Source organism: Methylobacterium sp. Leaf87 (assembly GCF_001422775.1).
Classification (GTDB): Bacteria; Pseudomonadota; Alphaproteobacteria; order Rhizobiales; family Beijerinckiaceae; genus Methylobacterium.
This window is the reverse complement of record NZ_LMMI01000001.1, coordinates 111,300-338,517: the sequence shown is the minus strand read 5'-3', so window position 1 is coordinate 338,517 and position 227,218 is coordinate 111,300. Positions and strand designations below refer to the sequence as shown.

The following is a 227,218-nucleotide window of genomic DNA, read 5'->3' as shown; positions in this document are numbered from 1 at the left end:
GCCGCCGCGCACGTGCGCGATGGCGTAGACGAAGCCGCGATCGACGAGGGACAGCAGGTTGGTGCGGAACGCCGCCGGCATCAGGGTGCCGTAGGAGCCGTAGCCGTAGAGCAGCAGGGGCGCTGATCCGTCGAGGACGAGGTCGCGCCGGTGCAGGAGCGAGACAGGCACGGTCTCGCCGTCCGGCGCCGTGGCGAACAGCCGGCGGGTGACGTAGTCCTCGGGCTTGTGGCCGCTCGGGATCGTCTGGCGCTTGCGCAGCTGCCGCGAGCGGGTGACGCAATCGTAGTCGTAGGTCTCGGCCGGCGTGGTCATCGACGAGTAGGTGAAGCGGATCACCGCCGTCTCGAACTCGTGACCGGGCTGCAGCCCGAGGGAATAAGCCTCCTCGGCGAAGGCCACCACGTGCTCGGAGCCCGCCATGTCGCGCACGACGATGCGGGGCCGGGCGTTCTCGATCTCCAACCGCACGATGTGCTCGGCGATGATGTGCTGGTGGCGGATCATCACGCCGGTCCGGTGCGGCACCACGTCGGTCCAGTTCTCGCGGCCGGGCGCCTCGATCCGGGCGGTGGCGATCTTGAAGTCCACCGCCCCGTCGGCGTTGGTGAGGATGAAGAGGTGAGGGCCCCAGTTCTCGACGGAATAGATGAGCAGGGGCGTGCGCGGCTGCACCAGCAGGGGCGCCGCATCGGGGGCGCCCCGGTCGAGGAGGCGGACCTCCGAGGTCTCGTGGTCGCTCGCCGTGATGGCTAGGTGGTCGCCCGACTGGGTCTCCTCGATGTGGACGAAGAAGCCCGAATCCGGCTCCTCGTAGAGCAGCACGTCCTCGGCCTGCGGGGTGCCGAGGCGGTGGCGCAGGACCCGGGCCGGGCGGTGGTTACTGTCGAGGGCGACGTAATGGAACGCGCTGCCGTCCTTGGTCCACACCACTTCGCCCGTGGTCGCGTCGATGCGGTCGGGGCCGTCGAGGCCGGTGTCGAGGTCGCGCACCCGGATGGTGTGCAACTCCGAGCCGTTGGTGTCGGCGCTCCAGGCCAGCCGCGCGTGGTCGTCGGAATGGACAGCCGCCGCGATCTCGAAGAAGGCCAGACCCGCCCCCTCCCGGTCGCCGTCGAGGAGAATGACCTCGCCCTCCTCGGGGCCGCCCTCGGCGGCGGTCTCGGCGCCTTGCCCCGGGATCACCACCACGGTGCGGGGCCGCCGGCACACCAGGGGATGCTGGCCGCCGTCGCGGTGCCGGGTGTAGTAGGCGAACGGCCCGTCGGGCTCGGGCACGCCGCTGTCGTCCTCGCGGATGCGCCCGCGCATCTCGGCCACCAGGGTCTTTCGCAGGGCGGCGACGGGTTCCAGGGCGGCGTCCGCGTAGGCGTTCTCGGCTTTCAGGTAGGCGCCGATCTCGTCCGGCAGGGCAGCCGGGTCCTTGAGGACGGCGCGCCAGTTCTCCGCCTTGAGCCAGGCGTAATCGTCGGTAATCGTGCGGCCGTGGACCGTGAAGGCATGGGGCCGCGCTTCGGCCACCGGTGCCGCTGACGGAACTGTGATGGGAATACGGTCGGTTACCATGGCCAAAATCCTCGGATCGGGCTGGCGCGGCGCGGGGCGGGCATGCTTCGCATGATCGAACCGGCGTGCCCGCCACTCGTCACAGCCATGTGCAGCGCCGGGAGGGGGCCGGCAAGGGGCCTCCGACCGGGACGGAGCCCTGGACCGGGGACGATCGGAGCGGACGCGGGCTGGCGGGGGCAAGACGATTCACCGTTACGGCAAGCCGTTTCGTCGCCGCGATGAGCCCTCGCGGCTCCCGAGAATGAGCTGAAAAGTACATGATTGTACAGCTCAGGACATTGCGCGCCGTGTGCAGATGTGTCCGTGCAATTGTGTTCGATGAATTATTATTCAGTGCAACGGCGCGACGCAAGATGGTTTCGACTGCCTTGTCCTGCGCTGGAGGAATGATTAATTGCTTCCCGTCCCATGGCAGGGTGCGTCGCTATAGATTACACTCCTTCGGGAGAGCGGACGTTGATGCTGCAAACCATCATCAACCCATCGAGGCATTGGGCGCCAGACCGATCGGGCTTTTTCGTCCCGGGGGGATCTGTGCATTTAAGGAAACGCTAAGACTATGACTGAGTTTGAAAATTCGGCGGATTACGTGGAACTGACGGTCGACATCGTTTCGGCCTACGTGAGCAACAACCCGGTTCCCCCGGCGGAGCTAGCCCAGCTCATCGGCCGGGTCCACGCCTCGCTGATCCAGATCGGCAGCGGCCAGGAGGAGCCGAAGGCTCCGTCCGCTCCGCAGCAGCCGGCGGTCTCCGTCAAGAAATCCGTGACGGCGGACCACATCATCTGCCTGGAAGACGGACGCGTGTTCAAGTCGCTCAAGCGTCACTTGCGCGCGAAGTACGACATGAGCCCCGAGCAGTATCGTGCGAAGTGGGGCCTGCCGCCGGACTATCCGATGGTCGCCCCGAACTACGCCAAGGCCCGGTCCGACCTTGCCAAGGCCATCGGCCTCGGCCAGACCCGCAACGGAAACTACGACGAAGCCGCCTGAGGGCGGTCCGGCATCGCACGAAGGTCTGCCGTCGAGGCGGCGACTTCGAGGCGATGCCTCGCACCGGGCGGAGCCACAGCATCCGCCCGGAGAATCATGTCCGGGAAATGGGAAATCGGGCTTGATTTAGGACTTATATCCTTTACCATGGGTTGCAGGGCGATGAGCTGGCCCGCGTTACTCGTGGAACAAATCATGAACAAAATTCGATCCGTTGCGTCGACTTCCCGCACTACGGTCCGTCCGGCCGGCTTGGCGCCGGTTCTCGGGCGCGACGCCAGGCGCCTCCTCGCGGCCCTGGCCGAAGAGGGCGCCTACGCGCTGCCCGAACCAATGGCGGACGGCGCCGGCACGGAGGGCTGGTTCATCGTGCGGGTGGGCGGAGCCGGCGTGTCCCTCGGGGCCGGGCGCTTTCCCGCCGCAGCCGGGGCGGCGCTCCTGTCCGCCGACCTCGCGGAACGGGCGGCCGGCCGCAACGCGCGCCTCACCCTCAGCCCGGCCGGGCTCGCCCGCCTGCGGCGCGAGCGGGCGGGCACCCATCCGCCCTACCTCGCCCAGCACCTCGACCTCGTCGGCGAGGGTGGCGCCCGGCAAGGCGCCCGCGAAGGGCGTCCCTTACGCGACGCCGCCGAGAGCCCGCTGGCATGGATGGCCCGGCGCCGGGACCGGGACGGCGTGCCGCTCATCGACGCCGCCTGCTACGAGGCCGGCGAACGCCTGCGACGCGACCTGACCCGGGCGGTGATGATGCCGCGCATGGGGGCGGATTGGAGCGGGCCGAAGGTCGACGGCTCGGGGCCGCGCGATTCGTCGAGCGCCTCCGACGCCATGCTGGCGGCGCGCCAGCGCGTACGCACGGCCCTGGCCGCCGTGGGCAGCGACCTCTCGGGCCTACTCATCGACCTCTGCGGCTTCCTGAAAGGGCTGGAGCGCATCGAGGCCGAGCGGCGCTGGCCGGCGCGCTCGGCCAAGGTGGTGGCCCGCATCGCGCTGGCGCGTCTCGCCGAACATTACGGCTTCGAGCGCGAGGCCGTGGGGCCGGGCCGGGGCCGGATGCGCCTGTGGCGGGACGCTGCGGCGCTCTGATTTTCCGCGTCCGCCCGAACGGGCCCGGCCGATGCGACGCTCACGCCGCCAGGAGCCGGGCCGCGTCGTGATGGATGCGCTCGGCCATGGCGCGCACGCCGTTGGACCGCTTCGAGGTGAGGTGGGCGCCGAGCCCGATCTCCTTGAACACCCCGAACACGTCGACGGCGCCGATCTCCTGCGCCGTCTTGCCGTCGTGAAGGGCCATCACCAGGGCGATTAGCCCCTTGGTCACCGTGGAATCGCTGGTGCCGCGCAGGCTCAGCCGCGGTGGCTCCTGTGCCTCGTCCATGCGGGACGCCACCCAGACCTGGCTCTCGCAGCCGTGGACCCGGTTGTGCTCGGTGAGGAGATCCTCCGGAAACGGCGGCAGGGCGCGGCCGAGTTCGATGAGGTACTCGATCTGGTCCGGTCCCTCGTCCAGGATTCCGAAATTCTCGATGATGGTCTCGATGGGCGGCAGCATGGATGGGGGCGGTCTCGCGATCGGGCGGGGCTTCCTCCGATATAGGCCTCCCGCCGGCGGATGCGACCCCGAAGCGCCGCCCGCGTCGGGGATGCGCAGGGCTCGGGAGCCCCGTCAGGCCGTCCGGTCGAGGGGGCGCTCGGTCGTCGCGCGGGCGGCGGCCGCCTGCTCGGCGTAGGCGCGGGCCTTGAGGATCACCGGATCGGGCAGCTGGATCACCACGTCGCCCGATGCCGGATCGACCTCCTGATAGACCACCGTGCGGGTGTCCCGGTCGATGCGGACGCGGGCCTCGTTCGGCGTCACCGCCGCGTCCGGCTCCGGCCGGGGCGCGTCACGCTCCGGATTGCGGATGTCGACGCGCACGGCGGGCGCGAGGGGCTCCGGCGCGGCGACGGGGGCGACGGGGGCCGGACCCGCGCCCGGTCCCCGGAACGCCGGGGTCGCGGTGATGGTCGAGATCTGCATCGTTCGCCCCGCGCCTCCTTGGATGACAGGATACCAGTCCGAGAGACCAGTGAACGCGCGGGGCCTGAATCGAGTCTTAAGGAATCGTCCCCGCCCACCGGTCCGTGCGTGTGTCGTCAAGGGAGCGTTGCGGCCATCCATCGAATCTTAGGAGTCGGGGCGGGCGTTTCAGATCTCCACCGGCGCGGTACTCCCGCCGGTGCCGATGCCCTGGGGATCGAACGCGACGCTCTTCACCACGGCGAAGACCGGGCGGCCCGGCGTGAGCGCGAGGTCGCGCACGGAGGCCTGCGTGAGGCGGGCGGCCAGCGCCACGCCGCCGCACGCGAGTGTGACGCGCACGGCCCCGTCCCCGAGGGGCGCGAGATCCCGCACGGTCCCGGCGAGCACGTTGCGGGCGCTGAGGCCCACGGGGATCTCGATCGCCACCAGCACGTCGCGGGCCGGCACGAGGAGGCGCACCGCCGTGCCGACGGCGCGGTCGAGGCGGGGGACGCTCAAGGTTCCGACGGCACCGGAGAGCCGGGTGAGGCCCGAGGCGGAATCGTGCCCGGCCACCACCATGTCGAGGCGGCTGCCGCCCTGCGCGGCGTGCTCGGGGCCGAGTTCGCCGCTGCGCAGCAGGGTCTCGGCCGGGCCGGCGGCGGCGACGCGCCCGGCCTCCAGCACCACGAGGGTGTCGGCGAGGCGCGCCACCTCCGACACGGCGTGGCTGACATACACGATGGGCAGGCCGGCGGCGTCGCGCAGGCGCTCGATGAGGGGCAGTATCTCGGCCTTGCGGGCCGCGTCGAGGGCGGCGAGCGGCTCGTCCATGAGGAGCAGGCGCGGGCGCGACAGCAGCGCCCGGCCGATGGCGATGCGCTGGCCCTCGCCCCCCGACAGGCCGGCGGGGCGCCGCGCCAGGAGATGGCCGATGCCCAGCAGCCCGACCACGTCGTCGAAGCCGAGGCCGGGGCTCTCCGCGTCGCCGCGGGCGAAGAACCGCCGGCCGTAATCGAGGTTCTGGCGCACGCTGAGATGCGGCAGCAGCCGGGCTTCCTGGAACACCACGCCGATGCGGCGGCGATGGACGGGGAGGGCGATGCCGCCTTGCGTATCGAGGAGGGTCCGCCCGTCGACGACGATGCGGCCCCGGTCGGGCCGCGCGAGGCCCGCGAGGCAATCGATCACCGTGGTCTTGCCCGAGCCCGAGGGCCCGAACAGGGCGGTGAGGCCGGAGGGCGCCGTGAAGGCGACGTCGAGCCGGAAGGCGCCGCGCCCGAGGGCGGCCTCGAACCGGAGGCTCATCCGGCCCCCAGCCGGCGGGCGAGGCGCCGGGCCAGGAGTTCGGAGGCGAGGAGCGCCGCCATGGAGAGGGCCACGGAGACGAGCGTGAGGCGTAAGGCCCCGGCCTCGCCGCCCGGCACCTGGGTCAGGCTGTAGATGGCCGACGGCAGGGTCTGGGTCTCGCCGGGGATGTTCGACACGAAGGTGATGGTGGCGCCGAACTCGCCCATGGCCTTGGCGAAGGCCAGCACCGCCCCGGCGAGCACGCCCGGGAGCGCGAGCGGCAGGGTCACGGTGCGGAACACCGCCCACGGCGAGGCCCCCAGGGTCGCCGCCGCCTGCTCGACCCGCCGGTCCACGGCCTCGATGGACAGGCGCATGGCCCGCACCATGAGAGGGAACCCCATCACCGCGCAGGCGAGCGCTGCCCCGGTCCAACGGAACGACAGCACGATGCCGGCCTCGGCCAGCGCCGCCCCGAAGGTGCCGCGCCGGCCGAAGGCGAGGAGCAGGAGATAGCCCGTCACCACCGGCGGCAGGATCAGGGGCAGGTGCACGAGCCCGTCGAGGAGACTGCGCCCGGGAAAGCGTTTTCGCGCCAGCAGCCAGGCGACCGCCAGGCCGGGACCGAGGCTCGCCACCGTCGCCACCGCCGCCACCCGCAGGCTGAGGGCGATGGCGGTCCACTCGTCGGGCGTGAGGCCGAGGGCGAGGCCGGGAATGTCCAAGGCGCAGTCCGGGGTAAGGGCGCGGCGGATCGCGGATCGGTCGCCAAGCTACGCGGTTTAACGGGCGCTGCCCACGATGCCACCCATGGGCCCGCGCCGCCGGAGACGGCGCGCGCAACTTCAGGCGTCGGAGCTGGCGAACCCGGGCCAACCCTTCGAAGGCCGCCTCAGGACTGACGCTCGTCCTCGTCGCGCAACGAGGTCTCGGAGCGATGCAGGCGGCTGAGGAGCACGAGCATGGGCCCCGGCACCGGCGCGGTCAGCGCCTCGGCGTCGAGAATCCCCGCGCGTCCGCGGGCGAGGCGCCTGCGGGACTTGGACATTTCCGCCATGACCACCGGCGTTCGCGCACCGGTTCTCTTGATTTTCATACGCACACGGGCACCCGCGATGATCGAAGCGACTCCGGGAAGCGAGGACAAACGCGGAACTTCCGCCCCCGTTCCGTAAGATTTTCGCGACAGTGGCGACGCATCGCCCGGGATGTTAGAGCCCTCGTCCATGCTCGAAGGCCTTCCCCCCCACCGCCCGACCCACGTGCTCCGGCTCCTCACGGACGAGGGGGCGGCCAAGGCGATGACCGATCTGCTGGGCGAGATGTTCGACCCGACGCAGACGGCGGTGGCCGCCTTCGAGGCCGAGGACGGCCGGACCTGGCGCCTGGAGGCGTATTTCGCCGACGCGCCCGACGAGGCGTGGGTCCGCGACCTCATCCGGCCCGTGGTCGGCGACCAGGCCGATGCGGCGACCTTCGAGACCATCGACCAGCAGGACTGGGTCCGTGCCTCCCTCGAGGGGCTCAACCCCGTGCGGGCCGGGCGCTTCCTCGTCCACGGCAGCCACGACCGCGACACCGTGCGGGTCAACGATCTCGCCATCGAGATCGAGGCGGCGCTGGCCTTCGGCACCGGCCACCACGGCACGACGCTGGGCTGCCTGCGAGCGCTGGCCGACGTGCTGAAGCGCGGCCGCCCGGCCCACGTCCTCGATGTCGGCACCGGCACCGGCATCCTGGCCTTCGCGGCGGCCAAAGCCCTGCACACCCCGGTCATCGCCGGCGACCTCGACCCCGAGGCGGTGACGACGGCCATCGGCAACGCCCGCCTCAACGGATTGGGCCCGACGCTCCGGCTCTACCAGGGCCCGGGCGTGCGCCACGCGCTCGCCGCCCGGCCGCGCCGGTTCGACGTGGTGTTCGCCAATATCCTGGCCCGCCCGCTGAAGGGCCTCGCGCCCTCGCTCACGGCGGTGGTGGCGGATCGCGGCGTGCTCATCCTCTCGGGCCTCATCGAGCGCGACGTGCCGGGCGTGCTCTCGACCTACCGCCACCGCGGTTTTCATCTCGCCCGCCACGGCCTCATTGAGGGCTGGGCCACCCTGGTGCTCAAGCGCGGCGGCGCCGCACCCCGGCCCCTGCGCGGATGGTTGCCGCACTGAACCGCCCGGCGTAACCCTGGCCGCATGACGCGCGTCCGCTTCCAGACCTTCGACGATCCCAGTCACCGCGCGGGCGCCGCACGCATCGCGGCCCTGCGAACAATCCTGGCGGCGGAGGGGCTCGACGGGTTCGTGGTGCCCCGCGCCGACGAGCACCAGTCGGAATACGTGCCGCCCGGGGCCGAGCGCCTCGCCTGGCTCACGGGCTTCACCGGCTCGGCGGGCACGGCGGTGATCCTGACGGACACCGCCGCCTTGGTGGTGGACGGGCGCTACACCCTCCAGGCTCCGGCCCAGGTCGACACCGCCGTCATCACCCCGGTCCAACTCGCCGAGACGAATGTCGAGGCGTGGATCGGCGCTCATCTCACGCGCGGCCAGGTGCTGGGCTACGATCCATGGCTGCACACGCCGGACGGCGTCGCCCGCCTGGCGCGGGTCGCCGAAAAGGTCGGGGCGACCCTGCGCGCCGTCGCCGCCAACCCCGTCGATGCCGTATGGGCCGACCGACCCGGCGCGCCCGCCGGCCCCGCGGTGCCTCATCCCCTCGCGCTCGCCGGCGAGGCGATCCCCGAGAAACTCGCCCGCATCCGCGCGTCCCTCGCCAAGGCCGCGTGCGCCGCCCTGGTGATCTCCGATCCGCACAACCTCGCCTGGGCGTTCAACCTGCGCGGCGCCGACGTGGCGCACACGCCCCTGGCGCTCGGCTACGCGATCCTGCCCCTGGAGGGCCGCCCGACCCTGTTCCTCGCTTCGCCCGACATCGCCCCCACCCTGCGGGCGGCGCTGGCGCCGGTCGCCGACCTCCGGCCCCGCTCGGCGTTCGAGACCGCCCTCGACGGGCTCGCGAAGGGCCGGACGATCCGCCTCGACGCCGCCACGGCGGCCATCGCCCTGAAAGTTCGGATCGAGGCTGCCGGCGGCGTGGCCGAGACCGGCCCGGACCCGATCACCGCCCTGAAGGCCGTGAAGAACGAAGCCGAGATCGCCGGCACCCGCGCCGCCCATTTTCGCGATGGCGTCGCGGTGGTCCGCTTCCTCGCCTGGCTCGATGGGGCGGAGGGCTTGACCGAGATTGCCGCCGTGGAAGCCCTGGAGGATTTTCGCAGCGAGGGCGGCGTGCTGCGGGACGTCTCGTTCCCGACCATCTCGGGCAGCGGCCCCAACGGCGCCATCGTGCATTACCGGGTGAGCCGCGAGACCGACCGAAGGGTCCGGCCCGGCGAACTCTTTCTCATCGATTCCGGCGCGCAATACGCCGACGGCACCACGGACATCACCCGCACGGTGGCCGTCGGCCCGCCCACGGACCTCATGCGCGACCGCTTCACCCGGGTGCTCAAGGGCCACATCGCCATCGCGCGGGCGGTGTTTCCCAAGGGCACGACGGGGGCGCAGATCGACGGCTTCGCCCGCGCCGCCCTGTGGGAGGCTGGCCTCGACTTCGACCACGGCACCGGCCACGGGGTCGGCGCCTTCCTCTCCGTGCACGAGGGCCCGCAGCGCATCGCCAAGACCGGCACCGTGGCGCTGGAGGCCGGCATGATCCTCTCCAACGAGCCGGGCTATTACCGCGCCGGGGCGTACGGCATCCGCCTGGAGAACCTCGTCCTCGTCGAGCCGCGCGCCATCCCCGGGGGCGAGCGCCCGATGCTCGGCTTCGAGACCCTGACCCTGGCGCCGTTCGACCGCCGCCTCGTCGCCGTGGACCTCCTCGGCCCGGCCGAGCGCGCCTGGATCGACGCCTATCACGCCCGGGTCCGCGACGCCCTCGGCCCCCACCTCGACGCTCCGACACGGGCCTGGCTCGACGCGGCCACCCGCCTCCTCGCCTGACCCCGCGCGGTTGACACCCGCCCGGCCTTCGCCAACACCCCGCACCGCACCGGGTCCCCAAAACCCCGGCGCCCGCGATTGGGATGGACCTTGAGACCGATGACGGTGATGCGCTCCTACCTGGACTTCGAGAAGCCCGTCGCCGAACTCGAGGCGAAGGTCGAGGAACTGAAGGCGGTGGGCGCCCGCGACGGCGCCGTGTCCATCTCCGAGGAAGTCGGGCGTCTCGAAGCCAAGGCCGCCTCCGCCCTGTCGGACATCTACGCCTCGCTCACCCCGTGGCAGAAGACCCAGGTGGCCCGCCATCCGCAGCGGCCGCACTTCGTCGATTACTGCGCCGATCTCATCACCGAGTTCACGCCGCTCGCCGGGGACCGTGCCTTCGGTGAGGACGCCGCCATCGTGGCCGGGTTCGGCCGATTCCGGGGCCGGTCCGTCTGCGTCATCGGCCAGGAGAAGGGCCACTCGACCGAGACGCGCCTGCACCACAATTTCGGAATGGCGAAGCCCGAGGGCTACCGCAAGGCCGTGCGTCTGATGGAGATGGCCGACCGGTTCGGCCTGCCGGTCCTCGCCTTCATCGACACGGCGGGCGCGTTCCCCGGCATAGAGGCCGAGGAGCGCGGCCAGGCCGAGGCCATCGCCCGCTCCACGGAAGCCTGCCTCGGGCTCGGCGTCCCCAACCTCGCCCTCGTCATCGGCGAGGGCGGCTCCGGCGGCGCCATCGCCCTCGCCACCGCCAACCGCGTGCTGATGATGGAGCATGCGATCTACGGCGTGATCTCGCCCGAGGGCGCCGCCTCGATCCTGTGGCGCGACCAGGGCCGGGCGGCGGACGCCGCCACCGCCATGAAGATCACCGCGCAGGACCTGCTGCGGCTCGGCATCATCGACACCATCGTGCCCGAGGCCACGGGCGGCGCCCATCGCGGCCGCGCCGCCGCCACGGCCGCCGCCGGACAGGCGATAGCCAGCGCGCTCACCGAATTCGACGGCCTGTCGCCGGACGAAATCCGCGACCGCCGCGCGGTCAAGTTCCTGGAGATCGGCCGGAAGCTGTAGCCGACCGGGGAACGATACGGGCGCTAGACGTTTTGTCGCAGGTTCGTGGCAGGAACCTTTTAAGGTTTATTTGGGCGGGCCGTGCGGGAGCGCACATGCGTCGGATGGTGGACGACGCCGCGACCGCGATCAAAAGTCGTTCCGCACCAATGGCTTCGCGTACGGTTTGTTGGGCTCCGGAGCGGGGTTCCGCGGGTCCGTCGAACCATGCCCGGGATTCACAGGCTCCCTCGGCCGCCGCTGCCATCGCCTTGCGGTAACAAGAGGGTAAGTTTAACGGAGCTATTGGGTTGGGGAGTGGCGTCCGACGGGAGAATCCCGCGGACGCGTGACTTTTGAGAACGGGGTTCCCCATGGCTGTGCGCCCGTCGGCGTTGCGCCCGTCCGTGATCGCTGCCCTCGCCGCGCTCACGATCTCGCTTGGCGCCTGCCAGGACGGCTCGACGGGCGGCGGCGTTCCCCTGCGCGCCCTCGCGCCCGTGCCGCCCAAAACCCTCGCGCTCATGACCCAGAAGGGCATGGCCCAGAACGACCCGATCCTCATCCGCGCCTACAAGAAGGAAGCGGAGATGGAGGTGTGGAAGCGCGGCACCAACGGCCAGTACGCGCTCCTGAAGACGTTCCCGATCTGCCGCTGGTCGGGCCAGCTCGGCCCCAAGACCAAGCAGGGCGACCGCCAGGCGCCGGAGGGCTTCTACACGGTGACGCCGGGGCAGATGAACCCGAACTCGTCGTATTACCTCTCGTTCGACACCGGGTACCCCAACGCCTACGATCGGGCCAACGGCCGCACGGGCAACTACATCATGGTCCACGGCACCTGCTCGTCGGCGGGCTGCTTTGCCATGACCGACGAATCCATGGGCGAGATCTATGCGCTGGCGCGCGATTCCTTCGCCGGGGGCCAGCGGGCGTTCCAGTTCCAGTCCTATCCCTTCCGGATGACGGCGGCGAACGTCGCGAAGTTCCGCAACGACCCCAACGCACCGTTCTGGAAGAACCTCAAGGAGGGCTCCGATTACTTCGAGGCCCTGCGCGAGGAGCCGAAGGTGGGCCTGTGCGGCGCCCGCTACGTGTTCGGCGGTTCGGACGCGGCCGCCGGCTCGTGCACCCCGCGGGTCGACCCGCAGGTCGCCGAGAAGCGCGACCGCGACAACCGCGAGATCGCCGAACTCGTCGCCAAGGGCACGCCCGCCACCCGCGTGGTCTACGAGGACGGCAGCCAGAACCCGGTGTTCCGGCCGCAGCCGCCTGCCAACACCCTGGCCTTCGCCAACCTGGTGAAGCCCGAGGAGCCGGAGCAGCCCTACGATCCGAAGGACTACGCCCGCCACCATCTCGGCGAAGTCAGCCGGCCCGAGACCATCGCGGGCGCCCGCGAGATCGAGGTCGACGCCAAGGGCCGTCCGGTGATGCTCGCCAGCGCCGAGGCGCCGATTCCCACCAAGGCCGCGGCCGCGCAGGCCGCCGCCAAGGCCGGCAAGACCAAGCCGGGTGTGTCGAGCCCCACCCTGATGGCGAAGGCCGAACCCGCCGCCGAGCCGGCCCCGGCAAAACCCGCCCGCGTGATGGTGGCCGACGCCGACGGCGATCCGGCCGCCTACAAGAAGCTGCTCGGCAACCTGTTCAGCAACGGTCCCGCTCCGGCGACCCCGGCCGCCGACGCGGCGACGATCCCGCCCGCCGTCGCGGCCGATCCGGCGCCGGCCAAGCTCACGCCGAAGGCCCCGGCGAAGGTTGCCCATGCCGGGCAGATCCATGCGGCGGCGAACCCGCCGGCGAAACCTAAGCCCGCCACGATCGTCACCGCCGAGGAGAAGGCGGCGAAGTCGCCCACGAAGACCACCGGCTCCATCACCAGGAACGCCGCCGCGAAGGATTGAGCGGACGCGCTCCGGAAGAGGGACGCTCCCGGATCGATACCGGTGTCATGCCGCTGCACGGCCCCGGGATGACACGGCATCGGTCGGGCCCTGACGGCGCGATGCGGCAGAGGCCGTCGCCTCGTCTCCCCTGGGAGCACGAAATCGGGCCTCGCCAAACACGCACATCCTATCCCGAACGAAAAAAGGGCCCCGCGAGGGGCCCTTTCCGATTCGATCGCGCGCGGCGATCGATTACATGCGGCGCATCATCCGGCGATGCATCATCTTGCGATGCATGTGACGGCGCTCCATACGGCGCTCCATCCGGTTGCGCATCATGCGGCGTTCCATACGACGCTCCATGCGGGTCATCTGCACGGTGGACACGGTCTCGGGGGCGGTGACGCCCATCGGCGCGCCGGGCGCGGCCGAAGCGGAGGTGGCGAGGCTGGCACCGCCGAGCGAGGCGAGCACGGCGATGGCGAAGGTCAGTTTCCTCACGTGGAACTCCCGTTGTGTTCTTGTCCGAGTGCGGCACCCGGTCTGCACGTCCGGCCCTTGCGGGTGAAGGACACGTGGCGCGCACCGGAGTGAGCGGCGGGCTCCGCGATGCCCGCCGCTGATAACCCACGAGTCAGAGATTCGTTTCCTCGAAAGCCCGCACCCAATCAGCACAAATTCCCGAGCGCACGATATCGTCGAGGGTGAATTCCACCACGGGGATCGGCATCATCCGGCTTTTGATGAGGTGGATCACCGTGCGCAGGCCCGAAGTCTCGCGCAGATCCGTCTGCGACACGTCGCCGTTGATGATCACCTGGCAATCGTCTCCGATGCGGGTGAGGAACATCTTGATCTCGGCCGTGGTGGTGTTCTGCGCCTCGTCGAGGATCACGAGGCAGTTCTTGAAGGTGCGCCCGCGCATCACCTCGAACGGCACCACCTCGATGTCGCCGGTCTTCACCGCGATATCGAAGGCGGCCGCGCCCATGCGTTCCTTCATGGTCTCGGTCAGCGGCGCGACCCAGGGGGCGATCTTCTCCTCCAGGGTGCCGGGGAAGTAGCCCAGGGAGCGGCCCGACGGCACGTTGGGGCGGGTGATGATCACCTTGCCGATCCGGCGCTGGCGGAGCTGGTCCGCCGCCCGGGTGCCGGCGATGAAGGTCTTGCCGGTGCCGGCGGGGCCGAGCACGATCACCTGCTTGTGAAGGGCCAGGGCGTCGAGATACTGGGCCTGGCGGTCGGTCAGGGGCTGGATCGGGCTGAGGTTGCGTTCCTCGTCGAAGCGGGTCCGGTGCAACCGGACGGGGCGATCTTCCACAAGTTCAAGTCGTGTGCGCCGTCTCTTCATCGATCAATACTCCACCTGGACTTGGCCAACCGGACTCAATCTGAACTGCACCTGTTGAACGTGACGCGCCGAACCCTCTTGCCGTAATCCTCGTCCTCTCCCTCGACCGGGCACCAGTGTCCGTCACCAGCCAATCCGGCCGCAAGTGGGCGGTTCCCGGCCGGGCGGCCTTGCCTGTGGATGGCGAAGGCGCCCGGTCTTCGTGTCTCTCGCAAAACGCCCGCTGCACCGGTGCGTCCACGGTTTAGAACCGGCGGCGATCGGGAGTTGTGTGAGGCACGCTTCGTCCGCCCATCGATCGTTGCATGCACCATGCCGCACCGGAAGCGACGGCGGCATGACGGTCGAATATTCTCGACCATTGATGTAGAAAGTCCGCATGATTTCGGACTTGGGCGCGCGGAGAGAAGTTTTCTCGCGGGCCGGCGAATCTCGTCCGCGCGTCACCCACGACCTCATCCTGAGGTGCCGGAGCGAAGCGGAGGCCTCGAAGGAGGGCTCCAGGACCCAGTGCGCTCTTTGGAGCCCTCCTTCGAGGCCGCTGACGCGGCACCTCAGGATGAGGTCGTGGGTGGGAAAGCGGGCCTTCCAGCCACAAGCCCGCTCACGCCGCTTGAATAAAGCTGTCCAGCACCATCTTCTGCCCGGCCTTGTCGAAATCGACGGTGAGCTTGTTCCCGTCGACCGCGGCGACGTCGCCGGGGCCGAACTTGGTGTGGAACACCCGCATGCCCACGGAGAAGGCCGAGGGGGCGCCGGTGGATTTCGCGATGAGTTCGCCCTCGATCTGGCGTGGGCCGGACCCGCGGTTGGCCGGATTGCGCGCGGGCGTGCTTCCGAAATTGCCGGTGTTGGCGGTCGCGGCCTGCGCCCGCTGCCAGCCCGGGGTGCCGTAGGACGAGCCGAACGGCGTCGGGTTGCGGTCGAAGCGCGAGGCGCCGGCAGAGAAATGCGCGGGGGCGTCGATGACGTCGACGCTGCCGGGCGGCAATTCGTCGATGAACCGGCTCGGCACCGTGGAGGACCACAGGCCGTGGATGCGCCGGTTGACGGCGAAGGACAGCTTGGCGCGCTTGCGGGCCCGGGTCAGGCCCACATGGGCCAGCCGCCGCTCCTCCTCGAGGCCGGCGCGGCCGCTCTCGTCGAGCGCCCGCTGGTTCGGGAACAGGCCGTCCTCCCAGCCGGGGAGGAACACCGTGTCGAACTCGAGGCCCTTGGCGGCGTGGAGCGTCATGAGGGACACCCGGTCGGCGCCCTCCTGCTCGCTCGCCTCCATCACCAGGGAGACGTGTTCGAGGAAGGCGGCCATGTCGGGAAATTCCTCCATGGAGCGCACGAACTCCTTGAGGTTCTCCAGGCGCCCGGCCGCGTCGGCGGATTTGTCCTTCTGCCACATCTCGGTGTAGCCGGATTCCTCCAGGATCGTCTGGGCCACCTCCGAATGCGGCTTGGTGCCGACCATCCGGGCCCACCGCGAAAAGCTCTCCACCAGGGCGCGCACCCCGGAGCGGGCGCGCGGCTTCAGCTCGTCGGTCTCCGTGAGGAGCCGCGCAGCCTGCAGCAGGGGCACGCCCTGGGACCGCGAATACCCGTGCAGGATCTGCAGGGTCGCGTCGCCCAAGCCCCGCTTCGGGGTGTTGAAGATCCGCTCGAAGGCGAGGTCGTCGGACGGATTCTGGGTCACGCGGAGATACGCGAGCGCATCGCGGATCTCGGCGCGCTCGTAGAAGCGCGGGCCGCCGACGACCCGGTAGGGGAGCCCCAACTGGACGAAGCGGTCCTCGATCTCGCGCATCTGCGCCGAGATCCGCACCAGCACGGCGATCTCGGAGAGGGGGTGCTGCTTGGCCTGGAGCGATTCGATGGCCTCGGAGAGCTGGCGGGCCTCCTCTTCCGAATCCCAGGCGCCCGCCACCGTCACCTTCTCGCCCGGCACGTCCTCCGTGCGCAGGGTCTTGCCGAGGCGCCCCTCGTTCTTGGCGATGAGCCCGGACGCGGCGGCGAGGATGTGGCCGGTCGAGCGGTAGTTGCGCTCCAGGCGTACCACGGTGGCACCCGGAAAGTCGTGCTCGAACCGCAGGATGTTGTCGACCTCGGCGCCGCGCCAGCCGTAGATCGACTGGTCGTCGTCGCCGACGCAGGCCACGTTGCGGTGGCCCTGCGCCAGCAGGCGCAGCCACAGGTACTGGGCGACGTTGGTGTCCTGGTACTCGTCCACCAGAATGTAGCGGAAGCGTTGCTGGTAGTTCTCCAGCACGTCCGTGTTCTCGCGCCACAGCTTGAGGCAGAGCAGCAGGAGGTCGCCGAAATCGGCGGCGTTGAGGGTCAGCAGGCGGGCCTGGTAGGCGGTGTAGAGCGCGCCGCCCTTGCCGAAGGCGAACGCGCCCGCCTCGCCCGGCGGCACCTGCTCGGGCAGGAGGCCGCGGTTCTTCCAGCCGTCGATGGCCGAGGCGAGGGCGCGGGCGGGCCAGCGCTTCTCGTCGATGTTCTGATCGACGATCACCTGCTTCATCAGCCGCAGCTGGTCGTCCATGCCCAGGATCGTGAAGTCCGAGCGCAGGCCGACGAGTTCGGCGTGGCGTCGTAAAATCTTGGTGCCGATGGAGTGGAAGGTGCCGAGCCACGGCATGCCCTCGCCCGCCGGGCCGATGAGCGCGCCGATGCGGTGCTTCATCTCGCGCGCCGCCTTGTTGGTGAAGGTCACCGACAGGATGTCGAAGGGGCGCGCCTTGGCCGTCGCGATGAGGTGGGCGATGCGGGTGGTGAGCACCCGGGTCTTGCCCGTGCCGGCCCCGGCGAGCACGAGGACGGGGCCGTCCGTCGCCTCGACGGCGCGGCGCTGCTCGTCGTTCAGGCCCTCCAGGTAGGGCGAGCCCTGCGGCCTGAGGGAGGCCATGGCGCGGGCGGCGATGGAGGTGGGCGCGTCGGAAGCGGGCACCGGCCGCGAGGCCCCCGCCGTGTCGGGGTGTTGATTCATGCCGCATCCCTGGACCAAAACGCGAACGGCGTCGAGGGCGGGCGGCAAAGCGCCCGTGGGGGAACCCGGCTTTCGCCCCGCGCGTCGTCTCGGCAGAACCCCATCGCCCCACAGGGAGGCTTCGCCATGACCGCGTCACCCCGAATCACGACCACCCGCACCCTGGCGGCCCTCGCCCTCCTGGCGGCGGGCGCCGGACCGGCCCTGGCCCAATCCTCGGGCAATCCCAACACCCTCAACAACATGAACGAGCGGCTCTCGACCCAGAGCCAGATCCGAGGGATCCAGAACCAGCAGCAATTCGACAACAGCCAGAACCGGATGCAGATTCAACGCAACGAGCTGTTCCGCCCGGAGCCGAGCGCGGGACCGGCCATCATCGCGCCCCGGCGGTAGGAGCGGGGGGGCCGAGCGCCTCGCTTCCGGGCGCGCTTCGCCCTACATCGCTCCCCCATGACCGATTTCACCCTCGACCCGCGTCTCGCCGCCGACACGGTCCATGCCGGCGACCTCGCCCTGTGCCGCGTGCTGCTGATGGACGATGCCCGTTTCCCGTGGCTGATCCTCGTGCCGCGCCGCCCCGACGCAAGCGAGATCACCGATCTCGGCGCGGACGACGCGCACGCCCTCATGGACGAGATGCGTCTGGCGACGGGCGTGATGCTGGCGCTCGCCAAGCCCGACAAGGTCAACGTCGCCGCACTCGGCAACGTCGTGCCCCAGCTCCACGTCCACGTCATCGGGCGCTTCCTGTCCGACCCGGCCTGGCCGCGCCCGGTCTGGGGGGTGGGCGAGGCCCGGCCCTATCCGCACCATGCCCGCGCCCAGATGATCGAGCGCATCGGCGCCCTGTTCGCGGCGGCCTGAGGGTGACGGACCCCCTCGCCGGTCTCGGCTACGTCCACAACCGCCTCGTGCGCCATTCGGCCGAGAGCGACGCCGCCGTGCCGCTCCTGGCCGCGCCCGGCGCCCGCCTCGTCGCCATGGCGGGCGAGCGGATCGTGCTCGCGAACGGCTCCGCCCTGCTCGATCCGGAGCGCATCGCCGCGCCCGGCCCGACTTTGTTCCTCGGCCGCCTCGACGGGGCGCCGGTCTTCGCCGCCGCCCTGGCGCCGGAGCGCGCGGAGGCGTTCGACGCCGAACCCGATCTCGCCACGAACGATCTGCGCAGCTTCGCCGCCGAGGGATCCGTCGCGCCTCATGAACTCGGGCTCGTCGCCACGGCGAAATCGCTTCTGGCCTGGCACGCGCGGAACCGATTCTGCGCCAATTGCGGTGCCCGGACCGAGCTCGCCGCCGGCGGCTACCGGCGCGATTGCGGGTCTTGCGACACCCACCACTTCCCGCGCACGGACCCGGTGGTGATCATGCTGATCACGCGGGGGGATCGCTGCCTGCTCGGCCGCTCGCCCCGGTTCAAGGAGGCGATGTATTCCTGCCTCGCGGGCTTTCTGGAGCCCGGCGAGACCATCGAGGCGGCCGTGCGGCGCGAGACCTTCGAGGAAGTCGGGATTCGCGTCGGCGCGGTGACGTACCACGCGTCCCAGCCGTGGCCGTTCCCCGCCTCCCTGATGATCGGCTGCGTCGCCGAGGCCCTCGACGAGGCGATCACCCTCGATCCCGTCGAGCTCACCGACGCCCGCTGGCTCACCCGGGACGACATGTCGGCGATGATCGCGGGGACGCACCCGGAAGGCCTCACCGTGCCGCCGCCCATGGCCATCGCGCACCTGCTCATGCGCGCCTTCGTGGATGGGACCGCCTGAGGGCGGGCCCCGACGCCCGCCCGCGAACCCTTGCGGACCTCGTGGGTTGTGCCTGCTTGAGGCCGCCGCCCCCGGCGGCCCACGAGTCTGGAACACGCCCATGGACATCGCCGTCGACACCGTCACCGAGATCATCCTGCGCCTGCGCGCCGTCGAGGTGAAGGAGGGCCCGACGGACCCGGATTCCGGCTCCAACGCCATCGACGACGGCGCCACCGACATCCTCACCTCGGGCACCGACGACGCCACCGAGGAGGAGGTCCGGTCGATGATCGGGGCGCTCAACGACGACGAGCGCGCCGACCTCCTCGCCCTGGTCTATGTCGGGCGCGGCGACATGGAGGCCGAGGAATGGGGCGACGCCGTGCGCTTCGCCCGCGAGCGCGAATCCGTCGGCGAGGGCGCCGCCCGCGAACTCCTCGGCACCCCCAACGCCGCCGATCTCCTCGCTGAGGGCATGGCCAACCTCGGCATCACCCCGGACCTGCCGCAGGCCTGACCCGCCCCTCACAACCACCGCTCCCAAGCGCCCCGCCGGTCACCCCGTCGGGGCGTTTTTTCGTTCGGACGGAGGCCGGTACGGTCAGGCTTCTTTCGCCTGCGGTGCAACTATCCACACCGTTAACCCTTTATTAACCCGGCGATTGCCGCGCTCGGGCCGCCGTGAGACCTTTCGTTAACAGAAGATTAACGGGAACGGGCCGGCCATGCGGATCGCGATTTCGAAGTGCCTGGAAGCGGTTACGGGCAGCAGCCTCGGCCGTGCCGCGCTTCTGGCCGGTCTTCTCGGTGGTCTTCTCGCCGCCCCCGTGGCCGCCCCGGCCCAGACCTTCGCCTCCCTGCCCGCCACCCCGAGCGTCATCGCCAGCGGCCCCGCCGCCAAGCCCATCGCCGCCTGGGTCGCCTTCTGCGAGAGCTACGCCGCCGAGTGCGCCGTCGACCGCACGGAGCCCGCCACCATCGCGCTCGACGCGGCGACCTGGAACACCATCGTGTCCGTCAACCGCCGGGTGAACAAGGCCATCCGGGCCGTCACCGACATGGACCACCTCCACGTCGCAGACCGCTGGGATCTGGCGGAGGACGGCTCGGGCCCGGCCTGCCGCGCCGGGCCATGCGGATGACCGTGGTCATCGACGAGAAGGGCGAGGGCCACGCGGTGCTCACCCTGATCACCGACCGGGGCGACTTCATCCTCGACAACAAGACCAACGCGGTCCAGTCCTGGCGCCAGACCGGCTACACCTTCATCAAGCGCGAGAGCCAGGACACCCAGGCCTGGGTCTCCCTCGGCCGGGCCACCTCGCCGGTCACCACCGCCAACCGCTGATCCGACCCGGACCTCACTGCGGGCTGGCGAGCTTCATGGTCACGAGGCCCGAAACGATGAGCAGGGCCGCGACGATGCGGGCGGGGCTCGCCTCCTCGCCCAGCACCGCGATGCCGAGGACGAAGGCCCCGACGGCGCCGATGCCGGTCCAGATCGTGTAGGCGGTGCCGAGGGGCAGGGTCCGCATCGACACGGCGAGGAGGGCGACGCTGCCCACCATGGTGACCGCCATGATCGCAGTCGGCCACGGCCGGGTGAACCCGTGCGACAGCTTCATCGCGTAGGCCCAGGTCACTTCAAGGAGGCCGGCGGCAACGAGGGTGATCCAGGCCATGGGGGGTCCTTTGCGCGGGGTTGCCGATCCGGCGCCGCGCGGCGCCGTCCCGGAACGGCACGGTTCGCGCGCGGCGATCGTCAGGGCCCGTTAAACACCTTGCGCGACGCTGTCTCCATCCGGAGACCTTTCCATGACGACCCGCCGATGACGATCTGCCCATGACGACCCGGGCCGGCGCGGTGTGCGCGCTCCTCCTCGCGGTGTCGATCGGCGTTCCCGGCGGGGCCCGGGCCGGCGACGCGGCCGACCGGCATGCCACTTGGCGCGGCTGCCTCCACCGCACCTTCGCCATCGAGACGGCCCGCACCGCCCGCATCCGCGCGGCGGACGCCTCCCTGCGCGCGTGCGAAGCCGACGAGGCGGCCTACCTTACCGCCCTGTCGACCTCACCGCTCCTCGACGGCGACGACGTCGCCCGCGTTCGCCCCGCCCTGATCCAGCGCGCACGGGGCTGGCTGCTCGCCGGCGGCACCCGGCCCCTGTGATCCGGCCGGCCCGGCCGGTTATCCGCCATCGTCGAGCGGGCCGTCTCACGCCACCTCGGTTTCGTCCGTCATGCCCTCGCGGGACCGGATCATCGCCGCGAGGGCGGTGGGGCTCATGGCCTTGCCGTAGAGGTAGCCCTGGCCCTCGTGGCAGCCCATGCCGCGCAGGACCGCTTCCTGGTCGGCGCCCTCGATGCCTTCGGCGATGACCTCCAGGCCGAAGTTCTCGGCCATGCCGAGGACGACGCGGATGATCTCGGCGTCGTGCCGGTCGGTGAGCACGTCGCGCACGAAGCTGCGGTCGATCTTCAGGCGGGTGAGGGGGAAGCGCTTGAGGGAGGAGAGCGAGGCGTAGCCCGTGCCGAAATCGTCGAACGCCACCGCGACCCCGTGGGCGTGCAGCGCCCGGATCGGCTCCAGGATCGCGTCGTCGGCCTGGAGGGCGATGCGCTCGGTGACCTCGAGTTCGAGGGCGGCGGGCGGCAACCGGTAGCGGGTGAGCGACCGCATCACGTCCTCCGCCAGGGTTCCGGCCCGCAGTTGGGCGGTGAACAGGTTGACGGCGACCCGCAGCGGCGGGAGCCCCGCCGCCCGCCACTGCGCCGCCTGCCGGCAGGCCTCCTCGACGATCCAGCGTCCGATGGCGGCCGCCATCGGGTGGGCTTCGAGGGCGGGCAGGAACACGCCCGGCAGCAGCAGCCCGCGGGACGGATGGCGCCAGCGCAGCAGGGCCTCGGCGCCCACCACCCGCCCCGTGTCGAAGGCGACCTGGGGCTGGTAGTGCAGCACGAGTTCACCGGCCTCCAGGGCGTGGCTCAGCTCGTCGTGCAGGGTCCGGCGGGCGATCACCGCGCTGCGCATGGCCGGCTCGAACAGGCGGTAGCAGCGCCGCCCGTCGCGCTTGGCCTGGTAGAGAGCGAGGTCCGCATCGGCGATGAGGGCCGCGGCGTCCGTGCCCCGGCCGCCGACGGCGATGCCGAGGCTGAGGCCGACGTGGAAGGTGTGGCCGGAGAGCTGAAACGTCGCCTGGAAGGTGTCGAGGATTCGCGTGGCGGTGGCGGCCGCCGGGATCGGGTCGCCGCACGGCGCCAGCAGGATCGCGAATTCGTCGCCGCCCAGCCGCGCCACGGTCACGTCCGGCGCGACGCAGAGCGGAAGCCGCACGGCCACGGCCTTCAGCAGGGTGTCGCCGGTGGCGTGGCCGAGGCTGTCGTTCACCTCCTTGAATCCGTCGAGGTCGAGCAGCAGAACCGTCGCCGGCCCCTGCTCGAGGGCGGCCCTAAGGCGTTCGTCGAACTGCGCCCGGTTGGCGAGCCCCGTCAGGCTGTCGTGGTGGGCCATGTGGACGAGTTGGTCGTCGCGGGCGCGCCACGCGCTGATGTCGCGCATCATCGCGCCGATCCCGATCCGCCCGTCCGTGGTCCAGGCGGACATGGAGAACTCGATGGGAAAGGTGGTGCCGTCCCGGTGCTGGGCAACGAGTTCGATGGTCCGGCCGACGAGCTTCGAGGTCGCACCGACCACGAACCCGGCGAAGCGCTCGCCGTGCCGTGCCCGGAACGACGGCGGGATGATGATCTCGACGTCCTGCCCCGTCATCGTGCCGGGCGCGTAGCCGAACAGGGTCTCGGCGGCGCGGTTGACGAAGGTGATGGTGCCGCCGACGTCCACCGCCAGGAAGGCGAAGGCCGCCGCCTCGGCGAAGCCCCGTGCGATACCGTCCGCGCACGCCCCGCCCTCGCGTTCGAGGTGGTCGGCGGCGAGGGCGGCGAAATCCGCGAGCCGGCCCATCTCCGCCGCGTCGAAGGCTGGGCGGGCGCCCGGGGCCCCGACGCGAAGCTCGCCGAGCCGACGCCCCCCGGCGCCGAGCAGGGGCGTCGCGGCCTGGAAGCCCGTCGCGTCCGGTGCGTCCGATCCGGCGAATCCGAAGCCGCCCCGGATCGATGCCGCCGGGCCCGTCCCGAGGGTGATCCAGGCGAGCGGCGTGCCGAGGCAGCCGGCTGCGAGGGCCGTGATCCGCGTGAGGCCGGCTTCGGCCGGAAGACCGGCGGACGCCTGGGCGGCGGGCATCCGATCGACGTCCCGATCTTGCGCGGACCAGACGTCCGATGGGGTGCTCAGGAACATGCGATCGAGACCGGCACTCGCGTGTAGGACAGTCAGGATGACGCAAAAAACTTATAAAATGATTGTCCGGCCCAAGATGAGCTCCTGCCGGCCCGGGTCGATCCGTTCCGGATGCCGAATCGAACTTGGACCCCGAACCCCGGCGGGCGCGTGGGGACCGCCCTCGGTGTCCCCGATGGCGCGGCGGCCGGATCAGGCGAAGGACTTGTCAGGCGAAGGACTTGTCAGGCGAGGGATTTGTCGGACGAAGGATTTGTCAGGCGAAGGACTTGCGGGGATCGAAGGCGTCGCGCACGGCCTCGCCGGCGAAGACGAGAAGACTCAGCATCACCGCCACCACAAGGAAGCCCGTGAGCCCGAGCCATGGCGCCTGGATGTTGTCCTTGCCCTGCGCCAGCAGCTCGCCGAGCGACGCCGAGCCCGGGGGCAGGCCGAAGCCGAGGAAGTCGAGGGAGGTCAGGGTGCCGATGGAGCCGTTGAGGATGAACGGCAGGAAGGTCAGGGTCGCCACCATGGCGTTGGGCAGCAGGTGCCGGCTCATGATGCGGATGTTCGACAGCCCGAGGGCGCGGGCGGCGCGCACGTACTCGAAGTTGCGCGCCCGCAGGAACTCGGCCCGCACCACGCCCACCAGGGACACCCACGAGAACAGCAGCAGAATGCCGAGCAGCACGAAGAAGCCGGGCTCGATGAAGGCCGAGATGATGATGATGAGGTAGAGGGTCGGGATGCCGCTCCACACCTCGATGAAGCGCTGCAGGGCGAGATCGACCCAGCCGCCGAAATAGCCCTGCACGGCGCCGGCGATCACGCCGATCACCGACGAGATCAGCGCCAGGATGAGCCCGAACAGCACCGAGATGCGAAAGCCGTAGATGATCCGGGCCAGCACGTCGCGGGTGGTGTTGTCGGTGCCGAGCCAGTGCTTTTCGAGCGCCGCACACGGCTTGCCGACGGACTGGCACTGCTGCTCCGTCAGCATCCAGGTCGGCGGCGAGGGCGAGGGGGTCGGCAGCCCGTCGATGATGGTGTCGTAGGCATACGGGATCGGCGGCCAGATCGCCCAGCCGTTGTCGGCGATCTCCTTCCGGGTCTCGGCCGAGCGGTAGTTCGGCCGGGCATAGAACCCGCCGAACTTCTCGTCCGGGTAGTCGATGAGGACGGGAAACAGGATCTCGCCCTTGTAGGACACGACGAGGGGCCGGTCGTTGGCGATGAACTCCGCGAACAGGCTGGTGCCGAACAGGGCCGCGAAGATCACGAACGACCAGAAACCGAGGCGGTTGCGGCGGAAATTGGCGAGCCGCCGCCGCGACAGGGGTGAGAGCCAGCCCGTGCGGGGGAGGGCGGCGGGCACGGCCATCCGGGGAACGGCGACCTGATTCATCGGTGATCCCCGGTGTGCAAAGCGCTCAGCCGTCGATTCGCACCGCCGTCCCCTCGATCTCGTTGGGGCGCAGGCCGCCGGTCTTCTCGAGGTGGCGGCGCAGCAGGGCGACGTTGCGGCGGTTTGCCTTGAAGGCCGCATCGAACAGGTCGCCGGCCAGCGGGACGATGCCGAGCGCCCCGTCGAACACCACGTTCGCCATCATCCGGGCGACGAGCCAGCGCGGCGCCCCGAGCCGGCGCGCCTCGTTGACCACGTAGGAGGCGATGACCATGCCGGCGACATCGCCGATGATCGGCACGAGGCCCACGATGGCGTCGAGGCCGACCCGGCGGTTGATCCCCGGAATCAGGAAGGCCGAATCCATGAGGTGCGCCAGCGCCTCGAGGCGCAGGAGCGTCGCCTCGCGGTCGTCGGCCTGCGGCCGGAACGGTGTCGCCGCACCGGCCTCTCGGGAAAAGTCCGTGGTCGGGCGGCCGGGAATGCGCGGTGTGCTCATGACCCGGGATGTGGCCCCGGCCGCGCGCCCCCGCAAGCACCGGCCCCATCAGGCGGCCCTCCGGGACACCTGCCCGAGGCGGTCGAGGGCGGCGTCGAGGGTCGCGTCGGACTTGGCGAAGCACAGGCGCACGATGTGGCGCACCGGGTCGGCATCGTAGAACGCGCTCACGGGAATCGCCGCGACGCCGTGGGTGCGCACCAGATCCTCGCAGAACGCCACGTCGTCGGTGAAGCCGAGCGGCGCGATGTCGACGTTGAGGAAGTAGGTGCCGGCCGAGGGCAGCACGGTGAAGCCGCGCTCCGTCAGCCCGGCGCCGAGGCGGTCCCGCGAGCGGGCGAAGCGTTCGCGCATCCGGGTGAAATAGTCGTCGGATTTGCCCAAGCCGTAGGCCACCGCCACCTGCAGGCAGGGCGGGGTGGTGAAGGTGAGGAACTGGTGCGCCCCCGCCACCACCCGCAGGAGCGGCGGTGCGGCCATGACGAAGCCGACCTTCCAGCCCGTGAGCCCGAAGATCTTGCCGGCCGAGCCGATCTTCACCGTGCGGTCGCGCATGCCGGGCTGCGCCATGAGCGGGGCGTGCGCCGCGCCGTCGAACACGATGTGCTCCCACACCTCGTCGCAGACCGCGATCACGTCGTGGCGCGTGCAGAACCCCGCCAGGAGCGCGAGGTTTTCGCAGGAGAACACCGTGGCGCTGGGGTTGAGGGGGTTGTTCAGCACCACGAGCTTCGTCCGGTCGGAGAAGACCGCCGCCAGGGCCTCTTCCTCCAGCCGGAAATGCGGAGGCTTGAGGTTGACGATGCGCGGCACGCCGCCGGCCTGGCGCACCATGGGCAGGTAGGCGTCGTACAGGGGGGCGAACAGCACCACCTCGTCGCCGGGTGCGATGAGGGAAAGCAGGGCGGCGGCCAGGGCCTCGGTGGCGCCGGAGGTCACCATCACCTCCGTCTGCGGGTCGAGGTCGAGGTCCTGATGGTGCCGGTAATGCGTCGCGATGGCGGCGCGCAGCTCCGGCAGGCCCATCATCGGCGGATACTGGTTGTCGCCCGCGATCACCGCCTCGGCCGCCTGGCGGCGCACGTCCTCGGGGCCGGGATCGTCGGGAAAGCCCTGGCCGAGGTTGATCGCCCCACATTCGCGGGCGAGGCCGGACATCACGGCGAAGACGGTCGTGGGCAGGTTCGCGAAGACGGGATTCATACGGTTCGGCAGGCGAGGGTGCGACGACGCCCGGGCGTCGGGAGGCCGGATGCGTAGCACGGCGCCCACGCGGGGTGAAATGTGCGGTTCCGCACGTCCGGGGGCGCTGGAGGGGCGCTCACGGCTGACGATTGTTGACATTCATCACCTGTGACGTAGGTTCCGGACATGGCCGGAGCGACGGCGGCTCTCACGGGACTTCGCCCCCTCGTTTCGGGAAGGCGGCTGTCGCTCCGGTCCACGAAGCTTTCTTCAGAGACGCGGGTCCGCCCGGGCTTTTCTGCCCGAGTGGATCGTTCTTCCCGATCAGGTCGAACGTCCCGAACTTGAACTTCCCAAGCTCGGACTTCCCGAGTTTGTACTTCCCGAGAAAGGCCGGCGCCCCCAGCGACGGCCTTTTTTCGTGTCCTGCGGTTTTTCCGTGTCCGGTCCCTGCGCCTGTGGCAGGAATGGGAGGCCATGCGCGTCCGGACTTGTCTTCTCCTCGCCCTCGCCACCGCCCTCCTGGGCGCGGGCCTTCGCCACCTCGTCCCGGTGACGCCGGTGGACGAGGAGTACCGTGCGGTGGTGCGGGCCTACGACCCCGCGAACCGGCCGTGATCCACAGGGGCGACGGACAGCAACACGGGGGAAACGCGGACGCCGTACTGGCGTCGTATTGGGCGGCCAGAAGGGGCACCATGCTGCGCCGCCGTGGAACCGAAGCCTCTGGAGCCGAGGTCGATCGCCGCCCCCGCCCGGGTGCGACGTTGCCCCGTTCTGTCGGACCGGGCGACGCGTGCTTAGATCCACTCCAGTCTGTCCGCGAGGGCGCCTCGCCCGCCGATGCCGTGACGCCATGAACGAGAATTCGCCGATCCGCACCGAGACCGCGCGGGACTACGCGCCTCCGTCTGAGACCCGCGCCGCGCCGACGCGGGGCGGGCGCGGCTGGCTGTGGTTCGTCCTGCTGCTGATCCTCGCGGGCGGCGGGTATTACGGCTACCGGCACTACCTCGCGCCAAAGCCCGAGGGCCCGACGGAGACCGCCGGACCGCGCGGCAAGGGCGGCCGGGGCGCCGGGCGCCATGGCGAGCCGGCCCAGGCGGTCGGCATCGCCACCATCGCGGCCGGCGACGTGCCCATCGTGCTCGGCGGCCTCGGCACGGTGACGCCCCTCGCCAACGTCACCGTGCGCTCGCAGATCAGCGGCTACCTCATGGAGGTCGGCTTCCGCGAGGGCCAGATGGTGAAGAAGGGCGATTTCCTCGCCCAGATCGATTCGCGGATCTACGAAGCCCAGCTCGCCCAGTACCAGGGCCAGCTCATGCGCGATCAGGCCCTGCTGGAGAACTCGAAGCTCGACCTCGCCCGCTTCCAGCGCCTCGCCCAGCAGGATTCGATCTCGAAGCAGAACGTCGACACGCAAGGCGCCCTGGTCAAGCAGAACGAGGGCACGGTGGCGGCCGACCAGGCGCTGGTGGACCAGCAGAAGCTCAACATCACCTACACGCGCATCGTCTCGCCCGTGGCGGGCCGCGTCGGCCTGCGCCAGGTCGATCAGGGCAACTACATCACCGCCGCCTCGACCAGTCTCGTGGTGGTGACCCAGCTCAACCCGATCTCGGTGGTGTTCACCCTGCCCGAGGACGACGTCGCCCAGGTGATGCGCCGGGTGCGCACGGGCGACAGGCTCACGGTCTCGGCCTACGATCGCGGCGACACCACCGTGCTCGCCACCGGCACCCTCGACACCGTGGACAACCAGATCGACACCACCACCGGCACGGTGCGGCTGCGCGCCCTGTTCGACAACACCGACGACGCCCTGTTCCCGAACCAGTTCGTCAACGCCAAGTTGACCGTCGACACCGTGCGGAACGCCCCCATCGTCCCCACCGCCGCGATCCTGCGCGGCACGCCCGGCACCTACGTCTACCTCCTGCAGGGCGACGACAAGGTCGTGGTCCGCCCCATCACCCTGGGCGAGGCCGACGGCGCCCGCACGGTGGTGAAGGCCGGCCTCGGCGTCGGCGACCGGGTCGTGGTCGACGGCACCGACCGGCTTCGCGATGGCGCGAGCGTGCGGATCACCGACGACGGCACCCGTCCGCCCGGTGCCGCCGGTCCGCAGCCCGAGGACGCCAAGCCCGAGGACGCCAAGGCGGAGGCCGCGAAGGCCGATGCCGTCGCCCCCGAGGGCCAGACGCGCGAACGCCGCCGCCAGCGCCCGGCCGCGCAATGAGGTTGCCCGGCCGCTCGCCACCTCTCGGCCGGTGCGGACCTTCGCCGTTAACTCCGGCGTTCGCCGCCAGCACTCTGTCCCTCTCCTGGAAGGAGAGGGACAGAGTGCGATGTGCGAACGCTCCGGATAAGTCACACACCTCACCCCAGCCCTCTCCTTCCAGGAGAGGGAGTTCCGTCGGCGGCTCCCTCGACGGCGTGGGGCTCGCCCCATGAACCCGTCCCGCCTGTTCATACTGCGGCCCGTCGCCACCACGCTGTTCATGCTGGCGATCCTGATGGTCGGGATGGTGTCGTACCTGAACCTGCCGGTCTCGGCCCTGCCGTCGGTGGATTACCCGACGATCCAGATCCAGACGTTCTATCCCGGCGCCAGCCCCGAGGTGATGACCTCGGCGGTCACCGCGCCGCTGGAGCGGCAGTTCGGCCAGCTCGCCAACCTCAACCAGATGACGTCGCAGAGTTCGGCGGGCGCTTCCGTCGTCACCCTGCAGTTCAGCCTGGACCTGCCCCTCGACATCGCCGAGCAGCAGGTCCAGGCCGCCATCAACGCCGCCGGCAACCTGCTGCCGGCGGATCTCCCGGCCCCGCCGATCTACGCCAAGGTGAACCCCGCCGACGCGCCGATCCTGACGCTCGCGCTGACCTCGAAGACCATGCCGCTCACGGAGGTGCGCGATCTGGCCGAGACGCGCCTCGCCCAGAAGATCTCCCAGGTGGCGGGCGTCGGCCTCGTGAGCACCGGCGGCGGCCAGCGCCCGGCGATCCGGGTGCGGTTCAACGCACGCGCCTTGGCCGCATACGGCCTCAACATCGACGACCTGCGCACCACCATCACCAACCTCAACGTCAACACACCGAAGGGCACCATCGACGGGCCGACGCAGTCCTACGCCATCAACGCCAACGACCAGATCCGCGACCCGAAGGCCTACGACAGCGCCATCATCGCCTACAAGAACGGCGCCCCGGTGCGGCTCTCGGACGTGGCCGACGTGGTCTCGGGCCCCGAGAACACCAAGCTCGGCGCCTGGGCCGACGAGACCCCGGCCGTCATCCTCAACATCCAGCGCCAGCCCGGCGCCAACGTCATCAGCACCGTCGACAAGATCCAGAAGCTCCTGCCCCAGCTCCGGGCGACCCTGCCGGCGGCGATCTCCGTCGGCGTGCTCACCGACCGCACGGTGACGATCCGCGCTTCCGTCCACGACGTGCAGGTGGAACTGGCGCTCGCCATCGGCCTCGTGGTGCTGGTGATCTTCCTGTTCCTGCGCAGCGTCTCCGCCACCCTGATCCCGAGCCTGTCGGTGCCGCTGTCGCTGATCGGGTCGCTCGCCATCATGGACCTGTACGGGTTCTCCCTCGACAACCTGTCGCTGATGGCGCTCACCATCGCGACGGGCTTCGTGGTCGACGACGCCATCGTGGTCATCGAGAACATCGCCCGCCACGTCGAGGAGGGGGATTCGCCCCTGGAGGCGGCGCTGAAGGGCAGCCGCGAGATCGGCTTCACCATCATCTCGCTCACCGTCTCGCTCATCGCGGTCCTCATCCCACTGCTGTTCATGGGCGACGTCGTCGGGCGCCTGTTCCACGAATTCGCCATCACGCTCGCGGCCACCATCGTGATCTCGGCCGTGGTCTCGCTCACCCTTGTGCCGATGCTGTGCGCGCGCCTCCTGAAGCCCGTGCCGGCCGGGCACGCCGAGCGCCGCGAGGGGTTCGTCGCCCGCGCGGCCCGCCGGTCCATGGACGGCATCATCGCCGGCTACGGCCGGATGCTGCGCGTGGTCCTGCGCCATCAGGGCCTGACCCTGGTGGTGACCCTCGCGACGGTGGCGCTCACCGCCTACCTGTTCGTGGTGATCCCCAAGGGGTTCTTCCCCGTGCAGGACACGGGCGTCGTCCAGGGCATCACCCAGGCCGACCAGACCGTCTCGTACGCCGCCATGGCCGAGCGCCAGCAGAAGCTGGCCGCCCTCATCCTGCAGGACCCGGACGTGGCCAGCCTGTCGTCGTTCATCGGCGTCGACGGTCAGAACGTCACCCTGAATTCGGGCCGGTTCCTCATCAACCTCAAGGCCCACGCCGCGCGGACATCCACGGCGAGCCAGGTCATCGAACGGATCAAGGCCGCGACCACGGGGGTCGCCGGCATCCGGCTCTACCTGCAATCGGTGCAGGACCTCACCATCGACACGGCGGTGAGCGCGACGCAGTATCAGGTGATCCTCGAGAACCCGAACCTCACGGAGTTCGAGACCTGGGTGCCGCGCTTCGTGCGCCAGCTCCAGACGTCGCCCCTGCTCATGGATGTCGCGAGCGACCTCCAGGCCAGCGGTCTCGCCGCCTACATCACCATCGACCGGGCGACGGCGGGGCGCTACGGCATCACCCCGGCCACCGTCGACAACGCCCTCTACGACGCCTTCGGCCAGCGCATCATCTCGACGATCTTCACCCAGTCGAACCAGTACCGGGTGATCCTCGAAGCCGACCCGGCCCTGCACAGGACCATCGAGAGCCTGGACCACATCTTCCTGCCGTCCTCCACGGTGGCCTCGGGGCAGGTCCCGCTCTCGGCGGTCGCCCGGGTGAGCGAGCGGCGGGCGCCGCTGCTCATCTCCCATCTCGGCCAGTTCCCGGCCACCACCGTGTCGTTCAATCTCGCGCCCGGCGCGGCTTTGGGCGACGCCGTGGCGGCGGTGGAGGCGGCGGGCAAGGCCATCGACCTGCCGCCGAGTTTTCGCGTGGTGCCGCAGGGCTCGGTCTTCGCGTTCCAGTCGGCCCTGTCGAACCAGCTGTTCCTGGTGATCGCCGCCATCGTCACCGTCTACATCGTGCTCGGCGTGCTCTACGAGAGCTTCATCCACCCGATCACGATTCTGTCGACGCTGCCCTCCGCCGGCATCGGGGCGCTCCTGGGGTTGATGCTGTTCGGGCTGTCGCTCGACATCATCGCGGTCATCGGCATCGTGCTCCTCATCGGCATCGTGAAGAAGAACGCCATCATGATGATCGACTTCGCGCTCCAGGCCGAGCGCGAGGACGGGATGAGCCCCCGCGACGCCATCTACGAGGCCTGCCTCCTGCGCTTCCGGCCGATCCTGATGACGACCCTGGCTGCCCTGTTCGCGGCGGTACCGCTCATCGTCGGCACGGGGGTGGGCGCCGAACTGCGCCAGCCCCTCGGCATCGTCATCGCGGGCGGCCTCATCGTCTCCCAGGTCCTGACCCTGTTCACCACGCCGGTGATCTACCTCGCGTTCGACCGCCTGGAACGCCGCCTCACCGGCCGCCGCGAAGGCGGCGCCGGCCCCGTCGAGGCGCTGCCGTGAACGTCTCCGCCCCGTTCATCCGCCGGCCCGTCGCCACGATCCTGCTCACCCTCGGCGTGCTGCTCGCCGGGATGTTCGCGTTCCTGAAGCTGCCGGTGGCGCCCCTGCCGCAGGTGGATTTCCCCGTGATCCTCGTCCAGGCGTCGATGCCGGGGGCCAGCCCCGAGACCATGGCGACCACCGTGGCCGCGCCCCTCGAACGGCGCCTCGGCGCCATCGCGGACGTCAACGAGATGACGTCCACGAGTTCCGTCGGCTCGGTCAGGATCATCCTGCTGTTCGGCCTCAACCGGAACATCGACGGGGCCGCCCGCGATGTCCAGGCGGCCATCAACGCGGCCCGGGCCGACCTGCCGACGGCGCTGCGCCAGAACCCGACCTACCGCAAATTCAACCCGGCCGATTCGCCGATCCTGATCCTGGCGCTGACCTCGAACACCCTGTCGCCGGGCCAGCTCTACGATTCCGCCGCCACGGTGGTGCAGCAGAAGATGTCCCAGCTGCCCGGGGTCGGCAACGTCGACATCGGCGGCGCGTCGCTGCCGGCGGTGCGGGTCGAGCTCGATCCCACCGCCCTGTTCAACTACGGCATCGGCCTCGAGGGCATCCGCGCGGCGCTGGCCTCGGCCAACGCCAATTCGCCCAAGGGCGCCATCGAGACCGACACCCGGCGCTACCAGCTCTACGCCAACGACCAGGGCCGGGTGGCGGCCGATTACCGCGACATCGTCGTGGCCTACCGCAACGGCGCCGCCGTGCGCCTGACCGATGTCGGCAAGGTCGTGGATTCCGTGGAGGACAAGCGCAACCTCGGCCTCGTCAACGGCAAGCCGGGCGTGATCCTGTTCATCTACAAGCAGCCCGGCTCCAACGTCGTCGACACCATCAACGGCCTGAAGAAGGCGATTCCCCAGGTCCAGGCGGCGCTGCCCGGCGACATCGACCTCATGGTGACGGGCGACCGCAGCGCCACCATCCGGGCGTCGCTCGCCGAGACCGAGGAGACCCTGCTCATCGCCGTGGTGCTGGTGATCTTCGTGGTCTTCGTCTTCCTGCGCTCGGGTCGCGCGACGTTGATCCCGGCGGTCGCCGTGCCGATCTCCATCGTCGGCACCTTCTCGGCCATGTACCTGCTGGATTACAGCCTCAACATCCTCTCGCTCATGGCGCTCATCATCGCCACGGGCTTCGTCGTCGACGACGCCATCGTGGTGCTGGAGAACATCCAGCGCCACATCGAGCAGGGCAAGGCGCGGGTGGAGGCTTCCCTCTTGGGCGCCCGCGAGGTCGGCTTCACCGTCATCTCCATGAGCCTGTCCCTGGTGGCGGTGTTCCTGCCGATCCTGCTCATGGGCGGCATCGTCGGGCGCCTGTTCCAGGAATTCGCCGTCACCCTGTCGCTGGCGATCCTCATCTCGCTGGTGCTGTCGCTGACCACTACGCCGATGATGTGCGCGCTGCTCCTCAAGCCCGAGGCGCACGACCCGGCGCGCCGGCCGAATGTCTTCCTGCGCGGCCTGGAGGCCGGGTTCGACGGCATGCTCGCCGCCTACGAGCGCACCTTGCGCATCGCCCTGCGCCACCGCCGCCTCGTGGTGCTCAGCCTCGTCGCCACCGTGGGCCTCAACGTCTACCTCTACGTCATCGTGCCGAAGGGCTTCTTTCCCGAACAGGACACGGGCCAGATGATGGGCGGCATCCAGGCCGACCAGCGCATCTCGTTCCAGGCGATGAAGCAGAAGCTCGAACAGGCGACCGCCATCGTGCAGGCCGACCCGGCGGTGGACAGCGTCGTCGGCTTCACCGGCGGGCGCGCCACCAACTCGGCCAACGTCTTCGTCGGCCTGAAGCCCAAGGCCGAGCGCGACCCCATCGAGAAGGTGATGACCCGCCTGCGGCCCAAGCTCTCGCAGGTGGCGGGGGCACGGCTCTACCTGTTCCCACGCCAGGACCTGCGCATGGGCGGGCGCCAGAGCTTCGCCACCTACCAGTACACCCTCCAGGGCGACACGGCGGAGGAGCTCTACGCCGCCGCCCCGAAGCTGCTCCAGGCCCTGCAGAAGGACCCGACCTTCGTCGACGTGTCCTCGGACCAACAGGAGGGCGGCCTCGAGACCCGCCTCGTCATCGACCGGGCCACCGCGTTCCGCTACGGCCTGACGCCGGACAAGATCGACAACACCCTCTACGACGCCTTCGGCCAGCGCCAAGTCTCGACGATCTACAACCCGCTGAACCAGTACCACGTCGTCATGGAGATCGCCCCGCGCTACCTCCAGAGTCCCGACACCCTGAAGACGCTGTTCGTCTCGACGTCCGGCGGCAAGGCGCGCGGCTCGGCCACCACCAATGCGGTGGCCGGCACCGTGGCGACGGGCGGAACGGTGAACACCAATCCGGCCGGCAATGCCGGCCCGAGCGGCACCGCCGCCGTGACGGACCCGGCCGCCGCCCTCGCGGGGGATTCGGCCCGCAACGCCGCCGCCAACGCCATCGCGGGCGGCAAGGGCGGCGCCTCGTCGAGCGCCCCGGTCTCCTCCGCCAAGGAGACGATGATCCCGCTCTCGGCCTTCGCCCATATCGAGACCGGCAACGCCCCCGTGCAGGTGAGCCACCAGGGCCTGTTCGTCGCCACCACGATCTCGTTCAACCTGGCCCCCGGAAAAAGCCTGTCGGACGCGACCCGGATCATCGAGCAGACCATGACGGACCTGCGCCTGCCCGCCACCATCCACGGCGAGTTCGCCGGCGGCGCCAAGAGCTTCCAGGAATCCTCGTCGCGCCAGCCCCTGCTGATCCTCGCCGCCCTGGTCGCCGTCTACACCATCCTGGGAATCCTCTACGAGAGCTTCATCCACCCGCTCACCATCCTGTCGACCCTGCCGTCGGCCGGCATCGGCGCCCTGCTGGCGCTCCTGGTCTCGGGCACCGAATTCACGGTCATCGCCCTCATCGCGGTGTTCCTGCTCATCGGCATCGTGAAGAAGAACGCCATCATGATGATCGACTTCGCCCTCGACGCGGAGCGGACGCGCGGCCTGAAACCCCGGGACGCGATCTTCGAGGCCTGCCTCTTGCGCTTCCGCCCGATCATGATGACAACCCTGGCCGCCATGCTCGGCGCGCTCCCCCTCATCCTCGCGGGTGGGGAGGGCTCGGAGCTGCGCCGCCCCCTCGGCATCGCCATCGTCGGCGGCCTTATCGTGAGCCAGATCCTGACCCTCTACACCACCCCCGTCGTCTACCTCTACCTCGACCGCCTGCGCCGGCGCGGGCCTGCGCTCGACGCGGTTCCCGGCGCGGTTCCTGGCGCGGTTCCTGGCGCCGCCGAATGAGCGTGGGTAGTTTGGTGGATCGTCGCGCGCGCAGTGACGTCACGTTCCGATGCGACAGCGGGCCGATGCATTCCGAAGGTGGCGCGGGTCCCCTCTCCTGTAAGGAGAGGGACAGGGTGAGGTGTGTGGACTCTCCGAATAGGTCCCACACCTCACCCCAACCCTCTCCTTCCAGGAGAGGGAGCCCGTCGCATCTCGTCGCCCTCGTCGCCCTCGCGGCATCGGTCTCCGGCTGCATGGTCGGCCCCGACTATTCCCGTCCCTCCGTCGAGACGCCGCTTGCCTTCAAGGAGGGCGGGGCCCGCGAGGACAGTGCGGCCTATGTCGCGAGCCGCAAGGGGTGGCGCCCGGCCGCCCCCAACGACGGGGCCCAGCGCGGCGACTGGTGGCGGGTTTTTCGGGATCCGGCCCTCGACCGGCTGATCCGCCTCGTCGACGTCGACAACCAATCCCTGCGCGCCCAGGTCGCCGCCTACGAGCAGGCGCGCGGTTTCGTCGCCCAGGCCCGCGCCGCCCTGTTTCCCACGGTGATCGGCGCGCCGAACATCACCCGCTCGCGGGTCGGGGGCTCGGAGCGCACCACCGTCTCGCTCCAGGGGCAGGCGAGCTGGGAGCTCGACCTGTTCGGCCGCATCCGGCGCAACCTCGAGAGCGAGGTCGCCACCGCCCAGGCGAGCGCGGCGGATCTGGCCCTGGTGCGCCTCACCATCCAGTCCGAGGTCGCGAACAACTATTTGAGCCTCAGATATCAGGACTCGCTCCAGCGGGTGTTTGACGAGAACATCGCGGGCTTCAAGAAGAGTCTCGCCATCACCGAGAACCAATACGCGGCGGGTGTGGCCGCGCGGTCCGACGTGATCACCGCCCAGACCCTGTTGCAGACGACGCAGGCCCAGGCCATCGCCATCGGCCTGCAGCGGGCGATCTTCGAGCACGCCCTGGCGACCCTCGTCGGGCGCCCGCCCGCCGAACTGTCCCTGCCCGTCGCGCCGCTCGCCGTGCGCCCGCCCGCCGTGCCGGTGGGCATTCCGTCGGCCCTGCTGGAGCGCCGCCCCGATGTCGCCCAGGCCGAGCGGACCGTGCAGGCCCAGAGCGAGCTCATCGGCGTCGCCGTGGCGGCGTTCTACCCCACGCTCACCCTCTCGGCCTCGGGCGGGGTCTCGGGCCTGACGTCGAACGGCGTGTTCTCGGCCGCCAACCAGGTCTGGTCGGTCGCTGCGGCCGGCACGGAGGTGTTCTACGACGGCGGCGCCCGCGCGGCGGCGCTCCGCATCACCCGCGCGGCCTACGACGCGGCGGTGGCGAATTACCGCCAGACCGTGCTCACCGCCTTCGGGGAGGTCGAGAACGGGCTCTCGGGCGTGCGCATCCTCGCCCGCCAGCAGGCGGCGCAGGACGAGGCCGTGGCCTCGGCCCGGCGCGGTGTCGAGATCACCCTCAACGAGTACCGGGCGGGCACGCAGAACTACACCACGGTGGTGACGGCCCAGTCCATCGCCCTGAACAACGAGATCAACGCCCTGCAGATCCGCCTCAACCGCTTCACCACCGCCGTGGCCCTCATCCGGGCACTCGGCGGCGGCTGGGACGTGCGCAGCCTGCCCACCGGCGACGAACTCAAGGGCACCCGCCTGCCCATCGATTCCGGACAGGCCTTGCGAACGGACGAGTGAGACTGTTTTCCGGATGATCCTTACGGAGACAGTCTCAGGCAGCCCGCGCGGCGCCTGAGCGAAGCCCAGATCCGCATCGCGAAGCGATCGACCGGAACTGGTATGACTCAGCGGGCGATCAGGCGCTCGATCTCGTCGCAGGCGGCCGATACGCCGTCCTCCCGGGTCATGCGCATGCGCGTCTCGGCGCAGGCCTGCGCCACGGTCTCGGAGGCCAGAAGACGGTTGAGGGCTTGGGCGGCCCGGCCTGGGGTGAACCAACGCCGGCCGAGCATGGCGCCGACGCCGAGGCGCTGGAGGCGCTGGCCTTCGTCGAAATGGTCGAACGCCACCGGGACCACGAGCTGCGGGATGCCGGCGGCCAGGGCCTGGGCGACGGTGCCGATGCCGCCGTGGTGGATCAGGGCGGCGGCGCGCGGAAGCAGCACGCTCAAGGGCGCGTAGGGGACATGGATGACGCCCTCCGGCAGATCCGTGGGCATCTGACCGGACTCCGGCGCCAGCATCACGCCACGGCGGCCCATGGTCCGACACAGGGCGCAGGCCGTCCGGAAGAAGGCTTGGCCGTGACGCATCGCCGACCCGTAGGTGAACACCAGGGGTGGTGGCCCTGCCGCGAGGAACTCGCTCAGCTCCGGGCTCAGGGAAGGGGTATCGCCGAGACGATCGACCAGGGGAAAGCCGACCTGCGCGGCCTGGGCCGGCCAATCCGCCTGGGGGGCGGTGAACCACTCCGGAAACATCAGGAGGATCCGCGTCGGGCTGTTCCACCAGTGCCGCAGGCGGCGCACGGGCGCGAGATCGAGGCGCTCGCGCAGGGCGTTGAGTTGGGGCAGGGCGGCCGGGCCGATCACGTAGCGGTCGGCGCCCCGGCCGAGCCAGTGCCGTAGGCGGGACGGCAGCAGGTGGGCGAGGGGGATGCCCGGCAGAACCGGCGCGGCGTGCCGGCTCTCCACCAGCAGGGGCATGACATGCACGGTCACGACGGGCAGGCCGAGCTTGTCCTGCGCCACGCGGGCGCCCAGGCCGAGGGTCGAGGCGACCACGAGGGTCTCGCCTGGTGCGCTGGTACGGGCCAGCCAGTCGTAGGTCTGCTCCGTCGTCGGGGCGAGCTGGTCGAACAGGACGAAGGCCCCCCGCCTCGGATGCCACAAGTCCGGCACCGCGACGGTCCGCTCGTAATCGGCGCGCGTGCCGAGAGCGTGGAACGGCAGGTGAGCGCGGGCCGCCAGCTGCGCGAAGGGGGCGGGCGCCGCCAGAACCGCGGCGTGCCCGCGTCGCACCAGTTCGGCCCCGAGGCCGATGAAGGGAAGGACGTCGCCGTGTGAGCCGACGGCCACCAACTTGATTTGCATGTTCGGTCTGTGATGCCGAGTCCGGGTGTCCCGCTCACATAGGTACAGGGTTCGTGTTCGCCATCCTGCGGTTGTGATTCGGGCCTTGGCGGTGACTGGCCGTCCTGCAACGATGTGCGGAATCTTACGGAGTCGAAGCGTTGTCGCAGCAGGGACGATGCGATGGATCTTCAGTAGAACATGCGGTTTTGCCTGCTGTCCGCGTCATGTTGGCAGGATCGTCCATGCAGCGGCATGCGAATCTGTCGTGAAATCATGCAGCCGGCCCGGGCTTCACATTTCGTTGACTCTGCCGACCGCGAGACGGCCTTTTCGCTTTACATAGAACAAAACAGGAACAAAATGGGAGAGCTCAACGAAAGGCGCTTCCCATGCTCAAGCGGATGATCCTCACCGGCGCGGTCGAATTCATGGCCTTCGGTCTCCTTGCGGTTTCGGTCGCCGCTTGGGCTGTCGCATTGGCGCCGTTGCGATAGCGTTGCCGACGCATCACGGATGGCGGCCTTCCACAGCCAAACGATCCGCTCCGCGCATTCTTGATGGATCGTTCACCACGAGTCGGGCTGTTGGGAGCATGGCGCGCATCCTCAAAGATCCCGGCTTCGTCCACCTCCACGTCCACTCGTCGTTCTCGCTCCTCGAAGGGGCGCTGAAGGTCGGGGACATCGTCAAGGCGGCGGCGGCCGACCGGCAGCCGGCCCTGGCGCTCACCGACACCAACAACCTGTTCGGGGCCCTGGAATTCTCCGAGAAGGCCTCCGGATCGGGGATTCAGCCCATCGCCGGCCTGCAGGTGACGGTGGCCTTCGAGACGCCCGATCCCATGGCGCGGGTGGTTCAGGGGCAGGCCGGCTGCGCCAACGTGGTGGTCCTGGCCCAGGACGAGGCCGGTTACGCGAACCTCCTGCGGCTGGCGAGCCGCGCCTACTTCGACGGCGCCCTCGGCGATGCCCCCCGGGTGAGCGCCGCCGGGCTGGCCGAATGCGCCGGCGGGCTCATCGCCCTCACGGGCGGGACCACCGGACCCCTCGACGGGGCGTTGCGCCAGGGCCGGGCCGAGCTCGCCGCCGCGCGTCTCGCCAAGCTCAAGGCGGCCTTCGGCGAGAGCAACCTCTACGTCGAGATCCTGCGCCACGGCCTGTCCGACGAACGGGCCATCGAGCGCGAGCTGCTCCGGCTCGCCGATGCCAACGGCCTGTCCATCGTGGCCACCAACGAACCGTTCTTCGCGCGTACCGGCGATTACGACGCCCACGACGCGCTGCTCGCCATCGCGGACGGACGCCTCGTCTCCGACGAGCGCCGGCGCAAGCTCACCCCGCGGCACGCTTTCACCACGCGCGCGCAGATGGCCGAGCTGTTTGTCGATCTGCCGGACGCCCTGAACGCCACGGTCGAGATCGCCATGCGCTGCGCCTACCGCGTGCGCACGCGCAAGCCCATCCTGCCGAACTTCGCCCGTGTCACCGCCGACGCCGTCGCCGGTGAGGCCCCCGGTGCAGCCGGGGCGGAGGTGGTGAGATCCGAGCCGGAGGAGCTGCGCGCGCAGGCCATCGCCGGCCTCGACCTGCGCCTCGCCCGGCACGGCACGGCGCCGGGCATGAGCGAGCAGGTCTATCGCGACCGCCTCGCCTTCGAGCTCGACGTCATCGTCGGCATGAAGTTTCCCGGCTACTTCCTCATCGTGTCGGACTTCATCAAGTGGGCCAAGGACCACGACATTCCGGTCGGCCCGGGCCGTGGCTCGGGTGCCGGATCCCTGGTGGCGTGGTCGCTCCTCATCACCGACCTCGACCCGCTTCGCTTCGGCCTGCTGTTCGAGCGCTTCCTCAACCCCGAGCGCGTCTCGATGCCGGATTTCGACATCGACTTCTGCGTCGACGGCCGCGAGCGGGTGATCCAGTACGTGCAGGATCGCTACGGCCACGAGCAGGTCGCGCAGATCATCACCTTCGGTACCCTGCAGGCGCGCGGCGTGCTGCGCGACGTCGGCCGCGTCCTGGAGATGCCCTACGGGCAGGTGGACAAGCTCACGAAGCTGGTGCCGCAGAACCCGGCCAACCCCGTGACCCTGACCCAGGCCATCGAGGGCGAGCCCAAGCTCCAGGCGGCCATGGAGGAGGAGCCCATCGTGGCCCGCCTCATGGAGATCGCCAAGAAGCTGGAGGGCCTGCACCGCCACGCCTCGACCCACGCCGCCGGCGTGGTCATCGGCGACCGGCCCCTCGAACAGCTCGTCCCCCTCTACCGCGATCCGAAGACCGGCATGCGGGTGACCCAGTTCAACATGAAGTGGGTCGAGGCCGCCGGCCTGGTGAAGTTCGACTTCTTGGGTCTGAAGACCCTGACCCTGCTGCGCTACTGCACCGACCTGCTGGCCAAGCGCGGCATCATCGTCGATCTCGCCTCGCTGCCCCTGGACAACGAAGCGACCTACCTGCCGATGAAGCGCGGCGAGACGGTGGGCGTGTTCCAGGTGGAATCCGCCGGCATGCGCAAGGCGCTCGTCGAGATGCAGGCCGACCGGTTCGAGGACATCATCGCCCTCGTGGCCCTCTACCGACCCGGCCCCATGGCCAACATCCCGGTCTATTGCGAGCGCAAGCTCGGGCGCGACACCGGCAACGAGGCGAGCTGGTATCCGCACGCGAAGCTGGAGCCGATCCTGCGCGAGACCTTCGGCATCATCGTCTACCAGGAACAGGTGATGGAGGTGGCCAAGGTGCTGGCCGGGTACTCGCTCGGCGAGGCCGACATGCTGCGCCGCGCCATGGGCAAGAAGATCAAGGCCGAGATGGACGCCCAGCGCGACCGCTTCGTGAAGGGCTGCATCGAGCGCGAGCTCACCAAGGCCAAGGCCGACGAGATCTTCGACCTGCTGGCGAAGTTCGCCGATTACGGCTTCAACAAATCACACGCCGCTGCCTACGCCCTGCTGACCTATCAGACCGCCTACCTGAAGGCGAACCACCCCGTCGAGTTCCTGGCCGCCGCCATGCAGCTCGACATCGACGTGACCGACAAGCTCGCCGAGTTCCGCCAGGACGCCCAGCGCCTCAAGATCGTCGTCGAGCCGCCCTCCATCAACACGTCGGGGGTCAACTTCGAGGTCAAGGACGGCCGCATCGTCTACGCCCTGTCGGCCATCAAGGGCGTGGGCCGCGGCGCCGTCGAATCCATCGTGGAGACCCGGGGGAAGACGCCCTTCCGGGACCTCGCGTGCCTGGCGCGCCGCCTCAACCCGCGCATGATCAACAAGCGCACCCTGGAGAACCTCGTGGCGGCCGGGGCCATGGACACCATCGAGCCGGACCGGGCGCGGGCCTGCGCGGCCATCGAGCCGATGATGAAGCTCGCCCAAGGGGCCGCCGAGGCCGAGAGCACCGGCATCGCCGACATGTTCGGCGGCGTCACCGCGGCCGACGTGACCCTGCGCATCCCGGCCTACGAGGGCTGGCCGATGGCCGACAAGCTCAAGAAGGAATACGACGCCATCGGCTTCTTCCTCTCGGGCCACCCCCTCGACGAGTACGGCGATCTGCTGGGCAAGCTCCGGGTGCAGACCTGGGCCGAGTTCTGCAAGGCGGTGCGGGCTGGCACCACCAGCGTCGGCCGGGTCGCCGCCTCCGTCCTCGACCGGTCCGAGCGCCGGACCAAGACCGGCAACAAGCTCGGCATCGTCATCCTGTCCGACCAGACCGGGCATTTCGAGGCGATCATCTTCTCCGAAGGCCTCGGCCAGTATCGCGAGATCCTGGAGCCCGGACGTCCCCTGGTGCTGCAGATCCAGGCCAATCTCGAAGGCGAGGACGTGCGCGCCCGCATCGTCACCGCCGAACCCCTCGACGTGGCGGTGGCCCGCCACCAGAAGGGCATGCGCATCTATCTCCGCGACGAGCGCTCCATCGCGCCCGTCCAGCAGCGCCTGCAGGTGCGGGGCGAGGGCGAGGTCTCGCTGATCCTCCTCCTCGACAACGGCGACCGCGAGGTCGAGGTGAAGCTGCAGGGTAAGTATCAGGCGACGCCTCAGATCGCGGGCGCGCTCCGGGCCGTGCCGGGGGTGGTTCAGGTGGAGGTGAACTGAGGCGACGGGCTTGCCGCCGGCCTGCTCAGCGCTTGGGGCGCCCCGTCGGCCCGCGCCATGGCATCCAACCGTTCGGCCACCAACGCCTGCAGGGTCCACAGGTGCTCGTCCAGGATCCCCTCCCGCGCGCAGGCCTCGGCGGTGCGGAACAGGTACTCGGCACTCGGCCCGAGATGCCCGGCCCCCGTGGCGATGCGGTCGGCGATCTCGGGCTCCGTCAGGCGGCCGGTGTAGCGGTCGCTGGCGCGGTTGACGACGAAGGTCAGGGCGGTGACCGGGCCGTCGGCGGTCTCCACCACCACCCAACGGGAGGCGTAGCCGTTGCCGCGCATCTCCCGGCGCCAGACCGGCAGCAGGGTGACGTGCGGATCGTCCCCCGCGAGCCGGAACGCGACGCCGCGGCACAGGCCGCCGCGATCGAGGGCCAGGACGAGGCCCGGCCGCTCCGTGCTCCCGCGGAACCGCCGCTGCAGGAGGCAGAACCGACGGTGATAGCCCCGCACCGTTCCGGTGCGCCGCTCGGTGAAGGTGAATTCCGGCTGCCAGATCAGGGAGCCGTAACCGAACACCCACAGGCCCTTCGCGCCGGACGGTCGCCGGGTGAGCGCCTGGGCGAGGCCGGGTTCGAGTTCGTCGTCGGTGAGGAGGGTGAGGGCGCCCGGGTCGTCGCGGACGGGATCGGGATGGGCGCGGGTGATGAGGTCGAGGCTGAGGCTCAACGGGCGTTTTGGCATGCCCCAGGGTCTCATCCCCTCACCGCGGGAGCAAGCCCAGGCCGATCCCGATGGATCAGGCGGGATTGCCGAGGGTCTCGAGTTCCGGAAACGGCTCCGTACGGTGCCCGTTGCAGATCTCCTCATCGTCGGACACCACGCCGAGCACGCCGCCCGTGTCCCGGATCACGGCCTTCGCCCGCTCGCCCTTGCCGAACGTCCGCCCCTTCATCCGCGTCGAGACGCAGTAGAGGGTGCGCCCGCCATCCTCGAACGGACCTGAGATGCGGCTGTGCTCGAACCGTATGGGGATCACCGAGACGGAGCCGAAATCCACCTGCGCCAGGGCGAGGGCGGCGATGCGGGTGCGGAGCGTCGCGTCAGCCGCCGCTGCGGGAGGACGGGCGATGCAGGCCGAGAGGCCGCAGGCGCAGCCGAGGACCAAGAACCGCGCGAGAATTCCCATCACCATCCTGTCCGTCCGTGCTTAGGCGGAAGCGTAGGACGGTTCTCGCAAAACGGGAAGTTTTTGGGCGCTACAATCGAATGTCCCACCATGCTTTTCCTTCCCGCCGGCATCGGCCTATGGAGAGGCATGCAATGGACCGACGACGGCCTCGTGCTCGGCCTGCGCCGTCAGGGCGAGACGAGCGTGGTGCTCGAACTCATGACCGCCGCGCACGGACGCCATCTCGGCCTCGTCCATGGCGGCCGCTCGCGCCGGATGCAGCCCGTGCTCCAGCCCGGCAACCGGGTCCAGGCCACGTGGCGCGCGCGCCTCGACGACAGCCTTGGCGCCTACGCCGTCGAGCCCATCGAATCCGTGGCCGCGCGGCTCATGGGATCGGGGCTCGCCCTTCACGGCATCGCGCACCTCGCCGGTCTCCTGCGCCTGCTGCCCGAGCGCGACCCGCACCCGCAACTCTACGCGGCCGCCCGCATCCTCATCGATCACCTCCACGATCCCGACATCGCCCCGCCCCTGATGGTGCGGTTCGAACTCGCGATCCTGGCGGATCTCGGCTTCGGTCTCGATCTGTCCGCCTGCGCCGCGACGGGGGGCAACGACGCCCTCATCTACGTCTCGCCCCGCTCGGGCCGGGCGGTGAGCGCGTCGGCGGGCGAGCCCTATCGCGACCGCTTGCTCGCCCTGCCGGACTTCCTGCGGGAGCGGGCGCCGGGCGATCCACTGCCGATGACCCCCGAGGGCGCCGACGTTACGGCGGGGTTTACCTTGACGGGGTACTTCCTCGATCAGCACATCTGGGGACCGCGCGCGCTGCCGCCCCCGGATGCCCGGGCGCGCTTCGTTGCCTTGGGGACGGGAAGCGCCTAAGTCATGTTCTTGATTTGTTCTGATATGGGGCCGCGTCGCCCCTGGAGATCGTGATGGGCCAGCCCTTCGAGCCGCCGTCGGGCTCCGACGGCATCGAGAGCGTCGAGCTGAAATCCGCCCTGGAGGACCGCTACCTCGCCTATGCGCTCTCGACCATCATGCACCGGGCGCTGCCCGATGCCCGCGACGGGCTGAAGCCCGTCCACCGGCGCATCCTGTTCGCCATGCGGCTGCTGAAGCTCGACCCGACCTCGGCGTTCAAGAAATGCGCCCGCATCGTCGGCGACGTCATCGGCAAGTACCATCCGCACGGCGACACGGCGGCCTACGACGCCCTGGTGCGCATGGCCCAGGACTTCGCCCAGCGCTATCCGCTGGTCGACGGCCAGGGCAATTTCGGCAACATCGACGGCGATAACGCCGCCGCCCAGCGCTACACCGAAGCCCGGATGACGGAGGTCGCGCGCCTCCTCATGGAGGGGCTCGACGACGATTCCGTCGATTTCCGCCCGAACTACGACGGGCAGGAAGAGGAGCCGGTGGTACTCCCGGCGGCCTTTCCGAACCTGCTCGCCAACGGCTCCCAGGGCATCGCCGTCGGCATGGCGACCTCGATCCCGCCGCACAACGCCGCCGAACTCTGCGACGCGGCGCTCTATCTCATCACCCGCCCGGAGGCGACCTCGGCCCAGCTCCTCACCTTCGTGAAGGGGCCGGACTTCCCAACCGGGGGCATCCTCATCGACAGCGCCGAATCCATCACCGAGGCCTACCGCACCGGGCGCGGCGGATTTCGCGTGCGCGCCCGCTGGGCCAAGGAGGATCTCGGGCGGGGCACCTGGACCATCGTGGTCACTGAGATTCCCTACGGGGTGCAGAAGGCGCGCCTCATCGAGAAGCTCGCGGAGCTGCTGCAGGAGCGCAAGCTCCCGCTGCTCGCCGACGTGCGCGACGAATCGGCGGAGGATGTCCGCATCGTGCTGGAGCCGCGCGCCCGCAACGTCGATCCCGTCATCCTGATGGAGTCGCTGTTCCGACTCACCGAGTTGGAGGCCCGCATCTCCCTCAACATGAACGTGCTGGTCGGCGGCCTCGTCCCCCGGGTCATCGGTCTGGCCGAAGCCCTGCGGGAGTGGCTCGACCATCGCCGGGTCGTGTTGCAGCGCCGCTCGCGCCACCGCCTCGCCCAGATCGACCGGCGCCTCGAGATCCTCGGCGGCCTGCTCATCGTCTACCTCGACCTCGACGAGGTCATCCGCATCATCCGCGAGGAGGACGAGCCGAAGGCCGCCCTGATGAAGCGGTTCGAACTGACGGAGATCCAGGCCAACGCCATCCTCGACACCCGCCTGCGCTCCCTGCGCAAGCTCGAGGAGATGGAACTCAAGCGCGAACTCGACACCCTGACGACGGAGAAGCTCGGGATCGAGGAACTCCTCGGCTCCGACAAGCTGCAATGGGCCGACATCACCAAGCAGATCCGCGCGGTGAAGAAGACCTTCGGACCCGAGACCAAGATCGGTGCCCGGCGCACCACCCTCGAGAACCCACCTGACACCGCCGGCATCGACTTCACCTCGGCCATGGTCGAGCGCGAGCCCATCACCGTCATCGTCTCGGCCAAGGGCTGGATCCGGGCGCTGAAGGGGCACGTGGCGGACCTCTCAGGCGTCGCCTTCAAGGGCGACGACAGCCTGAAGATCGCGTTCCCGAGCGAGACCACGGCCAAGCTCCTCGTGCTGGCCTCCAACGGCAAGGTGTTCACCCTGGAGGCGGCCAAGCTCCCCGGTGGCCGCGGCTTCGGCGACCCGATCCGCCTCATGGTGGATTTCGACGACGGCACCGAGATCGTCGCGGCCCTGCCGTATCAGCCGGGCGCCAAGCTGCTGGTGGCGGCCTCCGACGGGCGCGGCTTCGTGGCGCCGGCCGACGCTCTGGTGGCCAACACCCGCAAGGGCAAGGGCATCATGGGCCTCGATGCGCCGGCCACCGCGATCCTGCTGGTGCCGGCGACCGGCGACCACGTCGCCGTCTGCAGCGCCGACCGTCTGCTCCTGGTCTTCCCCCTCGCGGAGATGCCCGAACTGGTGCGCGGCAAGGGCGTGCGTCTGCAACGCTGCCGCCAGACAACCCTGACGGATGCCTGCGTCTTCACCCTCGCCGAGGGCCTGCCGTGGCGCGAGACCGGGGGCGAGGCGCGCCTCGCCCAGGCGAGCATCCTGGAGAAATGGATGGGCCACCGCTCCGACGCCGGGACGCTCATGACCCGGAGCTTCCCGAAGTTCGAGCGGTTCGGCAAATAGGCCGCTGGTTCGTCGAGTGACCCGCCAGAACGACAATGCCCGCCGAAGCGGGCATTGTCGTTGATCGATACGGGCCGAAGCGGCGTCTGGCGCTCGAAACGTCAGCGGCGACGGAACTGGCCGCGCATTGGCGGACGCGGACCGGCGGAACGCTCGTCCTTGTGGCGGAACACGAGGCGGCCCTTCTCGAGGTCGTAGGGCGACATTTCGACGGTGACGCGATCGCCCGCCAGAGTCTTGATGCGGTTCTTCTTCATCTTGCCGGCCGTGTAGGCCACGATCTCGTGCCCCTGGTCGAGCTGCACGCGGTAGCGTGCGTCCGGCAGGATCTCGATCACGAGACCGTCGAACTGCATCAATTCTTCTTTCGCCATCCACACTCTCCAAGCGGGACAGCCAGAACGGGGCGACCCGGAATATAAAACGAAGCCGTTCGGCAAAACGCGGCGGGCGGCGGGTCCGATCCCATCGGATGCGCAACACCGGCGAGCGTTGCCCCGACATAATGTTGGGATCGGCGCGAAGCAAGCTTTTCCGGCCCGATGGCGAATCCCATCGACAGGGAAGCATGGAAATCAGCCATCGCCCTTCCGATCGAACACGCGATCGCGCCGGCCGCCGGGACCGTCGATCTCAAGGGTCGATCGTATTGCCCGCGTAATCGATCCGCCCGTCCGGCGTGCGGCGCCAGACCTGCAGGACGTAGGCCGGTCGGCGCGGATCGGCCTTGAGGTCGCCGCGTGCGTCGTAGGCGAGGGGGCCGAGCACCGTCTTCACGGCCGTGCCGCCACGAAGGAAGGCGGCCACCGCCCGGGCGTCCGTCGATCGCGCGCCCAGCATCCCGCCCCGCAGCACCTCCACGGCGGCGTAACCTTGTGCGGCGAAGACCTGTGCGGCGAGGATCTCGGCCTCCGGCATGCGCGGCTTCGTCGGGGACGGCTTGACCTCGGGCAGGCGCGTAACCGGCGCCACGGTCATCACCGTGCCGTCGGCCGCGGCGACCTGGGACAGTTCCTTGTCCAGAAGCCCGTCGCTGCCGACGAGGGGCGCGTCGAGACCCGCCTCGCGCATGGCCCGCAGGAGCACGATGGCCTCCGTCGCGAGGCCGCCGAAATAAACGACGTCCACCCGTGCCCGTTTCAGGCGGCCGGCGAGGGCGGACAGATCCTTGTCGCCCCGCGACAGGGCCTCGAAAGCGGCCTCGCCCTGGGCCGCCGCCTTCAGGGTCCGCGCCACGCCATCGACGAGGCCGCGTCCGAAGGTGGTCTTGTCGTGCACGAGGCCGATGCGGCGTCCGGCGAACTGCCTGGCGAGGTAGGCCCCCGCGAGCGCGCTCTGCCCGGCTTCGTTGGCGCCGGTGCGAAACACGTTCCAATGGCCGCCGGCCGTCAGGGGCGCCCAGGCGACCCCTGTCGTGACCGCGACGATGCCGGATTCCGCGTAGACCGGAATCGTCGCGCCGGCCACGGCGGCGTTGAGGGGGCCGACGATGAAGCCGATCCGCTCCGCGGCGAACCGGCGTGCCACTGCGAGCCCCTGTTTGCCGTCGCCGGCATCGTCCGCCACCACCAGGACGAGGCGCTGTCCATGGACGCCGCCCGTGCGATTGATCTCGGCGACCGCCTGTTCGGCACCGGCGCGCATCCCCTGCCCGAACGCGGCGTCCTGTCCGGTGAGGGGGGCCGAGAGCCCGATGACGAGGGGACCGGGCTGAGCCTGGGCGGCGCTGGCGAAGAGCGCGAGAGCCACCGCAAAACGTCTCATTGGGCCTGTCCTCGCACCCCGAACCCGGAAAGATGGCGCCAGGATAGGCCGGCGCAAAGCGTGCGCAAGGTTACGTCCTGGCGCTCGGGTCCTGGCGCTCGGGTCCCGTCGGCCGCATTGTCCTGGCGTCGGGGGAGCTTACCTCCCGTCTTCCGTGTTGCGCGGAGAGGGGCCGTCGTCCCAGATCCCGGAGTCAATCATGCTCTCCACCGAGAACGACATCCTCAGCGCGGCCGAGGCGTGGCGCCGTGCCGGACGCGGCGTGGCCCTCGCCACGGTGATCGAGACCTGGGGCTCGGCACCCCGACCCGTGGGCAGTCACCTCGTCGTCGATTCCGAGGGCAACTTCCTCGGCTCCGTCTCGGGGGGCTGTGTCGAAGGCGCGGTCATCACCGAGGGCATGGACGCCATCGCCGATGGGCGGCCGCGCGTCGTCGCGTTCGGCGTCGCCGACGAGACCGCCTGGCGGGTCGGCCTGTCCTGCGGCGGGCGCATCCGCGTCTATGTCGAGCCGGTGGCCTGAGGCCGCCATGCAGCTCGATGTTCTGACCCTTCTCAATGCCGAGCGCGCCGCCCGGCGCGCCGCCATCCTGGTGACCGACCTCGACGGCGGAGCGCAGCGCGTGGTGCGCGAGGCCGAGATTCCCGCCGATCCCCTCGCCGCACTCCTCGCCAAGCGACTGGCGTCGGGCAAGGGCGGTCTCGTCGAGGTCGAGGGCCGCGAGGTCTTCCTCACCGTGCAGGCCCCGCCCGTGCGCCTCGTGATCATCGGCGCCGTGCATATCAGCCAGGCCCTGTGTCCCATGGCGATGGCCCTCGATCTCGCCGTCGCCGTCATCGACCCGCGCACGGCCTTCGCGACCCCTGAGCGCTTTCCCGGGATCGAGCTCGTCACCCTCTGGCCCGACGAGGCCCTGGGCGGTGCCGTCCCGGCCCTCGACCGCTACTGCGCCGTCGCCGCCCTGACGCACGATCCGAAGATCGACGACCCCGCCCTGATGGCGGCCCTGCGCGCCGAGTGCTTCTACATCGGGGCGCTGGGCTCGCGAAAAACCCATGCGGCCCGCGTCGGGCGGCTCGAACGGGCCGGGTTCCCGCCCGATGCCATCGCGCGGATCGCCGCCCCCATCGGCCTCGACATCGGGGCCGTGAGTCCGGCCGAGATCGCCGTGTCCATCCTCGCTCAGGTCGTGGCGGCGCAGCGCACGCCCCGCGCCGGGGCGCGGGCGTGAGATTCGGGGCGGTCCCGACCCGCGAGGCCGCCGGCCTCATCGCGGCCCATACGGTTCGCGAGCATGGCGTGATCCTGCGCAAGGGGCAGCCGATCCCGGCCGAGGACGCGGCCCGCCTCCATGCGGCGGGCGTGAGGGAGATCGTGGCGGTTAGCCTCGAACCGGGGGATGTCGGCGAGGATGCCGCGGCCGAGCGGCTCGCCCTGCGCCTGGCCGGACCGGGCCTGCGCCGCGATTCGCCGTTCACCGGGCGCTGCAACCTGTTCGCCGGGCAGGCCGGACTCCTCCTCCTCGACCGGGCCGGCATCGACGCCGTGAATGCCGTCGACGAGGCCATCACGGTCGCGACGCTGCCGGCCTTTCGCCCGGTGGCGGCCGGCGAGATGGTCGCCACCGTGAAGATCATCCCGTACGCCGTCGCGGGCGCCGCTCTAGAGCACGCCTGCCGGATCGCGCCCGACAGGGCCGTGCGGGTCGCGCCCTACACGCGCACCCGGGTCGGCGTGGTCTCGACGCTGCTCCCCGGTCTCAAGGATGCGACCGTCGACAAGACCCTGGCGACCCTGGCCCGGCGCCTCGCACCCACGGGGGCGGGAATCGTCGCCGAGTCCCGGGTTCCGCACGAGGCCGGTGCGGTCGGCGCCGCGATCCGGGCCCGCGTGACGGAGGGCGCCGACCTCGTGGTGGTGTTCGGCGCCTCCGCCATCACCGACCGGCGCGACGTGATTCCGGCGGGAATCGAGTCCGCCGGCGGTCGGATCGACCACCTCGGCATGCCCGTCGATCCGGGCAACCTCCTGCTCGTCGGGGCGCTCGGCGCGGTCCCGGTGATCGGCGCGCCCGGCTGTGCCCGGTCGCCGAAGGAGAACGGGTTCGACTGGATCCTGCACCGGCTGCTCGCCGGGCTCGCCGTCACCCGCGCCGACATCGTCGGCCTCGGGGTCGGCGGCCTTCTCATGGAGATCGGGTCGCGGCCCCAGCCCCGTTCCGGCGGGACCCCGGCCGACGACGATGACCACTGACTTCGGGCTCGTGCTCCTGGCCGCCGGGCGCGGCACCCGGTTCGGTCCGGCGCCGAAGCTCCTGAGCCTCCTCGACGGCGAGCCCCTGGTGCGCCACGCGGCGCGGGCCGCCCTGGCCGCGCGGCTCGGTCCGGTGGTGGCGGTGCTCGGCGCCCATGGGCCGGCCGTGCGCGCGGCCCTGGAAGGGCTCGACCTCACCTGCATCGACAACCCGGCCCATGGGGAAGGTCTGTCCACGTCGCTGCGGGTCGGCCTCGATGCGCTGCCCGCCGCGGACGCGATCCTCGTGCTGCTCGGCGACATGCCACGGATCGGGCCCCACCACCTCATCGCCCTGGCGGACGCCTTCGCCGAGGGCGATCCGGCGGCTGTCGTGCCCCTCCATGACGGACAGCGCGGCAATCCGGTGCTGCTCGATCGCCGGCGCCTCGGCGCCGATCTCGCCACGCTCGCGGGCGATCAGGGCGCGGGCCGCCTCCTGGCCCGGCGCACGGACGTCCGTGAAGTGCCCATGGACAGGGCCGTGCTTCAGGACGTCGATACGCCCGAAGCCCTCGCCGGCCTATGACCCGTCGGGATCGGCCTTGCCGCGCTTGGCCTCGGCCCGGCAGCGGTCCGAGCAGTAGCGCACCTCGTCCCAGACCCGCTCCCACTTCTTGCGCCACGCGAACGGCTTTCGGCAGTTCACGCAGGTCTTGGTGGGAAGGTCGGATTTCTTGCGCATCCGCGCCATGGAAGGGTCCTGATGGAAGGGTCCTGCATGAACGGGCCCCGATGTCGCCGGGTCGTTGTCTCGGTCGAAGGTCGTATCCGGCCCCGAATGGCTGTCTCTGAGACTTCGGCGTCCGGTCACCGCCCGAGATGATCGACTTCCGTCACCGCTATCGGGCTCCACCGGTTGAGCTGAATGTAGCCGTCCCGGGCCGCGATGACGACGTGGCGGCGGTAGCGGTGGACCACCGTGCCGGGGGTATGCCGATGGGCTTCGCGCCAGCCTTCCGCAGACGCCACGTAGATGCGGCCGTCACCGAGCCGCGCGATGGTCTCGATGGTCCCGAAGGCACGCACCCGCCGCAGGATCGCGTCCACGTCGCTGCGGAAATCGAGGGTCCGGTCGGCGTCGGTGACGCGCGGCCAGTACGAACCCTCGCCCTGGGGCTCGGCCCTGCGCCAGCGGGCCGGCAGATCGCGGGCGATGGGACCGGCGGCGAGGCGGCGCGCGGCGAGCTGACACTTGGAGAGCAGGCTCTCGTGGGTCTCGTGGTCCGACAGGGCGAAACGCTCCTGGGCGATGATGTCACCGGTGTCGAAGCCCTCCTCGCCGAGCACGTGGGCGGTGACCCCCCATTCGGTGTGGGCGTCGGCCACCGCCTTGAACAACGGATATGGGCCGCGCCCCATGGGCAGGGGCGATGGGTGGATGTTGACGCCGTAGGCCGCCAGTCCGCGCCAGCCCCGGATCAGCCAGGGATAACCCGCCACCACCACGGCCCAGTCCTGCCCATGCGCCTGCGCCAGGGCCTGCATATCGGGGGCCTTGATGCGCGAGAGCTGCATCGGCACGCGGTGCCGCCGCGCCTGGGCGACCACCACCTCGTTGTGATCGTAGATCCCGTCGCAGGGGCGGGTGAACAGCTTGATCGGCGTCCAGCCCGCCTCCACGAGGCTCTCGAACACGCCCCCGAGGAAATCGATGCCGGCGAAGGCGAACTTCATGGGCGTGTCTCGCTGAAGGGGCTGCGACGCCACGGATGGGGCGATCCGGGTGAGGGACGCTCCACGTCGCCCCCGCGTGCCTTACCTAATCCATCGCGAACGGAATGGGAGCGGGCATGAAGCGGGTCATCCTCTATGGCGGAACGGGCGGTATCGGCCGGGCGACGGCGACGGCTCTACGCCGACGCGGCTATCGCCTGCACCTCGCGGCCCGCGATGCCGGGCGCCTGGAGGCGGCGGCCTCGGAACTCGGGGAGACGACCTTCACCGCCGGCGACGTCACCGATCCGGACTTCTTCAAGACGGTCACGGAGGAGGCCGGACCGGAACTCGGCGGATTGGTCTACGCCGTCGGGACCATCAACCTGCGGCCCTTGGCCAAACTGACGATCCAGGATGCCGAAGCCGATTTTCGCATCAATGCGCTGGGGGCGTTCCTGGCCATCCAGTCCGCCGCACCCGTGCTCAAGGCCTCCGCCGGCGAAGCCGGGGTCGGGGTGGTCCTGTTCTCCACGGTGGCTGTGGCACAGGGCTTCCCGGCGCATGCCTCCGTCGCCATGGCCAAGGGCGCGGTGGAAGGCCTGGCCCTCTCGCTCGCAGCAGAACTGAGCCCGCAGATCCGCGTCAACGTCGTCGCGCCGTCGCTGACCCGTACGCCGCTCTCGGCATCCATCACGAATAGCGCCACCCTGGCGTCGGGGATCGCCGCGATGCACGCCCTGCAGCGCCTCGGTACACCGGAGGACATCGCCGGCCTCGCGAGCTTCCTCGTCTCGGAGGAGGCCGCCTGGATCACCGGTCAGGTGGTCGGCGTCGATGGTGGCCGCTCGGCCCTTCGCACCAAGGGGTGAGCCGGTGCGGGCCTCACCACGGCGTCCAGACGGTGAGGCTCACATAGGGCCTGGCCGAGTCCCGCGGTTCGAACTGCAGGCCCGCCGAGGTGCGTAGGCTGAAGCGGCCGACGGTGAAATCCGTCGCGTGTACGCCGAGGTTCCATTTCCGGTAGCCGGTGTGGTCGGCGTAGAGGGCGAGTTCGGGCCCCAGATAGGGATTCCAGCCGCGCCACGGTTCCACCTGCCATCCCCAGGACACGCGTCCCCACGCGGCGGTCCGTGACGTATCGAGGATCGCCGTGATGGTGAGGAGCGTCGCTTCGGCTGGCCGGGCCCAGACCTCGCCGTGGAGCCGGGCGCCGACGCGGGCCGGTTCCAAGCGGGACACGCCCCCCCTCGTCACGGCTTCGATGGAGCCTTCGGCCCCCGCATAGGCGGCAAGGACGCCCCAATCGTAGAACCACTGGTAGCCGACCACCCCCGCCGCCGTGGCCGTCTCCCGCCGGCCCGTTCCTTCCCGTCGCGTGCCGGCCCCGAGGCTCGCGAGGGCGACGAACCCCTCCCGGTCGATCCGGTCGAGGGCGACTTTGGCACCGGCGCTGACGAAGGTCGACGGACCCGTCTCGAGGCTTCCGAACAGGAGCAGCGAGACCGGATCGTCCTGAGCCTGCACGATTCCGGAGGCGAGGACCGTCGGCACAAGGCCGACCACCGCCACCCGAACGGCGCGCACGCGCGATCGTCTTCGCAATGGTCCGTCGTTCGTCACATCCGATGATTCCCAAAGGGTGCGACGAGATTAGCATAAAATCAGAGATTGTATTGATCGAAGTCGTGATCGCAGAGGTTTATGCAACCAGATATCTCGATCGCCCAAGAAACAATGAGGTTGATTACTTGAGGTAATAATTACACGAGATATCCAACCTCTGGTCGCTGGTCGTCACGGGTGCGTCCCGGCACATCAGCACCCGTGCCGGCCCCACCCGTCCGCTTGGCGCCGGAGTCCGACTAGGTTACAGCCCGCGACAGGACCGTCGCCAATGGCCGAGCTTTCTTGTCACCAGGTGCCCGAACTTCCGAAGTGCTGACCGTCCTCGCCGAGCAGGAGAGCGAACGGCTGACCGTCGGCGACATCGTCGCGGTGTTGCAGGACCGTGCCTTCGCCCTGCTGATCGTCATCCTCGGCTTGCCGAACTGCCTGCCGATGCCGCCGCCGATTCCCTTGGTGTGCGGATTGCTGCTTCTGCTCGTGGCGGTCCAGATCACGGCCGGCATGGCCTCCCCGTGGCTTCCGCGTGTCCTCCTGCGACGCTCCGTCGCCCGCAAGGATGTCGAGCGGGCCGCAAGCCGGGCCGTCCCCCTGCTCAGGCGCCTCGAGAAGTGGTCGCGCCCGCGCATGAGCTTGTTCGAGACGGGCCTCGGCCTGCGCGGCGTCGGCCTGATCCTGCTCACCCTGTCCCTGGCGCTCATCGTCGCCGCCCCCATCGTCGGGCAGATTCCCCTCGGGCTCGCGATCTGCCTCGTCGGTCTCGGCTTGGTCGAGCGCGACGGCGTCGTCGTGATGTTCGGCCTCGGCGTCGGGGCACTCGGCGTTCTGCTGAATGCGGGCTTCGTCTATGCCCTCGTGTCGGGCATCATGAGCCTGTTCAACCTGTAGGGACGTCCAGCCGCCGGCCGAGGCGACGGGTGTGTGGGCCGGATGCGTGGGGTTTCGTTCCGCGCCGCTTACCCTTCGAGGTGGCGCGGCCGGATGAGGCGGCGCACCAGGCCGCCGCGGGGACCGATCAGCAGCGAGACCACGTAGAGGGCGCCGGCGGCCAGCACGATCGCGGGGCCGGTCGGAAGGTCGGCCCGGTACGAGAGCGTCAAGCCGGCGACGCTCGCCATCATCGCGCACACCACCGAGACGGGGATCATTCCGCTGAGGTCCGTCGCCCAGAAGCGGGCGGTGATCGCCGGCAGAAGCATCAGGCCCACGGCCAGAAGCGTCCCGAGCGCCTGGAAACCACCCACGAGATTGAGCACCACCAGCCCGAGGAAGGCGTAGTGCACCGGCCCGCCGGCGCGGCTCACAGTACGCAGGAACAGGGGGTCGACGCATTCCATGACCAGCGGGCGGTAGAGCGCCGCGAGGCCGAACAGGGTGATGGTCGCGATGCCGCCGAGCAGCAGGAGCGCCGGGTCGTCGAGGGCCAGCACCGTCCCGAACAGGATGTGCAGCAGGTCGATCTGCGAACCGCGGAGCGAGATCAGCACCACGCCGGCGGCGAGGGAGATGAGGTAGAAGGCCGCCAGGCTCGCATCCTCCTTGATGATGGTGGAGCGTGTGACGGCCCCCGCCAGCAGGGCCACGGCGAGACCGGCCGCGAGGCCCCCGAGGGTCATCGCCGGCAGGGACAGGCCCGCCACGAGGAAGCCGACGGCCGCCCCCGGCAGGACGGCGTGACTCATGGCGTCGCTCATTAAACTCATGCGCCGCAGCATCAGGAACACGCCCACGGGCGGAGCCGAAAGGGACAGGGCGAGGCACCCCACGAGGGCGCGTCGCATGAAGCCGAATTCGACGAACGGACCGAACAGGCCATCGATCAGGGTGTCGATCACGGAGCGTCCCGGTGGGCGTGGTCCCGAGCCTGTCCGTGGCTGTGCGGGTGGGCATGCGTGTGGGGGTGGGCATGCGGATGGGCGTCGGCGACCCCGCCGGCCGACCGGCCGCAGATCGCCGCATCCTCGTCCCACGCCTCCGACAGGGCTTGGGCGCGGGCGAGATTGTCCGCGGTCAGCACCGCGTCCGTCGGGCCCCATGCCACCGGTTCGCGGGCCAGCAGCAGGGTCTGGGGGAAGTGGCTACGAACCTGGGTGAGGTCGTGCAGGGCGGCGACGATGGTCCGGCCCTGGCGGTGCCAAGCACCGATGAGGCGCAGGAGATCCGCGCTCGTGCGTCCGTCGACGCCGGTGAACGGTTCGTCGAGGAGAATGATGCGGGCATCCTGGACGATGAGGCGGGCGAACAGGGCGCGCTGGAACTGGCCGCCCGACAAGGTGCCGATCGGCCGATCCTCGAAGCCGACGAGGCCGACGGCGGACAGCGCCTCCACCAGGGTGTCGCGGTAGGGCGCAGCCCGGCGCCATGGTCCGATCCTGTGCCACAATCCCATGGCCACGAGGTCGAGGACGCGCAAGGGGAAGCCCCGGTCGATCTCCGCCGATTGCGGCAGGTAGGCGATGGCATCGGCGCGACCCGAGCGGTCGATCCGGCCGTCGAGGCACGGGACTTCGCCGACGATGCCCTTCAGAAGCGTCGATTTGCCGGCCCCGTTGGGACCCACGAGGGCGAGCAGCGCGCCGGGCTGGATCGTGCCGTCGAGGTGGTGCACGGCCGGGTGGCGATCGTAGCCGAGGGTCAGGCCGTGGAGCGCGATGGCGCCCGTCGGCGGGCTCACGCCAACACCCACAGCACGGCGCCCCAGAGCAGAGCGGCCAGCACCGCGGCCAGAGCGAAGCGGAGATGCGCCCCCGCCTGGAACAGCGAGCGGCGGGGCAGGGGATTGGAGCGGGTCACGGGAAGGGTCAATCGGACCGGACGGGCGCGTCGGCTTACGTTGCGCGCTGATACACTGTAACATCCCACGAGTTCAACGGGCCGGAGCCGCCGGCTCGCCTCAGTGTCTTTCACAGAACTCCCGCTGCACCGCCAGGCCTAGGGCGAGAACCGGCGGGAATCGGGAGTATCGTGAGGCACTCTCACGGGGATCGGGAGCCCATGCAGGATCACGCGGGCACGCACACCGAGGCAGGCTGTTGCGGCCATAACGGCCCCGGCGAAGCCCTGGCGCGGGCAGAGGCCATGTGCCGGGCGCGCGACCTCCAGTTCACCCGCCTGCGCCGGGACGTCCTCGCTGTGGTGGCGTCGCAGGCGCGTCCGCTCGGCGCCTACGACATCGCCGAGCGCCTGAGCGGATCGGGCAAGCGCGTGGCGGCCGTGTCTGTCTACCGGGCCCTCGATTTTCTCACGGAGAACGGCCTCGTCCACCGCATCGCCAGCCGCAACGCCTTCGTTTCGTGCGGGCATACGCACACGGATGGCGCCGGCCTCGTCTTCCTGATCTGCCGAAACTGCGGCTCCATCGACGAGACCACCTCACCCGAGATCGAGGATCAGCTCGGCCGCACCTTGGCCAAGGTGGGCTTCAAGCCGTCGAGCCGCATCCTCGAGGTCGAGGGCGAGTGCGGCGCCTGCCTCGGCAAGCCCGCCGCGGGCTGATCGAGGCCGGCACCGGACGCTCCTGTCTTCAGAACGCGTTGTTGTAGGCGCGCGGCGAGACCACCGTCTGGACCATGATCCTGAGATCGAGCCAGATCGACCAATTGTCGATGTAGTACAGGTCGTGAGCGACGCGTCGCTCCATGTCGAGGTCGGTCAGGGTCTCGCCCCGCAGGCCGTTCACCTGTGCCCAGCCGGTGATGCCCGGCATCACGTTGTGACGGCGAGCGTAGTGGGCGATCCGGCGCTCGAAGCTGCGGTCGTGGGCGAGCGCATGGGGGCGGGGACCGACCAACGCCATCTCGCCGCGCAGGACGTTGATGAGCTGGGGCAGCTCGTCGATGTTGGAGCGGCGCAGCACCGCACCGATGCGGGTGATGCGCGCGTCGTTGCGCGAGGCCTGACGGAAGACCGAATCGCCCTCCGTCTTCATGCTGCGGAACTTGTAGACGCCGAACGGCTGCTGGTTGAAGCCGTAGCGCCGCTGGCGGAAGAACACCGGCCCCGGGCTGTCGAGCTTTATCAGGACCGCCACGGCGGCGAACAGCGGAGCCAGCATCACCAGGGCGGTTGTCGCCAGGGTGAGGTCGACGGTCCGCTTCAGCAGGATTTCGCCGGCCTGGAGGGGGCGTCGCCCGATGCTCAGCCCCGAAAGGCGCCCGACGCGGCCGGGCTTCAGGTCGGGGAAGCGGTCCATCACCGAGCCCGGGCGCAGGTGAAGGGCCGCGGGAACGCGCAGGAACGCGTCGATGCAGCGCTCGATGTCGCTGGCGTCGGACCACGGGACCAGGATGAACACGTCGTCCGGGCGCAGGAAGCGCACCACGGAGACGGCGAGGTCGAGGTCCTCGGCGATCCGCGTCTCACGGGCGAGGGCGTCGTCCCCGGCCTCGATCCGCCGCAGGTAGCTCGTTCCGATGACCCGAAGACCCAATGCGTCCGTATCGTTGTGGGCATAGAACCGGGCGATGTCCTCCTCGAACCCGACGAGATGGATGCGGTTGACGGAAGCCGAGCCCGGGGTGATCGCCCGGCGCACCAGGGCGGTCATGCCGAAGCGCACGGCGAGCATCGTCGGAAGTCCGGCGAGGAAGAAGCCCAGGGAGACGATGCGCGAGAAGTCGTTCGTGGTCTTCGTCACAAAGCCGAGGATCAGCACCACGGCCCAGGCCGAAACCCACAGGGTCGCCGCGCGTCGCAGGTGCGGACCGTGGGAGAGGGCGGTCTCGATGCTGTACTCCTCGCGCGTCAGGTTGGTGAGGAGCACGATCATCGCCACGAGGCCGGCGATCTGCGATCCGCCGCTCACGCCGCTCGGCGGGAACTCGCCCAGCACCCCGAACGAGTACGCGACATCCACCGCGTAGGCGGTGCCGACGATGGTCAGAAGGTCGGCCATCGCCACGGCCGTGGAGATGCCGAGGCGGAAGGCGGCACGCCTGCGCCGGGGCAGAAGTGCCGCCCAGACATCGCGACGCGCATCGGTCGTCATCGGCACCGCCTGCGGCGCGGTCTGGTAGATCTTCTGGATCGGTTCCTGAAACATCTGGAGTGCCATGTCCCGTCGTGAGGCGGAAAGTGTCCCAAATCGCGCCGGTGACCGGAGCGATCGAGGTTTCGTGGGATCGCTGCGCAATCTCCGGACCTTCCCGCCCGCCGCAAGAGACACGATGCGGCCGCCTGCTCGTGATTAACCATCCTGCCTTTGTCCCGCAATCGAACGAAAACTTATCCACGGACAAGTCTCGGCGTGATTGCCGCCGGCCCTGGTCTTCCACAGTTCGGGACTCTAGAGGCGTGTTCGCGGGCTGAGCATGGACCATCGTCGTCGGTTCGGTTCATTCCGGGGTCGGCTTTGCCGAGACGAAACGGGTGATGGGCGCGACGGCACGGCGTTCTCCGAGCCTCGCCCGGCCCTTCGCATCGGCGGCTTCCGGCACGGTCATGATCGCGACACCGATGGCGCTCATCGGGGCGGCGGCCGCACGTATGCCGCGGCCAGGAATGCGTCGGGAATCGCCCATGACAGGAGCCATCGAACCAGCCATCGGCGACCCGCCGCAGGCGCCGGCCGTGCGGGACCGTGCCGCGGGCGCGGGCGTGCCCGGTCCGGCCTTCGCGGTTCTTGGGGCGCTCAGCCTGTCGCACCTCCTCAACGATCTCGTGCAATCCCTCCTGCCGGCGATCTATCCGCTCCTGAAGACCCAGTTCCGGCTCGATTTCGGACAGATCGGCCTCATCACCTTCGTGTTCCAGGTGACCGCGTCGGTGCTGCAACCGGTGGTCGGCATCTACACGGACCGCAGGCCGCTGCCGTTTTCCCTGGCGTTCGGCATGGGTTCGTCCCTCGTCGGCCTCCTCCTGCTGTCGGTGGCGTGGGCGTACGGACTGCTTCTCCTGGCGGCCGGCCTCGTGGGCTTCGGCTCGGCGGTGTTCCATCCCGAGGCGACCCGCGTCGCCCGCCTCGCTTCGGGCGGACGCTACGGCCTCGCCCAGTCGGTGTTCCAGGTCGGCGGCAATGCCGGCACGGCACTCGGACCCCTGCTGGCGGCCTTCGTGGTGGTGCCGCACGGGCAGGGGAGCGTCGCCTGGTTCTCCCTCGTCGCGCTCGCGGGGATCTGCGTGCTCGCCCTCGTGGGACAATGGTACGCCGGACGGCTTCGCGCAGTCCCGCGTCCCGCCACCCGCGCCGGTGCCCCCGCTGCAAGGGTCCTGTCGCGCCGGCGGGTCGGTCTCACCATCGCAATCCTGTTGACGCTGATTTTCTCGAAATATTTTTATCTGGCGAGCTTCTCGTCCTACTACACTTTCTACCTGATCCAGCGCTTCGGCGTGTCCGTGGCCCAGTCGCAGATCTACCTGTTCGTGTTCCTCGGCGCGGTGGCGGCGGGCACCATCCTGGGCGGTCCCATCGGCGACCGCTTCGGACGCAAGCCCGTGATCTGGGGGTCGATCCTGGGTGTCCTGCCCTTCACCCTGGCCCTGCCGCACGCCGATCTCGTCTGGACGGTGGTGCTGACGGTGCCCATTGGGATGATCCTGGCCTCGGCGATGCCGGCGATCCTCGTCTACGCGCAGGAGCTCCTACCCGGCCGGATCGGTCTGGTCGGTGGATTGTTCTTCGGCTTCGCATTCGGCATGGGCGGGCTCGGCGCCGCGGTTCTCGGCGAGGTGGCCGATCACGCCGGCATCACCGCGGTCTATGCGCTCTGCGCCTACTTGCCGCTCATCGGCCTCGCGGCGGTCTTCCTGCCGCGGCTGGCCCGGTGAGCCGTATCCTGTCCGAACGGGACCGGCACTCCGGCGCCGGTCCCGTCGAAGAACCCTCGGGGGGATGTCAGGCCGGGGTGTTCGACGCGCCGCCCAAGGTCTGAATCGTCTCGAAGCCTTCGAATTGCGGATGACCGAGGTAGAGCGGCTTCGTCGTGGGCACCCGGCCATGCGCTTTGCGGAACTGCTCCGAGCGCGTCCACGATTCGAAATCGGATTTCGAGGCCCAGACCGTGTGTGATGCGTACAGCACGTGGTCCTCGTGCTCGGGACCGCGGAGCAGATGGAATTCCACGAAGCCCGGCATCTCGCCCAATTGGCTGTCCCGCCCGAGCCAAACCTGCTCGAAATCATCGGTGGAGTCCTTGACGACTTTGAAGCGATTCATAGCGATATACATGATAAGGTTCCGCGTTTCCCGATGAGGTTCGGGTTGACCGACATCCTAGCCCGGCCGATGCGACAACCGGAAGTACCACGCCATGACGTCCATCATCTTGCCGAGCCGGCCATGAAGGCGCCCTTCGTCCCAAGGGAACGCTTGCCTTTCGGGCCGGCTTTGTGGTCAAGCTACCGCCGCGATGGGGTTTCGGCCGAAATCGAGTAAAATGACTGTAAGCGCGAAGCGGGGACGGTGCGCTGAGCTTCTCCGTCGATCCACTAAAGCGCACGTTATCATGGATCGGACGCTCGAACTCAATCGAGGGTCGTACGACACAGTGCGTCACTCTTCCTTTCGATCAGTTTCCGTCGTTGGTCCAGGCGGCAGCGTCCATCTAACCTAAGGACTGAATCGAGATATGATGCCCAAGCAGACCACCGATGTTGATCGCCTCGTCGGGTTGCGGATCACCGCCCTCCGCAAGGCGCGCGGCTTGAGTCAAACCGCGCTCGGCACCGCCGTCGGCGTGACGTTCCAGCAAGTTCAGAAGTACGAGAAGGGCCAGAACCGCGTCGGTGCCGGGCGCCTGCGCGAGATCGCCCGACTCCTCGAAGTCCCGGTCTCGGCGTTCTTTGAGGATGACGATGCCGGCGGCACCCAGTCGGACGTCTTCGGCTTCCTGAGTGCCCAGGGCGCCATCGAACTGCTGCGTGCCTACGCGCTGATCGAGAACGACCAACTCCGCAAGGATGCTCTCTCCATCGTTCGGACGATCTCGAAGATGGGCAAGCAGGCTCCGGAGCCGGACGCCGTCGTCGAACAGGCTTGAGCCCTGGATCGGACGGCCCGGTTTCGGCGGGCTATCCGATCAGGTGGAAGAAGCTGCCCGTCACGCGCCCGTGTCGATGCCCGGCGAGGCCGCGGGCCACACCTTCCGCATCGGTGACGCTGGCCAGGGCCGCTTCCGCCTCGGGGGCCGGCGTGCGCTCGCTCGCATAATGGAATTCGTGGCCGACGAGGCGCGTGCCCGCGGCCCCGAGGGGACCGTCGGCGATGAGGGTCGCGACGCGGTAGCCGAGGTGCAACTTGCGCGTCCGGTAGGACGTCGCGACCGGGAGCAGGCCGGCCATGGGGTGGGTGACCCCGTCGGCATCCTCCAGGCTCTCCCCCAACACCATGTAGCCGCCGCACTCGCCGTGGATCGGCTTTTGCACAGCGAAGTCGCGCAGACCGCCGAGGAAGGTTAACGCGCCCGCGAGCTGGCCGGCGTGAAGCTCTGGATAGCCGCCCGGAAGCCACGCCGCATCGCAGGAGGTCGGAGGCGCCTCGTCGGCGAGCGGCGAGAACGGGACGAGCTCGGCCCCCTGCGCATGCCAGCCCGCCGCCATGTGCGGATACAGGAACGAGAACGCCGCGTCCGACGCCACGGCGATGCGCTGGCCCGGCGGGTTCGGCAGGGCGCCCGCGCGGGGCGGCGGCGCGGCGCCGCCCGCGGCGGCCAGGATCGCGTCGAGGTCGAGACCGGCTTCCGCCAGATCCGCCAGCCGGTCGAGGCGGACCTCCAGATCGTTGGTCTCGCGGGCCTGGACGAGGCCGAGATGGCGCTCGGGCAGGGTCAGGGTCGCGTCGCGCATGAGGGCGCCGAGGACCGGCAGGCCGACCCGCGCCAGCCCCGCCTCGACGAGGCGACGGTGACGGGGGCTCGCGACCTTGTTGAGGATCACCCCCGCGATGCGGATGCGCGGATCGTACAGCGAGCAGCCCAAAGCCACGGCCGCCGCCGATTGCGCGGCCCCCGATACGTCGAGGACGAGGAGCACGGGCCAGCCGTAGCGGGCGGCGATGTCGGCATTGGCCCCCGTGCGGCCGGTGCCGGCGACGATCCCGTCGAACAGCCCCATGGAGCCCTCGGCGACCACGAGGTCGGCGCCCGTGCCGGCGAGGCCCGCCACGGCGTCGAGCATGGGCTCGGGCATGGCGAAACTGTCGAGGTTGAAGCTCGGAAAGCCCGTGGCGGCGGCGTGGAACGCCGGATCGATGTAATCGGGGCCGCATTTGGCGCCGCGCACGGCGAGGCCGCGCCGGCTGAGCGCCCGCATCAGCGCGAGGGTCACGGTGGTCTTGCCGGAACTCGACCGGGGCGCGGCGACGAGGAGGCCGGGCACGCTCATGCGGTTTCTCCCGCCGCCGTGCCGGCCGCTCGCGTTCCCGCCTGCGGCCGGAAGCGCCGGTCGTACGCCGTCGAATAGAGGGCGCTCTCGCGGAACTCGGCCGGGTCGAGGGCCGGGCCGACGAGGATGAGTGCCGTGCGCTCGAGGCCTGCTTGCGTGACGGCGGCCGCGATGGTCGCCAGGGTTCCGGTGAGGACCCGCTCGTCGGGCCAGGTGGCGCGGAACACCACCGCGGCGGGACAATCCGGCCCGTAGAACGGCGTCAGTTCGGCGACCACCCGATCGATGACGTGGATCGAGAGGTGGAGGGCCAGGGTCGCGCCCGTCGCCGCGAAGGCCGCGAGGGTCTCGCGCTCCGGCATGGCGCTGGCCCGGCCCGATGTGCGGGTCAGGACGACGGATTGGGCCAGCCCCGGCACGGTGAGTTCGCGCCCGAGCAGGGCCGCGGCGGCGGCGAAGGACGGCACCCCCGGCGTCACCGTGTAGGGAATGCCGGCCTGGGTCAGGCGCCGGGTCTGCTCGGCCAGCGCGCTCCAGATCGAGAGATCGCCCGAATGCAGGCGGGCGACATCGTGCCCGGCCGCGTGGGCGGCGGCGCATTCGGCCACGATGGCGTCGAGGTCGAGGGGCGCGGTGTCGACGATGCGCGCGCCCGGCGGGCACCAGCCCAGGATCTCGGGCGCCACCAGGGAGCCGGCATGGAGGCAGACGGGGCAGCGGGCGATGAGATCGCGGCCGCGCACGGTGATGAGGTCGGCGGCGCCCGGGCCGGCGCCGATGAAATGGACGGTCATGGTGCCTGAGTGACGGATTCGCGGGCCAGCGCAAGGGCGCATGTCGCCCCGGCACTCGCGATGCGGGGCAGGATGAGGGTCGCGGCGGCGCCCGCCACCGCAAGGGCGGCGGCTTCCGCCACGGAGCCGACGCCGCGCGTCGCCGCGATGCGGGCGGACCGGGTGAGGACCCGGGCGTCCACGGCGATCATGGCGTCCGCCGCGACGGCGACCAGGGGAACCCCGAGGGTTCCGGCGACGGCCCGGATGGCGGGTGCATCCGCCCGGTCGGCCGGGGTGGCGAGGCACCCGAGGGGGGCGCTCTGGTTCGCCAGAGCCCGCCGGAGAAGGGCGAGGATCTCGTCCGCGGACGTCGCATGGCGAAAGCCGAGGCCCGCGACCAGCCGGTCGGTCACGGCTTCGTCCACGCCCATTGCGTCACCGGCATCGCGTGGCGCCAGCCGTGGAGGTGGCCCACCGGGTCGGCCTTGGCCACGACGAGACGTTTGAGGCTGCCGCCCTGCCGCGCGAAGGCGGCGAGCAGGACCGCCTCGCCCTCCAGGGTGACGACGTTGGAGACGAGGCGTCCGCCAGGGGCGAGGGCGTCCATCACCCTGTCGAGGAGGCCCGCGGCCGTGACGCCGCCGCCAATGAAGACCGCGTCGGGGCGCTCCAGCCCCACGAGGGCGGTGGGTGCCGCGCCCTCCACCACCACGAGGCCCGGGACGCCGAGGTGATCGGCGTTGCGCCGGATGCGGGCGGCGCGGGCCGGATTCGCCTCGACGGCGACGGCCCGCAGGCCCGGCCGGCGCAGCATCCACTCGATGGAGATGGAGCCCGCCCCCGCGCCGATGTCCCACAGGCACTGGCCCGCGCGGGGCCGCAGGGCCGCCAGGGTCACGGCGCGGATGTCGGACTTGGTGAGCTGTCCGTCATTCTCGAACCACGCGTCGTCGAGGCCGGGCGCCAGGGGCACCACCCGGGCGTCGGGACCCGCCGCCACCGCGATCGCCAGGGTGTTGAGGGGATCGATGTCGTGGAGGGCGAAGGCTTCGGCCGGTGCGCTGCGGCGGCGCTCGCGCGGGCCGCCCATGGCTTCGAGCACCGTGAGGGTCGAGGCGCCGAACCCCCGCTCCGTCAACAGGGCCGCCACCGCGGCCGGGGTCGAGCCGTCCCAGCTCAGAACGAGAAGGTGGGTGCCGGGCTGGAGGTGGGGCAAAAGATTGGGCAGTGCCCGCCCGTGCAGGGTGAGGCAGCCGGTCTCGGCCACCGCCCAACCCAAGCGGGCGCAGGCGAGGCTGAACGCGGAAGGCTGGGGGAACACCCGCATCTCGTCCGCCGGTACCAAGCGGGCGATCTCCGCGCCGATGCCGTAATGGAACGGGTCGCCCGTGGCGAGGATGCAGGTCGGTCGGCCGCGCCGCGCCAGGATACCCGGATAGGCATCCGTGATGGGACTCGGCCAGATCCGCGCCTCTGCGGCGAGCGGCCCGGCGAGATCGAAGTGCCGGCGTCCGCCATAGACGCATTCGGCTCCGTCGAGGGCGGCGGCGGCGGCGGGGCTCAGGCCGTCGCGGCCGTCCTCGCCGATGCCCACCAGGGTGAGCCACGGCCGGCTCGACACGGGCTCAGCGCTCATGGAGAAGGCGTCCCATGCTCAAGCGTCTCCTCATTCTCGGCGGTACCGGCGAAGCCAGCGCCCTGGTACGGATTCTGCCGCCGGGCGTCGAGGCCACCCTGTCGCTCGCCGGCCGCACCTCCGCGCCGAAAGCCGAGCCGGTGCCGATGCGGGTCGGCGGCTTCGGCGGGGCGGAGGGACTCGCGGCCTGGATTGCGGCCAACCGCATCACCCACGTGATCGACGCGACCCATCCGTTCGCCGCCCGCATGGGCGCCAACGCGGCCGAAGCCTGTGCCCGCACCGGTACCCCGCTTCTGGCCATCCGCCGTCCGGCCTGGGATCCGGTGCCGGGGGATCGCTGGGAAGAGGTCGCCACGATGGAGGCCGCCGCGACGGCCCTCGGACCGGTGCCGCGCCGTGTCTTCCTCACGGTGGGACGACAGGAGATCGGCGCATTCGCGGGCGCGCCGCATCACACCTACGTGGTGCGCGCCGTCGAATCCGTCAGCCTGGACGTCCCGCATCTCACGACGATCGCCGCGCGCGGGCCCTTCGCGGAGGCCGACGAGGCGGCCTTCCTGCGCGACCAGAGCATCGAAATTCTGGTGAGCAAGAACTCCGGCGGCCCTGCGACCTACGGCAAGATCGCCGCCGCGCGGGATCTCGGGGTGCGGGTGATCATGGTGGCTCGGCCGCCGAAACCCGACGTTCCAAGCGTCACCGACGTCAGCGGCGCCCTGGTATGGCTCGCGACACCATGACGGGTGCTGGGTCGTCTCCCCCGGGGAGGAGAATTCACCTACTCAAGTCGGCACGCTGCGGAGGGTGTAGACGTAGGGCCGGAGCCCGTTCCCGCGCGGAATCAGGCGGGTGCCCGAGGCGCCGATGATCACCATGGTGGCCATGTCGGCGGTGGTCTCGCGGGCCTCGGCCAGGGTGAGGACGCGGATCGCCTCGTCGGGGCGCGAGACGGCGCGGGCGAAGATCACCGGGGTGTCGGGCGCGCGGATCTCGGCGGTCAGTGCCAGGGCGCGGCCGAGCTGCCAGGGCCGGGCCTTCGAGATCGGATTGTAGAGGCTCACCACGAAATCGGCCCGCAGCACCGCCTCGAGCCGGGCGGTGACGACCTCCCAGGGCTTCAAATTGTCGGACAGCGACAGGGCGCAGAAATCCCCGCCGAGCGGCGCGCCGAGGCGGGCGGCGGCGGCCAGCATGGCTGTAATGCCGGGTTCGACGGTGATGTCGAGCTGCGCCCAGGCCGGATCGCCGGCCTCGACCGCCTCGAAGATCGCCGCCGCCATGGCGAAGACGCCGGGGTCGCCACCGGAGACCACCGCCACGTGACGTCCGGCTGTGGCGAGCTCCAGGGCATGGCGGGCGCGGTCGACCTCGACGCGGTTGTCGGTGGCGTGCCGGGTCAGGCCCGGACGCTCGGGAACCCGTGCGACGTAGGGAATGTAGCCGATGAGGTCCTGCGCGCGGGCGAGCGCCGCTTCGGCCGACCGGGTGAGCAGGTCGGGGTCGCCCGGCCCGAGGCCGACCACCGTGACGGAGCCGGTCACGGCCGGCGGCCCTCGCCGGGCAGGAGCACCATGGAGAAGTAGGGCGCCACGTCGTCGGGCTTGTCGCGCAAGGCCACCACGCGCTCGCCCGTCATGGTGCCGCGCTCGACATAGACGGCGCGCTCGAGCACACCGGCTTCGGCCAGGGCGGCGCGCACCTTCGGCAAATGGCGGCCGAGCTTCATGATCACGGCGGCGTCGGTCTGCGCCAGCCGCGCGACGAGGGCGGCCTGCGGCAGGGTCGCAGGCAGAATCGTGAGCACGTCGTCGCCCCAGGTGATGGGGGTTCCGGCCCGGGTCCAGCACCCGGACATGCCGGTGACGCCCGGCACCACCTCCACGGGGAAGCGGTCCTTGAGGCGGCGCCACAGATGCATGAACGAGCCGTAGAAGAACGGGTCGCCTTCCGAGAGGATCGCCACGTCGCGCCCGGCGCCGAGGTGGTCGGACAGTTGCCCCGCCGCGTCGTCGTAGAAGCTCGCCAGGGCCGCGACGTAGTCGGGATGATCGGGGTGCAGCTCGGTGGTGTACGGGTAGGCGAGGGGGAACTCGCGCGCCGGGTCGGACGTCAGCACCGCGTCCGCGATGGTGCGGGCGTTGCCGCGCCGGCCCTTCTTGCAGAAATGCACGAGGACAGGCGCCGCCTGCAGCACCTTCATGGCCCGAACGGTGAGGTAGTCGGGTTCCCCAGGACCCATGCCGACGCCGAACAGGGTGCCGGTGAGCTTCGCCACGGGGCTCGCCACGTCTTCGAGAGGCGCGGTGGGGGGGAGGGGGGCGCCCGCCTCCATCACTCGATCTCCTGCGCCAGGGCGTTGATGGCGGCCGCCGTCATGGCGCTGCCGCCGCGCCGGCCATGCACCACGATAAAGGGGACGCGCCCATCGCGGGCGAGGGCTTCCTTCGATTCGGCCGCGCCGACGAAACCCACGGGAATGCCGATGATCGCGGCCGGCGGGGCGACGCCCTCGTCGAGGAGTTCGAGGAGGCGAAACAGGGAGGTCGGGGCGTTGCCGACCGCCACGACGCTGCCCGGCAGGTGCTCGCGCCACAATTCCATGGCGGCGGCCGAGCGGGTCGTGCCCATGGCGGCGGCCAGTTCGGGCACGCGTGGATCGCTCAGGGTGCAGATCACCTGGTTGTTCGCGGGCAGGCGGGCGCGGGTGACGCCGTCGGCCACCATGCGGACATCGCACAGGATCGGTGCGCCGGCCTTCAACGCGGCCTCGCCGCGACTCGCAAAGTCGTCCGACGCCTCCACGTCGCGGGGGAGGTCGGTCATGCCGCAGGCGTGGATCATCCGCACCACCACCCGCTCGGCGGTGCCGTGGAAGCGGGCGAGGTCCGCCTCGGCGCGGATCATCGCGAAGGAGCGGGCGTAGATCGCCTGCCCGTCGCGCAGGTAATCGAGGCGCGAACTCATGGTGTCGTGGTCCTGAAGGCTTGGGCGAGGGTTTGGGTCGGATCGGCACTCCTTACGCGGTCCAGCGCGGCCTCGAAAGTGAGTTGCATCGTCGGCTCGCCATCGGGACGGCCGTGAAGGACGATACCGTAGCGACCGGACCGGCCCACGAGGGTGAGGGTGGCGGCTCCCGGATGGGCGCAGCCCTTGGCGCAGCCGGAGACGTGGGCATCGATGCCCGTGCCCTTGAGCGCCTCGGCGAGGCGGGCGGCGTCGATGAGTGTCGGCGTCGAGCCCGAGGCGCAGGCCGGCGCTCCGGGGCAGGCCGCGACATGGCCGCGCGGATCGTCGGCTTCATGGATAAATCCGTCTCCGCCGAGGGCGTGACGGGCACGATCGACGTCATCGCGGTCGCGGCCCACGAACACGAAGCCCCGGGTCGGGCTGAGCGCGAGGCCGGGCGATGCGAGCCGCTCGCTCCACGCGGCGAGGCGATCGAGGGCGTCGGCGGTGCAGCGTCCGAAGGCGGTCTCGACGGCAAGGGCGGTCCGGCCGTCTCCGAGATCGTGCAGCCCAGGCGCCAGGGACGGAATCGGGGAGGGGGCCGGCATCGCCGTGCCGGCGAGACGATTGCGGCGTGAGGTATCGAGGTCGCGCATGCGCCGGGCTCCGCTCCCGGCCAGGACAATCAGGCTCTCGGACACGTGCGCGAGTGCCCGCGCCGTTGTCACCGGCGCGAACCAGATCGGTCCGTCCGGTCCTGCGAGAGACCACGCGATGCCGTCCGGCGCGACCATTCGGAACTGGATGTCCGCATCCGCCCGACCGAGGCCGGAGGCGCCCGTTTCCTCGATGGCCACCAGGGCCTTCGGCGGCAGGCCGGGAATCGCGCGGCCGATGGCTTCCACGGCCTCGGCCAAATCGGAGAGTCCGAACAGCGGCGCGGTCAGGGTCAGGCGCTGCGGGCCGCCATCGGCACGGATATCCCCCAGGCCTACGGCCGTGAGGTGAGGGGCGAGCGTGCCTTGCGTCTCGGGCGTGACGCCCCGGATCTGAAGGTTGGCTCGTGCGGTGACGTCGATATGGCCGTTGCCGAAGCGGCGTGCGCCCTCGGCCACGGCCCGCGCCTGGGCGGCGGTGAGGCGCCCGAGCGGCGGGTGGACCCGCGCCAGGAGCCCGTCGCCCGTCTGCATCGGGCGGGCGAGGCTCGGGCACCAGCCGCGCCGGCTCGCGGCCTCGGGCAGAACGCGGCGGGCGACGTTCACTCGGCCGCCTCCGGCAAGCGTTCGTCGGCCGCAATCGCCTCCGGCATCAGCTCGTCGGCCGCCATGGCGTTGCGCCGCGTCGTCCACAGACCCCGGCGGCGGGCCTCGTCGAATCGCTCCAGGATGGCGCGGGCGGCCTCGGGGTTCGCAGCGCGCAGGGCATCGAAGGTGTCGATGTCGGCGATCATCGCGCCGTAGAGCCGGTCGAGATCGGCATTCGACACGGCGTCCGTGGTGGCGGCGAGGACGAAGACCGCGTCGATTCCCTGCGCCAGTTCCTGGGCGCCGCGATAGCCGTGACGCAGCTGCGCCGCGATCCAGCGCGGATGGGCGAGTTTTCCGCGGATCAGCCGGGCCGCGTCCTCGCGGGCCGTCCGGGCCTTCGGGGCATCCGGGGTCGCGACATCGAGGCTGTAGAGGGTCGGCTGGCCCCCTGTGAGAGCGGCTGCGGCGGCGAACCCACCCATGGCCTCGACGGCGGCGTCGCCGTCGAGCAGGTCGCGCTCGGCGATGTCGAAGGCATGGACGTAGGCATCGGCCTGGGCGACGCGGGCGGCGAAGCCTGCATCGGCCACGTCCGATGCCCCCCCATAGGCATGCGAGGTGGCGTCGAGGTAGGCGCGGCCGAGATCCGAGCGCTCCTCCCAGGCCCCGTCGAGGGCGAGCTCGCCGGCGCCGGCGCCGTAGCGGCCCGGTGCCGCGCCGTAGACGCGGGGCGTCGCCTCGCCCCGGCGGCGCGCGGCCGCGAGGGGGTTCTCCGCGTCCTCCTCGTGACGCGCCGCGACGGAATCGGCTGCGCGGGCGAGGAGCGCGAGGGTATCCGGGAAGGTGTCGCGGAACGCCCCCGAGACCCGCACCGTCACGTCGATGCGCGGCCGGTCGAGGAGCGCCAGGGGCAAGACCTCGAAACCGGTGACACGGGTGGAGGCGTGGTCCCAGACCGGGCGTACGCCCATGAGGGCCAATGCATGAGCCACGTCCTCGCCGCCGGTCCGGAGCGTCGGCGACGCCCACAGATCCATGACGATGCGGGCGGGATACTCGCCCTCGTCCTGAAGGTAGCGGCGGACCACGGCATCGGCGGCCTTGGCGCCCAGGGTCGTGGCGGCCCGCGTCGGCAGGCTGCGCGGGTCGAGGGTGGTGAGGTTGCGCCCCGTCGGCATCACGTCGGTACGGCCGCGCGAGGGCGAGCCGGCGGGACCGGGGGCGACGAAGCGACCGTCGAGGGCGGCGAGCAGTCCGTCGCGCTCGGCCGCTGCGCAGGCGGCCACGGCTTCGGAGGCCTGAGGCGCCGCCCGGCCAAAGACATGGAGCCCGTCGCGGGTGGTCACCTCGCCGAGATCGCACAGATGGGCGTCCAGCGCCGCCAGGGCATCCGGCATGGGGGTGCCGGTATCGATGCCCGCCGAGGCCAGCAGTCCGGCCGACTCCGCCTCGTCCAGGATGGTGCGGGCGATGATCGCAGCGCGGCGCGGATCGAGGATGCTCGCCGCCGAGTACTCTTCCACGAGTTCGCGCAGGTGTGCCGATTCCGGGTCGAGACCCGGGCATTCGGTCTGCGGCGTGAGATGGCCGAGCGCCACGCCGCCGAGGCGGCGCTTGAGGGGGGCGGCTTCGCCGGGATCGTCGACGATGAACGGGTACACCACCGGCAGGGACCCGATCGCGCGGGCGGGCCAGCAATTCGGCGACAGGGCCACGGCCTTGCCCGGCAGCCACTCGGTGGTGCCGTGGGTTCCGAGATGGATCAGGGCGTCGAAGTTCTCGCGCAGGCCGAGATGGAAGGCGAGGTAGGCGTGGGTCGGCACCGCATCGGGGTCGTGATAGCCGGCCTTGCGGTCGGCGGCACGGCCACGATCGGGCTGGAGGAACAGGGCGACGCGGCCGTTCGGAGCGCGAACACGCTTTCCACCTCCAACCTCATCCTGAGGTGCCGCGTGAGCAGACTCGCAGGAGGGTTCCAGGCATCGCAGGTCCAACTGGACCCCTCCTTCGAGGGCTCCGCTCCGCTCCGCCACCTCAGGATGAGGGTGTGGGTGGGAGGTCGGGCACACCATCGAAAAACGGAAGGCGCCGTCGACGATAAGGGGATCGGCTTCTGGCCCCCCCCAAGACGCGATCAGCTCGGCCCGATCGGCCTCCGGCAACCCCGCGAACCACGCCCGATACGCGTCGAGGGACACCGAAAAATCGCGCGGCCCGTGCGTGAGCGCGCGCATCACCGCGTCGGCTTGCGGCAGGGCGCCGGCGGCGTAGCCCGCCGCCGCGAGGTCCTCCACCATAGCTCGCGCGCTCTCGGGGGTGTCGAGGCCGACGGCGAAGCCGGCCCGGCCGCCGCGCGCCGGGTAGTCCGACAGCACCACGGCGAGCCGCCGTTCCACCCGGGGCAGGCGGGCGAGACGCACCCAGGCCGCCGCCCGGTCGGCGAGCGCCGCGATTCCCGTCGCGTAGGGACGCGCGCGGCGCTCGGAGAAGCCGTCGATTTCGGGGCCGTCCTCCTTGAACGAGATCGGGAAGCCCGAGAGCCGGCCGTCGAATTCCGGCAGGGCCACCTGCATGGCGAGGTCGGCCGCCGACATCCCCCGGGCCGAGGCGTCCCACGCGGCGTGGGCCGCGCCGAGGGTGTAGGCCTGGATCACCGGGCAATCGGCGCCGTCCAGGACGAAGCCCGCATCCTCGCGGGCCGAGAAGGCGGTCGCGGCCACGACGAGGTCGGGCTTTCGCGCCGCGATGGTGTCGCGCAACGCCGCCAGGGCCGCAGGGTCCTTGAGGCTCGAGACGGCGACCACCAGCACCTGCAGGCCGCGGGCCTGGAGTGCATCGCCCAAGGCCGCCAGGGGTGCGGCATCCCCCGACAGGATCGCCGAGCGGTAGACGACGAGGAGCGCCAGGGGCACCGTGCCCGCCTGCAAGGGCCGGCCGGCGGCCAGAGCCCGATCGCGGTCGATGGGGCCGCAGCCGGGGCAGCAGACGAAGCCGCGCGGCAGGGCCTGCGGCTCCTCCACGGTGCCGGGAAAGCCGATCTCGGCCGCGATCCGCCCGAGCATCCGGCGCAGGTTGTCGGCGCCGCCCGCCCGGAAATAGGCGTCGAGGACGGGTGCGAGATCGGGCTCCGTCGAGAAGGCATCCAGGCGATCGTCGGGCCGGTCGTCGCCCGGCAGGACGATGAGGCGAACGCCGTTCGCCCGTGCGGCGGCAGCGGCGCGCTCGATGCCGTAACGCCAGTAATCGAGCCCGCCGAGGCATCGGATCACGACGCATTTCGACCGCGCGATCACCCCGTCGACGTAGAGGTCCACCGACATGGGGTGACGGAGCTTCGCGAGTTTCGCCAGACGCAGGGTCGGGGCCGGACCCTCGCCGGCTTGCGGAAATGCCGCCGCGAACGCGCCCGCGACGCCGAACAGGTCGGAATCCGTGAACGACAGGAACACGATGTCGCCCGGCGCCTGACCGAGATCGATGGCGGCTTCGCCCTCGTCGAGGGAAACCGTATCGACGCGGATCAGATGCATGGCGGGATGCGCGACCTCACAGCCGCGCCTCCGTGAGGGGCCGGCCGATCCGGGCGCGTCTGCGCCGGCGCAGCCGCCAGAGGGCGCGGACGAGGAACAGTCCGATCGCCGCCACGGGAAGCCAGGGCAGGCTGGCGACGGCGAAGCGCAGGGCGGCGCCCGCACTGGCGCCGAAGGTCTGGCCGGCCTGGCTCCAGGCTTCCTCGACGGGGGCGAAGGCACCCGCTCGCGCGCTGTCCGAGCGAAGCGAAACCGAGACGATTTCGGTATCGACGCGCCGTTGCAGGCCGCGCTGCTTCGCCTCCCCCTCCTCGATTTCGGATTGGACCTTGGAGAGTTCCTGGGCGATGCGGATGAGGTCCTCCACGCGCGTGTCCGCCTTCGCGGACAGTTCGTCGAGGCGCGCGCGATAGGCGGCGAGCTGGGCGAGCCGGCGTCCTCCGTCCGCGATGGGTGTGGTCAGGTCGTCGGCCCGTGTCGCCTGACGCCGCAGGACCACGTCGCCCGCCGCCTCGCCCGGCAGGGGAGCCGTGAGGAACGCCACGTAGGGGGCGACGGACTCGTGCGGCAACCGGACCTGGATCTGCGCCTGCGGTCGCCCCTGCGGACGCGGACCGTCATCGATGGACGACGTGACGAGGATGCAGCCGAGGCCCGCATCGGTCAGGCAGCGGTCACGCGCCGCCGCGAAATGCGCCGCCACCCGATCGGGCGGCAGGCCGATGGTGAGGTCGTGCGTATAGGCGAGCTTGGCTGCGGTGTTGCGGGCGGGCTGGGCCAGCGCGAGGGGATTGGCGGTGTCGGGCGCCGGCGGGCGCGTGTCGGAGCAGCCCCCCAGTCCGAGGAGTACGGCAAGGCCCAGGGCCGCCGCCGCGCGGCCGTTCCGTACCGCCATGGCGCTCACCCGGCCAGGGCGGCGGCGACCGCCGCCTGATCGAATCCCTTGAGGCCGATGACGACGAGGCGGCCGTCGCGGGCTTCCGTGCTTTTCCAGGGTCGGTCGTAGTGATGCGCGATGCGGGTGCCGACACCCTGCACGACGAGGCGCATGGGCTTGCCCGTGACTTCGGCGAACCCCTTGATGCGCAGCACGCCGGCGGTCTCGGCGGCGCGACCGACGCGGATCGCCAGGTCCTCGGCGGTGGCCGTGGCCGGGACGGGCAGGGCCACGGAGTCGAAATCGTCGTGGTCGTGGTCCTCGCCCTCGCCGTGGTGGGAGGGTCTGGCATCGAGATCGTCCTCGGCCGCGGCTCCGAGGCCGAGGATCACGCGCGGGTCGAGGCGGCCGTGCTCGGCCTCCACCATCTTCACGGCGCGGGGCAGGTGGGCCTGAACCTCGGCGCGGACCTTCTCGCGGCCGGCGGCGTCGAGGAGGTCGGCCTTGTTCATCACCACGAGGTCGGCGCAGAGGATCTGGTCCTCGAACACCTCTTCCAGGGGATTGTCGTGATCGACGTTCGTGTCCTCGGCACGCTGGGCGGCGGAGGCCGCCGGATCGTCGGCGAAGAAGCCCGCCGCCACGGCCGGACCGTCGATGACCGCGATGACGCCGTCCACGGTAACCCGCGAGCGGATCGCAGGCCACTGGAACGCCTGGACCAGGGGCTTGGGCAGGGCGAGGCCGGAGGTCTCGATAAGGATGTGCTCGGGTGGGTCGGCTCGGTCGAGGAGCTTGTTCAGGGCCGGCACGAAGTCGTCGGCCACGGTGCAGCAGATGCAGCCGTTGGCGAGCTCGACGATGTCCTCGTCTTGGCAGCCTTCGATGCCGCAGGCGGCGAGAAACGAGCCGTCGAAGCCGATATCGCCGAACTCGTTGACGATGATCGCGAGCCGCCGGCCGTTCGCGTTCTCGACGAGGTGGCGCACGAGGGTCGTCTTGCCGGCCCCGAGGAAGCCGGTGACGATAGTGCAGGGAATCTTCTCGACCAGGGTCATTCGGCGGCGTCCGTACTAGGGTGCGCCGCGAGCGGCGGGATGCGGGCGACGACGCCCTTGCGGAATTCCTGGGGCCGAGCCTTCCACGGCACGACGCCGTCGGGCGTCTCGCCGTAGAGGCCGACCCCTTCGAGGATGATCCGGGCGGATTCGGTGGCGTCGAGGTCGCCGTAGACGTAGGTCCAGCGCCCTTCCGAGGCCACCGCCACGGTGCATGGCCGCTTGCAGACGGAGAGGCACTCGACGCCTTCGATCCGCAGGCCGGTCTGGCCGTGCTCACCGACGGCCTCCCGGAGCGCGTCGAGGAGGCGCGCACCGGCGCGGGGTTCCGCCGGGTCGCCGGCCGCACGGCAGGCGGTGCAGACGTAGAGGGTGACCACGTCAGGCATGCGCCGTCGCCTTGCGACCGAACAGGGCCCAGGCCCAGCCGTAGGCGAGCCCGATGACCGCCCAGAACACGAAGGCGATCCCGAGCGAGCGTGCGGCGAACTGGGCCGCGTAGCCCGCCGGCAGGGCGGAAGCCGCGTGGCTCGTCTCGGGTGCTCCGGCGAGGTGTGGTGCCACGATCAGGACGAGGCCGCCCGCGATGGAGATCGGCGCGCGGCGGATGGCGATGAGGTAGAGCCCCATGGCGGTGGCGACGGCGGTCATCACCCACCAGAACTGACGATCGGCGAGGGGGGCGGCGTCCATGCCCGGTAGTTCCGGCGGAAGGCCGAGGGCCGGCGCCAGGGCGACGGCGAGGAAGCCCGCCACGGCGAAGCGCAGGCCGGTCTCGGGCGTCGGTTCGCGCCCGCAGGCCAGCAGCACTGCGCCGAGCAGCAGGGCATACCCGACGCCGCCCACCAGGGTGGCGAGCGCCGTGAACGCCATGCGCGGCAGTCCGGGTCCGGGCTGCCAGGCGGGCGCGGTCTCGCCGCCGGACACGCCCGGGTCCTTCGCGCCGTGATCGTGTCCGCCATGCACCCGCACCACGAGGGATGCGAATCCCGGCGCGGGGGGCGATACGGGGGCTTGAGCCTGCGTCTCGTAACGCTCGGCCGCGATGATGAGCGGAGAGGTCAGGGCGAGCTGCAGGCCCGTCGCGACGATAGCCGCGAGGAAGCCGGCGACCAGGGCCGCCGACACGAGCCGGATGATCATGGGGTGTCTGCCTTCAGGCGCCAGGCGCTCAGTGGCAGGGAAAATTCTGGGTGTGGCGGAAATCGTGCGCCGCGTTGTGGAGCGCCATCGCCGGGGCGAAGCCCGCCATGAACACGAGGCCGAGGCCGAGGAACGCGGCGACGAGAACGGCCCCGAGGCGCTCGTTGGTGCGGGTGCCGGTCAGAACGAGGGTGTTGGTCGACATCGGTTGATCTCCTGGCCGCCCCGCCGGCGGCCGTGGTCGAAGGTGAGGACGAAGGTCCCCGGTGCCGGACGGCAGGTCTCCTGGCTCGCGGGTCATCCGGAACCTGCCGCCTTCCCGGATCGCTCCGGTGGCCGATGGCAGGCCCGTCGCCGCTCACAGTTGCGGGGGCAGCCGCGGTTTCAAGGCGCTTGCCCCTCACCGCGTTCCCTTTTCACCCCGTCGCCGGGGCACCGTCCGATCCCGATGCTTCTACGCGGTCGCGCGATCCCTGACAACGCGCCGCTGTGCCGTTTGCATCGCCTTTGACCACACAAGGGCGTTTCGGGCTAAAGAAGCCCCATGCGGCAGCCGTCCCCCCCATGACCGAGATATTCCCCCGTGTGACCCTCGTCCTCGGCGGCGCGCGCTCGGGCAAGAGCGTCCATGCCGAGGGGGTGATCGAGGCGCAGCCGCCACCCTGGCTGTATCTCGCAACGGCCCAGGCCTGGGACGACGAGATGCGCGACCGCATCGCCCTCCACCGCACCCGAAGGTCGGCCGACTGGATCACGCAGGACGTGTCGATCGACCTGCCCGAGGCGGTCGCGGCCGCGCGCGGACCGGTACTGGTGGATTGCCTCACCCTCTGGCTCACCAACCTGATCCTGGCGGAGGCCGACGTCGAGGCCGCGACCGGGGCGCTGCTCTCCGCTTGCGCCGACGCGCCGGGGCCGGTGGTCCTGGTCGGCAGCGAGGTCGGCCTCGGCATCGTGCCCGAGAATGCCCTCGCCCGCCGCTTCCGCGACGCGGCAGGGCGGCTTCATCAGCGCCTCGCCGCACAGGCCGACCGCGTCGTGTTCATGGTGGCGGGGCTGCCGATGATCGTGAAACCCCAACTTGGAGACCACGCATGAGCGACGCCGCCGACCGCCATCGGGAGAAGATGGAGAAGCGCAAGGCCGTGCAGGATGCCGAGGTGGCGGAGAAGACCATCGAGAAGGGCCTCCTCATCGTCAACACGGGTCCCGGCAAGGGCAAGACCACGGCGGCCCTGGGCCTGATGCTGCGGGCGCTGGGCCATGGCTGGCGGGTCGGCGTGGTGCAGTTCATCAAGGGCGCCTGGGACACGGGCGAGAAGCACGCCCTGAAGGCCTTCGGGAACCAGATCGACTGGCACACCCTCGGCGAGGGCTTCACCTGGGAGACCCAGGACAAGGCCCGCGACATCGCGGCGGCCGAGCACGCCTGGGCGAAGGCCCTGGATCTCATGGCCGATCCGAGCATCCGCCTCGTGGTGCTGGACGAACTCAACATCGCGTTGCGCTACGACTACCTGCCCATCGACGACGTGGTGGCGACGTTCCGGGCACGCCGACCGGACCTCCACGTCATCGTCACCGGCCGCAACGCCAAGCCGGCCCTCGTCGAGGCCGCCGACCTCGTCACCGAGATGGGCTCCGTGAAGCACCACTTCGCGGCGGGCGTGAAGGCGCAGGAGGGGATCGAGTTTTGAGGTGCCGGCCGTCATGACCCGCGCCATCATGATCCAGGGCACCGGTTCGGATGTCGGCAAATCCCTCATCGTCGCCGGTCTGTGCCGCGCCTTCGCCCGGCGCGGGCTGCGGGTGCGGCCGTTCAAGCCGCAGAACATGTCGAACAACGCCGCCGTCACGGCCGATGGCGGCGAGATCGGACGGGCCCAGGCGCTTCAGGCGAGGGCCGCCGGAGTGGCGCCCTCGGTCCATATGAACCCGGTCCTCCTCAAGCCCCAGAGCGAGACCGGCAGCCAGATCGTGGTGCAGGGCCGGATGGTCGGCCAGGCCGCGGCCCGGGACTACCAGGGCTGGAAGCCGCGCCTCCTCGGGGCCGTGCTCGAAAGTTTCACCCATCTGAAAGCCGAGGCCGACCTCGTCGTGGTCGAGGGCGCCGGCTCGGCGTCGGAGGTGAATCTGCGCGCCGGCGACATCGCCAACATGGGCTTTGCCCGCGCGTCGAACACGCCGGTGATCCTGCTCGGCGACATCGACCGCGGCGGCGTCATCGCCAGCCTCGTCGGCACGAAGGCGGTGATCGACCCGGCCGACGCGGCGATGATCCGGGGCTTCCTCGTCAACCGCTTCCGCGGCGATCCGAGCCTGTTCGCCGACGGCATGGACCTCATCGCCCGCCACACGGGTTGGCCCAGCCTCGGGCTGATCCCGCATTTTCCGTCCGCCGTCCGCCTGCCCGCGGAGGACGTTCTGGGACTGGTCGGCTCCGAAGCAGGCGCGGCGGGTCGCACGGTGGTGGCCGTCCCCGTCCTGCCGCGCATCGCCAATTTCGACGATCTCGATCCCCTGCGGGGCGAGCCGAACGTCTCCGTGGTTCTGGTTCGTCCCGGGGAGCCGATCCCCGTGGCCGACCTCGTGCTCCTGCCGGGCTCGAAGACCACCATCGCGGACCTCGATGTCTTTCGGGCCGAGGGCTGGGATATCGATCTCGCCGCCCATGTCCGGCGCGGCGGCCGGGTGCTCGGCCTCTGCGGCGGCTACCAGATGCTTGGGCGCCGCCTCGCCGACCCGCACGGGATCGAGGGCGCCCCCCGGACGGTGCCGGGTCTCGGGCTCCTCGACGTCGAGACGGTGATGACCCCGGTCAAGCGCCTCGAGGCCGTCACCGGCACCTCGTTGCCCGACGGCGTACCGTTCTCGGGCTACGAGATGCACCTGGGTGATACCACCGGACCCGACGCGGCGCGCCCGCTCGTTCGTTTCGCCGATGGGCGCCCGGACGGGGCGATTTCGGCCGACGGCCGGGTCGCCGGCACCTACGTGCATGGCCTGTTCGCCGACGACGCGCAGCGCGCCGCGTGGCTCGCGCGCCTCGGCGCCCGGTCCGGCGGCGACGCCTACGAGGCGGGGATCGAGACCGTGCTCGACGCGCTCGCCGACCACCTAGAAGCCCATGTGGATTGCGACCGGCTGCTCGTCCTGGCGGCGTAGCGGGTCAGGCGTGGGGCGATCCTTGCGGAAGACGAGCGCGGTCGCCGGCATCGCCGTCATCGACTCCGTCGGCAATTCCCGCGGCTTCATCGTGCAGGATGCCACGCCGCGCATCCGCACTGGCGCGCCTTGGCCCCGGTCTAGGTCCTCGCGGGTTGTCTCGGGCTGCGGGCCTGATGGTTCTCGGTACTGTCGGTGCTCCGCCGCGGTACTGCGCGTCGAAGCACGCCAGCGGTCGGTCAGGCCGGAGCAATATGGTTCGACCCGTCCTGATGCGCCGAGCCGGCCGCCTACGGGATCGCCACCGCATACTCGCGCGGCCCGCCGTTCAGTACACTGTCGAACACCACCAGCACCCGACCGGGGCCGAGGCGCACGACGCCTTCGGGCTTCGCCCTGGAATCGTCGCCGTCCAATGGCGCAAGGGTGCCGAGCGCCGTGACCTTGCCGGACGACGGATCCGCGAGGAACAGCCCATAAGGCACCGACAAGCCGTTGCGGGTCGGACCCGAGAGGACGAGAAGGCGCCCGTCCGGCAGGGTGGTGAGATCACGGATGCCGGCATCGGCCCCGAGGGCGAGGGGGATCGTCGTCGGTTTGACGTCGAGCGGCGCGTCGCCGGGGGCGAACAGGGGCGCGACGGGTACGGAGACGAGGAAGGCCCGTCCGTCGATGACGGGCGCGCGGAGACCCGCGTAGAGAGTGTCGCCGATGACCGCGAGGCCCTCGACGTTGAGACCGGAGAGCGGTTTGCCGCCCTCGCGGGGTTCCAGATCCTTCAGAAAATACGCGCCCACCGTATCGGCATTTCGCAGGGCGTCGCCGAGGCGGTAGGTGGTCTCCACCCTGATCCCGGTGGCGTCGGCGCGCAGGCGCGCGAGGATCGCGGTGGAGAGCTTGAACTCCCGCCCCCGCCGGCTGCAGCCATGCGAGCCGGTGACGTAGAAGTCGGGTGCCGCATACGCCACGGCCTCGCCGTCCATCTCGCGGTACGCGCCTTGGCCCAGGGTGCAGTCGCCCGTGGTCGGGGGCGCGCCGACGGTGGCGGTGGGCGGCTTGCGGCCGACGATGTCGACGACGGCGCCCGGGGTCAGCGTCGTGCCCTGGAGGGTGACGAACTGGGCGCCCGCCGCCTCGTCGTCCACCACGACGCAGCCGCGCCGACCGGCTTCGGCCGGCGCGCAGGCGATGCCGCTGATGTCCTCGGCCGGCTTGGTCTTCTTCTTCGTGATCTCGCCCGCCAGTCCCTCGGCGACGGCGTAGGGCTGCCCCACGGGCTGCAGCATCTCGGCCCGGGCCGGCGACAGGAACGCCAGTCCCCATGCGGCAGCGACGAGGGAAGGACGAATCATGCGGTATCTCCGACGGACGGGCGGCGTGGCCGTGCTCATAGCAGCGCAACCGCGACGAGGGCGAACGTCACCGCGGTGAGGCCGAACAGCAGGAGGCACGCCGTGCGATAGAGGGCGAGCGCCCGCTCCACGTCGGCCGGGCCCGCCTCGGCGCGGCCATCGCCCATCCAGGCATCCTCGACTGAGGTCGCGCCGTAGACGCGCGGACCGGCGAGCCGCAGGCCGAGGGCTCCGGCCATGGCGGCCTCGGGCCACCCGGCGTTGGGCGAGCGGTGGCGTCGGGCGTCGCGCCGGAGGGCGCGCCATGCCGCGCCCGGCGAGGCGCCGCTCTGAAACAGCGCCGCCACGACGATGAGTCCGCCGGCGAGGCGCGAGGCCGGCAGGTTGACGAAGTCGTCGAGGCGGGCGGCGGCCCAGCCGTAGGCTTCGTGGCGCGGGGTGCGATGGCCGATCATGCTGTCGGCGGTGTTGATCGCCTTGTAGAGCGCGCCGCCCGGCAGGCCGCCGACGCCGATCCAGAATGCCGGCGCCACGATCCCGTCGGAGAAGTTCTCGGCGAGACTCTCGATGGCGGCCCGGCAGATGCCGGCCTCGTCGAGGGTTTCGGGATTGCGACCGACGATCATCGACACGGCGACGCGCCCGCCCGCCAAGCCGTCGTCACGAAGATCCGCCGCCACGCGGGCGACGTGGTCGTGCAGGCTACGTTGGGCCGGCAGGCTGGCGCAGAGCAGGCCGAGGGCCACGAGGCCGCCCCAGTTGCCGAACAGCGCCGCGGTGGCCGTGAGCCCGAAGGCGGTCCCGGCCACCGCGGCAAGAAGCAGGACCAGCCCAAACACGCCCATGATCCGGCGCCGGTTCTGGCCACCCGTGTTCAGCCCCCCGTCGAGCCGGCCGATGAGGGCGCCGATCCAGGTGACAGGGTGGCCGAGCGCCCTGTAGAGCCGGTCGGGATAGCCGGCGGCCGCCTCGACGGTCAGGGCGAGCAGCAGGATGGCGAGCGTATCGGGCGGATGGGTGAAGGCGGTCCAGGGCATGTGGGTTCGGTCAGCGAGCCAGTCCCCATCGCGCATGGCGGCGATCTCGACGCGGCGCGCACCCTGTTCCCGGATGCGCCGACACCGTGGATCGACCTCTCGACGGGGATCAATCCGGTGCCCTACCCGTGTCCGCCCCTCGAGGCCAGCGCGTTCCACCGCCTGCCGTCGTCGGCCGACCTCGCGGCCCTGAACGCGGCGGCGGCCCGGGCCTACGGTGTCGCCGATCCGCGCGGGATCGCGGCCGCCCCCGGCACGCAGATCCTCATCGAGACCCTGCCGCGCCTGTGGCCCCGCGCCCGTGTCGCCGTGGTGGGGCCGACCTATGCCGAGCACGCGGCCGCGTGGGGGAGGGCCGGCCATTCCATCGTGGCCGTGTCGACGCTCGACGCGGAGGCCGACGTCGTGGTGGTGGTCAATCCGAACAACCCCGACGGGCGGACCTGGGACGGCGCCACGCTCCGCACGCACGCGGATCGGCTGGCGGCGCGTGGCGGCCTCCTGGTGGTGGACGAAGCCTTCGCGGATCTCGAAACCGTCGACTCCCTCGGGCCGCATCTCCGGCCGGGTCTCGTGGTCCTGCGCTCCTTCGGCAAGACCTATGGGCTCGCTGGCATTCGACTCGGCTTCGCCCTGGCGGAGCCTACCCTTGCGGGCCGCCTCGCGGAGGCGCTCGGCCCCTGGGCGGTGTCGGGACCGGCGCTGGCCATCGGCCGGGCGGCGCTCGCCGATGCCGAATGGCGCCGCGCCGCGTCGGTCGCGCGCGGTGCCGATGCGGGACGCCTCGACCGGATGATCGCCCGCGCCGGTGGGCGGGTGGTCGGCGGAACCCGCCTGTTCCGCACGGCCGACTTCCCGAACGGGCCGGAACTGTTCGCGCGACTCGGCGCCGCCGGGATCTACGTCCGGCGCTTCGCCGCGGCCCCCGCGCGCCTGCGCTTCGGCCTGCCGGCGGACAGGACCGAATGGTGCCGGCTCTCCCGGGTCCTCAGGTAACCTTCGGCGTCCCGGGCTCGAGGATCGCGACGAGGAGACCGGCGCCCGAGAGGGCGAGGCCCACGGCGCAGACGCCGGGCCAGCCGGCCATGAGGAAGGCTTGGCTGCCGGCGAAGGCCCCGAGCGCCCCGAACACGAACATCACCGTGAAAAGAACCGTGTTCACCCGTCCGCGCGCGCCCGGGACGAGGGCGTAGACCCGGGTCTGGTTGGCGATGAGTGCGCCGTTGAGGCCGATGTCGATGAGGAGAACGCCGAGCCCCACGGCCACGAGGGAGACGTTGCCGCCGGCCCACAGGACCACGAAGGCCGCCACCACAAACAGGCTGCCGGCCACCACCACGGGCCGGGCGCCGCGCCGGTCGGTGTAGCGGCCCGAGACCGGCGCGATGAACGCGCCGACGACCCCGATGACGCCGAACAGCCCGGCGCCGGCCGCCGTGAGATCGAAGGGCGGCGCTTCGACCAGGAGGGCGAGGGTCGTCCAGAACGCGTTGAAGCTCGCAAACAGCAATCCCTGGCACAGGCTGGAGCGGCGCAGGGCCGGCTGGGTGCGAACCAGATGGAGGATCGACACCATCAGGGCGCGGTAGCGCAGGGGCCTGGTCTGGGCCGTGCGCGGCAGGGTCGCGGCGGCGATCCCGGCGATGATCAGCGCCACGGCGCTGGCGGCGTAGAACACCGCGCGCCAGCCGTATTGCGCGCCTACGAAGCCACTCACCGTCCGCGCCAGGAGGATGCCGCTGAGGAGCCCGGTCATCACTTGGCCGACCATGCGGCCCCGGGTGGCGTCGGGGGCGAGTTCGGCGGCGAATGGCACCGCCTGCTGCGCGGCCGAGGCGAGGAACCCGATGGCGAGGCTCGCTCCTGCGAGCGCTCCGAGGTTGGGACTCATGGCCGCCGCCAGGAGGGCCACGGCGAGGCCGAGCATCTGCGCCAGGATCAGGCCGCGCCGCGGCAGGCTGTCGCCGATGGGCACGAGGCACAGAATGCCGAGGCCGTAGCCGACGAGGGAAGCGGTCGGCACCAGGACTGCCGCCCGGTCACCGAATTCGCTCACCAGCAGGGCGAGAAGGGGCTGGTTGTAGTAGATGTTCGCCACGGCGCCCCCGGCGATGAGGGTGAGGCCGAGGCGTGCCCGAAGGGTGAAGTCGTGGTCCGTCGCCGGTGCTGTTCCGCTCATGCCGCGCCCCGTGTCGCCGCCGGGCGCCAAGCGCACGTCTCTGGCATGGCCGAAAGCGTCATGGCCGAAAACCTTCCGATCGGGGTGAGGAGGGGTGAGTAAGGCCCAGCGGGCCGTGTCGGCAAGGCCGGTGGAGCGGGCCGGCCGGACGCGTCGTCGCAGGACCGTTACCTTCGGATGAGCCCGTTCTCATGTTTTCGAGGTAGGGACTGCACGATTTGACGGCCAAGGCCACCCGAAGACGGCGTACAAGCCGGGCGAGGCTCTTGGAATACGCGGATTCTTGCGGTCTGATCGTGAACGGGATCGGGTGATGCCGTGCTTCGTTCCACCGGAGCGCGGTGCCGGGTCCGATGACGGAGCCTCGCATGCCGAATTACCGTATCGAGTTCGCCAAGGAGATTCTCGGGGTACCGTTCCCCGTCGGCTCCGTTGCCATTGTTCGAGCCCGCGATCCCATGCGGGCCCTGCGCGCTGCCGAATTGCGCTTCGCGCGCCAGCACGGGGTCGAGGATTGGCGGGAGCGGGCCGACCGGGCCGAGATCATTGCCGGCGGGGATGCGAGCTGAGGGACACGGCGTTCCTTTCTCGTATCCGAGTCCACGCAGGCGTTCGGCGGTTCTGTGGAAAGAACCTTCGTCCATCCCTCGCCGAAGCTTGGGGGCCGTGACTGCGAACCCGCCTCGGTCCCTGGTCCTTCGAGCGGGGCCGTCATAGAAGGTTCGTCGAACCCTGCGCGGATGCGTGGGGTGGATACGCCCGGTCCGGGCGCCAGCACGGGGACGGGCAGCTTCCATGGCGGCGATCTCTTTCTTCGGCGATCTGCTGCAGACCATCAGCGACCGCGGCCGCGACCTCATCGGGTTCGGACGCGGCGACCTCGCCGCCCGTGCCGATCCGGGGGAACTCGTCAAGCTCTGCGAGGATCTCATTTCCCGCCGCGGCGAAGCCTCGGGCGTCGCCCTCGCCCGCCTTATCCTCGACCGCTACGCCAGCCTCGCCCGGCCCGAACGGGCGAGCTTTCTCCGCCTCGTCGCCACCGAGTTCGCCGCCGACCACGAGGCCGTCGACGAGGCCATCGCGGCCTACCGTGCCGACCCGACCCGGGCGGCGCTCGGCGTTCTGCACGACGCAGCCGAGCCGCGCAGCCAGGAACTGATCCGCCGCCTCAACCTCGCCCGGGACGGCACCCTCGCGCTGGTCCGCATGCGGGAGGACCTGCTCGGGCTACGCCGCGCCCTGCGGGACGAGGAGGCCGACCCCGATCTCATCGACGCGGCCGACAGCCTCGACAGCGATTTCGAGCATCTGTTCGCCTCGTGGTTCAACCGCGGCTTCCTCGTGCTGCGCCACATCGACTGGACGACGCCCGCCCACATCCTCGAGAAGATCATCCGCTACGAGGCGGTCCATGCCATCGCCGACTGGGACGACCTGCGCCGTCGCATCGAACCCCGTGACCGGCGCTGCTTCGCGTTCTTCCACCCGGCCCTCGTCGACGAGCCGCTGATCTTCGTGGAGGTGGCGCTCACCGCCGCCATCGCCCCGGCCATCGCCCCGATCCTGGCCCACGAGCGCGAGATCCTGGCGCCGCGCGCGGCCACCACGGCGATCTTCTACTCGATCTCGAACTGCCAGAAGGGGCTCGCCGGCGTCACCTTCGGCAACTTTCTCATCAAGCAGGTGGTGGAGGATCTCGCCCGCGAGATTCCGAGCCTGAAGACCTTCGTCACCCTGTCGCCGGTACCGGGCTTCGCGACGTGGCTCGACCGCGAGCGCCGGGCCGACGCGCCGCAGGGGCTGACCCGCGAGGATGTCGAGGCCCTGCGGATCATCGACGAGCCGGACTGGCAGGCCGACAAGACGAAGTGCGAGGCCGTCCGCAAGGCGATGATCCCGGCGGCCGCCGCCTACTTCCTCCGCGCCAAGAACGAGCGCGGCAAGCCCCTCGACCCCGTCGCCCGGTTCCACCTCGGCAACGGGGCCCGGCTGGAACGCCTGAACTTCCTCGGCGACGTCTCGGCCAAGGGGCTGGCCCAGTCCCGTGGGCTGATGGTGAATTACCTTTACGACCTCGCGGCCATCGAGAAGAACCACGAGACCTACGCCAACCTCGGGACCGTCGCCGCTTCCGGCGCGGTGAGCCGCGAGTTGCGCAACAATCTGCCGCCCACCCGCGCCGTGGCTCTCGCCGACGCGTGAGAGTTCGACCGAAAGCCACCTGAAGCCCGCATGCCCAATCACCTCTTCGATCTCGTCCGCGCCAACCTGCCTGCCGATCCGACCACGAAAGCCTTCGTCGAGACGGGAGACGGCACGCACTTCACCTATGCCGACCTGCTCGCGCGTTCGGCCGCTTACGCGGGGGCCCTCGTCGGGCTTGGGGTGAAGCCCGGCGACCGGGTCGCGGTCCAGGCCGAGAAGAGCCCTGAATTCCTGTTCCTGTACCTTGGGACCGTGCGGGCCGGGGCGGTGTTCCTGCCGCTGAACACCGCCTACACCGCCCACGAGGTCGCCTACTTCCTCGGGGACGCGGAACCCTCGGTGTTCGTGTGCGATCCGGGCAAGCACGGGGCCTTGGAGGCGATCGCGCGCGATGCCGGCGTGGCGCAGGTGCGGACCCTCGATGCATCCGGGCGCGGGAGCATGGTCGCGGCGGCGGATGCGGCGGCGGATGACTTCACCGACGTGGCGCGCGGGGCCGACGATCTCGCCGCCATCCTCTACACCTCCGGCACCACCGGGCGCTCCAAGGGCGCCATGCTCACCCACGAGAACCTCGCCTCGAACGCCCGGACCCTGGCGGCGTTCTGGCGATTCACGGCCGACGACGTGCTGCTGCACGCCCTTCCGGTGTTTCACACCCACGGCCTGTTCGTCGCCACCAACACCGTTCTGGCCACGGGCGGCACGCTCCTGTTCCTGGCGAAGTTCGATGCGGCGCAGGTTCTCGGGCTGATGCCGCGTGCGACGGCGATGATGGGCGTGCCGACCTTCTACACCCGCCTTCTCAGGGAACCGGGACTCGATCCCGACGCCACGAAGGCGATCCGGCTGTTCGTCTCCGGCTCGGCGCCCCTCCTGGCTGACACGCACCGCGACTGGCAGGCCCGCACGGGCCACGCCATCCTCGAGCGCTACGGCATGACCGAGACCAACATGAACACCTCGAACCCGTATGACGGGGCCCGTGTCGCCGGCACCGTCGGATCGGCGCTGCCGGGCGTCGTTGTCCGGGTGGTGGACCCCGAGACGGGGGCCGCACTCGGCACCGACGCCGTTGGCATGATTGAGGTGAAGGGCCCCAACGTGTTCCAGGGCTACTGGCGCATGCCGGAGAAGACCGCGGCCGAGTTCAAGGCCGACGGGTTCTTCATCACCGGCGACCTCGGCAAGATCGACGCCGACGGCTACGTGCACATCGTCGGGCGCGGCAAGGACCTCATCATCACCGGTGGCTACAACGTCTATCCGAAGGAGGTCGAGAACGAGATCGATGCCCTGCCGGGTGTGGTCGAATCGGCGGTGATCGGCTTGGCCCACGCCGATTTCGGTGAAGGCGTCGCGGCCGTGGTCGTCGCCCGGGAGGGCGCTCCCGACGAGGCCACGATCCTGCGCACCCTCGAGGCGCGGCTCGCCCGCTACAAGTGCCCCAAGCGGGTGCTGTTCGTGGAGGATCTGCCGCGCAACGCCATGGGCAAGGTCCAGAAGAACGTCCTGCGGGAAACCCATGCGGATCTTTTTCGCACCTGACGCAGGCGCCTGCGGCGCGCCTGGAAGATCCCTGCCTGCGGCGCGCCTGGAAGATCCACGCCTGCGGCACCTTTGGAACGTCCGCATCCGCGTTGACGTTTGTCCGAGCGTAAGCTCAAGCTTGGCTTCCTGATCCAACCGGTCCACGCTGCGATGTCTTCCTCCCCCGAACCGGCGACCGCTTCGAGCGGCGCGGCTTCCGTGCTGTGGACCCTGGCCATGGGGGCGGCCCTCGTCGCCCTCGCGGCCGGCACGAGCGGGCGGCCACGACGGGATGGACCCGCCGCCGCGCCCGAGCCCGACCGGTGCCGGGAGGAGGGGGCGCGCTCCCACAGCGGGCGCTCCGCCGAATGGGTCGCGGCCACGCAGGTCGAGCGCGGTCGCGCCGCCCGGACCCCGATGGAGATCACCTCCAAGGGCTGGAAGGACATCCTGTTCCGGGTCTACCTCGAGTTCAACAAGGACCGGGTGCTGTCGGTCGCCGCCGGGGTGACGTTCTACACCCTCCTGTCCCTGTTCCCGGCCATCGCCGCCCTGGTCACCTGCTACGGCCTCGTCGCCGATGTCGGCTCCATCAACGAGCATCTGGCGAGCCTGCAGGGCGTGCTGCCGTCGGGGGCCATCGAGATCATCGGCGATCAGGTCAAGCGCATCGCCGCCAAGGGCGGAGGGTCCCTGGGGCTGACCTTCTTCACGAGTCTTCTCATCTCCCTCTGGAGCGCCAACGCCGCCATGAAGGCGATGTTCGATGCCCTCAATGTGGTCTACGAGGAGGAGGAGAAGCGCTCGTTCGTGATGCTGAACCTGCGTTCGCTCACCTTCACCATTGGCGCCCTGCTGTTCACGATTTTCGCGCTGTCGAGCATCGTCGTGCTGCCCCTCGTGTTCACCTTCGTGGGCTTCAGCGACACCGCCTGGCTTCTGGCGCAGCTGCGCTGGCCGGCCATGCTGGTGGTGGTGCTCGGCGGCCTGTCGCTGCTCTATCGCTACGGGCCGAGCCGGGAGCGGCCGCGCTGGCGCTGGGTCGGCGTCGGCGGCGCCGTCGCCGGCGTGCTGTGGCTCATCGCCTCGATCTTGTTCTCCTGGTACGTCTCGAGCTTTGGCAACTACAACGAGACCTACGGATCCCTCGGGGCGGCCATCGGCTTCATGACGTGGATCTGGATCTCGACGACCATCGTGCTGCTCGGCGGCGAGATCAACGCCGAGATGGAGCACCAGACCGCGCACGACACCACCACGGGCGCTCCCTTGCCCATGGGCGCACGCCGGGCCCGGATGGCCGACACCCTCGGCGCCGTGGCCTGACGCCCGGCCTCCTCGGGGCGGGGTCGGGACCCTATCTAGGGGACACACCGTTTCCTCTCGATGGATCAGATCATGACCGCACCGACCGCCGACACCCGCACCGACGCCGAATGGCGCGAGATTCTTTCCCCCGAGCAGTACCGCGTCCTGCGTGGGCACGGCACCGAGCGCGCCGGAACGAGCTGCCTCAACGCGGAGAAACGTCCGGGCGTGTTTCATTGTGCCGGGTGCGATGCCCCGCTGTTCGAGAACGGCACCAAGTTCGAATCCGGCACCGGCTGGCCGAGCTTCTTCGCGCCGTTCCCCGACGCGGTCGAGACCCAGGTCGACCGCAGCCATTGGATGACCCGGACGGAGGCACATTGCGCCCGGTGCAAGGGCCATCTCGGCCACGTCTTCGACGACGGACCCGCCCCCACCGGCCTGCGCTACTGCATGAACGGGGTTTCGCTCCGCTTCGAACCCGAGGCGTGAAACGGATCGGTTCCGAAGGTCGTATGACCCGCTGAGCTGGGGACGGCGCGGTGGATCGCGGGGGTGGTCCGGCGCGCGATCTTGATTTCTGCGGTGTTTTGCTTAGTCCCGAGAGTCAATTTTTAAATGAATACCGCAGCTTCGGTCTGGGAAGGGGATGCCTGACGCATTCCTTTCCGGATCGAGACGCCCTCGATTGTCAGTCCGGCGGATCTTCGACCGTGGGACGAACAGACCTCCGGAGAGTCCGCAATGAGCATCGTCCGCCGGTTCCTCGTCGCCCCGTCCCTCGTGCGCCTGATCCGCAAGGAGCGTGGTGGCGCACGGGTCACCGAGGGCTACTTCGCGCCCCAGGCCGGACGGGTCTCGTACGTTCGGGTCGATGGCCAGCAATGCCATCTCGTCCTCGTCAACACGGATCAGAACGGCGCTTCGAGCGAGGAGCGCACGGACGTGCCGCGCGCCCATGGCGACGCCCTCCTCGACGTCTGCAGCGGCAAGGCGCAGTACGACCGCACGGTGATCGCGCTCGGTGCCGGCCGTGAGGCGCGGGTCGACCGTTACGTCGCCCCGGGCAATCTCGACCTCGTGAGCGTGACCTTCGACGAGATCGGAGACGCAAACGGCTTCTCCGTTCCGGTCTGGTTCGGCCCCGAGGTGTCCGGCGACGCGGCGTACGAGCGCCATGCCGTCGCCCTCCAGGGCGTACCTCAGCCGGGCGAGATCGCCCTGAGCAACGCCGCCCTGGAAGCGGTGCTCGACCTCGTCGAACCCCGGTTCGGCTTCGGCCGCTACGGCGGCGCGTCGGGTGCCGCCGCGAAGCCGGCGGACGAGGACGGGATGATGAAGGCCTTGCGCCGGGTCGCCGGGGGCGGAACCGCAGCCCAGCCCAGCCCGCAGGCCGCGGCCCCTGCGCCGGTCGCGACGCCCGAGCCTGCTCACCCGGAGGCTGGCCAGAACGACGCCCGCATCGACGAGGTCATCGAGAGCCTGTCGCAGGCACTCGGCAATCCGCAGCCCCTGCCGCCGGAGGGCGAGCCCGCCCAGCCGGCGCGTGCCGAAGAGGCTGCGGGCGAATTCGAACGCTGGACTGTCCGCCCGCGCCGCAACCAGACCTGATCGGCGTCCCCGATCGGCCTGATGAAGGTGGCACGTTTGAGAATGTCACTTTCATCCCTGCCTGTGCGATTGAGTGGTGCACGCAACTTCGCTAGCGTCGTGGGCAAGAAACACGAAAGCGTGCGCGGTTCAGTGCACGGGCGAGGGAACCATGGCCCAGGCGATGACACACGGCACGGCGGCCGAGCCCCCCCGGGTGGCCGAGCCCTGGTACAAGGTTCTCTACATCCAGGTGCTGATCGCCATCGCGCTCGGCATCCTGCTCGGCTACCTCCATCCGGAATGGGGCAAGTCTGTCAAATGGTTGGGTGACGCTTTCATCGCTCTGATCAAGATGATGATCGCGCCGATCATCTTCTGTACCATCGTGCACGGTATCGCATCCATCGGTGACCTGAAGAAGGTCGGCCGCGTCGGCCTGAAGGCCCTCGTCTATTTCGAGGTGGTGTCCACCATCGCGCTTCTCATCGGCATCCTCGTCGGCGAGGTGGTGAAGCCCGGCGCCGGCTTCAACGCCGACGTGACGAAGCTCGATGGCAAGGCCGTCGAGAAATACGCCAAGTTGGCCGCCGACGACTCCGTGACGGGCCACATCATGGCGTTGATCCCGAAGAGCTTCTTCGATGCGTTCGCCACCGGCGACCTGCTTCAGGTACTGCTGATCTCGATCCTCACCGGCGTCGTCGTCACCGGCATGGGCAAGCGCGGCGAGGCCATCACCCACGCCATCGACACGATGGGGCAGATCTTCTTCCGCATCATCGGCCTCGTGGTGAAGCTCGCGCCCATCGGCGCCTTTGGCGCCATGGCCTTCACCATCGGTCAGTACGGCATCGGCAAGGTCGTCGATCTCGCCTGGCTCGTCGGCACCTTCTACGTCACCGCCTTCCTGTTCGTGGTGATCGTGCTCGGCGGCATCGCCCGGGTCGCCGGCTTCTCGATCTTCAAGTTCCTCGCCTACATCAAGGACGAACTCCTGATCGTGCTCGGCACCTCCTCCTCCGAGACGGTGCTGCCGCACATGATGACGAAGATGCGCCGGCTCGGTGCCTCGGACTCCGTTGTCGGACTCGTGATCCCGACGGGGTACTCGTTCAACCTCGACGGCACCAACATCTACATGACCCTGGCGAGCCTGTTCCTCGCCCAGGCCGTGGGAGCGGACCTGTCGTTCGGCCAGTATGCGACCATCATTCTCGTGGCGATGCTGACCTCGAAGGGGGCCTCCGGTGTGACGGGCGCCGGCTTCATCACCCTGGCGGCCACGCTCTCGGCCATTCCCAACAACCCGGTGCCGGTGGCTGCCATGACCCTGATCCTCGGTGTCGACAAGTTCATGTCCGAGTGCCGGGCCATCACCAATCTCATCGGCAACGGCGTCGCAACCGTCGTGGTCAGCCGCTGGGAGGGCGAACTCGACCGGGTGAAGCTGCGTCAGGTGATGGACAACCCCATCGCCATCGGTACGGACATCTCGGATCACGCACCCAACATGGACCCGATCACCACGCCGTCCGCGGCGTCGGCGCCCATCCCCGTCCCCGCACGCTGATCGGAACGTCTTGCGCCTCGGAATCGACCTCGGCGGCACCAAGATCGCCGGGGTCGTCCTCGACGCGGCGGGCATGATGCAGGCCGAGGCCCGTGTCCCCACGCCACGCGACGATTACTCAGGCACCCTCGCGGCCATCGCGGCTCTGGTCGAAGGCCTCGAATCCCGCACCGGCCCCGTCCGCAGTGTCGGGGTCGGAATGCCGGGGGCCATCGCGCCGGCCACCGGTCTGGTCAAGAACGCCAACTCGACATGGCTGAACGGCCGTCCCTTCGCCGACGACCTCGTTCACGCCCTCGGCCGCCCCGTGCGCGTCGAGAACGACGCCAATTGCCTCGCCGTGTCGGAGGCCGTCGACGGGGCGGGTGCCGGTGCCGCCGTGGTCTGGGCGATCATTCTCGGCACCGGCGTCGGCTCAGGCATCGCCCTCGAAGGACGAGCCCTCGCCGGGCGGTTGCGTATCGCCGGCGAGTGGGGCCACAATCCTCTCCCCGCACCCCGTGACGATGAGCGCCCGGGACCCGCCTGCTATTGCGGCCGCTCCAGTTGTATCGAAACGTGGTTGTCCGGACCCGCACTCGCCGCCGACCATGCCCGGCGCAGCGGGCGGCCCATCACCGCCGAAGCCGTCGTGGCGGCGATGCGCGCAGGCGATCCCGTCGCGCAGGAAACGTTCGCGCGCTACCGCGACCGCCTCGGCCGGGCTTTGGCGCAGGTCGTCAACATCCTCGATCCCGATATCATCGTGATCGGCGGCGGGCTGTCGCGTCTGCCCGAGTTGTTCGAGGGCCTGACGGAGCTCACTGCCCCGCACGTGTTCTCGGACCGCTTCGACACGCCCATTCGTCCGAGCCTGCATGGCGACGCCTCCGGAGTCAGAGGGGCGGCCTGGCTGTGGGACCCCGGTACCCAAGGCGCCTGACGCGCCGTGAGGAGACGAGACCCCTTGTCAGGGGCTCGAATTTCACATAAACATATCTTTATGTCTATCGCAGGCCCCATAGCGGACTCATCGGTGCCGTTCACGCATGCCCTCGGCGTGCTGCGCGCGGCGGCCGAAGAGACGCGCCTGCGTATCCTCGCCCTGCTGGCGGACGGGGAATTGTCGGTCTCCGACCTCACCGACATCCTCGGTCAGTCGCAGCCGCGCATCTCCCGGCACCTCAAGCTTCTCGTGGAAGCCGGTCTCGTGGAGCGCCATCGCGAAGGAGCCTGGGCGTTCTTTCGCCTCGTCGATGGCCGCGCCGGCCTCGTCGACCCCCTCATCGCCGGGCTCGACTCCCGAAGTGCTCCGATCTCCGAGGATCGGGCGCGACGCGAAGCCGTGCGGGCGCAGCGCGCCGAGGCGGCCCAGACGTTCTTCGCGCGTCTCGCTCCGAAGTGGGATCACCTGCGCTCGCTCCATGTGCCGGAGGCCACCGTCGAGGCCGCCGTGCTCGATGCACTGGGCAACCGGCCGATTCACAACCTCATCGATCTCGGCACCGGCACCGGCCGGATGCTCGGACTGCTCGCCGGCCGGGCCAGCCGGGCGACGGGCCTCGATTCCAACCATGCCATGCTGTCGGTGGCGCGCGCCAACCTCGAGCGGGCCGGCCTGTCGCGGGTCGATCTGCGGCAGGGCGACATCCATGCTCCGCCGTTCGGGCGCGGCAGCTTCGATCTGGTGCTGGTTCACCAGGTCTTACATTACCTCGACGATCCGGCTCGCGCCCTGCGCGAAGCCGTGCGGCTCGTGGCGCCGGGGGGGCGTCTCCTCGTGGTGGATTTCGCGCCCCACGATCTCGAGTTCCTGCGTGAAACCCAGGCCCATCGCCGCCTCGGCTTCGCACCCGAGCAGGTGACGGGCTGGCTCAACGATGCGGGGCTGTCCACCGTCACCACCCGCGATCTCGCCCCTCCGCCGGCCCTGGCCCACCACCAGCTCACCGTGACGCTCTGGCTCGCCTCCGAAGCCGAAGAGGCCGGGCTTGAGCGGGCCGTCGCCTGACCGACGCACGTCACATCCTGTTCGCGATCCGTCTGAACCGACCGACATTGAGGACGACCCCGATGCCCACCGCCTCCCAACACCGCGCCAGCCGCGACGGCTACCGTCCGATCAGCGTCTCCATCGAGTTTTTCCCGCCGAAGACCGACGAGATGGAGAAGATCCTGTGGTCGTCCATCGAGCGCCTGGCGCCGCTACAGCCGAAATTCGTCTCGGTGACCTACGGTGCCGGCGGATCGACCCGTGAGCGCACCCACAACACCGTGGCCCGCATGGTCCGGGAGACGGGTCTCAGGCCCGCCGCCCACCTCACCTGCGTCGATGCTACCCGCGAGGAGATCGACGCCGTCGTGCAATCCTACTGGGATGCCGGCGTGCGCCACATCGTGGCCCTGCGCGGCGACCCTCAGGACGGCGTCGGTACGACCTATCGTCCTCATCCGGGCGGCTACGCCCAGACGGCGGACCTCGTCGCCGGGATCAAGCGCATCGGCGACTTCAAGGTCTCGGTCTCGGCCTACCCTGAAAAGCATCCCGAGGCCGCCAGCCTCGACGCCGACATCGACGCGCTGAAGGCCAAGGTCGACGCCGGCGCCGATCAGGCGATCACGCAGTTCTTCTTCGAGAACGACATCTACCTGCGCTACGTCGACAAGGTGCGGGCGGCGGGCATCGATATCCCGATCATCCCGGGCATCCTCCCCGTCCAGAACTTCAAGCAATCGGCCAACTTCGCCCGCCGCACCGGCGCCTCGGTGCCGTACTGGCTCGCCGCCCGCTTCGAGGGGCTCGACAACGATGCCGACACCCGCCGCCTCGTGGCGGCGGCGGTGGCGGCCGAACAGGTGCTCGATCTCGTCGATCGCGGCGTCAACGACTTCCACTTCTACTCGATGAACCGTTCCGACCTCGTCTACGCCATCTGCCATCTCCTCGGCCTGCGTTCGCAGGCCCCGAAGGTGGCGGCGGCGAAGGCGGCCTGAGCACACGCGTTCGACCTTCTCAGAATCTCATCCTGAGGCGCCCGCGTCGGCGGGCCTCGCAGGAGGACACCAGCACCAATGTGCGAACGGGAGCCCTCCTTCGAGGCCTCCGCTTCGCTCCGGCACCTCAGCACGAGGTGGTTTGATGGGACCCAGCGTCTCCAAGGATACACCATGACCGACCTGCGACCCGTCGATGGAAAAGAGATCGAAGCCGCGCTCCGTGCGCGCGCCGCGGAAAAGATCCTCGTCCTCGACGGGGCGATGGGCACCGTGATCCAGCGCCTCGGCTACGGCGAGGCGGACTTTCGCGGCAGCCGCTTTACGGATCACGGCCACGACCAGAAGGGCAACAACGACCTCCTGATCCTGACGCAGCCCGATGCGATCCGGCAGATCCACCTCGACTACTTCCTCGCCGGCGCCGACATGTGCGAGACCAACACGTTCTCGGGGACCACCATCGCCCAAGCCGATTACGGCATGGAATCGATCATCCACGAGCTCAATTCGGAGGGCGCGCGCCTCGCCCGCGAGGCCGCCGCCCTGGCCGAAAAGCAGGACGGCCGCCGCCGCTTCGTGGCCGGCGCCATCGGCCCGACGAACCGCACCCTGTCGATCTCGCCGGACGTGAACAATCCCGGCTACCGCGCCGTGACCTTCGATGAGGTGCGTCAGGCTTACATCGAGCAGGTGCGCGGCCTGATGGACGGGGGCGCCGAACTCATCCTCATCGAGACCATCTTCGACACCCTCAACGCCAAAGCGGCGGTCGCCGCCGCCTGGGCGGTGTTCGAGGAGCGGGGCATGGTCCTGCCGATCATGATCTCGGGCACGATCACGGATCTCTCCGGCCGCACCCTCTCGGGCCAGACCCCGGAGGCGTTCTGGAATGCGCTCCGCCACTCCGCGCCCCTGACCATCGGCCTCAACTGCGCACTCGGCGCGAAGGAGATGCGCGGCCACATCTCCGAGCTGTCGCGCATCGCCGACACCCTGGTCTGCGCCTATCCGAATGCGGGACTGCCCAACGAATTCGGTCTCTACGACGAGAGTCCCGAAGCCATGGGGAAACTGGTGGGCGAGTTCGCCAGCGCCGGTATCGTCAATATGGTCGGCGGCTGCTGCGGCACCACGCCGGACCACATTCGCGCCATCGCTGAAGCCGTCGCGGGGTGCAAGCCGCGGGTCATTCCCGAAGTGCCACGCCTGATGCGCCTGTCGGGCCTGGAGCCGTTCACCCTGACGAAGGAGATCCCCTTCGTGAACGTCGGCGAGCGTACCAACGTCACGGGCTCGGCCAAGTTCAGGAAGCTGATCACCGCCGGCGATTACGCGGCGGCCCTCGACGTCGCCCGGGATCAGGTGGCGGCGGGCGCCAGCATCATCGACATCAACATGGACGAGGGCCTGCTCGATTCCGAGAAGGCCATGGTCGAGTTCCTCAACCTCGTCGCGGCCGAGCCCGACATCGCCCGCGTGCCGGTGATGATCGATTCCTCGAAGTTCCACGTCATCGAGGCTGGGCTCAAGTGCGTCCAGGGCAAGGCGATCGTGAACTCGATCTCCATGAAGGAGGGCGTGGAAAAATTCATCGCCGACGCCAAGGTGTGCCGCTCCTACGGCGCCGCCGTGGTGGTGATGGCCTTCGACGAGCAGGGCCAGGCCGACAGCTACGAGCGCAAGGTCGAGATCTGCACCAAGGCCTACCGGGTTCTGACCGAGGAGATCGGCTTCCCGCCGGAAGACATCATCTTCGATCCGAACGTGTTCGCGGTGGCCACCGGCATCGAGGAGCATAACGGCTACGGCGTCGCCTTCATCGAGGCGACGAAGACCATCCGCGAGACCCTGCCCCATGCCCACATCTCGGGCGGCATCTCGAATCTCAGCTTCGCCTTCCGGGGCAACGAGCCCGTGCGCGAGGCCATGCACGCGGTGTTCCTGTATCACGCGATTCAGGTCGGCATGGACATGGGCATCGTGAATGCCGGCCAGCTCGCGATCTACGCCGAGCTTCCGGCCGAACTGCGCGAGCTGTGCGAGGACGTGGTCCTCAACCGCCGCGACGATTCCACCGACCGCCTGCTGGAGGCGGCTGAGCGCTTCAAGTCCGGCGGCGGCGTCCAGGCGAAGACCGCCGACCTGTCCTGGCGCGAGGCGCCGGTGCAGAAGCGCATCGAGCACGCCCTGGTCAACGGCATCACCGAGTACATCCTCGCCGATACCGAGGAGGCGCGCCTGGGCGTCGAGCGCCCGCTCCACGTCATCGAGGGCCCGCTGATGGCCGGCATGAACGTGGTCGGCGACCTGTTCGGTTCGGGCAAGATGTTCCTCCCGCAGGTGGTGAAATCCGCCCGCGTGATGAAGCAGGCCGTGGCCTATCTCGAGCCGTTCATGGAGGCGGAGAAGCTCGCCAATGGCGGTGACGGCAAGCGCCAGGCCGCCGGCAAGATCCTGATGGCGACGGTGAAGGGAGACGTCCACGACATCGGCAAGAACATCGTCGGCGTCGTGCTCGCCTGCAACAACTACGAGATCATCGACCTCGGCGTGATGGTGCCGGCGGCCAAGATCCTCGACGTGGCCAAGCGCGAGAACGTCGACATCGTCGGCCTGTCCGGCCTCATCACCCCGTCGCTCGACGAGATGGTGCACGTGGCCGCCGAGATGGAGCGCGAGGGGTTTTCGGTTCCCTTGCTCATCGGTGGGGCCACGACCAGCCGCGTCCATACCGCCGTGAAGATCCACCCTTCGTACAACCGGGGCCAGACCGTCTACGTGACGGATGCCAGCCGCGCCGTCGGCGTGGTGTCGAGCCTGCTGTCGAAGGAGACACGGGATTCGACCATCGAGAAGGTCCGGGCCGAGTACAGGAAGGTCGCCGACGCGCACGCTCGCTCGGAGCTCGACAAGCAGCGCCTACCGCTGGCGAAAGCCCGCGCCAACCCGTTCCGGATCGACTGGTCGGGCTACCAGCCGAAGAAGCCGAGCTTCACCGGCACGCGGGTCTACTCCTCCTACGAGGTCGCCGATCTCGTGCCCTACATCGACTGGACGCCGTTCCTGCAGACCTACGAGTTCAAGGGCCGCTACCCGGCGATCTTCGAGGATCCGAACCAGGGGCCGGCAGCGAAGGCCCTGTTCGACGATGCGCAGGAGATGCTCTCGCAGATCGTCGCCGAGCGCTGGTTCAACCCGAAGGCGATCATCGGCTTCTGGCCGGCCAACAGCATCGGCGACGACATCGCCCTCTACACCGGTGAGAGCCGCTCCGAAAAGCTCGCGACTTTCCACGGCCTGCGCCAGCAATTGTCGAAGCGCGACGGACGTGCCAACACTTGCCTGTCGGATTTCGTCGCTCCCGCCGACACCGGTATCGCCGATTACGTCGGCGGCTTCGTGGTCACGGCTGGCCTGGAGGAGGTTCGTATCGCCGAGCGCTTCGAGCGGGCCAACGACGATTACCGCTCGATCCTGGTGAAGGCGCTGGCCGACCGCATCGCCGAGGCCCTCGCCGAGCGCATGCACGAGCGTGTGCGAAAGGACTTCTGGGGCTACGGCGCCGATGAGACCTATGCGCCCGAGGACCTCGTGCGTGAGGAGTATGCCGGCATCCGGCCCGCCCCCGGCTACCCGTCGCAACCCGACCACACCGAGAAGGTGACGCTGTTCGATCTCCTCAAGGCGGAGTCGCGCATCGGTGTGAAACTCACGGAATCCTACGCCATGTGGCCGGGCTCCTCTGTGTCGGGCCTCTACATCGCCCATCCGGAAGCGCATTATTTCGGCGTCGCCAAGGTCGAGCGCGATCAGGTCGAGGATTACGCGCTCCGCAAGGGCATGGATCTGGGGCAAGTCGAGCGCTGGCTCGGGCCGATCCTCAACTACGATCCGGCCCGCTATCTCGCAGCGGCGGCGGAATAGGGTACGAAGCTCCTCCTCGCTTGCGGGGAGGGGCGATGATGGTTCGGACGTCGAAACGCGCGGGAGTGTGTCCGGGCAAGGCTTGACCGTGGGGACGGCTGCGCTTCAATGCCCGCCGAGACTTTGGCGAGGCCAGACGGAAGGGCGCCCCGATCGTGTACCGGCTGACCAGCCCCGTGCTGTCGACCAAGATGCCCGCGGCGCTGGCGGTCATCACCCTCGGCCTGCTGGCCTCGGGCTGCACCGGCTTCTCCTACGTGTCGAAGACCTATGTCAGCCTGACCCCCCAGGTGGTCACCATCGGCTGCAAGGATCCCTACGAGGTCTACGACCAGCGACGCCTGCGCAAGATGCTCATCGTCTCCAATTCCCTGCGGGAGGTCACCGGCTGCGGGATCGACGACCGGCTCGAGGGCGGCGACCCGGCCCTGACCCGAACCAAGCGGTTTCGCGATGCGGCCCGCACCTATCTCGACGAAACCGTGCGGGAGGATTGCCGGATCACCGGCGAGACCGTGTTCACGGATCTTCAGACGGAGTTCGCCTACACCTGTGCCGGTCCGATCGAGCCACGCGGGACCAAAGTCCCGCGCCTGCCGGGTCGCAACCGCGTCGGGCTCTGAAGGCTCGGCCCCGAAGGATCAGGTTTCGGGCGGATGCTGGAACGTCCGCTCGATGGCGTCGCCCGATGCGGCCAGCAAGGCACGCGCGAGGATGCGGGCCTCGTCCCGGTCGAGGGCGAGGATCGCGGTGAATGGCTGACCGGCGACATCGGGCAGGCCGATCTCGAGCTGTACGCCATCCGCGCTCTCCGCGACCGACAGGCTCCAGTCCCGGTCGTGTGACCCTCGGCTCATCGTCTCGTCACCCTCGTGGCGGGTGTGTCCCGCCATTCCTGCATGACCGATCCCCTGCGATCAGGCCAGTCTCGCCCGGCGATTGACGTCGCGCCACCCGGTGGTGTTTGTGCGCCCCGACCCGCCCGGTTCATCGCCGGGTCCACAAACCTTCGAGAAAGACACCCATGTCCGAGATCTGGTTCCGCACCGGCGAAGCCACCGTGCTCGCCGCCGAAGGGCAGTACACCGATGCCATGCCAGAGGTGCTCATCGGCTCCACCCGTGGACCCGCCGGCCACGCCTTCGCGGGTATGATGGGGCAGGTTCAGGGGCACACCCGGATGTTCGTGGTGCGCGACCTCAACCAGCTCGTGCGCCCGGCGACGATGATGACCACCAAGGCCACCATCCACACGGCCGAGTACGTCGAACTTCTCGGCGGCGTGGTTCAGGCCGCAACGGGCGATGCCATCATCGACTGCGTCATCGAAGGCGTGCTGCCGAAGGATGGCCTCGACGATCTCTGCATGATCATCATGATCTGGCTCGACCCGCGCTGCGCCGAGGATACGAATCTCGACCACAAGGACCTCTACCGTACGAACTACGAGGCGACGAAGCTCGCCATCGCGCGTGCCATGAAGGGCGAGCCGTCCATCGACGAACTCATCGCCAACCGGAAAACGGTGAAGCACTACGCGTTGGAGGACGTGATCGAGTATTGAGCGCGAATGCCGGCCGTACGCATCGAAATGGTGGGCACGGCCCCTCGGGAATCGACGGTTTCGGGCCTTTCGCGGGCGGGCCCGCGACGGACCCCGACCGACCCCGACACAGACAGCCCGCATGGAGAACCGGAACCGGATGCCCCTCAAAATCATCGCAGCCATCGCGTTCGCGATCGGCGCTGCCTCGGCGGTCCAAGCTCAGGGCCTCGCACGCGGCGCGCAGGATGGCGCAGAACGGGGCGGCAATATCGCCGGCCCCCTCGGAGCGGCCGTCGGAAGCGCCATCGGGGGCGCCGTCGGCACGGCCAACGAGATCCTGGGGATCGATCGGCGCGAGCGCTTCCGCATCTATACGCAGGGCGAACGACGCCCCTCCTTCGCCCACAAAGGGCCGATTCAGGTCGGAACGGTCCTGCCTCCGAACGGTGTCGTGTACTACGACGTCCCGCCCGAATTCGCCCTGAAGGGTTTGAACTACACCATCGTCAACGATCATCCGGTTCTGGTCGACCCGGCGACGCGCCGGATCGTCGAGGTGATCGATTGAGCTTGGATTAGGAACCCTGTTCCATATCGGCTTTTCCGAAGGCCGGCGTGCCGCTTCGGATCCGATCTTCTGGAAAACGGACATGGCCGGCCCGGGCGGACGTATCCAACCCGAGCCGGCCAAGCCGAATATCAGTGGCCGGTCCTTCGCGAAGGACCGACGGCGTTGTCAGCGGTCGCGACGCTCACGCACCGTGCCGCGCTCCTCGCGGCGCTCCATGCGCTCTTCGCGCCGATCCGGATCGACACCGAGGACGCCACCGACCGTGCCCGTCGCGGCTCCGACCGCACCGCCGACGATGCCACCGACCGGCCCGGCCGCGCGATTGCCGTCCTCCACGCCGCGTTCCGCGCCGCGTACGGTTCCCTGGGCCTGAGCCGAGGCCGACAGGGCCAGGGGTGCGAGAACGAGGGTGCTTGCGAGAATGAAAGCCTTCATGGCCGTCTCCTTGATCTGCTGCGCTGGAGGGCCCGCGGCGTGTCGCGCCGACGGGGCCAGTTCATGAGGTTAACGAACGACGGCCGGATTGGTCCCCATCTCCGACACTTCTTGCCGCGAGGGAGGACCAGCGGGGCTTCCGAGCCAACCGATCAGCAGCTCAGCCGGCGGCCTTCGCGGCGGCCGAACTTCTGATAATGCGCCAGCGCCGAGGTCAGTTGGCCGGCACGCAGGGCTTGGGCGACGTCGGGGTTGCACCGCACGTAGGAGCGCTCATCGAACCCGCCACCACCGCCCCGATCCGCATAGCCCGAATCGCGACCGCGCGATCCGCGTCCGCGATCGTCGTAATCGTCGTCGCGATCACGGCGTCTCTGCCCATAATCACGATCGCCATAGCCCGAGTCGCGCCGGTCATAACCGTAATCCCGCCCGCCGTAAGGCTGAGCCTGTGCGAGATCCACCGGGACCAGCAGGCTCATGCCGACAGCCGCCACTGCAAAAAAGACTTTCATCGTGTGTTCTCTCCCCAACTAAGCACCACAACGATCCTGGGCCGTCGTCGGTTCGATCATCGGCCTCAATGCGCGAATGACGATCTGCCGAAGAGCCCGACGGAGAGGATTGTCTCGGCACGAACCGCGTCGTCAGCAGCGGCAATCTAATCTGGCACTCCGTAGGACTCGACTGATGTGTGAGCCGTTTCTCGGCGCACGAATACGTAGATGGCTTCGCGTCCGGTGTCCGAACCGTCGAAATCGCCCAGCACACCCGCGAGGCTGAGGCCGCACCGCTCCGCATTCCTGACGATCTCGGTTCGATCGACGGCATGATAGACGAGTTCTTCCCGCGACTGCCGCATGATCGTCCCGGCGGGATCGATCAGGGTATACTCCATCACCTGACAGAATCGGCCGGTGTCCTCTGCGAACGTTCGCGCGACCACGCGGATACGGACGCTGTCCCCGGCCGCATTGTACGGACCGGACAGTTCCTCGTCGCCGAGGGGCTGGCGCAGCATGGCATGGGCGGGCAGATGGATCGCCGCCTTGCCGCCGGGTTTCAGATGCCGGGCGACGACCGCCAGGGCGTCCGCTCGCGCGGTGGGCGTGCCCAGATGCGCGTAGCCGTAGAACGGGATGATCGCTCCATCGAATTGGCGGTCCAACACGATGCGGGTCATGTCGCCCTGCATCAGGGCGATGCGGCTTCCCACCTCCGGCGGCAGGCGCTCGCATTTCATGGCGGCGCGCTGGATCATCGCGGGCGCCAGGTCGACGCCGAAGACGCCGTAGCCGCGCTCCGCCAGGGCGCTCACGATCCGGCCGGTGCCGCAGCCGAGTTCGAGGACCGACGATCCGGCGGGGCCCACGAGGTCCGCATAGAAGTCGATATCGCCCCGAAAGGGATAGGCGCTCGAGACGACATCGTAGAACGCCGCACTCAAGCCGGTATCGTCGTAGTACGGAAGGTTGCTCATCGCATATCCAAGGAGGCTGACCCGTCGCCCATGGGCGGCCGGTCAGACGTTCCGTTGTCCTGCCGCACGATGGAAGCGCGCCTCAAGTGCCGGCCTGCTCGCGGCCGATGCGGCTGTGACGGCGGCTCCAGCTGAAATAGATCACGAAGCCGATGGCGAGCCACACGAGCAGGCGCAGCCAGGTCTCGCCATCCAGCGACACCATCATGGCAAAGCAGCTCACGATACCGAGGATTGGCACCAGGGGGACCAGGGGCGTGCGATAGTCGCGTCGTGCATCGGGTTGGGTCCGGCGCAGGATGATCACGCCGGCACAGACGAGCATGAAGGCCAGCAGCGTACCGATGCTCGTCATATGGCCGAGCTGGCTGATCGGAAGGAAGCCGCCGAGCGCGCTGGTGAACACCATGAAGAACAGGTTCGAGCGGTACGGCGTCTTCCAGGTGGGATGAATCTTGGAGAAGAAGCCCGGGAGCAGCCGGTCCTGGCTCATGGAGTAGAACACCCGGCTCTGACCGAGCAGCAGCACCAGGATCACCGTTGAGAAGCCCGCGATGACGCCGAGCGTCACGAGGCTGCGCAGCCACGGAAACGGCGTCTGTGCGATGGCGGTGTTCACGGGCGCCGCATCGCCCCTCATCTGGTCGTAATGCACGAGGCCGGTGAGCACGCCGGCGAACAGGATGTAGATGACCGTGCAGATGGCAAGGGAGCCGAGGATTCCGATCATCATGTTGCGCTGGGGGTTCTTGGCCTCCTGCGCCGCCGTCGATACGGCGTCGAAGCCCACATAGGCGAAGAAGACGACGCCCGCGCCGCGCATGATCCCGCTCCAGCCGTACTCGCCGAAGGTGCCGGTGTTCTCGGGGATGAACGGCACGTAGTTCTGCGCCTTGATGTAGAACAGGCCCACGCCGACCACGACTGCCACGACGGCGAGCTTGATCATCACCACAACGGCGTTGACCCGGGCCGACTCGCGGATGCCGATCATCAGGAGCGCCGAAGCCGCCACGATGATCAGGATCGCCGGCAGATTGACGAGGCCGTGCGCCGTCACGCCATCGACGGTGTAGGTCTCGAACGGCGAATGGACGAGGCCCGGCGGAAGGTTGATGCCGAGGGTGTCACGCAGGAAGCGGGTGACATAGCTCGACCAGCTCACCGACACGGTGGCGGCCCCGACCGCATATTCGAGGACGAGATCCCAACCGATGATCCAGGCGACGAGTTCACCCATGGTGGCATAGGCGTAGGTGTAGGCCGAGCCCGCCACGGGGATCATGCCGGCGAGCTCGCTGTAGCACATGCCGGCAAACGCGCAGGCGATGGACGCGATGGCGAACGAGATCACCACGGCCGGGCCAGCGTGTTCGGCCGCCGCGATGCCGGTGAGGGAGAACAGGCCGGCGCCGATCACCGCGCCGATCCCCAGCGCGATCAGGCTCCACGGCCCGAGGGTGCGGGCGAGCTTGTGCTCGCCGCCCTCGGCATCGGAGTTCAGCCGTTCGAGGGATTTCGTCCGGATGAGGTCGTCCGCCAAACCGCCGGCCATGCAACGTCTCGCTGTTGGAAATCCGTGAGATGGCCGCGACGTTAACGCAAATTATCCGATGTACCAGCCGGTCGCCGTGCGCCCGTCGCGGTTGTCCCACGCGAGGGCCATCAACGCGCCCGGGCAGCAGCGAGCGAGCCCTCGATCAGATCCTTCAGAATGCCGGTGGCGGAAGCCGTGATCGCGGGGCCGGCGGTGCGTGGCGTGCCGGCCACGAAGGGGGGCTGCGGAGCGTACTCCGCCACGAGCTGGCTGATCCGGGCATAGTCCGGATCGCGCAGGCGCGCGGATAGCGCCAGGGCGAAATCGAGACCGGCCGAGATGCCGGCGGCCGTCACGCGATTGCGGTCGAACACCACCCGTTCATCCACGGGGATCGCATCGAAGTGGGGCAGGACCCGATCGCGGACGCACCAGTGCGAAGTCGCCCGGTATCCCGTCAGCAGGCCCGCCGCGCCGAGGATCAGAGACCCGGTGCAGACACTCGTGACCCAGGCCGCCCGCCCGGCGCGATCGCGCAGGAAAGCGAGCAGCCGCTCATTGCGCATCTGGCCGGGCGTTCCATCACCGCCGGGCACGATCAGGACATCAAGGTCCCGCGGACAGGTCTCGAAGTCCGCGGTCGCGACGATCTCGAGTCCGGTATCGCTGGCGACGGGGCCGATCCGCTCGGCCACCAGATGGAAACTCGGACCCGCGAGACCAGCCAAAAGGGCCTGGGGCCCGACCACGTCCAGGGCCGTCATCCCCGGAAACAGCACCATAGCGATCTGCCGGAAAGGCGCCGGGTGGGCCGTCGTATCGGCGAATGCCGGCTCGCCACCCGTTGCGGAAAATCCGGCCGACAGTATGCCCATCGTCGCGAGGGTCACGGCCTCGCGACGGCTCGGTCCGGCATCGGCCGCCGGCCCGTGTTCGGGGCCGGCGCGACGTCCCGCAGAATCAGGCGGACTTGAGATGGGCGGCGAGATGCTTGTTCATCTCGAACATCGTGCACTTATCCTTGCCGAAGACCTTCTTGAGCTTGTCGTCGGCCAGAATCTCGCGCTTGTTCTCCGGGTTCTGAAGCTCATGCTTCTTGATGTATTCCCAGACCTTGCTGACGACCTCGCCACGGGGCAGGGCGGCATCACCGACAACGGCCGCGAGCTCGGGCGACGGCTTGAGCGGCTGCTGGAGAGCGTTCGGCTTGGCGCCCTCGCCCTTGGGGGCGGCGACCTTCTTGCCCTTTGCGGCGGTCTTCTCGGCGGCCGGCTTCTCGTCGCCAGTCGCGGCGCTCTTGTCCGCGCTCTTGGTGGCACTCTTGGTCGTGGTCTTGGCCATGGATTTCCTCCAGAGGTTCGGCAGCGAGCGCCGGTACGCCCACGGCACGAGGCCTCGGAGCGCATAGCTGCAACAACTAAGCAGTGTTGCGACCGTTCCAAGGGAAATCCGCCCTGTGCTTGGGAGCCGTCCACAGGGAGCGCGCCCTATCAACAGGATCGCTCCCGGCGCACGTGGAGAAGTTCAAGGCGCACATTCGAGATCTTGATCGGTGTCGGCGTTGTACTTTGCCTTGTCCGAGCGCGAAGCCAGCGATTCCAGCGGGCGGTAGCGCTCGCGCGATGCCGAGCCAAGGCCATGACTTGCAATGGTTTTCTCGAATTCTCGCAACGCCGGCCGGTAGGGCGGAGGTCTACGGCGATCCCTTGTTCCGGCGGCGACCGACCTCGCCGGAATACGGCCGGCTTCAGCCGAGGGTGCGCGGCGGACTACGCGGTTCGTCCTTACCCGCGAGGAACGAACTAATTTTCGCCCTCGATGGATCGACCGCCCGACGCGGCTTTTGCGCCTTCCGGAAACGGACGGTTAAGCCTCCGAGGCCGAGGGTCCGGCCATGATCATCGCCGTCTTCGCCCTCGCCCTCTGTGCGGCCCTCGCTCTCATCGGCGGTCTCGGAGCCGTCATCGCGTCCGAGTCCGGCACCGTCTCGGACGCGCCGCACGGCGCCGGGTACATCTGAGGCACCCGTCCGGGGAGAGCGATCCGGGAACCGGGGCGGGGCGCTCGCGCGTTTGCCGTTCCAGACATCCCGGAGCGACGAAATGCCGACCGATCTTCCCAATGAGCGCCCGATCAGGCCAGCCGGGACCCTCGAACTCGATCCCAAGGGTGAAGGGGTCGCCATCGACGAGACGCCGCGCCTCATCGCCTCGGACAAGGTCGAGGGTACGGCGGCCTACGACGCGGACGGCGCGCATCTCGGCACCGTGCATAATTTCATGGTGGACAAGGTTTCGGGACAGGTTGCCTACGCGGTCCTGTCGTTCGGCGGCTTCCTCGGTCTCGGTGAGAGCTACCATCCGCTGCCGTGGCGCTCGCTGCGTTACAGCGTCGAACTCGGCGGGTATATCGTCGACATCGACAAGGATACCCTCGCCCGAGCTCCGACGCACGGGGCCGGCGAAGATCCGTTCGCCGATCCCGCCTTCGGCGGACGCCTCGACGATTATTACGGCGGCCGTCGCTCCGCGATCTGAACTGCCTTAGGACAAGGGCCGGCGCATCGAGCGCCAGCCCTTGGACGCGCAGATCCCGGGTGGCCTTAGAACTTGCCGCCGACGCCGACGCCGCCCGAACCGAGGCTGGGGGTCATTCCACCGCTGCCCGAGCCCGAACGCCCGTCCGCGCTGCCTTCGATGTCCTCACGGCGAATGCGCCGCTCTTCCGACGCGGACGCGCGGGCGACGCCGCCTGCCGAGCGAGGCAGATCGAGTCGCCGCGTCGGCGTGGTCTGGATCTGGTTTCCATCGGCATCGACGCGGGCCGAGCGCGGACCCGATGCGTTCGGGACCGAGCCACGCATCGAGGGCGGCGGGCCGACATCGCTCTCCGGCATCACGCCGCCGCTACTGCCGAGCGCCTGGCAGCCCGCGAGGGCTGCGGCGAGGAGCGCCGCGGCGCTGGCGTTTCGAATGAAGGGCATCGGCTCAAGTCCTCGGACGATCGGGCACCCCCACACGGTGGGGTCTGGGCGAAGTTTCGCGTGTGTACGACGCGGGTTTGACGAAAACCAGACGAGGCGGATCGATCCCGACGACACAGGTCGGGAGATCGGATTCCAGCGAGATCCGTGACCGCGCCGCGAGGCGCTGGGACGCAGCCGCACCAGGCCCTCGAATTGGCCGATTGCGAACCGCAAGGCGGAATGGCAGAGCTGTGCGGGACCCTGCGCGGATCCGCGGAGTCGGCCCGGTTTTTGCCCACAGATTTTTGGCCGATGGTCCTTGCCGGATCTCGCCTTCACAACTTCGCCTTGGTCGTTGCGCAGTGACACGAGACCCGGACATGGGACCCGCTCCGTTGTGGGAACCCGCCGGATGGGTCCGTGTCCTGTCCAAGGGCCGGCGCGATCATCGCTCGGGGAACGCACGTGTTCAGATTTGTCCGGATGATCGCCGCGACGACGATCAGCCTCGGGGCCGCCTCCGCTTTCGCCGAGGATACGCCCCCCGGCAGCAAACCCGCCGAGGTACCCGCTGCGCCCGCAGGGCCGAATGGGGCCGCTCCGCCTGCACCGCAGGCGCCCCCGGCGCCGACCTCCGTCCAGCCGGCACCTGCTCCGACGGGCGCTGCGAACCCGGCTCCGGCCCAAGCGCCGGTTCTGCCCACGGGGACTCCCGCCACGGTCCTCGACACGGCGGATTACGAGGGCGTGCTCGGCAAGGCCGTGCGCAGCGCCACCGGCGAGGACATGGGCCGGATCATCGACATCATCCTCGACAAGGACGGCCGCCCCCGCGCCGCCATCATCGATTTCGGCGGCTTCCTCGGCGTCGGCTCACGCAAGATCGCGGTGGATTGGCGCTCCATGCGCTTCACCTCGGACGGCAAGCCGACGCGCCTCGTCCTGCAATTGTCCCGGAATCAGGTCCGCGTCTCGCCGGAATACAAGGCGGGCGAGCCCATCGTGGTCCTTGGGCCGGCGAGCCCGGCTGTCCCCGAGGGCGAGCCGCCGGCTGCCGCCCCCGTACCACCCGCTGCGGCCCCGGCTGCCGCGCCCGTCGCGCCCCCGGCTCCGACCGCCGAGAAGATGCCCGAGAAACCGGCAGAGAGAACGCCGGACAAATGACGGTTCCCCTCCCGAAGGACCGGCGCCCCCTCAAGCCGAGGGAGGTCGTCCGGTCCGAATTCCGGCCGCGCCCGATGCCTCGGCGCGAGGCCCTGGCCGATGCCGCGGAGGGTCCCGCCGACATGAAGGCGATCTCGCGCACCAGCAGCCGGGGCCTCGATGGGTTCGCGTTCTTCGTCGCCAACCTCCAGACGGGGTTCGGGCCGTTCCTCGCCGTGTACTTCACCCAGGCGAAGTGGACCCAGTCGGACATCGGCTTCGCGCTGACCATCGGCAGCCTCGTCAGCCTGCTCGGTCAGGTCCCGGGCGGGGCCTTCGTCGATGCCATGCGGTCGCTCCGCTTCGCCGCCGGCTTCTCGGTCGTCGCCATCGCGCTCAGCGCCTTCGCCCTGGCCATGTGGCCGAACTTCCTCATCGTCATTCTGGCCATGGCCGCCCATTCGGCGGCGAGCTGCATCCTCACGCCGGCCATCGCCGCCATCAGCATCGGTCTCGTCGGCCATGCCCGGGCCGGTGAGCGCCTCGGGCGCAACGCGAGCTTCTCGGCCCTGGGCAACGCCGTCGCCGCCGCCGGCATGGGAGCCTGCGGCTACTATCTTTCCAACGACGCGGTGTTCTACCTCACCGCTTTCCTGATGATCCCGACGCTGGTGGCCCTGTCGTTCATCCGGGCCGACGAGATCGGCCCCGTGACCGTGGCCAAGGCGCCGGGTCCCGCCCCTGGGGCCGTCGCGCCCCGGCGCGACGGTGTCGTCCGCGCCCTGCTGGCGAATCGGGCACTGATGTGCTTCGGCGGATGCATGATGCTGTTCTTCCTCGCCAATGCGGCGATGCTGCCCCTGGTGGGCAGCATGCTGACCCTGCGCGCCAGCGAAACCGCGACCGCCCTCATCGCCGCCTGCATCGTCGTTCCGCAGGTGGTGCTCGCGGTCTCGGGGCCGGCCGTCGGGCGCGCCGCCGAGCGTTGGGGCCGCCGCCCGCTCCTCCTCATCGGGTTCGCCGCCCTGCCGATCCGCGGTCTGCTGTTCGCCTACACGAGCAGCCCCGAACTCCTCGTGGCGATCCAGGTGTTCGACGGAATCTCGGCCGCGGTGTTCGGCGTGATGGTGCCCCTCGTGGTATCCGACGTCACCCGGGGCACCGGGCGCTTCAACCTCGCGCTCGGTGCCGTCGGCACGGCCATGGGGATCGGGGCCGCCCTGTCCACATCGCTCGCCGGCATCATGGCCGATCGCCTGGGGAGCCATTCGGCCTTCCTGGGCCTCGCCGCGGTGGGCTTCGCCGGCTTCGTGATGATCGCTCTGATCATGCCCGAGACCCGACGGTCCACCGTCGCTTAATCCCCGGGGTGGGGACTCGGCGGCATTGAATTCGCTTGCCGCTCAAGCAGCGTTCAGGTTTCTTCCTTGAGAACGGACGAAGCTGGACGTTAGCGTGCAACGCTCGACCGAGCTTCGCGTTGCGATCCTTGGGGGCACATAAGTCGCGTGCGGATCGCGCACGGGCTTCGTTCGAGGGACGGCAGGCGCGGGTCTGCTGGAAAACGGGATTGTCACCGCGATGGAAGACCTGTGCGTCTATGCAGACAGGCCGTTCGCCTTCGTCGCGCGCTACCTGCGCCGCCGGGCACTGCCGCATCTCGTGATCCTGTGCGCCGTGCTGGGCGCCGTCGGTTTCTCCGTCAGCACGGATTACGCCCTCAAGGGGGTCGTCGATGCCCTGAGCAAGGGGCCCGAGGCCGGCCTGATCTGGGGCGCGCTCGCCCTGCTCGTCGCCTTCATCGCCGCCGACAACATGCTCTGGCGCGTCGCCAGCCTCACGGGGTCGTTCACGTTCGTCGGCGTGACCGGCGACATCCGCCGCGACCTGTTCCGCCACATGACCGGGCATTCGCCCTCGTTCTTCGCCGATCGCCAGCCCGGCACCCTGGCCTCGCGCATCACCGCGACCTCGAACGCGATCTTCACGGTCGAGAACATGTTCGTGTTCAACGTGATGCCGCCTTGCGTCGCCGCCTTCCTGTCGATCCTCTACATCGGCACCGTCAGCCTCACGATGGCCCTGGTGCTCGCCGGCATCTTCGCCGCCGTCGTGTTGCTGATGTTCAAGATGGCGGCCGCCGGTAAGCCGCTGCACCACGATTTTGCCGCCAAGGCGGCTTCCGTCGACGGGGAGATGGTGGATCTCGTCGGCAACATGCCCCTCGTGCGCGCCTTCTCGGCGTTCAAGCGCGAATACACCCGCTTCGACGGGACCATCGGTGTCGAGATGCGCTCGCGCCGTTCGTCGCTGCTCTATCTCGAGAAGCTGCGTATCGTGCACGCGATCCTGACCGTGCTGGCCGTGCTCGGACTGCTCTATTGGGCCATCACCCTATGGGAGGCGGGGGCTGCATCGAACGGGCAGGTGGTTCTCGTCTGCACGCTCGGGATCCGCATCCTCGCCGCCACCCGCGATCTCGCCGTCGCCCTCGTGGACGCGACCCAGCACACGGCCCGCCTGTCGGAGGCCCTGCACACCCTGCTGCAACCCCACGATCTCACCGATCACCCGGAGGCCGTGCCCCTGTCGGGGACCGGCGCGGAGATCACGTTCGACCACGTTGCCTTTTCGTACCCCGACGGGCGCGCCGTGTTCACCGACTTCGACCTCGCCATCCAGCCCGGCCAGCGCGTCGGTCTCGTGGGCAAGTCGGGCGGCGGCAAATCCACCTTGTTCTCCCTGCTCCAACGCTTCTACGACGCGCAGGGCGGGCGCATTCTCCTCAACGGACAGGACATCCACCGCGTCACGCAGGACTCCCTGCGCGAGGCGATCACGGTGGTGCCGCAGGACGTGTCGATGTTCCACCGGACCCTGCGGGAGAACATTCGTTACGGCCGGCCCGACGCCTCTGACGAGGACGTGTGGAAGGCGGCCGCCGCAGCCCATTGCACCGATTTCATCGAAGCGCTGCCGGAAGGGTTCGACACCATCGTGGGTGATCGGGGCGTGAAGCTCTCGGGTGGCCAGCGCCAGCGCATCGCCATCGCGCGGGCGATCCTCAAAGACTCGCCGATCCTGCTTCTCGACGAGGCGACGTCGGCCCTCGATGCCGAGTCCGAGGAAGCGATCCGTCACGCCCTCGCCAACCTCATGAAGGGCCGCACGGTCATCGCCATCGCGCACCGCCTCTCGACCCTGAAGGACTTCGATCGAATCGTGGTGCTGGAAGGCGGCCGCATCATCCAGGACGGCTCGCCCGACAAGCTCACGCATCTCGACGGGTTCTACCGCGAGCTGATGAAGAAGGAATCCATGTCGCTGTCGCTGGCCGCGGCCTGAGGGCTACAGCCTCGGGCGGGCGACCTGGGGAGTCTAAGGCCCGCTGCCGCCCAACGTGCGGATCGCGGAGATGATCGCGTTGGCGCGGTAGGGCTTGGTGAAGAACACACTGCCCTCCGCGAGGCGCGGCGGCGTCTGGGTAAAGCCCGTCGCGTAGATGATCGGGAGGCCGGGCCGCAGGCGGCGTGCCGCTTCGGCGAGCTGCCAGCCGTCCATTTCACCCGGCAGACGGATATCCGTGAACAGGACGTCGATGGCCGCATCGCTTTCGATGAACGAGAGAGCGATCTCGGCGGTGGTCGCCTGGGAGACGGTGAAGCCCGCATCCTCGAGTTCTGCGGCGACCACTTCGAGGAGCATGATCTCGTCCTCGACGATGAGGACCCGTGGAGCGGTTTCGGTCATGGGATGTGTCGCGGCTCCGGTCAGGCGAAGCGGGGAGGGGGCAGGGCGGTCGTCAGCAGCGTCGGCTCTTCGAGGATTCGCGTCACGGGTCGTGCCGCCGCCTCGAAATGGCGTGGCAGGTAGACTTGCACCGTGGTGCCTTCGCCAGGCCGGCTGTCGATGGCGATATGGCCCCCCGACTGCTTGGCGAACCCGAAGGCCTGGCTCAGGCCCAAGCCCGTGCCTTCGCCCACGGCCTTGGTGGTGAAGAATGGCTCGAAGGCGCGCGCGGCGATCTCCCGGCTCATGCCGCAACCCTTGTCCGTGACGCTGATCAGAACGTGATCGGCAGCCGGCAATCCGACCAGACCGCCCGCTTCGGCGGCAGGTACGTTGCGGGTACGGATCGTTGCCCGCCCGCCTTCCGGCATGGCGTCCCGGGCATTGACGGTGAGATTCAGCAGCACGTTCTCCAGCTGATTGGCATCGACGCGCACGGGCCACAGGTCGGGTGCCAAATCCATTTCCGGCGGCTCGGCGGTGTTCAGGGCGCCGCGAAGCAGCTCTGTCAGATCCCCGATGAGTCCGTTGACGTCGAACCGGGTCGGCTGCAGGGGCTGGCGCCGTGCGAACGCCAGCATCTTCTGCACGAGGCTCGCGGCGCGCTCGGCGCCTTTCAGGGCATTCGTGCGCGCGCGTTCGGCGCCGCTGTCGAGGGAAAAGCGTTCGAGGCGGTCGAGGTTGGCGATCACCACCCCGAGCAGGTTGTTGAAGTCGTGCGCGACGCCGCCCGTCAGGGCGCCGATGGCCTCCATCTTCTGGGTCTGCCGCAGCATCGCCTCGGCCTGCTCGCGCTCGTGGATCGCCGTCTGGAGGGCCGCGAGGGCGGCATCGCGCTCCGTGACACGGGCAAGGAGCTCCGCATTGGCGCGGCGCAGGGTCTCGGGGGAGGGGAGCGCCAGCGCGCGCGGCAGCAGCAGCCAGAGCAGAATCGCCGTCAGCAGCGAGATCACCGCCGTGAACGCCTTCACCAAGGCCTCGGCGGCGTAGTCCGGCACCCATAGGGTCCAGATCGCGAAGAAATGCGTGGTTCCGCAGGCGAGGATGAAGCTGGCGAAGGCCCAGGCCATCCATCCGAACGCGACGTCACGGCGCTTCGTGACGAACACCCCGAGCGCCACGGGAATCGTGAAGTAGGCCAGGCCGATCACGAAATCCGAGACGACGTGCGTCCAGATCAGCTCCGGCCGCCACAGCAGGCAGATGCCGTGGGGGGACAGGTCGCTTCGGTCGAGGAAGCTCCCGAGGGCATCGAGCATGGCACAGTCTCAGGGTCGGTTTGCAAGGCGTGCGACGCACGATGCGGATTCGCGTCACGACGATGACGCGTTTTTGCGATCCGCGAAACCGGATCGCCGCGCACTGGCGCTCGGTCTCCCGCCGCGCGCCTACTCGACGATGATTTTGTAACCCTGGCCCATGCGCAGGGTCGCCCCGCGCTCCAACCCATTGAGGACGAGGAAGCGCTCGCTGGCCCGGTCGGACACCAGCATGCGCTGCGCGAGCGTATCCACGGTGTCGGTGGGCGTGGCCGTCACCACCTGCACGCGCAAGGGGCGTAGGGATTGGGTCTCCGCGGCCCCGACGGCCGCGAGGCTTTCCGTCCAGCGTCGGAAGGCCGCGTCCGGGTCCGTCATGCCCTTGGCGGCCATGATCATCCGGAAGGTCGTCTCGCCCATGCGGATCGCGGCGAGGCGGAAGGTCCAGTCCTTGCCCCGCGACAGGGCGGTGACGGCCGGATTTCCACCGATGGCCCGGTTCTCGAGGGAGCCGGGCTCGATGGCATCGTTCCAGGTCGCCTTCAGCACCTCTTCGAGACCCTGTCCGGCCGGGTTCTCCACCTGATCGAACAGGAGGCGTCGGCTGCCTTCGGGAGTCGTGCCGAGGACGGCGTTGCGGGTGTTCTCGATGGTGAAGCCATCCGGCACCTCGAAGGCGATGCCGAGGCCGGGATGCAGGAAGCGGCGGCCGCGCACCAGGCCGTCGCCCGGATTGTCGCCGTAGGCGATGCCGTCCACCGCCGCGAGATAGCGCGCGCGCTCGTCTACCCCGAGGCCGGGGGCGCCGATGAGGCGTGCCGCCCGCGTCACCAGGGTGATGCGCTCCTGCGTGCCCGGATGGGTCGCGAGCATGTCGGGTTCGCCCGCCTGCCCGGTTCCGGTCTTCATGCCGGTGGTTCGGCTGAGCGAGCGCAGGAAGCGCCCGGCACCGAACGGGTCGTAGCCGGCCCGTGCCAGGGTCTTCACCCCGACGCCGTCCGCCTCGAGTTCCTGATCGCGGGAGAACCGCGCCAGGGCGAATTTGGACTGGCTCTGCAACTGCGCGCCCGTGGCGGGATCGTTCAGGACGTCGGCGACGACCTTGCTCACGAGCTGGGAGCGGAGCGCCAGTTCCGTGCGAGCCGTCGCGTGGCGCAGGGTGACGTGCGCGATCTCGTGCGAAAGGACGGCGGCGATCTCGGAGGTGTCGCTGGCGAGCGCCAGTAGACCCCGGGTGACGTAGAGACGGCCGTTCGGCAGCGCGAAGGCATTGATGACCGGCGAATCGAGGAGGGTCACCGCATAGGTCTCCTCGGGCCGGTCGGTGGCCCGCACCAGTCGGTCGGTGACCTCGGTCAGGAGTTTCAGCGCGGCAGGAGCGCGATACTCGCCCCCGAAGGACGCGACCAGCTTGGCGTGATCGGCGTCGGACGCGGTGCGCTCGCGGCCGGTGACGCGCGGCGCCCCCGCCGGCACGGCGACCACGGCGGGCTGCAGGGTGGCACCGGTCTGATCGCCGATGCAGCCCGACAGCAGGGCCGACAGCAGGGCCGACCGGAGGAGAGCTGTCGCGCATGCGCCGGCGGTGCGGCCCGCGGGCGCCGCCAATCCGTTCGTGATCCTGTGCGCCCGCGTCATACCGTTCAGCGCCCCTGCGCCGTATCCAGGATTTCGATCATGTCCGCGCTCGCCACATCAAGGGTCGGGCCGCGCCAGACTTCGACGATGCCCCGAACCCGGACGAGACGGCCACGCAGGGTCGCCGCACTCAAACCACGTTCCTGCAATTGGCGCCAAGTGCGTTTCGACACGGTTACGGTTAGTCCGTCCTCGCCCCGCCGGGCGAAGTCGAGATAGGTCCGCCGCGGCCGTTCGCCGACCCAGAGGACCCGCCCGCGCGCCACCACGAAACCGCCGAGGCGCAGTCTCAGGGCGGCACCGTCCTGGGCATCCTGCTCCGCCTCCCGCCACAGGCCGCGCCCGGCCTGACGCGCGCCGGATTCGACTGCGAGCAAGCCGGGGCGACACAGGCTGTCGCGCTCACCGGCATCGACGGTGGCGAGGCCCGCTTCCACGAGGCCGCCGGCGAGATCGAGGGCGCCGTCCGCCACGCTCGCGTCGACATGGGCGCGGCCCCAGCGATCGGTCTCTCCACGCGCCACGAGGATGAGAGGAACGCTCCGCTGCGTCTCGAGCCAAGCGGCCGCAGCCCCTGCGAGTTCAGGATTATCCGGCCAGCGCAGACCGTCGAGGACCCCGCGGGCGCCGGATGCGAAGACGAGTTCGCCCCGGAGGCCGACGGCAGTCAGGGTGGTCGTACCGAACGGAGTCGTCCTGCATTCTGGTGCGACGGCCATGGCGGGAACCGCTCCGAAGACCCCGGAGACGCAGACCCCGGAGACCAAGAATGCCAGGATACGCCTGCCGAAAGCGCCGCCGCGCCGCCGCTGCTCCGTCATGGTGAAACGATCCCCGTGGCCTCGGCGGGCATTGTGGGAGATGGCGGAGGCAGGACAAGCGCGGCGCGTTCCCAAGCTGTCGTTTCGACCGCCCTGCGGCAGCCCCGCAACAGGAGTGGCGCAGCCCGGTTGGCCTGATCCGGGGTTGGTGTTACGAAGACGCCGGTGAGTCTCCGTAGCTCAGCTGGACAGAGCACAGGTTTCCTAGACACAAATTGGGCGCCGCGAGGGGAAACCGCGCGGCGGATCCGCTCAAATTCGGGGAAAGCCTGAGGGTCCGTGTCACAGCGGGCCCCGCCGATCCCGAGCCAAGCCCATCGTTCTCCGCGAGGCGTGCGACGGGAAGGTGTAGAGACTAGACGGGCGGCACCTAACGGCTTCCTCGGAAGCCCATGGTGGAGGGATAGTCCAGGCCACGAACGTGCCCGCAAGGGGGCGGCGGCGGAAGCCGAAGTGGTATGAAACCTGGGGTCGCAGGTTCGAGCCCTGCCGGGGACGCCACCATTCACCGAAGCCCGTGCCGCATACTTGCGGGATCGCGTGGCCCTTACCCGTCGCGGCGGGGGATGGCCGAGCTTTTCCTCCGAGATCCGGTGGAAGGCCGCGTACGGAACGAGCAGAATGGCTGGCCAGAAGACCGACGCGCGGGACGTGCATGTGGGTCGGCGCATCGCCGAGCAACGCAAGAAGGCGTCGTTGACCCAGAAGCGGGTGGCCGAGCGCTTCGGCATGTCGGCCGCGCAGCTTCAGAAGTACGAGAAGGGCACCAACCGGATCAGCGCGCTCCACCTCGAGAGCTTCAGCCGGATGACCGGGGTGCCGGTCACGTACTTCTTCGAGGACCTCGTTCACACGGACGAGGAGGCTGCCGTCGGGTTCTCGGAGCCGCCACAGCAACCTTACATTCCAGGCGACAGTTGGCAGGGCCTCGCGGACGCGGTGGCCCGCCACGTGTCGGAGCACTTCTCCGATGCGCGGCGTCAGGAATTGGCGGCGGCTGTGCAGGCGCTCCATGCCAAACTCAAGGCCTGATCAAAGCTCACTTTGTTCTTTTTAAAGAACGCGTCCGGTTTTTCGGCTTGACCGTCCCCATGGGCGGTGCGAGAACCCCGGCCTTCCGTAGGCCGGGGTAGACGCATCGCACGAGGCGCACCCGAAAACCGGGTATGCTGTCCATGGCACGTTCCAATTATCTGTTCACGAGCGAGTCCGTCTCGGAAGGTCATCCGGACAAGGTCTGCGACCGGATCTCCGATACGGTCGTGGACGCCTACATGGCGGCGATGCCGGAGGCCCGTCTCGGCGTCGAGACCCTGGCGACCACCAATCGCATCGTCATCGCCGGCGAGGTGCGCGGTCCGGATTCCGTGACCTTCGAGCACCTCGAGCACCTCACCCGTGAGGCCGTGAAGGACATCGGCTACGAGCAGTCGGGCTTCCACTGGAAGAACAACGACATCGCCATCCATCTCCACGCCCAGTCGGCCGACATCGCCCAGGGCGTCGATTCGTCCGGCAACAAGGACGAGGGCGCGGGCGACCAGGGTATCATGTTCGGCTACGCGTCCGACGAGACGCCCGAACTGATGCCGGCACCGATCTACTACGCCCACAAGATCCTCAAGGACCTGGCCGACGCCCGCAAGGGTCGGCAGGGCGATGCGGCCAAGCTCGGTCCCGATGCCAAGAGCCAGGTCACCGTGCGCTACGAGAACGGACGCCCCGTCGGCGTGACGCAGATCGTCCTCTCGACCCAGCATATCGACGAATCCCTGGATTCGGCCGACGTGCGCGCCATCGTCGAGCCCTACATCCTCGCCGCCCTTCCGAAGGATTGGGTCTCCGAGGAGACGGTCTGGCACGTGAACCCCACGGGCAAGTTCGTCATCGGCGGCCCCGACGGCGACGCTGGTCTCACCGGCCGCAAGATCATCGTCGACACCTACGGCGGTGCGGCTCCGCACGGTGGCGGCGCCTTCTCGGGCAAGGATCCGACGAAGGTCGACCGCTCGGCGGCCTACGCCGCACGCTATCTCGCCAAGAACGTCGTCGCGGCAGGGCTCGCAACCCGCGCCACCATCCAGCTCGCCTACGCCATCGGCGTGGCCAAGCCGCTGTCGATCTACGTCGATCTCCACGGGACCGGTCAGGTCGACGAGGCCAAGCTGGAAGACGTTCTCATGAACGCCTTCGATCTGTCGCCCCGCGGCATCCGGACGAAGCTCGGTCTCAACAAGGCGATCTACGCCCGCACCTCGGCCTACGGCCACTTCGGCCGGGCCCCAGAGGCGGATGGCGGCTTCTCGTGGGAGCGCGTCGATCTCGCCGACAGCCTCAAGTCGGCTCTGTCCTGATCCCATGACTATGGGGCGGGATGAACTCCCGCCCATCGCGGGCGGGGATGCCGTCGAGGGCGCTGACCGTGCCTTCTTCGGACGACGCAAGGGCAAGCGCCTGCGCGCTGTCCAGGAGCAGCGCCTCGAAGAATTGCTTCCGAGCCTGCGGGTCGTTCTGCCGGCACAGGGCGAACGTCTCGATCCGATCGGCCTGTTCCCGGTCCCGGTGGACGAGGTCTGGCTCGAGATCGGCTTCGGCGGCGGCGAGCATCTCGCGGCCCAGGCCACGGCCAATCCGCGCATCGGCTTGATCGGCGCCGAGCCCTTCGTCAACGGCGTGGTCAAGCTCCTGCGCGCCGTCGACGACGGGGGTCTCTCGAACGTTCGGGTGTGGGACGAAGACGCCACTGCGTTGCTGGCGGCGATCCCCGACGGTGCCCTGGCGCGGGTCTACCTGCTCTATCCCGATCCTTGGCCCAAGCGCCGACAGCGCAAGCGCCGCTTCGTCTCGGATGAGTCCTTGCGTGAGATCGCGCGTGTCCTGAAACCCGGCGGCGTGTTCCGCTTTGCCAGTGACATCGACGATTATGCCGGCTGGGCCCTCGTGCGTGCCGCTCGCTGCCCCGCGCTCACCTGGACCGCTGTGCGCGCGGACGATTGGCGCGTGGCGTGGTCCGATTGGCCGGGAACGCGCTACGAAGCGAAGGCCCTGATCGCCGGGCGTGCGCCCACCTATCTGGAATTCCGGCGCGCCTCGGCGGATTGAGGGGCTTTCCGACGGGGCTTCCTTTTCCGGGGCAGAGCCCTTCTCGTTTCCGGGGCAGAGCCCTTCTTGCAGGGGTGGACCCCCCCCTATACAGGGGAAGGGCCCCCATTGCGGGGGGCACAACCCCTCTTGCCTTCCGTCGCCCGAAGGCTTTGCATGCGCTCGGTGCGTCGGTTTCCCAAGATCGGCGAAGGTCTTCTCGAAGTTCTGGGAAGCTTGCATGCGGCGGGGTGCCGTTGAGCGAGGTTGCGGTTTGAGCGACGTTGCGGATCACAACGGGACGGCGGCGCCTCCACCGCGCGCGAACGATCCCGCCGACGTAGCGTTCACTGGGGCCGTCATCGGCCTTCTCGTCATCGGCCTTGGCGATGGCCGTATTCGCACGGCCAACCCCCATCTCTGCCATCTCTTGGACTACCCCGACGGGGGGCTCACGGGGGTGGAACTCACCCGCCTCGGTGAAACCGCCCTGCCCGTCACGAACGGCATCCGGCGCTGGCATCGCGCCGATGGCGGCATCCTCGATGTCCATGTCCGGTCCTCGACCCCTACGAATGGCGTCCAAGTGGTCGTGGTCGATGCGGTGGACGCCGACGACTTGGTGCCGGCCGTCGAGAATCAGGCAGCCCTCACCGCGGCCGGCGTCGGCGAATGGCGCTTCGATACGGCGACCGGCCTCATCTCGCTGTCGCGACGCGCGGCCTTCATCCTCGGCGACCGGCCAGGCGTCCGGTTTTCCTGGGCGACCCTGCGCGGCCGCCTGGACGCGGAGGAGGTGGGGCGGATCGAGACCCAAGTGCGATCCGCCCTGGCGGAGGGTGGGCCCTTCGCCCTGCAATGCCGGTTGCGCCGGGCCGACGACGGAACCGAGATCCATCTCGGCTTGCGGGGCGAGGCGAGCCGGAATGACGGTGTATCCGCCGGCATCGTCGGTGTCGTGCAGGACATCACCGCACAGGTCGTCGCCCGCACGGCCCTGCGCGCGGGGGAGCAACGCCTGCGCATCGCCACGTCGCTCGCCGCCCTCGGGATCTTCGAGTGGCACATGCTCGACGATCAGGCGGTCTGGGAGAACGAGCGCATGTTCGCGATCTTCGGGCGCAGCGTCGAAGATGGCGCCGTGGGCAAGCGCGAGTTCTTGGAGCACATCCTCCACCCCGACGATCGGGCGGCCTTCCGCTCCGCGATCACGAACGCCCTGCGCGGCGATGCCGTGCTCAAGGCCACGGGGCGGATTCGGCGCCGCAGCGACGGAGCGTGGCGGATCATCGATCTCGCCGGGCGCTTCGAGCGCGATGCCCCCCACCGGCTGCCGCGCCGGCTCATCGGGGTCGTGGCGGACGTCACCGAGCGGCGCATGGCCGAGGAGCGCCAGACCCTCCTCATCCGCGAACTGCATCATCGGGTGAAGAACACCCTCGCGACCGTGCAGGCCATCGTCGGCTCGACGGCCCGCACGGCCTCCAGCATCGAGAGCTTCTACGAGGCCTTCGTCGGGCGGATCATGTCCCTCGCCCACACCCATTCGGTGCTCACCGAGGACACGTGGCAGACCGCGTCCCTGCGCACCCTGCTCGCCAACGAGTTGCGACCCTACGCCGACGGTGACATGGACGGGGCCGGGGATGCCCGGATTCACCTGAAAGGTCCGGCCGTGGATCTCACGTCCGAACTCGCCGTCCCCATCGGCATGGCGATCCACGAACTCACCACGAACGCGGCGAAATACGGAGCGCTCTCGACCCCGGATGGACGCGTGGTGATCACTTGGGATCTGGTGCCGGACGGCCCGGCCGGGACCCTGCGCTTCGAGTGGCGCGAGAGCGGCGGTCCGACGGTGCGCGCGCCGACGCGCCAGGGGTTCGGTTCACGCCTGCTCCAGCGCGTACTCACGGCCCAGGTCCGGGCGGACGTGACGATTGACTATCCGCCGGACGGTTTTCATCTCCGGATGCTGGCGCCGTTGCCGGCACGCAGCACGGTTCTGGACCCCCGCGGCTAAGGGGGAGACGAGGAGGCGCCTCAGGCGGCCCCCCGCGCATCGGTTTCGCCGCCGGCTTCCACGAAGGCCTTCAGCTCGTCGAGGGAATCGAAGCTGAAGCGTCCACGCGGCGTCTCCGCTTCGATGGAACCGTTGGCGTACATCACGTAGGTGTTGCCGCCGGACGCATAGGTTCCGACGATCTCCGGTTTGTCCTCGACGGCGGGTGTTTCGGGCGCCCGCGCGGGCTCGGGGGTGATGTCGGCCATCGTATCCAGGGTCGGATACAGACGGACCGGCTCCCCCGGGGCGTCGGTGCCGGTGTCGAACAGGGCCATGGCGCGCCGATCCTCCGGCGGAGCGGCCTGCGCCGCGACCGATTCGGGTTCGTCAGAGCGGGGCTCGGCAGGCGAGATCTCGGCAGAAGAAGTCTCGGCAAACGTTGGCTCGGGAGCGAGGGGCCGCACCTCGGCGCTCGGCGCCTGCGCGTCCAGCGGCGGCAGGAGATCGGGTAGCAGCGGCTCCACGGTCTCTGGGGGCGGCGGGGCAGGAAGGTCGATGTCGGGCGGGAGAACGAAGGTCGGCTCCGGCCCGCGACCATGGGGCCCCGCGCCGAATTTCGCCTGGTCCGGTTCGGCGGCAGCGAGTGCCTGGGCTCCGAGGCCGGCGGCCCCGAGCCCCAATCCACCCATGGCCATGCCGCCCATGCCGAATTCGCGGCTTTCGGGGCCACCGAGGCTCGGACGCTGGCGCATCGGCCTTTCGCCGAGGGCCGGCATGGCAAACGCCGGTTCGGAGACCTCGGGCTCGGGTGGGCGTGCCGCGAGACTCTCGACCGGGGGCATCGCGGCCCGCACCTCGCCCAGGCGCCGCCCGAGGCCGCGCAGGTGGCTCGCCACCGTGGCGAGGCCCAGAACCACCGCCCCCGCAGACGCGGTGGTCGCGCCGGCGACGGTCATCGCCATACCGCTCTCAAGGCGCACGAAGGGAAACCCCTGAACGACCGATGCAACACCACCGACGATCATCAGGACGGCAAGCGCGAACAGCGCAATGATCATGGAACTCTCGAAAAACGCCCGCACCCGGAGTGCGGCGCGCACAGTAAGGCCCTGCCGGCCTTTTGCAAAATCGAAACCCCGGACACAGGCCATGGGCCGCTCGGGCGTTGCCGCCGTGTCGGCATCCACTTAGGTATCGGCGCGTTGGGTGTGCGGATGGCCGGCGGATCGTCCTGCCTGCCTTCGCATTCCCTGACGTCACGACCCGGAGATTTGCCGATGACCTTCACCCTGCCCGAACTGCCTTACGCCTATGACGCGCTCGGCCCCTACATGTCGAAGGAAACCCTCGAGTTCCATCACGACAAGCACCACAAGGCCTATGTCGACACGGGCAACAAGCTGCTCGAAGGTACGGGTCTCGAAGGCAAGAGCGTCGAGGAGGTTCTGACCTCCGCCTACGGCAACAACCAGCCGCTGTTCAACAACGCCGGTCAGCACTACAACCACATCCACTTCTGGCAGTGGATGAAGCCCAATGGCGGCGGTGCCGTGCCGGGTGCCCTTGCAAAGAAGATCGACGAGGATCTCGGCGGCTTCGAGAAGTTCAAGGCTGACTTCATCCAGGCCGGGATCGGTCAGTTCGGCTCGGGCTGGGCCTGGCTCGCGGTCAAGGACGGCAAGCTCGAGATCCAGAAGACCCCCAACGGCGAGAACCCCCTGGTGCACGGCGCGAAGCCGATCCTCGGCGTCGATGTCTGGGAGCATTCCTACTACATCGACTATCGCAACCGCCGGCCCGACTACCTCAAGGCGTTCATCGAGAATCTGGTGAACTGGGAGCACGTGGAGAAGATGTACGGCGAGGCCATCGCCTGATCGTTTCTTGACTGCGCGCCGCGAGCCATCGGGGCTCGTGGCGCCCCTTTCGGTTCGCGCCTCGACACGCGGCCATTCCCCACGAAGGCAGCCCGCCTCCACAAGAGGGGCCGGGCGCCCCGAAAAGCAACATCCTTTCTCGTCTCCCCGATTGTCTCCATGATCCGCTCCATCCTCTCCGTCGGCGGCTGGACGCTGGTGTCACGGGTCACCGGGTTCGCCCGCGACGTGGTGATGGCGGCGATCCTTGGAGCGGGTCCCATCGCCGACGCGTTCGTGGTGGCGTTCCGGCTGCCGAACCACTTCCGGGCGATCTTCGGCGAGGGTGCGTTCAACACCGCCTTCGTGCCGACCTACGCCGGCCTGTCCGAGGCCGCCGAGGCGGGGGCGGCCCGGCGCTTCGCCGACCGCATCTTCACCCTGATGCTGCTCGTCCAGGTCGTGTTCCTGGCCCTCGCGATGCCGGCGATGCCGTGGGTGGTCAGGGCCCTGGCACCGGGATTCTCCGAGGATCCCGAACGCTTCGCCCTGGCCGTCTCGCTCACACGGATCACGTTCCCCTACCTGCTGTTCATGACCTTGGTGACGCTGTTCTCCGGCCTGCTCAATGCGCAGCGGCGCTTTGCGGTGGCGGCGGGCGCGCCTGTGCTGCTCAACCTGTCGATGTTGGTGGCGTTCAGTCTGGCGTTCCTGTTCCCGAACGCGGCCTACGCCGCCGCCTGGGGCGTGTCGGTCTCCGGCGTGCTGCAATTCGCCCTGCTGTGGTGGGCATGCCGACGCTCCGGCATCGCGCCCTCCCTCGTGCCGCCGACCCTACGCGACCCCACCATGACGCGGTTTTTCAAGGTCCTGGGTCCGGCAGTGATCGGTTCGGCCGGGTTCCAGATCGCGTCCTTTGCGGACACCATCATCGCGAGCTTCCTCCCCACCGGTGCGGTCTCGGCGCTCTGGTATGCCGACCGTCTCTACCAGCTGCCCTTCGGGGTTATCGCCATCGCGGCCGGCACCGTGCTGCTGCCGGAGATGAGCCGGCGGATCGCCGCCGGTGACGCGGCGGGCGCGCATGCGGCGCAGAACCGGGCGGCTGGTTTCTCGCTCGCCCTATCGGCTCCCTTCACCATCGCGTTCCTGACCTTGCCGGGTCTGATCATGGTGGCCCTGTTCCAGCGTGGCGCGTTCGGTGCCGAGGATGCGGCACGCGCCGCCTCGGTGCTCGCCGCCTATGGGCTGGCGCTCCCCGCCGTGGTGCTCCTGCGCAGCGCCCTGCCGAGTTTCTACGCCCGCCAGGACACGATGACGCCCCTCATCGCCTCGCTCTCGGCCATCGCGATCAATGTCGGTTTCAAGGTCGTGCTCACGGGCCCTTACGGCGTCACCGGTCTGGCGCTCGCCACCGCCATCGGGCAGTGGGTCAATCTTGCGATTCTGGTGGTGCTCGCTTGGCGGCGCGGCTGGATGGCACCGAGCCGGGGGCTCGGCATTACCCTCGTCGGCGTCACCATCGCGTGCGCCGCTCTGGCCGTTGTCGCCCGCTATGGACTGTCGGTGGTCGAGGGTGTGGTGCCGGCTCTGCCGCATCTGCGCGAAATCGTAGTCCTCGGTGCGCTCGGCACCGCAGGAGCCATCGTCTATGGACTGATCCTCCTCGCGACCCTCCGGATGTTCGGCCTGCGCCTGCGCAGGGCTTGACGATCCGGAGTGCGGCGCACCTGCGACGAGGGAGATCCGGTGCCGCGGTAGAATGAGCTTACAGACTCGGACGGGCTCCGGATTGCGCGCCTCGGGCAGGCAATCGAACGAGCGCGGAACCCGGCCGATGAGCAAGGACGCCCCCGGGAATTGAGTCGCATCGGCGCTGCCCTCGACGACCCTAGATCGAACCGATGCATCGTACCTTCACCATGACCCGGGCCGCCGGGCTCGAGCGCCTCTCCGATTTCCTCGAAGGCCCCGGCGCCGCATACTCTGCGGACCGCAACACCGACCGGGGGCTGGGCAACGGGCCGAGCACATCGATGCTCTCGCCCTATCTGCGCCGGCGCCTGATCACGGAGGCGGAAGTCGTGGCCGCCGCGGATCGGGCGTTCGGCGATGGCGGAGCGGAGAAGTTCGTCTCCGAGGTCTTCTGGCGAACCTACTTCAAGGGACATCTGGAGACCCACCCGGCGGCCTGGACGGACTTCCTCGCCGAGGTCGGACACGGGCATGACCTGCTCGCCGCCGAACCCGGACTGCGCCGCATCCACGAATCGGCCATTGAGGGCCGAGCCGGCATCGACGGGTTCGATGATTGGGCGCGCGAACTCGTCGAGACCGGCTGGCTGCACAATCACGCCCGAATGTGGTTCGCCTCGATCTGGATCTTCACCCTGCGCCTATCCTGGGCGCTCGGGGCCGCATTCTTCATGCGACACCTCGTCGATGGCGATCCGGCCAGCAACACGCTGTCCTGGCGCTGGGTCGCTGGCCTGCACACCCGCGGCAAGCACTACGTCGCCCGTGCGGAGAACATCCGGCGCTACACGGAGGGACGCTTCGACCCCGTCGGTCTCGACGAATACCCGGACGCCCTCGACGAGCCGATGCCGCCGCGGGAGGTGGCGTTGCCGCAGGCAGATCCGATGCCGGAAGGCGATGTCGCGCTGCTCCTGCACCTCGACGATCTCCACCCGGAGAGCCTGCCGCTCCGCGGGACGAAGATCGTCCGGATCGGAGGTCTGATCGTTCATGCCCAGGGTGCGTCCGATCGTGTCAAGGCTGCGGACGAGGCCGCGATGGCGGATGCCTTGGCCCGGGCGGCGGCGCATTTCGCGTGCTCGGCGGCCCCGGTCGGGAACGGCTGGGCGGACGGCCTGCCTGTGGTGACGGCCTGGGCTCCGGTCGGACCATCGGCGACGGCGATGCCGGATGGGTGCTTGCGCGTGCGGCGGGCCTGGGACGATGCGGCGTGGCCGAAATCCACGCGCGGCTATTCCCGTCTCCGCTCGGCGATCCCGGCCCTGCGCGGCGCCTGACTTCGCATTCTCCGCCGTGTCGCCTCGCGATGAGCAAACCACTCCCGATCGGTCTCAGGCCCCCGGATCGTCAAGACGGAAGACGGAAACGATGCATCGGCGGGGACCCGTGGCGCTTGTCCGGAGGTGCCCGCCCGCAGATCCAGCAAAGTGAGCAGCGAAGCGAAACCCAGGAGCGACGTCCCGCCGGTCACCGGCTGTGCGGGCGCGTCCCGAGGGCGGACTGGTGCGAGCGGCGGTGGTACGCCCGGGACGATCCGTCACCCCACGGGCGTCGGCGGCACGGACTGCCGGGGAGCGTCCATGACCGTTCAGGGCTCGCCCGTGCCGGTATCGGCCAGCGGGGCGATCGTCTAAATGTCCCTCGCGAAACTCCCGCTGCACCGGGGTGCACAGAGCGAGTACTGGCGGTGACCGGGAGTTTTGTGAGGCCTCTGAGCCGTCGCTTCGCGAACTTCCCTCGATTCTCACTGGCCGGGCGCGGCTGGGGTGCGCGGAGGCGGACCCTCTCTCGCTCTCGGCCGTTGCGTTTGGGCGTGGCGGTTGCGGCGCTGTTCCCACGGAAGCGGACGGCATGGACATCGAGAACGAGCGCCTACGCACCGAGAACCGCGAACTCCAGGCCGAGATCGCGCGGCTGCGCGAGCGGAACATCTCGCATGTGCGTCGACCGGAGAGCGGTCAGCAGACGTCCGCGGCGGATGTCGACCTTCTGTTCACGGCTGCGGAGAAGACCCGCATGCCCCAGATCGTCACCGACCCCAACCAGCCCGACAATCCCATCGTTTTCGCCAATCGGGCTTTCCAGGATCTGTGCGGCTACTCGGCCGAGGAATTGATCGGCCGCAACTGCAGGTTCCTGCAGGGACCGGACACCGATCCGGCCGATATCGCGCGCGTTCGCGACGCCATCTCGGCCCGCCGCGATGTGGTGGTCGAGATCCTGAATTACCGCCGTGACGGTTCGACGTTCCGCAACGAACTCTACGTCAGCCCGGTCTTCACCCCGGAGGGCCAGCTACGGTACTTCTTCGCCAGCCAGCTCGATGTCACCCGGTTCCGGACCGAGGAGGGCATGCTCGCCGAGAGCGAGGCGCGCTACCGGACCCTGTTCAACGCCCTCGACGCCGGCTTCTGCGTGATCGAGATGCGTTTCGACGCGGAGGGAAAGGCCATCGATTACCGCTTCGTCGAGGCGAACCCCGCTTTCGCCCGTCATACCGGGCTCGACGACGTGGTCGGCAAGTGGGTGAGCGAGGTGGTGCCGGACCTCGAACGGACTTGGCTCGACACCTACGGGGCCGTTGCCCTATCGGGGCAGGCCGTCCGGTTCGAGAGCGGGGTCGTGGCGCTGGGGCGCTGGTTCGAGGTGCAGGCCCTGCGCATCGGCGAGCCTGTCCAGCACCGGCTCGCCTTGCTGTTCAACGACGTCACCGACCGCCGCCTCGCGGAGGGCGTCCTGCGGGATACCGCCCGCGAACGGACCACGGAACGCGATCTCGTGTGGCGTGCCAGCCGCGATCTGCTCGTGGTCTGCGGTTTCGATGGCATCTACCGTGCGGTCAATCCGGCCTGGACCGAGATGCTCGGCTGGTCCGAAGGCGACCTCGTGGATACGTCCTTCGACGACTACGTCTACCCCGACGACAAGGAGGCGGCCGCGGCGGCCTTCGCACAGCTTCGCGCCGGCGAGGTTCTCGACAACCTCGATGTACGGATCCGGGCGGCGGATGGCAGCTATCGCTGGGTGTCGTGGAACGCGATCCCCCAAGGCGATCACTTCTATGCAGCCGGTCGCGACGTCACCGAGCGTCGCGCCCTGGAAGAGCAGCTCCGTCAGTCCCAGAAGCTGGAGGCCGTGGGTCAGCTCACGGGCGGCGTCGCGCACGACTTCAACAATCTGCTGACGGTGATCCGGTCCTCGACCGACCTCCTGAAGCGTCCGGACCTGTCCGAGGAACGCCGGCAACGCTACATCGGAGCCATCTCCGACACGGTCACGCGCGCCGCCAAGCTCACGGGCCAGCTTCTCGCCTTCGCGCGGCGTCAGGCCCTGACGCCGGAGGTGTTCGACGTCGGCCGCAGCGTCGCTTCCGTCGCCGACATGGTCGGAACCCTGACGGGTGCGCGCATCCGGGTCGTCACCGACGTCACCCCGGTCCGGAACGCCGAGGGCGAGGACGTCCCCCACCTCATCGATGCCGACCCGAGCCAGTTCGATACGGCCCTGGTCAACATGGCCATCAATGCACGCGATGCCATGGGCGGCGAGGGTCGCCTCGATATCGGCGTGCGGCGCGCCTCCGGCATTCCGGCGGTCCGGGCTCACCCGCGCATCCCGGGCGACTTCGTCGCGGTGTCGGTCCGCGACACGGGAACCGGAATCGCCGAGGGCGACCTCGACCGGATCTTCGAGCCGTTCTTCACCACCAAGGGCGTCGGCCAGGGCACAGGTCTCGGCTTGTCCCAGGTGTTCGGTTTCGCCAAGCAGTCGGGTGGCGAAGTTCTGGTCGAAAGCGCGCCCGGCAGCGGCACCACCTTCACCCTCTACCTGCCCCGCGCGATGGGGCGGCACATGGCCGAAGAGACGGACGACGAGCCCGAGCCCCTCGCCGACGGCCATGGGACGCGGGTTCTCGTGGTCGAGGACAACGAGGAGGTCGGCGCTTTCGCCACCCAGGCCTTGCGCGAACTCGGCTACGAGACCGCCTGGGCGATGAACGCCGAGAAGGCCTTGGAGATGCTGCAGGCCCCCCCGGGCTTCGACGTGATCTTTTCCGATGTCGTGATGCCGGGGATGAACGGCATCGATATGGCCCGCGAGATCCGGCATCGCCATCCGGGAATGCCGGTGGTGCTCGCGTCTGGCTACAGCCATGTCCTGGCCGAGGAGGGCACACACGGCTTCCCGTTCTTGAAGAAGCCCTATTCGGTGGAGGATCTGTCGCGAATCCTGCGGCGGGCCGTGAGCCGGGCGGCCACGGGAGCTTCGCGGCAGCGACGCTGATCGCGCCGCTCGCTCGAGGCATTCGGGCTCGAAGGAGAAGGCAAGCGCTCGGTTCGGCCTTCGACGATCGACCGTAGAGCCCGCGTCGCCGCGTACCCGAAGACCGCGCGCGTCAGCCTGTCCTGGTGGTTGAGCCCTGACGCTTGAGTCCGTTCGGGGGGGCGGTTGGGGGATAAGACGCGGTCGACGCGCATCCCGCCGCTGGGGCCGGCGGTGGCGGCGCGCGTGGTGGCTCTGACGCAAGGCGATCCGCCCGGCGCGACCACGCATTGGACGACCGCTGCCATGAGCAAGGTCGCGGCCATCAGCGTTTCGTCGGTGCAGTGGATGCTGGAGCGGGCACGGTCTGCAGCCGCATCGGGTCCGGTAGTTCAAGCTCTCCACCGATCCGGCCTTCGCCGCCAAGTTGCGTGACGTCGTTGGGCTCTACGTCGACCCGCCCGCCCGCAGGACCCGTTGCCGATGAAGCCGGGCAAGCCGACGACCCGCACCCACGACTACAAGCGCCACCGCAGGAGTTTATCCGCTTCCTCAATGCAGTCGAGGCGGCGGAAACGGCGGGCAAGATCGTCAACGCGATCCTAAACAACTATGCCGTTTGGCTGGACACCAATGGCGTTGGCGATGCAGATGGCCCCGCTCGTGGCGATGTTGACGAGGCTGGCACCGCCGAAATTCACGCCTCCGCCGGTAATCGTCTCGCTCTTAGCAACGGTGCTGAAAGTCCAGCTATCCGGCGTGATCGGGCCGACCGGTACGTTGATGGCGGTGGCGCCCGTGTCGGTGAAAACGGCAGACCGGCCCGCTTCGATCGGAGCCGTCCCGTTATTCGGATTGGGTCCGGGGCTGTAATCGCCGGTCGTCGTGGTGGCGCCTGTGCCCTCTCCAAATCGACGATTGCGCGTGGGCCATGCCGGTCCCGACGGCGAGGGACGCGGACCACCAGCCCGGAACGGGCGAGCACGCCACGCGCCCGGACGGCCAACACCGCAACCGCCCGTAGGGTCTCCCGTAATTGCCGCCGCCCGATCCGCGCCGCCGGGCGCACCTTTCGGATGCGCAGGGGGTTCAGCCGGGCGACGAGGGCGGCCGGAGTCTCGACGGCGAGGGCCTGCCAGCGGGCGATCCGCTCGCGCAGGAGCGTCGCGGCCACGGGCGGCACCGTCGGGGTCTGGCACGGCTGAACGCTAAACCCGACAAGGGTTGTCGAGGCCAGCAGGAGATCGCGCGCCCGGAGGCGGGCCGACCCGACCGTGATGTTGCTGCCTGTCATAACCCGACCCTTGACGCCAGACCGATCCCGTCGGTCCCGTCCGACGGGAGGTTCGGCGCACTTAACCTCCGCTGGCAGCGGATGGCGCGCTATTGCCTATTGTCTGAGCGTTCCGATTTTCCGGATTGCCCATCCAGTTCATCACACGATCGAGAGTAGGTCGGTCAAGCGAGCCCGCCGGTCTTCGGCATCCCTGAGCTTTGCGGCCCGTCTCGGTGCGAAAGCTTGGCTACGCTCGGCACGATCCAACGGCGGTGGGATGTGGGCTAGCCCCTGGGCGCCACAGCGCATCTGCAGGCGCAGCGAAGCGTGGGCCGATCTGGCTGGACTCCCGGTTGCGGTCGGCTGGGCAGGAAGCCTCGGCCCAGATGAGCCTTGGGCGAATCAATCTGAGGTTGCCGTTGGGAAGGGTATACCTGGAACTGAAGTGACGACCGTTACTGCATAAATATTGAGTAACGAATCGGGGTGTACATATTCTGCGATGGCTATCCAGTCTGAAATTTGGTGTCGGAAGCAGATCGTTGCCCGAAAATCCCAACAGATCGATCGAGCGCCAGCGTGCGCCCCGGAACACAACGAACTGGATCGGCCTCATTCGGACCCCCGGTGGGGCTGAGACGCCCTGCACGGTCAAGGATGTGTCGAAGACGGGCGCCAAGATCGGCGTGCCGGCGCACATCGAGCTTCCGAACGATTTCATGCTGAAGATCATCGGCATGGACTACGTCTGCTCGGTCAACCTCGCGTGGCGCGCCGGAAGCCTTGCGGGCGTGCGGATCCTCCAACTCGCCAAGTTGCCCCCGAAGCCGCTGACGCCGCAGCAGCAGGCCGAGGCCGCCGACCGGGCGCCGCATCAGTCCTTGGGAACCCGGCGCGGTCTGCGTCGTGGTTGAGGCCATCGGCACGGCGCCGGCCGACCGCGCGAAGCGCGTCCTCTGGGTCACGGACGATCCGGGCCGCAACGCTGCGCTGATCCCCCAGCTCGCGCCGGCTTTGGCCTGCCGGATGCACGATCTCTACGCCGATCCGGCTCCGGCTGAGCCGTATGCGACGTTGATCTGCGACGTCGTCGATCTCGATGAAGGCGCCATGATCCGCCTGCGCGCCCTGCGCGCCCTCTCGCGGATCAAAGGGCCGTTGATCGTCGTCCAGACGCAGGAAAGCCGCCGTCATCGCCTCCAGGCCGTCGAACTGGGGTCCACGCACATCCTGCCGGCCCCCGTCGACGTGCAGCGCATCCGCGCCGCCCTCGGGGTGGCGGAAGCGCCGCCGCCGCTCGCTCCGCATGTCGCCGCACAGGCGGCACGGGTCAGCGCGTTCTACACCGACGTGTTCGTCGCCGATCGCCCGATCACGCCGACCCTGATCGACAACAGCACGGAGCTCGTCGCGCGCGCGATCGGGGAAACCGGTATCCGGGACTGGATCGGGGCGATGCACCGCTTCGACGACGCCACCCACCAGCACTGCCTGCTGGTTGCCGGCGTCGCGGCGGCCTTCGCCACGCATCTCGGCTTCGGCGCCCACGAGCGGCACCGCCTGACCAAGGCCGCGCTGGTGCACGATGTCGGCAAGATCCACGTGCCACCCGCGATCCTGAACAAGCCCGGCCGCCTCGACGACGCCGAGTTGGCGGTGATGCGGCTCCACCCCGGGCAGGGGCACGCCCTGCTCGCCGGGGAGCGGTTCGAAGCGGAGATGTTGGGCGTGGTGCGCTCACATCACGAATTGCTGGACGGGTCGGGCTACCCGGACGGGCTGAAGGATGCGGAGATCCCCGACCTGGTGCGCCTGATCACGGTCTGCGACATCTACGCGGCGCTGATCGAGCGGCGGTCCTACAAGCCGCCGATGCCGGCGGCAAAGGCCTACGCGATCCTGACGGAGATGGACGGGCGCCTGGACCCAGTGCTGGTGCGGGCGTTCGCGCCCATCGCCGGCGGGTTCACCGACTGATCGGGCGGTCGATCCCGCGCCCATCCCGCAGGTGCATGGCCTCGGCGAAGTGGATGCAGGCGGTGGCATCCGCGGGAAAAGCCGTTGTGCTGGAAAGCCGCCATCGCGGTGGCGACACGCGTTTCAGTCGAGGTTTTCCCGCTGGACGGCTCGGTCCCTAAACGTCTCATGCCATTGCGGATTCCGGCATTGACTGTACGTCCCGGGTTCGGTGTGTGTCCCATACGTTGTCTGCGCGTCGACTTGTTCGGTCGTCCCGGGGAGATCCATGCGATGTAAGGCGTTGACGATGCGAGGCCTGGACATTGGTCTTCAGGGCGGGCGCCCCGGCACTCGCCATCGTCATGCGCGTCGCCTCGGCAAAGGAAGCGCGGGCATGTGATGGGCTTCCGATGGGTTCGACGCTCGGCATGCCACTCATACTGGGCGGAACGCGCGTTGTGTTCCACATATAGCCCGAGAACTGCCGTTGCCGATCACGACATGGACTGCCGTAGTACTCCCCCCAAAGGCTCCCTGCCGGCTCGAACCGTTCCGCAGCTGGACCAAGCGATATCGCCCCCGTTCAGCACGAACGTCAGTGGATCAACCACTGTCCGACAAGCACCAGGGTCGCCGAATAGCCGGCCTTGTGATCCTCATCACTCACCAGAATCGTATAGGCGAGCCGATCATTGCTGTTGCAGGCCTGCTCGCGCGCGATTTCGGGCAGGACTCGCATCGCTTGCGATTTCACCTCGTCCAGGCCGGAGCACTCGATGCCGACCGCATCGAAATGTGATGTGCCATCGTGAATGTCGAAATAATACAAGGCCACAGATGCACTCCGCGCTTGTCTGGCGAGAGCAATTTTCGCTCTCGTACGCTGCGTCTCAAGTATCGAGACGGGCTGTGGCTATAGCTAGTCAGGTCATTTGCCGGTGGCTACTGATCTTATGTGCGACCGGGTAACAAGCGGGTACGCTTTGTTCGGCCTAGGCCGCATGCCTGCTCTTGATGCCCATCACCGTGTAGCAGGTCCGGTTGCGGCCGTTCGCCTTCGCTTCGTAAAGGGCTGCGTCGGCCAGACCGAACAGGTCTTCGGGCGTACCGCCCTTCCATGGCAGGCTGAAGGCGAGGCCGATGCTCACGGTGACCGGTCCGACATCGACGCCATCAGCCCAGACGACGAGCTCGCCGACTGCCGCGTGTACCCGGTCGGCGATCCAGGCGGCTCCCTCCGGTTCGATGTCCGCCAGGAGTATGGAGAATTCCTCGCCACCGACGCGGGCGACGAGATCGTTCGGGCGACGTGCGCTCCGCTCCAGGGCGCGGGCGAGCGCCTGCAGAACTCGATCGCCGACGGCGTGCCCGTAACGGTCGTTGTAGCGCTTGAAGTGATCGGCATTGATGGCGAGCAAGGCCTCAGCGCCGCCGCGACGGCGCGCCTCGTCCCAGATCCGTTCCGACGACTCCTCGAAGCTGCGCCGGTTGTGCAGCGCCGTGAGCGCATCGGTGCGGGAAAGGCAGGCCAACTCGGCTTCCGCGGCAGCGCGGCGCCTGAGTTCCCATCCGACCAGGAGCGACAGCCCGACCGTGAGGCCGCACAGGACCAGTACGAGGGCGCCGATCACAAGAGCCTTCGCCCGCCACTCGCCCTCTATTTCCTGCGTGTGGAGGGCGACGTTCAGGATCAGCGGTAAGTCGGCCACCTGCGTGAAGGTGTACAATCGCTCGAGCCCGTCGCTCGGGGTGATGCCGACGAAGCTTCCGCGAATCTCGCGCAGGAAGCGTTGGACGTTCGGCGAATCCGCGAAGTTCGGGGCGAGCACCGAATTGGGCTCGGGATGGCGCACGAGGCGCGTGCCGTCGTGCAGGAACAGGTTGATCGTCCCTGCCCGTCCGAGCTTGATCCGGTCGAACAGGCGGTTGAAGTAGTGCAGCGACAGGCTGCCGAGCACGACGCCGCCGAAGGAGCCGTCGGCCTTGTCGATCCGCCGGCTGAGCACGACGATCGGTGTGCCGCTGAGCTGTGAGATCAGCGGCCGGCTGATCTGGAGGCCCAGGTGGGGGTTGGCCTTGTGGGCCTGGAAGTAGGGGCGTTCGGCGCTGTTGAGGCGGCGCACTGGCCAACTCGCGGCGTCGAAGGCCACATCGCCGTTCTCGTCGAGCACCAGCATCACGCCGAGGTCCTTGGCATTGACGGCGCGGTCGAACAGGATGCGTTGGCGGAACTGCGGCGCGATCTCGCTCAAGCCCGGCAGCTTGAGATTGTCGACGATGCCGAGCAACGCCAAGTCGATGATCTCGATGTTGCGATCGATGTCGCGCTCGATCACCTGCAGCAGGTTTCGGGAGGTTTGCTCCGCCTTGTCCCAAGCGTCCTGACGAAGTTCCATCAGCATTACGACGCAGACGCCGAGCATGCCGAGAGGTGCCAGGATCCCGAGCCCGATCCAGACCCGGGCGGACCGGAAACCGGGTGCGACGGTTGCTGCCACCGGCTTGACCACCCGCGCAATCGCGGGAGCGATCCGCGTTGTCATGCCGGCGATCTGCGGCATCCGGCCCATCGGCAAGTCCTCGTGTGGTGGTCTTACGGGAACATCGCGTCGACGGCGTCCTGGCTGACGGCAGCCGTGCCGGGCAGTGCGGGACCGTTCAGCAGCGATTATTCTTCGTCCGGCCTAGCGCCGACCGCCTTGCGGGCTGCCGGTCTGGCCGACCCCGTCGTCCCGGCTTGACCCGTCCAGAGGCGCAGCATCTCACCGACCCGCTCCTCGACATAGGCGATGGTGCGAACGACCTTCGAGATCCGCTGCCCCGTGAGATCCTGAAAATTGCAGGCCTCGAAGATGGCCTGCATCTGGCGCTGGATGGCCTCGGCGTCCGCTCGGGTCGCAACGTCCTGCGTCCGTCTGGCAATCCCACGGGCGAGGCCGTCCACGGTCTCGGAGGCGGTGAGGATGCTGTCGGTGGCCTGCTCCGTGCCGAGAACCACGGCTTGCAGTTCGTCGCAGGCTCGACCGGCCTCATGCTCCTGTTGCAGTTCGGCGATTTCCCGGCGAGTGCGCACGATGGCTTCGGAAATGGAAACCAGATGTTGCTGCAGGCGAGCGGTACGATCGTCGAGGACGGGCTTGCTGCTGATCATTGGGTCGATCGCTACTCGCTGGTGGTGCGCCACCATCGATAACCTATAGTTGTTAAACAAATCGGAATTGAACTCCGTTCTCCATTGTTCGGTGAGTGATGGGATATTTCGGGATGAGTTTGTGTTTGCGGTTGACCGAAGACGCTGTGTTGGAAAAAGCAATCACCCTGACGATTGCTGCAATATCTCAGTATTGAACCAAAAATTGTTTCTCTGTTTTCGCCTGATCGAATGCCCCACGGCCAAGTCGGCGTGGGCTCGGTGTATCCCCCACACAGCCTGCCCCGGCTGATGACGTCGTCGATGAGTGCGACAAAGCGGGTAATCACATCATTGTCCGTCTCGCAGCCGGTCGGACCGGCTCCTACGCTCGTGTTCGTTCGAGGAAGCGCGAGCCGAACCAGGATCGAGACTGGCGGAGATCGAGACGTGCGATCCTTGTGGAAATCGTCCGTCGAGCGGCGACCTACGCGATGAGGGATCCCGACGGTCGGACCTTTCGACGATGTCGGCCGGATCGAATAGGGTCACGTCGCGATCCGGCTGGATGGGAACGACGAAAGCCGCGGGCTCTTGCCCGTGATGCCTCGACGGCTCGGGCATCGCTTGTCCGGACCTCGACGAACGGGTGTAGATTCCTCCGGTCCGACTCGTCACGGAACAGATCGGAACCGAACATCCGGCGTCCGGTCGTCCGTCGAGATCGGTGCCTTTGCGAGAGTATGGAGCGATCGCGTTCCAGCAACGAACGGGCCGGCTGCGGTCCCAGTCCGAAGCCTACTTGAACACCTGGATCATCGCCGGGGTGAGGATCACCACGAACAGCACCGGCAGGAAGAACAGGATCATCGGCACGGTGAGCTTCGGCGGCAGGGCCGCGGCTTTCTTCTCGGCCTCGTTCATCCGGGTGTCGCGGCTCTCCTGGGAGAGCACACGTAGGGCCTGGCCGACGGGCGTGCCGTAGCGCTCGGCCTGGATGAGGGCGGTGGTCACCGCCTTGACCGGGTCGAGGCCCGTGCGATTGGCGAGATTCTCGAAGGCTTGGCGCCGGTCGGGCAGGAACGACAGTTCGGCGGTCATCACCGCGAGTTCCTCGGCGAGCACGATGGACTGGGTCGCGATCTCCGTGCTCACTCGCCGGAAAGCGTGCTCGACCGACATGCCGGATTCGACACAGATCAGGCTGAGGTCGAGGGCGTCGGGCCAGGCCTTCCGGATCTCGGTCTGGCGCTTCTTGGTGGCGTTGTGGAGGTAGAGCTCGGGCATCTTGATGCCGAGAAGCACGGCGGCGATCACCATCATGGCGCGGATCGCCACGGGCTGGTCGATGACGTTGAGGACGAACAGGTAGAGGATCGACGCCACGAGCATTGCGATGGGCGTCACCATGCGGAAGAACAGGAACCCGGTCTCGGCGCCTGGGGAGCGGTAGCCGGCCATGAGGAGCTGCTGTCGCGCCGTCTCGGTTCCGAGCCAGCGGCTGAGGTTGAACTGCTCGACCACGCGCTTCATGTAGGCTTTCGGCGCCACCCGAAGGGTCGCCTTGGCGGCGGTGTTCGACAGGCGTTCGCGCTCGCGCTGGCGCAGCTCGTCGCGCTCCTCACCGACCATCTTCATGCGCTTGCCCAGGCGATCGGGCTCGATCAGGGGCTGGAGCAGGGCGAAGGCGGTGGCTGCCGCCGCGATGCCGGCGAGCGCCATCCCGAGGAAGCGCGGATCGATGAGCTTGTGGGCAAGGACGTCCAGCATGGTTTTCAGGCTTTCGCGCGGTCGCGCTCCCGTCAGAAGTCGAAGCTGATCATCTTCTTCATGGTGAAGATGCCGAGCGACATCCAGATCGCCGAGGCGACGAGGCCGATCTTGCCGATATCCGTCGTCCACAGCAGGGCGATGTAGTCCGGGCTGGCGATGTAGGTCAGGGTCGCGACCACGAACGGCAGCGCCGCGATGATGCCGCCCGACGCCTTGGCCTCCATGCTCATCGCCTGGATCTTGCCGGCCATCTTCTTGCGTTCGCGCAGCACCCGGGAAAGGTTGGCCAGGGCCTCCGAAAGGTTGCCGCCGGATTTCGCCTGGATCCCGATGACGATGGCGAAGAAGTTCACGTCCGAGACGGGCACGCGCTCGTGCATCTTCACCAGGGCTTCGCCCAGGGACAGGCCGAGGGTCTGCGACTCGACCACGATCCGGAACTCGGAGCGGATCGGCTCCTCGGCCTCGCGCGAGATGATGCGGAAGCAGTCGCTCACGGGAATACCGGCGCGCACGCCGCGCGTGATGATGTCGATGGCAGTTGGCAACTCGGCGATGAAGCGCGCGACCCTGCGCTTGCGCCAATGGGCGAGAAACCACATCGGCAGACCGAGTCCACCCGCGAAGATCGCCGCGAGGGTCGCCGGAATGCTGCTGATGGTCAGATAGGCGACGAGGCCCAACAGGAAGGCGAGCACGCCCGAGACGACGTAGTACTGCTCCCGGCTCCAGGTCAGGCCGGCCTGGGCGATTCTGAGCTCCAGGCTGGCGCGGGTGCCGGCCTTCTTGGCCTCGATCTCCTTGAGGCTCTTCGCCACCTGCTCGCGCCGGCTGGTGGTGACCGCGCGCGCGCTCGCCCCCGGCGTCACCACGCTGATCGCCCGGCGGCGCTGGCTCGCGCGCTTCTCGCCCGTCATGAGCGGGGTCAGCATGACCCAGGCGACTGCGCCGGCGGCCAGGGCGGCGAGCCCGGCGGCGAGGGGCAGGTTGGCGTTCACGGCGTCACCGTGGGGATGCGACGGACCCCGTCGCTCAAGAACGGGTGCCTCACAGGCTGCCCTCCTCCAGTACGGCGGCGGCGTCGAGGGCCGCGGCCAGGGCCTTCTCCTCGCCGTAGTACCGCGCCCGTTCCCAGAAACGCGGCCGCCCGATACCGGTGGAGCGATGCCGCCCGATGAGCTTGCCGTTCTGATCCTCGCCGAGGATGTCGTAGAGGAGCAGATCCTGGGTGATGATCACGTCGCCCTCCATCCCCATCACCTCGGTGATGTGCGTGATGCGCCGCGAACCGTCACGCAGGCGGGTGGCCTGAACGATGATGTCGATGGAGCCGCAGATCATCTCGCGCAGGGTCCGCGACGGTAGGGTGAACCCGCCCATGGTGATCATCGATTCGAGGCGGCTCAGGGCCTCGCGGGGCGAGTTGGCGTGTAGCGTGCCCATCGAGCCGTCGTGGCCGGTGTTCATGGCCTGGAGCAGATCGAAGGCCTCCGGGCCGCGAACCTCGCCGACGATGATCCGTTCCGGCCGCATGCGCAGGCAGTTCTTCACGAGATCGCGCATGGTGACCTGGCCCGAGCCCTCCATGTTGGCCGGCCGGGTCTCGAGGCGCACCACGTGGGCCTGCTGGAGCTGCAGCTCGGCCGCGTCCTCGCAGGTGATGATGCGCTCGTCGTGGTCGATGTAGGCCGTGAGGCAGTTCAGCAGGGTGGTCTTGCCCGAGCCCGTGCCGCCCGAGATGACGACGTTGCAGCGCACCCGGCCGATGATCTGCAGGATGCGCGCGCCCTCCGGCGAAATCGCCCCGAAGGTGACGAGCTGGTCGAGGGTGAGCTTGTCCTTCTTGAATTTACGGATGGTCAGCACCGGTCCGTCGATGGCCAGCGGCGGCGCGATGATATTGACGCGCGAGCCGTCCGGGAGACGCGCGTCGCAGATCGGCGAGGCCTCATCGACGCGTCGGCCGACCTGGCTGACGATCCGCTGGCAGATGTTCATGAGCTGCTGATTGTCGCGGAACCGCACGCCCGTGAGCTGGATCTTGCCGCCGACTTCGATGAAGGCCCGGTTGGCGCCGTTCACCATGATGTCGGCGATGTCGTCGCGCATCAGAAGCGGCTCGAGCGGACCGTAGCCGAGGACGTCGTTGCAGATGTCGTCGAGCAGGTCTTCCTGCTCGTTGATCGACAGGACGATGTTCTTGAGACCGATGATCTCCGAGACGATGTCGCGGATTTCCTCACGGGCGGATTCGGCATCGAGGCGAGCGAGCTGAGCCAGATCGATGGCCTCGATCAGCGCGCCGAAGATCATGCTCTTGGTGCGGAAGTAATCCTCGGATTTTGCCGCCTCGACCACGGGCTGGACGGGCACCGGCAACTCGACGCGCGGGCGCCCCGCCGGTTCCTGGTGGATCGGCTGGGTCGCGACTGGACGCGGGGCGAGGTGCATGGGGGCGACCTGAGCGGCCGCCGAGCCGTGTCGCCTACCGAACATGGGGGATGTCTCCGGTCGAGGGAGCTGGGACCGGGCGACGATGCGGATCGCGCATCACGACGCCTTGCGGCGCTGCAGCCGCGCCAGGAGCGGCTCGAGAAGGTTCGCGCGCGGGCGTCGCGTCTCGGAACGCCCCACGAGGGTGGCGGCCAGTGCCGAGAACACGTCCGTGACCTTGGCCCCGGCCTGCACTTCGGCGATCATCTGGCCGTTGTTCGCCGCCGTTCCGAACAGGGCGGGCTCGAAGGGCAGGCTCGCGGTGATCGGGGCGTCGAGGGCCTTGGCGAACTCGGCGACGCTGATCTCGGGGCGCTTCGACATGCCGACGCCGTTGAGGACGACGCGCGCCTTGGCGTCGTTCGGGCGGTTTTGCTGGAGCAAGGTCAGAAGGTTCTTGGTGTTGCGCAGGGACGCGAGTTCGGGTGCGCTCACGATCAGGATCTCGTCGGCCGAGACGAGGAGACGTTTCGACCAGGCGGTCCAGACATGCGGCACGTCGAGGACGACGCACGGGACCGTGTTGCGCAGGAGGTCGATGACGGCGTCCATGGCCTGTTCCGACAGGTCGATGGTCCGGTCGAGGGTCGCGGGCGCGGCGAGAAGGGTGAGGTTGTCGGCGCATTTCGACAGCAGGCGGTCGAGGAGGTTCGCGTCGAGGCGCTCGGGCGAGAACACCGCTTCGGCGATGCCCTGGGGCGGATCCTGGTTGAAGTTCAGGCTCGCGGTGCCGAAGGCGATGTCGAGGTCGGCGATCACCGTCGCGGTGTCCTGCTCCCGGGCGATGGTCCAGGCGAGGTTGTGGGCGAGGGTGGACGCGCCGACGCCGCCCTTTGCACCCACCACCGCGATGGTGCGGCCGACGGGCTTGGCGCCCGGGGCCGAGAACAGGTCCGATATCGCCTGGATCAGCATGATCGGATCCACGGGCGCCATGAGGTACTCGCTCACCCCGCGCTGAAGGAACTGGCGGTAGAGCATCACGTCGTTGACGTGGCCGATGACGATGACCTTGGTGCCGGCGTCGCAGACTTCGGCGAGGGAATCGAGGCATTCGATCGGGCGTGACTTGGCCCCTTGCGTCTCGATGACGATGACGTTCGGGGTCGGCGCATGGCGATAGGCTTCGACGGCGGCGGCACCGCCGCCCATCTGCACCTTCACGTGAGCCTTCTGCATCCGCCGGTCGAAGCTCGCGGCTTCGATCACGACGGCCGTGTCCTGGGTCTCGCAAAAGGCCTGGATCGTGATCCGCGGCACCGGGGCGATGAGGCGCTCGGGTGTCTGGTTCGGGTCCACCATGGCTCTGGTTCCGGTTCAGGTTGCCCCGAAGGGCGCATTCGGGAGTCGCGGGTTTCGGTCGATCGGCACGTCTTCGGGCGCGGCACCCCGGAGCAGGCGCCGCGGCCGGGGGCTACTGCGAGACCTGGGATTTCACGTCGGCCTTGCCATCCTGGCGCCAGGGAATTGACGGATCATTGCCGGCCCGCAATTTCTCGATGTTCTTCGTGCGGCGGACGGTGTCGATGCGCCCCTCGGGACGGCCGCGCACGAGATCGATGGGATCGGCGACTTGAGCGGCGATGTTCGACTGCGTCGAGCAGCCGAAGTTCCAATGGGCCTCGTTGCGCCCGTTGAAGGCGGCGTCGCCGACCCCGAGATCCTGCGGCCACGATCCGCACTGGCCCGCGACCTTGGCCTCCATCCGCTGGAAGCTGAGGCGCAAGGGGGCGACGAGGGTCGGGGTTGCGACGGCGTAACTCGTCACCACGAGTTGTCCGGGGGCCAAGCCGCCCTCGGCACTCATTCGGCGGATGGCCGCGCCCGTGCGTTCGACGGCGGCCCCCATGGCGGGGGCGACGCCCCGCGGCATGTCGAGGACGAGGGTGCCGCGGCCGTAGCGCCGGAAGTCGACGAGGAACGCGTCGATGTCGGCGGCCTGGCGCGGATCGATGTGGCCGGTGCCGGTGACGAACACGTCGAGGCTGCGGCCCGCATCCGTGAGGGCGATGGGGTGCCGTGCCCGGTAGTCCGTCGGATAGAGCGAGCCCGTCGTCGCCGGAGCACGGTTCTGGCACGCGCCGAGGAGCGCCGTCAGGGCGCTGATTGCGGCCAGGGCTTTGAGCGTGGAAGACTTTGGCGTGGGAGACGCGGGCATGGAAGGGGTCCTGGCGGAACGGGGGCCGGGTCTTTGAGCGGGTAGGCTTAGTCGGTGATGAAGCCGACGCGGCCGCGATAGGCCGGTCCGAGCGGACTTGCGCCCGCGACGCCGTAGAGGCGGTTCAGGCGTCCGAGCAGGATGCCCTGCGCGTCCTGGGCGTCGACGAAGCCGTCGTCTGGCCGCGTGGGCTGGCGCGCCTCCATCGGCTTGGCGATGTAGGGGGTGACCATGATCATCAGCTCCGTCTCCTGGCGCTGGTAGTCGCGCGACCGGAACAGGGCACCGATGATCGGCAGGTTGATCAGTCCTGGCAGCCCCGAGATGGTGGCTTTGTTGCGCTGCTGGATCAGGCCGGCGGTCATCATGCTGGCGCCGGAGGCGAGCTCGACGGTGGTCTCGGAGCTGCGCACCGTGAAACCCGGCACGGGAAAGCTCGTGCCACCCTGGCCGAGGTTGATCGAGTTCGTTTGATCGATCTCGGTAACATCGGTGCCGACCCGGATCGAAATTCGGTTCTCGGCGAGTACCACGGGGGTGAAAGTCAGGCTGACGCCGTAAGGCTTGAACGCAATGGAAGGTGTGCAGGTCTGTACGCCAACGTTCTGAACGCACGAGAGGGTGGACGGTACCGGAATCTGACCGCCCGCAGTGAACTTCGCCGCTTCGCCGGAAATTGCCGTCAGGGTGGGCTCGGCGAGCACACGGGAGACGCCGGCCTGCTCAAACGCCCTGAGGGTCGCCGTGAGACTCGCGCCACCCGTACCGGTGACGGTGCCACTGAGGGCGTTGCCGTTGGGAAAGGCGCTGCCGTTGAGGGCGAACGGTGCATTGTTGACGAGGTTCAGCCCCGACCAGTTGCCGCTGATGTTGATGCCGAACTGCTTCAGCACCGTGCGGGCGACCTCGACCACGGTCACGCGCAGCATCACCTGATCACGGCCCCGGATGGTGATGTTGTTGATCACCGTGCCGCGGGTCGGGGTGCTGCCCGCGGCGGCGCCCGCCGAGGCGCCGCCCGCGCCCGCAGAACCGGACTGGCCCACGAAGGCGTTGGCGATGTCGATCGCCTGGGAGGCTTCCGCCGCGGAGTTGACGCTGCCGGACAGGATGATCGAGCTGCCGGCGGTGCGGATGTCGAACCGGGCATTCGCGATGCTCTGGGTGAGGATCTGGCGCAGGGCGCCGAGCTGGAGGTCGCGCGCCACGGTGACGTCGAGGGCGGTGATCTGTCGGCCTTCGCCGTCCATGATGAAGATCGAGGTGGCGCCGTCCTCCATGCCGATGACGAACACCTTGCGGGTCGAGCGCACGACGGCGTTGGCGACCTTCGGGTTGGCGACGAACACCTCCTTGGCGTCGCGCGGCAGGTCGATGACGATGGAGCGGCCCATGGTCAGCTCGATCTTGCGCGAGGTCGCGGCCTCGTTCGAGCCCACGGCGAGCACGGGCGCCGGAGCGAGGTCGGGCACCGGCCGAGCCGTGACCGGACCGGCGAGGAGGCTCGCAAGGACCGGCACCACCAGGATCGGCAGTTGGCGGGTGGCGCTCCGGGATCGGACAATCATCGGTGAAACCCCTGTCATCGCGTTCGCCGGAGCCATCAGCGCCGCGACTGTTGCTTGGAGACGCCGAAGCGCACGACCGTCACGCCACCCTCGCCGCGGGTGTCCGGCGCCACCTCGGTGGCGCGCCCGGAATCGACGAGACTACGCAGGGACAGGGAGAGCTGGCCGACCTTCTGGGCGAGGGTGACGATCTCGGCTTGCGCCGGCGTCAGGGCGAGGGTCGTGGTCTCGCCGGTCACGACGTTGCTGCCGTTCTTTTCCTGGACGATCTGGCCGACGGCGAGCACGCGGATGTCCGTGAGGATGGTCTCCGAGATCTGTGTCTCGGACCCACCGGCCTGCATGGCCTCCTCGTCGCGGTAGGTTCGGATGAGGTCGACGTGGTCGTTGGGCAGGATGAAGCCGCCGGCGGAACTCGATCCCCGCGAATCGGTGACGATGGCCACGGCGCGCATGCCGGATGGCAGGATGGCGGCCATGAACCCACCGTCCGAGCGGGCGAGCTTCTGGGGCCGGATCGGCTCGCCGGAGAGGAACCCGGAGCGGGCGATGGAGCCTGTGATGTCTTCCAGGCCCTTGGGCTGGCTGGTGCGGGTGATGTAGCCGGGCGTGATGGCCTGATCGGGCCAGGGCTGCCAGCGCAGATCCGCTGCCTGGAGGCTTTGCCCCATCGGCAGCTCGGCCGCGGCGACGAGCACGTCGGTCGTTGGCAGGACCGGCGGCGGCGGCGCGGCCAGGATCACGGGAGCCGGGGGTTTGTCGTCGCCGCTCATCAGGTAGGCGGCGAGGCCGCCGGTGACCAGGGCGATGGCGAGGACGGCAAGGCGAGCGGGTTTCATTGCCGGGGATGAACCTGTGGGACGGCCGAGTGCCGCGCCCCGTCACGATGGTCCCGGATTCCTCAAATTAGGGTTAAGACTTCCTGATGAATTGCGTGGTCCGCCGGTCACCGCGAAGGCGATGCCGTTCGTCCGCGTCGATCAGAGACCGAGGGCCCGCGTCCAGATCGCCGTCTCGGGCAGGACCATCACCGCCGCGAAGGCCAGCGCGATACCGTAGGGCACGCCCGTGCGCTTGTCGTGGAGGTGGAGGAGGAACGGCATGCGCGACAGGGTCGACCCGACGAACACCGGCAGGGGCTGCGAGCGCAGGGCGAGAATTGCCACCGTGAGCACGCCTCCCGCCAGGGCCGCGAGGGTGAAGTAATCGAGCAGATGGTCGAAGCCGATCCAAAGGGCGGTGCCCGCCGCGAGCTTTGCGTCGCCCCCACCGATATGCCCGAGGGCGAACAGGGTGAAGGTGATGGCCAGCACGAGGGCCCCGGCGCCGGCATGCACCGCCAATTCGGTCCATCCGAACCCGAAGCTCGCGGCGAGGATGGCAAAGCCCGCGATCAGCGCGAGGGTGATCCGGTTCGGAATCAGCATCGTCAGGAGATCGTTGGCGGCAGCGTAGACCATCAGGAACGGGAAGACGAACAGAACGCTCGCCGTACCCATGCTCGCTGTACCCATGGTGGGGCTTTCAGAAGTAGTCAGAAGTAGAATGGGGGTTTGACAACGAAAGGAGGCGCGAACTCAGGAACGCGCCTCCTTTTCGGACCTCTTCCGCGCATCGTCCGCTGGAGCGGATGCGGGGCCTCGTCGTGCCGATCGCCGCTTCGGCTTCAGCTCTGCTTGAGATTGTTGCCGACGTACTGGAAGGTTCCGCTGATCTTGGTCGAGAGCACGTTGAGGGCGGCGATGATCGCGACGGCGATGAGCGAGGCGATGAGGCCGTACTCGATGGCGGTGGCGCCGGACTCGTCGGAGGCAAAACGCTTGAAGATGTTCGTCATGACGCAGGATCCTTGTTCGACCGAGAAGAAATCAGGTGCCGTCGAAGATCGTCACGTTTCGTCCGGCGACAGAAACGACATTGCCCGTCCCACGTTGCAAATCGGTTAAACGAGTCGCCGAAACCTGGGCTCGTCCGGTCCGATCGCAGCATGGTAAAGCTATCGTAAAGACTAGACCGTCTGCGAAGATGATGGAGGAGGCGGTTCGCCGGTGTCGTGCCCGGTCACGGCCCGTCCTTAGGGGCCTGTTTACCCTCCCTGTGTTTTGGTGATCCGTCGGCTCGACGAACGCGGTCGACCGCCGCTCCAATCCGCGCGGGTGCGGTCCCCAGGCACGAGTGATCCCCATGGACGACCGTTCCCCAGCTTTCCGATCCACCGCGTCCCGTGCGGTGGTTCCGTTGCTCGCCGCCCTTCTGCTCGCCGCCGCCCTCGGACCGGCCGCCGCGCAGGCGCCGACTTTGGTGACGGTGACGGTGGACAACGCCAAGGTGATCCGCTTGCCGGAGAACACACAGACGGTCATCGTCGGCAATCCGATCATCGCCGACGTGTCCCTTCAGAAGAACGGCGTCCTGATCCTCACGGGGAAGAGCTTCGGCTCGACCAACCTCATCGCCCTCGACCGCGGCGGCAACATGCTGGCCGAATCCACCATCAGCGTGCAGGCACCTCAGGCCGCCGTCGTCACGGTGCAGCGTGGCCTGGAGCGCGAATCGTATTCGTGCACGCCCAATTGCCAGCCCTCGGCGCAGCTCGGCGACTCGACGCGCTATTTCGGCGAAGTCAGCGGCCAGGCCGAAGCCCGCCGTGCCATGGCGGTCGGCGGGAAGTAGACCGCCTTCCCCCTTCGCTTCCTCAGAGGGTCTGGTTGTAGGCACCGACCCCGTCGTTCTCGCGCAGCACCCCGTCCACCGCCGCGAACATGGCGTGGAGGCGGTCCTCCGAGATCGGGCTCTCGATCACCACCACGAGTTCGGGTTTGTTCGACGAGGCCCGCACCAGTCCCCAGGTGCCGTCCTCGGTCGCGACACGGACGCCGTTGACGGTGACGAGGTCCGTGATCCTGGCGCCCGCGAGGGTCTCGCCCGCGTCCAACATCGCCCGGAACCGCGCGGTCACGGCCTCGACCACCCCGTACTTCACCTCGTCGGCGCAATGGGGCGACATGGTCGGCGAGCCCCAGGTCTTCGGCAACGCCCGGTAGAGGTCGGCCATGGAACGCTCTGGATTGCGGTCGAGCATCTCGATCACCGCGATGGCGGTGAGCAGTCCGTCGTCGTAGCCGCGCCCGATCGGTTCGTTGAAGAAGAAGTGCCCCGACTTCTCGAAGCCGGCAAGCGCCCCGAGTTCGTTGACCCGGCGCTTGATGTAGGAATGCCCCGTCTTCCAGTAATCCGTCCGGATCGCCAGCGCCTGGAGCTCGGGGTCGGTGTGGTAGAGCCCCGTCGACTTCACGTCGACCACGAAGGTGGCGCCGGGATGCAGCCTACCGAGGTCGCGGGCGAGCATGACGCCGATCTTGTCGGCGAAGATCTCCGCGCCCTCGTCGTCAACCACGCCGCAGCGGTCGCCGTCGCCGTCGAAGCCGAGTCCGACATCCGCCCCCGTCTCCTTCACGCGCGCCGCGATGGCGTGCAGCATCGCCATGTCCTCGGGGTTCGGGTTGTAGCGTGGGAAGGTGTAGTCCGGGTCGACATCGAGGGGGATCACCTCGACGCCCAGGGCCTCGAGAAGTTGCGGCGCGAAGGCTCCGGCCGTGCCGTTGCCGCAGGCGGCCACCACTTTGAGTTTTCGCGAGATCGGTTTCGCCCGCGCCTTCAGGTCGGCGAGGTAGACCTGCGAAAACCCCTCGACGAACTCGTAGGCGCCCCCATCCCGGTAGCGGTAGGTTCCACCCAGCACGATCTCCTTCAGGCGGCCCATCTCCTCGGGGCCGAAGGTCATGGGCCGGTTGGCGCCCATCTTCACGCCGGTCCAGCCGTTGTCGTTGTGCGAGGCGGTGACCATGGCCACGCACGGGCAATCGAGGGCGAACTGCCCGAAATACGCCATGGGGGACAGGGCGAGGCCGACATCCTTCACCCGCAGGCCCGCCGCCTGCATGCCGGCGATGAGGGCGAGCTTGATGGAGGACGAGTAGGCCCGGAAATCGTGGCCCGTGACGATGTCGGGGCGCACGCCCATCTCGTGCACGAGGGTGCCGATGCCGAGGCCCAGCGCCTGCACGCCCATCAGGTTGATGTCCTGCGGGAACAGCCAGCGTGCATCGTATTCGCGAAACCCCGTCGGCTTGACCAGCGGCAGTTCCTCGAACGCGAAGGTGTTCGGCACGAGCGCGGCGTGGGGCTTGGGGAACATCGCGGGGCCTCTCCAGGATCTCGATGAGGCTTATCCGAACGGCGTCGACAGAAGAAGTCCGGGCGGCGCTGCCCCCGGCACCTTCGCCTGAAGCCGACGCGTTCGCGTCCATCCGGGGGCCACTGTCCATCCGGCGTCGTGCGGGGCGGGTCCTTGAACCCGGGCGCCCCCCAGGCTATAGGCAACCCGCGCCCGCCAGACACCCTTGGAGGCACGGGCGCGAATCGGGGTTCGGTGTGGCCGTCCGTTTCGGGCGGCCTTTCGTTGTTCCCCGGCTTGTTTCAATCTTTGAAGGATCACGCCATGAGCGCAGTCAAGACGCTTGAGGCCGTGGCACGCGACCGGGTCGGCAAGGGGGCCGCCCGGGCCGTTCGTCGCCAGGGCCAAGTTCCCGCCGTCATCTACGGCGGCGGCCAGGCCCCGCAGGCCATCGCCATCGACCTCATCCGCACCCGCACCCTGATCTACGCCGGCGGTTTCAAGACCACGCTGTTCGAGATCAACGCCGGCGGCAAGAAGACCCGTGCGATCCCGCGCGACTTCCAGCTCGACCCGGTCAACGGCGTGCCGCTGCATGTCGACTTCCTGCGCGTCGTCGCCGGCCAGTCCATCACCGTCGAGGTGCCGGTGCACTTCATCAACGAGGACGCGGCCCCCGGCATCAAACAGCGCGGCGGCACCCTCAACATCGTGCTGCACACCCTGGCCCTCGAAGTCGCCCCCGATGCGATCCCCGAGGCCGTCGAGATCGACCTGACCGGCCGCGAGATCGGCGACGCCATCCACATCGCCGACGTCAAGCTGCCGGCTGGCGCCACCTTTACGGGTGAACCCGACGCCACCGTCGCCAACGTCGTGCCGCCGACGGTGCTCGGCGCCGAGGTGGAGGCCGAGGAGGCCGCCATTGCCGAGGCCCAGTCGGCCGAAGCCGCCGAAGAGAAGATCGAGGAGGCCGCGGAGGCCGCCGAGGACGAGAAGAAGGAGGACTGAGACCTGGGGCTCCCCCCGGTTTCACGTCCCTGAGGATGCCCCGGCCGCGAGGTCGGGGCATTCCTGTTTCCAGACCCTTTTCACCTGTTCCCAGACTCCCTCGCTGGTCCGGTTCTCCCTCGTTCGGCAGGAAACGTCGCGCCATGCGCCTGATCGTCGGCCTCGGAAATCCGGGCGCCCGCTACGCCCGCAACCGCCACAACATCGGCTTCCTCGCCCTCGACGAGATCGCGCGGGTGCACCGGGCCGGTCCGTGGCGGAAGAAGTTCCAGGGTGAGATCGCAGAGGCGGTCCTGGGAACCGAGCGCGCGGTCCTGCTCAAGCCGCAGACCTTCATGAACGACTCGGGCCGGTCCGTCGCCGAGGTGCAGCGCTTCTTCAAGATCCCCCTCGGCAGCGTGATCGTGCTGCACGATGAACTCGACCTCGCCCCGGCCAAGGTCCGGGTGAAGCTCGGCGGCGGCAATGCCGGGCATAACGGCCTGCGCTCGATCACGGCCCAATGCGGCAACGACTATCACCGGGTCCGCCTCGGCATCGGGCATCCGGGCGACAAGGCCCTGGTCCACGCCTACGTGCTCAACGATTTCGGCAAGGACGAGGGGCCCTGGCTCGACGATCTCAACCGGGCCATCGCCGACCACATCGCCCTGCTGGCGGCGGGCGAGGATGCGAGCTTCCAGAACAAGGTTCACCTCGCCATGGCGGGGCGCGGCTGGGACGACGTCAAGGGCGTCGGCGAACGGGCGAGTTCGGGCAAGCCCGCTTGAGGCTGCGAATTGACACGAAAACACGGGGACACGATATCGGGTGCGGAACTGGGGAGCGGGCGATGAAGAATGTCACGGTGACAATGGACGACGCGGTTCTGCAACGCGCTCGTGTGGCGGCGGCGCGGGACGGTAAGAGCTTGTCGAAATTCATCGCCGAGACGGTCGAAGTCCGAGTTGGACGTCCGCTCAATCAGCTCGAAGCGCTCGAGCAATTCCTGGCCGGGCCCCTTCTCCCCCTCACCGATGAGAACGGGAAGGCTCCTTCACGCGATGATCTCTACGACTGATCTCGTTTTCATCGATACGAACGTTCTCATCTACGCACGAGACGACCGCAATGCGACGAAGCGCGAGCGGGCTCGCTCCTGGCTTGGAACGGTCGGAGCGAGCGGGCGGGCGCGCACCAATCTTCAGGTTCTCAGCGAACTGACTCGGTGGCTCCTGAAGAAGGAGAGCCATCGCTCAGCGGACGACATTCGCTCGGACATCGCGGCCCTGCGAAGCTGGGGCGATCGTCCGATCTCGGAGGAGGACGTGGAATTGGCATGGTCCGTCCGAAACCGGCTTGGATATCAATGGTTCGACTGCCTGCTCGTGGCAGGTGCTTCGCTGGCCGGCTGCCGGTTCTTCCTCACCGAGGATATGGGACACGGCACGGTTTTCGAGGGGCTGACCCTCATCGATCCCTTTCAAGCGTCGCCAAACGACGTGTTTCAACGGAACTGACACCATGGGCTTCAAATGCGGTATCGTCGGCCTGCCGAACGTCGGCAAGTCGACCCTGTTCAACGCGCTGACGCAGACGGCGGCGGCGCAGGCGGCGAACTATCCGTTCTGCACCATCGAGCCGAATGTCGGCGAGGTGGCGGTGCCGGATACGCGCCTCGACGATCTGGCGAAGATCGCCGCCTCGAAGGAGATCATCCCGACGCGGCTTACCTTCGTGGACATCGCCGGCCTCGTGCGCGGCGCCTCGAAGGGCGAGGGCCTCGGCAACCAGTTCCTCGCCAACATTCGCGAAGTCGATGCCATCGCCCACGTGGTGCGGTGCTTCACCGACGGCGACGTGACCCATGTGGAGGGCAAGGTCGATCCGAAGGCCGATATCGAGACCATCGAGACCGAACTGATGCTCGCCGATCTCGATAGCCTGGAGAAGCGCCTGTTCGCCCTGGAGAAGAAGGCCAAGGGCGCCGACAAGGAAGCCAAGGAGGCCCTCGACCTCGTGAACCGCGCCCTGCCGCTCCTGCGCGAGGGCAAGCCGGCGCGCCTCGTTCCCCGCAAGCCCGAGGAGGAGGCCCTGTTCCAGACCCTCGGGCTGATGACGGCCAAGCCCGTCCTCTATGTCTGCAACGTCGACGAGGGCGACGCCGACAAGGGCAACGCCTATTCCGACGCGGTGCTGGCGCAGGCCAAGGCCGAGGGCGCCAAGGCGGTCGTGGTCTCGGCCAAGATCGAGAGCGAGATCGCGGTGATGCCGGTCGCCGATCAGGGCGACTTTCTCGAGGCCGTGGGTCTGGCCGAGCCCGGCCTCAACCGCGTCATCCGCGCCGGCTACGAGCTTCTCGGCCTCATCACCTACTTCACGGTCGGCCCGAAGGAGGCCCGCGCCTGGACCATCGAGAAGGGCACGCGGGCGCCGGCGGCGGCGGGCGTGATTCACACGGACTTCGAGAAGGGCTTCATCCGTTCCGAGACCATCGCGTTCGCCGACTACGTCGCCCTCAAGGGCGAGAGCGGCGCCAAGGAGGCCGGCAAGTTTCGTCTCGAGGGCAAGGAGTACGTGGTCCAGGACGGCGACGTGCTGCACTTCCGCTTCGCCAACTGAGCGGGCGCATGACCGGTATCGCTTTCGAGGATTTCACCCCCGGCGCCGTCATCGAGGGCGGGCCGATCACCGTGACCCGCGAGGAGCTCGTCGCGTTCGCGCGGGAGTTCGATCCGCAGCCGTTCCACCTCGACGAGACGGCGGCCGAGGCGACTTTCGTCGGGCAGCTCATCGGCTCGGGCTGGCAGAGCGCCGGCTTCGGCATGCGGCTCCTGCAGAAGCACGTCTTCCGGGGCGCGACCTCCATGGGCTCGCCCGGTGTCCTGCAGCTGCGCTGGCTGCGGCCGGTGCTGCCAGGGGATACCCTCGGCATCTCCGTGAAGGTCGACAGTTGCCGGGCCTCGAACACCAAGCCCGACCGCGGCTTCGTGCGGTTCGACCTGACCCTGCGCAACGGCCGCGACGAGGCGGTGATGACCCAGGCCTTCACGGTGATGTTCGCCCGCCGGGGGGCCACGCCGCTGCCGCCGCGTGTGGTCAATCCCATCGAGCCGAGCGCACCCGCGGAGGGGACCGACGCGGTGCAGCTCGATTTCCTCGCGGATGCCCCCATCGGGGTCGCCCGCGACCTCGGGCATCACCTCTTCACGCCCGAAGCAATTGTGGCCTATGCGAAGGCCTACGATCCGCAGGCCTTCCACCTCGATCCGGCCGCGGCTCGGGAGACCCATTTCGGCGCGCTCTGCGCATCCGGCTGGCACACGGCCGCCGTCTGGATGAAGCGCCTCCACATCACCCGCGCCCGCGACATGGCGCTCACCGCCCGGTCGGGCCCGGTGCCGCAGCTCGGACCCTCGCCGGGATTCCGCGACATGCGCTGGCTCGCCCCGGTCTATGCCGGCGACACCCTGCGCTATGCCTGCGCCCTCACGGCCAAGCGCCGATCGGCCTCCCGCCCCGGCTGGGGCCTCGCGACCCACCACAACACGGCGGTGAACCAGCACGGCACCAAGGTGTTCGAGTTCACCGGGTCGGTGTTCTGGCAGTGGGAGGGTTGATAGAAAAACCAAATCCCTCTATGGTTGTGCAATGAATTATTCCGTATCAGAAATTGAAGAGCTCAATCAGGTTTGTTCTGATTTGAGGGATGGCAAGACGGCTACCCCTGTAACAATTAGAAATTTTCTTTGGTGGTTCGATACGCAGAGACGAACACCCGCGCGCGTCCAGTATATTGACGAAGAGCTTGCAAGGTTAGGAATCAGGACGGTACCAAATTATCATGATATTTGGGTCGATACGCCTATTACTTTTGAGCTGATTGCTGATCACAAAGATGAGGCGGCTTCTAAGGAGAGTACTACCAATGCAGATGGTAGTATGAGTAAAGAAGAGGATATTCCTGAAAGAACAGCTGCCGACCCGTCATTCCGAATCGGGAAAATTCCTTCCGCAAATATTGCGCCTGTATACGTTTCCCCGAATGCAAATTTGGCAGAAGCAATAACGTTGATGTTAGCTAGAAACTTTTCTCAGCTTCCAGTCATGACTACTGAGCGTGACGTGAAAGGAGTTATTAGCTGGGCTTCGATCGGAGCGAGAGGTCTTGGAGCGAAACAAGGCTCTCTAGTTCAGCACTTCATGGATGAACATTATGAAATACCTTTGTCCGCTTCGCTCTTCTCCGGCATTCAAATTATTCTAGAGCACAACTACGTTCTTATAAGAGCTTCTGACCGGAAAATTTGTGGAATTGTGACTTCAAACGATATTGCCTTCCAGTTTGAGGAGATAAGTACGCCATTTCTTCTGATTTCGGAAGTCGAAAACAGCTTGAGGCACATAATTAGCAAGAAACTAAGTATAAGCGATATAAAAGATAGTTGCTCTCCAGAATATTTACCAGCGGAATTCTCGGATGTTGCGGAGCTGACATTTGGAAACTACGTAAAAATCCTTGAGAATCCTGTTAATTGGTCAAAAATTGGCCTAAGTCTAGAAAGGAATGTGTTCTGTAGCGAGCTCATGGCAATCAACGCCATCAGAAACGACGTGATGCATTTCGATCCAGATCCGTTGAAGGTTGAGGATCTCGAAAAACTTCGTAATGTAGCCAAGCTACTGAATAGACTTCGAGAAATTCGTGCCTACTAAGCCCGCCGCTCTGGATACAGGGACAGCAACCCGTCCGCGCTCGCGCGCGCCACGCCGCGCTCGGTGATGATGCCCGTCACCAGGCGGGCCGGGGTGACGTCGAAGGCGGGGTTGGCCACGGGGCTGCCGGGGGACACCACCTCGATGGTCGCGAAGGCGCCGTCGGGGAGGCGGCCGGTGAGGTGCGAGACCTCGCGGCCGTCGCGCTCCTCGATGGGGATCTGGGCCACGCCGTCGTCGAGGGTCCAGTCGATGGTCGAGAACGGCAGGGCGGCGTAGAACGGGATGCCGTTGTCCGAGGCCGCCAGGGCCTTCAGGTAGGTGCCGATCTTGTTGCAGACATCGCCCGAGGCCGTGGTGCGGTCGGAGCCGACGATGCAGAGATCGATGCGGCCGTGCTGCATGAGGTGGCCGCCGGCATTGTCGGCGATGACCGTGTGGGGCACGCCGTGGGCGTTGAGCTCGAAGGCCGTGAGCGCCGCGCCCTGGTTGCGCGGCCGGGTCTCGTCCACGAACACGTGGACCGGCACGCCGGCATCGTGCGCGACGTAGATGGGGGCGAGCGCCGTGCCCCAATCGACGGTGGCGAGCCAGCCGGCGTTGCAATGGGTCAGGACGTTGACGGTGCGGCCGGTCCTGGCGTGGAGATCGGCCAGGATCTTGGCGCCGTGCACCCCGATGGCGTGGCAGCTCTCCACATCCTCCTCGGCGATGCGCCCGGCCTCGGCGAACGCGAAGGCGGCACGCTCGGTCTCCGGCACCGTGCGCAGCTTGGCCGCGACCCGGTCGAGCGCCCAGCGCAGGTTGATGGCCGTGGGGCGCGTGTCGGCGAGGAACTCCACCGCCCGCTCGATGCCGGCATCGGACGAATCCTCGGCGAGGCCGAGCGCCAGGCCGTAGGCCGCCGCCACGCCGATGAGGGGCGCGCCGCGCACCACCATGGTGCGGATGGCGGTGCCGGCCTCGTGCATGGAGGCGAGACGCTTCAGTTCGAACGCGAAGGGCAGTCGGGTCTGGTCGATCACCTGCACGGCGGCGCCGTCGGCATCGGGGAAGATGGTGCGGTAGGGCTGGCCGTCGATCTTCATGGCGCGCGTCCGAGAGGTGAGGGGCCGGGCGGGAGGCCGAGCCTTTACGTCAGAACGCCCCGGCGAGGCCAGCCTGTGCGAGAGCGATGCCGGCGCACGCGCCGATGTCCGCCCGGTCTTCGGGGGAGGGGGCGTACCAGCGGTGGACCGCAGGAAGCCGATCCGTTCACTTCCGGAACCCGCTCCACCGTTTGGAAAACTTGACTCGCGGGTGTCGGCGTCCTAACCGAGCCCAATCGATTCCGACGATCCGATCGTCAGCACGAACGCCGACCGGCCCCATGAGGCCGGAGGTCAACGCCCGACAGCGCGATGCGCCCTCGGGCGGGATTCGCGTTGGGGTAGAGGGCGTCGATCCCTCGTTCGTTCGAAAGCCGCATGCCCAACGCCACGCCCGACATGTCGAACACACCGCTGCGCCTCGCGGACGCGGTCAACGACGTCTGCCCCTGGTCGGGCAAGCCGATTTCGGCCGATGCATTGACCCTCTACAACGGCGCCGTCGTGGGCTTCTGCAGTCCCGAATGCCGGGACAAGTTCGCCCGTGCGGTGCGCAGCTTCGAGAACGCCCTCCAGGCGCGCCGGGCTGCGAGCGCAGGCGTCAACCAGTGATGCGCGACGGCGTGACGAGACGTGACGGAACGGGATTCGCCGTGACGATCCTGGTCCAGGGAGCCTGACGCATGTTCGAAGGCCTGTCCGATCGCCTGTCCGGCATTCTCTCGGGGCTGACGCGCCGCGGCGCCCTCACGGAGGCCGACGTCACGGCCGCCCTGCGGGAGGTCCGGCGCGCCCTGCTCGAGGCCGACGTCGCCCTCGAAGTGGTGCGCGACTTCACCGAGAAGGTGCGCGAGAAGGCCGTCGGTGCCGTCGTCGTCAAATCGGTCACCCCCGGCCAGATGGTCGTCAAGATCGTCAACGACGAGCTGACGGCGATGCTGGGCTCGGATGTCGGGCTCATCGACCTCAACGCGCCCGCCCCCGTCGCCATCCTGATGGTCGGCCTCCAGGGCTCGGGCAAGACCACCACGACGGCCAAGATCGCCCGCCGGCTGGCCTCGCGCGACAAGCGCAAGGTGCTGCTCGCCTCCCTCGACACCCGCCGCCCGGCCGCCATGGAGCAGCTGGCGATCCTGGCGCGTCAGGTCGAGGTCGAGTGCCTGCCCATCGTCGCCGGCCAGTCGGCCGTGCAGATCGCCCGGCGCGCCATGGACGCGGCCCGCCTCGGCGGCTTCGACGTGGTGATGCTCGACACCGCCGGCCGCACCACCCTCGACGAGGCGCTGATGCAGGAGGCGGCCGAGGTCAAGGCCGCCACCAACCCGCACGAAGTCCTGCTGGTGGCCGACGCCCTGACCGGCCAGGACGCGGTCGTCACCGCGCGGGCCTTCGACCAGCGCCTCGGCGTCACCGGCATCGTGCTCACCCGCATGGACGGCGATTCGCGCGGCGGCGCGGCGCTGTCCATGCGCGCCGTCACCGGCAAGCCGATCAAGCTCGTGGGCACCGGCGAGAAGGTCGATGCGCTCGAGGAGTTCCACCCCTCCCGCGTCGCCAACCGCATCCTCGGCATGGGCGACATCGTCTCCCTCGTGGAGAAGGCCGCCGAGACCATCGACCACGAGCAGGCGCTCCGCACCGCGGAGAAGATGCGCAAGGGTAAGTTCGACCTCGACGACCTGTCGATGCAGCTCGCCCAGATGGAGAAGATGGGCGGCATCGGCGGCCTGATGGGCATGCTTCCGGGCATGGGTCAGATCAAGAAGCAGGTCGAGAACGCCAACCTCGACGAGAAGATGTTCGCCCGCCAGCGGGCCATCATCTCGTCGATGACCGCGCAGGAGCGCAAGAATCCCGACCTCCTCAAGAACTCCCGCAAGAAGCGCATCGCGGCGGGTTCGGGGACGAAGGTCGAGGAGCTGAACAAGCTCCTCAAGATGCACCGGACCATGGCCGACATGATGAAGGCCATGGGTTCGGGCAAGCGCGGCATCGGCCAGGCCCTCGGCTCCATGTTCGGCATGGGTGGCGGAATGGGCGGCGGCGGGATGCCGGGCGGCATGCCGGGCCTGCCTCCGGGCATGCCGGAGCCGACGCCCGAGATGATCGCCGACATGCAGAAGCAGTTCGGCGGCAAGCTGCCCCCGATGCCCCCGGGCCTCGGCGGCGGCAAGATGCCCGGCAAGATGCCGGGGCTTCCGGGTCTCGGCGGCAAGGGCCTGCCCGGCCTCGGCGGCTTTCTGCCGGGGAAAAAGAAATGAGCGGCCCCGAGACCATGGCGGCGCAGGGGATCGACCCCGAACTCGTGCGCCTGCGCGAGAGCATCGACAATTTCGATGCCGCCCTGATCTACCTGCTCGCCGAGCGGTTCCGCTGCACCCAGCGGGTCGGCGAGCTGAAGGCCCGCAAGGGCCTGCCCGCCTCCGATCCCGGGCGGGAGTCGATGCAGATCGCCCGCCTGCGCAAACTCGCGATCGACGCCAAGCTCGATCCCGATTTCGCCGAGACCTTCCTGACCTTCGTGGTCAAGGAAGTCATCCGGCACCACCAGACGATTGCGGCCAATCACAACGCAATCGAAGAGAGAAAGTAGACATCATGTCCCTCAAGATCCGTCTCACCCGTGGCGGCGCCAAGAAGCGCCCGTACTACCGCATCGTCGTCGCCGACGCCCGCGCGCCCCGCGACGGCCGCTTCATCGAGAAGGTCGGCGTGTACGATCCCATGAAGGCCAAGGACGATCCGGCCCGCATCGTGCTGGAGTCCGACAAGATCCAGGCCTGGCTCGCCAAGGGCGCCCAGCCCACGGACCGCGTCCTGCGCTTCCTCGACGCCGCCGGCCTCGCCAAGCGCCCCGTGCGCAACAACCCGCAGAAGGCCGAGCCGGGCGAGAAGGCGAAGGAGCGCGCCGCCAAGCGCGCCGAGAAGGCCGCTGCCCCGGCCGAAGACGCCGCGGCCTGAGGCGCCAGCGATGGCCCGCCGTCCCCCCGGTCACACGCCCCACGGGGACGGCGGACGCCGCGCGCGTCCCGGACGCATCGGCGAGAGCGTACCGACTTCGGCCCACCGACTGAGGCCCGATGCCGATGCGCCCCTGCCCGCCACCGATCCGAGCCTCGTCCAGATGGGCGAGTTCGGCCGGGCGCACGGGCTCAACGGCGAGATCCGCCTGAAATCCTACACCGGCGACCCGCAGGCCATCGCGTCCTACGGCCCGCTCCTCGGCGCCGACGGCCGCCGCATCGAACTCACCGACGTGCGCCACGCCGGCGGTGCCGCGCCCGACCTCCTCGTGGTGCGGGTCAAGGGTGTGACCGACCGCACGGGGGCGGAAAGCCTCAACCGCCTCGCCCTTTACCTCCCCCGCGAGCGTCTCGGCACCGTGGCGGACGCGGACGAGTTCTTCACCGCCGACCTCGTGGGCCTCGACGTGGTCGATACCGCCGGCACCCGCCTCGGCACCGTCGCGGACGTGCCGAATTACGGCGGCGGCGATCTCCTGGAGATCAAGCCGGCGCTCGGCGGCGCCACGGCGCTGCTGCCCTTCACCAAGGCCTTCGTGCCGGAACTCGACATCGCCGGCGGCCGGGTCGTGATCGATCCCCCCGACGACCTGTTCGCTCCGGCCGGGCCGCGCCCGCCGGAGGAGCCCGTCTAGGGCCGGAACGGCGCTCCCGCACAGCGGCGATCCTCGATCGCATGAATCCGGGCGATCTCGCTTCCTGTCATGCCACTCTGTTCCTGGTCCTTCGATGAAGGGCAGGACAGCGCGAACAACATCGCGACGGGCACACCAGCCCTGAGGCGCCCGCCCTAACCCCGCCCCTCGATCATCACCGCCCGCGCCCGCTCGATGGGCGCCGAGCCCCGCGCCATGGGGCCGTCGAACGGGCGCTCGTGTAGGGCGACGACCCCCAAAGTCGTAACCATGGCGATGGAGAACATGATGAGCGTCGTCGCCTGCGCCACGGGGCGTTCGAGGTGGACGAGGCCGATGGCGACGAGGGTCAGCCCGGCCAGAACCATCAGGGTCAGCCATTTCGATTGATCCCCCTGGGCGTCGCTGAGCGCGAGGCGTTCACCCCGGGCCGTACGCAGGTTCATCACGGCGTCGAGCAGGAGGGCATGGGCGGCCCGGCCCGCCGCCTCGTGCTTGGGGTCGGCCGACACCGCCATCAGGCGACCCAGGGCGGCCCCCGCCACGGGCGACGACAGCCCGTCCGTCATCTTCGGCCATTCGTCCAGGATCAGGGCGTTGGCGTAGGTCATGAGGGCGGCGCGGATCTCGCTCATGTCCGACACCGTGGCGAGGCTGAGATCGTGGGCCGCCAGGAGGTTCGAGCGCTCGTTCTGCACCACCCGCCCCGCCTGACGCTGGCGCTCCCACGCATCGTTGGCGACGGTACCCGTGAGCAGGGCGAGCAGCACCGAGATCGCGGTGAAATAGGCCGGCACCATGCCGGTGCCGAGGCGCAACAGGATTGGCCGGGTCCGGCGCGAGTTGGTCAGGAGCACGAGGAGCCCGGTGGTTCCCGCGAAGACACCGCCCAGGCTGGTGAAGATCAGCCAGACCGGAAAGTCGAGCCACAGGCCGAGGATCACGCCGCGCCTCCCGTCGAAAAGTTCGTCGGGACCGTAGCGCCAAGCCCGCTACCGAAGGGTGAACCGCCCTCAGCGCGGCGTCGGGGCGGTGCGGGTCGCCGTGTCCCGGCAGGGCCGGATCGCGGCGGGCTCCGGCCGGTCCGCGGCGGCGGGGGCCGCGAAGATCGCCAGGTAGCCGACGCCCCCGTCGAGAACCTGGAAGCCGGTCTCCCGGTAGCCCGCGGCGGCGAGTTCGCAGCGCAGCAGGGCCGGCGGCGTGCCGTGGCGCGACGGAATCGCGTCGGCGTCGACGATGCCGACCCGGCCGCCGGGCTTCATCGCCGCCGCCAGATTGTACAGCAGGCCGAAGGGCTGGGTGATCTCGTGGTACATGTGCACGAGAACCGCGGCATCGACGGAGACCGGGGGCAGACGGGGGTCGTGCGCCTCGCCCCGCACCACCGTGACGTTGGGGAGCGTCGCCACGCGGCGTTCGAGGCCCGCGAGGTAATCCGGGGTCACGTCCTCGGCGAGCACGCGGCCCTGGGGGCCCACCCGCGTCGCCAGCCGCACGGTGTAATAGCCGCTGCCCGCGCCGATATCCGCGACGGTCTGGCCCGGCCCGATCCCCATGAGACGGGCGACCTGCCCGACCTCGTCGACCCGGTCGCGCTGCCCTTCCTGGGCCCAGAGCGGCGCGATGATCTCCGCCACCGGCCGGTCGGGTTTCGGGAAGGCGGCGGCCGGGAGACCCGGCGGCCCGAGGGGGTCGGCGGCGTGCGCCGGCAAGGGCAGAAGGCCGAGGAGAGCGGCGGCAAGCGGAGCGAAGCGCATCATGCCGGGACAACGGGTTCCGGTCTGCAAAAGTGCCCGCCCCGCGCGCGTTGACCCGCCGCCCCGCCCCGCGTCATGGAGCATCATGACTGAAGATAGCACGGCCTGGCGCGCCACCCTCCTCACCCTCTACCCCGAGATGTTTCCCGGGCCGCTTGGTCACTCCCTCTCGGGCGAAGCCCTGGCGCGGGGCACCTGGACCCTGGAGGCCCGCCAGATTCGCGAGCACGGCCTCGGCCGCCACCGCGCCGTGGACGACACCCCCGCCGGGGGCGGGGCCGGCATGGTGCTGCGCTGCGACGTGCTGGCGGCGGCCCTCGACGCGGCGGCCCCGGTGGACGATCCGCGCCCGCGCCTGCTCATGAGCCCGCGCGGAAAACCCCTGACTCAAGCCCGCGTGCGCGCCCTGAGCGCGGGGCCGGGCGTCGTCGTCGTCTGCGGTCGGTTCGAGGGCGTCGACGAGCGGGTCATCGCCGGACGCGGCCTGGAGGAGGTCTCCATCGGCGACTACATCCTGTCCGGCGGCGAAATCGCAGCCCTGACCCTGCTCGATGCCTGCGTGCGCCTGCTCCCCGGCGTCATGGGCAAGCTAGCCTCGGGCGTCGAGGAGAGCTTCGAGGGCGGGCGCCTCGAATACCCGCACTACACCCGGCCCCGGGACTGGGAGGGGCGAACCATCCCGGACGTGCTCACCGGCGGCAATCACGGTGCCATCGCGCGCTGGCGCGGCGAGGAGGCCCTCCGCCTCACCCGCGAACGCCGGCCGGACCTGCTCGACCCGTCCGAGCGGTGAGACACAAGTCATGGTGGGGCGAATAAGCCGTCTGTAGGCTGCCTCAAACGGCTTTTATCGAAAGCCAACTGAGTTTCATAAAAAGAAACTTGCCCCGACGCCGCGCGCGGTTCACTGCTCCGGGCGGGCCACTCCTCCCCAACGAGGAGCTTTCATCTGTAAGGATGACCACCATGAGCCGACCCACCACGCGCCCCCGCGTGCCGAATTTCTCGTCCGGTCCCTGCACCAAGCGCCCCGGCTGGAGCCTCCAGGCCCTCGAAGGCGCCGCCCTCGGGCGCTCCCACCGCTCGGTGATCGGCAAGGCCAAGCTCAAGGAAGCCATCGACCTCACCCGCACCGTGCTGCAGGTGCCGGCCGATTACCGCATCGGCATCGTTCCGGCTTCCGACACCGGTGCCGTCGAGATGGCCATGTGGTCGATGCTGGGGACGCGCACCGTCGAGGTCGTGGCCTGGGAGGCGTTCGGCCTCGAATGGGTCACGGACGCCCTCAAGGAACTCAAGATTTCCCCGAAGGTCCATGTGGGGGATTACGGCATCCTGCCGGATCTGTCCGCCGTCGATACCCGGCACAACGACGTGATCTTCACCTGGAACGGCACCGCCGCCGGCGTCCGCGTGCCCGACGGCGACTGGATCGCGGCCGACCGCGAGGGCGTCACCATCTGCGACGCCACCTCGGCCGCCTTCGCCATGCCGCTCGCCTGGGACAAGCTCGATGTCGTGACCTTCTCCTGGCAGAAGGTCATGGGCGGCGAGGCCGCGCACGGCATGATCGTGCTCTCGCCCCGTGCCGTCGCGCGCATCGAGGGCAATACGCCGGCCTGGCCCGTGCCGAAGGTCTTCCGCATGGCCAAGGACGGCAAGCTCATCGAGGGCATCTTCAAGGGCGACACCATCAACACGCCCTCGATGCTGGCAGTGGAGGATTACCTCGACACGCTGAACTGGGCCAAGAGCATCGGCGGCCTCGAGGCGCTCTTCGCCCGTGCCGACGCCAACGCGAAGGTGGTCCACGACTGGGTCGCCCGCACCCCATGGATCGGCCATCTCGCCGCCGATGCCGCCACCTACACCAACACCGGCGTGTGCCTCGTGATCACCGATCCGGACGTGCTGGCGAAGGGTGAAAAGGCCGTCGAGGCCGTGGCCAAGGGGATCGCCGACACCCTCGACCGCGAGGGCATCGCCTACGACATCGGCGCCTATCGCGATGCCCCGGCGGGCCTGCGCATCTGGTGCGGTGGCACGGTGGAGGCCTCGGACCTCGAAGCGCTGATGCCGTGGCTCGACTGGGCGTTCGCCGCCGAGAAGGCGAAGCTCGCGCAGGCCGCGTAGGGCCGCCCCCCCTCTGCGGGGGAGGATGCCGGATTCGTACACCCGCACCGTCGCCGTTCTGAAGGCCCGAAGGGGTTCATGAAAGGCGCGACCGGCCCCCTCTCCTGGAAGGAGAGGGTTGGGGTGAGGTGTGCGAACCATCCGAAAAGGTCACATACCTCACCCTGTCCCTCTCCTGGAATGTGTGGGGGCCCGCGCTGCCCGCGATCCGTGTGAAAACGGTCATCCGCAGGAAAGGGGCGAGGTGCCCTGCGCCAAACCCCAAAATCCCTTTTCCTAGAACCCGGAGGCCATCATGGCTGCTCCCAAGGTGCTTATTTCCGACGCCCTCTCCGACGCGGCCGTGCAGATCTTCCGTGATCGCGGCATCGACGTCGATTTCATCCCCGACCTCGGCAAGGACAAGGACGCCTTCACGGCGATCATCGGCCATTACGACGGGCTCGCCATCCGCTCGGCCTCCAAGGTCACCAGCAAGGTCATCGCCGAGGCGGGTCGCCTCAAGGTGATCGGCCGGGCCGGCATCGGCGTCGACAATGTCGACGTGGCGGCGGCGACCGCCCGCGGCATCATCGTGATGAACACGCCCTTCGGCAATTCCATCACGACGGCCGAGCACGCCATCGCGCTGATGTTCGCCCTGGCCCGCCAGCTGCCCCAGGCCGACGCCTCGACCCAGGCCGGCAAGTGGGAGAAGAACCGCTTCATGGGCGTGGAGCTGACGGCCAAGACCCTGGGCATCATCGGCTGCGGCAACATCGGCGCCATCGTGGCCGACCGGGCCATCGGACTCAAGCTCAAGGTGGTGGCCTACGACCCCTACCTGTCGCCGGAGCGCGCCGTCGAGCTCGGCGTCGAGAAGGTCGAACTCGATGCCCTGCTGGCGCGGGCCGACATCATCACCCTGCACGTGCCGATGACGGACAAGACCCGCAACATCCTGTCGGCCGAGGCCATCGCCAAGACCAAGCGCGGGGTGCGGATCGTCAACTGCGCGCGCGGCGGCCTCGTCGACGAGGTCGCCCTGCGGGCCGCCCTCGATTCCGGTCATGTCGCTGGCGCGGCCCTCGACGTGTTCGTCACCGAACCCGCCAAGCAGAACCCGCTGTTCGGGCATCCGAACGTCATCTGCACGCCGCATCTCGGCGCCTCCACCAACGAGGCCCAGGAGAACGTCGCCCTGCAGGTGGCCGAGCAGATGTCCGACTACCTGCTCCAGGGCGCCATCACCAACGCCATCAACTTCCCCTCCATCTCCGCCGACGAGGCGCCACGCCTGAAGCCGTTCGTGGCCCTCGCCGAAAAGCTCGGCTCGTTCCTCGGGCAGCTCACGGAGGCGCCGATCAAGGGCATCCGCATCACCTACGAGGGGGCGGTGGCCTCCATGAACACCCGTGCGCTGACCTCCGCCGCCATCACGGGTGTGCTGCGGCCGTTCCTGCAGGACATCAACATGGTGTCGGCCCCGGCGCTCGCCCGGGAGAGGGGGATCGTCGTCGACGAGATCAAGCGCGAGGGTGCGGTCACGGATTTCGAATCGGTGATCCGCATCACTGTCGACGCCGAGGACATGCCGCGCGACGCGGCCGGGACCGTGTTCCACGACGGCAAGCCCCGGGTGATCGAGATCCGCTCCATCGCCATCGACGCGGCCTTCGCGCGCCACATGCTCTACGTGCGCAATCACGACAAGCCGGGCTTCATCGGGCGGCTGGGCAGCATCCTGGGCGAAGCGAACGTCAACGTGGCGACGTTCAACCTTGGCCGCGAGGAGGAAGGTGGCAGCGCCATCTGCTTGTGCGCCGTGGATGCGCCGGTGTCGGATGCGGTGCTGAAGCAGATCGACGCGATCCCGCAGGTGCGCCGGGTCCGGGCCGTGAGTTTCTGAAACGGGCTCGGTGGACGCGCGGCGCCCGGGGCCACCCGGGCGTCGTGCGATCCCCCTCCCAGCCCGGCCGTACGGATCGGTGAAGCGCGGGTTACCGTCCCTGCAAGGCGGGGCTTGATCACATCCGACGGTGGCGGGCGGCTGCCGGAAACGCAGGGTTCGCGAAGCCGCGGCTTCGGACGGGCGTCAACGGTCGGGCGTCGGAAGTCCGGGCAGGGCGGCCAAGGCGGGATCGGAGATCGCCATCACTTTGAACAGGCTGCCCATGCCGCGCCGGGTCGGATCTGTGAGACGCGAGACGGCTGCGGCGATCCGAACCGCCTGCTGCGGCGTTGCGCCGGCTCCCAGGCGCTCGGCACGCGCGCCGAGGCCAAGGGCCTGAAGGAAATCACGCTGGTCGACCGGTCCGTGCACCCGGGCGCCTTCGGCCGAGGCGGCCCGAGCCAGGGCGGAGAAATCCACGTGGGTGGTGAGGTCGGCTTCCCCCGGTGCCGCCAGGGGATCGACGAAGCGGTGCTGCGCCACCGCCTGGAGCGAATCGCCGAAGCCCGGCTGCGTATGGCCGTAATCAATGGACAGCAGGGCGCCCCGGTCGCGCACGAGGCGCCGGGCGAGGATGCGGACGGTGTCGAGGGCGGCGCCCGGCAGGGTGAGGATCACGCCGACAGGGGCTTGATGCACGATGCGCGGATCGGGCTCCGCGCCGAGCCCGAAGGCGAGGCGCTCCCCCTCGGGTGTCAGGCCGATGCAGCGCTCGAACCAGCCACGCTCCGTACGCTGGAACTGGCGCACCGGCAGGGCGTCGAAGAATTCGTTGGCCACCACCAGGGCGGGCCCCGGCGGCACGGTCTCCACCGTCTCGTGCCAGGTCGGCCGGACGGCGGCGAGACGTTCGGCCTGCGCCGCCCGCAACACCGGACTCGTCTCGACGAGGTGGAGGTGGGGGCGAAGATCCGGGGCGGCGCGGGCGAGGGCCCGGAGCGCGTCCTGCATCAGGGTGCCGCGCCCGGGGCCGAGTTCCACCAGTGCGAGGTCGGCGGGCGCGCCGAGGGCACCCCAGGTGGCGGCGATCCAGATGCCGACGAGTTCGCCGAACATCTGCGAGATTTCCGGCGCGGTGGTGAAATCCCCGGCCGCGCCGAGGGGATCGCGCGTGCGATAATAGCCATGGACCGGATGGCCGAGGCAGACGTCCATGTAGCGCGCCAGCGGCATCGGCCCCGTGGCGAGGATCTCGTCGCGCAGAATTGCGAAGAGCGGCGTCGTCACGTCGGATCGGTCCGGGCGGGATCGGGCCGCTTGGAAACGGATTCCCGCGGTGCGGTCACGCCACGGGCGGCGAGCAGAATGGTGGCGATGCCGACCAGCGCCATAGGCACGCAGAGCAGCATCCCCATGGTGATTCCGCCGGTGCGCCAGCCCTCGGTGCCGAAGAGGTAGCCGAGCTGCCGGTCGGGCTCGCGGAAGAATTCGCAGAACGTCCGGGCGAGGGCGTAGCCGAGGACGAAGATCCCGCTGAGAAGCCCCGGCCTGCGGAAGCCGAACACCCGTACCGCCACAGCCATCACCCCGAACAGCAGGGCGCCTTCCGTGGCCGCCTCGTAGAGCTGACTTGGGTGGCGGGGCAGGGGGCCGCCGGAGGGAAACACCACGGCATAATCGAAGTCCGGGGCGATACGGCCCCACAGCTCGCCGTTCACGAAATTCGCGATGCGGCCGAAGAACAGCCCGATGGGGACGGTGACGGCGGCGAGATCGAACAGGTTGAAGGGCGTGAGATTCCGCGAGCGCGCGAACAGACCCATGGCCAGCACCGCCCCGAGGAACCCGCCATGGAACGACATGCCGCCGTTGCGGATGGCGAGGATCTCCAGGGGGTCGTTCAGGTAGAGGGGCAGGTTGTAGAACAGCACGTAGCCGATGCGCCCGCCGAGTACGACGCCGAGCGCCACCCAGACGATGAGATCGTCGATGTCGTCGAGGCTCGGCCGCTTGCCGGCCCCCCAGAGCCGGTCGATGGCCACGAGCCGGCGGGCGTAGAACCAGCCGCCGAGCAGGCCCGCGATGTAGGATAGCGCGTACCACTTGATGGTGAGCGGCCCGATGGCCACCGCCACCGGATCGATGGCGGGAAACGGCAGGGCGAGGAGCGGTGGCATCGGCGGGCGTCCCGATCTGAGCGGCTCTCGCGGACCTCCCGCGGCCCCTCACGGGCCCGGATTGGGGCGGGTAGCCCCGAGGAGTTCCGCGAGGGACTCCGAAGCCGGGCATTGGACGCGTGGGGCCGGGCGCGTCAAGGCCGAGCCCTGCACGGGGCTGATGTGATGTGGGGCAGCCTCAGCCCTCCGCGATGAGCAGGATTCCGTGGGCGTCGGGTCCCGCGAGACCGATCACGCTGCCGTCGCGTGCGGCGTGAAGCGGAACGTGCGGCCAGTCGCACGCGAGCCGGTCGCGAAGCGCCGGCAGGTCGCGGAGGCCGAAGCGGAGCCGGGAGGTGAACCGGTCGCGGGCCGTGAAGGGCCGGCGGGCGGCGGTGGGAACGGGCGCGCGGTAATGCAGGAGTTCGACGTGCGGCACCGCCTCCGCGTCGGGCCGGAGCGCGATCACGTCGACCACGGGCTCGTCCAAGCCGTCGAGGGCGGCCTGCTCGTGCCCGCTGTTGCGGCTCAGTCCGTCGAGGTGCAGCCCGAGGGCGTCGCGGAAGAATGCGATGGCGGATTCCGCGTCCGCGACCGTGATGGCGGAATGATCGATGCCGCGAAACAGGCCGGGGGCTTCGGCCCAACGCCGGGCGCCTGCGCCCTCCGGAAAGGCCAGGAGTTCCAGGGGATGTCCATCGGGATCGCGGAACTTCCAGGCTGTGACGCCTCCGGAGGAGGGCGGCAGGCGTTGCGGACCGCCGCGCGAGATCGGCACGGGTGCGAAGGCGTCGAGGCGCGCGACGGCGCGGTTCATGTCCGCGACTACGATGGCGGCGTGCTGGAACCACGGATCGTTGGCCAGGGCACCGGTAGGGTAACGCTGACCGGGCGCATCGAAGGCCAGGAACTCGATGCTCTGGTCCCCAAGCCCCATACGCAACCGCCCTCCGCTGGCCTCGGGAAGCCCAAGCGCATCCAGTACCGCGCTCGGGATGCGTTCGACGGGGCCGAGGCGCCGGAAATCGAGCCCGTCGCGGTAGAACGCCTCCGTTCGGGCGAGATCCGCCACCGTGCGACTGAGGCCGAGGAGGCGGGCGACGCGGGGCCTCACAGCAGGCGCGCTCCGCGCTGGTTGAGGTAGATCGCCTGAAGGCGCTGGCCGGTGCAGAGGAAGAGGCGCGACCGTTCACGACCGCCGAAGGCGAGGTTGGCGACGGGGCCGGGCGTCAGGATCTTGCCGAGCAGCGCACCGGACGGGTCGATGCAGTGGACCCCGTCGCCGGCGCTCGACCATAGGTTCCCGTCCGTATCGCAACGGAACCCATCGGCGAAGCCGGGCTCGACCGTATGGAACACCCGCCCGCCCGACAGGCTGCCGCCTGCGCCGACCACGAACACCCGCAGGTGCCGCGTCGGCGCATCGGCGAATTGCAGGCCGCTCTCGGCGATGTAGAGCCGGGTCTCGTCGGGCGAGAAGCACAGGCCGTTCGGCCCTTCGAAATCGTCGGCCACGATGGTGAGGTCGCCGGTGCCCGGATCGAGGCGGTAGACCCGTGCCGGCAGTTCGGAGACCTGCTTGCCGCCCTCGTAATCCGTCTGGATGCCGTAGGGCGGATCGGTGAACCAGATCGTCCCGTCGGACCGGCAGACGATATCGTTGGGCGAATTCAGGCGCCGTCCCTCGTACCGGTCGGCCAGCATCGTGACGGTGCCGTCGAGTTCGGTCCGGGTGATGCAGCGCCCGCGGTGCGAGCAAGACAGCAGCCGCCCCTCGCGGTCGCGGGCATGCCCGTTCTCGAAGCCGCTCGGCGCGCGGAAGACGCTGAGGCCGCCGTGCTCGCTCCAGCGCATCACCCGGTCGTTGGGCAGATCGCTGAACAGGAGTTCGTTCCGGTCGCCGAACCAGACCGGGCCCTCGCACCAGCGAAACCCTTCCGCGAGGGTCTCCAACGGAGCGTTCGGCAGCACGAAGGCGCGAAAGCGCGGGTCGTGGATCTCGAAGCCGTCCATGGCGACCCCCTCAGGTGAAGCGGCCGGGCTGGTTCACCGTGGCGGACACGTCGAGGCCGACCACCATCATGGTGCAGGGTTCGTCGCCCACGGTGCCGGAGAGATGTCCCTTGCGGCCGTCATGCGCCACGGTGTTCTGATCTTCGCCGAACATGAGGTCGCCTGGCCCCATCTCGACCCGGTGCCCGTCCATGGTCTCGACGAACCAGCGCCCCGTCAGGACGGCGATCCACTGGGGCTTCGGGTTCTCGTGCCATTCGCCGACCCAGCCGACGGGGAGCACCGTGAAGGTGACGCCCGCCTTGGTTGGGTCCTGCTTGTCGTTCCATTGCGGCGCCACATCCGGGCCGACACCCTGGAACCGGAAGTTCGAGAGGGTGAACCGCTCCTGGCGGCTGATCCCCTCCGGGTCGGTGAAGACGTGCCAATAGGGCATGGTCGGCGTCGTTCCGGTCATGGCGGGTTTCCTGTCTCAGGGTCGGGCTGGTGCGGCCGGCATATGGATCTCCGCCGCTTGCGGGCCGCTCGAGAGGGGATGGTGCACGACCTGCGAGGCCGGGGCGTAGCCGCCGATCACCACGAGCAGCAGACCGCCGACGAGGCCGAAATTCTTGAAGAAGTCCCAGAAATGGGCGCGCCCTTCGCCGTCCCGCGACCAGAAGCCGGGGAACTCCCAGAAGCGGTGGAACAGCACGGCCGTCACGCCGCAGAAGCCGGCGAGTAGAAAGGCGCCGGCCCGGTCGTACCAGCCGATCACGATCATCACCGGCGTCATCGTCTCGACGAGGATGCCGAGCACGAGGAGCAGCGCCGGAAACGGCAGGGGGCCGGAGGCGGCCTGGGCCAACGCCTCGTCCCAGTGAACCACCTTGTCGTAAGCGCTCAGGGGAAACATGCAGACGAGGCAGATCTTGGCGAGCAGCGGCACCGCCACGAGATCGAGCCAGGTCATCGGCCGGTATCCGCTGCGTCGGACGCAGGGTTCACAGCGAACGCAGCGATCATCGGAGCCTCGTGCGGTGTTGCAGGGCAAGAGCGTGCCCCACCCGATTCCAACGCCACTCCGTCCGTACGGTTGCGCCCACGCGCGTCATTGTGTGCACCGCAGCGCGGAACGGGGCGGACGGGTTCACGTTGGCCGTCTCGAACGTCCGGCGGACCGTTCGGCACGGCTGCCCAGCCCAGGATCGACCCATGTCCCAGGATCGTTACGACGTCATCGTCATCGGCAGTGGTCCCGGCGGCGGCTCCCTCACGGCGGCCCTGGCGCCGACGGGAAAACGCATCCTCCTCCTCGAGCGCGGCGACTACCTGCCTCGCTCGCAGGCGAACTGGAGCGCCAAGACCGTGTTCGTGGACGGTGCCTATCAGGCCAAGGAAACGTGGTACGGCGGCGATGGGCGGGCCTTCAGTCCGGCACTGCACTACTACGTGGGCGGCAACTCGAAGGTGTACGGCGCGGCCCTCCTCAGGATGCGCGAGCGCGATTTCGAGGCCGTGCGCCACGTCGATGGTGTCTCACCGGCCTGGCCGCTCGGCTACGACGTGTTCGAGCCGTACTACACCCGGGCCGAGCGCCTGTTCGCCGTCCATGGCAACCGGGGCGAGGACCCGGGGGAGCCCTGGGCGAGCGCACCCTACGATCACCCCGCCGTCTCGCACGAGCCGCGCATCCAGCGGCTTTCGGACGACTGGGCTCGGCACGGCCTGCACCCGTTCCACCTACCGCTGGGCATCAAGCTCGACGAGCGGAACGGCCGGCCGACCCCGACGAGCACCTGCATCCGCTGCGACGCTTTCGACGGGTTCCCCTGCCTTCTCAACGGCAAGGCCGACGCTCAGGTGATGACCGTCGATCCGACGCTGGCCGCGTACCCGAACGTCACCCTCCTCACCAACGCCTACGTGTCGCGTCTCGAAACCGATGCGTCGGGCCGCCGGGTGACCTCCGTCCACGTCACCCGAAGCGGTGAAGAGGAGCGCTACAGCGCCGACATCGTCGTGGTGGCGTGCGGGGCCCTGTCGTCGGCCCTGCTGTTCCTGCGCTCGCATTCCGACGCGCATCCGAACGGTCTCGCCAACGGATCGGATCAGGTCGGGCGCAACTACATGCGCCACAACATGTCGGTGCTGATGGCACTGTCGAAGGAGCCCAACGACACGGTCTTCCAGAAAACGCTGGCGGTGTCGGACTACTACTTCGAATCGAAGGCCTGGGAGTATCCGATGGGTCTGATCCAGATGTGCGCCAAGACGCATCCCGATCAGATCCGCGGCGAGGAATTCCCGAAATGGACGGGCTTCCTGCCCGAGGCGCCCTTCGCCATGGTGGCGCGCCATTCCATGGACTTCTGGCTCCAGAGCGAGGACCTGCCGCACCCCGACAACCGGGTGAGCCTCGGAGCGGACGGTCGGGTGATCCTCGACGTGACGGAGACCAACCGCGAAGCCCACGACCGCCTGCGCGACACCCTGGAGGGCCTGCTCCAACCGGCCGGTGCCTACACCTACCTGTTCGAGCGCTCGCTCTACCTCGGCAAGAACATTCCCCTGAGCGGCACCGCCCATCAGGCCGGGACCCTGCGCTTCGGCACCGATCCCCAAACCTCGGTGCTGAACCTCGATTGCCGGGCGCACGAGGTCGACAATCTCTACGTCACCGATGCGAGCTTCTTCCCGTCCATCGGCGCGGTGAACCCGACCCTCACCATCGTGGCGAACGCGCTCCGGGTGGCGGCGCACCTTGAGGAGCGTCTGGGCTGAAAGCGGAAGCGCCCGGGGCGAACCCCAGGCGCTTCTCCGCGTCGTAAGCCGGTCCGGGCGCTCAGGCGGCCCGGACGGTGGCGAGGAATCCGTCCACTTCGGCCCGCAGGCTCTCGGACTGGCGCGATAGATCGGCGGAGGCGCGCTGGACCTGTGCGGCGGAGGCGCCCGCTTCCTCGGCGGAGGTCGCCACCGCGGCGATGTCCTGCGTCATCGCCCCCGTGCCGGCCGAGGCCTGCCCCATGTTGCGGACGATCTCCTGGGTGGTCACGCCCTGTTCCTCGACGGCCGCCGCGATGCTGCCCGTGACCTGGCTCATCCCCTCGATGCGTCCGACGATGCCCTGGATCGCGCCGGCGGCCTCCCCGGTGGCAGCCTGGATCGCCTCCACCTGCTGGCCGATCTCCGTGGTGGCGCGCGCGGTCTGCTCCGCCAGATTCTTGACCTCCGCGGCGACCACGGCGAAGCCGCGGCCGGCCTCGCCGGCGCGTGCCGCCTCGATGGTGGCGTTCAGGGCCAGCAGGTTGGTCTGCCCGGCGATCTGGGAGACCATCCCGACGACGTCGCCGATGCGCGCGGCGGCCGTCGAGAGCCGGCGCATGGTGTCGGCGGTGCGGCCCGCCTCGTCCACGGCCTTGCGCGACATGTCGGCGGCCTGCTCGACCTGGCGGCCGATCTCGCCAACGGTCGCACCGAGCTCCTCCGCCGCCGTCGCGACGGCGTTGACGTTCCCGGCCGTCTCGTTGGCGGTCGCCGCGACGGTGACGGAGCGCTGCGCGGTTCCGGCCACGGCGGTGATCATGCTGTCCGACGCGGCATTGAGGCCGGAAGCCGCCTGCGACACCGTCTCGACGATCCGTCCCACGGAGCGCTCGAAGCCGTCGGCGAGCTCGGCGAGCAGCGCGCGGCGATCGGTCTCCTCCCGCATCCGCGCGGCGGCGGTGGTCTCGAGCTGGCGGGCGGCGTCCTCCAGGGAGATGTCGCGGATGGTGACGACGGCCCGGGCGATGCCGCCGATCTCGTCGGCGCGTCCGCTGCCCGGCACGTCGGCCAGGGTTTCGCGGCGGGCGAGGGCGTCGAGGGCACGGGTGAGGGCGCCGAGGGGACGGACGATGCCCCGGGCGAACAGGAGACCGAGGAGGGCGGTGAGTACCAGGACGCCGAGGGCGGTCAGCGCGAGGGCGCGGGTGAGGGTGCCGACGGCGCCGAGGATCTCGGTGTCGGATTGCGCCGCGACCAGGGTCCAGGGGGCGCCCATCACCGAAACCCGTGCCGTTGCCGCCATCCGGTCACCATCGGCGGTGGCATAGGTGAAGGGACGGTCGGTGTTGAGGAGCGCTGGGCTCAGGCCGAGACCGGCCGCTTCCATTCCAGCCGATATCTTGCCAGCCGATATCTTGCCAGCCGAGACCTTGCCGGCCGATCCGGCGCCCGCTTGGGCGATACCCAGGGGCGGGTTGCTGCGCAGGCGGCCGTCGGTGCCGACCGCCACGACCTCTCCGGTGTCGCCGAGACCGCCGCGGTCGGACAGGGTCCGGTCGAACAGGGCAGGCGTGACGCGCATCACCACGAAGCCCATCCGGGTCGCCGCCTGGCCCGTGCCCATGGCGACGTTGGCCCGGCGCGTGATGGATTGCCCGAGGAACGCCGACGGTTCGGCTTCGGCCGGATAGGCGGCGAAATCCTCGTAGAGCGTCGCCGTCGCATCCGCGCCCTTCAGGCGTTCGATCAGGCGGGCGAGCCCGGTCTTGGCAAGGTCGGCTTCGGACAGGGCATGGGCGAAGTCGGCACCCTTCGTGGTGGTGTAGACGATGCGCCCGTCCTCCGAGATGAAGATCAGGTCGGCGTAGCCGCGCCGCTCGATGAGCTTGCGCGCCACCTCCTGCACCTTGGCGTGCCGGCGCGCGTACATCGTGCCCGCCGCTTCGGCATTCAGGCGATCCTCGAGCTTGGTCGGGGACGTGTAGGCCTGCACGACGGCGGCGAACTCGGCCTTCGCCGGATCGAGGGCCTCGACGAGATCCGTGAAGTTGCCGCCGACCTGCGGATTGGCCGCCGTGGTGGCGAGATCGCCGGCCGCGCGCTCGGCGACGAGTTCGATCCCGATCTTGCGCGCCGTCGCGGCGAGCTGGAGCCGGTCCTGCGCCCCTTCCATGAGGCCGGAGCGAGCGAAGTACCAGCTCAGCCCGCCCATCGCCGTGGCGCTGACGAGGGCGAGCCCGACCGTGATGGCCGGCAGGCGGATCTTGAGGCTGGAATAGGCGGACATTCGGGGGGCACCGGGGCGAGAACGCCTCGGTTTACCGAGCAATTTCTAAGGAAGACTTATCCCCGTCCTATGCCGGCAGCTAAAATCTATTGAGTTCGAATCATAACTCGATCACATCTGCCCTGCGAGATAAAATGCTTCCCACTACTGATCTGCGATAGAATTTCGTCGGTGTCCGACGTGGGACCGTACCCCGATGGCTCGATAGCCTGAACGCCTCCGCGAACCGGACGAGGCATCTGCCCGCTCATGTGTTGTCGTCGAGGAACATCCGGTAGGCGGGGTTATCGGTCTCGTCGATGCATGGATAGCCTAGGGCCGCGATGGCCGCGTCGAAGCGAGCCCGTTCGGTCGGCGGCACATCGATCCCGGCGAGTACTCGGCCGTAATCGGCACCGTGGTTGCGGTAGTGGAACAGGGTGATGGCGAAGCCCTCGCCGAGACCGTCGAGAAACTTCATCAGGGCGCCCGGGCGCTCGGGGAACTGGAAGCGATAGAGCCGCTCGTCGGAAAGTCCGGTCGCCCGGCCGCCGACCATGTAGCGGATATGGACCTTGGCCATCTCGTTGTCGCTCATATCGAGGGCTCGGTAGCCGGCCGCCGAGAGCTCCGCGATGAGCGCGCGCTTCTCGACCGCGCCGCCAGGCAAGTTGATGCCGACGAAGATCTGCGCCTCGCTGCCGCGCGCATAGCGATAATTGAACTCCGTGATGGCGCGCGGACCGAGGGTTCCGATGAAGGCGCGGTAAGCGCCCTGCCGCTCGGGAATCGTCACGCCGAGCAAGACTTCGCGCTGTTCGCCGATCTCGGCGCGCTCGGCGATGTGGCGCAGGCGGTCGAAGTTGAGATTGGCACCGCTTGAGATCGCCACCAGGGTGCCGGTCCCGGCGCCCTCGCGCGCCGCGTAGGCCTTGGCCCCGGCCAGTGCGAGCGCGCCCGAGGGTTCGGAGATCGCACGGGTGTCGTCGAAGATGTCCTTCACCGCCGCGCACATGGCATCGGTGTCGACGGTGATGACGCCGTCGAGGTGTTCGCGGCAGAGGCGGAACGTTTCCTCGCCGGCCTGGCGCACGGCGACGCCGTCGGCGAATAGGCCGACGGTTGGCAGCATCACGCGTTCGTTCGCCGCGAGCGCCGCCGCCATGCAGGCGGCGTCGTCCGGCTCGACGCCGATCACCTTGGTCTCGGGCCGCAGGTATTTCACGAAGGTGGCGATTCCGGCGGCCAATCCACCGCCCCCGATGGGGACGAAGATCGCCTCGATGGGCCCGGAATGCTGGGTCAGGATCTCCATGCCGATGGTGCCCTGGCCGGCGATCACGTCGGGATCGTCGAACGGGTGCAGGAAGGTCAGGCCTTGCGCCACCTCCAGTTCACGGGCGTGGCCGAGGGCTTCGTCGAAGGCGTCGCCGAACAGGATCACTTCGGCGCCGCGCGCCCGGCAGGCATCGACCTTGATGGCCGGCGTGGTGCGCGGCATCACGATGACGGCCCGCACGTTCAGCCGCGCGGCGGCGAGCGCCACACCCTGCGCGTGGTTGCCGGCGGACGCGCAGACGACGCCGCGCGCCAGCACCTCGGCCGAGAGGCCCGACATCTTGTTGTAGGCTCCGCGCAGCTTGAACGAGAACACCGGCTGCAGGTCCTCGCGTTTGAGGAGGACCGGGCGCCCGAGGCGCGCGGACATGCGCGGCATCGGGTCGAGGGGGCTCTCGACGGCGACGTCGTAGACGCGGGCGGTGAGTATCTTTCGGATGTAGTCGGTCAAGGAGACGGGTGTCCGATTCGGGTGGGCGACGGTTCGGTTACCCGCACATAGGTCCGGCGCACGAAAGACGCGAGGCCGCTTCGCCGATCGGACGCCGGCCACCGTGCGGCTTACGGCTGCGCGTCGGCTCAGCTCACCCGCTCGAACAAGGCGGCGAGCCAGACGAGGGCCGCGACGGCCTGGGCCAGGAAAGCCCCGGCGGAGGCCAGATCCTTGACGATGCCGATCTTGAAATGATGGCCGGGATGGAGATGGTCGCAGAGCTTTTCGATGGCGGTGTTGAGGAACTCCGCCGCCAGCATGAGCAGGAGGCTCGCCACGAGAGCGACGCGGACCCAGAGGCCGGCGCCGACGAGGAACGCCAGTGGCAAACCCAGGAGCAGCAGGGCGAGTTCGAGGCGCACCGCCCGCTCCGTGCGGGCGCCGTGGGCGAGGCCGCGCCAGGAATTGAGGAAGGCGACGAGCAGCGCGCGCATGGTCAGGCCTTTGGAGCGCCCGCCGGAGCACCCTTGGCGATCCACTTGGCGAGCAGCGGTCCGGTGATCAGCACCACGAAAAGCCGCAGGGTCTGCACCGCGAGCACGAACGACACGTCCGCCTTCGAGCCCACCGCGATGATCGCCACCGAATCGAGGCCGCCGGGACTCGTGGCGAGGTAGGCGGTCAGGAAGTCGATGGGCAGGATTTGGGTGAGGCCGTAGGCCCAGACGGCGCAGAGCGCGATGACCGCGACGGTGGCGATGAGGATTCCGGGCAGGGCCGTCACCGTCTCCCGCAAGGTCTCCCGGCGGAAGCGCAGGCCGACGTACCAGCCGATGGTCGCGTAGGCGAGGTCGAGGAGCGGGATCGGCAGCGCCATGCCGACGAGTCCGGCGGCGTGGAGCGCGGATCCGAGGAGCATCGGTCCGATCAGGGCGGCGGCCGGCAGGCGCAGGAGGTGTGCGAGGGCAAAGCCCACGGCCGCCACCGTCAGGGTCACCAGGACGGTCAGCGGCGGTGTCGTGCCGGCGGCCGGTGCGGCCGGCGCTGCGACATCGGTGAGGAGGCGTGCGACCGCGGAGGCCGACAGCACCACCACGACGACCCGGACATATTGCATGAAGGCGACGAGGCGCGGATCGGCGCCGTACTCCTCCGACATCGCCACCATGGCGGCGGCTCCCCCTGGGGAGGAGCCCCAGGCGGCGGTGGTGCCGGGCAGGATGCGCAGGCGCGTCAGGGTCCAGCCGACGACGGCGCCCGCCACCACGGTGACGAGGACCACGGCGAGGATGATCCACCCGTCTTCCGTGATGGTGGCGACGATCTCGGCGGTGACGGCTTTTGCGACGAGGCAACCGATCATCGCCTGTGCGGCGAGGAAGCCGGGCTTCGGAACGCCGAGCCCGGCGCCGCCGACGCCGAACGCGATGGCGGCCAGCATCGGCCCGAGCAGGAGGGCGGCGGGAAAATGCCCCAGCGTCAGGCCGTACGCGAGGGCGCCCGAGGCCGCGACGAGCGCCACCCAGAGGCCGAGGGACCGGAAGAACTGCACAGCGGGAGCCGGGAGGCGAGAGCGGGGGAGGGAGGGCCGTAGGGGAGATCTGGCGCGCTACACCGGATCGGAGACGCTGTCACGACGGGCCGATGCAGGTGCCGAAGCCCCGTCGTCGCGGCAGGCGGTGGTACCGGCCGGTGCGTGCGCGCGGAAGAAGGCGGCAAGGTGCGCGAGGCCGGCGCCGCGCGGATCGCTGGCACGCCAGGCGAGAGCGACGGTACGGCCGGGACCGTCGACGTCGAAGCCCCGCGTCACGGTAAGGCCGCTCGGATCGGGCGCCGCCGGCACGGCGAGGGCCGGCAGCAGGGTGTAGCCGGCCCCCGCCGCCACCATGGAGCGCAGGGTCTCCAGACTCGTAGCGTGGCGGCCGGCCGCACTGCCGGCGCCGCAGGCCGCCACGGTCTGGTCGCGCAGGCAATTGCCTTCATCGAGGAGAAGAAGGTCCGGCCCGGCGATGTCGCGGGCCCGCAGTGCGCCGCCGCGGGCCAGGGGATGCTCGGCCGGGCAGGCGAGCAGGAACGGCTCGATGAACAGCGGCGAGATCGTCAGCCCTGACGACGGCACCGGAAGGGACAGCAGGGCGGCGTCGATGCGCCCGTCGCGCAACCCTTCCAGAATTTCCGCCGTGCGCGCTTCGCTCAGCGCCAGGGCCAGCAGCGGGAATTCCTGGCGCAGGCTGCGCAGGACAAGGGGAAAAAGGTAGGGGCCGAGCGTCTGGATGGCAGCGAGCACGAGGCGGCCGGTGAGCGGCGCGCCGCGTCCCTCGCTCGCCAGCACCAGCAGGCGCTGCGCCTCGGCCAGCACCGTGCGGGCCTGCCGGACGATGCCTTGGCCGGCGGGGGTGAGCATCACCCGGCGGTTGCCGCGCTCGAACAGGACGAGGCCCAGGGATTCCTCAAGCTTGCGCACCTGCACGCTCAGGGTCGGCTGGCTGACGTTGCAGCGCTCGGCGGCGCGACCGAAATGCGTCTCCTCGGCTACGGCCACGACATACTCGAGGTCGCGCAGGGACAATCCTGACAGGTTCATAGGCTGCATCTATCAGAACGTTTGCCACGATGCATTGGCCAAACGATCCACGGGGGTCCATAAGCTGGTCTCAGAACAATTCCAGGGTCGATGGCGTTCGCGAGCCACGGTGCTCCGAACCCATCCCCCGGTCCGATTCAACCATTTGGAGAGAGCACCGCATGAGCGATCAGCGCCCGATTCTGACCACCCGTCAGGGCCACCCGGTTCGCGACAACCAGAGCACCCGCACGGTGGGCGAGCGCGGTCCGGCGACCCTCGAGAACTACCAGTTCATCGAGAAGATCACGCATTTCGACCGCGAGCGCATTCCGGAGCGCGTGGTGCACGCTCGCGGTGCGGGCGCCCACGGCTACTTCGAGGCCTACGGCAAGATCGGCAACGAGCCGGCCTCCAAGTACACCCGCGCCCGCGTGCTCAACGAGACCGGCGTGAAGACGCCGATGTTCGTGCGCTTCTCCACCGTCGCGGGCGCCAAGGAGTCGCCTGAGACCGAGCGCGACCCGCGCGGCTTCGCGGTGAAGTTCAAGACCGTCGACGGCAATTGGGATCTCGTCGGCAACAACCTCAAGGTCTTCTTCATCCGCGACGCGATCAAGTTCCCCGACATGATCCACGCGTTCAAACCGGACCCGGTGACGAACCGCCAGGAGGCGTGGCGCTTCTTCGACTTCGTGGCCCAGCACCCCGAAGCCATCCACATGGTCACCCACCTGAAGTCGCCATGGGGCATCCCGGCCAACTATCGGGAGATGGAAGGCTCGGGCGTCAACACCTACAAGCTCGTCAACGACCAGGGCGAGGCGGTGCTGTGCAAGTTCCATTGGGAGCCCAAGCAGGGCATCCGCAACCTGACTTCGGCCCAAGCCTCCGAGATCCAGGCCAAGGATGTCGGCCACGCCACCCGCGACCTCTACGACAACATTTCCAAGGGCAACTTCCCCGAGTGGGAATTCTGCGTGCAGATCATGCCCGACGGCCCGAACGACCACCTGTCGTTCGATCCCCTGGACGACACCAAGCTGTGGCCGGTGGAAGACTTCCCGTTGCTGCCGGTGGGCCGCATGGTGCTCGACCGCGTGCCCGACAACTTCTTCGCGGAAGTCGAGCAGTCGGCCTTCGGCACGGGCGTGCTCGTCGACGGTATCGACTTCTCGGACGACAAGATGCTCCAGGGCCGGACGCTGTCCTACTCGGACACGCAGCGTTACCGCGTCGGCGCCAACTACCTCCAGCTGCCGATCAACGCGCCGCAGCCCGGCGTGAAGGTCTATTCGAACCAGCGCGACGGCCAGATGACCTATGGGGTCGACGGCCATGGCCAGAACCGCCACATCAACTACGAGCCCTCGACCATCGGTGAGGGCCTCGCCGAAGCGCCCAAGCCCGCCAAGGACTACCACCAGCCGGTGGAGGGCCACCTCGGCCGCTTCCAGACCTCGCGCACCGAGGACGACTACACGCAGGCCGGCGTGCGCTACCGTTCGTTCCAGGATTGGGAGCGCGACGACCTCATCGCCAACCTCGTCGGCGACATGAAGCAGTGCCCCGAGGCGATCCAGCTGCGGATGGTCTGGCACTTCTCTCACGCGGATGCGGATTACGGCCGCCGCGTCGCCGAGGGGGCGGGCATCGATCTGGCGAAGGCCCTGGCCCTGCCGCCGCTTCCGGGCCGCGCGGCTCCGGGCAAGCGCCTCCAGGCCGAGACCTACACGGACGGCAGCCAAGCCCACCGCGTCGCCGCCGAGTAAGCCTCAGGCGCCGTAGACCGGCGTCACCGGAACCCCAGCCCCGCACGGCCCCCCGGCCGTGCGGGGTTTTTCGTTGGTCCGAGGGATCGTCGGCGGCTGTCCCGCCGCAGGGGGCGCCGTCTCATACCGGTTGATCGCTTCGCGATGCGGATTTGGGCTTCGCTCAAGCGCCGCGCGGGTCCGGCACGCCGACGGTCCGGTTCTGCCCGGCCCAGAAGCTGCAGATCAGTGCGCCCCCGGCGATGAGACAGAACAGGGTGACGGAGGCGCCCCAGCCGCCAGTGAGGTCGTGGGCGAGGCCGAAGCCGAGGGGGCCGAGGGACGCCAAGGTGTAGCCGACGCTCTGGGACATGGCGGCGAGATCCGCCGCGCCGGCCGTGTCGCGGGCGCGCAGGACGATGAGGGTGAGGCCGAGGCCGAACAGGCCTCCGAGGGCGCCGCCCAGCAGCATACCGAACGGCAGAGCGAGACCGAGGGGCCCGAAGACCAGGCCCAGGATGGTCACCACGGCGAGGCCCAGCAACAGCATGGCGAACAAGCGCTGGTCCTTTGCCCGCGCGGCGAGGGACGGCACGACGAGGGCGAAGGGCGCCTGCCCGATGCTCATGAGGGACGCGACGTAGCCGGCCTCCATGGCGCTGAGGCCTCGGTCGTGCAGCACCACCGGCAGCCAGCCGAACATGATGTAGGCGAGCGACGATTGCAGGCCCATGAACCCGGTCACCTGCCAGGCGAGCCGGTCCCGCCACAGGGGGCGCCGCCGCACGGCGCGTTCGGCCGGGTCGGGCGCGCGGGCGAAGGGGAGCCACGCCAGGGTGGCGACCAGGGCCGGGACGCTCCAGAGGCCGAGGGCCGTGGACCAGTTTCCGGCGGCCTGCGTCAGGGGCACGCTGAAGCCCGCTCCGGCGGCGGCCCCGAGACACAGGACCATGGTGTAGAGCCCGGTGACGCGGCCGACCTGGGTTGGGAACTCGCGCTTCACGAGCCCCGGTAGCAGGACGCCCGATAGGCCGATCCCGAGGGCGGCGAGGCAGGCGCCGGCAAAGAGCGGTCCCAATCCGCCAAAGCCCCGGAGCCCCGAACCGAGGGTGACGATGGCGACGGCGAGCAGGACGCCGCGATCGGCGCCGAGTCGGCGGATCACGAGGGGGCCCAGCACGCAGGCGAGGCCGATGCACAGCACCGGCAGGGTGTTGAGGAGGGCCGCACCCCGGGTCCCGAGCCCGGTCGCGGCCTGGATCGTCTCGATGAGCGGCCCGACGGTGGTCAGGGCCGGGCGCATGTTGAACGCGACGAGCAGGATGCCGGCGCCGAGGAGGAGGGGACGCACCGCCGACACCGGCCGGCTCACGCCGACCGCCGTCGCGCCGTGAGCGCCAGGATGAGGGTGAGGCCGAGCAGGATCGCGAAGGGAGCGTCGCCGAAGCGGGCGTAGGGGGTACGATCGGCGAGCCGCACGGGGAGATCGGCGTCGAGGACGCCCTCGACCCCGACGGGCAGGCTCGCGACGATCCGGCCATGGGCGTCGACCACGGCCGAGATGCCGGTGTTGGCGTCGCGCACCAGGGGTAGGCCTTCCTCGACGGCGCGCAGGCGCGCCTGGGCGAAGTGCTGGCGCGGGCCGGGCGTGTCGCCGAACCAGGCATCGTTGGTGAGGTTGAGGATCAGGCCCGGCACCGGCGGCGGTCCGCTCGGACCCGCTTCCGGCACGATGGCGCCGGGGAAGATCGCCTCGTAGCAGATGGTGGCGGCGATGGGCGGTAATCCCGGTACCGACAGGATGCGCTGACGGGCTCGGTCACCGGCGGTGAACCCGCCGGGAATCGACACGAACTGACGGATGTGCAGGGCCCGCAGGAATGCGTCGAGGGGACCCGGCAGATACTCGCCGAAGGGGACGAGGTGAACCTTGTCGTAGACCTCACCGAGTTTCGGCCCGGCCGCGAGGGTGAGGATCGCGTTGAAGAAGTGCGGGCGCTCGCCCGGGAGCGGCGTGTCGGCCCGGGCCGCGCCCGTGATCAGCTGCTTGCCCGGCGGCAGGGCGGCGGCGATGCGGGCCAGGGCCGCCGGGTCGCGCTGGATCAGGAACGGAAACGCCGATTCCGGCCAGATCACGTGGGTGACGTCGGACAGGCCCGACCGGTCCGGGGCGGCGGCCCGGTCGCTGAGCTCGATGTAGCGGTCGAGGATGTCTTCGCGGTTCTCGGGGCGGAACTTGGCGTCCTGGTTCAGGTTCGGCTGGACGAGGCGCAGCCGGATGCCCGCCACGGTGGCGTCGGGCCCTGCCGGCAGGCGCGCCGCGCCGAGGAGCGCCATGGACCCGAGTACGATGCCCGCCAGAACGGTCGGCACCAAACGGGCGGACGGGGACGCGCCCGTCGCGAGGGTCGCGGGAGCGGCGGCGATCAGGACCGCCAGGAGGGTGAGGCCGTAGAGGCCGATTCCGGCCGCACTCTGCATCAGCCAGAGGTTCTGGCCGAGCGCCATCCCGAGGGTGTTCCACGGGAAACCCGTGAACAGGTGGCCGCGCAGCCACTCGCAGGCGGCGAGCCCGAAGGCGAGGGCGAGGACGCGCCCCGCGCCCGGCGACCAGACGAGGCGGGCCAGGGCGAACCCGAACCCGTAGAACACGCCCAGCACCGCCGGCAGGCCGATCACTCCGAGGGGCAGGGCCCAGGCGAATTCCTCCGCTTCCACCAGGAAGGCCGAGCCGAGCCACCACAGGCCGGCCGTGAGATAGCCGAACCCCCAGGCCCAGCCGATGAGTCCGGCGGTCCGCAGGGTATGCCAGGCGCGGCGGCCCGTGGGAGCGCCGTCGAGGAGCCAGACGGCCACCGACAGAGCGACGGCGAGGGCCGGAAGGGCGCCGAAGGGCGGCATCGCCAGGGCCCCGAACGCCCCGGCGCAATAGGCGACGAGCAGCCGGCGCCACCCCGCGCTCAGCATCACCCATTGGGCGAGGAGGGCGAGGGGGCCGGGCGCCGGCATGGCGTCGGCGCGGCCAAGAGTCATCGAACGACCGTCGCCGTCACGATGCGGGGGCTTCGAGGCTCGGATTGGGTGCGGGCGGCGGCAGCGCCAGCGGCACCACCGACGCGATCTGCGCATCGCTGCGCTTGAGACGCAGGCGCTTCACCCGCCGTGGATCCGCGTCGAGCACCTCGAATTCGAGGTCGCCCGGGCCGGCGATGAGTTCGCCGCGCGAGGGCACGCGTCCGGCGAGGGTCACGATGAGGCCCCCGATGGTGTCGATCTCCTCCGCCATCTCGCCGACCGCCGCGACGAGGTCGACGCCGCTCGCCTCCGACACCTCGGCGAGGCCCGCACGGGCGTCGGCCACGAAGACGTCGCCTTCGCCCTCGACGCGCTGCACGAGGCGGCCTTCGGCGACGTCGTGCTCGTCCTCGATGTCGCCCACCACCATCTCGACGAGATCCTCGATGGAGATGAGGCCGTCCGTGCCGCCGTACTCGTCAATGACCAGCGCCATGTGGGTGCGGGTCGCCTGCATCCGCACGAGGAGGTCGATGGCCGGCATGGAGGGCGGCACGAACAGGACCGGACGCTGGATCCGGGTGGAGGCGAGGGTCGCCGAAAGATCGACGCTGGCGAGGTTGAGAGTGCGCAACGCGCGGGCACCCCGGCGGGGCCGCGGGACCGGTGTTTCGTCCGAAGGCTCGGCGGGGGAGGACTCGACGGGGGTCGCGCCCGGCCGCCGATGGCCGACCTCCGCGCGGGCGGCGATATGCTCGACGAAGTCGCGGATGTGGACCATGCCCTTCGGGTCGTCGAGGGTCTCGCCGTAGACGGGCAGGCGCGAATGCCCGGCCGTCCGGAACAGCTTGAGCAATTCGCCCAGACTCGTGTCCATGGACACGGCGACGATGTCGATGCGCGGGATCATCACGTCGTCCACCCGCACCTTGTGCAGGCCGAGCACGTTCTTGAGCATGGCGCGCTCGATGGGCGAGAAGGCGTTCTCGCCCGAATCGGGCTCAGCCAGCCGGTCCTCGATATCGTCGCGCAACGAATCGCGCGGCCGGAGGTGGAAGACGTGCAGCAGACGGTCGTACCAGGGCTCGCGGGGGTGAGCCTCACCGTCGTTCGCGCTGGGCGCGGCCTGGGCCGCGCCGCGACTTCGATCGTTCGTCATGTCTCTCTGATCTGGGATGACGGGCGTTGCTGCCGCTCAATCGGCGTAGGGATCGGGCATGCCAAGGGTGGCGAGGGCCGCGATTTCGAGCGCCTCCATGGCCTCGGCGTCCGCGTCGCCCGTCTCGTGGTCCTGACCGAGGAGGTGGAGGGTGCCATGGACAAGGAGGTGCGCGAGGTGGTGACTGAGCGGCTTCGATTGCTCGGCACTCTCGCGCAGCATCGTGTCATACGCAAGAACGACATCGCCGAGCGGCCGCGCCATTCCCGCATGGGGGGGCTGCGGGGGCGCAGGAAACGACAGGACGTTGGTGGGCTTATCCTGTCCGCGCCAAGTCCGGTTCAGGGCCTGCACCGCAGCGTCGGTGGTGAGCAGGACGCTGACCTCCACCGCTTCCTTGGGGGAATCCGGTGCGATGGCGAGCCCGGCCTCCACGGCGCGGATCACGAACGCTTCGAGGTCCGGCACCACGTCGTTCCAGCGTGCGTCCTCGACGGCGACGTCGATTTCGGTCTCGATCATGAATTGGGCCGGCGGCGCGGATTCGGGTTGCGGTCGGATTCGTGCTCGCCGTGGGCGGCCGATTCGTAGGCGGTGACGATGCGGCGCACGAGGTCGTGGCGTACCACGTCGACGTCGCGGAAGGTGACGCGACCGATGCCCTCGACGCCGTCCAGGATCTTTACCGCCTCGACGAGGCCCGAGCGCTGGCCCGGCGGCAGATCGACCTGGCTCGGATCACCCGTGATGATCATCCGGGAGTTCTCGCCGAGGCGCGTCAGGAACATCTTCATCTGCATGGAGGTGGTGTTCTGCGCCTCGTCGAGGAGCACCACGGCATTGGTGAGGGTGCGTCCGCGCATGAAGGCGAGCGGCGCGATTTCGATGATCCCGGTCTGAAGGCCGCGGTCGACGTGGCGGGCTTCCATGAAATCGTAGAGCGCGTCGTAGATCGGGCGCAGGTACGGATCGACCTTGTCGCGCATGTCGCCGGGCAGGAAGCCGAGGCGCTCGCCGGCCTCGACGGCCGGGCGGGACAGGATGATGCGCTCCACGTGACCCTGCTCCAGCAGCGAGACGGCGTGGCCGACGGCCAGCCAGGTCTTGCCGGTGCCGGCCGGGCCCTCGGCGAACACGAGTTCGCGGGTGCGCAGCAGCTTGATGTAGGCGTCCTGCGCCGTGTTGCGGGCGCGCACGGCGCCGCGCCGGCGGGTGGCGATCTGGTCGAAGACCGGCCGGTCGGGCTCGGCGCTGACCTCGGCCGCCGGGAACAGGGTGCCCTGCTGCGTCGTCTCCTGGATCGCGCCGTCGACGTCGCCGAGCGTCAGGGCGGTGCCGCTGGCCCGGACGCGGGCATAGAGGCGCTCGAACACCTTGCGGGCAAGTTCCGCCGCCTCGGGCGAGCCCTTGATGACGAGGTGGTTGCCCAAAGCCGTGGCGGTGACGCCGAGGCGCCGCTCGAGATGGGCGACGTTCTGGTCGTACTGGCCGAAGACGAGGCTCGCGAGACGGTTGTCGTCGAAGGTCAGGGACGCCTCGAGGGATTCGACGATCTCGCCCGCCCGCGCCGCCGGGCCGCGCCCGCGCAAGGGGCCGATCCGTCCGATCCCGTCAGATGCTGCCACGCCGGTGTCCTTCGATGGTGATGCCACGGAACGGGGCCGCCGCGCTCACGCCGCGACCGCCGCATCGGCGACGGTCTCGCCGAACAGGCTGTTGGAGCCGGCCCTGACGATCCGCACGGGCACGAGGGTGCCGATGGTGGATGTGGGCGCGTCGAACTGAACGGGTAGGAGGTGAGGCGTCTTGCCCGCCACCTGACCGGGGTGGCGCCCGGCCTTCTCCACGAGAACCTCGACCACGGCGCCGACATACGAGGCGTTGAAGGCGTGGCGCTGCGCATCGAGAAGGGTCTGCAGGGCGTGCAGACGGCGGGTCTTCACGTCCTCCGGCACCATGTCGTCCCACTCCGCCGCGGGCGTTCCGGGGCGCGGGCTGTACTTGAACGAGTAGGCGCTGGCGAAGCCGATGTCGGCGACGAGCCGCAGGGTCTCCTCGAACTCCGCCTCGGTCTCGCCGGGGAAGCCGACGATGAAATCCGACGACAGGGCGATGTCGGGCCGCACCGCCCGCATCTCCGCGATGCGGTCGCGGTAGCTCGCGGCCGTGTGCTTGCGGTTCATGGCCTTCAGCACCCGGTCGGAGCCCGACTGCACCGGCAGGTGCAGGAACGGCATCAGGGCCGGCAGGCTGCCATGGGCCGCCACGAGGTCGGACGTCATGTCGTTGGGGTGGCTGGTGGTGTAGCGCAGGCGTAAGATGCCGGGCAGCGACGCGATCTCGCGCATGAGGTCGGGCAGGGTGGCCGACCCGCCGTCGAGGCCGACGCCGTGATAGGCGTTCACGTTCTGGCCGATAAGGGTGATCTCGCGGGCGCCGCCCTGGAGCAACCGCTCCGCCTCGGCCCGGATCGCCGCCACGGAGCGCGAGACCTCGGCGCCGCGGGTGTAGGGCACCACGCAGAAGGCGCAGAACTTGTCGCAGCCCTCCTGCACCGTGAGGAAGGCCGTGACCCCGAGGGTGCGCCGCGCCGGCAGGTGGTCGAACTTGTCCTCGACGGGGAATTCCGTATCGACCACGCGCTTCGTGCGCGAGCGGGCGAGGAGATCGGGCAGGCGGTGATAGTTCTGCGGGCCGACCACCACGTCGACGCTCGGCGCGCGGGACAGGATCTCGGCCCCCTCGGCCTGGGCGACGCAGCCCGCCACCACGATGCGGGTGTCGTGTCCGGCGGCGGCGCGCTCGGTCTTGAGGACGCGCAGGCGTCCGAGTTCCGAATAGACTTTGTCGGCCGCCTTCTCACGGATGTGGCAGGTGTTGAGGATGACGACATCCGCCTCCTCCACCGTGTCGGTGGCGGTGTAGCCCTCGGCGCCGAGCACGTCCGCCATCCGGGTGGCGTCGTAGGCGTTCATCTGGCAGCCGTAGGATTTGACGAAGGCTTTCTTCAACAGTCCGGTCCCGACCCGTGGTTCGCCACGGCCTTAACACGGTTCCGGCACGACGTCGCGACCCGGAAGCCGGATCAGAGGGCGGGCACGCCGGAGGCTGTGTCCTTGGGGGCGGCGTCGGGCAGGAGGCGCGCGCCGCCCCAGACCGCGCCCTTGGGCGGGCGACCGGTGACCGCGCGCTGAAGGGCCTCGCGCACGGAGGCCTCGGCCAGGGCCGTCGCGCGCTTGCGGTCGGTGCCGGCCTCGAACGCGATGGGGGCGCCCCAGACCACGTGCACGTCGATGGGGCCGTTCGCGAAGAAGTCGGAGAGGTGAGGGGCGAGCTCCATGTCGCCGTACCACGCCACGCCCGGCCGCTCGGACCGGACCATCGGCAGACCGTTGCGGCGCGGATAGGTGATGGCGAGGGGCTGGAGACGGATGCGGTCGGGGCCGCCGGCGGTTCCGTCGATCGCGGCGCGGGCCGCACCCACGAGGGACGAGCGGAACGGCAACAGGCGGGTGCCGTCCCCTGTCGTACCCTCGGCGAACAGCACGATGAGATCGCCCGAGGCCAACCGGCTGGCGACGGTGGCGTTGACGTGGGCGGTGGCGGCGCGGCGCGCCCGGTCGATGAACACCGTGCGCTGGAGCCGCGCCAGGGTGCCGACGACGGGCCAGCCGGCGATCTCGGATTTCGCCACGAAGGAGAGCGGGCGCAGGGACCCGAGCACCAGTATGTCGAGCCAGGAGATGTGGTTGGCGAGCACCAGGGCCGCCTCGCCCGGGTCCGGCGGGGTGCCGCTCTGGGTCACGCGCACGTCGAACAGGCGCAGGAAGACCCGGTGGAAGCGCGTCGGCAGGTCCCCGGCAAGGCGCCCGCGCCCGTAGCGCAGGCTGAGCAGATGGGGGCCGACCATCAGCCCGAAGGCGAGGGCGCAGAGCGCGAGGCGCAGGAGCGTGCCGATGCGGGTCATCGGGCCGCCGCCGGACTCACGCCAGCTCGGAGGTCATGGTGAGGGCGGTGGCGCGGCTGCCGTCGGCGCGGTGGTAGTAGCCCGTACGCGCGCCGACCTGCCGGAAGCCGTGCCGGGCGTAGAGCTTGAGGGCCGGGGCATTGCCCTCGTCGACCTCGAGATGGACCCGCCGTACGCCGTTGACGGCGAGATGGGCGAGATGGTCGCCGACGAGCCGGCGGCTCAAGCCGTTGCCGCGCGCGCCCGGCGCCAGCACGACGGTGAGGATCTCGGCCTCGTCGGCGGCTTTGCGCGAAAGGACGAAGCCCTGGATGGTGCCGCCCTTCCACAGGGCGTGGGCCTCGGTGGAGCGCTCGCACAGCATGCGCTCGAACTCGTGGGCGTCCCAAGGGCGGGCGAAGGCGGTGGCGTGGAGGCGAGCGAGGGCGCGGGCCTGACCGGAATCGCGCAGGATGGCGACGTAGGGCGCACCGCCCCAGGCGTCCCACCACGCGGACCACATCTCGAAGGGCCAGAACGGAGTGACGGGTCGCGTCATCGGCGGGCGAGCCTCGCGTGATCCTGGGGCTGCGCGTCGGGGCCGCGCAGGTAGAGCGGGCGGGCGAGGGCCTGGGCGGGGTCGGCCAGCATGCCGAGGGAGGCGGTCCAGGCGATGTCGGCGGCGCCGGTTCCGGCGAGCTGTACGTCGAGGCCGCGCCCCTTGAGAAGGGCGGCCAGCGCCGGCGCGCCGGAGCCGACGAGGGTCACGGTGCCGTCGAGCATGGCGGCGGCTTCCTCCAGGGGGAGAAGACTCGGGGGGATGACAATTCCGTCGCCCATGCTCATGGCCTGGACGTAGACGGCGCCGTGGCGGGCATCGATGGCGGCGACGATGAGGCCTGCACCGTTGAGGGCGAGGAGCGGAGCGAGGAGCGCCGACAGGGTGGTGACGCCGACCACGGGAATGCCGGTGGCGAGCCCGATGGCGCGGGCCGCCGAGAGACCGACGCGCAGGCCGGTGTAGCTGCCGGGCCCGACGGTGACGGCGACGCGGTCGAGGGCCTCGAAGCCGCCCTCCACGCGGGCGACCACGCGCTCCACCATGGGCAGCAGGGCCTCGGCATGGCCGCGCCCGAGGATTATCGACTCGTGGGCGAGGAGATCGTCGGACTCGTCCGTCGCGATGCAGACGGAGCAGGCGTCGAGCGCCGTGTCGATGGCCAGGATACGCAACGTCACTCCCGATGTGCCCCGGCCCCGCGTGAGCCGATCACGCGCCCGCCGGGAGCTCGATGGTAGGACAAAAACGGCCGCCCCGTGAGAGCGAGGCGGCCGTTTTCGATGAATTCACGGTACAGTGTTGCCGCTTTGCGCCGCAAGTCGGCGCGGTCGGTCTCAGATAGCCTGAACTTCGCGGATCTCGGGCAGGAAGTGGCGGAACAGGTTCTGTACGCCGTGCCGCAGGGTGGCGGTGGAGGAGGGGCAGCCCGAGCAGGCGCCCTTCATCTCGAGGTAGACGACGCCTTCCTTGTAGCCCCGGAAGGTGATGTCGCCGCCGTCGCCGGCGACCGCCGGGCGCACGCGGGTCTCGAGGAGGTCCTTGATGGTGACCACGGTCTCGGCGTCGGCCGGATCGAAGAATTCCTCCGCTTCGTCGTCCTCGGAGCTGGTGCCCTCGGCGAGCACCGGGGCGCCGGACTGGAAGTGCTCCATGATCGCGCCGAGGATGGCGGGCTTCACCTGCGGCCACAGGTTCTCGTCCTCCGCCTTGGTGACGGAGATGAAGTCGTGGCCGAAATAGACCCCGGCGACGCCGGGCACGTCGAACAGGCGCTGCGCCAGGGGCGAACGGGCGGCGGCCTCGGCGTCGCGCGCCTCGAAGGTGCCGGTGTCGAGGACGACGCGGCCGGGCAGGAACTTCAGGGTGGCGGGGTTCGGGGTGGCTTCGGTCTGGATGAACATGGGTACGAAATCCTCGTCCGCGGCGCCGGTTCAAGGCCGGCCGGGAATCATGCCGGGATCGCCCGGCATGGATATCCATGTGGACCCCGTGGGCGATTTTCTCAACTCCCGTGGGGAACTCGGAGCCATGGCCGCCTGGGGAAGGATCGGTGCTTCTCGGAGCGCGCGCGGCCCGAAACAATCGACGCCGCGTAGACAAAAATACACGCCTCGTGTAAGGCCCGGCTCAACTCAAAACAGGATGCCGAAATCCTGACGCCCACGATCCCATCCGGGGATCCCGGGCGCGCACCGGCAGGACGTGACCGATGAACATCATCCAGCAGCTCGAGCAGGAGCAGATCGCTTCGCTCAACAAGACCATCCCCGACTTCCAGCCCGGCGACACGGTCATCGTGAACGTCAAGGTGAAGGAAGGCGAGCGTACCCGCGTGCAGGCCTACGAGGGCGTGGTGATCGCCCGCTCCGGCGGCAGCCTCAACGAGAGCTTCACCGTCCGCAAGATCTCCTACGGCGAGGGCGTCGAGCGCGTGTTCCCGCTCTACGCGCCGCTCATCGATTCCATCGTCGTCGTGCGTCGCGGCAAGGTGCGTCGCGCCAAGCTGTACTACCTGCGCGACCGTCGCGGTAAGTCCGCCCGTATCGTCGAACGCGCCGACCGTCCCGCCGAGAAGGCAGCCAAGGCCGACGCGTCGAAGGCGAACAAGGACGCCCGCAAGGCCGAGAAGGCCGCGAAGTCCGCCGCGAAGACCGCCGCCGCGGAGTAGGTTTTTTCGGATCTGGACGAATGCGGAAGGCCGGGCAATCGCCCGGCCTTTTTCGTTTCAGGCTGGCAGCATCATACCGAAACCGGATGATCAGTTGAGGTCGCCCGATCGCCGCTACAGACCCGTCATCCCGGGGCTGCGAAGCAGAACCCGGGATCGAGAGCCGCCGACGGTGCCTCATTCCGCCGCCTTGGCGGCTCTGGATTCCGGGTTCGCCTGCGGCGCCCCGGAATGACGGCGATGGAGTCCCGGCGCTTCGGAGAAGTGTGAATGGCCGTAGCCTTTCAGGAAAGGGGTCTCTCCTAACGCTTCGATCCGAAGTGATCGACCCGGAACGGTATCAACCGATTCTTGCTGTAACTTCGATCTCGACCTTCATCTCGGGCCGTAGCAAACCGGCGACGATCACGATGGTCGCGGCCGGGCGGATGTCCGCCAGCACGCGCCCGAACACGGTCAGGACGGCCTCCACCTCCGCTCGATCGGTCACATAGTAGGTGGCGCGGACGAGGCCGCCCATCGTTGTGCCGGCTTCTTCGAGAACGGCCGCGATGGTCCGCCAGCACGCTTCGGTCTGGGCTTCGGCCGAATCGGGCAGGCTCATGGTCGCATAGTCGTAGCCCGTCGTTCCGGCGACGTGGACCATGCCGTCCTGAACCACGGCGCGAGAATAGCCGTAGGCCGCCTCGAACGGCGACCCCGAACTGATGAGGCGTCGCCCGCTCATCCTCGCCGCAACGCCTCCAGCACCTTCGCGCCCGGACGACCCGTCGCCGGCATGCCGAGGCTGCGCTCGATCTCCTTGATGGCGTCGCGGGTCTTGGACCCGACCTTGCCGTCCGGTTCGCCGACGTCGTAGCCGCGGGCGGCGAGCCGGGTCTGGAGGTCGCGGCGCTCGGCGCGCGACAGGGGCGGGTCGTCGGTGGGCCACTCGGCTTGGATGCCGGCCCGGCCCCGCAGGCGGTCGGACAGGACCGCGATGGCGAGGCCGTAGGATTCGGCGGCGTTGTAGGAATACAGGGCGTCAAAGTTCTTGGTGACGGCGAAGGCGGGGCCGTTCACCCCGGCGGGGATCAGGATGCCGATGGGCGCGTCGCCGGAGAGCGGACGCCCGTCGATCCGGGTCACGCCCATGGCGGCCCAGTGGGAGACGGCGTGGCGGTTCTTGCGGCCGGCACCGCTGGCATTGAAGCCGCGCGGCAGGCGCACCTCGTAGCCCCAGGGCTGGCCGTTCTGCCATTTCGCCACGCGCAAAAAGTTCGCCGTGGAGGCGACGGCATCGGGGACCGAATCGACGAGGTCGCGGCGCCCGTCGCCGTCGCCGTCGACCGCCAGCCGCTGGTAGGTGGTGGGCATGAACTGGGTCTGGCCGAAGGCGCCGGCCCAGGAGCCGTTGAGGCGGGAGGGATCGATGTCGCCGCGCTCGATGATCTTGAGGGTGGCCATCAGCTCGCCCTTGAAGAAGTCCTTCCGGCGGTGGTTGGCGCAGATCAGGGTGGCGAAGGACTGGACCAGCGGCATCTTGCCGAGGTTCTTGCCGAAGTTCGATTCGACGCCCCACACCGCCGCGATGGTGTAGCGGTCGACGCTGTAGCGCGATTCCGCGTTGGCGAGGGCCTGGGCGTGCTGCTTCATGGCCGCCTTGCCGTCGTCGACGCGCTCGTCGTCGACGAGAGCCGCCATGTAGTCCCAGATCGGTGTCTTGAACTCGGGCTGGGCGCCGGCGAGTTCGAGGACCTTGGGGTCGTGGGCGATGCCATTCGTCGCGGCGCGGAAGGTCTGGGCCGAGATGCCCTGCGCGGCGGCCTGGGCCTGGAGCCCGGCGAGGCAATCCTGGAAGTCGGCCCGGGCCTCGGGGGCTGCCGTCGCACCCGCGAGGCAGAGGAGGGCGGTGAGCGTCGCGCGCGGCGTCATGGGGCGGTCTCCGGAGCGGATGGTCGGGTCTGCCCACCGTTAAGGCGTGCCCATGGTAAACGAACCATGAGCACGTCCGGTCTCAGGCCCAGCCGCGCGCGGCGATCTTCGCCTCGTAGGCGTCGATGGCCGGGGCCCGCTTCAGGGTCAGGCCGATCTCGTCGAGGCCGTTGAGGAGGCTCTCCTTGCGGCCCGGATCGATGTCGAAATGCAGGGTACCGCCGTCCGGCCCCTTGATGGTCTGGGCCTCGAGATCGACGGACAGGGTGGCGTTGGCGCCGCGCTCGGCATCCTCGAACAGCTTTTCCAGATCCTCGGCCGAGACCGTGATCGCCAGGATGCCGTTCTTGGCGCAGTTGTTGAAGAAGATGTCGGCGAAGCTCGTGGAGATCACGCAACGGATGCCGAAATCCGTCAGCGCCCAGGGCGCGTGCTCGCGCGACGAGCCGCAGCCGAAATTGTCGCCCACCACGAGGATCTTCGTGTTGCGATAGGCCGGCTTGTTGAGGACGAAGTCGGGGTTCTCCGAGCCGTCGTCGCGGTAGCGCATCTCCGAGAACAGGCCCTTGCCGAGCCCCGTGCGCTTGATGGTCTTGAGATACTGCTTGGGGATGATCCGGTCGGTGTCGACGTTGATGATCCGCATGGGCGCCGCGACGCCCTCGAGGGTGGTGAATTTTTCCATTGTGGTTCGTCCGGTCCGGAAAACGTGTCGGACCGTCTCTACCAGTGCACGGGTGCGACCGGAACCGTCCGTCCATCTTGTCGCGCGCATGTCTCGCGAACGTCGTCGGCCTGGCCTATGCTCGGGGCGACGCGACCCATCCGGAACCAGCCGATGACCGAGACCGCCAACCAGTTCAAGAAGGCACCCAAGCGCAAGAAGGAGAAGACCCGCTCCGTCTCCGTCTCGCCGGAGATGCGGCAGGCCTATGCGGACCTCATCAAGCAGAAAGAGGAACGCGAGGATTACGCGAAGCACCTGCCCTCCGAAAAGGGCAGGTGATCGTTAGGGAAGGTGATCGTTCGGGCGGTCGAGCGTGAGAGCCTCAGACCCTGAGGCTCAGGCTTACTTGTTCTTGCCGGCCTCGATCACGTCTTCCACCGTGCGCAGGCCGGCGCGCGGGGCGTTGACGAGGCAGGCCATGTTGCCGGGTGGGTGCTGGTTCTTCCACATCTTGGTGTGGGCCTGGGGGATCTTCTCCCACGGGAACACCTCGCTCATGCACGGATCGATGCGCTGATCCATGACGAACTGGTTGGCGGCCGAGGCCTGCTTGAGGTGGGCGAAGTGCGAGCCCTGGATGCGCTTCTGGCGCATCCAGACGTAGCGGGCGTCGAAGGTGATGTTGAAGCCGGTGGTGCCGGCGCAGAACACGATCATGCCGCCGCGCTTGGCCACCAGGGTCGAGACCGGGAAGGTCGACTCGCCCGGGTGCTCGAACACGATGTCGACGTCGTTGCCCTTGCCGGTGATGTCCCAGATCGCCTTGCCGAACTTGCGGGCTTCCTTGAGCCAGGTGTTGTACTCAGGGCTGTTCACCTTCGGCAGCTGGCCCCAGCAATCGAACTCCTTGCGGTTGATCACGCCCTTGGCGCCAAGCCCCATGACGTAGTCGCGCTTCGACTCGTCGGAGATCACCGCGATGGCGTTGGCGCCCGACGCCGCGCAGAGCTGGACGCCGAACACGCCGAGACCGCCCGAGGCGCCCCAGATCAGGACGTTCTGGCCCGGCCGCACGGTGTGGGGGGCGTGGCCGAACAGCATGCGGTAGGCGGTGGCGAGGGTCAGCGTGTAGCAGGCCGCCTCTTCCCAGGTGAGGTGCTTCGGCCGGGCCATGAGCTGGCGCGACTGCACCCGGCAATACTGGGCGAAGGAGCCGTCCCCGGTCTCGTAACCCCAGATGCGCTGGGACGGCGAGAACATCGGATCGCCGCCGTTGCACTCCTCGTCGTCGCCGTCGTCCTGGTTGCAGTGGATGATGACCTCGTCGCCGACCTTCCAGCGCTTCACCTTGGCGCCGACCTTCCAGACGATGCCCGACGCGTCCGAGCCCGCGATGTGGTACTCGCCCTTGTGCACGTCGAAGGGCGAGATCGGCTCGCCGAGGCCGGCCCAGACGCCATTGTAGTTGACGCCGGCGGCCATGACGTAAACGAGCACTTCGTCGTCGCCGATCTCCCAGACGGGGAGGACTTCGAGCAGGTGGGACTGTTCCGGCGGCCCGTGGCGCTCGCGCCGGATCGCCCAGGCGTACATCTTCGCCGGCACGTGGCCGAGGGGCGGGACCTCGCCCATCTCGTACAAGTCCTTGATCTCAGTCGTGCTCGACGCAGCGCTCGCGGCCATCTCAGGCTCTCCCTTATCTTGTTGTGAGCGACCCTATATCGGCGAACCGGAAGCGCTCCAAGGCCCCAGAAAGGCCATGAAGGCCCGGTGCTTGTGGGCGACTCGCTGTCCGGGCGGCGGCCTGTATTCGTATACAATATTTTTCGCGACGTTGCTGAGCGATGCCGCGGCGTATCCTGTCGGTATTTCAGATGCTTAAGTGCATCGCGGCATCCGACTTTGGTGATGCCCCGTTCAATTCGCTTTCGCCGTGCATCTAGAATTTTTCCAAGCCTTCGCGTGTCGCGGCCCGCCTGCCGAACCTTCGGCCAGATGACGCGCGCGCTGCGCTTGGTTAGGGTGCCGGCCATCACGCGCGGTCAAGCGCGGCACAGCATCCAACGGAGTCGAGTGGAATGAGCGCGAACGCGACCGTCGCCGAGGTCAAGCGCGACAAGCCCTGGATCATCCGGACCTATGCCGGGCATTCCAACGCCAAGGAATCGAACGCGCTCTACCGGGGCAACCTCGCCAAGGGGCAGACCGGCCTGTCCGTGGCCTTCGATCTGCCGACGCAGACGGGCTACGACCCCGACCACGAACTGGCGCGCGGCGAGGTCGGCAAGGTCGGCGTCTCGATCGCGCATCTCGGCGACATGCGGACCCTGTTCGACCAGATTCCGTTGCAGCAGATGAACACGTCGATGACCATCAACGCCACGGCGCCGTGGCTGTTGTCGCTCTACCTCGCCGTGGCCGAGGAGCAGGGCGCGCCCCTCAGCGGCCTCCAGGGCACGACCCAGAACGACATCATCAAGGAATACCTGTCGCGCGGCACCTACGTGTTCCCGCCGGCCCCCTCCCTGCGGCTCACCAAGGACGTGATCCTGTTCACGACCAAGGAAGTGCCGAAATGGAACCCGATGAACGTGTGCTCCTACCACCTGCAGGAGGCCGGGGCGACGCCGGTGCAGGAGCTGTCCTACGCCCTCGCCATCGCCATCGCGGTGCTGGATACCGTGCGGGACGACCCCGATTTCGACGAGGCGAGCTTCGCCGACGTGTTCAGCCGGATCTCGTTCTTCGTGAATGCCGGCATGCGGTTCGTCACCGAGATCTGCAAGATGCGGGCGTTCTCGGAGCTTTGGGACGAGATCGCCCAGGAGCGCTACGGCATCACCGACCCGAAGAAGCGTATCTTCCGCTACGGCGTTCAGGTGAATAGCCTCGGACTGACGGAGCAGCAGCCCGAGAACAACGTCCACCGCATCCTCATCGAGATGCTGGCCGTCACCCTGTCGAAGCGCGCCCGCGCCCGCGCCGTGCAGCTTCCCGCCTGGAACGAGGCGCTCGGCCTGCCGCGCCCCTGGGACCAGCAATGGTCCATGCGCATGCAGCAGATCCTTGCATTCGAGACGGATCTCCTCGAATACGACGACATCTTCGACGGCTCGACGGTGATCGACGCCAAGGTCGAATCCCTCAAAGCCGAGACCCGCAAGGCCCTGGAGGAGATCGGTGGCATCGGCGGGGCCGTGGCCGCCGTCGAGACCGGCGCCCTCAAGCGGGCGCTCGTGGAATCCAACGCCAAGCGCATCTCGGCCATCGAGGCCGGCGATCAGGTCGTGGTCGGCGTCAACAAGTTCCAGGCCGGGGAGCCCTCGCCCCTCACCGCCGGGGAGGGGGCCATCTTCACCGTCTCGGAGACCGTGGAGATGGAGGCCGAGCAGCGCATCCGGGCGTGGCGGTCGCAACGCGACGGCAAGGCCGTGGAAAAGGCCCTCGCCGATCTCGAAGCCGCCGCGCGTTCCGGCGCCAACATCATGCCGGTGTCCATCGCCGCCGCGAAGGCCGGGGTCACCACCGGCGAGTGGGGCACGCGCCTGCGCGAGGTGTTCGGCGAGTACCGCGCACCCACGGGTGTCGGCCTCGACACGGTGTCGTCGGGCGCGGCCGAGGAAGCCAAGCTCCTCATCGCGGATCTGGGCGAGCGCCTCGGCGAAACGCCGAAGCTCGTGGTCGGCAAGCCTGGCCTCGACGGCCATTCCAACGGCGCCGAGCAGATCGCCCTGCGCGCCCGCGACGTCGGCTTCGACGTGACCTACGACGGCATCCGCCAGACCCCGGCCGAGATCGTCGCCAAGGCCAAGGAGACCGGCGCCCACGTCGTCGGCCTGTCGATCCTGTCCGGCTCGCACGTGCCCCTGGTGCGCGACGTGAAGGCGAAGATGCGCGAAGCCGGCCTCGACCACATCCCCGTGGTGGTGGGCGGCATCATCTCGCCCGACGACGAACTCGTGTTGAAGAATATGGGCGTCACGGCGGTCTACACGCCTAAGGACTACATCCTCGACACCATCATGGTCGGGCTGGCCAAGGTGGTGAATCGGGCGCTGGACAAGCAGGCCGCCGACAAGGCTGACGGGGTGAATTCCCGCAAGGATGCCGAGAAGGTCTTCTGACGCTACCGAGCCGTTGGAAAGTCTGAGGACGATCGCCTCGGGCGTTCGGGGGTACTGGAAGTCCCGCCACGCTTTGCCATCCCGGGTCCCCGAGCGGACCCGGGTTCACCTGCGACGCCCCGGAACGACACCCTGCCCCTATGCGAGTGCCCTGTGTCTGGCAGGGGAGGACCCGGCCGAGACCCACGCCGCTACGGGTCTGTCCTGTACCTGAGCGAACGCGGCCGAAGATCGTCGGATCACTAATCCTCCCAGGCCGAAAAGAACGGAACGGCTCCCCCCGGACGCCCCACGGACCGCCCATGCTCCTCGCGCCGCTCGTCGCCGTTCCGCTCGCCGCTGGCTTGAGCGCGGGACTGATCGTTGCCCTTCAGCCGCTGCTCCGGCGCTATGCCCTGGCGCGGCCCAATGCCCGGTCCAGCCATACGGTGCCGACGCCGCAGGGGGGCGGCATCGCCATCGTGCTGGCGGTCTTCGCCACCGTCGGCGTGGTGCTGGCCCTGCGTGGTGCCGGACTCGATGCCCTGGAGGCCCTCGTCCTCGCCCACGCCGTCCTGCTGCTCGCGATCCTGGGTGCCGTCGACGACATCCGCCCCCTGCCGGCCTCCCTCCGCCTCGGCGTACAGGGCCTCGTAGTCGCCGGACTGGTGCTGGCGGTGGGTGGGCGCCTGATGCCGGGCTTGCCGCTGCCCGTCGAACGGGGCGTCGCGATCCTCTCGGGACTCTGGTTCGTGAACCTCGTCAACTTCATGGATGGGCTCGACTGGATGAGCGTGGCCGAGTTCGTGCCCCTCACGGGCGCCCTCGTGTTCCTCGGCCTGTCCGGAGGGCTGCCGTTCCTGCCCATGCTCGTCGCCGCCGCGCTCCTCGGGGCGGTGCTCGGCTTCGCGCCGTTCAACCGCCCCGTGGCCCGGCTCTTCCTGGGCGATGTCGGGTCGCTGCCCCTCGGGCTCCTCGGGGCGTGGCTGCTCTACCGCCTCGCCGCGGAGGGTGGGCTCGCCGCCGCGATCCTCTTGCCGCTCTACTATCTCGCCGACGCGACCCTGACCCTGGGGCGCCGGTTGCTGAGGCGGGAGCCGGTCTGGCAGGCCCATCGCTCGCACTGGTACCAGCGCGCCACGGATAACGGGTTCCCGGTGGTCGCCGTCGTGGGCCGTGTGTTCGTCCTCAACCTCGCTTTGGCGGCCCTAGCCGGCGCGACCTTGCTTTGGCCGTCCTGGCCCGTCACCGTCCTGGCCTCGGGGGCGGGGGGCGCCCTGGTGGCAAGCCTCCTGCACGCCTTCGGGCGGCGCCGGAGGCCCGGTTAAGGCAGGAGACGATCTTGGGCGGACAGCTCATCGCATTGACGGGCTCCACCGGCTTCATCGGTCGGCATCTCCTCCACGCCCTCTCGGCCCGGGGCTACCGGGTCCGCGTGCTCCTGCGCCGGCCCGTCGCCGTACCGGATGGGGCGAGCGGCGCCGTGGTTGGCGACCTCAGCCGACCCATGAACATGGCTGCGGCTCTGGCCGGCGTCGATGCCGTCGTTCACTCGGCGGGCCTCGCCCACGCCATGTCGGGCACCCCCGAGGACGATTACCGGACCTCCAACACGCAGGCCACGCGGCGCCTCGCCGAAAGCGCGGCGCGGGTCGGAATCCGCCGTTTCGTGTTCCTGTCCTCGATCCGCGCCCAGACCGGACCGAGCGCCACCGGACCCGTCCGCGAGACCGATGCGCCCGAACCCACGGACGCCTACGGACGCTCGAAGCGCGACGCCGAGGCGGCCCTGGCCGAGATCGGCCTCGATTGGGTCGCCCTGCGGCCGGTCCTCGTCTACGGTCCCGGGGTGAAGGGCAACATGGCGGCCCTGCTGCGCCTCGCGCGCACGCCCTATCCGCTGCCGTTCGGGGGCTTCACGGCACGGCGCTCCCTCGTGTCGGTGGACAATCTCGCGGCGGCGGTGGCCACGGCGCTCGCTGCACCGGCCCCCCTCGGCCGTGCCCTCGTGGTCGCCGAGCCCGATCCCCTGACCCTGCCCGAGATGATCGCGGCCTTGCGGCACGGCCTCGGCCGGACGCCGAAGCTCGTCGCGGTGCCACCCGGCCTCATCGGGGTCGCCTGCCGTCTGGCGGGACGGGAGGAGGCCTATGCCCGCCTCTCGACGGGGCTCGTCGCCCGGGCCGACGGCCTGTCGGCGCTAGGGTGGGCCCCGTCGCACACGACGGGCGACGGCCTTGCCGCTTTCGCCCGAGCCGAGACCGCATGAAAAAAGGCCCGGCGCAGCACGCCGGACCTTTTTTCCCTTCGATCCCTAAGGCTCAGCGGCGGACGTCGAGGACATCGCCCGAGCGGCTGTCGAGCACCACGGAGATGTCGTCGCCGCGGCGATCCGAGCCGCGCACGATCATCCGGGGGCCGCGCCGGTCGACACCGTCGACATCGATGAGGCCTTCACGACGGGCAATTCGGGCCGCCTCGCCTCGGGTCAGCTCGCTGCGCGGCGGGCCACGGTCGTCGTAGCCGCGGCGGTAGCCGGGATCGACCTGAACGCCGCCGGGTCCGATGGAGATGCCCTGCGCGAGGACTGGCGCGCCGGCGAGGCCGAGGGCCATCGCGAACAGGCTGCCTGCCAGAAGCTTCGAAACACGCTGCAAGATCTTCTCCTCGGATCGACGGACCGGCACCGGTGTCGTTCGGCCGGCCCGGTCCCTGATGTTCGGGTCAGCGCCTCAATTCGGAAGCGCGACCGTTGGTTCCCGCGATTTACGCGAGGGATCAACCGGGATCGGACCCTGCGGTTCCGCCATTGTCCTGGTGCCTGCCGCCGGACGGTTGCGGAAATCGGGGATCGCCTCGCCGAACACCGCTTCCGCCGCCGCCCGGTCCTGGGCCGCCACCGCCGCGTGAAGGCGCACGACCCAGCCGTCCAGGATCGTCCGGTCGGCGAAGACGGGCCGCGCAGCCATCACGCCGTCGATCCCGTCGAGGGCGATTCGGGGCTCCTCACGGGCGAACAGGATCTCGTTCAGGCGCTCGCCGGGCCGCGAGCCCGTATGGACGATGTCGATGTCGACGCCCGGTTCGAAGCCGGCGAGCCGGATCATCCGCTCGGCGAGATCCCCGATCCGCACGGGCTGGCCCATCTTGAGCACGTAGACCGCCGCGCGCTGGTCGATTCCGTTGGCGCAGGTGGCGACCCGTGCCTCCCGGTCGGCATGGGAGGCGGCGGTGAGGACGAGGTCGGCGGCTTCCCGCACGGTCATGAAGTAGCGCACCATCTCGGGGTCGGTGACGGTGACGGGGCCGCCCCGGGCGATCTGCGCCTTGAACACCGGCACCACGGAGCCGACGGAGCCCAGCACGTTGCCGAATCGCACGGCGATGAGCCGCGTCGGGACCGTTCCGGCCGCGCAGCTCTGCGCGGCGTCGTGGGCCTGCGCCACCATCTCGGCGAAGCGCTTGGTGGCGCCGAGCTGCGACACCGGCTCGATGGCCTTGTCGGTGGAGATCATCACCAGGGCCCGGGCACCCACCGCCAGGGTGGCCTCCGCGACATTGATGGAGCCGAACACGTTGGTCTTGATGCCCTCGGTCCAGTCGCGCTCGAGGTAGGGCACCTGCTTCAGGGCGGCGGCGTGGAACACGTAGTCCGGCCGGAACGCGGCGAAAACGGCGTCGAGGCGGTCGCGGTCGCGGATGTCGGCCAGCACGCCGGTGACGTGCGCCCCGGCGATATCCGGCCGGCTCAGGATGCCGTGGAGCGCCGGCTCCGAGCTCTCGACCACGAGCACGGCGGCGGCGCCGAACGCCACGGCCCGGGCGCAGATCTCCGAGCCGATGGAGCCGCCGCCGCCGGTCACGATCACCCGAGCGCCCGTGAGCAGGCGCTCCAGGCGCGGCCGGTCGATGGCCACGGTAGGGCGCAGGAGCAGGTCTTCGATCTCCAGGGGCGCGAGGCCGGCGTCGCGCATGTTCTCGCCAAGACTCGTCACCCGCGACAGGGGCAGGCCGAGGCGGCGGGCCCGGGCGATGAGGTCGTCGGGCGCGGCCTCCGGAGCGAGCGCGCTCGGCACGGCGACGAGGCGGCGCACGGGGGTGCCGTCGCGGGCGAGATCGGCCACCACCCGTTCGAGGTCGGCGAACGATCCCAGCACGGGCACGCCCCGCATGGTCTGGCCGGTCTCGTCGGCGCGGGGCGACAGGATGCCCTTGGGCGCGAGGCGCCGCACGGAGCCGGATTCGATGGCCCGGACCAGGATCTCGATGTCGGTGCCGCGCCCGAGCAGCAGGGTCGGGGTCGTTGCGGTGCGGGCGTGGCTCTGCCGCGAGCGGGCATATTTCAGGTAGCGGAAGGCGAGACGCGGGCCGCCGAGGAGGAAGATCTGCAGGACCCAGTACAGGCCTATGGCGATCTTGCCGAAGAAGTAGAACCCGTACATCGTCGAGGAGACGAGGACGTAGTCGAGCACGAGGAGGGTCAGGGCGAGTACGCTCGCCGCCCGCACGATCCCGGCGAGATCCGGCAGGGAGGCGAAGCGCCACTTCGTCCGGTAGAGCTTGAACCGCGCGTAGACGAGCCCCGCGAACATCACGAAGGGCGGCAGCAGCAGGGGAAGCGCGTGCAGGCGCTCAGCGAGGAGATCGCCGTTGAAGCGGAACACGAAGGTGAGGATCACGGCCAGAGCGGTCGCCACGCAATCGTGGACCACCATCACCGCGTTCTTGTAGGTGCGCTGCTGCATGAACTCCGGCCCATACGGGCTCCGGCCGAGGCGCGGTATCGGCGCCGCGCCCGTTCCTGTCAACGCGGCGGGCTTACCCGCCGGGGCGGAGTGCCTTCAGCACGGCGTCGTCGGTCTCGTCGAGATCGGGGGCGTCGATGTGGCGGAAACGGGCCTGGATCAGGCCGAAGGCGCCGAAGGCGAAATGCCCGGCCGCCACGATGGCGAGAAGCACCCAGCCGTAGGGCTGGGCCCGCAGGGCACCGAAGGCCCCGGCCAGCCCCTTCACCTCGGAGGAGGCTTGGTACCACGCCGCCGCGAGGAAGAACCCGCCGATGATGAGGAAGGCGACGCCGCGGGCCGCGTAGCCGAACTGGCCCACGGGTTTGGCCCAGCGGCACTGCCCGGCGTCGAGCTTCAGGCGGTCCGTGACCTTGCCGGTGGCAGCCTTGACGAGGAAGGCGACGCCCCCCGCCATCACCCCGAGGCCGATGAGCCCGACGAGCCAGAGGCCGAAGGGTTTCGACAGGAGCCAGGCGGTCCAGTCCTGCATGCCGTCGCCGCCCCGCGCACGGCCGAGGCCGAGGGCGAGACTGCCGGCGGTGATGGCGAGACCGGTGTAGATCACCGCGCTGCCGATATGGGCGGCGCGGACGACGAGACCCTTCGGCGAGGTGCCGCGACGGTCGGCGTCGGTCAGGCCCTCGACGAAGCGCCACAGGGCGAAGCCGAGGAGGCCGATGGCGATGAACCCGACGAGGACGCTTCCGAACGGACCGGCGAGGACCCAGCGGATCGCGCTCTCGCTGTCGTCGGCCCGGCCACCACGTCCGAGGGCTGCCAGGAGCGCGAGACCGCCGACGATGCAGTAGACGACGCCGCGCGCGCCGTAGCCGAACCGGGCGAGGCGTTCGATGACGTTTCGGCCGAGGAGGTTCACGGAAATCCCGGGGGTGGGGCTGCGATCACTCCACCGAACGCGCGGCCTTGCCCGAGAGTGCCACGTAGAAGCCGAGACCGTCGCCGGCCGGCAGGGTCTGGAGGCGTTCGACGAGCCCCTTGCGCTTGGCGTCGAGGAGCAGGCGCCCGGTGGGCTGGAACAGGGTCTCGCCCCCGCCCTCCGGCGGCGGATCGAGGCGGATGGCCACCGTCTTGCTCTTTCCGAAGCGGCTGCGCTCCAGCATGTCGGCGAGGGACGCTTCCGCCGTCGGGCGGTTGGTGCCGCGCAGGTCGAGCACGGATTCGGCGTCGGTGACGCCGAGGGCGCCACGGAGCTTGTCGGCGTAGAAATCTTCGAAGTGCGGCAAAGGGCGAAACCTCGGATGGGCGCGACGGCTGCGATCCTGAACCGAACGGACCGCTTCGTCCAGGCGTCGCCATGAGGCCGAACGGCGCTACAGGATGCGGCGGTCGAGGCGCAGGATGCGACACGGCGCGCCGCTCTCGGCGGCCGGGGCGTGGGGCGCCCGGATCAGCAAGGCTTCGGCTTGGCCGAGGACGGACAGCATCGAGGAATCCTGCCGGTTCTCCGGGTGGACCACCGGCAGGCGGTCGGGCGCCGTATCGAGGCGCGCGCGCAGGTAGTCTTGCCGCCCGTCGTTGGCCGGCATGGCGTGGCCGAGGATCGCCGGCTCGCTGCGGTCGGCGCCGGCTTGTGGGTCACCCAGCAACGCCCGGATCGCCGGCACCACGAACAGCAGGCCGCAGACGATGGACGAGACCGGGTTGCCGGGCAGCCCGATCACCGTGGTGGGACCGAGGCGCCCGTGCATCAGCGGCTTGCCGGGACGCAGGGCCACGCGCCAGAACCCGAGTTCCAGCCCCTGGCGGGTGAGGGCCGACTGCACGAGGTCGTGGTCGCCTACCGACGCGCCCCCGAGAGTGACGAGGAGGTCGGCCTTTGCCGCGACGGCCCGGAGGAGTGCGGCTTCCAGGGCCTCGAGGGTGTCGCCGACGATGCCGAGGTCGAGGGTCTCCGCCCCGGCCTCGCGGGCCAGCGCCGCCACCGCGAGGGCGTTGGAGGCGACGATCTGGTCCCAGCGCGCCGGCTCGCCCGGCGCCACGAGTTCGTCGCCGGTTGCCAGGATGGCGACCCGGGGGCGCCGGCGAACGCCGATCCGGCCATGGCCCGCTGCCGCCGCGAGGGCCGTGCGGCGGGCATCCAGGCTCTCGCCGGCCCGCAAGAGCACGTCGCCTTCGTGAAAGTCGAGGCCGCTCGGGCGCACGAAGCGCCTGGCCGCCACGGGCTCGCTGGCGACGACCCGGCCGTCCCCGGCTTCGGCGTTCTCCTGGATCAGGATGGCGTCGGCGCCCTCGGGCACTGGGGCACCGGTGAAGATGCGAACGGCCTCGCCCGGCCCGATCGAACCTGCAAAGCCGTGGCCGGCCGCGCTGGTGCCGATCACCCGCAGGGTGGCCGGGCAGGTGGCGACGTCGTCGGCGCGCACGGCGTAGCCGTCCATGGCGGAAGCGGGGAAAGGGGGCTGGGTGCGGGTGGCCCGCACATCCTCCGCCAGGGTCCGACCGGCGGCTTCCGCGATGGCGACGGTCTCGGCCGGGACGGGGCCGGGAATGCCGGCGAGGATGCGAGCGAGCGCTTCCGCGACGGGGATCGGCCCGCTCAAACGGCATCCTCCGCCAGATAGGCGCCGGAGCGGCCGCCATCCTTGGCGAGCAGCCGGATACCCTCGATCCGCATGCCCCGGTCGGCGGCCTTCACCATGTCGTAGATGGTCAGGCACGCCACCGAGACGGCGGTAAGGGCCTCCATCTCGACCCCGGTGGGACCCAGCACCTTCACCTCGGCGGCGACCCGCAGGCCCGGCAGGGATTCGTCGATGGTGCAGTCGACCCGCACCTTCGAGATCAGGAGCGGGTGGCACAGGGGGATGAGCTCGTGGGTGCGCTTGGACGCCATGATGCCGGCGAGCCGCGCCGTGCCGATGACGTCGCCCTTCTTGGCGTCGCCCTCGCGGATGAGCGCCAGGGTCTCGGGCAGCATCACCACGGTGCCGACTGCCCGCGCCGTGCGGGTGGTGGCGGCCTTGTCGGAAACGTCGACCATGTTGGCCGCGCCCGCCGCGTCGAGATGGGTCAGTTCGGCCAACGGTCCGTCCTCATTTGTCCCCGAACAGCAGGTGCCGAGTCGCTTCCGCCACGTTGTCCTGCCGCATCAGGCTCTCGCCGACGAGGATTGTACGCAGGCCGTTCTCCCCGAGCCGCACCACGTCGGCGTGATTCGAGATGCCGCTCTCGGCCACCGCGATGCGGTCTTCCGGCACGCCGTGGCCGAGGCGGATCGCCGTCTCGAACGAGACCTCGAAGGTCTTGAGGTTGCGGTTGTTGATGCCGATGAGCCGCGTGCCCAGCGGAATGGCGCGGGCGAGTTCGGCATCGTCGTGGACCTCCACCAGCACGTCCATGCCGAGATCGTGCGCGGTCTCGACCAGGGCCTGCGCCTCGTCGTCGTCGAGGCAGGCCATGATGGCGAGGATGCAGTCGGCACCCCAGGCCCGCGCCTCGAACACCTGATAGGGCTCGAACAGGAAGTCCTTGCGCAGGACCGGCAGGGCGCAAGCGTCGCGCGCCTGGGTGAGGTACTCCGGCTTGCCCTGGAACGAAGGCGTGTCGGTGAGCACCGAGAGGCAGGTGGCGCCGCCCGTCTCGTAGGCGTTCGCGATGGCGGCGGGGTCGAAATCGGCCCGGATCAGCCCCTTCGACGGCGAGGCCTTCTTCACCTCGGCGATGAGGGCCGGCCGCCCTTGCGCGATGTGCGCCGCGATGGCGGCGGCGAAACCGCGCGTCGGCTCCATGCCGGCGACGCGCTTCTCGAGCTTGGTCTGCGGCACCCGCAGCTTCGCCTCGGCGATCTCGCGGCGCTTGTAGGCCTCGATGCGGGCGAGCACGTCGCGGCGCCCGGGGGAGGCCGTCTCGTCGGTCGCGGGATCGGGCGTCGCGGGATCGGACATGGGGGCCGCCTTCAGGCGTTCGAGACGTGGACGAGGGCGGCCAGCGTCGCGCGGGCCGCTCCGGAATCGAGGGCGTCTTGCGCCCGCACGACGCCCTCGCGGAGGGTCGCGGCGGCACCCGCCACCACCAGGGCGGCGCCGGCATTGATCACGCCGATGTCGCGGTAGGCGTTGCTGGCGCCTTCCAGCACCCCGTGCAGGGCGGCGGCGTTGTGCTCCGGGTCGCCGCCGCGCAGGGCGTCGAGGGTGTGGAGGCTCAAGCCGACTTCGCGCGGGTCGAGGGTCGCGTGGGTGATGTGGCCCCCGTCCAGGGCGACCACGGCCGTGGGGCCCGTGACGGTGATCTCGTCGAGGCCGTCGGAGCCGTGCACGGTCCAGACCCGCTCGCTACCGAGCTCGGAGAGCACCCGGGTCAGGGGCTCGGCCCAGGCGGGGGACGAGACGCCGAAGAGCTGGAACTTGACCCCGGCCGGGTTGGCGAGCGGCCCGAGGAGGTTGAAGATCGTGCGGGTGGGGAGTTCGGCCCGCACGGGCGCCACGTGACGCATGGCGCCGTGGTGGGTCTGGGCGAACATGAAGCACAGGCCGGCCTCGGCGAGGCAGCGGGCGAGGCCGTCCGGATCGAGGCCGATGCGGACGCCCAAAGCCGCAAGCACGTCGGCGGCGCCCGAGCGCGAGGTGGCGGCGCGATTGCCGTGCTTGGCCACCGGCACGCCGCAGGCCGCCGTGACGATGGCCGCGAGGGTGGAGACGTTGTAACTCCCCGAATGATCCCCACCGGTGCCGACCACGTCGACGGCGCCCGGAACGGCGGCGACGGGCAGCATCCGCGCGCGCATGGCCTCGACGGCGCCGACGATCTCGTCCGCTGTCTCGCCGCGTACCTTGAGGGCGATGAGGAAAGCGCTGGCCTGGACCGGCGTCACCTCACCGGACAGGAGATCGTCGAAGGCGCGCCTCGCCTCGGTGCGGTCGAGGCTCGTGCCGGCGGCGACTTTCGCGAGGAGCGGCTTGAACGAATCCACCTGAACGAATCCACCGGCCGTCTGGAATGAGATCAATCAGTGCTGACCGATCGCTCAATGCACGCCGGGCCGGCCCTTGTCACGTGCCGCGTTCCAGGCCGCCGCGATGTCGAGGAAATTCCGCAGAATCTGAGACCCGTGATGCGACAGGATGCTCTCGGGGTGGAACTGCACCCCGTGCACAGGCAGGCGCGTGTGCTGCAGCCCCATGATCAGTCCGTCGGCTTCCGCCGTCACCGCCAGGGCCTCCGGGCAGTTCGTCCGCTCGACCACGAGGGAATGGTAGCGCGTCGCGTCGAACGGGCCGTTGAGCCCGCGGAAAATGCCGGACGCCCGGTGCTCGATGGACGAGACCTTGCCGTGCATGGGTGCCGGCGCCCGGACCACGTCGCCGCCGAAGGCCTGCCCGATGGCCTGGAGCCCGAGGCAGACGCCGAAGATCGGGATCTCGGCCGAGAGGTCCTTGACCACGTCGAGGCAGATGCCGGCCTCGTTGGGCGAGCACGGGCCCGGCGACAGCACCACGGCATCGGGGCCCCGTTCGCGGATCTCCGCCAGGGTGACCTGATCGTTGCGCACGACCTCGATGGACCCGCACAGGGGGCCGATCAGGTGGACGAGGTTCCACGTGAACGAGTCGTAATTGTCGATGACGAGGACGTTGGACATCGTTCGCTCACTGGCCATGCACGGCGGTTTGACCGCGCAGGGCGGTCCGGTCAATCGCGGGGCCTACTGCCCCCGCCGCGCCTGGCTCGCATACATCACCGCGTCCTCCGCCGCGCGGAACAGAGCCTTGGCCTTGTTGACGCATTCCTGCTGCTCGGAGGCCGGGTCGGAATCGTAGACGATGCCGGCGCCGGCCTGCACGTGCATGCGGCCGTCCTTCACGATGGCCGTGCGGAGGACGATGCAGGTGTCCATCTCGCCCCGGGCACCGAAATAGCCGATGCATCCGCCGTAGGGACCGCGCTTCTCGCGCTCCAGCTCGTCGATGATCTCCATGGCCCGCACCTTGGGCGCGCCCGAGACCGTGCCGGCCGGAAACCCCGCCGCCAGGGCATCGAGGGTGTCGTGGCGCGGATCGAGGTCGCCCTCGACGTTGGAGACGATGTGCATCACTTGGCTATAGTATTCGAGGAAGAACGAGCCGGTGACGGTCACGGAGCCGATCTTGGCGACGCGGCCGACGTCGTTGCGGCCGAGATCGAGCAGCATGAGGTGCTCGGAGCGCTCCTTCGGGTCGGCGAGGAGCTCGGCCGCCAGGGCCTTGTCCTCGGCCGGCGTGGCGCCGCGCCGCCGGGTGCCGGCGATGGGCCGGATGGTGACGCGCGCGTCACGCACCCGCACGAGGATCTCGGGCGACGAGCACACAACCTGGAACGCCTCGAAGTCGAGGTAGCACAGGAACGGGGCCGGGTTCGTGCGCCGCAGGGAGCGGTAGAGCGCGATGGCCGGCAGGGTGAAGGGCGCCTCGAAGCGCTGCGACAGCACCACCTGGAACACGTCGCCGGCGACGATGTACTCCTTCGCCCGCGCCACCATGCCGAGATACTGGTCCGGCGTGGTGTTCGAGACGGGCTCGGGGGCCGCCATGGCGCGCGGGTCGCTGCGCGCCTCGATGGGGAGCGGGCCTTCCAGGGCAACGGCCACCCGCTCGAGGCGGGCGAGGGCGGCCTCGTAGGCGGCGCGCGCGGGGATTCCGGGCTCCGGCCGCACGGGGCCGACCACGGTGATCACGTCGCGCACGGAATCGAACACCACCATGACGCGGGGGCGTACCAGGATCGCGTCGGGCACGCCCAGCGGATCGGGGTTCGGCTCGCCCAGCTTTTCCATGGCGCGGACCATGTCGTAGCCGAGATAGCCGAACAGCCCCGCCGCCATGGGGGGCAGGGCGTCGGCGTCCGGGTCGGGGTCGATGGCGCTCTCGGCGATGAGGGCGCGCAAGCTCGCGAGCGGGCTCGCCGCGTCCGGTACGAAGTCGGTCAGGCCGGGGTCGCGGGCAATCTCCGGCCGGCCGTCGCGGCAGCGCCAAGCCAGGTCGGGATCGAGCCCGATCATCGAGTAGCGGCCGCGAACGACCCCGCCTTCGACGGATTCGAGCAGGAAAGCCGCTCCCGAATGGCTGGCGCGCAGCTTCAGGAACGCGGCGACGGGGGTTTCGAGGTCGGCCAACAGGGTGAGGTTGAGGAGGGTCGGACGTCCCGCCTCGTAGGCCTGCACGAAGGCCGCGTCGTCCAATGCCTGTGTCATCGCCCGATCAATACTCACCGCCGCCGACGGCGCGGCGGAAGGCCGTCTGGTTGACGGTGATGCCCACCGATTTCTGCACCTCGGCGATGTACTCGCCGAGCACGTCGTCGGCGAGCGTCGACTGGAAGCGCTTGGCGATGGCCTCGTCGGCCGGGGCGCCGGGGACGTAGGCCGGCATGGTGGCGGCCGTGACCTTGAACAGGGCCCGGCGCTCGCCGGCCTCCGCCGAGGCCGCCTTGCCGACGGCGGTTGCGAAGATGCGGTTCACCACGTCGGCGGTGAGGTCGCCCTGGGGCTGGTTGCGGGCGATGTCGGACACGGTCTCGACGTTGAGGCCGGCGGCCTGCGCCACTGCCTCGACGGTCTCGCCCTTGTCGAGGCGGTCGGACAGCTCCTTGGCTTTGGCCGCGAGGAGGCGCGCGCTCTCGGCGGCGCGCCAGCGGGCCACGACCTCGTCGCGGACGCTGTCCAGGGGCTTGTCGTGGGCGCGATCGATATTGGTCACGTCGTACCAGACATAGCCGCCCGACTTCGTGCGCAGGGGTTCGTTGTCGCCACCGATCTCTGACCGGAACAAGGCCGCCACGGTGGTCTCGCGGTCGGGGATGCCGGCCACCGGATTGCCCTCCGCGTCGAGGCCCTGCGCGTTCAGGGCCGGCACGGCCACGAGGGGAAGACCGCGATCCTTGGCGATCTCGGGCAGCGACTTGGTGTTGGCGCGGGCATCCTCGATGGCGTCGTGGGCGGTCTCGATCCCGCTCGTCGCCCGCTCCAGCGCGATGGTCTTGGCTATCTCGGCCTGGACGTCGGCGAGCGGCTTCAGGGTCTCGGGCTCGATGGCGGTGACCCGGAGCAACACCGTGCCGAACCGGCCCTTCACGGGCTGGCTCACGGCGTCCTTGGGCAACGCGAACGCGGCGTCGGCCACGGGCTTGTCGAACAGCTCGGCCTTGGTGAGGGTGCCCAGCGTCAGATTCTTGGCGTCGGCGCCGCTCTCGGCGGCCACGGCCTCGAACGGCGCCTCGTTGGCCTCGATCTTCCGGCGCGCCACCGCCGCCGCCGCCTCGTCGGGGAACACGATCTGCTGGATCGTGCGGCGCTCGGGCGTACCGTACTTCGCCCGGTCGGCCTCGTAGCGCTTGGCGATGTCCTCGGGGCTCAGCGCCTCGGGCTTCGCCATGGCCTGGGGATCGAGGACCAGCAGGTTCACCGCGCGGGTCTCGGGCGCCCGGAACGCGAACTTGTTCTCCTCGTAGAAGGTCTTGATCGCGTCGTCCGTGGGCGCTGGGATCTCGCCGACGAGGGAGGGCGGCAGCATCATCAGCGCCACAGCGCGCCGCTCCGTGGTGTAGCGGTGCACGGCCTCGCGCAGGGCCGCCGGCACGTGAAGGTCGGAGGCCACGGCCTCGGCGAGCTGGAGACGGGCGGCGACGGAGCGCTGCTCGCGCACGAAGGTCGCCTCGTTGAGGCCGGCACGCTGTAGGGTCTGGAAGAACAGCGACGGATCGAACTTGCCGTCTGCGCCCTGGAAACTCTTCTCCTCGCGGATGGCGCGCAGGACCGCGGCATCGGGGATGCTGAGGCCGAGGGACGCCGTCTGCTGATCGAGGGAGGCCTCGCTCACGAGCTGGGCCAGCACCTGACGGTCGAGGCCGAGCGCCCGGGCCTGATCCGGCGTCAGGGTGCGGCGGGTCTGGCTCTGGTAGCGCTGAAGCTGGTTCTGGTAGGCCGTGCGCACGGCCTCGGCCGAGATCGGCGTCTTGCCCACGGTCGCGACGGTGCTGGTCGAGCCGGCACGGAAGAACTCCTCGACGCCGAAGATCGCCACGCCGGCGATGAGGAAGACGAACACCACGGAGAGGATGATCTTACCGAGCCAGTGCTGGCTCGCCTTGCGCATGTTCGTCAGCATCGAAGCGTCCGGGTTCTTGTCTTCGGGAACGGGCGGCGGCGAGACCGGCCCCGTTCTGTAAGGTCGCCCGCGATAGACCATCCGCGCCCCATCGCAAAGACCGCCGCGCAAAGACCGCCGCTCCGGCGCTCCGCCGGTTTGCGCCTGGCCCGGCTGATCTGGTAGGGCCGGCGCGAAGCTGGACGGGTCAAGACGCGGAGCGGAGATTCCATGACGAAGGCGGGGCGCAGGCCACTGGTCGCGGGCAACTGGAAGATGAACGGCCTGCGCGGCTCCGTCTCCGTGGTCGAGGCCGTTCGCAACGGTCTGAGTCCGGATCTGCTCTGCGAGGTCGACGTCCTGATCTGTCCACCCTCGACCCTGATCTCCTCGTGCGTCGCGGCGGTCTACGGCTCGCCCATCGCCATCGGCGGCCAGAATCTCCACGCCAAGGCGAGCGGCGCCTTCACGGGCAGCATCTCGGCCGAAATGCTCGCCGATCTCGGCGCCTCCTACGTCATCGTCGGCCATTCCGAGCGCCGGGCCTATCACCACGAGACCGACGACGGCGTCCACGCCAAGGCTTTGGGCGCGCGCCGCGCCGGCCTGTGCGGCATCATCTGCGTCGGCGAGACCCAGGACGAGCGCGAGGAGGGCCGCACCCTCGACATCGTGCGGGCGCAGCTCGCCATCGGCGTGCCGAAGGGCGCTACGGGCGCCGACACGGTCATCGCCTACGAGCCGGTCTGGGCCATCGGCACCGGCCTGACCCCGACGCCGTCCGACATCGCCGAGGTGCACGCGTCCCTGCGCGAGATGCTCGGACAGCTCATCGGCCCGGAGGCCGCGAAGGTCCGCATCCTATACGGTGGCTCGGTCAAACCCGGAAACGCCCGCGAACTCATGGCGGTCGAGAACGTCGACGGCGCACTCGTCGGCGGTGCGAGCCTGGTGGCGAACGACTTCCTGGGGATCGTCGGCGCTTACGCCCGCTGACCCGGCGGCCCATTGGCGTTCCGGCGCGGGTTGGTGTAACAGCCGGCTCAAATCACCGGCCGGCGCGGGGTGCGTGCGTCGCGCCCGATCCCTCCCGCGTGCGCCCCCGGCGGTGCCGCCCCTGGATAACCGATGCAGACCGTCCTCATCTCGATCCACCTCATCGTCGTGCTCGGCCTCATCGCCGTGGTGCTGCTCCAGCGCTCGGAGGGCGGCCTCGGGCTCGGCGGCGGCAGTAGCGGCGGTGGCGTCTCGGGCTTCATGACCGGGCGCGGACAGGCCAATGCCCTGACCCGGGCCACGGCGATCCTGGCGGCGCTGTTCTTTGCCACGAGCATGACCCTCGGCGTGCTGTCGCATCGCAGCGCCGCCCCACGCTCGATCCTCGACGGCGCCGGCACCACGACGCCCGCCGGCCAGCCGAATGCCGGAAATCTCCTCGATACCCTGCGGCAGCAGCAGGGCGGCACGCCGCCGGCGGCTCCGGGCGCCGCCGCGCCGGCTCCGAGCGCCGCCCCTGCGCCGGTCGCGCCGACAGCGCCTGTCGCCCCCGAGGCGCCGCAGTCGCGCTGATCGCAGTCGACGGATACCCGCCGCTTTCCACGCCCGCCCGACGTTTCGCTGCCGGGTCGGCACCGGCCCATCCGGGCTGGAAACCCGAACCGACGCCCCCCGAACGGACGACATTCCGTGCATGCCCGGCTTGCGCGGGGGATAAGCGTTATTGTGGTTTGGCGAATCGTCCACCCTTGTTTATGAACCGAGGCCCATGACGCGGTACGTTTTCATCACCGGCGGCGTGGTCTCCTCGCTCGGCAAGGGTCTCGCATCGGCCGCCCTCGCGGCTCTGCTCCAGGCGCGCGGCCATACGGTCCGCCTGCGCAAGCTCGACCCCTACCTCAACGTCGATCCGGGCACCATGAGCCCGACGCAGCACGGCGAGGTGTTCGTCACCGACGACGGCGCCGAGACCGACCTCGATCTCGGCCATTACGAGCGCTTCACCGGTCTGCCGGCGACGCGGGCCGACAACATCACCACCGGCCGGATCTACCTCGACATCATCACCAAGGAGCGGCGCGGCGACTATCTCGGCGCCACCATCCAGGTGATTCCGCACGTCACCAACGCCATCAAGGCGTTCGTGCTCGAGGGCAACGAGGCGTTCGACTTCGTCCTCGTCGAGATCGGCGGCACGGTGGGCGACATCGAGGGCCTGCCGTTCTTCGAGGCGATCCGCCAGCTCGGCCAGGAACTGCCGCGCGGCGCCACGGCCTTCGTCCACCTCACCCTGCTGCCCTACATCCCGTCCGCCGGCGAGTTGAAGACCAAGCCGACCCAGCACTCGGTGAAGGAGCTGCGCTCCATCGGCATCCAGCCCGACATGCTGCTGTGCCGCTGCGACCGGCCGATTCCCGTGGACGAGCGCCGCAAGCTCGCCCTGTTCTGCAACGTGCGCGAGACCGCCGTCATCGAGGCGCGCGACGTCGCCTCCATCTACGACGTGCCGCTGTCCTACCGCGAAGCCGGACTCGACCGCGAGGTGCTGGCGCATTTCGGGATCACACCGAAGGGCGAGCCGGACCTGACCAAGTGGCAGACCATCTCCGAGCGCGTGCGCAACCCCGAGGGCGAGGTCTCCATCGCCATCGTGGGCAAGTACACGGGCCTCAAGGACGCCTACAAGTCGCTCACCGAGGCCCTGACCCATGGCGGCATCGCCCACCGGGTGAAGGTCAACCTCGAATGGATCGAGGCCGAGGTGTTCGAGCGCGAGGACCCCGCGCCGTTCCTCGAAGGCATCAACGGCATCCTCGTACCCGGCGGCTTCGGCCAGCGCGGCGCGGAGGGCAAGATCCGGGCGGCACGTTACGCCCGGGAGCGGAAGATTCCGTATTTCGGCATCTGCTTCGGCATGCAGATGGCGGTGATCGAGGCGGCTCGGTCGCTGGCCGACGTGCCGGATGCGAACTCGACGGAGTTCGGCGAGACCACGGAGCCCGTGGTCGGCCTCCTCACGGAATGGCTGCGCGGCAACGAACTGGAGCAGCGCGCGGCCGCTGGCGACCTCGGCGGCACCATGCGGCTCGGCGCCTACGACGCGACGCTCCACGCCGACACGAAGATCGCCGAGATCTACGGCACCACTGCCATCTCCGAGCGTCACCGCCATCGCTACGAGGTCAACATGGCCTATCGCGAGCGCCTGGAGGCCCGGGGTCTGCGCTTCTCCGGCCTGTCGCCCGACGGGCTGCTGCCGGAGACCGTGGAGCATGTCGGCCACCCGTGGTTCATCGGCGTGCAGTTCCACCCGGAGCTGAAATCCCGACCGTTCGAGCCGCATCCGCTGTTCCAGAGCTTCGTCGGCGCCGCCATCGTGCAGAGCCGGCTGGTCTGAGCCGGGACGACGCGCCGCGCCGGGAAACGTTTCCGCGCGACGCATGAGCGCTTCCTTATCCTCCCCGGCATGCCTAACTCTGGTGCCGACAGGACTCGGGTCGCTCGCGCCCCGTGTCGTCGCGACCGGGCCAGGAGGGGGCGTGACCGAGATCCTGTTCTACCACCTGCAGCACCAGCCCCTGGAGCGGGTGCTGCCGAGCCTCGTCGAGCGCTCCTTGGAGCGGCAATGGCGCGCGGCGATCCAGGTCGCGACGGAAGAGCGGCTCCAGGCCCTCGACGACGGCCTCTGGACCTACACCGACGACAGCTTCCTGCCCCATGGCACCGACCGCGACCCGGATCATGCGGGCCATCCCGTCGTGCTGACCCTGAAGGGCGCCAACCCCAACGGTGCTGCCATCCGCTTCCTCGTCGAGGGGGCAGCCTTGCCGGAGGATGCCGACGATTACGCCCGTATCTGCGTGCTGTTCGACGGCACCGACCAGGACGCGCTCCTGCGCGCCCGCGAACAGTGGAAGGAGGCGAAGGCCGCCGGCCACGCCATCGCCTACTGGCAGCAGGACGAAGACGGCCGCTGGCAGAAGAAAGCCTGATGCGCGCTCCCCGAGGACAGACCATGCAACGCTTCGCCCTCGGCTTCGCGGCCGTGCTGCTCCTGACAAATCCCCTCGCCGCCCAGCCCTCGCCCCCCGGCGAGCGACCGGCTCAGGAAGCCCGCAAGTCCCCCGAGGCGCGGGGGCCGGAGGGGCGCAAGCTCCCGGCCGACGCGGTCACCGAGCACAGCGTCGCCCTGCCGGACGGGCGCACGCTGGCGTTCACGGCCCGGGCCGGCAGTCTTCCCCTGGTGGACGAGGCCGGTAAGCTCCAGGCCGAGATCGCCTTCATCGCCTACTCGATGCCGGGCAGGGCGGGCGCTCAGCGCCCCGTCACCTTCGCCCTCAACGGCGGCCCGGGGGCGGCCTCGGCCTACCTCAACATCGGGGCCATCGGGCCCTGGCGCCTGCCCGTCGAGGGCGCGAGCATCAGCCCGTCGGCGCACATCGGCCTGGTGCCCAACGACGGCACTTGGCTCGACTTCACCGACCTCGTCTTCATCGATCCCGTCGGTACCGGGTACAGCCGCGCGGCGGACGGCGACGGCAAGAAGTACTGGAGCGTCGACGCCGATGCCTCGATCCTGTCCTCGGCCATCGCCCGCTGGCTGCGCACCAACGAACGCATGGCCGCGCCGAAGTTCTTCGTCGGCGAGAGCTATGGCGGGTTCCGGGGGCCGCTCATCGCGGCCAAGCTCCAGGAGGAGATCGGCGTCGGCCTGTCCGGCCTCGTCCTGCTTTCACCCGTCCTCGATTTCGCCTGGCTCCAGACCCCCCGCACCACGCCGTGGGGGCATATGCTGAAGCTGCCGTCCTTCGCCGCCGCCGCCATCGAGCGGGCGGGCGGGACGCCGACCCGCGCGACCCTGGCCGAGGCCGAGGCCTACGCCACCGGCCCCTACCTCGCCGACCTTCTGAAAGGACCGTCGGATGCGGCCGCCGTCGCACGCCTCGGCGACCGGGTCGGGGCCCTGGCCGGGCTCGATCCGGCCTTCGTGCGGCGTCAGGCCGGGCGGCTCTCGTCGAGCGGTGTCCAGCGCGAGATCGGTCGCGACACCGGACGTGTCGCCAGCGCCTACGACACCGGCGTCACAGGCTGGGACCCGGACCCGTCGGCCCTGTCCTCGGGCTTCGAGGACCCGCTGCTCACCGCCATCCAGGCACCGCTCACGAGTGCGATGATCGCCCTCTACGCGGAGCGCTTGAACTGGAAGGTGCCGGATCTGCGCTACGAACTCCTCAACGGCGCGGTCAACCGGAGTTGGACCTGGGGAAGTGGACGCATGGCGCCCGAATCCCTCGGCGCCCTCCGCGGCGCCCTCGCCCTCGACGGCAACCTGCGGGTGCTGGTCGCCCACGGCTTCACCGATCTGGTGACGCCCTATTTCGCCTCGAAGCTCCTCATCGACCAGATGCCGGCCTTCGGCGGCGGGCGCTTGAGCCTCTCCGTGTACCCCGGCGGACACATGTTCTATTCCCGTCCGGATTCCCGCGCCGCCTTCCACAAGGACGCCGCCGCGCTGTTCGAAGAGGCGCTCAAGGCACGCGGCACGGTGGTGGAGCCGCAAAAGCCCACGCAGAAGGATAAATTGTGATCCCACGCCCCGCCCATCGGTTGTCGCCCCTTGGGCTCCTCGTCCTCGCCGGCTGGGGGCTTTCCGCCTGTACAAGCACGGAGACGCGGTCGCCCGAGCCGGTGCCGGTGGCGACGCCCGCCCCGAGGCCCGCTCCAGCCCCGGCTTTCTCGGGGCCGGTGCTGAACGGGGACGGAAGTTGTTCCGGTCCGGTTCCCACCGGGGCGACCGCCATCGAACCCGGCATCGGCGAATGCGATCTCGTGCGCCTGAAGGGCAAACCGCCCACCGACGTCCTCGTCGGAGAGGGCCGCTCGGGCCGCGAGGTGCAGGTGCTCTATACGGAGCCCGGCGCCAAGGAGCTGTACTTTTTCGTCAACAACCGCCTCGACCGGATCGTGAAGTAGCGCATCGCCTCAGTAGCTCGGCACCAGCCGCTCCTCCGGCATCGGCGCTTCGAGATGGAAGCGCAGGCCCGCCGGGTCGTAGTCGATGGCCACGAGGGCATTGCATTGCTGGGCCAGCACCCGCTGTAGCAGGGTCGAGCCGAAGCCCTTGCGCTCCGGCACGGAAACGGGCGGGCCGCCGCATTCCGTCCAAGTGAGGTTGAGCGTCCGGCCGCTCTCCGTCTGTGCCACCGACCACGTCACGGTGATCCGGCCGCCCGGCTGCGACAGGGCGCCGTGCTTCGCCGCGTTGGTGGTCAACTCGTGGAACGCCATCCCGGCCGGAACCGCGAGGTCGGCGGCGAGCTCGATGGCCGGTCCGTCGAGGGCGATGCGTCCGCCATCCGCCGCGTTGTAATGGCCGAGTTCGTTCTGCAGCAGCTCGTGCAGGGGCGCCGTCTGCCAGTAATCCTCCGTCAGCAGGGTGTGGGTCTTGCCGAGGGAGACGATGCGGTCCGAGAACGAGCTGTAGAACGCCTCGATGGTCTTCGTGCTGCGCGCCGTCGCCCCGAGCAGGCCCTGCACCGTCGCAAGGGTGTTCTTCACGCGGTGATGCAGTTCGCGAATCAGGAGCGCCTGACGCTCGTGGGTCTTCTGACGTTCCAAGAGATGCGCCTCGACTTCCCATTGCCGACGCCGCGCGCGCAGCGCCGAGCGCACGGCGCTGGCCAAGACGGCGGGGTGGAACGGGCGCTCGAGGACGGTGACGTTGCCGAGGAGGCTGGTCAGCCGTTCGTCGGGCGTCGCCCCGCGGTGATTCAGGAGCACGAAGGGGAAGTCCGACCAGGGCGGCTGGCGCTCGACCCAACCGGCGATGTCCCGGCGATCGGACTTGAGAAGCGCTTCCTCGGTGACCACCGCGCAGGCCGCGCCGTCGAGACCGGCGACGAGATCCTCGAGGCTGGTCTCGATCCGCGATGGAATCCCGACCTGGCGTAGGATCGCGGCGGCCACGGCTCCGTCCCGACCGACGGGCGCCAGGATCAGGACGTTGGCGTCACGGCTTGGCATGGCTGGCGCCGGCCTGGGTCTCGGAGGTGCGAGTCGGCTTGCCCGTTTCCCGGTCGTCGAGAAGATCGCGGCGGTCGCCCTCGTAGGTCGGCACGCCGGTGAGAACGCCGCGGAAGCCCGTCAGCGCTTCGCCCACGCGCAGGCCCTGGGTGTCGATCCGGAATTCCCGGATCGTGTCCTCGTGCATGCCAGTGCGCTTCTTCAGCACCGAGAGGGCGCGGCGTACCCGGCCGGAGGCCTCGAAGAACCGCAGCATCACCACCGCGTCGCTGACGTAGGTGAGGTCGACGGGTGAATCCATTCGCCCGACCATGCCGTGCTGGGCAAGGATCAGGATGGTCACCACGCCCTGCTGGTTCAGGTAGGTCACGAGCTCGTGCATCTGAAGAACGAGGGCGGGCTGGCCCGTCATAGCGCTCATGTAGCCGGTGAGACTGTCGATGACGACGATCCGGCTGCCGTCGTTCTCGACGGCGTCGCGGATACGGCCGGCGAAATCACCCGGCGAAACATCGGCCGGATCGATCTGCTCGACGCGCAGGAGCCCATCCGCGACGAAACCGCTGAGATCCATGCCGACACCGGCGGCACGCCGCAGAAGAATGCCGATGGTCTCGTCGAAGGACAGGATGAGCGCACGCTCCTTCCGTCGGAGGGCGGCGGCGAGATAGCTGAGCGCGAGGGTCGATTTGCCGGCGCCCGAGGGGCCGATCACCAGGGTCGTAGTGCCCCGGTCGAGGCCGCCACCGAGCGCCCGGTCGAGTTCGGGCACGTCGCTGGAGACGGTCTCCTCCGGAAAGGTCGTGTGATGCCCGGCGGCCACGAGGCGGGGGTAGGCGCGCAGGCCACCCTTCCGGATGGTGAAGTCGTGATAACCGCCGTGATACTTCGTGCCGCGCATCTTGATGACATGCAGGCGACGGCGCCCGGCGCCGTAATCCGGCGTCACCTGCTCCAGGCGGATCACCGCATGGCTGATGGAGTGGAGATTGAGGTCGTTCTCCTCCGCGCTGAGGTCGTCGAGCATCAGCACGGTGGCGTTGTTGAGAAGAAAGTAGCTCTTGAGCGCCAGCACCTGGCGCCGGTAGCGCAGGGACCCCTGGGAGAGCAGGCGGATTTCCGACAGGCTGTCGAACACCACCCTGGACGGATTGACCCGCTCGATCTCCGCCAGGGCCATCCGCACGGTCTCGCCGAGTTCGAGGTCGGAGGAATGAACGAGACTCTGCTGCAGCTTCGCGTCGAGGCTGAGTTCGGGTGGGACGAGCTCGTAGATGTCGATGCCGTCGAGGCTCCAGCCGTGGCGTTCGGCCACCGACAGGAGTTCGCGCCGGCTCTCCGAGAGGGTGATGTAGAGCGCACGCTCACCGAGCTTCACGCCGTCCATGAGGAACTGCAGGCCGAGGGTGGTCTTGCCGCTGCCCGGGCGCCCTTCGATGAGGTGGGCCCGCTGGGCCGCATAGCCGCCGTTGAGAATGTGATCGAGCCCCGGTACCCCCGTGGGGATCGGCATGGCGTCGGCGGTGGCGGGGGTGGTCATTCGGCGACTCTGTTCATCGGGGCCTTGTCATCAAGGCCTTGGGTACCCAAGGGCCGAGCCGGCGAAGCGTCTTCGACCGACGGGCAAAAGATACGCCATTCTCTCGTTCCCGGCGCCGTTGAACGGGTGGGAGCGGGCGGGGTTCCACCCGGGCCTGCGTGGCATAGAGCTTCCCCGCGTCCCGACCGGACCGCCGACGCTTCACCGCAGCATTCTTGCGGATCAGTCAAGCCTTTGCAGAAGGCCCCCGGCACCGTATCACCACCGGCCTTGACCGCATGGAGCGGTCCGTCCGGGTCGGTCACGCCCGCGAAGCCCTTTCGAGCCGACGGAACCCGGACTGTCCGATGCGCGAACCGAACGCGATCGATTTCTGGCGCGGGCTCGCCCTCGTCACGATCTTCGTCAACCATATCCCCGGCAACACCTTCGAGCGCTATACCTATTCGCAGTACGGCATCTCGGACGCGGCCGAGCTGTTCGTGTTCCTCGCCGGCTGGTCCATCGGCATCGCCACGCGGGGACGGGACGGACGCCCCGAACCGCGCCTGAAATCCGTGCTGCGACTCCTGTCGCGGACCATTGAGGTCTATCGGGCGCAGATCACCACCATGGCCCTCGCCCTGGCGATGATCGCCGGCACCGCCCTGGTTCTCGACAATCCGCTTCTCCTCGAATGGCACAATGCCGGCGGGTTCTTCGCCGATCCGATCCAAACCATGGTCGGCTTCGCGCTGCTGACCCATCAGCTCGGCTTCTTCAACATCCTGCCGCTCTACGTGGTGCTCCTCGGCATCGCACCGATCTTCGTGTTGCTGGCCCGTGTCAGCCGCGTCGCCGCGCTGGCCCTGTCGTTCGGGCTCTACTTCGCGAGCCTGGTGTTCGACTTGAATCTGCCGTCCTGGCCGGGGGAGGGCGACTGGTTCTTCGATCCCCTGTGCTGGCAGCTTCTCCTCGTCCTCGGGTTCGTCGCCGAGGACTGGAACCGGCGCTCCCCGTGGCTGCGGACCTGGTCCGTCCGTCTCGTGCCCCTCGGCATCGCCATCGTGCTGACGGGCATCGTCCTGTCGGTCCTCGAGATCCGGCCCGATCCCCTGCTGGTGCCGGAGCCGCGCCTGCTCTTCACCTTCGACAAGACCTACCTGACCCCCGCCCGGCTGATCCACTTCCTCGGGATGCTGCTCGCGTTCCAGACCCTCTACGCCGTGCTGGCACCACGCCTCGGCCCGGTGGCGGGCTACCTCGCCGGCCTCGGCCGCAACTCCCTCGCCGTGTTCTCCATCGGATCGCTCCTGAGTCTGGCCGCGCAACTCGTCCGCTTCTGGACGGGTGGCGGTGTCTTCGTTGACGTTTCCGTCGTAGGATCGGGCCTGATCGCACTGGGTTTCACCGCATGGTTCGTCGAATGGCGCTCCCGCAAGCCGCGGCCCTCCTCGCCGCCAGCCTGACGCTCGCCGTCGGCCTGACACTTGCCGCAACCTGCCGCCCCGTCCGCGCCGAGCCGTCGGCGCCCGCGCCCACCGCGGGCCCGGCCACCGTGGTCTCGCCGCCGAAGACCATGGTGATGACCGCGCCGGGGCCGGACGGCGCCGAGGCCCTCGACGTCACCCTGTCGCCGGAATGCCGGGTGCCCGGCTCGAAGCTGTACACCCTAGCGCGTCTCGGCGCGGTGAAGCTCGCCCTGACGGAGAAGCGGCCGGTGCGGGTGCTCACCGTGGGCTCGTCGTCGGCCGGCCCCGGCGCGTCGGCGACCTATCCGGTGAAGCTGGAGACCGCCCTGGAGCGCTCCCTGCCCGATGTCGACGTGGTGGTGGAGAGCCGGGGCATGCAGGGCGAGATCGCGTCCGGCGCCGCCGAGCGCTTGCGCAACATGGTGGCCGAGATCGAGCCCGACCTCGTGATCTGGCAGGTCGGCACCCACGACGCCCTCGCGCGGGTGGACGCGGAGGATTTCGCCAACGCCCTCGACGAGACCGTGCAGTGGATCAAAGGCCACGAGATCGACGTGGTGCTGGTCACCCCGGTCTATACGGCGAGCCTCGCGGCGGACGAGTATTACAACAGCCTGGTGCGCAAGGTTCAGGAGGTGGCAGTCCGCGAGGGCGTGCCCCTGGTGCAGCGCTACGAGGCGATGCGCTACCTGTCGGGCCAGGGCCAGAAGGGGGAGGGGCACCTGCTCGGTTCCCAGTTCCGCCTCAACGACCTCGGCCTGCGCTGCATGGCCGAACACGTCACCCGCGCCATCACCCTGTCGCTTCTCCAGGCCGATACCGTCGTCACCGGAACCACGAAGACGCCCACGGCCGTGATCGTCCCGCCGCGCGATGCGGCGGTCAAGGCGGCGTCCCCACCGCCGTCCATCCTCGTCGCCCCCGGCGATTGATGCCGAGAGCGCTCTCCGCCGAAGTGGATGTCGGTTCGACGGAAAAGAGCGCGGCAAAATTAAAGGTTTCGCGATACGTCCCGACCCAACGTGGTCGGGCGCGGCTCTAGCCGACGCGCCGATTCCGGGTCGTCGCACTTAACCCCCTCGCAAGGCCGGTGCGCTAGACCCGATCGTCGGGCCAGGGACGCACGAATGGGCATGGCGACGGATCGCATCGGCGCATCGGTTTGGGGCACCCTCGCGGCGCGTCTGCGCGGAGCCCGCTCCGGGCCGGCCCGGGCCGCCCTCGACGTGTTTGCCATCCGCATCGCTTCGGCCGGCTTCGCCTACGTCGCGCAGGTTCTCATGGCCCGCCTCATGGGCGGCACCGAGTACGGCATCTTCGCGGCCGTCTGGGTCTGGATCGGCATCCTCGGCCATTCGGCGACCCTCGGCCTGTCGCAGGGGGCTTGCCGCTTCCTGCCGGCGGACCAAGCCGTGGGCCGCGACGACGCGGTGCGGGGCTTCCTCTTCGGCGGCGCCGTGGTCACGCTGCTGGCCGCCGGCCTGCTGGCGGGTGCCGGGCTCCTCGTCCTCCGGGCGGAGGGAACGCTGCTCGCCGGCCCCTACGGTGCGCCGATCCTGCTCGCCGCCGCCATCCTCCCCCTGTTCGCCCTGCAGGATTTCTGCGAGGGCGTCGCCCGCAGTCAGAATTGGGCGGTGCTCGCCATCGCGCCGCCCTACCTCCTGCGCCAGGGGCTCATCATGGCGGCGATGGTGGGGGCGGTGTGGTCCGGCGCTCCGGCCGAGGCCTGGGTCGCCGTCGCCTGCACCCTCCTGGCCACGGCGCTCGCGGCGTCCCTCCAGGCTATCTGTCTCATCCGCCGCCTGCGTGCCGCCCATCCGCCCGGGCCGCGCGCCTATCGCTGGCGCCCCTGGCTGCGCGCCTGCCTGCCCATCGCCCTGACGGATCTCGCCAGCGCCGGGTTCAACGTCGTCGACGTGGTGATCCTCAGCGCCCTGATGCCGCCCGCCACCGTGGGCCTGTACTTTGCAGCCACCCGCATCCAGCAATTCGTCGCCTTCGTGCATTTCGCCGCCTCCGCCGCCACGGCGCAGCGCTTCACCGCCGCCCATGCGGCCGGGGACCGGGGCGGCCTCGCCGCCCTGGTGCGGATGCAGGGCGCCCTGACCCTGGCGGCGACGCTTCTCGTCGGGGCCGGCGTGCTGGCGGCCGCGCCCCTGCTCCTTGGTCTGTTCGGCCCCGAATTCCGCGACAGCCTGCCGATCCTCGCGGTTCTGGTGGCGGGCAGCGTCGCCGCGAGCGTCTTCGGGCCGGGCGAGGACCTTCTGACCATGCTGGGCGGCGAGGGCGTCTGCGCGGCCGTCACCCTGGCGATGCTCTGTCTCGCCGCCGGTTTGTGCTGGGTGCTGGTGCCGCCCTACGGCGTCATCGGCGCCGCGATCGCCATGGCGGTCGCCACCACCGTGCGGGGCCTCGCCATGGCGATCGCCGCCCACGCGATCCACGGCCTCGCCACGCCGGTCCGGCTCGGCTCCTTTCGGACACGACACCGATGATCGCTCCGACCCGCCGGATATCCGGACCCGATCCGACCTTCGCCGTCGTCGCTCTCACCGACCTCTCCCGGCACGGGGCCGCCTGGGACGGCCTCTTCGCGCGGGCCATCGATCCGCACCCGCATTACAGCCGCCACGTTCTGGAGGCGCACCGCAGTGCCGGCCTCGTGTCGGACGATCTGCGGATCGTCACGGTGCGGTCCGGCGACCGCCTCGACGCCGTTCTGCCGTTCCGGCTCACCTACGACCTGTGCGGCCTCGGCCGTCCCGTCGCCCGTCCGTTCCTGTCGCCGTTCGTCACCGCGACCCTGCCCCTCGTCGCCGACGGACCGGAGCTGTCGGCGACCCTCGCTTCCCTCGTGGCGGGCCTGCGCGCCGCATCCGGCGGGCGGCCCTGGCGCTGGCCGCTGCTCACCACCGGGACCCACCTCGGACGGGCACTCTCCGCCGCCTTGAACGCGGCGGGCTGGGCGCTCGGCGAGGTCGACGCCTTCCCGCGGCCGGTGCTCGATCGGCGCGCCAGTCTCGCTGCCTTCGAGGCCGACCATCCCAACCGGGCGCGTCTCAAGGATCTGCGCCGGCGCCGGCGCAGGCTGTCGGAGGGGGGTGACCTGACCCTGGAGACCGCCATCGCAGGTGAACCCCTGCGCGCGGCCGTAGCGGCTTTCCTGGCCCTGGAACAGGCCGGATGGAAGGGCGCCGCCGGAAGCGCCTTGGCATGCCGCACCTCGCATGCCGCCTTCGCGCGGGCGCTCTTTTCCGATGCGGGCGGGCCTGTCGGCGCGCGGGCGGATCTCCTCATGCGCGACGGGCGCCCCCTCGCCATCAGCCTCGCGCTCGTTGCCGGCGGGACCGCCTGCCTGCTGAAGACCACCTACGACGAAGCCGAGCGGGCCGGGGCGCCGGGCCTCGTGCTCGAAGCCGAGATCGTGCGCGCGCTTCACGAGACCGGCTTCGCCGAGCGCCTGGACTCCGCGACCCTCGCTGGCTCGGCTCTGGAAAGCCTCTACCCGGATCGCGAGACCGTCGCGGATATCATCGCTGCTCCCGAGGGCGTGCGCGGGCTCGTGTCCGTCGAGCGGCGGGTTCGTCTCGCCCGGTTCGAGCACGCCGCCCGGGCGCAAGCGAAGCGACGTCTCGCCGAGAGCGCGTTGGCTCAGAGGTTGATGGGCAGGGGCTGACGCCCCACATCGTGCCTCGCGACTGGCTCACATCGGTTCGCCAGACAGGAAGCGCCGTATGTTTCGCCCGACCCTCGCCCTCACCGGAGCCTTGTTCCTCGCCATGACCACAGCGTCTTCCGCCGCCGAGACCGTGACCCTGCCCTCCGGGCTCCAGTACCGCGACGAGGTCGTCGGCACCGGACCCGAGCCGAAGGCCGGCCAGAAGGTCAGCGTCCACTACACGGGCTGGCTCGACGACAACGGCAAGCCGGGCAAGAAATTCGATTCCTCGCGGGATCGCGGCACGCCCTTCACCTTCACGCTCGGCGCCGGTCAGGTCATCGCCGGCTGGGATACGGGCGTCGCCACCATGAAGACCGGCGGCAAGCGCACCCTCATCATCCCGTCCGACCAGGGTTATGGCGCACGCGGTGCCGGTGGCCTGATCCCGCCCAACGCCACTCTGATCTTCGATGTTGAGCTTCTCGGCGCCAAGTAGGCCGAACACTTCAAGCTGGCTCAACACGCGAAAGGCCGGATCGGGTTGCCCCGATCCGGCCTTTCTTCGTTTCTCAAACCCGATCGGGCTGCGCCTCACTCGCCCGAGAGGGCGGCCTTGGTGCGGGACCACCAGCCGGCGCGCTTGGGCCGGTCGGGATCGAACGGCGTCAGGACCACGGCGACGGGCTCGGGCGTGGGAGCCGCAACCGCAGGCTCCGCGCTCGGCTCGACCTCGGCGGGCGCTGGCGCCCGGGAAGCCTGCTCGTCGACCTGCGCTGCGGCCGGCTCGGGCGCCGAGGCGACGGGCAGATCCTCGGCGACAGGCAGATCCTGTCCAACCGGCAGATCCTGGCTGACGGGGTCGGCGCTCGCCTGCGTCGCCGCGATGACGGCTTCCGCGCTCACCGGCTCCTCGCCGCCCGCGAAGGCCGTGGGGGCATCGGCCACGGTCTCGGACTCCGAGGCCTCGGCGTCCGTGTCCGTCGACTCGCTCGCAGTGTCGCGCGAACGGCTGTCCCGATCGCGCCCCCGGCCACCGCGACGGCCCCGGCGACGGCGACGGCCGGAGCCGTCATCCTCGCCCGTGGTGACGATCTCGGTCGAGCCGTTGACCTCGGAGCCCGTCTCCTCGGCCTGGGGCGTCGATCCGGCCTCATCGGACTCGTCTTCTTCGGACTCCGACCGGCCTTCGTCCTCGCCGCCCACCTGAGCGCCGCTATCCTGACGTCCACCACGACGGCGCCGACGCCGGCGACGGCCGCCGCGGCCTTCGCCGCCTTCGTTGGTTCCCTCGCGGGCCTCCTCGGTGTCGGACGCCTGAGATTCGGTCTCCGCTTCGGCCTCGGCGGTCTCGACCACCTCGTCCTCGAACTCCTCGTCGTCCTCCGTCTCCATCGCCGGGTTGATGGCGATGGCGCGGACGCCCGTGATGGCGCCCTCGGCGCGTACGGCCGGCTCGCCGCGGTCGAGCTGGAACGCCGCCGTGGTGGCGAGGCGCTCGTCGGCCGCGATGGTCACGGTCACGCCGAAGCGCACCTCCAGCTCGTGCAGGTGGCCGCGCTTCTGGTTGAGGATGTAGAGCGCGGCTTCCGTGCGGGTGCGCAGCACGAGGTTGTGCGTGGCACTCTTGAGGAGCGATTCCTCGATGGCGCGCAGGATCTGCAGGGCCACCGACGCCGTGGCGCGCACGAAGCCGGAGCCGCCGCAATGGACGCACGGGAGCGAGGAGCTCTCGAGCATGCCGGTGCGGATGCGCTGACGGCTCATCTCGAGCAGGCCGAAGGGCGAGATGCGGCCGACCTGGATGCGGGCGCGGTCGTTCTTCAGGCACTCGTTGAGCTTCTTCTCGACCGCGCGGTTGTTGCGCTTCTCCTCCATGTCGATGAAGTCGATGACGACGAGGCCGGCGAGATCGCGCAGGCGCAGCTGGCGGGCGACCTCCTCGGCCGCCTCCAGGTTGGTGCGGAGCGCCGTGTCCTCGATGTCGTGCTCGCGGGTCGAGCGGCCCGAGTTCACGTCGATGGAGACGAGGGCCTCCGTCGGATTGATGACGAGGTAGCCGCCGGACTTCAGGGTGACGTGGGTCGAGAACATCGCGTCGAGCTGCTGCTCGACCCCATGGCGCGCGAAGATCGGCGTCGGGTCGCGGTAGGGCTGCACCACCTTCGACTGGCCGGGCATCAGCATGCGCATGAAGTCGCGCGCCTCGCGGTAGGCCGCGTCGCCCGCCACCAGAATGTCGTCGATGTCCTTGTTGTAGAGGTCGCGGATGGCGCGCTTGATGAGCGAGCCTTCCTCGTAGACGAGGGCCGGGGCCGAGGAGGACAGCGTCAGCTCGCGCACGCTCTCCCACAGGCGCATGAGGTATTCGAAGTCGCGCTTGATCTCCGGCTTGGTGCGGGACGCGCCGGCCGTGCGCAGGATGACGCCCATGCCCTCGGGCACCTCCAGATCCTGCGCGACCTCCTTGAGGCGCTTTCGATCGGCGGCGCTGGTGATCTTGCGCGAGATGCCGCCACCGCGGCCGGTGTTGGGCATCAGCACCGAGTAGCGGCCGGCGAGCGACAGGTAGGTGGTGAGCGCCGCGCCCTTGGTGCCGCGCTCTTCCTTGACGACCTGCACCAGGATGATCTGGCGGCGCTTGATCACCTCCTGGATCTTGTAGTGGCGTCGATAGGTG

209 protein-coding genes, 3 pseudogenes and 1 riboswitch (2 of these 213 only partly in view) are annotated in these 227,218 nt (G+C 69.3%); of the genes and pseudogenes, 99 read left to right on the top strand and 113 right to left on the bottom strand.

The window, feature by feature from the left end; translation table 11 throughout:
• On the bottom strand, window positions 1-1,566 hold the 5' portion of the coding sequence (locus ASF22_RS01535; protein ID WP_056260801.1) for a S9 family peptidase. The gene continues 594 nt to the left of window position 1, outside the view; 1,566 of the gene's 2,160 nt are visible here — the first part of the coding sequence; the start codon lies at window positions 1,564-1,566; its stop codon lies off the left edge, out of view.
• 562 nt (window positions 1,567-2,128) lie between these two features.
• On the opposite strand from ASF22_RS01535, the gene ASF22_RS01530 reads away from it, so the two are divergent.
• Together ASF22_RS01530 and ASF22_RS01525 are read left to right on the top strand one after the other, a co-directional pair.
• A complete protein-coding gene (locus tag ASF22_RS01530) occupies window positions 2,129-2,563 on the top strand; it encodes a MucR family transcriptional regulator (protein WP_056170448.1) in 435 nt (144 codons plus the stop codon).
• Window positions 2,564-2,758: 195 nt separating this feature from the next.
• Window positions 2,759-3,649: a DUF6456 domain-containing protein gene (locus tag ASF22_RS01525; RefSeq protein WP_244474176.1), complete on the top strand. Its 891-nt coding sequence runs from the start codon at window positions 2,759-2,761 to the stop codon at window positions 3,647-3,649.
• Window positions 3,650-3,689: 40 nt separating this feature from the next.
• Here ASF22_RS01525 and ASF22_RS01520 read toward each other — a convergent pair whose 3' ends face one another.
• The 5 genes from ASF22_RS01520 to ASF22_RS01500 form a co-directional block, all read right to left on the bottom strand.
• The gene (locus tag ASF22_RS01520; protein ID WP_056260797.1) at window positions 3,690-4,115 is read right to left on the bottom strand and encodes a SufE family protein; all 426 of its coding nucleotides are present in this window, start codon (window positions 4,113-4,115) and stop codon (window positions 3,690-3,692) included.
• A 114-nt stretch (window positions 4,116-4,229) separates the two neighbouring features.
• Window positions 4,230-4,583 carry a hypothetical protein gene (locus tag ASF22_RS01515; protein ID WP_056170438.1) on the bottom strand — a complete coding sequence of 118 codons (354 nt, stop codon included), beginning with the start codon at window positions 4,581-4,583 and terminating at the stop codon, window positions 4,230-4,232.
• A gap of 168 nt (window positions 4,584-4,751) precedes the next feature.
• Window positions 4,752-5,873, bottom strand: a complete 1,122-nt coding sequence (gene modC, locus ASF22_RS01510; RefSeq protein ID WP_056260795.1) for a molybdenum ABC transporter ATP-binding protein — start codon at window positions 5,871-5,873, stop codon at window positions 4,752-4,754.
• Window positions 5,870-6,580 carry a molybdate ABC transporter permease subunit gene (modB, locus tag ASF22_RS01505; protein ID WP_244472973.1) on the bottom strand — a complete coding sequence of 237 codons (711 nt, stop codon included), beginning with the start codon at window positions 6,578-6,580 and terminating at the stop codon, window positions 5,870-5,872. The genes modC and modB overlap by 4 nt, the downstream gene beginning before the upstream one ends.
• Before the next feature lie 167 nt (window positions 6,581-6,747).
• On the bottom strand, window positions 6,748-6,903 hold the full coding sequence (locus ASF22_RS01500; RefSeq protein ID WP_244472972.1) for a hypothetical protein: 156 nt from the start codon (window positions 6,901-6,903) through the stop codon (window positions 6,748-6,750).
• A 178-nt stretch (window positions 6,904-7,081) separates the two neighbouring features.
• Between ASF22_RS01500 and ASF22_RS01495 the strand changes: the two genes are divergently transcribed.
• The 4 genes from ASF22_RS01495 (at window position 7,082) to ASF22_RS01480 (ending at window position 12,798) form a co-directional block, all read left to right on the top strand.
• Window positions 7,082-8,017: a 50S ribosomal protein L11 methyltransferase gene (locus tag ASF22_RS01495; RefSeq protein ID WP_056260793.1), complete on the top strand. Its 936-nt coding sequence runs from the start codon at window positions 7,082-7,084 to the stop codon at window positions 8,015-8,017.
• Between the two features lie 24 nt (window positions 8,018-8,041).
• Window positions 8,042-9,853, top strand: a complete 1,812-nt coding sequence (locus tag ASF22_RS01490) for an aminopeptidase P family protein (protein WP_056260792.1) — start codon at window positions 8,042-8,044, stop codon at window positions 9,851-9,853.
• 108 nt (window positions 9,854-9,961) lie between these two features.
• Window positions 9,962-10,915, top strand: a complete 954-nt coding sequence (locus tag ASF22_RS01485) for an acetyl-CoA carboxylase carboxyltransferase subunit alpha (RefSeq protein ID WP_200918741.1) — start codon at window positions 9,962-9,964, stop codon at window positions 10,913-10,915.
• Between the two features lie 353 nt (window positions 10,916-11,268).
• On the top strand, window positions 11,269-12,798 hold the full coding sequence (locus tag ASF22_RS01480; RefSeq protein WP_056260787.1) for a murein L,D-transpeptidase family protein: 1,530 nt from the start codon (window positions 11,269-11,271) through the stop codon (window positions 12,796-12,798).
• 234 nt (window positions 12,799-13,032) lie between these two features.
• On the opposite strand, the gene ASF22_RS01475 is transcribed toward ASF22_RS01480, so the two are convergent.
• The 3 genes from ASF22_RS01475 to ASF22_RS01465 all read right to left on the bottom strand — a co-directional run bounded on the left by ASF22_RS01475 (window position 13,033) and on the right by ASF22_RS01465 (window position 17,108).
• Window positions 13,033-13,281, bottom strand: coding sequence for a hypothetical protein (locus tag ASF22_RS01475; RefSeq protein WP_056170416.1), 249 nt, complete (start codon window positions 13,279-13,281; stop codon window positions 13,033-13,035).
• Window positions 13,282-13,414: 133 nt separating this feature from the next.
• Window positions 13,415-14,131 carry a PhoH family protein gene (locus tag ASF22_RS01470; RefSeq protein WP_056170413.1) on the bottom strand — a complete coding sequence of 239 codons (717 nt, stop codon included), beginning with the start codon at window positions 14,129-14,131 and terminating at the stop codon, window positions 13,415-13,417.
• A 604-nt stretch (window positions 14,132-14,735) separates the two neighbouring features.
• On the bottom strand, window positions 14,736-17,108 hold the full coding sequence (locus ASF22_RS01465) for a UvrD-helicase domain-containing protein (RefSeq protein WP_056260785.1): 2,373 nt from the start codon (window positions 17,106-17,108) through the stop codon (window positions 14,736-14,738).
• A 126-nt stretch (window positions 17,109-17,234) separates the two neighbouring features.
• On the opposite strand from ASF22_RS01465, the gene ASF22_RS01460 reads away from it, so the two are divergent.
• The 5 genes and pseudogenes from ASF22_RS01460 to ASF22_RS01440 all read left to right on the top strand — a co-directional run bounded on the left by ASF22_RS01460 (window position 17,235) and on the right by ASF22_RS01440 (window position 20,204).
• Entirely contained in the window at window positions 17,235-17,504 is a 270-nt protein-coding gene (locus ASF22_RS01460) for a hypothetical protein (protein WP_056170408.1), read from the top strand.
• A 57-nt stretch (window positions 17,505-17,561) separates the two neighbouring features.
• On the top strand, window positions 17,562-17,975 hold the full coding sequence (locus ASF22_RS01455) for an HIT domain-containing protein (RefSeq protein WP_056170403.1): 414 nt from the start codon (window positions 17,562-17,564) through the stop codon (window positions 17,973-17,975).
• Between the two features lie 2 nt (window positions 17,976-17,977).
• Window positions 17,978-18,874: an NAD(+) diphosphatase gene (gene nudC, locus ASF22_RS01450; protein ID WP_056260783.1), complete on the top strand. Its 897-nt coding sequence runs from the start codon at window positions 17,978-17,980 to the stop codon at window positions 18,872-18,874.
• 100 nt (window positions 18,875-18,974) lie between these two features.
• Window positions 18,975-19,373, top strand: coding sequence for a DUF3775 domain-containing protein (locus ASF22_RS01445; protein ID WP_056170398.1), 399 nt, complete (start codon window positions 18,975-18,977; stop codon window positions 19,371-19,373).
• A gap of 208 nt (window positions 19,374-19,581) precedes the next feature.
• A pseudogene (locus tag ASF22_RS01440) lies at window positions 19,582-20,204 on the top strand (transglutaminase-like cysteine peptidase).
• 13 nt (window positions 20,205-20,217) lie between these two features.
• On the opposite strand, the gene ASF22_RS01435 reads toward ASF22_RS01440, so the two are convergent.
• The gene (locus tag ASF22_RS01435) at window positions 20,218-20,538 is read right to left on the bottom strand and encodes a multidrug efflux SMR transporter (RefSeq protein ID WP_056170392.1); all 321 of its coding nucleotides are present in this window, start codon (window positions 20,536-20,538) and stop codon (window positions 20,218-20,220) included.
• A 161-nt stretch (window positions 20,539-20,699) separates the two neighbouring features.
• On the opposite strand from ASF22_RS01435, the gene ASF22_RS01430 reads away from it, so the two are divergent.
• Window positions 20,700-21,026 (top strand): hypothetical protein, encoded by a 327-nt coding sequence (locus ASF22_RS01430; RefSeq protein WP_056260781.1) that lies wholly within the window; start codon window positions 20,700-20,702, stop codon window positions 21,024-21,026.
• A gap of 45 nt (window positions 21,027-21,071) precedes the next feature.
• Here ASF22_RS01430 and ASF22_RS01425 read toward each other — a convergent pair whose 3' ends face one another.
• From ASF22_RS01425 to ASF22_RS01410, 4 genes are all read right to left on the bottom strand, one after another.
• The gene (locus ASF22_RS01425) at window positions 21,072-23,096 is read right to left on the bottom strand and encodes an EAL domain-containing protein (RefSeq protein WP_056260939.1); all 2,025 of its coding nucleotides are present in this window, start codon (window positions 23,094-23,096) and stop codon (window positions 21,072-21,074) included.
• 313 nt (window positions 23,097-23,409) lie between these two features.
• Entirely contained in the window at window positions 23,410-24,540 is a 1,131-nt protein-coding gene (locus tag ASF22_RS01420; protein ID WP_056260779.1) for an ABC transporter permease, read from the bottom strand.
• Between the two features lie 25 nt (window positions 24,541-24,565).
• Window positions 24,566-25,039, bottom strand: coding sequence for a DUF4112 domain-containing protein (locus ASF22_RS01415; RefSeq protein WP_056170740.1), 474 nt, complete (start codon window positions 25,037-25,039; stop codon window positions 24,566-24,568).
• Between the two features lie 48 nt (window positions 25,040-25,087).
• The gene (locus tag ASF22_RS01410) at window positions 25,088-26,242 is read right to left on the bottom strand and encodes an aminotransferase (protein WP_056260778.1); all 1,155 of its coding nucleotides are present in this window, start codon (window positions 26,240-26,242) and stop codon (window positions 25,088-25,090) included.
• 459 nt (window positions 26,243-26,701) lie between these two features.
• Between ASF22_RS01410 and ASF22_RS24460 the strand changes: the two genes are divergently transcribed.
• The 5 genes and pseudogenes from ASF22_RS24460 to ASF22_RS01390 all read left to right on the top strand — a co-directional run.
• Window positions 26,702-26,842 carry a hypothetical protein gene (locus tag ASF22_RS24460; RefSeq protein ID WP_200918734.1) on the top strand — a complete coding sequence of 47 codons (141 nt, stop codon included), beginning with the start codon at window positions 26,702-26,704 and terminating at the stop codon, window positions 26,840-26,842.
• Window positions 26,843-27,080: 238 nt separating this feature from the next.
• A complete protein-coding gene (locus tag ASF22_RS01405; protein ID WP_056260776.1) occupies window positions 27,081-28,466 on the top strand; it encodes an MdtA/MuxA family multidrug efflux RND transporter periplasmic adaptor subunit in 1,386 nt (461 codons plus the stop codon).
• A gap of 211 nt (window positions 28,467-28,677) precedes the next feature.
• Window positions 28,678-31,803, top strand: coding sequence for an MdtB/MuxB family multidrug efflux RND transporter permease subunit (locus ASF22_RS01400; RefSeq protein ID WP_056260774.1), 3,126 nt, complete (start codon window positions 28,678-28,680; stop codon window positions 31,801-31,803).
• Window positions 31,800-35,138, top strand: coding sequence for an efflux RND transporter permease subunit (locus ASF22_RS01395; protein WP_056260772.1), 3,339 nt, complete (start codon window positions 31,800-31,802; stop codon window positions 35,136-35,138). Before ASF22_RS01400 ends, ASF22_RS01395 begins: the two co-directional genes overlap by 4 nt.
• 209 nt (window positions 35,139-35,347) lie before the next feature.
• Window positions 35,348-36,811 (top strand): annotated as a pseudogene (locus tag ASF22_RS01390) (efflux transporter outer membrane subunit); the annotation flags it as partial.
• 107 nt (window positions 36,812-36,918) lie between these two features.
• Here ASF22_RS01390 and ASF22_RS01385 read toward each other — a convergent pair.
• Entirely contained in the window at window positions 36,919-38,166 is a 1,248-nt protein-coding gene (locus ASF22_RS01385; RefSeq protein WP_056260769.1) for a nucleotide disphospho-sugar-binding domain-containing protein, read from the bottom strand.
• A gap of 574 nt (window positions 38,167-38,740) precedes the next feature.
• Between ASF22_RS01385 and dnaE the strand changes: the two genes are divergently transcribed.
• On the top strand, window positions 38,741-42,250 hold the full coding sequence (gene dnaE / locus ASF22_RS01380; protein WP_056260766.1) for a DNA polymerase III subunit alpha: 3,510 nt from the start codon (window positions 38,741-38,743) through the stop codon (window positions 42,248-42,250).
• Here the strand turns inward: dnaE and ASF22_RS01375 are convergent.
• Window positions 42,232-42,984 (bottom strand): gamma-glutamylcyclotransferase, encoded by a 753-nt coding sequence (locus tag ASF22_RS01375; protein WP_056260765.1) that lies wholly within the window; start codon window positions 42,982-42,984, stop codon window positions 42,232-42,234. The two genes, dnaE and ASF22_RS01375, sit on opposite strands and share 19 nt — an antisense overlap.
• A gap of 55 nt (window positions 42,985-43,039) precedes the next feature.
• A complete protein-coding gene (locus ASF22_RS01370; RefSeq protein ID WP_244474175.1) occupies window positions 43,040-43,429 on the bottom strand; it encodes a hypothetical protein in 390 nt (129 codons plus the stop codon).
• A gap of 129 nt (window positions 43,430-43,558) precedes the next feature.
• Between ASF22_RS01370 and recO the strand changes: the two genes are divergently transcribed.
• Both recO and parC read left to right on the top strand, forming a co-directional pair.
• Window positions 43,559-44,299: a DNA repair protein RecO gene (gene recO / locus ASF22_RS01365; protein ID WP_056260937.1), complete on the top strand. Its 741-nt coding sequence runs from the start codon at window positions 43,559-43,561 to the stop codon at window positions 44,297-44,299.
• A gap of 53 nt (window positions 44,300-44,352) precedes the next feature.
• Complete coding sequence (parC, locus tag ASF22_RS01360; RefSeq protein WP_056260761.1) at window positions 44,353-46,602, top strand: DNA topoisomerase IV subunit A; 2,250 nt, start codon at window positions 44,353-44,355, stop codon at window positions 46,600-46,602.
• Window positions 46,603-46,703: 101 nt separating this feature from the next.
• Here parC and infA read toward each other — a convergent pair whose 3' ends face one another.
• The gene (gene infA, locus ASF22_RS01355; protein WP_055947419.1) at window positions 46,704-46,976 is read right to left on the bottom strand and encodes a translation initiation factor IF-1; all 273 of its coding nucleotides are present in this window, start codon (window positions 46,974-46,976) and stop codon (window positions 46,704-46,706) included.
• 259 nt (window positions 46,977-47,235) lie between these two features.
• Window positions 47,236-48,366, bottom strand: coding sequence for a branched-chain amino acid ABC transporter substrate-binding protein (locus ASF22_RS01350; protein WP_056260759.1), 1,131 nt, complete (start codon window positions 48,364-48,366; stop codon window positions 47,236-47,238).
• Between the two features lie 199 nt (window positions 48,367-48,565).
• On the opposite strand from ASF22_RS01350, the gene ASF22_RS01345 reads away from it, so the two are divergent.
• From ASF22_RS01345 to ASF22_RS01330, 4 genes are read left to right on the top strand one after another with little or no spacing between them, the layout of a single operon-like run.
• Window positions 48,566-48,889, top strand: a complete 324-nt coding sequence (locus ASF22_RS01345; protein WP_056260757.1) for an XdhC family protein — start codon at window positions 48,566-48,568, stop codon at window positions 48,887-48,889.
• Window positions 48,890-48,896: 7 nt separating this feature from the next.
• Entirely contained in the window at window positions 48,897-49,598 is a 702-nt protein-coding gene (locus tag ASF22_RS01340) for an XdhC family protein (protein ID WP_056260756.1), read from the top strand.
• Window positions 49,595-50,620, top strand: coding sequence for a molybdopterin-binding protein (locus tag ASF22_RS01335; protein WP_056170346.1), 1,026 nt, complete (start codon window positions 49,595-49,597; stop codon window positions 50,618-50,620). The genes ASF22_RS01340 and ASF22_RS01335 overlap by 4 nt, the downstream gene beginning before the upstream one ends.
• Window positions 50,610-51,188: a nucleotidyltransferase family protein gene (locus ASF22_RS01330; protein WP_056260753.1), complete on the top strand. Its 579-nt coding sequence runs from the start codon at window positions 50,610-50,612 to the stop codon at window positions 51,186-51,188. Before ASF22_RS01335 ends, ASF22_RS01330 begins: the two co-directional genes overlap by 11 nt.
• Here the strand turns inward: ASF22_RS01330 and ASF22_RS22745 are convergent.
• Both ASF22_RS22745 and ASF22_RS01325 read right to left on the bottom strand, forming a co-directional pair.
• Window positions 51,183-51,353 carry a DUF2256 domain-containing protein gene (locus ASF22_RS22745; RefSeq protein WP_082478927.1) on the bottom strand — a complete coding sequence of 57 codons (171 nt, stop codon included), beginning with the start codon at window positions 51,351-51,353 and terminating at the stop codon, window positions 51,183-51,185. The genes ASF22_RS01330 and ASF22_RS22745 overlap by 6 nt on opposite strands.
• Window positions 51,354-51,469: 116 nt before the next feature.
• Window positions 51,470-52,336: a formyltransferase family protein gene (locus tag ASF22_RS01325; RefSeq protein WP_056260751.1), complete on the bottom strand. Its 867-nt coding sequence runs from the start codon at window positions 52,334-52,336 to the stop codon at window positions 51,470-51,472.
• A 116-nt stretch (window positions 52,337-52,452) separates the two neighbouring features.
• Here ASF22_RS01325 and ASF22_RS01320 point away from each other — a divergent pair, with 116 nt between their 5' ends.
• The gene (locus tag ASF22_RS01320; protein WP_056170335.1) at window positions 52,453-53,187 is read left to right on the top strand and encodes an SDR family oxidoreductase; all 735 of its coding nucleotides are present in this window, start codon (window positions 52,453-52,455) and stop codon (window positions 53,185-53,187) included.
• 13 nt (window positions 53,188-53,200) lie between these two features.
• On the opposite strand, the gene bcsS is transcribed toward ASF22_RS01320, so the two are convergent.
• Window positions 53,201-53,902, bottom strand: coding sequence for a cellulose biosynthesis protein BcsS (gene bcsS, locus ASF22_RS01315; protein ID WP_244474174.1), 702 nt, complete (start codon window positions 53,900-53,902; stop codon window positions 53,201-53,203).
• Window positions 53,903-54,226: 324 nt separating this feature from the next.
• On the opposite strand from bcsS, the gene ASF22_RS01310 reads away from it, so the two are divergent.
• Entirely contained in the window at window positions 54,227-54,829 is a 603-nt protein-coding gene (locus ASF22_RS01310; protein WP_056170334.1) for an exopolysaccharide biosynthesis protein, read from the top strand.
• A 68-nt stretch (window positions 54,830-54,897) separates the two neighbouring features.
• Here the strand turns inward: ASF22_RS01310 and ASF22_RS01305 are convergent, their stop codons facing one another.
• The 3 genes from ASF22_RS01305 to ASF22_RS25145 are packed head-to-tail and all read right to left on the bottom strand — an operon-like array spanning window position 54,898 to window position 56,734.
• Complete coding sequence (locus ASF22_RS01305; protein ID WP_082478958.1) at window positions 54,898-55,722, bottom strand: metal ABC transporter permease; 825 nt, start codon at window positions 55,720-55,722, stop codon at window positions 54,898-54,900.
• A gap of 50 nt (window positions 55,723-55,772) precedes the next feature.
• Window positions 55,773-56,615, bottom strand: a complete 843-nt coding sequence (locus ASF22_RS01300; protein ID WP_056170330.1) for an ABC transporter ATP-binding protein — start codon at window positions 56,613-56,615, stop codon at window positions 55,773-55,775.
• The gene (locus ASF22_RS25145; protein ID WP_277996071.1) at window positions 56,612-56,734 is read right to left on the bottom strand and encodes a hypothetical protein; all 123 of its coding nucleotides are present in this window, start codon (window positions 56,732-56,734) and stop codon (window positions 56,612-56,614) included. Before ASF22_RS25145 ends, ASF22_RS01300 begins: the two co-directional genes overlap by 4 nt.
• A 201-nt stretch (window positions 56,735-56,935) precedes the next feature.
• Here ASF22_RS25145 and ASF22_RS01295 point away from each other — a divergent pair, with 201 nt between their 5' ends.
• Window positions 56,936-57,436: a Fur family transcriptional regulator gene (locus ASF22_RS01295; protein ID WP_056260749.1), complete on the top strand. Its 501-nt coding sequence runs from the start codon at window positions 56,936-56,938 to the stop codon at window positions 57,434-57,436.
• Window positions 57,437-57,464: 28 nt separating this feature from the next.
• Here the strand turns inward: ASF22_RS01295 and ASF22_RS01290 are convergent, their stop codons facing one another.
• Window positions 57,465-58,928: a sugar transferase gene (locus ASF22_RS01290; RefSeq protein ID WP_056260932.1), complete on the bottom strand. Its 1,464-nt coding sequence runs from the start codon at window positions 58,926-58,928 to the stop codon at window positions 57,465-57,467.
• 346 nt (window positions 58,929-59,274) lie between these two features.
• Complete coding sequence (locus ASF22_RS25140) at window positions 59,275-59,406, bottom strand: hypothetical protein (RefSeq protein ID WP_280137403.1); 132 nt, start codon at window positions 59,404-59,406, stop codon at window positions 59,275-59,277.
• A 52-nt stretch (window positions 59,407-59,458) separates the two neighbouring features.
• On the opposite strand from ASF22_RS25140, the gene ASF22_RS01285 reads away from it, so the two are divergent.
• On the top strand, window positions 59,459-60,706 hold the full coding sequence (locus ASF22_RS01285) for an MFS transporter (RefSeq protein WP_156647582.1): 1,248 nt from the start codon (window positions 59,459-59,461) through the stop codon (window positions 60,704-60,706).
• A gap of 67 nt (window positions 60,707-60,773) precedes the next feature.
• Here ASF22_RS01285 and ASF22_RS01280 read toward each other — a convergent pair whose 3' ends face one another.
• On the bottom strand, window positions 60,774-61,106 hold the full coding sequence (locus tag ASF22_RS01280) for an antibiotic biosynthesis monooxygenase (RefSeq protein WP_056170323.1): 333 nt from the start codon (window positions 61,104-61,106) through the stop codon (window positions 60,774-60,776).
• Between the two features lie 400 nt (window positions 61,107-61,506).
• On the opposite strand from ASF22_RS01280, the gene ASF22_RS01275 reads away from it, so the two are divergent.
• Window positions 61,507-61,917, top strand: a complete 411-nt coding sequence (locus ASF22_RS01275) for a helix-turn-helix transcriptional regulator (RefSeq protein WP_056170320.1) — start codon at window positions 61,507-61,509, stop codon at window positions 61,915-61,917.
• A 31-nt stretch (window positions 61,918-61,948) separates the two neighbouring features.
• On the opposite strand, the gene ASF22_RS01270 is transcribed toward ASF22_RS01275, so the two are convergent.
• From ASF22_RS01270 to ASF22_RS01255, 4 genes are read right to left on the bottom strand one after another with little or no spacing between them, the layout of a single operon-like run.
• Window positions 61,949-63,259 carry a cobyrinate a,c-diamide synthase gene (locus ASF22_RS01270; RefSeq protein WP_056260746.1) on the bottom strand — a complete coding sequence of 437 codons (1,311 nt, stop codon included), beginning with the start codon at window positions 63,257-63,259 and terminating at the stop codon, window positions 61,949-61,951.
• On the bottom strand, window positions 63,256-64,053 hold the full coding sequence (cobM, locus tag ASF22_RS01265) for a precorrin-4 C(11)-methyltransferase (protein ID WP_056260745.1): 798 nt from the start codon (window positions 64,051-64,053) through the stop codon (window positions 63,256-63,258). The genes ASF22_RS01270 and cobM overlap by 4 nt, the downstream gene beginning before the upstream one ends.
• Complete coding sequence (locus ASF22_RS01260; protein WP_056260743.1) at window positions 64,050-64,466, bottom strand: cobalamin biosynthesis protein; 417 nt, start codon at window positions 64,464-64,466, stop codon at window positions 64,050-64,052. The genes cobM and ASF22_RS01260 overlap by 4 nt, the downstream gene beginning before the upstream one ends.
• On the bottom strand, window positions 64,445-65,671 hold the full coding sequence (locus ASF22_RS01255) for a bifunctional cobalt-precorrin-7 (C(5))-methyltransferase/cobalt-precorrin-6B (C(15))-methyltransferase (protein ID WP_056260741.1): 1,227 nt from the start codon (window positions 65,669-65,671) through the stop codon (window positions 64,445-64,447). Before ASF22_RS01255 ends, ASF22_RS01260 begins: the two co-directional genes overlap by 22 nt.
• A 14-nt stretch (window positions 65,672-65,685) precedes the next feature.
• Here ASF22_RS01255 and ASF22_RS01250 point away from each other — a divergent pair, with 14 nt between their 5' ends.
• Entirely contained in the window at window positions 65,686-66,414 is a 729-nt protein-coding gene (locus tag ASF22_RS01250) for a cobalt-precorrin-6A reductase (RefSeq protein WP_056260737.1), read from the top strand.
• A 42-nt stretch (window positions 66,415-66,456) separates the two neighbouring features.
• Here the strand turns inward: ASF22_RS01250 and cobJ are convergent, their stop codons facing one another.
• From cobJ to ASF22_RS01200, 10 genes are read right to left on the bottom strand one after another with little or no spacing between them, the layout of a single operon-like run.
• Entirely contained in the window at window positions 66,457-67,215 is a 759-nt protein-coding gene (cobJ, locus tag ASF22_RS01245; protein ID WP_056260735.1) for a precorrin-3B C(17)-methyltransferase, read from the bottom strand.
• The gene (locus ASF22_RS01240) at window positions 67,212-68,006 is read right to left on the bottom strand and encodes a precorrin-2 C(20)-methyltransferase (RefSeq protein ID WP_056260733.1); all 795 of its coding nucleotides are present in this window, start codon (window positions 68,004-68,006) and stop codon (window positions 67,212-67,214) included. Before ASF22_RS01240 ends, cobJ begins: the two co-directional genes overlap by 4 nt.
• Complete coding sequence (locus tag ASF22_RS01235) at window positions 68,006-68,638, bottom strand: precorrin-8X methylmutase (RefSeq protein ID WP_056170295.1); 633 nt, start codon at window positions 68,636-68,638, stop codon at window positions 68,006-68,008. Before ASF22_RS01235 ends, ASF22_RS01240 begins: the two co-directional genes overlap by 1 nt.
• Window positions 68,635-69,882 (bottom strand): hypothetical protein, encoded by a 1,248-nt coding sequence (locus tag ASF22_RS01230; protein WP_056260731.1) that lies wholly within the window; start codon window positions 69,880-69,882, stop codon window positions 68,635-68,637. The genes ASF22_RS01235 and ASF22_RS01230 overlap by 4 nt, the downstream gene beginning before the upstream one ends.
• Window positions 69,879-73,397: a cobaltochelatase subunit CobN gene (cobN, locus tag ASF22_RS01225; RefSeq protein WP_056260730.1), complete on the bottom strand. Its 3,519-nt coding sequence runs from the start codon at window positions 73,395-73,397 to the stop codon at window positions 69,879-69,881. The genes ASF22_RS01230 and cobN overlap by 4 nt, the downstream gene beginning before the upstream one ends.
• A 16-nt stretch (window positions 73,398-73,413) precedes the next feature.
• Window positions 73,414-74,292, bottom strand: coding sequence for a DUF4349 domain-containing protein (locus ASF22_RS01220; RefSeq protein WP_056170724.1), 879 nt, complete (start codon window positions 74,290-74,292; stop codon window positions 73,414-73,416).
• Between the two features lie 5 nt (window positions 74,293-74,297).
• A complete protein-coding gene (gene cobW, locus ASF22_RS01215; RefSeq protein ID WP_056170284.1) occupies window positions 74,298-75,332 on the bottom strand; it encodes a cobalamin biosynthesis protein CobW in 1,035 nt (344 codons plus the stop codon).
• Window positions 75,329-75,721: a DUF1636 domain-containing protein gene (locus ASF22_RS01210; protein ID WP_056260728.1), complete on the bottom strand. Its 393-nt coding sequence runs from the start codon at window positions 75,719-75,721 to the stop codon at window positions 75,329-75,331. Before ASF22_RS01210 ends, cobW begins: the two co-directional genes overlap by 4 nt.
• Window positions 75,714-76,475, bottom strand: a complete 762-nt coding sequence (locus tag ASF22_RS01205; protein ID WP_056170278.1) for a CbtA family protein — start codon at window positions 76,473-76,475, stop codon at window positions 75,714-75,716. The genes ASF22_RS01210 and ASF22_RS01205 overlap by 8 nt, the downstream gene beginning before the upstream one ends.
• A 28-nt stretch (window positions 76,476-76,503) precedes the next feature.
• A complete protein-coding gene (locus ASF22_RS01200) occupies window positions 76,504-76,680 on the bottom strand; it encodes a CbtB-domain containing protein (protein WP_056170275.1) in 177 nt (58 codons plus the stop codon).
• Window positions 76,681-76,732: 52 nt separating this feature from the next.
• A riboswitch (cobalamin riboswitch) is annotated at window positions 76,733-76,930 on the bottom strand.
• 109 nt (window positions 76,931-77,039) lie between these two features.
• Here ASF22_RS01200 and cobU point away from each other — a divergent pair.
• From cobU to ASF22_RS01185, 3 genes are read left to right on the top strand one after another with little or no spacing between them, the layout of a single operon-like run.
• Window positions 77,040-77,573, top strand: a complete 534-nt coding sequence (gene cobU, locus ASF22_RS01195; protein WP_200927068.1) for a bifunctional adenosylcobinamide kinase/adenosylcobinamide-phosphate guanylyltransferase — start codon at window positions 77,040-77,042, stop codon at window positions 77,571-77,573.
• Window positions 77,570-78,172 carry a cob(I)yrinic acid a,c-diamide adenosyltransferase gene (gene cobO, locus ASF22_RS01190; protein WP_056260724.1) on the top strand — a complete coding sequence of 201 codons (603 nt, stop codon included), beginning with the start codon at window positions 77,570-77,572 and terminating at the stop codon, window positions 78,170-78,172. The genes cobU and cobO overlap by 4 nt, the downstream gene beginning before the upstream one ends.
• A gap of 13 nt (window positions 78,173-78,185) precedes the next feature.
• The gene (locus ASF22_RS01185; RefSeq protein WP_200927067.1) at window positions 78,186-79,640 is read left to right on the top strand and encodes a cobyric acid synthase; all 1,455 of its coding nucleotides are present in this window, start codon (window positions 78,186-78,188) and stop codon (window positions 79,638-79,640) included.
• Window positions 79,641-79,930: 290 nt separating this feature from the next.
• Here the strand turns inward: ASF22_RS01185 and ASF22_RS01180 are convergent, their stop codons facing one another.
• On the bottom strand, window positions 79,931-80,992 hold the full coding sequence (locus tag ASF22_RS01180; RefSeq protein ID WP_244474173.1) for a DUF3616 domain-containing protein: 1,062 nt from the start codon (window positions 80,990-80,992) through the stop codon (window positions 79,931-79,933).
• A 35-nt stretch (window positions 80,993-81,027) separates the two neighbouring features.
• Window positions 81,028-82,029, bottom strand: a complete 1,002-nt coding sequence (cbiB, locus tag ASF22_RS01175) for an adenosylcobinamide-phosphate synthase CbiB (RefSeq protein WP_056260722.1) — start codon at window positions 82,027-82,029, stop codon at window positions 81,028-81,030.
• Here cbiB and cobD point away from each other — a divergent pair, their 5' ends adjacent.
• Window positions 82,030-83,025 carry a threonine-phosphate decarboxylase CobD gene (gene cobD / locus ASF22_RS01170; protein ID WP_244474172.1) on the top strand — a complete coding sequence of 332 codons (996 nt, stop codon included), beginning with the start codon at window positions 82,030-82,032 and terminating at the stop codon, window positions 83,023-83,025.
• On the opposite strand, the gene ASF22_RS01165 is transcribed toward cobD, so the two are convergent.
• Window positions 83,018-84,208 (bottom strand): MFS transporter, encoded by a 1,191-nt coding sequence (locus tag ASF22_RS01165; RefSeq protein ID WP_056170266.1) that lies wholly within the window; start codon window positions 84,206-84,208, stop codon window positions 83,018-83,020. The genes cobD and ASF22_RS01165 overlap by 8 nt on opposite strands.
• A gap of 368 nt (window positions 84,209-84,576) precedes the next feature.
• On the opposite strand from ASF22_RS01165, the gene ASF22_RS01160 reads away from it, so the two are divergent.
• The 12 genes from ASF22_RS01160 to ASF22_RS01105 all read left to right on the top strand — a co-directional run bounded on the left by ASF22_RS01160 (window position 84,577) and on the right by ASF22_RS01105 (window position 99,937).
• Window positions 84,577-84,777, top strand: coding sequence for a hypothetical protein (locus ASF22_RS01160; protein ID WP_056170262.1), 201 nt, complete (start codon window positions 84,577-84,579; stop codon window positions 84,775-84,777).
• 226 nt (window positions 84,778-85,003) lie between these two features.
• Window positions 85,004-86,410, top strand: a complete 1,407-nt coding sequence (locus ASF22_RS01155; protein ID WP_056260720.1) for a malonyl-CoA decarboxylase — start codon at window positions 85,004-85,006, stop codon at window positions 86,408-86,410.
• 30 nt (window positions 86,411-86,440) lie between these two features.
• Entirely contained in the window at window positions 86,441-87,961 is a 1,521-nt protein-coding gene (locus ASF22_RS01150) for a malonyl-CoA synthase (protein WP_056260718.1), read from the top strand.
• Between the two features lie 153 nt (window positions 87,962-88,114).
• Window positions 88,115-89,269, top strand: coding sequence for a YihY/virulence factor BrkB family protein (locus tag ASF22_RS01145; RefSeq protein ID WP_056260922.1), 1,155 nt, complete (start codon window positions 88,115-88,117; stop codon window positions 89,267-89,269).
• A 72-nt stretch (window positions 89,270-89,341) separates the two neighbouring features.
• Window positions 89,342-89,743 carry a peptide-methionine (R)-S-oxide reductase MsrB gene (msrB, locus tag ASF22_RS01140; protein WP_244472967.1) on the top strand — a complete coding sequence of 134 codons (402 nt, stop codon included), beginning with the start codon at window positions 89,342-89,344 and terminating at the stop codon, window positions 89,741-89,743.
• Between the two features lie 252 nt (window positions 89,744-89,995).
• Complete coding sequence (locus ASF22_RS01135; RefSeq protein WP_056260715.1) at window positions 89,996-90,862, top strand: hypothetical protein; 867 nt, start codon at window positions 89,996-89,998, stop codon at window positions 90,860-90,862.
• A gap of 151 nt (window positions 90,863-91,013) precedes the next feature.
• Window positions 91,014-92,414, top strand: a complete 1,401-nt coding sequence (locus ASF22_RS01130; protein WP_056260713.1) for a dicarboxylate/amino acid:cation symporter — start codon at window positions 91,014-91,016, stop codon at window positions 92,412-92,414.
• A 10-nt stretch (window positions 92,415-92,424) separates the two neighbouring features.
• Entirely contained in the window at window positions 92,425-93,336 is a 912-nt protein-coding gene (locus ASF22_RS01125) for an ROK family protein (RefSeq protein ID WP_056260711.1), read from the top strand.
• A 60-nt stretch (window positions 93,337-93,396) separates the two neighbouring features.
• A complete protein-coding gene (locus ASF22_RS01120; protein ID WP_056170241.1) occupies window positions 93,397-94,404 on the top strand; it encodes a metalloregulator ArsR/SmtB family transcription factor in 1,008 nt (335 codons plus the stop codon).
• A gap of 62 nt (window positions 94,405-94,466) precedes the next feature.
• On the top strand, window positions 94,467-95,387 hold the full coding sequence (metF, locus tag ASF22_RS01115; protein ID WP_056260709.1) for a methylenetetrahydrofolate reductase [NAD(P)H]: 921 nt from the start codon (window positions 94,467-94,469) through the stop codon (window positions 95,385-95,387).
• Window positions 95,388-95,561: 174 nt separating this feature from the next.
• Window positions 95,562-99,314, top strand: coding sequence for a methionine synthase (gene metH / locus ASF22_RS01110; RefSeq protein WP_056260707.1), 3,753 nt, complete (start codon window positions 95,562-95,564; stop codon window positions 99,312-99,314).
• A gap of 191 nt (window positions 99,315-99,505) precedes the next feature.
• Window positions 99,506-99,937 (top strand): hypothetical protein, encoded by a 432-nt coding sequence (locus ASF22_RS01105; protein ID WP_056260920.1) that lies wholly within the window; start codon window positions 99,506-99,508, stop codon window positions 99,935-99,937.
• A gap of 18 nt (window positions 99,938-99,955) precedes the next feature.
• Here the strand turns inward: ASF22_RS01105 and ASF22_RS01100 are convergent, their stop codons facing one another.
• Window positions 99,956-100,171, bottom strand: a complete 216-nt coding sequence (locus ASF22_RS01100) for a hypothetical protein (protein WP_056385137.1) — start codon at window positions 100,169-100,171, stop codon at window positions 99,956-99,958.
• 167 nt (window positions 100,172-100,338) lie between these two features.
• Here ASF22_RS01100 and fae point away from each other — a divergent pair, with 167 nt between their 5' ends.
• Together fae and ASF22_RS01090 are read left to right on the top strand one after the other, a co-directional pair.
• Window positions 100,339-100,878, top strand: coding sequence for a formaldehyde-activating enzyme (gene fae, locus ASF22_RS01095; protein ID WP_056260704.1), 540 nt, complete (start codon window positions 100,339-100,341; stop codon window positions 100,876-100,878).
• 139 nt (window positions 100,879-101,017) lie between these two features.
• The gene (locus ASF22_RS01090; protein WP_056170708.1) at window positions 101,018-101,428 is read left to right on the top strand and encodes a DUF1236 domain-containing protein; all 411 of its coding nucleotides are present in this window, start codon (window positions 101,018-101,020) and stop codon (window positions 101,426-101,428) included.
• Between the two features lie 168 nt (window positions 101,429-101,596).
• Here ASF22_RS01090 and ASF22_RS01085 read toward each other — a convergent pair whose 3' ends face one another.
• From ASF22_RS01085 to ASF22_RS01060, 6 genes are all read right to left on the bottom strand, one after another.
• A complete protein-coding gene (locus ASF22_RS01085) occupies window positions 101,597-101,866 on the bottom strand; it encodes a hypothetical protein (RefSeq protein WP_056170224.1) in 270 nt (89 codons plus the stop codon).
• Window positions 101,867-102,018: 152 nt separating this feature from the next.
• Entirely contained in the window at window positions 102,019-102,381 is a 363-nt protein-coding gene (locus ASF22_RS01080) for a hypothetical protein (RefSeq protein WP_056260702.1), read from the bottom strand.
• 146 nt (window positions 102,382-102,527) lie between these two features.
• Window positions 102,528-103,346 carry a class I SAM-dependent methyltransferase gene (locus ASF22_RS01075; RefSeq protein WP_056260700.1) on the bottom strand — a complete coding sequence of 273 codons (819 nt, stop codon included), beginning with the start codon at window positions 103,344-103,346 and terminating at the stop codon, window positions 102,528-102,530.
• Between the two features lie 82 nt (window positions 103,347-103,428).
• Window positions 103,429-104,901 carry an amino acid permease gene (locus tag ASF22_RS01070; protein WP_056170215.1) on the bottom strand — a complete coding sequence of 491 codons (1,473 nt, stop codon included), beginning with the start codon at window positions 104,899-104,901 and terminating at the stop codon, window positions 103,429-103,431.
• A 110-nt stretch (window positions 104,902-105,011) separates the two neighbouring features.
• A complete protein-coding gene (locus ASF22_RS01065) occupies window positions 105,012-105,665 on the bottom strand; it encodes a DJ-1/PfpI family protein (protein ID WP_056260918.1) in 654 nt (217 codons plus the stop codon).
• A 178-nt stretch (window positions 105,666-105,843) separates the two neighbouring features.
• A complete protein-coding gene (locus ASF22_RS01060) occupies window positions 105,844-106,224 on the bottom strand; it encodes an SWIB/MDM2 domain-containing protein (protein ID WP_056170210.1) in 381 nt (126 codons plus the stop codon).
• 553 nt (window positions 106,225-106,777) lie between these two features.
• Here ASF22_RS01060 and ASF22_RS25135 point away from each other — a divergent pair.
• Complete coding sequence (locus ASF22_RS25135) at window positions 106,778-106,903, top strand: hypothetical protein (RefSeq protein WP_274533785.1); 126 nt, start codon at window positions 106,778-106,780, stop codon at window positions 106,901-106,903.
• An 82-nt stretch (window positions 106,904-106,985) separates the two neighbouring features.
• Window positions 106,986-107,420: a PRC-barrel domain-containing protein gene (locus ASF22_RS01055; protein ID WP_056260698.1), complete on the top strand. Its 435-nt coding sequence runs from the start codon at window positions 106,986-106,988 to the stop codon at window positions 107,418-107,420.
• Window positions 107,421-107,485: 65 nt separating this feature from the next.
• Here the strand turns inward: ASF22_RS01055 and ASF22_RS01050 are convergent, their stop codons facing one another.
• Window positions 107,486-107,866: a hypothetical protein gene (locus tag ASF22_RS01050; protein WP_056170204.1), complete on the bottom strand. Its 381-nt coding sequence runs from the start codon at window positions 107,864-107,866 to the stop codon at window positions 107,486-107,488.
• Between the two features lie 465 nt (window positions 107,867-108,331).
• Between ASF22_RS01050 and ASF22_RS01045 the strand changes: the two genes are divergently transcribed.
• From ASF22_RS01045 to ASF22_RS01035, 3 genes are all read left to right on the top strand, one after another.
• Window positions 108,332-109,012, top strand: a complete 681-nt coding sequence (locus tag ASF22_RS01045) for a PRC-barrel domain-containing protein (RefSeq protein ID WP_056260696.1) — start codon at window positions 108,332-108,334, stop codon at window positions 109,010-109,012.
• Window positions 109,009-110,352 carry an MFS transporter gene (locus tag ASF22_RS01040; protein WP_056170198.1) on the top strand — a complete coding sequence of 448 codons (1,344 nt, stop codon included), beginning with the start codon at window positions 109,009-109,011 and terminating at the stop codon, window positions 110,350-110,352. The genes ASF22_RS01045 and ASF22_RS01040 overlap by 4 nt, the downstream gene beginning before the upstream one ends.
• Before the next feature lie 220 nt (window positions 110,353-110,572).
• Complete coding sequence (locus ASF22_RS01035) at window positions 110,573-112,336, top strand: ABC transporter ATP-binding protein (RefSeq protein WP_056170195.1); 1,764 nt, start codon at window positions 110,573-110,575, stop codon at window positions 112,334-112,336.
• Between the two features lie 33 nt (window positions 112,337-112,369).
• Here ASF22_RS01035 and ASF22_RS01030 read toward each other — a convergent pair whose 3' ends face one another.
• From ASF22_RS01030 to ASF22_RS01015, 4 genes are all read right to left on the bottom strand, one after another.
• Entirely contained in the window at window positions 112,370-112,741 is a 372-nt protein-coding gene (locus tag ASF22_RS01030) for a response regulator (RefSeq protein ID WP_056170193.1), read from the bottom strand.
• A gap of 20 nt (window positions 112,742-112,761) precedes the next feature.
• The gene (locus ASF22_RS01025; RefSeq protein WP_056260694.1) at window positions 112,762-114,039 is read right to left on the bottom strand and encodes an ATP-binding protein; all 1,278 of its coding nucleotides are present in this window, start codon (window positions 114,037-114,039) and stop codon (window positions 112,762-112,764) included.
• A 129-nt stretch (window positions 114,040-114,168) separates the two neighbouring features.
• A complete protein-coding gene (locus ASF22_RS01020) occupies window positions 114,169-115,677 on the bottom strand; it encodes a M48 family metalloprotease (protein ID WP_082483437.1) in 1,509 nt (502 codons plus the stop codon).
• Between the two features lie 5 nt (window positions 115,678-115,682).
• Window positions 115,683-116,396, bottom strand: a complete 714-nt coding sequence (locus ASF22_RS01015; protein ID WP_244474171.1) for a DNA-binding protein — start codon at window positions 116,394-116,396, stop codon at window positions 115,683-115,685.
• A gap of 723 nt (window positions 116,397-117,119) precedes the next feature.
• On the opposite strand from ASF22_RS01015, the gene ASF22_RS01010 reads away from it, so the two are divergent.
• From ASF22_RS01010 to ASF22_RS00995, 4 genes are all read left to right on the top strand, one after another.
• Entirely contained in the window at window positions 117,120-117,530 is a 411-nt protein-coding gene (locus ASF22_RS01010; protein ID WP_056260689.1) for a helix-turn-helix transcriptional regulator, read from the top strand.
• A 143-nt stretch (window positions 117,531-117,673) separates the two neighbouring features.
• Window positions 117,674-118,852 carry a methionine adenosyltransferase gene (metK, locus tag ASF22_RS01005; protein ID WP_056260914.1) on the top strand — a complete coding sequence of 393 codons (1,179 nt, stop codon included), beginning with the start codon at window positions 117,674-117,676 and terminating at the stop codon, window positions 118,850-118,852.
• A gap of 4 nt (window positions 118,853-118,856) precedes the next feature.
• Window positions 118,857-119,600 (top strand): tRNA (guanine(46)-N(7))-methyltransferase TrmB, encoded by a 744-nt coding sequence (locus tag ASF22_RS01000; protein ID WP_082483435.1) that lies wholly within the window; start codon window positions 118,857-118,859, stop codon window positions 119,598-119,600.
• A 355-nt stretch (window positions 119,601-119,955) separates the two neighbouring features.
• Window positions 119,956-121,602 carry an HWE histidine kinase domain-containing protein gene (locus ASF22_RS00995; protein WP_244474179.1) on the top strand — a complete coding sequence of 549 codons (1,647 nt, stop codon included), beginning with the start codon at window positions 119,956-119,958 and terminating at the stop codon, window positions 121,600-121,602.
• A 20-nt stretch (window positions 121,603-121,622) separates the two neighbouring features.
• Here the strand turns inward: ASF22_RS00995 and ASF22_RS00990 are convergent, their stop codons facing one another.
• Window positions 121,623-122,642, bottom strand: a complete 1,020-nt coding sequence (locus tag ASF22_RS00990; protein WP_056260683.1) for a hypothetical protein — start codon at window positions 122,640-122,642, stop codon at window positions 121,623-121,625.
• A gap of 219 nt (window positions 122,643-122,861) precedes the next feature.
• Between ASF22_RS00990 and ASF22_RS00985 the strand changes: the two genes are divergently transcribed.
• The 8 genes and pseudogenes from ASF22_RS00985 (at window position 122,862) to ASF22_RS00955 (ending at window position 132,714) form a co-directional block, all read left to right on the top strand.
• Window positions 122,862-123,461 (top strand): superoxide dismutase, encoded by a 600-nt coding sequence (locus ASF22_RS00985; protein WP_056170175.1) that lies wholly within the window; start codon window positions 122,862-122,864, stop codon window positions 123,459-123,461.
• A 159-nt stretch (window positions 123,462-123,620) separates the two neighbouring features.
• Window positions 123,621-125,150 (top strand): murein biosynthesis integral membrane protein MurJ, encoded by a 1,530-nt coding sequence (murJ, locus tag ASF22_RS00980; protein WP_056260681.1) that lies wholly within the window; start codon window positions 123,621-123,623, stop codon window positions 125,148-125,150.
• Window positions 125,151-125,344: 194 nt separating this feature from the next.
• Window positions 125,345-126,475: an FAD-binding domain-containing protein gene (locus ASF22_RS00975; protein ID WP_244474170.1), complete on the top strand. Its 1,131-nt coding sequence runs from the start codon at window positions 125,345-125,347 to the stop codon at window positions 126,473-126,475.
• A gap of 574 nt (window positions 126,476-127,049) precedes the next feature.
• Window positions 127,050-129,482 carry a PAS domain S-box protein gene (locus tag ASF22_RS00970; protein ID WP_056260679.1) on the top strand — a complete coding sequence of 811 codons (2,433 nt, stop codon included), beginning with the start codon at window positions 127,050-127,052 and terminating at the stop codon, window positions 129,480-129,482.
• Window positions 129,483-129,704: 222 nt separating this feature from the next.
• Window positions 129,705-130,078 (top strand): annotated as a pseudogene (locus tag ASF22_RS24690) (IS630 family transposase); the annotation flags it as partial.
• Between the two features lie 22 nt (window positions 130,079-130,100).
• Window positions 130,101-130,334: a hypothetical protein gene (locus ASF22_RS23565; RefSeq protein ID WP_156368929.1), complete on the top strand. Its 234-nt coding sequence runs from the start codon at window positions 130,101-130,103 to the stop codon at window positions 130,332-130,334.
• A 1,062-nt stretch (window positions 130,335-131,396) separates the two neighbouring features.
• A complete protein-coding gene (locus ASF22_RS00960) occupies window positions 131,397-131,651 on the top strand; it encodes a hypothetical protein (protein ID WP_156368928.1) in 255 nt (84 codons plus the stop codon).
• Window positions 131,644-132,714: an HD domain-containing phosphohydrolase gene (locus tag ASF22_RS00955; protein ID WP_244474169.1), complete on the top strand. Its 1,071-nt coding sequence runs from the start codon at window positions 131,644-131,646 to the stop codon at window positions 132,712-132,714. Before ASF22_RS00960 ends, ASF22_RS00955 begins: the two co-directional genes overlap by 8 nt.
• A 577-nt stretch (window positions 132,715-133,291) precedes the next feature.
• Here ASF22_RS00955 and ASF22_RS00950 read toward each other — a convergent pair.
• The 12 genes from ASF22_RS00950 to ASF22_RS22735 form a co-directional block, all read right to left on the bottom strand.
• Entirely contained in the window at window positions 133,292-133,531 is a 240-nt protein-coding gene (locus ASF22_RS00950) for a hypothetical protein (protein ID WP_056260673.1), read from the bottom strand.
• Window positions 133,532-133,688: 157 nt separating this feature from the next.
• Window positions 133,689-135,239: a sensor domain-containing diguanylate cyclase gene (locus ASF22_RS00945; RefSeq protein WP_056260907.1), complete on the bottom strand. Its 1,551-nt coding sequence runs from the start codon at window positions 135,237-135,239 to the stop codon at window positions 133,689-133,691.
• Between the two features lie 125 nt (window positions 135,240-135,364).
• A complete protein-coding gene (locus ASF22_RS00940; RefSeq protein ID WP_244474168.1) occupies window positions 135,365-135,883 on the bottom strand; it encodes a protein phosphatase CheZ in 519 nt (172 codons plus the stop codon).
• 741 nt (window positions 135,884-136,624) lie between these two features.
• Complete coding sequence (locus tag ASF22_RS00935; RefSeq protein ID WP_056170156.1) at window positions 136,625-137,596, bottom strand: type II secretion system F family protein; 972 nt, start codon at window positions 137,594-137,596, stop codon at window positions 136,625-136,627.
• A 32-nt stretch (window positions 137,597-137,628) separates the two neighbouring features.
• The gene (locus ASF22_RS00930) at window positions 137,629-138,597 is read right to left on the bottom strand and encodes a type II secretion system F family protein (protein WP_056170153.1); all 969 of its coding nucleotides are present in this window, start codon (window positions 138,595-138,597) and stop codon (window positions 137,629-137,631) included.
• A 49-nt stretch (window positions 138,598-138,646) separates the two neighbouring features.
• On the bottom strand, window positions 138,647-140,095 hold the full coding sequence (locus ASF22_RS00925; protein WP_056260671.1) for a CpaF family protein: 1,449 nt from the start codon (window positions 140,093-140,095) through the stop codon (window positions 138,647-138,649).
• A gap of 54 nt (window positions 140,096-140,149) precedes the next feature.
• Window positions 140,150-141,394: an AAA family ATPase gene (locus ASF22_RS00920; protein ID WP_056260669.1), complete on the bottom strand. Its 1,245-nt coding sequence runs from the start codon at window positions 141,392-141,394 to the stop codon at window positions 140,150-140,152.
• Window positions 141,395-141,506: 112 nt separating this feature from the next.
• Entirely contained in the window at window positions 141,507-142,250 is a 744-nt protein-coding gene (locus ASF22_RS00915) for a CpaD family pilus assembly protein (protein ID WP_056260666.1), read from the bottom strand.
• Window positions 142,251-142,297: 47 nt separating this feature from the next.
• A complete protein-coding gene (locus ASF22_RS00910) occupies window positions 142,298-143,818 on the bottom strand; it encodes a type II and III secretion system protein family protein (protein WP_056260664.1) in 1,521 nt (506 codons plus the stop codon).
• A gap of 35 nt (window positions 143,819-143,853) precedes the next feature.
• Window positions 143,854-144,657, bottom strand: coding sequence for a Flp pilus assembly protein CpaB (gene cpaB, locus ASF22_RS00905; RefSeq protein WP_056260662.1), 804 nt, complete (start codon window positions 144,655-144,657; stop codon window positions 143,854-143,856).
• A gap of 141 nt (window positions 144,658-144,798) precedes the next feature.
• Window positions 144,799-145,332, bottom strand: coding sequence for a prepilin peptidase (locus ASF22_RS00900; protein WP_244472962.1), 534 nt, complete (start codon window positions 145,330-145,332; stop codon window positions 144,799-144,801).
• A 152-nt stretch (window positions 145,333-145,484) separates the two neighbouring features.
• On the bottom strand, window positions 145,485-145,655 hold the full coding sequence (locus tag ASF22_RS22735; protein WP_082483432.1) for a Flp family type IVb pilin: 171 nt from the start codon (window positions 145,653-145,655) through the stop codon (window positions 145,485-145,487).
• Between the two features lie 347 nt (window positions 145,656-146,002).
• Between ASF22_RS22735 and ASF22_RS00895 the strand changes: the two genes are divergently transcribed.
• Window positions 146,003-146,491, top strand: coding sequence for a pilus assembly protein N-terminal domain-containing protein (locus ASF22_RS00895; protein WP_056260659.1), 489 nt, complete (start codon window positions 146,003-146,005; stop codon window positions 146,489-146,491).
• A gap of 22 nt (window positions 146,492-146,513) precedes the next feature.
• Here ASF22_RS00895 and ASF22_RS00890 read toward each other — a convergent pair whose 3' ends face one another.
• Window positions 146,514-148,016, bottom strand: coding sequence for a phosphomannomutase/phosphoglucomutase (locus ASF22_RS00890; protein WP_056260657.1), 1,503 nt, complete (start codon window positions 148,014-148,016; stop codon window positions 146,514-146,516).
• Between the two features lie 303 nt (window positions 148,017-148,319).
• On the opposite strand from ASF22_RS00890, the gene ASF22_RS00885 reads away from it, so the two are divergent.
• The 7 genes from ASF22_RS00885 to ASF22_RS22730 all read left to right on the top strand — a co-directional run bounded on the left by ASF22_RS00885 (window position 148,320) and on the right by ASF22_RS22730 (window position 153,701).
• Window positions 148,320-149,006 (top strand): 50S ribosomal protein L25/general stress protein Ctc, encoded by a 687-nt coding sequence (locus ASF22_RS00885; RefSeq protein ID WP_056170127.1) that lies wholly within the window; start codon window positions 148,320-148,322, stop codon window positions 149,004-149,006.
• A 143-nt stretch (window positions 149,007-149,149) separates the two neighbouring features.
• Window positions 149,150-149,776, top strand: a complete 627-nt coding sequence (gene pth, locus ASF22_RS00880) for an aminoacyl-tRNA hydrolase (protein WP_056260655.1) — start codon at window positions 149,150-149,152, stop codon at window positions 149,774-149,776.
• 62 nt (window positions 149,777-149,838) lie between these two features.
• The gene (locus ASF22_RS00875; RefSeq protein ID WP_056170121.1) at window positions 149,839-150,066 is read left to right on the top strand and encodes a hypothetical protein; all 228 of its coding nucleotides are present in this window, start codon (window positions 149,839-149,841) and stop codon (window positions 150,064-150,066) included.
• Window positions 150,050-150,505, top strand: a complete 456-nt coding sequence (locus tag ASF22_RS00870) for a PIN domain-containing protein (RefSeq protein WP_056260653.1) — start codon at window positions 150,050-150,052, stop codon at window positions 150,503-150,505. Before ASF22_RS00875 ends, ASF22_RS00870 begins: the two co-directional genes overlap by 17 nt.
• A 4-nt stretch (window positions 150,506-150,509) precedes the next feature.
• The gene (gene ychF / locus ASF22_RS00865; RefSeq protein WP_056260651.1) at window positions 150,510-151,607 is read left to right on the top strand and encodes a redox-regulated ATPase YchF; all 1,098 of its coding nucleotides are present in this window, start codon (window positions 150,510-150,512) and stop codon (window positions 151,605-151,607) included.
• Between the two features lie 8 nt (window positions 151,608-151,615).
• The gene (locus ASF22_RS00860) at window positions 151,616-152,605 is read left to right on the top strand and encodes a MaoC family dehydratase (RefSeq protein WP_056260649.1); all 990 of its coding nucleotides are present in this window, start codon (window positions 151,616-151,618) and stop codon (window positions 152,603-152,605) included.
• A gap of 31 nt (window positions 152,606-152,636) precedes the next feature.
• Window positions 152,637-153,701 carry a CBS domain-containing protein gene (locus tag ASF22_RS22730; protein ID WP_082483430.1) on the top strand — a complete coding sequence of 355 codons (1,065 nt, stop codon included), beginning with the start codon at window positions 152,637-152,639 and terminating at the stop codon, window positions 153,699-153,701.
• On the opposite strand, the gene mtnA is transcribed toward ASF22_RS22730, so the two are convergent.
• On the bottom strand, window positions 153,698-154,789 hold the full coding sequence (mtnA, locus tag ASF22_RS00855) for an S-methyl-5-thioribose-1-phosphate isomerase (RefSeq protein WP_056260648.1): 1,092 nt from the start codon (window positions 154,787-154,789) through the stop codon (window positions 153,698-153,700). The two genes, ASF22_RS22730 and mtnA, sit on opposite strands and share 4 nt — an antisense overlap.
• A 378-nt stretch (window positions 154,790-155,167) precedes the next feature.
• Here mtnA and ASF22_RS00850 point away from each other — a divergent pair, with 378 nt between their 5' ends.
• The 5 genes from ASF22_RS00850 (at window position 155,168) to rimM (ending at window position 158,447) form a co-directional block, all read left to right on the top strand.
• Window positions 155,168-155,401, top strand: a complete 234-nt coding sequence (locus tag ASF22_RS00850; protein ID WP_244474167.1) for a glutathione S-transferase — start codon at window positions 155,168-155,170, stop codon at window positions 155,399-155,401.
• A 71-nt stretch (window positions 155,402-155,472) separates the two neighbouring features.
• Entirely contained in the window at window positions 155,473-157,050 is a 1,578-nt protein-coding gene (gene ffh / locus ASF22_RS00845; protein ID WP_056260646.1) for a signal recognition particle protein, read from the top strand.
• 14 nt (window positions 157,051-157,064) lie between these two features.
• Window positions 157,065-157,382 (top strand): chorismate mutase, encoded by a 318-nt coding sequence (locus ASF22_RS00840; protein ID WP_056170686.1) that lies wholly within the window; start codon window positions 157,065-157,067, stop codon window positions 157,380-157,382.
• A 5-nt stretch (window positions 157,383-157,387) separates the two neighbouring features.
• Window positions 157,388-157,750 carry a 30S ribosomal protein S16 gene (rpsP, locus tag ASF22_RS00835; protein ID WP_056170094.1) on the top strand — a complete coding sequence of 121 codons (363 nt, stop codon included), beginning with the start codon at window positions 157,388-157,390 and terminating at the stop codon, window positions 157,748-157,750.
• A 10-nt stretch (window positions 157,751-157,760) separates the two neighbouring features.
• Window positions 157,761-158,447 (top strand): ribosome maturation factor RimM, encoded by a 687-nt coding sequence (gene rimM, locus ASF22_RS00830; protein WP_056260645.1) that lies wholly within the window; start codon window positions 157,761-157,763, stop codon window positions 158,445-158,447.
• A gap of 155 nt (window positions 158,448-158,602) precedes the next feature.
• Here rimM and ASF22_RS00825 read toward each other — a convergent pair whose 3' ends face one another.
• Window positions 158,603-159,391, bottom strand: coding sequence for a DUF4239 domain-containing protein (locus ASF22_RS00825; protein ID WP_056260642.1), 789 nt, complete (start codon window positions 159,389-159,391; stop codon window positions 158,603-158,605).
• A 69-nt stretch (window positions 159,392-159,460) separates the two neighbouring features.
• Window positions 159,461-160,207 (bottom strand): methyltransferase domain-containing protein, encoded by a 747-nt coding sequence (locus ASF22_RS00820; protein WP_056260639.1) that lies wholly within the window; start codon window positions 160,205-160,207, stop codon window positions 159,461-159,463.
• 82 nt (window positions 160,208-160,289) lie between these two features.
• On the opposite strand from ASF22_RS00820, the gene trmD reads away from it, so the two are divergent.
• From trmD to serA, 3 genes are all read left to right on the top strand, one after another.
• Complete coding sequence (trmD, locus tag ASF22_RS00815; RefSeq protein ID WP_056260637.1) at window positions 160,290-160,997, top strand: tRNA (guanosine(37)-N1)-methyltransferase TrmD; 708 nt, start codon at window positions 160,290-160,292, stop codon at window positions 160,995-160,997.
• 173 nt (window positions 160,998-161,170) lie between these two features.
• Window positions 161,171-162,337: a phosphoserine transaminase gene (locus tag ASF22_RS00810; protein ID WP_082483454.1), complete on the top strand. Its 1,167-nt coding sequence runs from the start codon at window positions 161,171-161,173 to the stop codon at window positions 162,335-162,337.
• Between the two features lie 295 nt (window positions 162,338-162,632).
• Window positions 162,633-164,225, top strand: a complete 1,593-nt coding sequence (gene serA / locus ASF22_RS00805; RefSeq protein WP_056260635.1) for a phosphoglycerate dehydrogenase — start codon at window positions 162,633-162,635, stop codon at window positions 164,223-164,225.
• A gap of 186 nt (window positions 164,226-164,411) precedes the next feature.
• Here the strand turns inward: serA and ASF22_RS00800 are convergent, their stop codons facing one another.
• The 6 genes from ASF22_RS00800 to ASF22_RS00775 all read right to left on the bottom strand — a co-directional run bounded on the left by ASF22_RS00800 (window position 164,412) and on the right by ASF22_RS00775 (window position 169,328).
• The gene (locus ASF22_RS00800; RefSeq protein ID WP_056260903.1) at window positions 164,412-165,440 is read right to left on the bottom strand and encodes an SAM-dependent methyltransferase; all 1,029 of its coding nucleotides are present in this window, start codon (window positions 165,438-165,440) and stop codon (window positions 164,412-164,414) included.
• Between the two features lie 50 nt (window positions 165,441-165,490).
• Window positions 165,491-166,384, bottom strand: coding sequence for a prolipoprotein diacylglyceryl transferase (gene lgt / locus ASF22_RS00795; RefSeq protein ID WP_056260633.1), 894 nt, complete (start codon window positions 166,382-166,384; stop codon window positions 165,491-165,493).
• A 178-nt stretch (window positions 166,385-166,562) separates the two neighbouring features.
• Window positions 166,563-167,477: a VOC family protein gene (locus tag ASF22_RS00790; RefSeq protein ID WP_056260631.1), complete on the bottom strand. Its 915-nt coding sequence runs from the start codon at window positions 167,475-167,477 to the stop codon at window positions 166,563-166,565.
• The gene (locus tag ASF22_RS00785; protein ID WP_056260629.1) at window positions 167,474-168,376 is read right to left on the bottom strand and encodes an SMP-30/gluconolactonase/LRE family protein; all 903 of its coding nucleotides are present in this window, start codon (window positions 168,374-168,376) and stop codon (window positions 167,474-167,476) included. The genes ASF22_RS00790 and ASF22_RS00785 overlap by 4 nt, the downstream gene beginning before the upstream one ends.
• A 10-nt stretch (window positions 168,377-168,386) precedes the next feature.
• Window positions 168,387-168,833, bottom strand: coding sequence for a cupin domain-containing protein (locus ASF22_RS00780; RefSeq protein ID WP_056260628.1), 447 nt, complete (start codon window positions 168,831-168,833; stop codon window positions 168,387-168,389).
• Between the two features lie 15 nt (window positions 168,834-168,848).
• Window positions 168,849-169,328 (bottom strand): DoxX family protein, encoded by a 480-nt coding sequence (locus tag ASF22_RS00775; protein ID WP_056260625.1) that lies wholly within the window; start codon window positions 169,326-169,328, stop codon window positions 168,849-168,851.
• Window positions 169,329-169,570: 242 nt separating this feature from the next.
• On the opposite strand from ASF22_RS00775, the gene ASF22_RS00770 reads away from it, so the two are divergent.
• Complete coding sequence (locus ASF22_RS00770; RefSeq protein WP_056260622.1) at window positions 169,571-171,139, top strand: GMC family oxidoreductase; 1,569 nt, start codon at window positions 169,571-169,573, stop codon at window positions 171,137-171,139.
• Between the two features lie 61 nt (window positions 171,140-171,200).
• Here the strand turns inward: ASF22_RS00770 and ASF22_RS00765 are convergent, their stop codons facing one another.
• The 5 genes from ASF22_RS00765 to ASF22_RS00745 form a co-directional block, all read right to left on the bottom strand.
• Window positions 171,201-173,408 (bottom strand): methyl-accepting chemotaxis protein, encoded by a 2,208-nt coding sequence (locus tag ASF22_RS00765; protein WP_056260620.1) that lies wholly within the window; start codon window positions 173,406-173,408, stop codon window positions 171,201-171,203.
• Between the two features lie 247 nt (window positions 173,409-173,655).
• The gene (gene ilvA, locus ASF22_RS00760; RefSeq protein WP_056260618.1) at window positions 173,656-175,176 is read right to left on the bottom strand and encodes a threonine ammonia-lyase, biosynthetic; all 1,521 of its coding nucleotides are present in this window, start codon (window positions 175,174-175,176) and stop codon (window positions 173,656-173,658) included.
• Window positions 175,177-175,304: 128 nt separating this feature from the next.
• Window positions 175,305-175,652: a diacylglycerol kinase gene (locus tag ASF22_RS00755; protein WP_056260617.1), complete on the bottom strand. Its 348-nt coding sequence runs from the start codon at window positions 175,650-175,652 to the stop codon at window positions 175,305-175,307.
• A gap of 2 nt (window positions 175,653-175,654) precedes the next feature.
• Window positions 175,655-176,710 carry an AbrB family transcriptional regulator gene (locus ASF22_RS00750; protein ID WP_056260615.1) on the bottom strand — a complete coding sequence of 352 codons (1,056 nt, stop codon included), beginning with the start codon at window positions 176,708-176,710 and terminating at the stop codon, window positions 175,655-175,657.
• Window positions 176,711-176,767: 57 nt separating this feature from the next.
• Window positions 176,768-177,742 carry a LysR substrate-binding domain-containing protein gene (locus ASF22_RS00745; RefSeq protein ID WP_056170043.1) on the bottom strand — a complete coding sequence of 325 codons (975 nt, stop codon included), beginning with the start codon at window positions 177,740-177,742 and terminating at the stop codon, window positions 176,768-176,770.
• A 161-nt stretch (window positions 177,743-177,903) separates the two neighbouring features.
• Here ASF22_RS00745 and ASF22_RS00740 point away from each other — a divergent pair, with 161 nt between their 5' ends.
• A complete protein-coding gene (locus ASF22_RS00740; protein ID WP_056260613.1) occupies window positions 177,904-179,493 on the top strand; it encodes a catalase in 1,590 nt (529 codons plus the stop codon).
• A gap of 163 nt (window positions 179,494-179,656) precedes the next feature.
• Here the strand turns inward: ASF22_RS00740 and ASF22_RS00735 are convergent, their stop codons facing one another.
• From ASF22_RS00735 to ASF22_RS00690, 10 genes are all read right to left on the bottom strand, one after another.
• Window positions 179,657-180,823 carry an MFS transporter gene (locus ASF22_RS00735; protein ID WP_244474166.1) on the bottom strand — a complete coding sequence of 389 codons (1,167 nt, stop codon included), beginning with the start codon at window positions 180,821-180,823 and terminating at the stop codon, window positions 179,657-179,659.
• Window positions 180,824-180,840: 17 nt separating this feature from the next.
• Window positions 180,841-182,481 carry an apolipoprotein N-acyltransferase gene (gene lnt, locus ASF22_RS00730; protein ID WP_082483451.1) on the bottom strand — a complete coding sequence of 547 codons (1,641 nt, stop codon included), beginning with the start codon at window positions 182,479-182,481 and terminating at the stop codon, window positions 180,841-180,843.
• Window positions 182,482-182,521: 40 nt separating this feature from the next.
• Window positions 182,522-183,646 carry a hemolysin family protein gene (locus ASF22_RS00725; protein WP_056260607.1) on the bottom strand — a complete coding sequence of 375 codons (1,125 nt, stop codon included), beginning with the start codon at window positions 183,644-183,646 and terminating at the stop codon, window positions 182,522-182,524.
• Window positions 183,647-183,682: 36 nt separating this feature from the next.
• Window positions 183,683-184,168: an rRNA maturation RNase YbeY gene (ybeY, locus tag ASF22_RS00720; protein WP_056170028.1), complete on the bottom strand. Its 486-nt coding sequence runs from the start codon at window positions 184,166-184,168 to the stop codon at window positions 183,683-183,685.
• Window positions 184,165-185,235: a PhoH family protein gene (locus ASF22_RS00715; protein ID WP_244472982.1), complete on the bottom strand. Its 1,071-nt coding sequence runs from the start codon at window positions 185,233-185,235 to the stop codon at window positions 184,165-184,167. Before ASF22_RS00715 ends, ybeY begins: the two co-directional genes overlap by 4 nt.
• Before the next feature lie 81 nt (window positions 185,236-185,316).
• Window positions 185,317-186,657, bottom strand: coding sequence for a tRNA (N6-isopentenyl adenosine(37)-C2)-methylthiotransferase MiaB (gene miaB / locus ASF22_RS00710; RefSeq protein ID WP_056170025.1), 1,341 nt, complete (start codon window positions 186,655-186,657; stop codon window positions 185,317-185,319).
• A 74-nt stretch (window positions 186,658-186,731) separates the two neighbouring features.
• Complete coding sequence (locus ASF22_RS00705; RefSeq protein WP_056260605.1) at window positions 186,732-187,613, bottom strand: lysophospholipid acyltransferase family protein; 882 nt, start codon at window positions 187,611-187,613, stop codon at window positions 186,732-186,734.
• A gap of 16 nt (window positions 187,614-187,629) precedes the next feature.
• Complete coding sequence (locus ASF22_RS00700; protein WP_056170018.1) at window positions 187,630-188,151, bottom strand: GNAT family N-acetyltransferase; 522 nt, start codon at window positions 188,149-188,151, stop codon at window positions 187,630-187,632.
• The gene (tsaB, locus tag ASF22_RS00695) at window positions 188,148-188,825 is read right to left on the bottom strand and encodes a tRNA (adenosine(37)-N6)-threonylcarbamoyltransferase complex dimerization subunit type 1 TsaB (RefSeq protein ID WP_056260899.1); all 678 of its coding nucleotides are present in this window, start codon (window positions 188,823-188,825) and stop codon (window positions 188,148-188,150) included. Before tsaB ends, ASF22_RS00700 begins: the two co-directional genes overlap by 4 nt.
• 162 nt (window positions 188,826-188,987) lie before the next feature.
• On the bottom strand, window positions 188,988-189,554 hold the full coding sequence (locus ASF22_RS00690; protein ID WP_056170015.1) for a NifU family protein: 567 nt from the start codon (window positions 189,552-189,554) through the stop codon (window positions 188,988-188,990).
• Between the two features lie 308 nt (window positions 189,555-189,862).
• Between ASF22_RS00690 and rplS the strand changes: the two genes are divergently transcribed.
• Window positions 189,863-190,321 carry a 50S ribosomal protein L19 gene (rplS, locus tag ASF22_RS00685; protein ID WP_056170012.1) on the top strand — a complete coding sequence of 153 codons (459 nt, stop codon included), beginning with the start codon at window positions 189,863-189,865 and terminating at the stop codon, window positions 190,319-190,321.
• Window positions 190,322-190,661: 340 nt separating this feature from the next.
• Here rplS and ASF22_RS00680 read toward each other — a convergent pair whose 3' ends face one another.
• The 3 genes from ASF22_RS00680 to leuD form a co-directional block, all read right to left on the bottom strand.
• A complete protein-coding gene (locus ASF22_RS00680; RefSeq protein WP_056260602.1) occupies window positions 190,662-191,048 on the bottom strand; it encodes a RidA family protein in 387 nt (128 codons plus the stop codon).
• The gene (locus ASF22_RS00675; protein ID WP_056170008.1) at window positions 191,045-192,235 is read right to left on the bottom strand and encodes a lytic murein transglycosylase; all 1,191 of its coding nucleotides are present in this window, start codon (window positions 192,233-192,235) and stop codon (window positions 191,045-191,047) included. The genes ASF22_RS00680 and ASF22_RS00675 overlap by 4 nt, the downstream gene beginning before the upstream one ends.
• Before the next feature lie 82 nt (window positions 192,236-192,317).
• Entirely contained in the window at window positions 192,318-192,920 is a 603-nt protein-coding gene (leuD, locus tag ASF22_RS00670; RefSeq protein WP_056170005.1) for a 3-isopropylmalate dehydratase small subunit, read from the bottom strand.
• Between the two features lie 153 nt (window positions 192,921-193,073).
• Between leuD and ASF22_RS24455 the strand changes: the two genes are divergently transcribed.
• On the top strand, window positions 193,074-193,241 hold the full coding sequence (locus ASF22_RS24455) for a hypothetical protein (RefSeq protein ID WP_187272997.1): 168 nt from the start codon (window positions 193,074-193,076) through the stop codon (window positions 193,239-193,241).
• A 63-nt stretch (window positions 193,242-193,304) separates the two neighbouring features.
• Here ASF22_RS24455 and ccrA read toward each other — a convergent pair whose 3' ends face one another.
• Complete coding sequence (gene ccrA, locus ASF22_RS00660; RefSeq protein WP_056170002.1) at window positions 193,305-194,585, bottom strand: crotonyl-CoA carboxylase/reductase; 1,281 nt, start codon at window positions 194,583-194,585, stop codon at window positions 193,305-193,307.
• Window positions 194,586-194,980: 395 nt separating this feature from the next.
• Here ccrA and ASF22_RS00655 point away from each other — a divergent pair, with 395 nt between their 5' ends.
• The 3 genes from ASF22_RS00655 to ASF22_RS00645 all read left to right on the top strand — a co-directional run bounded on the left by ASF22_RS00655 (window position 194,981) and on the right by ASF22_RS00645 (window position 199,274).
• Window positions 194,981-197,026 (top strand): protein meaA, encoded by a 2,046-nt coding sequence (locus ASF22_RS00655; protein WP_056169999.1) that lies wholly within the window; start codon window positions 194,981-194,983, stop codon window positions 197,024-197,026.
• A gap of 302 nt (window positions 197,027-197,328) precedes the next feature.
• Entirely contained in the window at window positions 197,329-198,333 is a 1,005-nt protein-coding gene (locus ASF22_RS00650; protein WP_056260600.1) for a glycosyl transferase, read from the top strand.
• Window positions 198,334-198,347: 14 nt separating this feature from the next.
• Window positions 198,348-199,274: an NAD-dependent epimerase/dehydratase family protein gene (locus ASF22_RS00645; protein WP_056260598.1), complete on the top strand. Its 927-nt coding sequence runs from the start codon at window positions 198,348-198,350 to the stop codon at window positions 199,272-199,274.
• Window positions 199,275-199,326: 52 nt separating this feature from the next.
• Here ASF22_RS00645 and ASF22_RS00640 read toward each other — a convergent pair whose 3' ends face one another.
• The 11 genes from ASF22_RS00640 to ASF22_RS00590 form a co-directional block, all read right to left on the bottom strand.
• A complete protein-coding gene (locus tag ASF22_RS00640) occupies window positions 199,327-199,662 on the bottom strand; it encodes a PepSY domain-containing protein (RefSeq protein ID WP_244474165.1) in 336 nt (111 codons plus the stop codon).
• A 75-nt stretch (window positions 199,663-199,737) separates the two neighbouring features.
• Window positions 199,738-201,750: an SDR family NAD(P)-dependent oxidoreductase gene (locus tag ASF22_RS00635; RefSeq protein WP_056260593.1), complete on the bottom strand. Its 2,013-nt coding sequence runs from the start codon at window positions 201,748-201,750 to the stop codon at window positions 199,738-199,740.
• A 73-nt stretch (window positions 201,751-201,823) separates the two neighbouring features.
• The gene (locus tag ASF22_RS00630) at window positions 201,824-202,669 is read right to left on the bottom strand and encodes a DUF1206 domain-containing protein (protein WP_056260590.1); all 846 of its coding nucleotides are present in this window, start codon (window positions 202,667-202,669) and stop codon (window positions 201,824-201,826) included.
• Between the two features lie 25 nt (window positions 202,670-202,694).
• Window positions 202,695-203,036 carry a hypothetical protein gene (locus ASF22_RS00625; protein ID WP_056169984.1) on the bottom strand — a complete coding sequence of 114 codons (342 nt, stop codon included), beginning with the start codon at window positions 203,034-203,036 and terminating at the stop codon, window positions 202,695-202,697.
• 87 nt (window positions 203,037-203,123) lie between these two features.
• The gene (gene glp, locus ASF22_RS00620; RefSeq protein ID WP_056260588.1) at window positions 203,124-204,353 is read right to left on the bottom strand and encodes a gephyrin-like molybdotransferase Glp; all 1,230 of its coding nucleotides are present in this window, start codon (window positions 204,351-204,353) and stop codon (window positions 203,124-203,126) included.
• A complete protein-coding gene (gene moaC, locus ASF22_RS00615; protein ID WP_056260586.1) occupies window positions 204,350-204,835 on the bottom strand; it encodes a cyclic pyranopterin monophosphate synthase MoaC in 486 nt (161 codons plus the stop codon). The genes glp and moaC overlap by 4 nt, the downstream gene beginning before the upstream one ends.
• Window positions 204,836-204,845: 10 nt before the next feature.
• Window positions 204,846-205,697, bottom strand: coding sequence for an indole-3-glycerol phosphate synthase TrpC (trpC, locus tag ASF22_RS00610; protein WP_056169976.1), 852 nt, complete (start codon window positions 205,695-205,697; stop codon window positions 204,846-204,848).
• Between the two features lie 11 nt (window positions 205,698-205,708).
• Complete coding sequence (gene trpD, locus ASF22_RS00605; RefSeq protein WP_056260898.1) at window positions 205,709-206,722, bottom strand: anthranilate phosphoribosyltransferase; 1,014 nt, start codon at window positions 206,720-206,722, stop codon at window positions 205,709-205,711.
• A gap of 54 nt (window positions 206,723-206,776) precedes the next feature.
• Entirely contained in the window at window positions 206,777-207,391 is a 615-nt protein-coding gene (locus ASF22_RS00600) for an aminodeoxychorismate/anthranilate synthase component II (RefSeq protein ID WP_056260585.1), read from the bottom strand.
• Between the two features lie 63 nt (window positions 207,392-207,454).
• Window positions 207,455-208,978 carry an anthranilate synthase component I gene (gene trpE / locus ASF22_RS00595; protein WP_056260583.1) on the bottom strand — a complete coding sequence of 508 codons (1,524 nt, stop codon included), beginning with the start codon at window positions 208,976-208,978 and terminating at the stop codon, window positions 207,455-207,457.
• A gap of 7 nt (window positions 208,979-208,985) precedes the next feature.
• On the bottom strand, window positions 208,986-210,890 hold the full coding sequence (locus ASF22_RS00590; RefSeq protein WP_056260581.1) for a SurA N-terminal domain-containing protein: 1,905 nt from the start codon (window positions 210,888-210,890) through the stop codon (window positions 208,986-208,988).
• Window positions 210,891-211,100: 210 nt separating this feature from the next.
• On the opposite strand from ASF22_RS00590, the gene tpiA reads away from it, so the two are divergent.
• The 6 genes from tpiA to ASF22_RS00560 all read left to right on the top strand — a co-directional run bounded on the left by tpiA (window position 211,101) and on the right by ASF22_RS00560 (window position 216,839).
• The gene (gene tpiA / locus ASF22_RS00585) at window positions 211,101-211,865 is read left to right on the top strand and encodes a triose-phosphate isomerase (RefSeq protein WP_056260579.1); all 765 of its coding nucleotides are present in this window, start codon (window positions 211,101-211,103) and stop codon (window positions 211,863-211,865) included.
• 132 nt (window positions 211,866-211,997) lie between these two features.
• Window positions 211,998-212,438: a preprotein translocase subunit SecG gene (secG, locus tag ASF22_RS00580; protein WP_056169963.1), complete on the top strand. Its 441-nt coding sequence runs from the start codon at window positions 211,998-212,000 to the stop codon at window positions 212,436-212,438.
• A 196-nt stretch (window positions 212,439-212,634) separates the two neighbouring features.
• Entirely contained in the window at window positions 212,635-214,263 is a 1,629-nt protein-coding gene (locus ASF22_RS00575; RefSeq protein ID WP_056260577.1) for a CTP synthase, read from the top strand.
• 142 nt (window positions 214,264-214,405) lie between these two features.
• Complete coding sequence (locus ASF22_RS00570) at window positions 214,406-214,858, top strand: DNA polymerase III subunit chi (RefSeq protein WP_056169957.1); 453 nt, start codon at window positions 214,406-214,408, stop codon at window positions 214,856-214,858.
• Window positions 214,859-214,881: 23 nt separating this feature from the next.
• A complete protein-coding gene (locus ASF22_RS00565; RefSeq protein WP_200927062.1) occupies window positions 214,882-216,453 on the top strand; it encodes a peptidase S10 in 1,572 nt (523 codons plus the stop codon).
• Entirely contained in the window at window positions 216,450-216,839 is a 390-nt protein-coding gene (locus ASF22_RS00560) for a hypothetical protein (protein ID WP_244474164.1), read from the top strand. Before ASF22_RS00565 ends, ASF22_RS00560 begins: the two co-directional genes overlap by 4 nt.
• A 9-nt stretch (window positions 216,840-216,848) precedes the next feature.
• On the opposite strand, the gene ASF22_RS00555 is transcribed toward ASF22_RS00560, so the two are convergent.
• Complete coding sequence (locus tag ASF22_RS00555) at window positions 216,849-217,889, bottom strand: sensor histidine kinase (protein WP_056260574.1); 1,041 nt, start codon at window positions 217,887-217,889, stop codon at window positions 216,849-216,851.
• Window positions 217,876-219,429, bottom strand: a complete 1,554-nt coding sequence (locus ASF22_RS00550) for an ATPase domain-containing protein (protein ID WP_056260572.1) — start codon at window positions 219,427-219,429, stop codon at window positions 217,876-217,878. Before ASF22_RS00550 ends, ASF22_RS00555 begins: the two co-directional genes overlap by 14 nt.
• Before the next feature lie 347 nt (window positions 219,430-219,776).
• Here ASF22_RS00550 and ASF22_RS00545 point away from each other — a divergent pair, with 347 nt between their 5' ends.
• The 5 genes from ASF22_RS00545 (at window position 219,777) to ASF22_RS00525 (ending at window position 225,037) form a co-directional block, all read left to right on the top strand.
• On the top strand, window positions 219,777-220,877 hold the full coding sequence (locus ASF22_RS00545) for an OpgC domain-containing protein (RefSeq protein ID WP_056169944.1): 1,101 nt from the start codon (window positions 219,777-219,779) through the stop codon (window positions 220,875-220,877).
• Window positions 220,835-221,812 carry a GDSL-type esterase/lipase family protein gene (locus tag ASF22_RS00540; protein WP_056260571.1) on the top strand — a complete coding sequence of 326 codons (978 nt, stop codon included), beginning with the start codon at window positions 220,835-220,837 and terminating at the stop codon, window positions 221,810-221,812. The genes ASF22_RS00545 and ASF22_RS00540 overlap by 43 nt, the downstream gene beginning before the upstream one ends.
• A 201-nt stretch (window positions 221,813-222,013) precedes the next feature.
• Window positions 222,014-223,375 carry a lipopolysaccharide biosynthesis protein gene (locus ASF22_RS00535; RefSeq protein ID WP_056260895.1) on the top strand — a complete coding sequence of 454 codons (1,362 nt, stop codon included), beginning with the start codon at window positions 222,014-222,016 and terminating at the stop codon, window positions 223,373-223,375.
• On the top strand, window positions 223,372-224,556 hold the full coding sequence (locus ASF22_RS00530; protein WP_056260569.1) for a GNAT family N-acetyltransferase: 1,185 nt from the start codon (window positions 223,372-223,374) through the stop codon (window positions 224,554-224,556). The genes ASF22_RS00535 and ASF22_RS00530 overlap by 4 nt, the downstream gene beginning before the upstream one ends.
• Before the next feature lie 58 nt (window positions 224,557-224,614).
• Window positions 224,615-225,037 carry an FKBP-type peptidyl-prolyl cis-trans isomerase gene (locus ASF22_RS00525; RefSeq protein WP_056169934.1) on the top strand — a complete coding sequence of 141 codons (423 nt, stop codon included), beginning with the start codon at window positions 224,615-224,617 and terminating at the stop codon, window positions 225,035-225,037.
• 95 nt (window positions 225,038-225,132) lie between these two features.
• Here ASF22_RS00525 and ASF22_RS00520 read toward each other — a convergent pair whose 3' ends face one another.
• Window positions 225,133-227,218: the 3' portion of a ribonuclease E/G gene (locus ASF22_RS00520; RefSeq protein WP_056260567.1), read on the bottom strand. Its footprint extends 971 nt past the window's final position; the window shows 2,086 of its 3,057 coding nt (coding positions 972-3,057); its start codon lies beyond the right edge, outside the window — the gene reads right to left on this strand; its stop codon occupies window positions 225,133-225,135.

Coding starts and splice junctions, on each gene's coding strand:
- ASF22_RS01530 (WP_056170448.1), top strand. CDS start 2,129: ATGACTGAGTTTGAAAATTCGGCGGATTACGTGGAACTGACGGTCGAC.
- ASF22_RS01525 (WP_244474176.1), top strand. CDS start 2,759: ATGAACAAAATTCGATCCGTTGCGTCGACTTCCCGCACTACGGTCCGT.
- ASF22_RS01520 (WP_056260797.1), bottom strand. CDS start 4,115: ATGCTGCCGCCCATCGAGACCATCATCGAGAATTTCGGAATCCTGGAC.
- ASF22_RS01515 (WP_056170438.1), bottom strand. CDS start 4,583: ATGCAGATCTCGACCATCACCGCGACCCCGGCGTTCCGGGGACCGGGC.
- modC (WP_056260795.1), bottom strand. CDS start 5,873: ATGAGCCTCCGGTTCGAGGCCGCCCTCGGGCGCGGCGCCTTCCGGCTC.
- ASF22_RS01500 (WP_244472972.1), bottom strand. CDS start 6,903: ATGTCCAAGTCCCGCAGGCGCCTCGCCCGCGGACGCGCGGGGATTCTC.
- ASF22_RS01495 (WP_056260793.1), top strand. CDS start 7,082: ATGCTCGAAGGCCTTCCCCCCCACCGCCCGACCCACGTGCTCCGGCTC.
- ASF22_RS01490 (WP_056260792.1), top strand. CDS start 8,042: ATGACGCGCGTCCGCTTCCAGACCTTCGACGATCCCAGTCACCGCGCG.
- ASF22_RS01485 (WP_200918741.1), top strand. CDS start 9,962: ATGCGCTCCTACCTGGACTTCGAGAAGCCCGTCGCCGAACTCGAGGCG.
- ASF22_RS01480 (WP_056260787.1), top strand. CDS start 11,269: ATGGCTGTGCGCCCGTCGGCGTTGCGCCCGTCCGTGATCGCTGCCCTC.
- ASF22_RS01470 (WP_056170413.1), bottom strand. CDS start 14,131: ATGAAGAGACGGCGCACACGACTTGAACTTGTGGAAGATCGCCCCGTC.
- ASF22_RS01465 (WP_056260785.1), bottom strand. CDS start 17,108: ATGAATCAACACCCCGACACGGCGGGGGCCTCGCGGCCGGTGCCCGCT.
- ASF22_RS01460 (WP_056170408.1), top strand. CDS start 17,235: ATGACCGCGTCACCCCGAATCACGACCACCCGCACCCTGGCGGCCCTC.
- ASF22_RS01455 (WP_056170403.1), top strand. CDS start 17,562: ATGACCGATTTCACCCTCGACCCGCGTCTCGCCGCCGACACGGTCCAT.
- ASF22_RS01445 (WP_056170398.1), top strand. CDS start 18,975: ATGGACATCGCCGTCGACACCGTCACCGAGATCATCCTGCGCCTGCGC.
- ASF22_RS01435 (WP_056170392.1), bottom strand. CDS start 20,538: ATGGCCTGGATCACCCTCGTTGCCGCCGGCCTCCTTGAAGTGACCTGG.
- ASF22_RS01430 (WP_056260781.1), top strand. CDS start 20,700: ATGACGACCCGGGCCGGCGCGGTGTGCGCGCTCCTCCTCGCGGTGTCG.
- ASF22_RS01425 (WP_056260939.1), bottom strand. CDS start 23,096: ATGCCCGCCGCCCAGGCGTCCGCCGGTCTTCCGGCCGAAGCCGGCCTC.
- ASF22_RS01420 (WP_056260779.1), bottom strand. CDS start 24,540: ATGAATCAGGTCGCCGTTCCCCGGATGGCCGTGCCCGCCGCCCTCCCC.
- ASF22_RS01415 (WP_056170740.1), bottom strand. CDS start 25,039: ATGAGCACACCGCGCATTCCCGGCCGCCCGACCACGGACTTTTCCCGA.
- ASF22_RS01410 (WP_056260778.1), bottom strand. CDS start 26,242: ATGAATCCCGTCTTCGCGAACCTGCCCACGACCGTCTTCGCCGTGATG.
- ASF22_RS24460 (WP_200918734.1), top strand. CDS start 26,702: ATGCGCGTCCGGACTTGTCTTCTCCTCGCCCTCGCCACCGCCCTCCTG.
- ASF22_RS01405 (WP_056260776.1), top strand. CDS start 27,081: ATGAACGAGAATTCGCCGATCCGCACCGAGACCGCGCGGGACTACGCG.
- ASF22_RS01400 (WP_056260774.1), top strand. CDS start 28,678: ATGAACCCGTCCCGCCTGTTCATACTGCGGCCCGTCGCCACCACGCTG.
- ASF22_RS01385 (WP_056260769.1), bottom strand. CDS start 38,166: ATGCAAATCAAGTTGGTGGCCGTCGGCTCACACGGCGACGTCCTTCCC.
- dnaE (WP_056260766.1), top strand. CDS start 38,741: ATGGCGCGCATCCTCAAAGATCCCGGCTTCGTCCACCTCCACGTCCAC.
- ASF22_RS01375 (WP_056260765.1), bottom strand. CDS start 42,984: ATGCCAAAACGCCCGTTGAGCCTCAGCCTCGACCTCATCACCCGCGCC.
- ASF22_RS01370 (WP_244474175.1), bottom strand. CDS start 43,429: ATGGGAATTCTCGCGCGGTTCTTGGTCCTCGGCTGCGCCTGCGGCCTC.
- recO (WP_056260937.1), top strand. CDS start 43,559: ATGCAATGGACCGACGACGGCCTCGTGCTCGGCCTGCGCCGTCAGGGC.
- parC (WP_056260761.1), top strand. CDS start 44,353: ATGGGCCAGCCCTTCGAGCCGCCGTCGGGCTCCGACGGCATCGAGAGC.
- infA (WP_055947419.1), bottom strand. CDS start 46,976: ATGGCGAAAGAAGAATTGATGCAGTTCGACGGTCTCGTGATCGAGATC.
- ASF22_RS01350 (WP_056260759.1), bottom strand. CDS start 48,366: ATGAGACGTTTTGCGGTGGCTCTCGCGCTCTTCGCCAGCGCCGCCCAG.
- ASF22_RS01345 (WP_056260757.1), top strand. CDS start 48,566: ATGCTCTCCACCGAGAACGACATCCTCAGCGCGGCCGAGGCGTGGCGC.
- ASF22_RS01340 (WP_056260756.1), top strand. CDS start 48,897: ATGCAGCTCGATGTTCTGACCCTTCTCAATGCCGAGCGCGCCGCCCGG.
- ASF22_RS01330 (WP_056260753.1), top strand. CDS start 50,610: ATGACCACTGACTTCGGGCTCGTGCTCCTGGCCGCCGGGCGCGGCACC.
- ASF22_RS22745 (WP_082478927.1), bottom strand. CDS start 51,353: ATGGCGCGGATGCGCAAGAAATCCGACCTTCCCACCAAGACCTGCGTG.
- ASF22_RS01325 (WP_056260751.1), bottom strand. CDS start 52,336: ATGAAGTTCGCCTTCGCCGGCATCGATTTCCTCGGGGGCGTGTTCGAG.
- ASF22_RS01320 (WP_056170335.1), top strand. CDS start 52,453: ATGAAGCGGGTCATCCTCTATGGCGGAACGGGCGGTATCGGCCGGGCG.
- ASF22_RS01305 (WP_082478958.1), bottom strand. CDS start 55,722: ATGCGACGCGCCCTCGTGGGGTGCCTCGCCCTGTCCCTTTCGGCTCCG.
- ASF22_RS01295 (WP_056260749.1), top strand. CDS start 56,936: ATGCAGGATCACGCGGGCACGCACACCGAGGCAGGCTGTTGCGGCCAT.
- ASF22_RS01290 (WP_056260932.1), bottom strand. CDS start 58,928: ATGACGACCGATGCGCGTCGCGATGTCTGGGCGGCACTTCTGCCCCGG.
- ASF22_RS25140 (WP_280137403.1), bottom strand. CDS start 59,406: ATGAGCGCCATCGGTGTCGCGATCATGACCGTGCCGGAAGCCGCCGAT.
- ASF22_RS01285 (WP_156647582.1), top strand. CDS start 59,459: ATGACAGGAGCCATCGAACCAGCCATCGGCGACCCGCCGCAGGCGCCG.
- ASF22_RS01280 (WP_056170323.1), bottom strand. CDS start 61,106: ATGTATATCGCTATGAATCGCTTCAAAGTCGTCAAGGACTCCACCGAT.
- ASF22_RS01275 (WP_056170320.1), top strand. CDS start 61,507: ATGATGCCCAAGCAGACCACCGATGTTGATCGCCTCGTCGGGTTGCGG.
- ASF22_RS01270 (WP_056260746.1), bottom strand. CDS start 63,259: ATGAGCGTGCCCGGCCTCCTCGTCGCCGCGCCCCGGTCGAGTTCCGGC.
- cobM (WP_056260745.1), bottom strand. CDS start 64,053: ATGACCGTCCATTTCATCGGCGCCGGCCCGGGCGCCGCCGACCTCATC.
- ASF22_RS01260 (WP_056260743.1), bottom strand. CDS start 64,466: ATGGGCGTGGACGAAGCCGTGACCGACCGGCTGGTCGCGGGCCTCGGC.
- ASF22_RS01255 (WP_056260741.1), bottom strand. CDS start 65,671: ATGAGCGCTGAGCCCGTGTCGAGCCGGCCGTGGCTCACCCTGGTGGGC.
- ASF22_RS01250 (WP_056260737.1), top strand. CDS start 65,686: ATGCTCAAGCGTCTCCTCATTCTCGGCGGTACCGGCGAAGCCAGCGCC.
- ASF22_RS01240 (WP_056260733.1), bottom strand. CDS start 68,006: ATGGAGGCGGGCGCCCCCCTCCCCCCCACCGCGCCTCTCGAAGACGTG.
- ASF22_RS01235 (WP_056170295.1), bottom strand. CDS start 68,638: ATGAGTTCGCGCCTCGATTACCTGCGCGACGGGCAGGCGATCTACGCC.
- cobN (WP_056260730.1), bottom strand. CDS start 73,397: ATGCATCTGATCCGCGTCGATACGGTTTCCCTCGACGAGGGCGAAGCC.
- ASF22_RS01220 (WP_056170724.1), bottom strand. CDS start 74,292: ATGGCGGTACGGAACGGCCGCGCGGCGGCGGCCCTGGGCCTTGCCGTA.
- cobW (WP_056170284.1), bottom strand. CDS start 75,332: ATGACCCTGGTCGAGAAGATTCCCTGCACTATCGTCACCGGCTTCCTC.
- ASF22_RS01210 (WP_056260728.1), bottom strand. CDS start 75,721: ATGCCTGACGTGGTCACCCTCTACGTCTGCACCGCCTGCCGTGCGGCC.
- ASF22_RS01205 (WP_056170278.1), bottom strand. CDS start 76,475: ATGATCATCCGGCTCGTGTCGGCGGCCCTGGTCGCCGGCTTCCTCGCG.
- ASF22_RS01200 (WP_056170275.1), bottom strand. CDS start 76,680: ATGTCGACCAACACCCTCGTTCTGACCGGCACCCGCACCAACGAGCGC.
- cobU (WP_200927068.1), top strand. CDS start 77,040: ATGACCGAGATATTCCCCCGTGTGACCCTCGTCCTCGGCGGCGCGCGC.
- cobO (WP_056260724.1), top strand. CDS start 77,570: ATGAGCGACGCCGCCGACCGCCATCGGGAGAAGATGGAGAAGCGCAAG.
- ASF22_RS01185 (WP_200927067.1), top strand. CDS start 78,186: ATGACCCGCGCCATCATGATCCAGGGCACCGGTTCGGATGTCGGCAAA.
- ASF22_RS01180 (WP_244474173.1), bottom strand. CDS start 80,992: ATGATTCGTCCTTCCCTCGTCGCTGCCGCATGGGGACTGGCGTTCCTG.
- cbiB (WP_056260722.1), bottom strand. CDS start 82,029: ATGCCCTGGACCGCCTTCACCCATCCGCCCGATACGCTCGCCATCCTG.
- ASF22_RS01165 (WP_056170266.1), bottom strand. CDS start 84,208: ATGAGCGGAACAGCACCGGCGACGGACCACGACTTCACCCTTCGGGCA.
- ASF22_RS01160 (WP_056170262.1), top strand. CDS start 84,577: ATGCCGAATTACCGTATCGAGTTCGCCAAGGAGATTCTCGGGGTACCG.
- ASF22_RS01155 (WP_056260720.1), top strand. CDS start 85,004: ATGGCGGCGATCTCTTTCTTCGGCGATCTGCTGCAGACCATCAGCGAC.
- ASF22_RS01150 (WP_056260718.1), top strand. CDS start 86,441: ATGCCCAATCACCTCTTCGATCTCGTCCGCGCCAACCTGCCTGCCGAT.
- ASF22_RS01145 (WP_056260922.1), top strand. CDS start 88,115: ATGTCTTCCTCCCCCGAACCGGCGACCGCTTCGAGCGGCGCGGCTTCC.
- msrB (WP_244472967.1), top strand. CDS start 89,342: ATGACCGCACCGACCGCCGACACCCGCACCGACGCCGAATGGCGCGAG.
- ASF22_RS01135 (WP_056260715.1), top strand. CDS start 89,996: ATGAGCATCGTCCGCCGGTTCCTCGTCGCCCCGTCCCTCGTGCGCCTG.
- ASF22_RS01130 (WP_056260713.1), top strand. CDS start 91,014: ATGGCCCAGGCGATGACACACGGCACGGCGGCCGAGCCCCCCCGGGTG.
- ASF22_RS01120 (WP_056170241.1), top strand. CDS start 93,397: ATGTCTATCGCAGGCCCCATAGCGGACTCATCGGTGCCGTTCACGCAT.
- metF (WP_056260709.1), top strand. CDS start 94,467: ATGCCCACCGCCTCCCAACACCGCGCCAGCCGCGACGGCTACCGTCCG.
- metH (WP_056260707.1), top strand. CDS start 95,562: ATGACCGACCTGCGACCCGTCGATGGAAAAGAGATCGAAGCCGCGCTC.
- ASF22_RS01105 (WP_056260920.1), top strand. CDS start 99,506: ATGCCCGCGGCGCTGGCGGTCATCACCCTCGGCCTGCTGGCCTCGGGC.
- ASF22_RS01100 (WP_056385137.1), bottom strand. CDS start 100,171: ATGAGCCGAGGGTCACACGACCGGGACTGGAGCCTGTCGGTCGCGGAG.
- fae (WP_056260704.1), top strand. CDS start 100,339: ATGTCCGAGATCTGGTTCCGCACCGGCGAAGCCACCGTGCTCGCCGCC.
- ASF22_RS01090 (WP_056170708.1), top strand. CDS start 101,018: ATGCCCCTCAAAATCATCGCAGCCATCGCGTTCGCGATCGGCGCTGCC.
- ASF22_RS01085 (WP_056170224.1), bottom strand. CDS start 101,866: ATGAAGGCTTTCATTCTCGCAAGCACCCTCGTTCTCGCACCCCTGGCC.
- ASF22_RS01080 (WP_056260702.1), bottom strand. CDS start 102,381: ATGAAAGTCTTTTTTGCAGTGGCGGCTGTCGGCATGAGCCTGCTGGTC.
- ASF22_RS01075 (WP_056260700.1), bottom strand. CDS start 103,346: ATGAGCAACCTTCCGTACTACGACGATACCGGCTTGAGTGCGGCGTTC.
- ASF22_RS01070 (WP_056170215.1), bottom strand. CDS start 104,901: ATGGCCGGCGGTTTGGCGGACGACCTCATCCGGACGAAATCCCTCGAA.
- ASF22_RS01065 (WP_056260918.1), bottom strand. CDS start 105,665: ATGGTGCTGTTTCCGGGGATGACGGCCCTGGACGTGGTCGGGCCCCAG.
- ASF22_RS01060 (WP_056170210.1), bottom strand. CDS start 106,224: ATGGCCAAGACCACGACCAAGAGTGCCACCAAGAGCGCGGACAAGAGC.
- ASF22_RS25135 (WP_274533785.1), top strand. CDS start 106,778: ATGATCATCGCCGTCTTCGCCCTCGCCCTCTGTGCGGCCCTCGCTCTC.
- ASF22_RS01055 (WP_056260698.1), top strand. CDS start 106,986: ATGCCGACCGATCTTCCCAATGAGCGCCCGATCAGGCCAGCCGGGACC.
- ASF22_RS01050 (WP_056170204.1), bottom strand. CDS start 107,866: ATGCCCTTCATTCGAAACGCCAGCGCCGCGGCGCTCCTCGCCGCAGCC.
- ASF22_RS01045 (WP_056260696.1), top strand. CDS start 108,332: ATGATCGCCGCGACGACGATCAGCCTCGGGGCCGCCTCCGCTTTCGCC.
- ASF22_RS01040 (WP_056170198.1), top strand. CDS start 109,009: ATGACGGTTCCCCTCCCGAAGGACCGGCGCCCCCTCAAGCCGAGGGAG.
- ASF22_RS01035 (WP_056170195.1), top strand. CDS start 110,573: ATGGAAGACCTGTGCGTCTATGCAGACAGGCCGTTCGCCTTCGTCGCG.
- ASF22_RS01030 (WP_056170193.1), bottom strand. CDS start 112,741: ATGACCGAAACCGCTCCACGGGTCCTCATCGTCGAGGACGAGATCATG.
- ASF22_RS01025 (WP_056260694.1), bottom strand. CDS start 114,039: ATGCTCGATGCCCTCGGGAGCTTCCTCGACCGAAGCGACCTGTCCCCC.
- ASF22_RS01020 (WP_082483437.1), bottom strand. CDS start 115,677: ATGACGCGGGCGCACAGGATCACGAACGGATTGGCGGCGCCCGCGGGC.
- ASF22_RS01015 (WP_244474171.1), bottom strand. CDS start 116,396: ATGGCCGTCGCACCAGAATGCAGGACGACTCCGTTCGGTACGACCACC.
- ASF22_RS01010 (WP_056260689.1), top strand. CDS start 117,120: ATGGCTGGCCAGAAGACCGACGCGCGGGACGTGCATGTGGGTCGGCGC.
- metK (WP_056260914.1), top strand. CDS start 117,674: ATGGCACGTTCCAATTATCTGTTCACGAGCGAGTCCGTCTCGGAAGGT.
- ASF22_RS01000 (WP_082483435.1), top strand. CDS start 118,857: ATGACTATGGGGCGGGATGAACTCCCGCCCATCGCGGGCGGGGATGCC.
- ASF22_RS00990 (WP_056260683.1), bottom strand. CDS start 122,642: ATGATCATTGCGCTGTTCGCGCTTGCCGTCCTGATGATCGTCGGTGGT.
- ASF22_RS00985 (WP_056170175.1), top strand. CDS start 122,862: ATGACCTTCACCCTGCCCGAACTGCCTTACGCCTATGACGCGCTCGGC.
- murJ (WP_056260681.1), top strand. CDS start 123,621: ATGATCCGCTCCATCCTCTCCGTCGGCGGCTGGACGCTGGTGTCACGG.
- ASF22_RS00975 (WP_244474170.1), top strand. CDS start 125,345: ATGCATCGTACCTTCACCATGACCCGGGCCGCCGGGCTCGAGCGCCTC.
- ASF22_RS00970 (WP_056260679.1), top strand. CDS start 127,050: ATGGACATCGAGAACGAGCGCCTACGCACCGAGAACCGCGAACTCCAG.
- ASF22_RS00945 (WP_056260907.1), bottom strand. CDS start 135,239: ATGACAACGCGGATCGCTCCCGCGATTGCGCGGGTGGTCAAGCCGGTG.
- ASF22_RS00940 (WP_244474168.1), bottom strand. CDS start 135,883: ATGGTGGCGCACCACCAGCGAGTAGCGATCGACCCAATGATCAGCAGC.
- ASF22_RS00935 (WP_056170156.1), bottom strand. CDS start 137,596: ATGCTGGACGTCCTTGCCCACAAGCTCATCGATCCGCGCTTCCTCGGG.
- ASF22_RS00925 (WP_056260671.1), bottom strand. CDS start 140,095: ATGTTCGGTAGGCGACACGGCTCGGCGGCCGCTCAGGTCGCCCCCATG.
- ASF22_RS00920 (WP_056260669.1), bottom strand. CDS start 141,394: ATGGTGGACCCGAACCAGACACCCGAGCGCCTCATCGCCCCGGTGCCG.
- ASF22_RS00915 (WP_056260666.1), bottom strand. CDS start 142,250: ATGCCCGCGTCTCCCACGCCAAAGTCTTCCACGCTCAAAGCCCTGGCC.
- ASF22_RS00910 (WP_056260664.1), bottom strand. CDS start 143,818: ATGATTGTCCGATCCCGGAGCGCCACCCGCCAACTGCCGATCCTGGTG.
- cpaB (WP_056260662.1), bottom strand. CDS start 144,657: ATGAAACCCGCTCGCCTTGCCGTCCTCGCCATCGCCCTGGTCACCGGC.
- ASF22_RS00900 (WP_244472962.1), bottom strand. CDS start 145,332: ATGGGTACAGCGAGCATGGGTACGGCGAGCGTTCTGTTCGTCTTCCCG.
- ASF22_RS22735 (WP_082483432.1), bottom strand. CDS start 145,655: ATGACGAACATCTTCAAGCGTTTTGCCTCCGACGAGTCCGGCGCCACC.
- ASF22_RS00895 (WP_056260659.1), top strand. CDS start 146,003: ATGGACGACCGTTCCCCAGCTTTCCGATCCACCGCGTCCCGTGCGGTG.
- ASF22_RS00890 (WP_056260657.1), bottom strand. CDS start 148,016: ATGTTCCCCAAGCCCCACGCCGCGCTCGTGCCGAACACCTTCGCGTTC.
- ASF22_RS00885 (WP_056170127.1), top strand. CDS start 148,320: ATGAGCGCAGTCAAGACGCTTGAGGCCGTGGCACGCGACCGGGTCGGC.
- pth (WP_056260655.1), top strand. CDS start 149,150: ATGCGCCTGATCGTCGGCCTCGGAAATCCGGGCGCCCGCTACGCCCGC.
- ASF22_RS00875 (WP_056170121.1), top strand. CDS start 149,839: ATGAAGAATGTCACGGTGACAATGGACGACGCGGTTCTGCAACGCGCT.
- ASF22_RS00870 (WP_056260653.1), top strand. CDS start 150,050: ATGATCTCTACGACTGATCTCGTTTTCATCGATACGAACGTTCTCATC.
- ychF (WP_056260651.1), top strand. CDS start 150,510: ATGGGCTTCAAATGCGGTATCGTCGGCCTGCCGAACGTCGGCAAGTCG.
- ASF22_RS00860 (WP_056260649.1), top strand. CDS start 151,616: ATGACCGGTATCGCTTTCGAGGATTTCACCCCCGGCGCCGTCATCGAG.
- ASF22_RS22730 (WP_082483430.1), top strand. CDS start 152,637: ATGAATTATTCCGTATCAGAAATTGAAGAGCTCAATCAGGTTTGTTCT.
- mtnA (WP_056260648.1), bottom strand. CDS start 154,789: ATGAAGATCGACGGCCAGCCCTACCGCACCATCTTCCCCGATGCCGAC.
- ASF22_RS00850 (WP_244474167.1), top strand. CDS start 155,168: ATGCCCAACGCCACGCCCGACATGTCGAACACACCGCTGCGCCTCGCG.
- ffh (WP_056260646.1), top strand. CDS start 155,473: ATGTTCGAAGGCCTGTCCGATCGCCTGTCCGGCATTCTCTCGGGGCTG.
- ASF22_RS00840 (WP_056170686.1), top strand. CDS start 157,065: ATGGCGGCGCAGGGGATCGACCCCGAACTCGTGCGCCTGCGCGAGAGC.
- rpsP (WP_056170094.1), top strand. CDS start 157,388: ATGTCCCTCAAGATCCGTCTCACCCGTGGCGGCGCCAAGAAGCGCCCG.
- rimM (WP_056260645.1), top strand. CDS start 157,761: ATGGCCCGCCGTCCCCCCGGTCACACGCCCCACGGGGACGGCGGACGC.
- ASF22_RS00820 (WP_056260639.1), bottom strand. CDS start 160,207: ATGATGCGCTTCGCTCCGCTTGCCGCCGCTCTCCTCGGCCTTCTGCCC.
- trmD (WP_056260637.1), top strand. CDS start 160,290: ATGACTGAAGATAGCACGGCCTGGCGCGCCACCCTCCTCACCCTCTAC.
- ASF22_RS00810 (WP_082483454.1), top strand. CDS start 161,171: ATGAGCCGACCCACCACGCGCCCCCGCGTGCCGAATTTCTCGTCCGGT.
- serA (WP_056260635.1), top strand. CDS start 162,633: ATGGCTGCTCCCAAGGTGCTTATTTCCGACGCCCTCTCCGACGCGGCC.
- ASF22_RS00800 (WP_056260903.1), bottom strand. CDS start 165,440: ATGCCGCTGGCGCGCTACATGGACGTCTGCCTCGGCCATCCGGTCCAT.
- lgt (WP_056260633.1), bottom strand. CDS start 166,384: ATGCCACCGCTCCTCGCCCTGCCGTTTCCCGCCATCGATCCGGTGGCG.
- ASF22_RS00785 (WP_056260629.1), bottom strand. CDS start 168,376: ATGGACGGCTTCGAGATCCACGACCCGCGCTTTCGCGCCTTCGTGCTG.
- ASF22_RS00780 (WP_056260628.1), bottom strand. CDS start 168,833: ATGACCGGAACGACGCCGACCATGCCCTATTGGCACGTCTTCACCGAC.
- ASF22_RS00775 (WP_056260625.1), bottom strand. CDS start 169,328: ATGACCTGGCTCGATCTCGTGGCGGTGCCGCTGCTCGCCAAGATCTGC.
- ASF22_RS00770 (WP_056260622.1), top strand. CDS start 169,571: ATGTCCCAGGATCGTTACGACGTCATCGTCATCGGCAGTGGTCCCGGC.
- ASF22_RS00765 (WP_056260620.1), bottom strand. CDS start 173,408: ATGTCCGCCTATTCCAGCCTCAAGATCCGCCTGCCGGCCATCACGGTC.
- ASF22_RS00755 (WP_056260617.1), bottom strand. CDS start 175,652: ATGCGCGCGCTGCTCGTCGCCTTCCTCAATTCCTGGCGCGGCCTCGCC.
- ASF22_RS00745 (WP_056170043.1), bottom strand. CDS start 177,742: ATGAACCTGTCAGGATTGTCCCTGCGCGACCTCGAGTATGTCGTGGCC.
- ASF22_RS00740 (WP_056260613.1), top strand. CDS start 177,904: ATGAGCGATCAGCGCCCGATTCTGACCACCCGTCAGGGCCACCCGGTT.
- lnt (WP_082483451.1), bottom strand. CDS start 182,481: ATGCCGGCGCCCGGCCCCCTCGCCCTCCTCGCCCAATGGGTGATGCTG.
- ASF22_RS00725 (WP_056260607.1), bottom strand. CDS start 183,646: ATGACGAACGATCGAAGTCGCGGCGCGGCCCAGGCCGCGCCCAGCGCG.
- ybeY (WP_056170028.1), bottom strand. CDS start 184,168: ATGATCGAGACCGAAATCGACGTCGCCGTCGAGGACGCACGCTGGAAC.
- ASF22_RS00705 (WP_056260605.1), bottom strand. CDS start 187,613: ATGACCCGCATCGGCACGCTCCTGCGCCTCGCGCTCTGCGCCCTCGCC.
- ASF22_RS00700 (WP_056170018.1), bottom strand. CDS start 188,151: ATGACGCGACCCGTCACTCCGTTCTGGCCCTTCGAGATGTGGTCCGCG.
- ASF22_RS00690 (WP_056170015.1), bottom strand. CDS start 189,554: ATGTTCATCCAGACCGAAGCCACCCCGAACCCCGCCACCCTGAAGTTC.
- rplS (WP_056170012.1), top strand. CDS start 189,863: ATGAACATCATCCAGCAGCTCGAGCAGGAGCAGATCGCTTCGCTCAAC.
- ASF22_RS00680 (WP_056260602.1), bottom strand. CDS start 191,048: ATGAGCGGGCGACGCCTCATCAGTTCGGGGTCGCCGTTCGAGGCGGCC.
- ASF22_RS00675 (WP_056170008.1), bottom strand. CDS start 192,235: ATGACGCCGCGCGCGACGCTCACCGCCCTCCTCTGCCTCGCGGGTGCG.
- leuD (WP_056170005.1), bottom strand. CDS start 192,920: ATGGAAAAATTCACCACCCTCGAGGGCGTCGCGGCGCCCATGCGGATC.
- ASF22_RS24455 (WP_187272997.1), top strand. CDS start 193,074: ATGACCGAGACCGCCAACCAGTTCAAGAAGGCACCCAAGCGCAAGAAG.
- ccrA (WP_056170002.1), bottom strand. CDS start 194,585: ATGGCCGCGAGCGCTGCGTCGAGCACGACTGAGATCAAGGACTTGTAC.
- ASF22_RS00655 (WP_056169999.1), top strand. CDS start 194,981: ATGAGCGCGAACGCGACCGTCGCCGAGGTCAAGCGCGACAAGCCCTGG.
- ASF22_RS00650 (WP_056260600.1), top strand. CDS start 197,329: ATGCTCCTCGCGCCGCTCGTCGCCGTTCCGCTCGCCGCTGGCTTGAGC.
- ASF22_RS00635 (WP_056260593.1), bottom strand. CDS start 201,750: ATGCAGCAGCGCACCTACAAGAACGCGGTGATGGTGGTCCACGATTGC.
- trpC (WP_056169976.1), bottom strand. CDS start 205,697: ATGTCCGATCCCGCGACGCCCGATCCCGCGACCGACGAGACGGCCTCC.
- ASF22_RS00600 (WP_056260585.1), bottom strand. CDS start 207,391: ATGTCCAACGTCCTCGTCATCGACAATTACGACTCGTTCACGTGGAAC.
- trpE (WP_056260583.1), bottom strand. CDS start 208,978: ATGACACAGGCATTGGACGACGCGGCCTTCGTGCAGGCCTACGAGGCG.
- ASF22_RS00590 (WP_056260581.1), bottom strand. CDS start 210,890: ATGCTGACGAACATGCGCAAGGCGAGCCAGCACTGGCTCGGTAAGATC.
- tpiA (WP_056260579.1), top strand. CDS start 211,101: ATGACGAAGGCGGGGCGCAGGCCACTGGTCGCGGGCAACTGGAAGATG.
- secG (WP_056169963.1), top strand. CDS start 211,998: ATGCAGACCGTCCTCATCTCGATCCACCTCATCGTCGTGCTCGGCCTC.
- ASF22_RS00575 (WP_056260577.1), top strand. CDS start 212,635: ATGACGCGGTACGTTTTCATCACCGGCGGCGTGGTCTCCTCGCTCGGC.
- ASF22_RS00565 (WP_200927062.1), top strand. CDS start 214,882: ATGCAACGCTTCGCCCTCGGCTTCGCGGCCGTGCTGCTCCTGACAAAT.
- ASF22_RS00555 (WP_056260574.1), bottom strand. CDS start 217,889: ATGCCAAGCCGTGACGCCAACGTCCTGATCCTGGCGCCCGTCGGTCGG.
- ASF22_RS00550 (WP_056260572.1), bottom strand. CDS start 219,429: ATGACCACCCCCGCCACCGCCGACGCCATGCCGATCCCCACGGGGGTA.
- ASF22_RS00545 (WP_056169944.1), top strand. CDS start 219,777: ATGCGCGAACCGAACGCGATCGATTTCTGGCGCGGGCTCGCCCTCGTC.
- ASF22_RS00540 (WP_056260571.1), top strand. CDS start 220,835: ATGGCGCTCCCGCAAGCCGCGGCCCTCCTCGCCGCCAGCCTGACGCTC.
- ASF22_RS00535 (WP_056260895.1), top strand. CDS start 222,014: ATGGCGACGGATCGCATCGGCGCATCGGTTTGGGGCACCCTCGCGGCG.
- ASF22_RS00530 (WP_056260569.1), top strand. CDS start 223,372: ATGATCGCTCCGACCCGCCGGATATCCGGACCCGATCCGACCTTCGCC.
- ASF22_RS00525 (WP_056169934.1), top strand. CDS start 224,615: ATGTTTCGCCCGACCCTCGCCCTCACCGGAGCCTTGTTCCTCGCCATG.